The organism is Sphingomonas sp. R647, assembly GCF_020177055.1.
Taxonomy (GTDB): Bacteria; Pseudomonadota; Alphaproteobacteria; order Sphingomonadales; family Sphingomonadaceae; genus Sphingomonas.
In genome coordinates, this window is the sequence record NZ_JAIQXT010000006.1 from 1 (window position 1) to 226,132 (window position 226,132).

Consider the following 226,132-nt stretch of genomic DNA (forward strand, 5'->3'; position numbering starts at 1 on the left):
CCGCTCCCCCACCCGGCCACCCATAGAATACACTCGCGTTGGGTGGCCGGGTGGGGGAGCGGGCCGGTGCCGCGTTCAGCGCAGCTGAAAACGATTCTAATCCAGCGGCTCGACGTCCACCGAGACGTGCATGTCCTGCGCGCCCGAGCCGAGCACGATGCCATCGATCGGGGCGATGTCGGTGTAATCGCGGCCGATCGCGATAATGACATGGTCGCTCGCCATCCAGATGCCGTTGGTCGGATCGACCCCGACCCAGCCGCGCGCATGCCCGCACCATAAAAGCACCCAGGCATGGGTGGCGTCCGCTCCAACGAGGCGCGGCTGGCCGGGCGGGGGCAGCGTGCGCAGATAGCCCGAGGCATAGGCGGCGGGCAGGCCCGCGGCGCGCAGGCCGGAGATCATGATCTGCGCGAAATCCTGACACACGCCGCCGCGCTTGAGGAACGCCTCACGCGGGGGGGTGTCGACCAGCGTCGCGGTGGGGTCGAACGCGAATTCATTCTGGATGCGACAGGCGAGCGCGATGGCGGCTTCGAGCGCGCCGCGCGAAGGGTCCAATTCCTGCGCGCACCACTCGGCAATGTCGCGGTCGAGCGGGATCAGCGGCGAGGGGAACAGATAGGATGCCGGGCTGGCAGGGCCCGCATCGCGGCTGGCGCGCGCTTCGGCGGCGACCTGCGCCAGCGTGGGATCGTCGGGCGCGGGCATCGGCACGGGGCGATCGACGGTGATGGTGCAGCGGCTCTCGATCGTCAGGCTCTGCACCGCCTGGGTCACCACCAGCCGGACGACGTTGGCGAGGCCCGCCTCCGCGCGTGCGGGCGCAGTGTCGCCGCCGGGCAGGATCGTCAGGCTGTAATCGTGCAGCTCCTGCCCCGACCAGTGGATCGGCTTGAGGCGCAGGTTGCAGCGGGCGAACCCGACCGGCTCGGCATAGTCGAACCGTGTGACGTGGCGAATGGCGTAGCGCATCAGCCGACAACAAGCCCGGCGGCGCGCAGCGGTTCCGATCCGTGGAGGAAATAGCGGCGGGCGACCGCTTCGGACAGCGCGGCGAGCTTGTTGCCGATGGCGTAGAGCTGATCGAGGTCGAAGCTGGCGGCGTGCGCCGTCGCGACCAGCGCGGCGAGTTCGCGGGCGATCGCCTGTTGCGGCTCGGCAAGGCCATCGTCGGAGAGGCGCGGCAATGCTTCGAGATGCGCCGAGATCGCCTCCACCTGAAACGCGATGCCGCGCGGATTGCCGGGGTCGAGCGCGATCAGGTCGATCACCGGCACGCGGGCGATGCCGGTCAGATAACGCTGGCGATAGCTGATCTGGCTGTCGGCAAGGTCGAGCAGCGCGGACAGATCGTCGCTCGTCGCCTCGACATGGCCGAGCACGCGCAGCGCGGCGACGGTTGCGACGGCGCGCTCAACCCGGCGACCCAGGTCGTGGAAGCGCCAGGCGTCGGTGCGTCCCATATGCTCCGACGACAGGCCCGCGAGCGCGGAATAGCGGCGCTGCAGCGAGCCGGCGCGGTCGAGCGCGCTGCCGCGCGTCGGATAGGGCGCGTCGAGCAGCCGGATCATGTCGGCGGACAGCCGGTCGCGGCTGACCGCACCGATCGCGCGCGCCTGACGGTTGATCGCGCGCACGCTGTACCAGCCATCGGTGGCGTCCATCGCCGCTTCGGCAAAGCGCGTGAGGTGCGCGCGGCCGAGGCTGTCGGGCTGTGGCCCCGCCCCGGCCTCGACCACCAGGCCTACCAGCCGCCCGACCGTATCCGCAGCGAGCGCGGCGCCGCTGTCGGCGCTGATCGAATGGCCGAGCAGCGCGCGGATCACGCCGAGCCGCGCCTCGCCGCGCTCGAGATAGCGGCCAAGCCAGAAGAGATTGTCGGCGACGCGGCTGGGCAGCGTGCCGGGGTTTCGGCGCAGCTGGGTGGTGTCGCTGCGCTGGAGCAGGGTGACGGGCGCGACCGGTTCGCCGCCATGGATGACGACATCGGCGGACCAATTGCCCTCCCCCATCACCGCCGCGCGCGCATCGGGCTTGTCGCCGATCTGCGCGAAGCCGCCGGGCATGACGTGCCAGCCGCCGTCCGCGCCGCGTGCCGCGAACACGCGCAGGGTGAAGGGGCGTGCTTCCAGCCGGCCGTCGCTGACCACGGGCATGGTCGACAGGCGCACGACTTCCTGCCCGACATAATCCTGCGGGCGACGTTCGAAATCGGCGCGTAGCGCGGCGCGCGTCTCGGGCGACATCGCCGATCCCAGCATCGCCCCGCCTCCGGGCAGCACGTTGGTCGCCACGCCGAACGCCGGGGCGATCACCATATTGTCGAGGTCGCCGGCAACTTCGGCGCATTCGCGCGGCTGGCCGCACCACCAGGTCGCGATATTGGCGAGCTTCAGGCTCTCGCCGGTCAGACGGGCGCAGACGCGCGGCAGGAAGGCGGCAAAGGCGGGCGCCTCCAACATCCCCGCGCCGGGCGAATTGGCGATCACCACCTCCCCCTGCGCCATCGCGTCGATCAGGCCGGGCACACCGATCGCCGAATGCGAATCGAACGCGAGCGGATCGATCATCCGCGGATCGACGCGCCGCCACAGCGCATCGACGCGCTTCAGCCCAGCGATGGTGCGCAGATACACGCGGTCGTCGAGCACCGCGAGGTCGCCGCCCTCGACCAGCAGGAAGCCGAGATAGCGCGCGAGATGCGCCTGTTCGGCATAGCTGGGGGTAAGGCGGCCCGGGGTGAGCAACCCGATGCGCGGATCGCTGCGGCGACAGCGCGCGGCGATGCCTTCGCGGAAGGCGGCGAAGAACGGTGCGTGCCGCTCGATATTGAGCCGCCCCTGCAACCCGCCGAGCATCCGCGCGATCGCCAGCCGGTTCTCCAGCGCATAGCCAGCCCCGGCGGGCGCGCGCAGATGATCGGCGAGCACGCGCCATTCGCCCGACGGCCCGCGGCACAGATCGAACGCGACGAAATGGAGATGGCAGCCGCCGGGCGGCTCCAGCCCCATCATCGGGCGCAGGAAATAGGGGCTGCCGGTCAGCAGGGTCGCGGGCAGGCTGCCGCCGCGCACCAGATTTTGCGGGCCATAGCTGTCGGCCAGGATCGCCTCGAGCAGGTCGGCGCGCTGCGCGACGCCTTCCGCAATCCCCTGCCACTCGGCCTTTTCGATCAGCAGCGGGATTGGTGAAAGCGGCCAGGGCCGTTCCTCGCCCTCGCCGGGGATGCGGAAACCGGTACCGATATCCTCGGCATGGCGCTGCGCCCGCTCCCGCGCCGAGGCCAGATCTTCGCCCGCACGCTCGGCCAGTTCCTCGAGCGCTGCATTCCATGCCGGGTCATCAAGCCCGGCGGCGTAGAGCATGTCGGTCGCGGGGGTCGCGGCGCGATAGTCCGTCAGCCAGCGCCGCGCGATCGCCGCCGTGTCATAGCCGGTGTCCGCAACAGCGCTCGCCATTCATTACCCCCTTGGACCTGATGTTCTGTGACGGGGTTACTGCGCAGGTGCAACAAGGATCAGATATCGGGCAGCACCTGATCCGCCTGACCCCAACCGGCGAGCGCGCGTCCAGTTGCACGCTCAAGCAGCAGGGCGGCGTCGCGCACGCTGAACAATTGCGCGCTATCAGCGTCGCGCAGCTCACTCCAGCTGACCGGCGCGGACACCGGGGCGCCGGGGCGGGCGCGGGCGACATAGGGCATCACCGCCGTGCTGCCGCGCTGGTTGCGCAGATAGTCGATGAAGATTCGGCCCTTGCGATCGGCCTTTTTGAGGTTCGCGGTGAAGCGGTCGGGCTCCGCCTGTGCCAGCGCGCGGGCGAAGCGATCGGCGAAGGATTTGGCGGCGGGCCATTCTGCCTGCGGGGTCAGTGGGACGACGACATGCACGCCCTTGCCCCCGGTCAGCATCGCGAAGCTGGTCAGGCCCATATCGGCGAGATGCTGTTTGAGGTCGGCCGCCGCCGTCTTCACCTTGGCGAAGTCGAGCCCCTCGTCAGGGTCGAGATCGAACACCAGCCGGTCGGGCTTTTCGACATCCTCCACCTGGCTACCCCAGCCGTGAAATTCGATCGTTCCCATCTGGACACAGGCGCGCACGCCCTCGGCATCGTCGACCCACAGATAGGGTTCGGTCGATCCGTCCTTCTCGCGAATATCGACCTGATAGACGTGCGACCCGAAGCTACCCGCGTCATGCTTCTGAAAGAAGCATTGCTTCGCGCGGCCCTGTGGACAGCGGACCAGGCTGATCGGGCGATGGGCGAGCCAAGGCAGCATGATCGGCGCGACGGCGGCGTAATAGTCGGCGAGGTCGCCTTTGGTGATCTTCGAATCGGGAAAGATCACGCGGTCGGGGTTGGTGATCTTCACATCGCTCTGCGGCGCAGATGGCGGCGGAGCGGCGCGTTCGGGGACGATTTCGGCGGCAGGCTTGTCATCGCGCAGGGCGATGAAGCTGGCGTGGCGGACGACATGTTCGGCGGTGAACTCGGCGAACGCGACTTCGGCGACCAGTTTGGGCGTCACCCACTGCGCGCCGCGCGCCGCGACCTTGGGCACCTCGGCGGGCGGCGTCTTGCGTTCGATCCGGGCCAGCTTGTCCATCAGATCGGCCGAATTGGTCGCGTTGAACCCGGTCCCGACCTTGCCAGCGTAACGCAGCGCGCCATCCTCATGCACGCCGAGCAACAGCGATTTCAGCCCGCGTCCGCTCGCGCTGCTGGGCAGCCAGCCGATGATCACGAATTCCTGCCGCCGCGTGCATTTGATCTTGAACCAGCTTTTGGTCCGCTTGCCGCGATAGGGGGCGTCGGCGCGCTTCGAGATGACGCCTTCATGCCCCTCGCGGCACATCGCCTCGAACAATTTCTCGCCCGCGCCGAGGACATGTTCGGAGAAGAGCAGGCGCGGATCGGCGCCGTCGAGCAGGGTGCGCAGCCGCTCCTTGCGCTCAATCTGGGGCAGGTCGGTCAGGTCCTCGCCGTCGAGTTCGAGCAGGTCGAAGGCGAAGAAGGCGAGGTCGCCGCTGCCGTTCGAGAGCGCGTCCTGAAGCGTCGAGAAATCGGGTTTGCCGTTTTTGAACGCGACCACTTCGCCATCGATCAGCGCGGAAGATGCGGGTAGCCCGCCCGCCGCCTCGGCGATTCCGGTGAACTTGTCGGTCCAGTCGAGCCCACTGCGGGTGTAGACGTGCGGCCCGCCCTTTCCGATCGCGACCAGCGCGCGATAGCCGTCATATTTCATCTCGTGCAGCCAGCCGTTTCCGGCGGGGACGGAGTCGACAAGGGTGGCGAGCTGGGGTTGGCGGAAGGCGGGCGGCTTGGCGTCGCCCCGGCGTAGGCCGGGGCCGCTTTGTTTTCCGCGATCACCTGGCGGCCCCCTCCTACGCCGGGGCGACGGTTTTTTGCCCTCCGCAATCTCCTGCATCGTCCGCCCGGTCGCGACGCTGGTGAGGCCGGTTTCGACCAGCGCGTCGGTTGCGCCGGCATAAGCGTCGTCGATCTTGCGCAGCAGCCAGTTCTCGCGCTTTTCCCCGGCCCGCGGCTTGAGGCGGATCAGCAGCCAGTCGCCCTTCATCCGCTCACCGTCGAGCGTGAAGTGGAGATGGCCCTTGTCCAGATCCTTCGCGCTCTTGCCCTTGACCGGCGCCCAGCTGCCGCGATCCCACAACATCACCGTGCCACCGCCATATTCGGCTGCCGGAATCGTCCCCTCGAACGTCGCATAGGACAAGGGATGATCCTCGGTCCGCACAGCGAGGCGCTTCTCGTCGGGGTCGAGGCTGGGGCCGCGCGTCACCGCCCAGCTTTTGAGCACGCCGTCCACTTCCAGCCGCAAATCCCAGTGCAGCCGGGTCGCGTCGTGCTTCTGCACCATGAAGGTCCGCCCTTCACCCTTCGCGATTTCGCCGCGCGGCTCCGCTGTTTTCGCGAAATCGCGCTTGGCATTATAGCGTTCGAGCGGATCGGGCGTGGCCATGGATCAGGCGCGCTTCTTCGCCGGAGTCTTGGCCGGCGCTTTCTTCGCGGCGGGTTTCTTTGCGGGAGCCTTTTCGGCGGGCGCCTTCTTTGCCGCACCGGGCTTTTCGAGGCTCTTCTTGAGCGCCGCCATCAGGTCCACGACATTGCCGCCGCGCGGGTCCGCGCCGCCATCCTTGTCGTCGATGATCTTGCGGTTGCCCTTCTGCTTCTGCTTGCGTTCGATCAGCCCCTTGAGCGCGTCGACATAGCGGTCGTGGAAGGTCGCGGGATCGAACTTCGCCGATTTCTTCTCGATCAGCGTTTCGGCGAGGCTCAGCAGATCCTCGTCCGGTTCGGCATCGGGGATGTCGCGGAAATAGCCCTGCGCCTTGTGCACCTCATCGGCGTAGCGCAGCGTTTCCAGCACCATGCCGCGCCCGCAGGGTTTGAGGCTCACCACATATTCGCGCCCGCGCATCGCGAGCTGGCCAAGCCCGACCTTCTTTGTCCGCTTTAATGCCTCACGCAGCACGACGAACGCTTCTTCGGCCAAATCGTCGGCGGGGACGACGAAATAGGGCTTTTCGTAATAGAGCACGTCGATCTCATGCGCGTCGACGAACTGGGTCAGCTCCAGCGTCTTCTTCGACTCGAGCTTCACCGCGTCGATCTCGTCCTGATCGAGCAGGACATATTCGCCCTTTTCGACCTCGAACCCCTTCATGATCTCATCGGTATCGATCGCGCCGAGGCCGGGCACGACCTTTTCATATTTGATGCGCTTGCCGGAAGGTTCGTGGACCTGGTGGAAGGCGATCGAGGCGCCCGATCGGGTCGCGCTGTAGATTTCCACGGGAATCGAGACCAGCGCGAGACGAATCTGCCCCTGCCAATATGCGCGCGCTGCCATCGGACATCCTTGTTGTTGCGAAGCCGATTCAAAGCGCGAGCGCGGGAGTCGTTCCGTGAGCGCGCCGCAACTTGCCGCGTGACGTTGGAAACGCCTCTGCTACACCTTGGCTATGATGCTGCATTTCGCCGCGCTCGACTGGATGGTGGTCGGGCTTTACCTCGCCGTGCTGGCCGGGCTGTCCTGGCACTTCAACCGGGTCGAGACGCGCAATGCGGGGGATTATTTCCTCGCGGGGAACAGCGTGCCGGCGTGGTTGGCAGCCGTGTCGGTACTGGCCACGCAGCAATCCGCCGCGACCTTCCTCGGCGCACCCGATTATGGATATCGCAGCGATTACAGCTATTTGGGCGCAGTGGTGGGCGCGGTGCTCGCGGCGTTCTTCGTCGCACATGTGCTGATCCCGCGCTTCTACGCGCTGCGCGTCGCCACGGTCTATGAGCTGCTCGAGACGCGCTACAACGCGCGGGCGATGCGGTGGGCGGGGGGCATGTATCTGGCCGGGCGCATCCTGTCGGGCGGCGCGCGCGTGTATCTGGCGGCGATCGCGATTGCGATGGTCGGGTTCAACGCGATCGATGCCGGGTCGATCATCCTGTCGGCGGCGGCGGTGATGCTTGCCAGCCTTGCCTTCACCCTGCGCGGAGGGCTCAAGTCCGTCATCTGGAACGACTTCGTCCAGTTCATCGTCTATGCCGGCGCCGCCATCGCGGTGCTGATCTTCCTGCGCGCCGCGATCCCGCTCGACAACGCGGCGCTGATCGACGCGCTGCGCAACGCGCCCGATGGAACGAACAAGCTGCGGCTGTTCGACCTCTCAACCGATCTGTCCAAGCCGTTTACTCTGCTCGCCGCGGTCACCGGACTGTTCCTGCTCAACACCGCAAGCTCCGGCCTCGATCAGGATACCACCCAGCGGCTGCTCGCCAGTCCGGATGCAAAGACCGGTGCGCGCAGCCTGATCATGTCGGCCCTGGGCAGCGTGCCCGTCATCGCGGTGTTCGTGACGATCGGGCTGATGCTGCACATCTTCTACGACCGGCCCGATCTGATGGGCGCGACCAATGCCGTTTCGGCGAATTTCGCGGGCGAGAAGATCACGATCTTCGTCCATTTCATCCTGACGCAACTGCCCCCCGGCCTGCGCGGGCTGGTGACGATCGGGGTGATAGCTGCGGCGGTGTCGACCGTCACTTCGGCGCTCAATTCGATGTCGTCGGTGGTGGTCAGCGATTTCTACCGTCCCTGGCGCGAGGCGCGCGGCGGGGCGGAGGATCGGCATTATGTCCATGCCGGGCGCTGGGGCATGGCGGCGGTGGCGGTGGCAATGTTCGCGACCGCAGTGCTGAGCTATTATTGGCAGAAGCATAGCGACATGCCGTTGCTCGAATTCGTGCTGTCGGTGATGGTGTTTGCCTATGCCGGACTGCTCGGCGTCTATGCCGTCGCCTTGTTCACGACGCGCGGCACCACCGCATCGGTGATCGCCGCGCTGATCACCGGATTCGTGACCGTGTTCCTGCTCCAGCCCTTTGCCTTCGGGCCACAGGGGCTCGCCTTCCCGTATCTGCTCTGCATCGGCACGCTGGCAGCGGCCCTTGTCGCCGCGATTCCGCGGGGCAAAAAACCCGCTTGACTCATGTCATGCTACCCTGACATATAGTCATCCGTGGATGACATAATGTCATGGAGCAGTGACGGCCTGTGAAGAACCGCCTGAAAGTGCTGCGCGCCGAACGCGACTGGAGCCAGGCGGAGCTTGGCGGCCATCTCGGCGTGTCGCGACAGGCGGTGAACGCGATCGAGACGGGGAAATATGATCCCTCGCTTCCGCTCGCCTTCCGCATCGCCCGACTGTTCGACCTCAGCATCGAGGAGATTTTCGATGACGCGGAGCATGATGATGGCGAATGAAGTGAAGGACGGTCTGGCCGCCGCCCGCGCCCGCACGCGGCGCCAGCGGATCATCCTGTTCACGCTGATGGGCGCCGGCGTGGTCGTCGGCTTCTTCTCGGCGATGTTCGAGGTCGAGGGCGGCGAATTCCTCGAGGGTATCCCCGCCGCCTGGGCGATCGCCGCGTCGCTGATCACCACGGTCGCGCTCGCTTATGGCGGTTGGCGCTACAACCGCGTCACCGACGAGCTGGAGCGGCGCGACAATCTGTGGGCCTCGGCGATCGCGCTCAACTTCTACCTCGCGCTGTACGCCAACTGGTATCTGCTGTGGCGCGGCGGGCTGGTCCGCGAACCCGAGCACGAGCTGCTCGCGGTCGCGACCTTTGCGGTGATGATGCTGGCCTATGGCTACAAGAAATTACGTCCCTGAACACCCTAACCCTTTGTAAGTGGAGATGTTTATGAAGAAGTTCCTGCCCCGCGCAGCGACTGCGCTCGCCCTGTTGTTCGTCACCCCCGCCGCGCTTGCGCAGCAGGCAGCGGCCCCCGCCCCTGCGACACAGATGAAGGACGCTGATCCGGCGCTTTGGGTGGTCAAGGACGAGGACACGACCATCTATCTGTTCGGCACGATCCACGTCCTGCCGGCTGGCCTGAGCTGGTTCGACGAGGCAGTGAAGAAGGCGTTCGACGAGAGCGGCGAGCTGGTCACCGAGATCGGCGATATGCCTGATCTCGCGACCGTGCAGCCGCTGATCATCAAGCACGCAGTGATGCAAACCGGGCCGCAGCTGAGCGAGCGACTTCCGGCCGACAAGCGGGAAGCGTTTGCCAAGGCGGTGGCCGATGCCGGCATCCCGGCGCAGGCAGTGGAGCGCTTCCGGCCGTGGTTTGCGGCATCGCAGCTGAGCCTGATCGCGCTGACCAAGGCGGGCTATAACCCGGCGTCGGGCGCGGAAACCGCGCTGACTGCGGCGGCCAAGGCGGCGAACAAGCCGATTTCCGGCGTCGAGACGCTGGACCAGCAGTTCGGGTTCTTCAACAGCCTGTCGGAAGCCGCGCAGGTGCAATTCCTGACCGAGACCCTCGCGCAGCTCGGCAATGTCGGGCCTGAGTTCGAGAAGATGGTCGCAGAATGGTCGGAGGGCGATGCCGAGGGTCTCGCCGCGATCATGAACGAGGCAATGCGCAGCTCGCCCGAGCTGAGCAAGATGCTGCTCGCCGACCGCAACGCGCGCTGGGCCGAGTGGATCGACACGCGGCTCGACAAGCCGGGCGTCGTGTTCATGGCGGTGGGCGCTGGGCACCTGTCGGGCCCGGACAGCGTTCAGGTCATGCTCGACAAGCGCCAGATCAAGAGCCAGCGGATCGAGTATTGATCCGTCACTCCAATTCCCCTCCCTGAAAGGGAGGGGTCAGGGGTGGGTTTAGCGGCGGCGAGGCTCGATGCCTCGTCGCCGCTCTGCGTTGCGCACCACGGGTATTTTTGAGCGCGCAGACGCGCGCACGCACCCCCAGCCCCTCCCTTTCAGGGAGGGGAGCGCGTTGGAGGTGTCTAAAACAAGTCCGGCTGGCGGACCGGTTTGAATTCCGGGCCCCGGCCGCGGCGCCGTTCCAGCTCGACCTGCGCGGTGTAGCGAATGTCCTCGTCGCGATCCTGCAGGAAGGCGTCGAGCGATTCATCGTCGATCTCGCTCCATTCCTTGCCACGGTCCGGACCATAGCGGACGCGCGGCAACAGGCCCGGCAGCCTCGACCATTCGATCAGCTGCGCGACGCTCGCCTCGTTGAGCATGTCGCGCAGATGGTGCGCGGTGACATAGGCGTCGGGAAAGGCGCGATGCGCGGGCAGGCCGCGGTCATGCTCCAGCCCCTCGGGCATGCGGTAATAGCGCAGGAACTGGTTGGAAAATCCCGGACTGTCGCGCCACAGCCGCAGTGCGCATTTATAGGTGCAAATCCAGTCGGCCCCGCGCGTCAGCGCCGGCGTGCAGAACTGCTCCTCGAAACTCGCGCGATGCGCCGCCAGCGCGACGCGGCGCGGCCAGGGGTCGAGCACGGGGCGCGCGACATCGTGCCACCAGGATGCGTCCGCGACATCCTCGTCGCGGATATGGTGGATCGCCATGGTCAACGGCGGGATCGGGCGGCCGGGATTGACCAGCCGGGCGCCGCCCTCGCCCTCCAGCTCCCAGCGCCCGTCCTTGCCCAGCGCGACATCCTGCCACCCGATCTCGCACACGCCATGCTGCGGCGGCGCTTGTCCGGTGGTTTCAAGGTCGATGACGCGGATGATCTGGGGCGGGGCGGGAGCCATGCCCCCATGTGGCCTGCCGCGCCGCGATTTGCCACCCCTGCGCAACCTTGCCTGTCAGAGATCGTCGCTGGCGCGGGGAGCGTAGGGCGATAGGATGCGGCGCATGCACATCGTTCGCCGCCTGTTGCTGTTGCTGACCCTAGCCTTTGCCAGCCCGGCGCTGGCCGGGGTTTCGGCATTGCCAGCGACGGCACGGGCGCCGCGCTGCATCGAATTGGCCGGGGGCGATGCGGCGCGGGCGCGCTACATCGCAGAGCGACGGGCGGAGCTGGCGGCGTGCGATCCGGCCAAGCCGACGCTGGAGTGCGCGGCGAGCTGGGGCAAGCTAGTGGTCGCGTCACGCGACGGCGGCGATCCCGCGCTGGCCGAGCGGTACGCGCCGCTGTTCCACACCGATCGCCGGCCGATGGCCCGCACGCCGCAGCTGGTTCGCACCTATCTGCATCTGGCAGGCGCGATGGAGCAGCAGGCCTGCTTCACCGAGGGCGAACCGCTCTATCGCCTCGCGCTCGCGCTGGTCGACGCGGGCAAGCCGGACCCCGGCGAAGTCGCCGACATCTATTACGCGCTGGCGTGGAATTTGAGCTATCAGGAGCGCCACAAGGAGGCCGAGGCGACGATGCGCGCCACGCTGGCGTTGTGGTCGCGCATCCTGCCAGCCGGGAACCGCGATATCCTGCAGGCGCAGCAGGACATCGCCTATATGCTCGAGGATCAGGGCCGGTTTACCGAGGCCGAAGCACTCTATGCGCCTTTGCTGGCGGCGCGGGAAAAGCTGACCGACGAACGCGGGCTGCTCGATCTGGCGGTGACCTACACCAATCTTGGCTACAACCTCGCCAGTCAGGGGCGGCTGGCCGAGGGTGAAGCGCTGTTCCGCAAGGGGCTGGATGCCGCCGCCGCGCGGGTCGGCGATTCAGACCCGATGATCGCCAAGGGGCGCAGCTATGTCGCCGGTATCATCGCGAAACAGGGCCGTACCGACGAAGCGGAGAGCTGGTATCGCCGCGCGCTCGCGGTGCTGATCCGCCGCCCGGCGATGGACCCCGATCGCGCGCGGGCGATCCTGGGGCTGGCGACGCATCTGCAGGCGAGCGGACGGGCCCCGCAGGAAGTGCGCGCACTGCTGCGCGTGGCCGCCGATGATGCGCGGCTGCGGCAACAGCTTCACACTGGCTTCTCACGCGATGCGCAGGCGGCGTTGCAGCGCAGTGCCCCGATCTATGCCGCGCAAGTCCGCGCGGCATGGGATCTGGCGCAACTGCGCTAGCGCGGCGCTAGATTCGTTTTCAGCTTCGCTGAAGCGGCACCGGCCCCCTCCCCCACCCGGCCACCCATAGAATACACTGTCGTTGGGTGGCCGGGTGGGGGAGCGGGCCGGTGCCGCCCTACTAAAAAACCGCGCTAGCGCGACCGGCGGGCGCTCAATGCCCCGCCTGTGGCCCGCGCTCGAGCCCGCTGGCGGCGAGCTGGGCGTCGATCATCGCCAGCAGCCGGTCGAGCGCCGCCTGGTCCTTGGCCTCGGCGCGGGCGACCAGCACGTCCTGCGTGTTCGATGCGCGCAGCAGCCACCAGCCATCGGGGGTGTTGACCCGCGCGCCATCGGTGTCGTTGACGTCCGCGCCCGATTCCTTGAGCCGCGCCAGTACCTCGTCGATCACCGCGAACTTGCGGCTTTCATCGACCTGGAAGCGCATCTCGGGCGTGTTGACGATCGCCGGCATCGCGCTGCGGATCTCGCTCATCGACTTGCCGATCAGGTGGACCGCGTTGATCAGCTGGACCGCGGCATAGTGCGCGTCATCAAACCCGTAATAATCCTGCGCGAAGAAGATGTGCCCGCTCATCTCGCCCGCGAGCGGCGCGCCGGTTTCCTTCATCTTGGTCTTGATCAGGCTGTGGCCGGTCTTCCACATCAGCGGCTGGCCGCCCAGCTCGGCGATGCGGTCGTACAGCGCCTGGCTGGCCTTCACGTCGGCGATGATCGTCGCGCCGGGATCCTTGCGCAGCACAGGTTCAGCCAGAATGGACAGAAGCTGATCGCCCCAGATCACGCGGCCCTGCCCGTCAATCGCGCCGATCCGGTCGCCATCGCCATCGAAGGCCAGTCCGAAATCGAGGTTCTTCTCAGCGACCAGCGCCTTGAGGTGCGCCAGATTCTTTTCTTCGGTGGGATCGGGATGATGATTGGGAAAATTGCCGTCCACTTCGGTGAACAGCGTATGATGCTCACCGGGCAGGAGCTTCACCAGCTTTTCGATCACCGGCCCCGACGCGCCATTGCCGCAGTCCCAGCCGATGCGGAAGGTGCCGCCCGAATAGCCCGCGAGCAGGCGCCCCACATAATCATCGAGGATGTCGGCGTCGGAAACCGTGCCTTCGCCGTCCTCCCAATCGCCGTCAGCGGCCATGCGCCCCAGCGTCTGAATGTCAGCGCCAAAGAACGGACGGTGCTGAAACACCATCTTGAAGCCGTTATAGTCGCCGGGATTGTGGCTGCCGGTTATCTGGATGCCGCCATCCACCTCTAGGATCGCCTCGGCATAATAGAGCATCGGGGTTGCACCGAGCCCGATGCGGACGACGTCGCAGCCCGACGCGGTCAGCCCCTCGATCAGCGCGGCCTCCAGTACCGGGGACGAGACGCGCCCATCGCGGCTGACTGCGACACGATGCCCGCCGGCGCGGCGCAACAGCGTGGCAAAGCCGCGCCCGATCGCGCGCGCATCGTCCGGCCCCAGCGACTTGCCCACGATTCCGCGGATGTCATATTCGCGCAGCGAGGTCGGATCGAAACGATGGGTCATTGGGCCTCCAGGGAAAATCGACGCGCTTTCATTTCGCGCGCGTTACGCAAAGTTCAACCGTCAAACGCAGCTGACAGGATTGCGTTTCAGTTTTTCGGCGCAGGCTTTGGTTTGAGCAGCGTGTCGCGCGCCGCATTGACCTGTCGCGTCAGCTCGGGTGAGCCGCCGCGATCGGGGTGGACGCTGGTAATCAGGCGGCGGTGGGCGGCGCGGATCTCATCCGGTTCGGCGCCCGGCGTAACGCCCAGAATCGCATAGGCCGCTGCTTCTTCCGGATCGCGGGGCTGCGGCGCGGGCGGCGGCTTGGGCGTGCCGGGGAGCGGACGGCCCCAGCCATGCCACAAGCGAAAGCCGAGCCAGCACACCAGCACCGCGATCAGGAATTTCGCGATCATGCGAAGAGCGGCATCGCCGACTCCAGTTCGGGCAGGGCAAGGCCAGCCATCATCTCGCGCAGCTCCTGCCGCGCGGCGACATGGGCGAGGCCCATCTCACCGAATTCACGGCTGTCGAGCATGGTCAGCCCCTTGGGGAACAGTTCGCGATAGATCACGCGCTCCGAAAGCCCCGGGATGACCCGGAAACCGACGCGCTTGGCGAGCTGGTCGATCGCCTCCGACACGCGCTTCATATTGCGCGCCTCGATATGCTGCATACGGTTGCGCAGGACGACCCAGTCGATCGTCTGCCCGTCGGCCTTGGCGCGGCGCTTGCGCGAATCCCAGATCAGCTCGGAATAGAAGCTCGGTCGGGTCACGCGGAACGTGTCCGGATCGACCTGTCCGATCAGGTCGAAATCGACGAAGCTGTCGTTCATCGGCGTCACCAGCGTGTCGGCATTGGTAATCGCGATCCGCCCGAACTTGTCGTCGCGCCCCGGCGTGTCGATGATCAGGAAATCGGTATCCTGCCCCAGCCGCTCCAGACTTTCGGAAAAGCGGGCGATATTCTCGCCGTCATGGGTTTCGTAGCGTGGCATCGGCAGCGGCCGCCCGACGCGCTCCATCGTCTGACGCCGGTTGTCGAGATAGCGGCCCATCGTGCGCTGGCGATGGTCGAGGTCGAGGCACGACACGCGCGCACCCTTCATCGCCAGCGCGATTGCGGTGTGGACAGCGGTCGTGGATTTGCCGGTCCCGCCCTTTTCGTTGGCGAAGACGATCACGTGCAGCGAGTTCGTTGCGTCGGTCACTCAACATCCCTGATTGAACAGCGGGCCTGCCCCCCATAGAAGGCCGCCCTTCGTTCCATATCCAAGGCCTTGTGCGCGTGCAAACCATCCGTCAGCTCTCCGAACTTCGCGATACCGTTTCGGGATTCCGCGCCAATGGGGAACGGATCGCATTCGTGCCGACGATGGGCGCGCTGCATGCCGGGCATATGGCGCTGGTGGCGCAGGCGAAGCTGGCCGGACAGCGGGTGGTGGTGTCGATCTTCGTCAACCCCAAGCAGTTCGGGCCGAACGAGGACCTTGCCCGCTACCCGCGCAAGGAGCTGGCGGATTCGCGGATGCTGGCCGAAGCGGGCGTCGACCTGTTGTGGATGCCGCCGGTCGAGGTGATGTACCCTGAGGGGCATGCGACCAACATCTCGGTCGCTGGCGTCAGCGAGCCGCTCGACGGCGCGGCGCGACCGGGCCATTTCGACGGGGTCGCGACCGTGGTCGCCAAGCTGTTCAATCAGGTGAAGCCCGATGTCGCGCTGTTCGGCGAAAAGGATTTCCAGCAGCTCGCGGTGATCCGCCGCATGGTCGCCGACCTCGATTTCGATATCGACGTGCGCGGCGTGCCGACGCAGCGCGACGATGACGGCCTCGCGCTCTCCTCGCGCAACGCCTATCTCGCGCCCGAGGATCGCGCTGCTGCGGTTGCCCTGCCCCGTGCGCTCGGCGTCGCGGTGCGCGCGATCGAGAAGGGCGACGACCCTGCCGCAGCGCTCGCCACGGCGCGCGCGTCGCTGGAAGCGGCTGGATTCGATATCGATTATGTCGAGCTGGTCGATGCCGACAGCCTGGGCGCGCCGGTCGCGGGACAGCCCCGCCGCCTGCTCGCCGCCGCGCGGATTGCCGGCACGCGGCTGATCGACAATGTTTCTGTGGCAGCCCCGGATTGACCGGATAACGCCGTTAACCATTTGGTTACCATGAATGCCCCACCTTCGCTGTCATGAAGAGAGCGATGAAAAGTGGGGCAATGTCATGGGCAACAGTCTTAAGAGTGCACAGTTCCTGATCGACAGCCGGCTGGCGGATGCGGCGCGCGGTAGCGCCGACGCGGCCTATGAGCTCGGGATGGTCTATTCGAGCGGCGCGTCAGGCGTCGACATGGACCTGATCGAAGCGCACAAATGGTTCAACATCGCCGCCCTCAAGGGCAGCGCCGAGGCGCCCTACATGCGCGCCGAAGTCGCGGAAGACATGACCGCGCGCGAGATCATCGAAGCGCAGAAACAGGCGCGCGCCTGGCTGCAGATGACGAGCCTGCGCGCGGCCTGATCCGTCACACCGGCGGCAGCGCGATACACGCGTCGATGATGCGACGCTCCGACGCGCGAAGCGGTCGCCCGTCGCGGGTATAAACCCGGACAAGGCGCTCAAGACCGCGCTCCTCGATCTGGATCCGCAGCTTGCGAGCGTCATTCCGCGCTTCCCATATCGGGTGCTGGCCTTCGACGCTGAGCCACGTCGGCCCGCCTTGCAACACCAAACCATGTGCATTCGGCTTATCAAAGCATCGCCGCAGCGCCGGGGCCGTTGCTTGCACGCGAGCGTCGATCACCAGCACCGATCGTTCGATGTCGGTCTGCGCGCCGCTCAATTTCAGCCAAACGCCGCCGCCGATCAACATCAGAAGCACCGCCGCCCACGACAGGACTGCCCATTTCGGAGGCGGCGGCATGATCGGTTGCATTACCCCTTCTTCGCCGCTGCCTTCTTCTTCGGCGCGGCTTTCTTCGCCGGTGCCTTCTTCGCCGGAGCCTTACGCCCGCCCTTTTTCTTGGCGGGGCCAGCGGCAGCCTTGGCGTCGATGAGCTGGACCGCTTCCTCCAGCGTCAGCGCCGCCTGATCGACCGTCTTGGGCAGCGTCGCATTGGTCGTGCCGTCGGTGAGGTACGCGCCGTAGCGCCCCTCCATGAGCTTGATCTCCGCGCCCGACACCGGATGCGCGCCAACGACCTTCAGCGGCTCACGCGATCCGCGCTGCGGTCGCCCGCCGCCCGCAGCCGCCTCGGCGAGCTTGACCACCGCCGCGTTCATGCCGGTTTCGAACACGTCGGTCGTCGAGGTCAGCCGCGCATATTTGCCGTCATGCGCGAGATAGGGGCCATAGCGGCCGATCGACGCGGTGATCGGGTTGCCCGTTTCCGGGTGGTTGCCGATCGTGCGCGGCAGGTTGAGCAGCTTGACCGCCCAGTCCAGATCCAGCTCGGGAATATCCTTGGGGATCGACGCGCGCGCCGCCTCCTTGCCCTCGCCGCGCTGGATGTACGGCCCGAACCGGCCCGAGCGGCGCGAGATATCCTCGCCGGTCTCCGGGTCCTGACCGATCACTTCCGGTCCGCTGTCGCCGCCATCCTCGCCGCCGGGCTGGCCGAAGCGGCGGGTGAACTTGCAGTCGGGATAGTTGGAGCAGGCGACGAACGCGCCGAACTTGCCGCCACGCAGCGCCAGCTTGCCGACCCCGCACGACGGGCAGAGGCGCGGATCGGTGCCGTCGCCCTTGTCGGGGAAGAGATAGGGTTCGAGGAACTTGTCGAGCTCGGCGGTGACCTCGCTCGGCTTTTGCTCCATCACTTCCTGCGTACGCGGGTGGAAGTCCTTCCAGAACGCGTCGAGCACCGCCTGCCAGCCGGCCCGGCCGCCGGACACGTCGTCCAGCTCTTCCTCAAGCCCTGCGGTGAAGTCGTAATTGACGTATTTCTCGAAGAAGCGTTCGAGAAATGCGGTCAGCAGCCGACCGGTTTCTTCGGCGAAGAAGCGGTTTTTTTCGACCCGCACATAGGCGCGGTCCTTGAGCACCTGAATGATCGAGGCATAGGTCGAGGGGCGGCCGATGCCGAGTTCCTCGAGCCGCTTGACCAGCGAGGCTTCGGAGAAGCGCGGCGGCGGCTGAGTGAAATGCTGTTCGGCGTCGACGCCCTTCTTGGCGGGCGTGTCGCCGTTGCGGATCACCGGCAGGCGGCGCGAATCCTCGTCGCCCTCATCGTCGCGACCTTCTTCGTACAGCGCGAGATAGCCGGGGAAGATCACCACCTGGCCGGTCGCACGCAGCGCGTCCTGACCGGTCGGCTCTTCCAGCTCGACCGTGGTGCGCTCCATCCGCGCGCTCGACATCTGGCTGGCCAGCGCGCGCTTCCAGATCAGGTCGTACAGCCGCGCATGGTCGCCCGACCCGGCCTTGTCCTTGCTGAAATCGGTCGGACGGATCGCCTCATGCGCTTCCTGCGCATTCTTCGCCTTGGTCTGGTACTGGCGCGGCTTGTCCGGAATGTAGCTCGCCTGATAGCGGTTCACGATCGCCTTGCGCGCCTCGTCGATCGCGCTGCCATCCATCTGCACGCCGTCGGTACGCATATAGGTGATCGCGCCATCCTCGTAGAGCGCCTGCGCGATCCGCATCGTATGGCTGGCGGAGAAGCCGAGCTTGCGCGCCGCCTCCTGCTGCAGGGTCGAGGTGGTGAAGGGCGGCGGCGGGTTACGCATCGCCGGCTTGGTCTCGACGCTGGCGACGGTGAAGCGGCCCTGTTCGACCGCGGCCTTGGCGCGCATCGCTACGCCCTCGGTGCCGATCGAAAGCCGGTCAAGCTTCTTGCCCTCGAACCGCACGAGGCGCGCGTCGAACGCGGTGCCGTCATGTTCGAGATGCGCGGTGACCGACCAATATTCCTGCGCGCGGAACAGCTCGATCTCACGCTCGCGCTCGACGATCAGGCGCAGCGCAACCGACTGGACGCGGCCCGCCGACTTGGCGCCGGGCAGCTTGCGCCACAGCACGGGCGAGAGGGTAAAGCCGACCAGATAGTCGAGCGCCCGGCGCGCGCGATAGGCGTCGATCAGGTCGGTATCGAGCTGGCGCGGCGCGGCCATCGCGGTCAGCACCGCGGCCTTGGTGATCGCGTTGAAGGTGACGCGCTCGACCTCCTTGGGGAGCGCCTTCTTCTTCGCCAGCACTTCCTGGACGTGCCAGCTGATCGCCTCCCCCTCGCGGTCAGGGTCGGTCGCGAGGATCAGGCGATCGGCCTTCTTGGCCTCGTCGGTGATCGCCTTGAGCTGCTTGGCCTTGTCGGGATAGGTTTCCCAATCCATCGCAAAGCCGTCATCGGGCTGCACCGAACCGTCCTTGGCGGGCAGGTCGCGGATATGGCCGTAGGAGGCGAGGACGCGATAGTCCTTGCCGAGATATTTCTCGATGGTTTTCGCCTTGGCGGGCGATTCGACGATGACGAGCTGCATGGGGTTTGGCGGTCCTTACGTGTACGCGCGAGGATGGGGAGGCTGAATAGCGGGCGTCAAGCGGAACGCCACCCCCTCTTAACCTGCATCGTCTATAAGAGTCGGCAGAGGAGGGTCCGGCAATGGTTTCGGTCGAACGGTTGATTGACGAACATGCGCAGATCAGCGCCCGCAGCGACGCGCTGATGCGGGCCGTCACGACCGCATCGCCGACGATGCTGCGCACGATGATCGTGGGGCTGGACACCGAACTTGCGGCCCATCTCGCGACCGAGGATCTGGAGGTCTATCCACACCTTCTGGCCAAGGGCGACCTGGCGCAGCGCGAGGCGGCGGAGATTGCGATGGGCGATTTCGACCAGCTCGCCGCGCAATGGCGCGCCTATGTCGACGAATGGACCGCCGACGAGATCGAGAGCGACCACGAGCTGTTCATCGAGGCGAGCAAGCGCGTCCTGTCCGCGCTGTCGGCGCGGGTGCGGATCGAGAACGAGATTCTCTACCCGCTCGCGCTCGCGTCCGGAACGATCACGCTGCGGGAGGCGAGTGCGCGGGTGATGGCGGGGTAAGCACTGCAAATTCAAGCAAATACCGCGCGGACATCGCTGTCGGGATCAAGCGTCTCCTGATAGACCGCCACCGACAAATAGATCGACGCGACAAGCCCGATGTTTCCCAGAAGATTGATCGCCCCGTAGGTCAGCGGCGAGGCCGTCTCACCGGCCACTTCCGTGACGATGAGGACGAAGCTGGCGACGTTCGGGATGAATGTCAGCAGAAAGGCGGGCAGGATCGCCAACGCCTGACCCTTGGTGCGGCGCATGGCTTCCTCAAGGGCTTCGGTGGCATTCAACCGCTCGGTCCCAAGAACCAGCGGCAAGGCCGGGGTCCAGCGCAACGCCAGGATGAGGGCCGGGATCACCAGCGCGATAGCGCCGAGCACCAACCCGATGCCGATCAGAATCGACGCGAGAATGAACGATCCGATGGCGCGATTGGGATGTTCGGCAAGCAAGCCGATCCGGCCGAGCGTATTGCGGAGCAGCAGATACTGGCCAACCGCCGACGCCACGCTGCTCAGGATCATCGCCTCCGCGTCCGAGCTGACGAGATCGGCGGCAGTGATCAGCAGAGTTAGCCCGACGACGGCGATCGTTGCAAGGACCGCATTGTCGAGCAGCAGGGCGGACAGGCGGGCAATGAGCTGCCCGGGCCGGATGGGTGTGACGGTCGCCATTGATCCCTTACCGCAGACTGACCCGCCCGCCGGCATGCCGCTCCAGCCGGCCGGCGAGTTCGAGTTCGAGCAGCACCAGTTGCACCGCCGCGCCGGGCAGGGCGGATTGGCGGATCAGTTCATCAACCGGGACAGGCACCGGGCCGAGCAGCCCCTCCACCCGGTTGCGTTCGCCCGCGTCGGGTTCACGTCCTGGCTCTGCGCCGAAGCCCGAGACCGGCGAGCGCACCGCGCGCGGATCGATCGGGCGGATCATTTCGAGGATGTCGTCCACGCCCTGCACCAGCGTCGCGCCCTCGCGGATCAGCAGGTTGCAGCCCTGCGCGCGCGGGTCGATCGGCGAGCCGGGGACCGCCATCACCTCCCGCCCCGCCTCCGCCGCGATCCGTGCGGTGATCAGCGAGCCGGAGCGCGGAGCTGCCTCGACCACCACCGTCCCTTGGGCGAGGCCGGCGATGATGCGGTTGCGTGAGGGGAAATGGCGGGCGAGCGGCTCGGCGCCCGGCGGCTGTTCGGCGATCAGCAGGCCGTGCTGCGCGACGCGTTCCTGAAGCTCCGCATTTTCCGGCGGAAAGGCGATGTCGATGCCGCTCGCGATGACGCCGACCGTGCCGCTGGCGAGCGAGCCGTGATGCGCGGCGGTGTCGATGCCGCGCGCCAGCCCTGAGACGACCGTGGCCCCCGCCTCGCCTAGCCCCTGCGCCAGCTGGCGCGCGAAGCGGCACGCGGCGGCGGAGGCGTTGCGCGCCCCGACCATTGCGACACAGGGCCGGGTGAGCAGCCCCATGTCACCGCGCACGATCAGCGCGGGCGGCGCATTTTCCAGCTCACCCAGCAACGGCGGATAGTCGGGGTCGTCGAGAAACACATGCCGCGCGCCGAGTCGTTCGACCACCGCCAGCTCGCGCCGGGCAAGCGCGGGATCGGCCAGCGTCGGCGCCTGTCCGCCGCCGCGCAGCGCCAGGCCGGGCAGCGCGTCGAGCGCCGCCTGTGCGTCGCCGAAGCGGGCGATCAACTGGCGATAGGTGACCGGGCCGATCCGCGGTGACCGGATGAGGCGAAGGCGGGCGAGGCGCGCGGCCTCGTCAGCCATGCTTGCGGCCGATGCGCGGTTCGGTCCCGGCGAGCAGCCGTTCGATATTCTCGCGATGCTTCCACAGCACAATCAGCGCAAGCACGACGAGCAGCATGACGAGGTTGAACCGGTTCATCACCGCCGCGCTCACCGGCGCGCTGATCGCCGCCGCCATTCCGGCGACCGAGGAGATGCGCAGCGTTGCGAGCAACCCCAGCCACACCACGGCAAAGATGATCCCAGACGGCCAATGCAGCGCGAGGACGATGCCCATCAGCGTCGCGACGCCTTTGCCGCCATTGAACTTGAGCCAGACGGGGTAGCAATGGCCGATGAACGCCCCCGCCGCCGCGACGACGCCAAGGCCGGGCCAGATCGCCTGCGCGATCCACACCGCCGCCGCGCCCTTGAGCAAATCGAGCAGCAAGGTCGCCGCCGCCAGCCCCTTGCGCCCGGTGCGCAGCACGTTGGTCGCGCCGATATTGCCCGATCCGATCTGGCGCAGGTCGCCCGCCCCGGCGAGCCGGGTCAGCACCACCCCGAACGGGATCGACCCGAGAAGATAGCCAAGCGCGATGGCGAGCACCGGCGCGATCGTGGTGAGTTGCGTCTGCATGATCCCCCTTGCTTGGACAAAGGCTAGGGTCTTCGGTAAGCGCACGCAACAATCTCGATCAGCGGAACCCGTCATGGCCGACACCCGGCCCCTTCTCTTATTCGATTCGGGCGTGGGCGGGCTGTCGGTGCTGGCGCCGGCGCGGGCGCTGCTGCCCGGTGCGCCGTTGGTCTATGCCGCCGATAGCGCGGGATTCCCCTATGGCACCCGCAGTGAGGCGGAGATTGCCGCGCGCGTCCCCGCGCTGCTCGGACGGCTGGCAGAGCGGTATAAGCCGCGGCTGATCGTGATTGCCTGCAACACCGCATCGACCATCGCGCTGCCGCATGTCCGCGCCGCGCTCGACGTGCCGATTGTCGGGACCGTGCCCGCGATCAAGCCCGCTGCGGAGGCGTCCCGCACGCGGGTGATCGGCGTGCTGGGGACGCAGGCGACGGTGCGCCAGCCCTATGTCGACGACCTGACCGCGCGCTTCGCCGCCGATTGCACCGTGCTGCGCCACGGCAGCGCCGAACTGGTGGAGCTCGCCGAAGCGAAGCTGCGCGGTGAGGATGCCGATCCGGCGCGGTATCGCGCGGTGCTCGATGGCCTGTTCGCACAAGCAGCGGGCGAGCGGATTGACGTGATCGTCAACGCCTGCACCCATTTTCCGCTGGTCGAGGCCGAACTGGCGGCCGCGGCCCCGCATCCGGTGCGCTTCGTCGATGGCGGGCCGGGCATTGCGCGGCGAATCGCGCATCTCACTCAGGGGCAGAGCTGGCCCGACTCCCCAGCACCTGGAATCGCGGTGTTCACCGCGCAGCCCGACCCTGCGCTCGCTCCGGCATTGGCGGGATATGGTCTCGATCAAATCGAGACGCTCTAGCCCTCCGCCGGCCGCGCCGACGCGGGTTCAGCGCAGCGGGAACGCCGGGGTTTCGGTCATCACCTTGACGCGTTCGGCGTAGCCATTGGCCATCGCCAGATGGGCGTAGCGCGCGCTTGAATCATGCGCCTTGGCCGCGCAGTCACGCTCGGCCCGCTCGCGACGGGTGAAGTAATCGACATCGTTCTGCGACATCGTGGTTCTCCCAGATTTTTCTGAAGCGGGAGCGCGCTGGTCTCTCAGCCGCAGAAATGCCCGGAGTCCCGTTCCGCGGTGCACGAACCATAGCAGATTTCGCCCAGCGAGTCCTGATCTGGGGCAAGCGGATGCGCAACGACCGTCCGATCACAGTGATCGATAGGATAGGCAATTTGCCCTAGTGGCGTCGCGCCGCAAAAATCGCTAACGGGTCAACATGACCAGCGAGGCTTCCCCGCGCGCGGTAGATTATTCGCGCGTGTTCAACCAGGCGATCGACCGGCTGCATGCCGAAGGGCGATATCGCGTCTTTATCGACATTCTGCGCAACAAGGGCATGTTCCCCAATGCGCGATGCTTTGCCGGGCATAACGGGCCAAAGCCGATCACCGTATGGTGCTCGAACGATTACCTTGCGATGGGCCAGCACCCCAAGGTGATCGCCGCGATGGAAGAGGCGCTGCACGATGTCGGCGCAGGGTCGGGCGGTACGCGCAATATCGGCGGCAACACCCATTATCACGTGCATCTCGAGGCCGAGCTGGCCGACCTGCACGACAAGGAAGCCGCGCTGCTGTTCACCAGCGGCTATGTCTCGAACGAGGCGACGCTGTCGACGCTGGCCAAGGTGCTGCCCGGCTGCATCATCTATTCCGACGAACTCAACCATGCATCGATGATTGCGGGCATCCGCAATTCGGGGTGCGAGAAGCGGGTGTGGCGGCACAATGACCTTGAACATCTCGAGGAATTGCTCGCGGCCGACGATCCCAATGTGCCCAAACTGATCGCGTTCGAAAGCGTGTATTCGATGGATGGCGATATCGCCCCGATCCACGCGATCTGCGATCTCGCCGACAAGTATAACGCGCTGACCTATCTCGACGAAGTTCACGCCGTCGGCATGTACGGCGCGCGCGGCGGCGGCATTTCGGAGCGCGACGAAGCGGCGCAGCGCCTGACGATCGTCGAAGGGACGCTGGGCAAGGCATTCGGCGTGATGGGCGGCTATATCGCGGCCGATCGCATGATCATCGACGTGATCCGCTCCTATGCGCCGGGGTTCATCTTCACCACCTCGCTCTCGCCGGTGCTGGTCGCGGGCGCGCTGGCGTCGGTGCGTCACCTCAAGCAATCGAGCGAAGAACGCGACGGGCAGCAGGCAGCGGCTGCGCGGCTCAAGACGATGTTCGCCGATGCCGGGCTGCCAGTGATGGACAGCACGACGCACATCGTCCCGCTGATGGTCGGTGACCCAGTACGCGCCAAGAAGATCAGCGACATCCTGCTCGCCGAGTACGGCGTCTATGTTCAGCCGATCAATTATCCGACCGTCCCGCGTGGCACCGAGCGTCTTCGCTTTACGCCAGGCCCGTCGCATGACGAGACGATGATGGCCGATCTCACCGCCGCGCTGGTCGAGATCTGGGAACGGCTGGAGTTGCGTGCTGCGGCCTGACTTTATTGTTTTTGTACCGCATCGATGCGTTATTAATTGGTAACTTGTCAGCGGTACCTAGCAGGGTTAGGTAAGCATGTGTGCAGCCTTCCGGCATGCGGGTACGGGAACGACCGGCCGCCGCGTCCGGATTGTGCAAGATCTGAAGAGGGGAAAACATGACGGATCGTATCGGAACCGAACAGCCAGTGCCGGAACTGCGTAGCTGGATTGAACCCGAAATCTCGGTGCTCGCGATCGAGGAAACCGCTGGCTTTCCGGGTCGTGGCTTGGACGGCAGCGTGGTGGGCCCCGATTGCACGCAGTCGTAATTGGCTTTTAGCTCTCCACCGTGATCAGAGCGATCTGGTTGCGTCGAATGCCGGGCGTTCGGCTAACGGATCGGTATGATTACGGTGGGGGCGCCATCGACTTGAAGTTCGCGTACGGGTTTGTGCTGGTGATCGAGACAGACCAACAACCCGCCTAAAGTGGTGCGGTTTTCACGCGAAGCGAACTGCGAGACGCCCACGACCCAGCCGTCGCGATGTGGCGCCAGCCCACGCGTCATTTGGTTGCTGACCGAGATCGCCGGGCCATTGCTCCGCAGCAGCTCGCCATCCTGCGATCCACAGTGCCACAGCACGCCTTCCCCGTCTTCGACAATGTCATGGCAGCCATAGCCAGCCAGTGTCTCAAAATGGGTGACGCGCCAGTCTGAATCGAGCCACGCCAACTCGCTGGGCCGCCGGGTCTGGCCGGCCCCGTTATGCAACATCAGAACGACCGCGCCCGCGACATGGGCGATCGAGTTGATGTGCCGATAGCGCGGAGTCCGCTCCCCCCGTCGCACGATCCCAAGCGGGGTTTTGACATCGACGGCCGTACCATCCAGCGTAAAGCGGCGGATCACCTGGTTGGCGGTGTCGACCACGCAGACCAGATTATCGATCACCGCCAGCTGATGACACTGATTGTCGAGGTCGCGGGCGATGACCCGCGTGGCGGTGATGATGTCGCCTTCCAGATCGAGCGCAAGGATCCGACCCCGCTCGATGCCGCTATGCGGGACACCACAAGATTCGAAGACGAACACTGTGTCACGATGACGATGCAGCCCGAAGAAAAAGCCATGCGCGATCAGAGCCACGCCTTCGGAATTGGCAGCGAACAGACCGTTCCTGCTCGAGACCAGAATGTCGAAGTCTTGCAGATCGCGTACAACCAGCCGAATCCGGTCCTGAACATACGCCTGGTGCGCGAGCGCCGCCCGAATTGCCCGCTCGCTTGCCCGTAGAATGTCCATCGCCGCAGTGATAGGCAGGGCCAGGGGCCAGTCAAGTTGCGTCGGAGCAGGGGGAAATCGTGGACCGCACCGGCCTTTACGGTCTGTTTGATCTGGGGGGCGCGAGCGTTGATGCGCGTGCCGCCGCGGTTCTTGGATTACTGGTCGATGCCGATACCGCGTCAGGGTTGGGCACGCCCGTGGACCTTGCCGATCCGGGCGCAGCTCAAATGGATCGCAGCGGCGCTCACCTTACCTTGTTCCTAGGTCGACTGGATGAAGCCGAACCGGTCGCGGCCCGGCTCGGCTTGCCCGGCGGGACCGGCGACCTCGAAATTGCCCGGGCGGCGCTGCTCCGTTTTGGCCCCGATGCCCGCAACATGCTATTTGGCGAGTGGATGATCGCGCATTGGGACGGGCGCGCGCTGGTGCTGGCCAGTTCAATCGCATTGCGCGATCCGCTATTCTACGCGGTGCGCGGGTCACGCATCGCGATCGGCCCCGACCTGCGCCAACTCAGCCAGATCGACTGGGTCGGCGATCGCTTCGACCCGAGCGGCTTGCTTGCCGCGATGGGCTATGGCTGGGTCCGTGCCGCAATCGGCCTGCCAACGCCGATCGCCGGCGTGTGTGCGCTGCATCCCGGAGCCTATGTGTCGATCGATCGCACGGGGACGCGCATGGCGCCGCCGCCGGTCATCGACGCCGTTACAGGCTGGCGTGGTGACCTTGAGAGCGCAATGGCCGAAGCGGAGGCACTCATGCTCCGCATCGTGCGCCAGCGCATGGTCGGCGGGGCCTACAGCTGCCTGCTCAGCGGCGGGCTCGATTCGTCGACACTCGCCTGGCTGACCGCGAACAATCTGCGGCCGGATGAGCAGCTGCACTTCCTGACCAGTGCCGCGAGCGGGCCGGGCCAGGTCGATGAGGTGCGCGAGGCGGCAATCGTTGCGGGGCATCTTGGCGTTTCGCATGTGCCGGTATGCGCAGCCATGGATGCTGGTCCGTACCGGCCCGGGGCAGATCATTTCCGGACGTCGAATGGTCCCAGCCTCAGTTTCCGTCACTATCTCTACGACCGGCTGATCGCAACGAGCCGCACGGTTGGCGCGCCGTTGCTATTCGATGGACTTTTCGGTGAACTCACCTTCACAAATTCACGGCCGCTGTACGGCGAACGCGTCGGTATCAGACAGGCGCTGCGTCGCATGCGCAACGCCTGGCGTGATCCCGGCATGAGGGGACCGGACGCGCTTTTCCACGTCAATCTTGCCCGCCATTGGCTAGACCGACTTCCACCGGACATTGCGGAGGCTAGCCGGCGTCGGCCCGGACCTGAGCGCCTGCCGTCGCGACGCGATCTATGGGGCGTGAGCGGTGCCTTTGCCAAAGCGCATCGGGCGACGGCGCAGCTTGACCTGGGTCGGGTGCGCCACGTGCTGCCGTTCCGCGATCCGCGGTTGATTGCATTGTTCGCGGCCTTTCCGGCGAAGATGCTGTATCCCGAGCCAGGCGCACGGACTCCGGCACGGCAGTTGCTGAGCGGCAAGCTACCGGATTCGATCCGGTTGCGGGGCAAGGGTCCGGGGATCGCGCCCGATTATGCAGAGCGCCTCAGGTCGGAAGCTGGCGCGGCCCGCGTGCGGATCCCCCTGTTTCGCCAGGCAGGCGCGGACGAGTGGATCGACCTTGCCGCGCTCGACCGCGGACTTGCGCGAAATGGGGCGGGAGTCAGTACCTTCGGCGAAGCGACCCGAACCCAGTTGACCGCCCTTGCCGGCGAGTTCTTCGTCTGGTGGCGCGGCCTGTCATGATGGCGTGAAGCTGCGACCCAGCGTCAGTGCATCCTGTGCACGCTGCTCATGTTCCGCGTGGCCACCCCTCGCCACACCCGGAAACCCGACGACCGGCAGAAAATCTGCCAATTTCAACAGCGCGCGCTGGCGTTCAGGATGGTTGGGCAGCGCTGCGAGCCAGGCCGGCCGAAAGAGATGGCGGGCGAGAAATTGCGCGCGGGCCACAGGCGCGAGGGTGCCGGGCGGAAGCCCGAGCGCGATCACCCCAGCCAGCGGATATGCCCCAGCATCGAACCGCGCGCGGAGCCTTAGCACCTGCTTGCCGCGCGTCTCCCGCAATGGCAGGTCCAGCACCTCGCCTTCGGTCCATGCGGCGACGACGGGATCAAGACGGATCGTCGTCCGTCCCGGCAGGATGACCGGATCCAGCGCATCGACAGGATCGCACCGGATCGCGGACAGGTCGTCGCTCAGCAGGCGCGCGCCCGCCGCGATCAGGCCGGCGGTAAGGCTCGATTTCCCCGCCCCGGCCGCTCCCGCGATCAGCAAGGCGCGCCCGTCGATCGCGACCGCACACGCATGCATCGGGATCAAGCCGCGCCACGCCAGCAGATGCGCAACGACGGTGCCATAAAATGCGTGCGGCAAGGCACCAGTCCAGGTCGGCCCAGGCAGATAATCGACCCGGTTTCCGTCGACCATGTCGAAAATCGCCTGATCCCGCCACGGGAACCGGGTGCCATCGGTAAACAAGGCGCCTGCGCGCACCGGGGCGACATGCTCCCGCTGCGCGAGCGCGGCGCTGCGCCGGATCAGGACATCGGCCGTTTGCGCATCATCGCCATTGGCGAACTGAACCAGCGGAAGATCGCTACGCCACACCAGGCCATAGGCATGGCCGCAAAAGCGCGAGTCAGCCGGCACGTGCGAGCTGCTGCACCTCCATCTCGGCCAGCGTGCGCTGGACCGCCGCTGCGCAGGCGTCAGGCGCGACCGCGAATTGCGCGGTCAGGCTTGCCGTGATCTCGTCCTGCGTGCTCGGAACTTCCAGCGCGTTCCAGATCGCATGAGCCGTCTCGTTCAGCGAGACGTAGGCGCCATTGCCGATGTTCACCATCACGAAGCTGTCTTCGATCGCGGAGCCCACCCAGTCGTCGTTCCGCGTCCATTTTGCGTCGCTCATTCGATCTCTTCCCCCATCCCGATCCGGTCAAGCAGTGTCCATTCCGCCGGGGTCAGCGGCGCCGCCCCCGCACGTCGCCGCCAGCTATAGTGCGGGATTGCGCCCGCGAGTAGGGTGGCATCGCGTAAAACCTCGGCCGTTCGGCCAAGCAATGCCGGGACGCGCGGCCTGTGCCGGTGCGTGAGCAGGGACGCGACCGCCGCAACCGGATCAAGCCTTGCGAAACAGGCTTCGCCCTCGGTGCGCGCGTCGAGTTTCAGGATCGCGGCAATCGGCGCGCTGGCGAGTGACTGACACGCATGCACCGATACAAACTGCCGCCCGCTTCCGGCATTGCGCGCGGCAAACCAGCCGCCGCCAAGCCCGCTCGCTCGCGTGCCGGTGTCGCGCGAAAAGGCGATCGTATCGTCGCCGATCAGCGCCGCACCTGCCCCGGTCAGCTGCGCCAGAATCGTCGATTTGCCGCTGCCCGATGCGCCGGCGATCGCAAGTGCGCCACCACCGCGAAGCCGAACCGCCCCGGCGTGCAGCACGAACCGGTCGCGCAACCACAACCAGGCGGGAAGCGCGGTGGCGACGAGCATGCCTGGCACTATGTCTAGAGGTGCATCCGGATCGGGGGCGACGGTGATCGCATGCGCCGAAATCCGATAGCTGGCGACGCCGGGACATACAAAGCACAGGCCGTCATGCGTCAGCGCATAAACCGGCGCGTTTGCGGTCGATTGCGGCGGCTCCAGCCCGATCACGAGATCGGGCGGACCGTCGCGATCATCCACGACTGCGCCGGGAACCGCGAGCTGCGACTCCAACCGCAGCCCGTAGCCGGTCAACCGCGGCATCGACCGGTCAGCCCGGCCAGATGTCGAACGCGACGCAAATGCGCCGCTCGGCGGCGCCGTGCGGGAAGGTGCGGTGGTAGCAATGCGACGGGAACAGCATCACCGTGCCCGCAGTCGGCCGGACGATGGTGCTGCCGAATGCCTGTGCCGCATCGTCGCCGACCATGTCCTCGGGAATGCCGAAGGCGATACAGCCGGCCGCGTCGGTCCCGGTCGCGATCCCCTCAGGGATCTGGACATAATAGACGCCACTCAACCAGCCAAACTGGTGGACGTGCCAGGTTTCGAACCCGGTGCTTTCGGTGATGACGCACCAGCTGTGCAAGATCCCTGCGCGGGGTTGGGCGCGCAGCCAGGGATGATCGTCCGCCGCCAGCGACACGAGATGCGCATCGATCGTCCCGGCAAGCCCATCGAGCAGTTGGCGGATGCGCGGTGACTCCCCCGTCGCAGGCGCATCGATCCGCCAGGTTTGTTCGGACGCGCTGCCGTAGCGTTCATAGCGCAGCCCCGGATGGGTCAGCAGTTCGGCGGCGAGTGCCGCGTTGAAGGTGTCGAGATCGTCGAACCCTGCGGGCGTGCCAAGCATGCCGCGATAGGCGAACCGATCCCACCCATCCTGTTCGCGCGCGGCGTCGATCCGGCCGAGCTGGGCCAGCGCCAGCGTCTGCGCCGCGAACAGGCGCGAATGGCCCACCCCCTGCGCATCGAGCTGCGCCATCTCGTCGAGCACGCGTTCGGGAGCGCCGCTGTCGAAATAGAGGCTGGCGAGCCGCTTGCATGCATCCTTGTTGCGCGGATCATGCGCCAACGCCTGTCTCAGGCTCTGCTCCGCAGCTTCAATGTGGCCCAGGCGCCGCTGAGCCTTGCCGCGCGCGGCCAGCGCGGCGGCACGCTGAGGGCCCTGATCGGCGCGCTCGAACGCTACCGTCGCGAGCGCAGCGGCGCGCGCTGTATCGTCAGGTCGCTCCACCGACATATGCGCATTGGCAAGGACCAGCACTTCGGCGAAGTCGAGGCTGTCGGGGTCGATGTCGGCGTAGAGCGCGATGACATCGTCGAACCGGTCGTTGCGCATGAGCAGCACTGCCAGCCGGGCGCGCAACAGCGAAGAGGCGGGATTGCGGGCATAGGCGGTCTGCACCAGCGCGCATTCATCGGCCCCGGTGATCCGCTTGCCCACTTCATGGTCGATCGTCATATGATCGGTCATGCGCCCTCCGCCTCGCCCATTGGCACCGCACGATGGGCGGTGCTAGTGCATGCCGTGGAACCCCCGGCGTCACAAGCCGAAATGCAGTGGCCGATTTGCAGTGGATGGAGATGGTTACGTGTCGCGCACCGCGATAATTGCGCGCAAATTGGCCGTGGCGCGACGCCAGCCGGCCTTCGTGCTGCTGTGGCTGCTGCCCGCGTGGCTGCTGATCGGCATGTCATCCGCGTTGATCGCGATCGTGCCGTTCCGCCGCATCGCGCCGTTGTTGGGTGTCAATCTCGGCGCGACCGCGCATCGCCCAGCCGCGACGCCGCAGCAAGTGGCACGCGCACGGTTGATCGGGAGGGCCGTGTCGATCGCGGCATCCTACGCCCCGTTCCGATCGAACTGCCTGCCGCAGGCGATGGCGGCGAAAGCGCTATGCGCCTTGTGGCGCGTGCCATGCGCGGTGATTTTGGGGATTGAGCGGGCGCGTCCCGAGGGCGAACTGCGGGCCCACGCCTGGACCAGTTGCGGCGACGCAGTGCCGACAGGCGGCGGACATTGCTTCACGACGCACGTGCCGCTGTCCTGCTTCGTGCCCGCCGGAGAGGCGGCGTCGCTTCAGCGCTGAACCGGCGCGCGATGCATTTCGGCGAACGCGGCCCAAGGGTCGGGTTCGGTCTCAACGAACCCCAGTCTTTCGTAGATCTGACGCGCCGGATTGCCGACCTGGACCTCCAGCGTCGCGGTTAAGCCATTCGCGTCGGCGGCCGCGAGCCAGGCGGCCAGCAGATGTCCGCCGGCGCCGATACCGCGATGCTCGGGACGTACCGCGATATCGACAAGATGCGTGCCCGCGCCGTGCCATGCGACCAGAATATGCCCGATCGGCGCGCCATCGCGGGTTACGATCCGGTGCATTGCGTCGGGATGCGCCGCATCATGCGCTGCGCGCTGAAACTCGGCCTGCTGCACGAGCATCGCTTCGGAAAGAAGGCCCTGCATCGGCGAGCAGGCAATGGCGCAGGCGATCAAAAATTCCACGTCGCCTGATGTACGCGGTCGGCACTGAAGGTCACCGGCGCGCGCGCCAAAGGCGGCATCGAAGGCAGCGGCAGGGTCGGTTTCGAAATGGCTCAACGATCAACCCTTGTACCGCGCGATCCGGCAGTTGATTGCGCCGAATTTCCATTTAGGGTGCGCGGCATGACCACTGAACTCATCCCCCGCCCGATGGTGATCGAGGAATTCCAGCCGCACGTCGGCAAGCTGTTCCGCCTCGATTGCGAACCGCGCAATGTCGATATCACGTTGTTGAGTGCGACGCCGCTGACCAACCATCGCCCGTCGATGCGACCGCCATTCCGGCTGATGTTCCATTCGGATCCGATGGTTCAGCTTGGTACCGGCATCTACGCGATGCGTAGCGGGTCGTTCGGGCCGGATATGGTCTATATCGAGCAGACGATGCCCCCGGCCGACGCGGTTCCGGGCCATTATTATCAGGCCGTCTTCAACTGAGGCCCGCCGGGATTTCTCCCGGCGGGAAACGCTTCAGTTGCGCGACGGAAAGATACCGAACAGCGCGATGACCGGGCTCATCACCAGATAAGGCTGCATCGTCGAGTGCGGCTGGCTTCCGCCGGCGATCTGAGTGTTGCCTGCGACATTGACGCCAGCCAGCGGCACCTTCGTCGCAGGGTCCCCGGTCGCGGCTGGCACGTAGAATCGGGGGATCATGTCCGGCGATGGTGCCGTGTCCACCCCGCGCGCGAGATAAGCGCCGGCCTGAGGCGACTGTTCGGTCGCCTTTAGATTAACCGCGCTCAGCGTACCGGTCGCTCCAGCCATCGAGTGGGCGTGCATCGGCATCTGGGTGCTGGCCAACGTAACGTTCTCGGTACCGGCCACTTCACCCATGGAGTATGTGCTCAGCCCTGGCCCCGATCCCTGGCCAATCGCTGTCCGACCTTGCAGGTCGGGTAGCGCAAAGGTCGTCTGACCATTGCCACCGTAGGTCGTGCCGATTAGCGAAAACAGAGCAGTATTCTGCGCAATTGCCTGGATTTGGCCCGCACAAAACGCCCAGTTTCGCGGCGGGAAATTGTACGGAACGGTCATGATTGTTGCAATGAACGGCGTTGCCATCGGAGCCCCCAATATTCATCGGACCGTTAAGGCCCATCTCCTGCGTAGATCAGTATCGCGCCGGCACATCGCCGGCCCGATGCAAATCAGTTACGCGACGGGAAAATACCAGTCAGTGCGATACACTGGTTGAGCACCAGATACGGCTGCATCGTCGAGAAGGGCTGGCTGCCGCCCGCAATCTGGGTGTTCCCGGCAACATTCACGCCGGCCAGCGGGACCTTTGCCGCGGGATCACCCACAGAAGCGGGCAGATAAATTTCGGGGATCGAGTCCGGCTGTGGCGCCGTATCGACACCGCGTGCCAGATAGCCACCGGCCGGGGGATTCTGTTCCGTCGCCTTGAGGTTGATTGCGCTGAGCGTACCCGTCACGCCCGAAAGCGAGTGGACGTGCTGCGGCATCTGGGTGCTCAACAGGGTCGTCGTTTCAGTGCCTGCCACTTCGCCGATCGAACGAAATGAGAGGCCCGGACCTTGCCCCTGACCCAACACCACGCGACCGCGAAGGTCAGGAAGCGCGAAGGTCGTCTGACCGTTTCCGCCATAGGTCGTCCCGAGCAGCGAAAACAGCGCAGTGTTCTGCGCGATCGACAAGATCTGACCCTGTGCCAGCGCATAGCCTACGGGCGCAAAGTTAAACCCGAAGGTTGCAACCTGGCCAATGAACGGCTCCGTCATAGTGATCCCCCCAGAAATGAAGGCCGATCCCCGTGATCCGACCTTTGTTCAAATACTTAATCTGCATGACCTGCAAAGGCTTCCGCTAACACAACGCGCGAAGGCCCATCGACGCGGGACCTTAGCGGGGACGCTAATCAAGTCAATAACATCGAAACCATCTAGCCCTGCGCGCCAACACCGGTACGAAGCGCCTCGATCCGCGCATAGGGGGCCTCCAGATGCCGCTTTACCGCCGCAGCAATTGCCGGCGTGACCGCAGCACGCTTCTGCTCGGTATCATCCGCATATGCCTGATCCGGCACCTTGGAATTGTGGCGTGCGGCGGCGGCCATCGCGGCCAGTTCATCCGCGTCAGGATCGAACCCGAAATGCTGCGGGATGACCGACTCCATCGCCGATCGCAGGTCGGCATAGTTGACCAGCAACCCGCCCCCGACCGAGGCATGCTCGATCGCGCAATCGAGATACCTGGCCAGTACTGCGGCACCCTGATCCTCGATCGAAAACACGTTGCCGGTATCGACCACCCCGAGCTCCGGGACGACGCCTGCGGAAAAATGAATTCCAGGCATCCCAATGTGGGACACCATCACCTCCTCCGGCTTGCGATACAGGAATATCCAGGGGGTCGACGGGAACGCCGCACGGAACAGCGGCAGCGCCACGACATTCCACGCGTCGAGCTTAAGAAAAAAGCGCCGCGCGTTCCCCGAACGGTTGCGACCCAATGCTGCGACCAGCGCGCGAAGCGCCGCGACTTGCTGATCGAGCGGCGCGCCCGATGTCACCGCCCACTGGACGAGCACATCGATCGGCGCAGCTTCCGACGCAACGACATGATGCGGCACTGCGGCCAGCATCTGTGCGACCAGCGTCGAGCCGCAGCGTGACATGTGGAAGACGATTCCGTCGGGGGCCAGCGTCGCTTCTCGCTCCGCGCCGGCGATCAACCCGGCAAGATCGGTGCGCGTGCGGAACATCCGGCTGAGCGGGCGCGACGCGACCCGGTTGACGCTGTCTTCGAACAACGGCTCGCTTAGCGCACGATCGCCGAACCAGGCCCAGTCGAATGCGGGAGCCCCATGCCCCGGCACCGCCCGCACCGGTAGCCAACCGATCTGCGGCCAGGTGTCGAGCGTGACCGGCGCACCTTGAAATCGCGAAATGCCCAGCGGATCGGGTGCCGGTACTTCGATCGCCGCCGAAGCGGAATCGAGGCCCAGTTCCTCAGCAATCACACGCAGTTCCGCATCGAACTCGGCCGCATCGTAATAGGCGCCCAACCGGGCCTGAAGCGCCGGGCTGGTAAGGATCGCGCGCCAGAGTTTCTGCGCGTCGCCGTCGTCGCTCGAATACTCCGTCACGCTGTGTGCCCCCATCGCGCCGCCGCTGTTCCCGACGTTTCCAAAATACTGCGATCTATCGTTGTTTCCGATCGCGCAAGTGGTTACGCTGCGTTAGTTACGTCTGATCAGGCGAGGGGGGCATGTCGAACATGAACAACAATGAACAGGGCCAGGTGAGCCGCCGGTCGTTTCTTGGGCGCGCGGGCGCAGTCTCCGCAGCGGGCGTGGTTGCCGCAGGCGCGATCAACCCCGCCATGGCCTTCGCTGGCAACAGCGTGCGCACCTACAAGGGCAAATATGCGGTCGATTCGCACCGCGTGATTGACGGCTTCATGGCGGTCCCCAAAGGCAAGTCCGATCTGGATGTGGTCGTTGTCGTTTCGGAAAGCGGCAAGCTCGATTCGACCGCTGAAGCAACCGCGCGTCGCTACGCAGCGTCCGGCTGGATCGCGTTCGCGCCGGATCTGGGGTCGACGTACAAGAGCACCGACAAGCAGGCGATGGTCGCCGCGCTGACGCGCGACCTGCCCCGGTTTAAGCGCCTGACGCTGAGCAGCGGCAAGGTCGCGGTCGTCGCGGCCTGATTTTCCCGTTACCCGCGCGATGCGTGGGTAACGGCCTAGTGCGTGAGGCGTTGGACTAGTGATCGCAACCTTGTGTCATCGGGCCGCAGCGACGTTCGCGGCCGCAACCGCGTTGGTCTGGTCGAGTGCCGCCGCCGCGCAGGAACTGGCCGATCCACAGGGGTCGGGCGCGATTGTCGGCGCGGTGCGCTGGCTTCAGGGGACGCTACTCGGCACGGTCGCGACGGTGGTTGCGGTAATCGCGGTCGCCGCCGTCGGTCTGTTGATGCTCACCGGCCGGATCAACTGGCGCTATGGCGCCACCGTCATCCTGGGCTGCTTCATCCTGTTTGGCGCCGCCAGCATCGTTGCGGGCATCCAGGCGACGGCCGGCGCGGGTTAGGGCCTGAATGACCGGCCTTGACCGCGACACCGTATTCGTCGCGCTGACGCGGCCGCAGATGTTTGCGGGCGTCACCTATACCTGGTTCATCGCCAATGCGGTGCTGGCGACCGAGCTGTTCCTGATCTTTCGGTCGGTGTGGGTGCTGATCGCCGCTGTGGCGATCCATGGCGCGGGCATGCTGGCGTGCCTGCGCGAGCCGCGTTTCTTCGACCTGTGGATTACCCGGGCAAGCCGCTGCCCACGCGTCCCCAATCATCGGATCTGGCGGTGCAACTCCTACCGGCCCTGACCCGCGACCGGCGGGTGATCGATCGTGAGGCGAGCGCGGGGCGGCATCTGCCCTATGCGCGCCATGTCGACGATGTGACGATCGCGACGCGTGACGGCATGCTGATGCAGGTCATCCAGATCGGCGGGCTTCTGTTCGAAACGGCGGACAGCGAGGAGATCAATTATCGCAAGCGACTGCGCGATGCGACGTTGCAGGCGATCGGATCGTCACGCTTTGCGGTCTATCATCATATCGTGCGCCAGCGCGTCGAACCGGGGCTGGCGGGGGATTTCCCAGACGATTTCTCGGAGCGGCTGGACGCGGCGTGGCGCGGACGGCTGGCGCGCAAGCAGCTCTATACCAACGACCTGTTTCTGACGCTGGTGCGGCGCCCGCTGCAAGGGCGGATCGGCCTGCTCGACCGGCTGCGCGGCGGCCTTAGCGGGATTGAGGCCGAGGCGGCGCGCGCACAGGATCTGCGCGAATTGAACGAAGCGCGCGAGGCGCTGTTCGCGGCGCTCTCGGCTTATGGGCCACGGCTGTTGTCGGTCTATGAAACGCCGCAGGGGCCGGCGTCCGAACCGCTCGAATTCCTCTCGACGCTCTACAATGGCGAACTGCGCCCGGTGCTGCTGCCGATGCAGGATCTGGGCGAGTATCTCCCCTATCGCCGGGTGAGCTTTGGCCAGAATGCGATCGAACTGTCCCCGGCGGCGGGGAGCGGGACCGATTTTGTGGGCATGGTGTCGATCAAGGATTATCCGGGCCAGACCGCGCCGGGGATGCTCGACGATCTGCTCCGCCTGCCGCTGGAGCTGACGGTCACCCACAGCTTCGGCTTTGTTGATCGTCAGGCGGCGCTGTCGAAGATGAACCTTGCGCTGCGGCGGATGCGTTCGGCGGAGGACGAGGCGGTGAGCCTGCGCGCCGAACTGGGCGAGGCGAAGGACGAGGTGGCGGCGGGCCGCGCCGGGTTTGGCGAGCATCACATGACCGTCGCGGTGCGCGGCGCGTCGCCCGAGGCGGTCGATCAGGGTGTCGCCGAGGTGCAGGCTGCGCTGTCCGATCTCGGCATCATCGCGGTGCGCGAGGAGATTGCGCTCGAACCCGCATTCTGGGCGCAATTCCCCGGAAACTTCAAATATATCGCCCGGCGCGGGCTGATTTCGACCGGCAATTTCGCGGGGCTGGCGAGCGGGCATAACTTCCCGGTCGGCAGCGCGAGCGGCAATCACTGGGGCGATGCGGTAACGCTGCTCGAGACGACCGCCGCCGGCCCCTATTATTTCAACTTCCACCATGGCGATCTCGGCAATTTCACCGTCATCGGCCCGTCGGGGTCGGGCAAGACGGTGGTGCTGAACTTCCTGCTCGCACAGGCACGCAAGTTCCGTCCGCGCATCGTGTTCTTCGACAAGGATCGTGGGGCGGAGCTCTTTATCCGCGCGATCGGCGGGCAATATGACGTGCTGCGCCCCGGTGTGCCGTCGGGGCTCAACCCGTTGCAGCTCGACGATACCGCCGAGCATCGCCAGTTCCTCGCCGACTGGCTCGCCCAGCTGGCGGGCGGGGTCGACATCGATGAGGCCGCGCGGCTGAAGGACGCGCTGGACGCCAATTTCGACCAGCCGCGCGCGAACCGCCGCTTGCGCCATCTGGTCGAGCTGTCGCGCGGCGGCGAGCGACCGCATGGCGCCGACCTGTGGTCGCGGCTGCGGCCATGGTGGGGCGACGGCGAACGCGCCTGGCTGTTCGACAATGAAAGCGACACCACCGACCTGACCGCCGAGGCGGTCGGGTTCGACATGACGCAAATCCTGGACGATCCCGCCGTCCGCACCCCGGCGATGATGTACCTGTTCCAGCGAGTCGAGGAGCGACTCGACGGATCGGCGGCGATCATCGTGGTGGATGAGGGGTGGAAGGCACTCGACGACGATGTCTTCGTGCGCCGGATCAAGGATTGGGAAAAGACGATCCGCAAGCGCAACGGGATCGTCGGCTTTGCCACGCAGAGCGCGCAGGACGCGCTGGAAAGCCGCATTGCCAGCGCGATCATCGAACAGGCCGCGACGCAGATCTTCATGGCCAATCCGAAGGCGCGCGCGGCGGATTATGTCGACGGGTTCGGCCTGACGCCGCATGAGTATGAGCTGATCCGCGCATTGCCGGACAATGCCCGCTGTTTCCTGATCAAGCATGGCGCCGAAAGCGTCGTCGCGCGGCTCGATTTGTCGGGCGAGCAGGAGATTCTGACCGTGCTGTCCGGGCGCGAGCGTACCGTGCGCCTGCTCGATACGATCCGCGCCGAACATGGCGACGATCCCGCCGAGTGGCTGCCGCGCCTGATGGAGGTCGCATGACCTGCCCCGGCATCGTCGAGGGCGACGCATTCGTCGTGAGCATGCTGGGCGCGGCGGACTGCCATGCCCGCGCGGTCGCGACGCTGGGCTATCAGGTGCTGGCCACGCCGGGGTCGAGCGCGTCGCTGCTGCTGACCGGCATGCTGACGTTGTTCGTCGCGATCTGGGGCTATCGCATGCTGCTGGGCGAGACGCCCGGCATGCGCGACGGCGTGGTCGCGCTGGCCAAGGTCGGGATCGTGCTCGCGCTGGCGACGAGCTGGGCGACGTACCGCCCGCTGGCGCATGATCTGGTGTTCGGCGCACCGGGCGAGCTGGTCGCCGAAGTCGGTGGTGCGGCGGGGCTGCCCGGCACGCTGGGCGATCGCGCCGTGCGGATCGGCTATGTCGATCGCGGGCTGGCGCGGCTCGGTGAAGCGGGCGTCGGCAAGCGCGAGGGCCAGCAACAGGTGATGCGCCAGCGCAACATCAACGGCCGCAACGAGCTGGTGGTCGAGAACTCCCAGGATCCGGTCGGCGTGATCGAGCCGATCGCGCTTGCCGCGTCGCGCATCCTGTTCCTGATCTCGACGCTGGGCGGCATCGTGATGCTGCGCTTTGCCGCAGCGATCCTGCTGGCGCTCGGGCCGATCTTCGTCGCCTTTCTGTTGTTCGACGCGACGCGCGGCTGGTTTGCCGGGTGGCTGCGCGGGTTGATGGGGACGATGATCGCGAGCTTTGGCGTGGCGATCCTGCTCGGCATCGAACTCGCGCTGCTCGAACCCTGGGTGGCGAGTCTGGTCGCTCGGCGGGCGGGCGAACAGACCATCGCGGGGGCGCCGGTCGAGCTGATGGCGGTGACCGCGATCTTTGCGCTGGCGATGTTCGGCACGATCCTGCTGGCGCTGAAGGTCGCCACAGGATTGCGCCTGCCCGAAACATGGCGCGCCGCACCTGAGCGATTCAACCGCGAGGTCGAGCGGCTGTTTCAGGGGCGGGGCGCAGGCGCGGCACCCGCCGGTGAGCCCGCCGTCGAGCGGTCGCGCGCGGCAGCGGTCGCCGATGCGGTGATCGCGACTCAGCGGCGCGAATCGGGCGGGGCGGCGCCGATCACTGCTGCGGCGGTTCAGGGGATGGCGGCACCGGCGCGGACCAACCCCGGTGCGCGACTGGTTCCGAGGCAGGTACCCAACGCGCCGCCACCTTTGGGCCAGCGGGCCGCGCGCCGGTCGCGCAATCGTGTTACAGCCAGCGCCGGGCGCCGGGATCAGACGAAATGAAGCAAAAGACACGCGCGGCGCTCGACGCCTATTACCGGGAGGGCGGAAGCTGGGCCGCGGACCGCGAGGCGCGGCTCGACCGGTCGCAGCGGCTTGCGTGGATCATCGCCGCCGTCGCCGTCGCGGTCGCGCTGGTCGTGGCGATCGCGCTGGTGGTGATGTTGCCGCTCAAGACGGTCGAGACGCGGACGTTGCTGGTCGATCGCCAGACCGGTTATGTCCAGCAACTCAGCCCGATCAATCCAGACAAGATCGCGCCCGACACCGCGCTGACCCAGGCGTTTCTGGTGCAATATGTGATTGCGCGCGAGAGCTTCGACATCGACGCGCTCCAGCATAACTATCGCCACGTGGTGCTGTGGTCGGAGGGCCGCGCACGCAGCCGCTATATCGCCTCGGTACAGGCATCGAACCCCGAGAGCCCGCTCGCCAGCCTGCCGCGCAGCACGCTGGTTGAGACGCGGGTGAAGAGCGTCTCGCCACTCGGCACCGGATCGGCGCTGGTTCGGTTCGAAACGCAACGCCGCGACGCGGCTGGCCAGACCGCCCCGGCGCAGCAGTGGGTTGCGGTGATCCGCTACCGCTATGCCGGCGAGCCGATGAAGCTCGAAGATCGCTTCATCAACCCGCTCGGCTTCACCGTATCGCACTATGCCCGCAACGCCGAAGCACTGCCCGCACCCGCTCCGGTGACGGCAGCGCCGGTTGGAGCCGCGCAGGCGGCCGCGCCGTCGCCGCTCGCCGCAACGCCCGCCCCCTCCCCAACCGCTCAGGTGGCACGATGAAGTGGGTCGCCGCCCTGCTGCTGCTCGCCGTGCCGCCCGCGGTGGCGCAAGTGCGCCCGCAGCCGGGTCCGGGCGATCCGCGTGTGCAGACGGTGATGTTCGCGCCCGATCAGGTGGTGCAGCTTCAGGCGGCACCCGGATATCAGATCACCGTCGCGCTCAACCCGGACGAGCGGATCGAGAGCATCGCGCTGGGCGATGGCGGCGCGTGGCAGGCGAGCGCGAACAAGCGCGGCGATTATCTGTTCATCAAGCCGCTGAGCGCCGGGGTCACCACCAACATGGTCGTGATCACCGATGTGCGCATGTACGCGTTCGAGCTGGTCCCCGCATACGGCCCGATGGAGACGCTGCCCTTCGCGGTGCGCTTCACCTATCCCGACAGCGCACCGCTGGCCGCGACCGGCACGGCGGCGCCAGCCGAGGCGGTGACCGCCGGGCGCTATCGGCTGAGCGGCGACAAGCTGCTCCGCCCGAGCGCGATGGCCGATAACGGCGTGCAGACCGAGATCGAATGGCCGGCGAGCGCGACGCTGCCGGCGATCTATGCGGTCGGTGACGATGGCGCCGAAGTGCTCGCCACCGGACAGGTCCGCGATGGGCGCATCGTGGTCGATCGCATCGCGCGCAAGTTCATCTTCCGTCAGGACCGACGCGTCGCAACGGCGCTGCGCATGCCCGCTACATCCGGAGACGGCCGGTGAGCGCGGTTGGCGATCCACGCCGCGATCCTGCGATACACGCGGCGGGTGACATCCGCCCGATGGTCGGTGCCGCGCCGCGCGGGCCGTCGATGCTGATTATCGGCGGCGGGCTGGGACTCGCCGCCATCCTGCTGTTCGTCGCGCTCGAGTCACGCCGCACTGCGCTTCAGGCACCCGCCGTTACGCGCAGTGCCGACGCACCGACTGCACTGCGCGAGCCGCCGCCGCTTTATATCCCGCCCGCTCCTGTTGCGGAGGCGTCCGCACCGCCGGTTGCGGTCGTCACAGCGCCGCAGACCGTTCCATTTGTGCTGCCCCAACCGCCGATGCGTCAGCAGCGCCCCGAGTTCATTCCTCAGCCGCCGCCGCCGGTGTACCCACAGCCCTTGCCCCCGCCGCCGATGGCAGAGCCCCGCGCCGCCGCGCCCGGTCCTTTGGTGCTCGACCGGTCGGGGCCGCAGGATGACGGTCCGGGGGTCGCGTCCGCCGACACGCCAGCCGGCGCGCAGGCACCGGGGACACGTGTGACCGCTGGGTCGCTCGCCAACCGATCGACCACCATTGCGCAGGGGACGCTGATCCCCGCCGTGCTCGAAACCGGCTTTGATTCGACCAAGGCCGGATTCGCCCGCGCAATCGTGTCGCGCGACGTGCGCAGTTTCGACGGCACCCGCATCCTGATCCCGCGCGGAAGCCGCCTGACCGGCGACTATGCGGGCGGGGCTGAGGCGGGGCAAAAGCGCGCGATCATCAACTGGAGCCGGCTGGTGCGACCGGACGGCGTGACCATCGCGATCGGATCCCCAGCCACCGACGCGGTCGGGCGCAACGGCGTGCGCGCCAAGGTCAATTCGCATTTGCTCCAGCGGATCTTCCCGGCGCTGCTCCAGTCGGCGCTCGACATCGGCGTCAACCTCGCCACGCGCCCCGCCAACGGGTCGATTTTGTTGGCACTGCCCAACTCCGCCTCGAGCGCGACCAGCGGGCAGAATGGCCCCGCCCCGACGCTGAGCGTGCGGCCGGGCACGACGATCGCGGTGTTCGTGACGCGCGACCTCGACTTTACCGGGGTCGGGAATCCGCGATGACGGCCGAGCCGCCGGCGGCGGGCGTCTATCTGCGCGCCTATCTGGCGCCGCTCGCGCCGTTTCTCGACCGCGCCGATGTCACCGACATCTATGTCAACCAGCCCGGCGAGATCTGGGTCGAGACGCTGGGCGGGGCGAGCGAGCGGCACGATGCGCCGGACCTCACCGAAACCGCGCTCGAACGGCTCGCGCGGCAGGTAGCGGCGCTGACGCATCAGGGGATCAGCCGCGCCCACCCATTGCTGTCGGCCGCCCTGCCGGACGGCGCACGCGTTCAGGTGATCGCGCCGCCCGCGACGCGTGGCGGGATGGCGATTGCGATCCGCAAGCATGTGTCGGCCGATCTGGGGCTCGACGATTATGCGGCGGCGGGGGCGTTCGACGGGACGCGGCGCGGTAGCGCGTTGCATGGCGATGAGGGGATTGCGGAGTTGGCGGCGCTGCTAGAGGCGGGGAACCTCGCCGCGATGCTGCGGCAGGCGGTGCGGTCGCGGCGCAATATCCTGGTTTCCGGCGGCACCTCGACCGGCAAGACTACGTTCCTGAATGCCCTGCTGCGTGAGGTTGCTTCCGACGAGCGGTTGATCGTGATCGAGGATACGCCTGAGCTGCATCTGCGTCACGCCAATGCGATCGGCCTGCTGGCGACGCGTGGCGATTTGGGTGAGGCGCGGGTTACCGCCGATGACCTGCTCGGCGCGTCGCTGCGGATGCGGCCGGACCGGATCATCCTGGGCGAGCTGCGCGGCGAGGAGGCCTATGCCTTTCTGCGTGCAATCAACACCGGCCATCCCGGATCGCTGAGCTCGGTCCATGCCAACAGCGCAGAGGCGGCGGTCGAGCAGATCGCGCTGTTGATCCTCCAGCGCGGCACGCGGCTGAGCCGGGAAGACGTGACGCATTATGTGCGCTCGACCATCGACGTGTTCGTGCAGCTCGAACGCGTCGGCGGGCGGCGGCGGGTTGCCGAAGTGCTGCTACCCGGCGCTGGCCGCTAACATTTCGCCCAGCCAGTCATCGACCAGCGCGTCGATCACCAGATGCACCCGGTCGCTGGTGCCGCGATTGACCACCGAATGCGTGTCCATCAGGCGCAGATACCAGGCCTCCCCCGGCGCCATCGTCACCGGCGTTCCGTTGAGCAGGAATTCGACATCGGGGTTGGTGGTGATCGGGATATGCAGGCGGGCCACGCCATGTTCGGCGGCGAGGTCGTGGTCGTAATGCGGCTTGATCACCGATCCCGGGGTCAGCCGCATCAGTCGCACCACGGTCAGCGGGCATTTGAACGCCGCCAGCACTTCGCGGAAATAGGGCGTCGCGGCCAGCAGCGGCCCGTCGACGAACTCGGTCGCGGTGGGATCGGAGTAGATCATCATCACCGGATGCGTCGCGCCGGCCGTGTGGCGCAGCGGCAGGACCGACCAATTGCCCTCGTAATTCTGCTTCACCAGATGATCGATCCAGTCGCGATCGACCGCGTCGAGATCGGCCCGCAGCCGGTCGACGTCGAACGCCATGGGCAGCCGCAGCCGGTCGGGCAGCTGCCCTTCGGGAGGTGCGGATCGGATGACCTGATCGAGCATCACGCGAGGTTAGCGCCACCCGACGCAGGTGCAAGCCGGATCAAGGCGCGGTGCGCGGCGGGACCCGCAGAAACAGGGGGTCGCGCCTGACACCTTCCGGCGAAGCTGACGAAAACATGCGGGTTGCGGGCCGACACGACGGGATGACACCCGCGAACGGCCCGGGACGCGACAGGTTCGCGGCACCTGCGCAACGGGAGCGCGACGGTCCCACGACTGGCGCGCGACCGCTCCACGACGCGATTGGGCCGCCAAAGGACTGGTGGGCGACGGCTTGTCGACAGAAGGCGACGGCGGGGCATCAGCGGCGCGACGGCGGTGCGACCGGGGCGGACGCTGGCGCGCGAGCCGCGGCGGGGTCGCGCGGGGCGAGCGGATCGGGGCCGAAGGGATCGGCGAGCCGCGCCGCATGCAGTTCGAGCGCACGGCTCCACGCATAGTCAAACGGCGTGCCGGTCAGGCGATTGCGCAGCGCATGCGCGCTGGACCGCGACATGCCCGCGGCACGCGCGGACCGCGCAATGCTGCCGGTTTCGACAAGGGCGGCGAGGAAGACGCGCTGTTTGGCGGGGTCCAGTGCGCGCGGACGGGTGGGGTTTGCTGGGTCATCCGACAGGATGAAGCGGATTGCGCGCGTGTAGGACAGGGTGTGGCGGGGGATGTTGGATGGATTTTTTGGCGGGGTGTGGCGCGGGGGCATCCGTCAGGGGGCGCCGCGCTGCTTGGCAAGATTAGCGCAAAACTCTATACCAGTCGTATGGCCCAGATGAACATCTCGATCCCCGACACGCTCAAGGGCTGGGCGGAATCGCGTGTGGCCGAGGGGCGGTATAGCAGCACCAGCGACTATGTCCGCGACCTGATCCGGCGCGACGAGGAGCGCGAGACGGCCAGGGCACACGAGATTGCCCGGCTCCGCGCCGCCTGGGACGAGGGGCTGGCGAGCGGCCGGGCGGTCGATGCACCGAAAGACTGGGCCGATCGCGTGATCGCACGCGGCGAGGCACGGCGGCGGGGCGAGCCGGACGCCGCCTGATGCGCGTCGCGATCCTACCGAGCGCGGATCGCGACCTCGATGCCATTTACGACTGGATCGCGGAGGACGACGCCGAGGCGGCGGCGCGGCATGTGCGGCGGCTGGTGGCGGCAGCGCTGAGCCTGCGCGACTTTCCGATGCGCGACATGGCGCGGCCGGAGATTGGCGCGGGGGCGCGGAGTTTGATCGTGGGGCGGTATCTGGTGCTGTATCGCGTGAGCGGCGAGCGGGTGGAGATTGTGCGCTTTGTGCACGGGGCGCGGGAGGTTGGCGGGTTGTGGGGGGAGTAGGACATCGGGCCGAAAGACGGTAGCCCGAGACTATCGATTACCCCCTGTGGATCACCGTGAGTGACGAGCAGATCGCTGCGCACCTCGCCGCACAAATGTTACCCGCAACGCGGCACATCGATAGCTCTATAGTCAGCCGGCCTAGCCCCCGATTTATCGACAATCTCGATATTACAGCTGTTCGGCGCATTGGAAATTTGACGGATAGAGTAGGCCTCGCCGGCAATCGGTGTGAACGAAGCGCCTGAAACGCATGTACCGACGGTTGAGCTTACCGCACCGCTTGCCAGCGTTTCGCTTATCTCACCATAAACCGTAATGCGCTCGCCCGCCCGTATTGGCCTAGTTTTGCTTGCACCGTCCGACCACCCAAACAGGGCAAATTTCGTCAGTGATTTGCAGGAATCACCCTCAATCGAAAGATAGGATTGGCTTGCACCGGCAATCTGACCGAATCGATTGTCGTATGACTTCAAAAAGGTCAGTGATGCCACCGGCTCACCTGCACTCGGCAGCGAATGTTGAGAATAGCAACCAGCAAGTGCCACACACAGCACCGAGACGCCAAAGCGCTTCATCATCCACATCCCCCGTTCCATCAAAACACACAAAAGACGCGTATTGAAATTTCGAGCCGAGAGCCACCCGCCACTCGCTGAGTAAGCGCCGGCAACGGGTGCGTGCCCGCCCGTGCCCAGTGACAGATCGCTATCCATCTGTGGGAAAGTAGCGCCTGTGGCCGCCATTCCGATTATCCCCGCTTCGCCGGCGCGTGCCCATAGAAGCGCAACATCTCCCACAGACGCTCAACGCTGATCCCCTGCTCCTGATCGATTGCCAGCCGATGGCCTGGGCTCACAACACGTAACGTGGGGCGCTGGCGGTCTGGCTGGGGGTAGACGTGCACACCCTCGGGGTCGGCGCCGATATAGGTTTCGAGCTGGTTGCAGAGCCAGCCGGTCCACGGACCCCAGTCAGCGAAATCGGCGTTGTCGAAGCCGTCGAGATATTTCTCGAAGTTCGCGCACGATAGCGTGGACCAGCAGCCGAAGCCGAACTTCTCTGCCTGTCCGTGAACCGGAATTTCCAGCACGGCGCGGACGAAGAAATGACGGCCGGACATCACGCAGAAATCTTCGGACAGGAAGTCGCCGTCCAACCGCACGGCGCTGTTCGGTTCCTGTATTCGCTCATGCGGCCACGGATCCGGCGCGAGGGCGGCGAGGTCCATCATTCCCTGATGGACCTCGCCGCACCCTGCGCAGGCCCAGCTTCCTGCGAATGGATTGGCAGGCTTTGCACGGCGGAACCAGCTCATGCGCTAAGCTATGCCGATGCGTCGGTCCGGATCAATCGTGCTCGCGTCCGCCCGCACCCAGATACAACTCCCGGCCCATTTCGTCATAGACTCGGCTCATCTGAGCCATGCCCTCTTCCGCCTCGGCGGCATCAACTGGCTGCGCCGCGATGAAGGCATCCGCATCCTGATTCTGCTTCGCCGCAAAATCCCGCACTTCCTGCGTGATCTTCATCGAGCAGAATTTGGGGCCGCACATCGAGCAGAAATGGGCGGTCTTGGCGCCTTCTGCTGGCAGCGTCTGGTCGTGGTACTGTTCCGCCGTGTCGGGGTCCAACGACAGGTTGAACTGGTCGCGCCAGCGGAATTCGAAGCGGGCGCGGCTGAGCGCGTCGTCGCGGACCTTGGCGGCCGGGTGGCCCTTGGCGAGGTCGGCGGCGTGGGCTGCCAACTTATACGTCACCACGCCCACCTTGACGTCGTCGCGGTCGGGGAGGCCGAGATGCTCCTTGGGCGTGACGTAACAGAGCATCGCGGTGCCGTACCAACCGATCATCGCGGCGCCGATGCCGCTGGTGATATGGTCATAGCCGGGCGCGATGTCGGTGGTGAGCGGCCCGAGCGTATAGAAGGGGGCTTCGCCGCATGCCTGCAGCTGCTTGTCCATATTCTCCTTGATCTTGTGCATCGGCACATGGCCGGGGCCTTCGATCATCACCTGAACATCCTGTTCCCAGGCGCGCTTGGTCAGTTCACCCAGCGTATAGAGTTCGGCGAACTGCGCCTCGTCATTGGCGTCGGCGATCGAGCCGGGGCGCAGGCCGTCGCCGAGGCTGTAGGCGATGTCATAGGCTTTGCAGATCTCGGTGATCTCGTCGAAATGCTCGTAGAGGAAGCTTTCGCGGTGGTGGCTGAGGCACCATTTCGCCATGATCGATCCGCCGCGCGAGACGATGCCGGTGACGCGCTTGGCGGTCAGCGGGATGTAGGGCAGGCGCACGCCGGCGTGGATGGTGAAATAGTCGACGCCCTGCTCCGCCTGTTCGATCAGCGTGTCGCGGAAGATTTCCCAGGTCAGCTCTTCGGCGATGCCGCCGACCTTTTCGAGCGCCTGATAGATCGGGACGGTGCCGACGGGTACGGGGCTGTTGCGCAGGATCCATTCGCGGGTGTCGTGAATGTTACGACCGGTGGACAGGTCCATGATCGTGTCGGCGCCCCAGCGGATCGCCCACACCATCTTGTCGACCTCGGCCGCGACGTCGCTGGCGACGGCGGAGTTGCCGATATTGGCGTTGATCTTGACCAGGAAGTTGCGGCCGATCGCCATCGGTTCGGATTCGGGGTGGTTGATGTTGTTGGGGATGATCGCGCGGCCACGGGCGACCTCGTCGCGGACGAATTCGGGCGTCACATAATCGGGGATTTCCGCGCCCCAGCTTTCGCCGTCGCGGACATATTCGGACAGCATCTGGCGGCCAAGGTTTTCGCGGGTGGCGACATATTCCATTTCGGGCGTGATGATGCCGCGGCGGGCATAGTGCATCTGGCTGACGTTCATGCCGGGCTTGGCGCGCAGGACGTGCTTGCGGACGTTCGGGAAGGGCTGGACGCCGCCGGAGCGGTCGGGGCCGAGCTGGCCGTTATCCTCGGGCTTTACCTCGCGCTGGGCGACCTCTTCGACATCGCCGCGCTGGCGGATCCAGTCGCGGCGGAGCTCCTGCAGCCCGGCCATGATGTCGATGCGGGCGTTGGCGTCGGTGTAGGGGCCGCTGGTGTCGTAGACGCGCACGGGCGGTTCGCCGCTGGACGGTTCGAGATGGATTTCGCGCATCGCGACCTTGCGGGGGCCGACATGGATTTTGGTCGAGCCGCGAATGGCGCCGGTGGTGACCTTGAGTTCGGGATGCGTGGGATTGTCGGCCATGATGTTCCTCTCCAGGTGGAGGAAACGGACCATGGATGCGGGCCGCTCCCTCCCTACGCCGGTGTCAACCGGATCAGGTTCAGCGGGTCGGTGGCTGCGGCCACCCTCTCAAGCGCGCGTCAGCGCTCCCCCGGGGATGGTTTGTCCTAGCGCGTCAGGAAGGGGCTGTCACTGGCGGGTGTTACTTTCCGGACTGGAAACAAATAACTTGCCAATGTGGAAAGTGATGCGCTACTGTTTCCAGGTTGGAAAGTCAGGAGCTTGTGATGGATGTACGGGAGGCGCGCGCGGCGCTCGATGAGATTGATGCGGCGCGGCTTGCGCTGGCGCGGACGGGGCCGGCATATCCGCTGTGGCGGCATGCGGCGTTTGCTGCCGCGATCGCGGTGATGGTGGCGGGTCAGGGCTTTGGGCCGAAATTCGCGATCCCGATGCTGGTCGCGGCGATCGCGGGGATTGCCTGGCTCACCACGGACGACCGCAAGCGCTATGGGCTGTTCGTCAGTGGCTATCGCTGGGGGCGGACGTTGCCACTGACGCTGGGACTGGTCGTGGTGATGCTGGGCGCGATGGCCGCCGAAAACCATGCCCGGTCCGCGGGCCTGTCGATTACCGTGAAGCTGGCGATCGCCGCAGGAGCCTTTGCCATCGCGTTCGGAACGAGCCTGTTGTGGACGCGGCTCTATCAGCGCGAGTTGTCGGGGCGCGCGCGGTGAGCGGGGCGAAGATCGACATGCTGCTCCATGCCCCCGCGCGGTTGCAGATCGCGGCCCTGCTCGATGCCGTCGACGAGATGGAGTTTTCGCGCTTGCGGTCGCTGGTCAGCGTCAGCGACTCCGTCTTGTCAAAGCACCTCGCAGCCTTGTCGGAGGCCGGCTATGTCGGCCTGCGCAAGGCGGCGGAAGCGGGGCGGCAGCGCACCTGGGCGTCGCTGAACCGTGCGGGACGTCGCGCGCTGCGCAGCCATGTTGCCGCGCTGCGCGAGATCGTTGCCCAGGTTCCGGCCGAACGCGATTAGAAGGTCAGCGCGAGCCCTGCGCCTGCGGTCCACTGGTGCCGCGTGCCGGCGATCGAGACGAGCGGCGAGTCCGCGAAGTCGCCGACCAGTTTCTTGTAGGTGCCGCCCGCGACCAGCGCGAGGCCCTTGGTCAGGTTGCCGGTGATCGCATGGGTGAACATGCCGCCAACGGTGATGTCCTTCTGCCCGCCCTCGGGCCGGAATGCGGGGAGGCCGCTGGCGATGCTGCCCGCTGGGGTGACGCCGAAATAGGTGCGAGCGTAGCGGTCCTCGACGATCTCCGCCGAGGCGAACAGCGATACCAACGCTTTGGTGCTGAGCGGGGTGGTATAGTTTACCGACGGGGTGAAGATGCCGCTGCGGTGGATCTTGGTGACGTCGTGGCGGTAGCTGAGGCTGACCGACAGCGTGTCGAAGTCGTGGATGATCCCCGTCTTGCCGAGGCCGACATAGCCGCCGACTTCGACCGCCGTATCGATCTCGCCCAGCGCGGCGACGCGGGGATCCTTGATCGCGTCGCGATTGGTGCGGTTCAGGTTGATGACCGCGACCGGGCCGAGCTGGAAGTTCCAGTCCTTGCCCGCAACATCGGGGATCACGTCGAGGCTGGCACGGTTGCCGAGCACGGTGAAGCTCATGCCCGCGACGGTGCCGTTGGCGGCGGGCGCCGGGATCCAGCGATTGTCGTCCGACCCCTCATAGTCCGGCAGCCACACCCCGCCGACAGCGACGGTGAGGCGCGCCCGCCCCTCTTGCGCGGCTTCCGCCTGTTCGGGCGTCGGGGCACTATCCTGCGCCAGCGCGGGCGTGGCGAGGGTGGCGGCGAGGAAGGCGGAAAGAACGCGGATACGCATGAAGGTGATTCCCTGAACCTGTTTCAGGGGCGCAACGCTGCACTGCGGAATTGGATGCATGGCCCCATAAACGGGCTGGGCGATGGCCCTAAAGCATATACCGCATCTTCACCTGCTGCTTCGCCCCATCCAGCGGAAAGCATGCCGCCTTGAACTTGGGCGGGCCGAAGGTGATGACGGGGTTGCGGCTGAAGCCGAAGCCTTCCTTGGGGATGCCCATCATCGTGTCGAGCTTCTTGTTGCTGTTCGCGTCGTGGATCACCGCGACGGCATAGGTCGCGGTCGCCAGCCCCTCGAACCGGGTGGCCGGATGCGCCGCCGAAATCGTGCGCGAGATCGCGCGGGGGTCGTCCTTACAGTCGGGGAAGCTGTCCGGCCGCGCGGTCAGGCAGATCTGCAGCACGCCCTTGGCATTGCGAAGGCCAGTGACCTCAAGGTCGAAGCTGGCCACCGGCGAGGCCGCCGGGAGGAGCAGAAGGGCTGCGGGCAGCAGCGCGAGCATGTGCTTTCTGGAAATCGCCAATCCCCCGGTCGGTGCCGCACAGCCGGTCCCAGAAGCGGAAATAGAGACCATAGTTGCACCCATATTGCTCATGATGCCGCTGATGATGGCTCGCGGTGATCAGCCACGCTCCCAGTGGCCCCCGCCACATCACCCGCGGAAATACTTCCCACCCCATGTGATTGGTCACACCCATAACGGTCATGATTCCAAGCACCAAGCCCAATGCGCCAACATGAATAGGAATTGCGAAGACCAGTGACGGAATCACCACGGCGCCGGTCAGCGCCTCGATCGGGTGAAAGCTCATCGCCGCCCATGCGGTGGGCGGGCGGCTGTCGTGATGGACGGCGTGCGCGATGCGGAACAGCCGGGGGCGGTGCATCCAGCGATGCGTCCAGTAGAACCAGGTGTCGTGCGCGAAGAGGTAGAGGAACACCGACAGCGGCAGATACCAGAGCGGATAGGCCGAGACATCGGTGTAGATCCGGGTCCAGCCGTGATTCTGCCAGCCCCAGGCGACGATGCCGGCGGGGATGCCATAGATACCGGCGCTGGCGAGGCTCCACAGCAGCTCGCGGCGCATCTGCCGGTCGAGCCCGGCATAAAGGCCGGGATGCCGGACGCGTGTTGCCCAGGCGAAGGCGCCCGAGACGATCAGATAGCGCACCCCGACGATCAGCGTCATCGCGAGTGCCGACAAGAGGATGGCGAGCCACATGCACCCGCTCTACATGAAACTGGTGCGTCGCAACAAACGGAGAAACCCGTAATTTCACCTGTCGTCACCCGTTTCGCGCCAAGTCCCACCGGGCGGCTGCACATCGGCCACGCGTTTTCGGCGATTGCGGCGCATGATTTCGCGCGCGCGCGGGGTGGCGCGTTCCTGGTGCGGATCGAGGATATCGACGGCACGCGCAGTCGGGCCGAGCATGTTGATGCGATTCTGGCGGACCTGAGCTGGCTGGGGCTGGAATGGGATGGCGAGGTGCTGTTCCAGTCTTCGCGGCTGGATACCTATCAGGCCGTGCTGGACGATTTGCGCGCGCGGGGGCTGATCTATCCATGTTTCTGCACCCGCGCCGATATCGCAGCGAGCGCGAGTGCGCCGCATGGGCCGGAGGGATTGGTGTATCCGGGGACGTGCCGGAGCTTGGTCGCGCCGGATTTGAGCGTGCCGCATTGCTGGCGGTTGGATGTGGGGGCGGCAATCCACTCGCTGGAACGTCACCCCCGCGAAAGCGGGGGCCCATCTCGTGCGATTGCGCCTGACCACGCCGGTGCTGCGGATGGACAGTCCGGGAGATGGGCCCCCGCTTTCGCGGGGGTGACGGATGGGTTGTCGTTCACCGACTCGCGCTTCGGCACCATCCTCGCCGACCCCGCAGCGCATGGCGATGTCGTGCTGGCGCGCAAGGATGCGCCGGCATCCTATCACCTCGCCGTCACCATCGACGATGCGGCGCAGGGGGTGACCGATGTCGTGCGGGGCGAGGATTTGTTGGCGGCAACGCATGTCCACCGGCTGTTGCAGGCGCTGCTCGACCTGCCGGTCCCGCACTATCATCATCACGCGCTGCTGACCGGCCCGGATGGCGCGCGGCTGGCGAAGCGCCATGGCGCACCGACGCTGGCCGCCTTGCGTGAAGCGGGAGAGGATGGTCGGGCGCTGGCGGCGGCGTTGCGGCGGGGGGAAGTCCCCATTTGAGGCCAGCGCGGCGGGGATGGACTGCACCCAAGTACAGGGCTTCAATCCGGCCACGATAAGGACTAGGTTACCACCATGCAGCTGTTCCTTGTCCTTTTGCTCGTCGCCGCGATGCTGGCCACCCTCTTCGCTCTGATCAAGGGGATCGTCGCGTTTCTGCGCGTCACCGAGGCGGAGCTGAAATCGGGCGAAGGGCCGAGCCAGTCGGCGCTCAAGTCGAACAAGGCGATGCAGCAGCGCATCCTGTTCCAGGGCATCGCGATTGCGATCGTCGCGCTGCTGCTGCTGATGGCGAGCGGGAAGTAACCAGTGCGTCAGGGGCGGGCCTGTGCGGTTCCGCCGCGCCGAACCCTCACCCTTCTGATCGCTGCATCCTGTCTGTCCGGTTGCGGAAACGCAGCGCCTGAACGCTTTTGCGGTATCAGCTTTTGCATCAAGGACGCCTCCCCTCAAGCGGTCAAGCGAGTCGATAGCCCGCCCGACTTTGCAGTCTACAGGCTCGCGACCACCGCCGGGACAGCTACGATCTACGAGGGCAATCATCCGCAGGATGTGACGCGGTCGCTCGACGATTTCGATACGCTGACCGACGGGCGGCTACGCGCGTTTCAGAGGATCGAAGGAAGCGTTGCCATCACCTTTGTGAACGTCCGACCTGACCAGCCGCGCTATGTTGCTGTCAGCCTGCCATGCCGCCAAGGCATTTGTCAGATCGATCGCATTGCGGACCGGATCGTCAAGCAGTAGCCGGGAAGCAGATGGTTAAACTCAACAAGATCTACACGCGCACCGGCGATGACGGGACCACCGGTCTCGTCGATGGATCGCGGGTCGCCAAGCATGACGCGCGGCTGGCGGCGATGGGCGATGTCGATGAGGCGAACAGCGCGATCGGGGTCGCGGTTGCGGCGATCGGGACGGGCTATCCCGCGCCGCTGCTGACCACCGTGCAGAATGACCTGTTCGATCTGGGCGCGGACCTCGCCACGCCGGGCGAGGACTTCACGCCGGACGAGATGACGTTGCGCATCGTGCCGGCGCAGGTCGCGCGGCTGGAGGCGGCGATCGATTCGGCCAATGGCGCGTTGCCGCCGCTGACGAGCTTCATCCTGCCGGGCGGATCGGCGGCGTCGGCGGCGATCCATCTGGCGCGCGCGATCGTGCGTCGGGCCGAGCGCAGCGCGACCGCCGCAGCGATGGCGATGCCGATCAATCCGCAGGCGGTGATCTATCTCAACCGCCTGTCCGACCTGTTGTTCGTGCTCGCGCGCGAAATGAACCAATCGGCGGGTGGCGACGTTTTGTGGACGCCGGGGGCGCATCGCTGAGCTGAGGATTTGACCCTCGTCGCGTTTCGGGTTAGGAGAACGAAATGCGAACGAAGGCGATGCCCGCCGCGTGCTGCACAACGCTTGAAGCGCGGTTTCGCGCGGTGCGGGCGTTATCTGCCGATCTGGTTGCGCCGCTGTCCGATGCCGATGCGAGCGTTCAGTCGATGGACGACGCCTCGCCCGCGAAATGGCATCTGGCGCATACCAGCTGGTTCTTTGAGACGTTCGTGCTGCGCGATTTCGTGGACGGCTATCAGCTGCACGACGCGCGCTTTCCGTTCCTGTTCAACAGTTACTATGAGGCCGAGGGGCAGCGCCATGCGCGGTCGCGGCGGGGCATGGTGACGCGGCCGTCGCTGGCCGAGGTGCTCGATTATCGCGCGGCGGTGGATGCGGCGCTGGTCGCCGCGCTGCCGGATTTGCCCGAAGCGGCGTTGGCGCTGGTGGCGCTGGGATGTCACCATGAGGAGCAGCATCAGGAATTGCTGCTGACCGATATTCTGCACCTGTTTTCGTGCAACCCGGTCGAACCGGCGATGTGGCCGGGCGAGCGCAAGATACCGGTCGAGATGCCAGGGCCGCTGCGCTGGATCGAAGGTCCCGACGGCATTGCCGAGATCGGCGCGCAGGGCGATGGCTTTGCGTTCGATTGCGAGGGGCCGCGCCATCGCGTGCTGCTGCACCCGCATGCGATTGCCGACCGCACGGTGACCAATGGCGAATGGGCGGCGTTCATTGCCGATGGCGGCTATCGCGATCCGCGCCACTGGCTGTCCGATGGCTGGGCGTGGGTGAAGGCGCAGGGCGTCGATGCGCCGCTCTATTGGGAGCAGCGCGACGGCGGCTGGACGCGGTTCGGGCTCGATGGGCGGCGCGCGATCGATCCTGCCGCGCCGGTGACGCATGTGAGTTTCTTTGAGGCCGACGCCTATGCCAGCTGGGCCGGCGCGCGGTTGCCGACCGAGGCGGAGTGGGAGGTTGCTGCGAGCGGGCATGACGCGGCGGGCGGCAACCAGCTCGATCGCGCCGGGCCGGTCGAACCGCGCCCCTGCCCCACCGGCCCGGCATTCTTTGGCGATGTGTGGGAATGGACCGGTAGCGCGTACCGCCCCTACCCCGGCTTTGCCGCCGCCGAGGGCGCGGTCGGCGAGTATAATGGCAAGTTCATGAGCGGGCAGTTCATCCTGCGTGGCGGGAGCTGCGCGACGCCGCGCGGCCATGCGCGGGCGAGCTACCGCAATTTCTTTTATCCGCACCAGCGCTGGCAGTTCACCGGCGTGCGGCTGGCGAAGGATCTGTAATGCTCAAGCAGGAAATCGAGGATGGTCAGGCGGGCCTGGCCGATCCGGCGTTTCGCGCCGATGTACTGAATGGCCTGGCCGCGCGGCCACGGGCGATCCCCGCGCGCTGGTTCTATGACCGGCGCGGGTCGGAGCTGTTCGAGGATATCACGCGGCTGCCCGAATATTATCCGACGCGGACCGAGACGGCGTTGCTGGAGCGCGTTTGCCCGGAGGTGGCGCGCGAGACCGGCACTGGCGGGGCGGTGATCGAGTTCGGATCGGGATCGTCGGTCAAGACACCGCTGCTGCTGCGCGCGGTGCGGCCCGCTGCCTATGTTCCGATCGATATCTCGGGCGACTTTCTGCGCGATTCGGCGCGGGAGATCGCGGCGCAGTTCCCCGTCATGGCGGTCGAGCCGGTAGAGGGGGATTTCCTCAAGCCGCTCAAGCTGCCCGCCGGGATCGGGGGGCTGGCGCGGTTAGGCTTTTTCCCCGGATCGACGATCGGCAACATGGCGCCGGTGGCGGCGGTGGATTTGCTGCGTACGATGCGGACGTCGCTGGGCGAGGGGTCGTCGCTGCTGATCGGGATCGACCGGATCAAGGACCCCGCGGTGCTGGTCCCGGCCTATGACGATGCGCAGGGGGTGACGGCGGCGTTCAATTTGAACTTGCTCGAACGGATCAATGCCGAGCTTTCGGGCACGATCCCGGTCGAGAGTTTTGCCCATGTCGCGCGGTGGAATGACGATCGCGCGCGGATCGAGATGCATCTCGAGGCGCAGCGCGCGGTGGCGTTCGAGGTCGACGGGCGCGGCTTTGCGATGGCGGCGGGCGAGACGATTCACACCGAGAACAGCCACAAATATGGCGACCGCGATGCGCGGTTGCTGCTGGCGGCGGGCGGATGGACCGTCACGCGGGCATGGACCGACGAGGATGGGCTGTTCGCGCTGTATCTCGCGGAAGCGCGGGGGATGGAGGTCGCGCCTTAGGGCACAGTCGTTAGCGGGCAGCCCCAACCTCCGTTTGTGCTGAGCTTGTCGAAGCACCCTCCCACGACCAGTAATGGTGGGAAGCGGCCCTTCGACAAGCTCTGGGCAAACGGGTTGAATCCGGCTCCACATTGCCGCTCGCCCGCCAGCGGCCGCGGAGCAGCTTTGCAGCGAGGCCCGGCAGGCCCGGACGGACGAACAGCCAATCTCGGATCGCGGGGCCGGCGTCCGCGCCGATCACGCGCTTGTAGCCGCTGTCGCCCGCGCCCCAGTCGACAGTGGTGATGCCGTCTTCGAGCGCGCGGACGAGGTTGCGGTAGTAGAGCAGCTTGCCCGGCGATTGCTTGGCGACGCGCGGGTCGTAGCTGTTGGCGATGGCGTATTTGAGCGACCCGGCGTTGAGGTCGAACGAGAAGGCGGTCGGCTCGCCATCGATGCGCAGGACCGCGGCCCAGAGCATCTGCGCGATCACCGGATCCTGCGCCGCCGCGCGCCAGAAGGCGCCATGGCCGGATTCGGTGAACTTGGCGTCGCGGCCGTCGGTGCGGTCGGCGATCCAGCTTCTGCGCTCGATATCGGCGAGCGCGTCGAACGCCTGGCTCATCCAGTCCGCGCCGGACACGAAGCTCCAATCGGGCTCGCCATGTTCGGCGAGGTGCTTTTCGTGGAAGCGATTCTTGCGCAGCGTCGAGTTACGCGGCCAGGTGCCCTCGGCTTGTAAGGCTGCCATATCGAGCAGGAAGCTTTCGGCGACGAAGCGGTCGAGCGCGACCCAGCCGCGCGTGGCAGCGGCGGCGCGCAGCCCTTCCAGCGCGGGGTCGCCGTCATAGACCGGGCCGATGCGCAACGCATTGGCGTGGCGCGCGAGCAGGTCGAGCGCGACCTCGAATGCCTCGGTCCCGACGTCCTGCGCGACCGGAAAACTGCGGAACGGCCAGTAGCAGCCGGGCACTTGCGCAAGGCGCAGCGGCGCCGGCCCCATCGCAACCATCGGCAGCGCGAGCACCGGATCGCCCTCGCGTGCGACAGTCAGTGTGCGCGCCTCTCCGCCATAAGCATGGAGCGCCGCGGCGAACCAGCCATAGCGCAGGAAGCGATGCGTGGGCGCGGCGGATGCGGCGACGGCGTCGATCGCGCTCGCGAGGCCATCGCCGATGCTGGCGGTCAGCAACGGCGGCAGGCGCGTGAAATCGGCGAGCGGCATCGGCTTCGTCATGGGCGCGGGTCTATCGCGAAGTCGTTACCATAGCGTGGAAGTCGCTTGGCGGACGCGGGTGAGCGCCATAAGCTCTCACTGATGCAGGCCCCCATGATCTCCACCGTCGCCGCGACGATCCAGATATCGATCGCCCCCGTGTTCCTGCTGGCGGGTATTGCGGGGATATTGAATGTGCTGGTCGGGCGAATGGCGCGGGTGGTGGATCGCGCGCGCAAGCTGGAGCAACTGCACCCGGTTTCGACCGGCGCGGAGCATGAGCGGCAGGTGTGGGAGTTGCGGCTGATCGACCGGCGGCTGTCGATCATCAACACGTCGATCTGGCTGTGCGTCGCGAGCGCAATTGCGATCTGTCTGGTCGTCGCGTTGCTGTTTGGGGCGGAGATTGTGCATCTCGACATCGGCGTCGTCGTCGCGGCGGCGTTCATCGCATCGATGCTGTTGCTGACCGCCGGGCTGGTCGCGTTTCTGTTCGAAGTGCGGCTGTCGGTGCAGGCAGTGCATGTCCGCGAGGAATTGCTGGAGCGCGACCGGCTGGGTTAGCGCCGCTCCCGCGCCTGCGCGACGGCGCGCTTGAGCGTGGGGAGGTCGACGAGGCCCGGGACGAGATAGGGGCCGACCATCATGCCCGGCGTACCCGACAGGCCCAGCATGCGGGCATGGTCGTTGGTGCGCGCGAGTAGGGCGTCGATCGCCGCCCTGTGCTTCACCTGATCGCGCTGCAGCCGCGTCCAGTCGACTCCGGCCGCATCGGCGGCGGCGCGGATTTTGGTCGTGTCGATCCGGCCCGACTGGGCGATCAGCGCGCGGTGGAAGGCGAGATGCTTTTTCTGAAAGCTGGCGGCGATGGCGGCGCGGGCGGCGGGGCCGGAGCCGCCGCCGAGGATCGGCCAGTCGCGATAGACGACTCGGACCTTGGCATCGCTCGCCATCAATGCGTCGAGCGTCGGGCTGAAGCGGCGGCAATAGCCGCATTGGTAATCCGAAAAGACGACGATGGTGACGTCATAGCCGCGCGGGGCAACAGTCGGCGCGAGCACGTCGTTGCGAATCTTTTCGCGAATCGCTTCCGCGGCATCGCGGCGGCGGGTGTCGCCTGATTCGGACACGCCCTCGTCCTGCGCGGCAGTCGAAAGCGGGAGAGTCAGCGCGAGCGCGGCGAGCAGAAACTGGCGAAGCATCCGCGCGCCTTAGCGCAAGCGCGCGGTCATCAGGAAGCGTTCGCGGCTTTCGGCCGACTTGCGGCGCAATTCGCTGATCTCGCGCTCTTCGGTCGCGTCCAGCATCGCTTCGAGCAGCCGGTTGAAATGCTGGCGCATCGCAATGCGCGCGGCGCCCGAATCGCCGGCACGCAGCGCATCGACGATCGCGGCATGTTCGCGCTGGCGGGTGCGGCCGTCATGCTGGCAGACGCTGGCATAGGTGGTGCGCACCTCCGGCATTTCGGTGCGCATGCGCCACAGCTGCTTGATGACATGGATCACCGCCTGATTGCCCGAGGCAGAGGCGATCAGCAGGTGAAATTCCTGATCCGCTGCGGTCGAGGCGGCGTCATCGCTGTCGTCGCGGCCCATGATTTCGAGCAGTTCGTCGAGGCGAGCGAGCATTTCCCGCGTGACGGTCGATGCCGCGAGCGCGGCGGCTTCACTTTCGAACAGCGAGCGCGCCTCGGTCAGTTCGAATGCGCTGACTTGTGGCGGCGCGTCGGTCGGGGCGGGCTTGCCGTCGGTGACATAGACGCCGGAGCCGGTTTTGATGGCCAGCAGTCCTTGCGCCTGCAACGCGATCTCCGCCTCCCGGATCGTCACGCGGCTGACGCCGAGTTGCTCGGCAAGCTCGCGCTCACCCGGAAGCCGCGATCCCGGGGGGTAGGTTCCCCCCGCGATCATCGCGGCAATCCGCTCGGCAACTTCCTGAAACAGGCGGCGCTCTGCCATGCAATCCCTCGGTTCGATCCGGTCCAGCGCTCCGAATGCCCCACCCGCCCAAATTTTGGAATAGGCTATTGGTCCGAAGCGCTGGTTACGGAGCGGTCAGCGCAGCCGCACGCGTACGCTCATGAAATATTGCGGCCCGTAAAATTCGACGTTCCGGGTGCTCCCGACCACCGGCATATATTCGATGCGCGGTTCGTTGAAGAGGTTGAGCGCTTGGAGCCGGAAATCGACCTGACGGTTCAGGCGGAATGACGCGGTCATGTCGAACGTGTCGGTGCCCTCGACATAGCGCAGCTGCGTGTTGTTCGAGGTGAACGCCTGATAATAGCGCGAGCGGTAGCGGTAGATGCCTTGCAGTGAGAAGCTGCCGACTTCATAGAAGCCCTGGAACGACAATGTGTGCTTCGAATAGCCGCTGAGCCCGGCCGTGGGAATTAGCCCAGGGGTAACGCTGCCGTCGGATTCGATCACATCGCCATAGCGGATGTCCTGCGTTTTGAAGTCTGACCAGGCGTAGTTATAGCTGAGCTTCGCGCCGAAGTTCTTGAGCGGACCGGGCAGCCAGGTGAAGCGGTTGGTCGCCGTCACCTCGATCCCGTAAAGGTCGCTTTGCTCGTCGCTGTTGGTCGTCTGCGTCACCGGAACCTGATAATCGACGCCACCGATGTTGAAGGTTTCGTCGGTGATGAACGGCATCAGGCCGCCGCTGAAGCGCTTGTAGTAAAGCGTCGCGGCGAGGAGCGTTTCCTTGTTCGCATAATATTCGAACGCGAGGTCACCGTTCCACGACATGGTCGGCTTGAGCCGCGGGCTGCCGGTCGCGGAAATATTGTCGATCGCCTCGGTTACCGAGGTGAAGCCGGTACCGGGGTCGACCTCAAGCGCGATGCGGCGGCCCGCGCCGAGCGCACTGGGGGCGGGGCGCGACATGGCGCGATAGATGCCGGTGCGCACCCGCATCTTGTCACTGAGGTCGAAGATCGCGTTGAAGCTGGGCAGCCAGCGTGTCGAGCTCGACTTGATCTGAACCGGGGTAAGGTCGTCGCCCGCCTCCAGCAGGATCGTGCCATCGGGGCGGGTGATCACGTCGAGATCCGCCCGAAACCCGTCGGAGGTCACTTCGGTGCGCACGCCGCGCACGCCGAAATTACCGCGCACCGGGATATTGCCAAGCTCGCCCGAATAGGTCGCCATGGCATAGCCGGCCCAGGTCTGTTCGGTGACCTGAGAATTGTCGACCGAGTCCAGATTGCCGCTGTTGCCCGGGTCCTCAGTGCCCAGATACTCCCTGAACTGGCATAGCACGTCGAACGTCGCATAGCTGCCGATCGATGGGCTCGAGGCGTCGGCGAGGAAGCCGGTCTGCGGGAAGGGCGTGCGACAAGCGAGGTTGACGCGACGATCCACCGCCAGGTCGGTCTGGTCGATGTTGACATCGTTGCTGTAGCCGAAGAACTTGCGGCTGGCCCAGCGCCCGCCGATGTCGATCCGCTCGATGAACCCATCCATCTTGTAGCTGGCGTCGCCGCGCAGCGACCAGATTTCGTCAGTACGCCCGTCCTGCGAGCGCGTCAGGCGCGCATCGTCGCTGAACAGGTCGTGATTGGTCGGATCGAACCGCGCATCATACGTAAAGACCGGCAGATAGCCCTGGGTCATGTCGACCGAATATGGAATGCGCTGGTTGTTGATCTCGGTGCGCACGCCATAGATGTTGAACGGATCGGTGCGCAGCCGCACCTGCCGAGTGATGTCGAGCCGTTTGGTCCGCGAATAGCCGCCGTCGATGCTGACCGTCAGACGATCAGTCGGGGTCCATTCGATGTTACCGCCGACGCCGAGATAGCGCTCGTCGCGCTCGAACATGCCAGAGATCGTCTGGAGCGTGGCCGAGCCGGTGGCCGAAAGCATCTGGTTATTGTCGCCGATCACGACGTTGCGCAGATTGTAGCGCCCCTCTGCCGTGCCGAAATCGTTGCGGCGCTCGCTATAGTCGCGGCGCGAATATTGCGCGTCGAGATTGATGTCGATCGTCGGGCTTGGCTGCCACTGGAGCGCGCCGAAGATCGCATCACGACGATCGGTCGTCGTCATCTGGCGATTGAGATACGAGTTGGACGCATGGAAGAACGGCGTGCCGGAATTGCCCTGCTCTCGCGTCACTTCGGTGCAATTGGTGCTCGACACCACCGCCGCGTTGCAGGTGAACCAGGTCGAACTGGTGTAGAAACGCTCGACGGGATCGTTGACGTCGTTGCGCTGGACGCCGATCGAGATGCCGACTTCGCCCAGCCCGCCCAGCTTGAACTGGTCGATATAGCTGGCGGTGCCGCGCCAGCCCCACGCGCCCTCCCCGGTGATCTTGTCCTGATAGGGATTGAAGTTCGCCTTGCCTTCAAGCTGGATCTGGCGGCGGCCATAATCGAGCGGGCGACGCGTCTCCATTTCGATCAGGCCGGCGACGCCGCCCTCGATCAGATTGGCCTGTTGCGTCTTGTAGATTTTGATCGCGTTGAACAGCTCCGACGGGAACTGGCCGAAATTGACCGCGCGGTCGCCCGAGCCGTTGGTCGCCTCACGCCCGTTGAACGTGGTCAGGCTGAGGCCCGAGCCGAGGCCGCGGATCGACACTTCGGTCGGGCCGTAATTGGCGCGGTCGATCGTCGCGCCGGTGATCGTCGCGATCACCTCGCCCACCGATTGGCCGGGAAGCTCGCCGATCTCCTTGGACGACACGGTATCGATGATCGTGTCCGACTGACGCTTTGCCTGGATCGAGGTCTGGATGGTCTCGCGAATGCCGGTGACGATGACCTCGTCTTCCGCGGTCGCGTCCTCCTGAGCCAGTGCGGGCGCCGCGACCAGCAGTGGCACGGCAGCTCCGGCGAGCAAGATGGTGCGGAATGCGCGCGACGTGCGCGCAGCGTTATCGAGCATGGCCATCGGCCGTCCTCCCCAAAGGTTGTTTTATGGCCGCATTGGTCGCCCGCTTAGGCGATTATGTCAACCGATTATTTAGTCCTGTTTTAGTAATTGGTCCTACCAATTGGTCAGGGCACCAATTGCGAACCTAGCGCCGGAACCGCGCGGGCAAGGTCGTCGGCGATCAGGCGCGCGAAGACCCCGGCCCCGGTCTCGCCGAGATGGGTATAGTCGAACTTGCGCGTGTGCTGGCCGCGTGCGCCGCCGGGGCGGGTGGGCAGATCCGGCTCGCGCGCTTCTTCGGTCGAACGCTGTTTGAGGGTAGTGCCGGCCTTGGCGGCGGCGCGCTCCTCGGCGGTCGGTTCGGCCTGGGCGAGTGCCATCGAGTCTTCCGCCCCCAGCTTCTGCACCACGGCGGCGCTGCGGCGGTTGAGGTCGACCAGAGGCGTCTTGGTCGCAGCGGCGACCTTGCGCACCTCTTCCGACCATTCGTCGAGCGTGTTGTCGAGCTTGCCGTTCTTGAACACGCGGCGCGTCAGCGGGGTGACGAGCACGGGGATTGCGCCGGCCGCGCGAACTTCCTCCACCATTTTGGTCAGGTTCGCGGGGAATTCGGTGGTGCGATCGGTCCAGCGCTCAGACGCGCTCGACTGGTCGTTATGGCCGAACTGGATCAGGACATAGGTGGCGCGGTAGCCCGGCACCTTGGCCTCGGCCAGCGCGATGTCCCAGCCGCCTTCCTGGCGGTAGCTGCGGGTCGAGCGCCCGCCGCGCCCGGCATTGAGGCACGCGACCGAGGATTTGACGTGGCGCGCGCAGAAGATCGACGCCCAGCCGCTCGCCACCGCCATCGTCGAATCGCCGACCAGCACGATCTTGTACGGCTGAAGCGGCGGCGCGTCGGTGCGTTCCTTCGTTTGCGCCTGAGCGGCGGCGGGAAGCAGCGCGAGTGCGGCGGCGACAAGGGCGGCGGTGGCGATCGTGCGGGTCATGAGAAGGCGAGCCCCCCGTTGATGTCCATGTTGAGTCCGGTGAGGAACGCGGCGTCCTCCGAGGCAAGGAACGCGACGGCAGCGGCGACCTCGTCCGGATGGCCTTCGCGGCGCAGCGGGGTGTTGCCGGCGGTGGCGGCGCGACCCTCGGGCTTGGAGAAGGTGTCGTGGAAGCTGGTGCCGATCAAGCCCGGGCACAGCGCGTTAACGCGGATGCCCTGCGGACCCAGTTCCTTCGCCCAGCTGCGCGTCAGCGTGGTCATGGCGCCCTTCGACGCGGCATAGATGCTCGCACCCGGCCCGCCGCCGTCGCGTGCGGCCTGCGACGACAGGTTGACGATCGCCGACCCCTTGGCGAGGTGCGGGAGCGCGGCCTTGGTGACGAGGAAGGCGGACTTGAAATTGAGGTCCATGACCGTGTCGAAGAACGCTTCGTCCATGTCGGCCAGCGTCTTGCGCGCAACCATGCCGCCGGCGCAGTTGACCAGCACGTCGATCGTGCCGCCGCCGAAGTCCGCCGCTGCGGCGATCAGGCCAGCGACCTCGCCGGACTTGGTCACGTCGGCGCGGTGGAGCAAAGCGGTGCCGCCTGCGGCCTCGACCGCCGCCAGCGTATCCTGCGCCGCTGCTTCGTCGCTGCGATAGTTGATGACGACCTTTGCGCCCTCTGCTGCGAAGCGCAGCGAGATCGAGCGGCCGATGTCGCGTCCACCGCCGGTGACGATGACGAGGTTATCCTTGAAACGCATTTATGCCCCTTGGTCTTGAGTGTCAGATTGAACGGGCTCGATGCGCCCGCCGATGAAGATGCAGATCAGCGACAGCGGTACGAGCGCGGCGCCGAGGATGAAGATCGGTGCGAAGCTGACCTTGGTCATCGCCGGCACCAGCCAGGTGGTGATCAGCGTGCCGGCGACTGCCGCCGTGCCGCTGATGCCCGCAAGCGAGCCGACCGCGCCGCCGCCGAACCAGTCGCTGGGAAGCGTCTGGATATTGTTGATCGCGACCTGGAAGCCGAACAGGATCGCGGCGATCAGCAGCACTGCATAGAGCGGCGTCGCGGCGGTGGCGGTGAGCAGCAATGCTGGCAGCATGATGATGCAGCCCAATGCGATCACGCTCTTGCGCGCCTTGTCCGTGCTCCAGCCGCGCCGGATCAGCTTGCCCGACAGCCAGCCGCCCGAGAGCGAGCCCGCCATCGCGCCGACGAACGGCACCCAGGCGAACATGCCGATCTGCTTGACGTCGAAGCCGAAACTTTCGTTGAGGTAGATCGGCAGCCACGAGACGAACAGCCACCAGATCGGGTCGAGGAAGAAGCGGCCCGACATCACCGCCCATGCCTGACGATGGCGCAACAGCTGGCCCATCGTGGGTGCGTAGCCGGCAGCCTTTGGTCCGCCCGCCGCCTCGTTCGCGCCGAGGATATGCTCGCGCTCGGCCTTGCTGAGCCAAGGGTGGGCGTCGGGGTCGGATTTGTACACCCAGATCCACGGCAGCAGCCACAGGAAGCCGAAGATGCCGATGATGACGAAGGTCGTGCGCCAGCCGACGAACCCGAACAGGATCGCGATCAGCGGCGCCGAGACGATCGCACCGAGCGAGGCGCCAGCGTTGAAAATCCCCTGCGCAAAGGCGCGTTCGGAGCGCGGGAACCAGGTGGCATTGGCCTTGGCTGCACCGGGCCAGTTGCCTGCCTCGCTCACCCCGAGCGCGGCGCGCAGCAGGCCGAGGACGAGCATCGAGCGGACGAGGCTGTGCGCGGCGATCGAGATCGACCAGACCACGATCGAGATGGCGAAGCCCATGCGCGTGCCGACCACGTCGAAAATCTTGCCGAAGATCGATTGGCCAAGCGCGTAGAAGACCATGAAGATGGTCACCAGCAGCGCGTAATCTTCCTTGTCGGCCCCGATGTCCTTCGCGACTTCGGGCCACATCACCGCAAGCGCGTTGCGGTCGATGTAATTGATGACCGTCGCGATCGCGATCAGGCCGATGATCCACCAGCGGAACCCGGATTTCATTTGCTCTCTCCGTCGAAGCGCCCGACCGGGCCGCTCCAGTCGAGCTTGCGCCCGTTCACGGTGACGCTGTGCGCCTTGCCCGCGGTCGTATCGGTGGCGATGGCGATCAGGATCGTCTTGCCGCCGGTCAGGGTGATCGTGGCGACACGCGCGCCGGCAGTTTCGGTGAGGGACAGGCCGGCCACGCCGCTGCGGCTGCCGGTCGTCGTCTCCGTCGCGGCGTCGTAGCGGCCGTGCGGTTCGACCAGGCTTAGGAAGGCTGCGTCCCCTGCCCCGCTCAGCCGCTGGATCAGCACCGGTTCGCGGCGCAGGTTGAAGCGCGGGTCGTTCGCGCCGCTTTCGGCGACGATCAGCTGCGCGCCGGGCGTCGCAATGCGGTAGCTGTAGAAACGGCCCTGATTGATCCAGGTGACGCGGCCCTGCCCGTTCGCGAGCGGCCCGGTCGCATCGACCCACAGATGCTGATAGCCATTGGCCGTGCCCAGCACCGGGCGGGTCGCAACGTTCGAGGCGAGCTTGACGTCGGTATCGATGATGTGGCCGGCGAAGTGCAGCGGCAGGTCGTAGGTCGCCTTGCCCGCATTCTTCACCGTCATCAGATCGAGGACGAGCGGGGCGTTCTTGCCCATGTCGACCTGCACCAGCGCGCGGCGGAAGGTGATGCCGGGATAAGCGCCCGCCATCTCGCCGATGCTGAAGCGCAGCGGGCCTTCGCCGACGAAGGCCAGTTGGGTCGGCGCGATCTCCTCGGCGGGCTTGAGCTGGGCACCGAAATGGCTGGTTTCGTTGACGACCAGCGTATTGTGCGCGACGGTCTGTTTCGCCCAGCTTTCGTTTTCGAGAAGGTAGCGGCCGCCCTCCTTCGCCTCGATATTGAGGAAGCGGGCGGCGCCATAATCGGTCACCACCGCCTGGCCATTGTCGTAGAGCAGCCAGTTGAGCTTGTCGAAATGGCCATGGCCCATGCCCTGAGCCGTGTTCTTGGCGACGATCACCTGCGCGTTGTCCTGTGGACCGGAGCGCAGGATGGCGAGCGCGCCGTCGCGGCCCTGTGGCCCATCGCGCAGCAGGGTCGAGGCGAAGGCGAAGGGCTTTGCCTTACCGCCGGCGATGTCGCGCGCGACGGCGAAGCCCTCGGGCGAGAGCGCGACCTTGCCCTGCCATTGCGCGATGCCGAGCAGGCCGGGATCCTGGGTCGCGGCATAGCCGATGGCGACGCCCTGATAGAGCTCCTCGGTCCTGAGGCTCTTGTCCGGCATCGCGTCGTTGATCGGGAAGAAATAGCCGCCGTAGCTGGTCTGGATCGCGGTGCGGATCGCCTTGAGGACGATGCCGTCGCGATAGGCGAAGATCTTACGGCCCGGCTCGTTCGCTTCGATCGCCTGTGCGAACACGACGAAGGGCTGGAGGGCGTAGCGCTGATAATAGGGCCCTTCGGCATAATAGCCGTCGGGGGAGAAGAGCAGGTCGAGCTGGCGCAGAAAGCCGACCTTGCCCGAGCGGTCGCTGCCCTTCAGCGCCTGTTCGACCAGCACGGAATCACGCAGGACATAGCCGGCCATGCCGACCCCGGCATTGGCCCAGGTCGAATGGTTGTGGATGCGATCGAACGTCCGCTTCTCGCTGGTCAGGAACGCGGCCATGCGGCGGAAGACGGAGTCGTCGATCGTCTTGCGCTCGGCAGCGGTGAGGTCGGCGCGAACGGCGTCATAGCCCTGGATCGCGTGGACCAGCCACACGCTGTCATTGAGGCTCTGCCAGAACAGCCGGCCGGGCACCTGATCCGATGCGGCGGGATGGTTGGCGAGGGTGGGATAGAGCTTGGCATAAGCGAGCAGCAGGTCGCGGACATAGTCGGCATATTTGCGCTCACCGGTCAGGCGGTAGAGTGCGCCCGCCTGCTGGATCAGCTTGTAGTTCGCCTTGTGCCGCTCATGCGTCGGCCCGCCGCCGCGATCCTTGGGCACCGGCACATCGATCCCGACGCGGATGCCGGCATCGACCGATTTGCGCGCGGCGGCGAGTTCGCGGGCGAACAGCGGGGCGCTTTGCGCTCCCTCGGCCATGGTGCGATAGGCGTCGAGGCTGGTGAGGACCGGCGCGGTCGCGGTGTCCTGCGCGAAAGCGGGCGCGGCGCTGGCGAGGAGCAGTGCGGCGAGGGTCGTGCGGATCATCGCAGCGCCTCCATCTGATTGTCGGCAAGCACGATGTCGGGCGTCCCCTGCGGATACAGGCGGGTGATCGCCGGTTCGGGCGTCGCGGCGAAGACATTCGCGGTGATGCGGATTACCGGCGCGCCGACGCTGTTGGCGATGGCGATGCCGCCTGCCCGATCGAAGCGGTTGCCGGTGATCGCGACAGTCTGAACGCCCGAGAGGCGCACCGCGCCGCCACCGACGACGCGATTGCCGGTCATCGCGAACCACGGGCCGAAGGTGCTTTCATCGGTGCCGAGCCGCGCGACATCGGCGATGGTCGCGACATCGGTGAAGTCGCTGTCGGCGATGGTGATGCGCTCGGCGCTGTACAGCCCCTTGCTTCCGGTTTCGGCGGCGGCGGCGACGACTGCGCCGGAGACCTTCGCGAAGGTCGAGCGGCGGATTGCGATGTCCTCGGCAAAGGTGCCGGGGGTGGTGGCGATCACATCGGCGGCGTCACGCACCGCCACGTCGGACAGGCTGACGCGATAGTTCAAAATGCTCACCGACTGCGGCGCACGAATGAGGGCGGCGCGCGCCGCAGTCGGTGAGGCAGCGGCGCCGGAGAGGGTGACGCCGCTGAGGTGAAGGCTGCCGCCGGGGGTGAGCTGGAACAGGGTCGGCGCCGCGCTTTCGATGATCGCAGCGCGCGGGCCGGTGAGCGTCAGGCTGTGCCCGACCGCGATCGGCGCGGTGACGCGGTGGGTGCCGGGGGCGACGCGGATCGTGTCGCCGGGGGCCGACTGCGCCACCGCCTGTGCCAGTGCGCCGGGGGCGGCGTCGAGCGTGCGGCCGGTGCTGGCGGGGGCGTCCTTGGGATACCAGGACGGGCCGGCATCCTCGCGCTTGAGCATCACCAGGTCGCGCGGTGCGCCGGTGGCGGCGAGCGCGGGGTCGGCGGGATAGAGCAGGCCGTTGGCGGCGCGGACCAGCTTGAGGTCGGCCTGTACGAAGCCGGTCAGGCCCTTGGGCGGCGGCCCGGACTGGACGTTGCCGGCCATGGCGATGCCCGCTGCGTCGCCCTCGACCCGGACGATGTCCTTGCCCGATGCGGTGTAGATCAGGTTGCTGGTGAAGCGGCTGGAGACCGGCGGCGCGCTGCGTTCGGCGTCCGCGCCCGCGCCGAAGGTGATGCGCGCGGCATCGATGATCGTGTTGCGCTCGATCACCGCATTGGCGACCTGATGATAGCGGTTGACCGTCGAATTGGGTACGCCGTTCATCACCGCGATCGCGCTGAGGAATGAGGTGCCGGTGACATTCTCGAGATAATTGTGCCGCACGATCTGGTCGCGGTTGATCACCCGGATGCCCCCGGTCGAAGCCTTGCCGCGCCCGAGGAAGATGTTGCGCTCGACCAGATTGCCGTTGCCGTGGCGCAGGACGATCGCGCCCTGCGATTCGACCACCATGTTGCCACGGATGACGTTGCCGCCCGATTTGACCGAGACGATCTCGACCTCGCCATCGCAGCCTTCGAACCAGTTATTCTCGACGATCGATTTGGAGTCGCTCAGCGATTCGTCGCTGGTACCGATGCGGATCGTCTCGCCGCCGTTCGAGCCGAGCGGCGGGCGCGGGCCGAAGAAGTTATGGTCGATGCGCGCGCGGTTTTCGCCCGGCTGGCCCTTGGGACGGATCACCGCGAGGGTGACGCCGCCATTGCCCTTGCCCGCGAACCAGCTGTGGTCGACGCGGTTATCGGTGCCATAGATCGCGACCCAGTGATCCTCGGCGCGGCGATCGGGGTTGGTGAAGCGGTCGACGACGATGCCGGTGAGGCGGGTGTGCGATGCAGGCGTCTTTGAATCGCGGCGGAACGCGATCAGCTCCTTGGTCGGCGAGAAGCCGTCGCGGAAGACGAGGTTGGAGACGACCAGATGCTCGCCGCCGATGCGCAGGTTGGACTGACCCGAAAGGATCACCCCGCCCGGCGTCTGCGCGGTCAGTGTGATCGGCTTCTCCGCGGTGCCGCGCCCGGTGAAGATGATCTGGAAATCGCGCCACACGCCGTCGCGCAGGATGATGCGGTCGCCGGGCTTCGCTTTCTTGACGGCAGCGGCATAGGCGGCAGGATCGGCGACCAGATGGTCGGCGGCGAAAGCGGGCACAGGCGCGGCCAGCACCGCACAGGCAATGAGCGCCGCAATCCGCATCCCGATCCCCTCAATCTGTTCTCTATACCCATTGGACTAACCAATTGGTCGGAACACTTCAAGGGGCCTTCATACCATTTTGCCGCAAAGCTGGTCCGGCGGGGTTCAGCCGCGCTCGACGATGCCCAGCGTCAGCCGTTCCCCCGCCGCCACCCGTTCGTAGCGTTCGGCCATCGCCCGATGTGCGGCGCGCACCGCCGGGTCGCTGGCTGCGGCCGCGCGGGCGCGCTCCTCGCTGGCGCGGGTGCGATAATAGTCGAGATCGGGGTCCATCTGTATCCTCCTGCGTCGCAGGAGGCGTTAGCGCGTCGCGCGCGATCACCGGCTAACCCGTGTTAGAGCGGGTCGGGGTTGAGATAGAGATAGTCCGGGTCGAACTCGGCGATGGCGCGCAGTGCCGCCGGATCGGTGATCTCGACCCGGCCGGAGCGGAAGGTCAGCACCCCCATCTCGCGCAGGCGACGGAGCGAGCGGTTGACATGCACCGGGGTCAGGCCGTGGCATTCGGCAAGGTCGGTCTGACTGAGATCGAGCGCATAACCGCGCGCATCGCCGAGCCCGACGATGTCGAGCCGCACCTGCAGCTCGCAGAACAGATGCGCGATCCGCGCCAGCGCATTGCGTGCGCCCATCGACAATACCCATTCGCGATGCATCGACGCGTCGAGATTGGTCGAGAACCAGTAGATCCGCCCGAGTCGCGGGAAGCGTTCGATCAGGTCCGCAATGCGCCCGTGCGGGACCGGCGCGATGCGGCAGCGGGTCAGCGCCATCAGCGAATGGTCGAGGCGCTTCAGGGTGAAGCTGTGCAGGTCGGCGAAATCGCCGGGGACGTGCAGCGCGGTGATCTGACGCTGGCCATCGCGCAGATCCTTGTAGCGCGCCGCGATGCCGTCGAGGATCAGGATGCTGTGGTCGAGCCGCGCCCCCGCCTCGATAAAGGTCTGATGCGCGCCGACGCCCTGCGACGCACCGAACAGAGCGCGGACCGCCGCCGCCTCCTCATTGCTGAGCGGGTGGCGCGCGTTGATCCGGGCGAGATGGCGGTCGATCATTTCGGTCACGACGCGACAACGCACAAAACCGAAAATGGCACCAACACGCAAAACGGCCCGGACATCGCGCGATGCCCGGGCCGCCCCGCGTCGCTTGGGGATACGCGTGATCAGAACTTCATGCGCGCGCCGATCGAGAAATAGGTGCCGACCGCGTCATAGAAGACCGGGCCGACCGGGCTGAGCGGCGGCTTCTGATCCAGCACGTTGTTGACGTTGAGCGACAGGGTCAGGCGATCCATCACCTTCGCCCGCGCACCCAGATCAAGATAGGCATAGGCGCCGATGTCGTTGTTCACGAGATAGCCGGTCGGGTTGACCGACTGGTCGAGCTGGCTGTTGAACTTGCCCGCGCCGACATAGCGGACCCGCGCATCGAGCCCGAGCGTGTCGTTCTGATAGACAAAGCTGAGCGTCCCGCGCCAGCTGGGGATCGCGTTGCCGGTGCCCGCGCCGACATCGCCCGCCGTGTCGATCCGCGACACGCCGGTATCGACAACGAAATCGCGGACATGGGTCGCCAGCGCGCGGATGCGCAGCGTCCCGGGGAGGTCGGCGATCGCCGACATCTGGAAGACATAGGATGCCTCGATATCGAAGCCGCTGGTTTCGAACACCGCGATATTCTGGGAGTTCGAGCGCACTTCGGTGACGGTGCCGGTGGCATCGCGGGTGATGCGGGCGCAGGCCGCAGCATTGCCGTTGCGACATGCGATCGTCAGGTTCGACCCTGACAGCGTGCTGATCGCGCCGTCGATCTTGATGTCGTAGAAATCGACCGACAGGTTGAAGCCCGGCAGGAATTTCGGCGAGAAGGTCGCGCCCAGCGTCGTCGTGTGGCTGATCTCTGGCAACAGGTCCGGATTGCCGCCGCTATAGGTGGTGACGGTGGCGGGGTTCGAGACATATTGCGGGTTGGCCGCGGCCCGGCCCGCGCTGTCGCCATCGACCAGCGGACCCACGTTGATTGCGCGGCTCGAGAACAGTTCGGTGATGGTGGGCGCGCGGATGTCGCGCGAGCGCGTGCCCCGCAGCGTCAGCGTGTCGAACAAGCCGACCGTCGCGCCGCCCTTCCACGACCAGATGCCGCCGCTGCGGCTATAGTCGGAATAGCGCGCCGCGCCGTTGAGATCGACCTTGGCCGTGCCTTCGGCGTTGAACAGCGGGAAGGCGATTTCGCCGAACCCTTCCTGCACATCATAGCCGCCGCTGACCGGCGAACCGTACAGGTTGAGCGGACCGAATGCGCCGGCGAGGTCGAGCGCGCCGCTGACCGAGCGCTGCTCCTCCCAACGCCCTTCCGCGCCGAGCACCACCGTGACCGGGCCGGCCCACAGCGAGAACAGGTCGCCCTGCACCTCGACCGCGGCGGCATCGAGCTTGGTGGTGGTGTCATTCTGCTGCGTGCCGCGGATATAGGCGAGCGCCTCGGGCGAGGCGGCGTTGAGGCCGAACAGGTTGAGCGGACGGCATGCCGCATCGTCATTGGTGGCGTTGGCGTCGGCGTTGATGCCGCAGACGATCTGGCCACCGCTCGACACCGCGTTGATCGCATTGTTGAAGCGCGACACGATCCGCGCATTGCGGATGCGCTGCGCCTGATCGACCTCGCCATGGCTGAAATGCGCGCTGGCCTTCCACGTGCCACCGAGATCGATGTTGACCCCGACCGCGCCCTCCTTCTGCTCGCGCGTGCCATCATAGATCAGGCTGTACGGGCCGGTATAAAGCCGGCCGAGCGTGAAGCTGGTTTCGCCAGCATTGGCCAGCGTCGTGCGGATCGATTGCGACAGGAACGGATTGCTCGCCGAGATCGTCTGCGCGCCAAGCCCGATGTCGGGCAGGAAGGCATAGGTCGATCTGGACCGGCCATAGGTGACATCGGCCCACAGCTTTACTGCACCGAAATCATAGGTCGCGCGGCCATAGGTGCTGATCCGCTCGACCGGGGTGGTCACGGCGATGACGTCGTACAGGCCGACGGCGCTGGTCCCGCCCAGCACCTGCGCGGGGAAGCGGATCGCGGGGTTGGCGTTGAGCGAAGTGCCCGCGCCATAGGTGCTCAAACTGCCGTCGCTGTTGAACATCTGTCCCGCGAGTACGCCGGTGGTAATCAGGCCGCCCGGCGTCTGGTTGCCGTAATTGACGTCCGGAACGAGGATCTGGCGCAGGTCGGTGGTCGATGTCGGGTTGAGGCGAACGATCCCCGCGCTGCCCAGCCGATCGCGCGAATTGCGATCGGGGATCGATTCGTCCTTCACATATTCGGCGCTGAACATGATTTGCCCGCGGCCATCGGCGAAGGAGGTGCCGGCGGTGATGTCGCCGCCATAGCGCGCGCCATCCCCGCGCGACGAAATGCCGCTGACCCCGCCGACGGTGATGCCCGAGACGCGGTCCTTGAGGATGATGTTGGCGACGCCCGCGACGGCATCGGAACCCCAGGCGGCGGATGCGCCGCCGGTCACGACCTCGACCCGTTCGACAATCCCCATCGGGACATAGTTGAGGTTGTTGTTGCCGACGAAGCGGCGCTTGTTGACCAAAGTAAGCGTGCGGTTGATGCCGAGGCCGCGCAGATCGACCGGCGCGGTTCCGCTGCCGGTATTGCCGACCAGCACCTGCGGCGTCGCGGTGGGGCGGAAGGATGGCGAGTCGTTCAGCACCTGCGCCAGGTTCTGACGCTGTCCCAGACGCAGTTCGTCTTCGCCGATCACGGTGGTCGGCGTCGGTTGTTCGAACCCGTCGCGGACGATGCGCGATCCGGTGATCACGATGGAGTCGTCTTGTGACGCGGCGTCGTCTGCCGCTTCCGGAGCGGTTTGGGCGATTGCCGGTGCGGCGGCCAGCAATGCGGCCGTCAATGCTGCGGCACTGCTCCCCCGAGCGAGTCCGCGTCCCAGATTCGATACGATCTTGCGCATGTCTTCCCCCTGTTTGTTGGCCTGCCTCTCGGGCGACCATCCACTCCCAGCGCAAGAAAAGTGACATATTGTCCGGATCAGGACAATATATTTCTCAATAGCGATATTTATCGCAATTATTCCGCTGATTATCCCGGCGTCCGCTGCGGAAATTGCCGCGGAGCACAGGCCCGGTCGCCTGAAACTGCCGTACGCAGCGCGCACGCCGGTTGACCTTCTCCATTTGGGACTATAGCGTCCTCATTGGAAAATTCGGGGAGTGGGGCAATGCGGGTTTCTCGTCGTCAAGCCATCGGTGCACTGGGCACCGCAGCGATCGCCGCACCCTATGTCGCGCGCGCCGCCTTCCAGGTCGATCCGGTCAGCGGGCGCAGCTATTCGAAGCGCGCGATCGAGCTGGTGCGCCAGTCGGTGGTCGTGGACATGCTCGCCCCGATCAAGATCGACTTCAGCCCCGAATTCTACGCCAAGCCGATGAGCGACCAGATGGTCGCCGATTTCCGCGCGAGCGGGATTACCGCGATCCATCACGCAGTCGGCCTCGGCGGTCCGGATGCGAAGGAAGCGGCGTTCAACTTCTTTGCGATCTGGGGCAATTATGTCGCGCGCAACAGCCATGTCCTGACCGGCATCGGCACCTTCGCCGACATCCTGCGCGCCAAGCGTGACGGCAAGGTCGCGGTGATCATGGGGCTGCAGAACGCCGATCACTTCCTGCGCCCCGCCGACGTCAAGACCTTCTACGACCTCGGCCAGCGCTGCGCACAGCTGACCTACAATTCGCAGAACCGCATCGGATCGGGCGCGACCGACCGCGTCGATGGCGGGGTGAGCGATTTCGGCGCCGAGATCATCAAGGCGATGAACGCGGTCGGGATGCTGGTTGATGTGTCGCATTGCGGCGACCGCACCACGCTGGACGCGATCGACATTTCGGCCAAGCCGCTGTCGATCACCCACAGCAATTGCCGCGCGCTGATCGAGCATCCGCGCGTCAAGACCGATGCGGCGATCAAGGCGATGGCGGCGAAGGGCGGGGTGATGGGCATCACCGGCGTGCGCAACTTCGTCAGCAAGACCGACCCCACCACCATCCGCCACTATGCCGACCATATCGACCATGTCGTGAAGCTGGTCGGCATCGAGCATGTCGGGATCGGCACCGATTCCGACCTGTACGGCTATGACGACACGTCTCCGGAGATGAACAAGATGCTGCGCGGCGCCTACAAGGACAGTTACGCCTTTCGTGAGAAGATCGACGTGGACGGGTTCGACCACCCGCTCAAAATGTATGCGCTGGCCGATGAGCTGATCCGCCGCAGCTATTCCGACGCGAACATCAAGGCGGTGCTGGGCGGCAATTTCCAGCGGCTGCTGACCGCGACTTGGGGCGGCTGATCATGGGCACTATCACCACCCTCGCCGTCCCCGCCGACGCATCCGACTACGACGCGCTGGCGCTGCCGCAACCCTATCTGCTGTTCCTGGGCGATACGACCGAGCCGGGCTTTGCCAAGACCGCGTTCGGCCTGCGCGACTGGGCGCCCGAGCGGTGCATCGGCGAATATGCGCTGCCTGAAGCCGACGTCACCACTGGCCTGGCTGCGATGACCCCGGCGGAGGCGCAGGCGCGCGGCGCGCGGGCGATGGTGATCGGCGTTGCCAATCCCGGCGGCGTGATCCCCGAAAGCTGGCGTGCGGCACTGCTCGACGCGCTCGAGGAGGGACTCGACATCGTCAGCGGCATGCACGCGCGGCTGTCCGACATTCCGGGTCTTGCCCATGTCGCCGAGCGGCTGAACCGTCGCCTGATCGACGTGCGCGTGCCCCCGGCGAGCATCCCGGTCGGCACCGGGCGCAAGCGCAGCGGCAAGCGCCTGCTGACCGTCGGCACCGATTGCGCGCTCGGCAAGAAATACACTGCGCTCGCGCTGTGGCGGGCGTTCGAGGCGCGCGGCATCGCCACCGATTTCCGCGCGACTGGCCAGACCGGGATCATGATCGCAGGCGGCGGCGTGCCGATGGACGCGGTCGTCTCCGACTTTGAGGCGGGCGCAGCCGAGATGCTGTCGCCCGACGCCGCGCCCGACCATTGGGACGTGATCGAGGGTCAGGGCGCGCTCACCCACCCGGCCTATGCCGCGGTCTCGCTTGGCCTGCTCCATGGCAGCCAGCCGGACGTGTTCGTGGTGTGCCATGAGCCGGGGCGGCGCGAGATGCTGGGGACCGCAGGCTTCGCGCTGACCTCGATCGAGGAGATCATCGATCTGACCATGCGTCTGGGCAGCCGCACCAACCCCGCGATCCGCTGCGGCGGGTTCGCCTTCAACACCTCGGCATTTAGCGCCGAAGAGGCCGCCGCGCTGATGGCGCGCGAGAGCGAGCGGCTGGGCCTGCCGGTCGCCGATCCGATCCGCGGCGGACACGCGTTCGACGCACTCGTTTCGAGCTGCCTCGCATGATCGGGGCGCGGCGCACCGGGAATCATCCGGGCGCCGCGCCGCCCGTACCGCACAATTCAAGGGGAGAGAGAGTGATGCCGCGACCTTCGTCCTGGCTGCGCGCCACCGCCGCGCTCGCGCTGATCGCCACGGCGCTGCCCGCCGCCGCCAACAGCCGCGAACCCGCGCCAGCAGCCTATAGCATCCCCCCTGCCCGCATCGCCGGGCTCGCCGATTTCGTCGATGGCGTGATGGCGCAGCAGATTGCGACGCGCGAAGTGGCGGGTGCGGTGGTCACCGTCGTCTATCAGGGCAAGATCCTGTTCTCGCGCGGCTATGGCTTTGCCGATGTCGACAAGGGCGTGCCGGTCGACGGGATGCGGACGCTGTTCCGCCCGGGATCGACGGGGAAGATGTTCACCTGGTCGGCGTTGCTGCAGCAGGTCGAGGCGGGGAAGGTCGATCTCGACGCCGACGTGAACACCTATCTCGACTTCAAGATTCCCGAGTTCGAGGGCAAGCCGATCCGCGTGCGCGACCTGTTGTCGCATGCGCTGGGGATGGGCGATGTCGGTAACCTGACCGCGCCGTCGGTCGACAAGCTGATCCCCTATCAGACCTGGCTCAAGCAGCGCGTGCCCGAGCGGCTATGGCCCGCGGATGGCGAGATTTCCTATTCCAACTATGGCTCGGCGATCGCCGGGTACATCGTCGAACGGGTGTCGGGCATGCCCTTCCCCGACTATGTCGAACAGCGCATCTTCGCGCCTTTAGGCATGACGTCGACCACCTTCCGCGAGCCTTTGCCCGCCGCGCTCGAACCGCGCATGGCGAGCGGCTATGTCGTCAAGGACGGGAAGCTGGTCGCAGAACCGTTCGAGCTGTTCAGCCCGGTAATGCCGGCGGGATCGGCAAGCAGCAGCGGCGCGGACATGAGCCGCTTCATGCTGGCGATGCTGAGCGGCGGCGCGCTGAACGGCAAGCGCATCCTGAAACCTGAATCGGTCGCGTTACTGATGCGCGATTCCCGCGCCAATGCACCCGGCCTTCAGGGAATGGCGCATGGCTTTTTCGTGGTGCGCAAGGCCGGACCGCGGATGGTGGGGCATGGCGGCAATACCGGCGATTTTCATTCGAACATGATCCTCGCGCCCGAAGCGGGGCTTGGCTTCTTCGTGTCCGAGACCGGCGGTCAGGGCAGCTATGGCGGCCGCACCGAGCTGGTCGAGGCGCTGATCGGGCGGCTGTTCCCGGTTGATCCGGCACCGCGCGTGGCGGCTCCGGCGGGGGAGAGCGTGCCGGTCGGTGCCTATCGCATGAACCGCCGCGACTATGCCCGCCCGGCCGATCCCGCCCGCGACTGGCAGATCGTGGTCGCCGGGCCGGACGCGATCACGCTGGTGGTCGAGGGCGCGAAGACGCATTGGGAGCGGATCGGGCCGCAGCTGTATGAGCGGCGCACCGGCGCCCGCGCGGGCGGGCCGTTCGAGCGGCTGCAATTCTATGGCGGCGCGGGAAAATGGCGGCTGGGGTTCAGCTCGCTTCCGCATGTCGCATTCCACCAGGTCAAACCCTGAAACCCCAAAGGAGAGGTCGCATGAAGTTCCTCACCGCACTCGCCCTGATGACCCTGCCCGCCGCCGCACTGGCGCAGACGGTCGCCGCCGACACGCCGGGCAAGACCGGCAGCGGCGTGCAGTTCGTCCAGCCCAAGGATTGGACCGCCGCGCGGACCGGGCAGGCGGTGACCTTCACTGCGCCGGAGGGCGACCTGCGCATCTCCGTCATCGACATCGGCACGGCGAGCGACGGCAAGGATGCGGCGGCGAGAGCCTGGGCGGTCGTGCGCGGTGCCGCAGGGCCGGAGGCACGGCTCGCGACACCGGTCCCGGCGGGCGATGGCTGGGACGAGCGGCTGGCGCTGTCGTACGAGGTCGCGCCGACCGAGCGCGCGGTCCGCTCGGCGCTGGCGCTGCGCAAGGGGACGGCGTGGACGGTGCTGATCGCCGATGGCGCGGCGGGCACGGCCGCCAAGCGTTCGGCGGCGCTGTCGGTGGTGCAGGCGGGGCTCAAGCCCGCCGGCTATCAGGCGGAGAGTTTTGCGGGCAAGACCGCGCACGAACTGACGCCCGAGCGGATCAGGCTGCTCACCGAGTTCGTCGAACAGGCGCGCCAGACGCTGGAGGTGCCGGGGATCGGCTTTGCGCTGATCGATGACGGCAAGGTCCTGTGGCAGGGCGGCTTTGGCGTGCGCGCGCTGGGATCGCCGGAGAAGGTCGATCAGAATACCAAGTTCATGATCGCATCAAACACCAAGGGGATGACGACGCTGCTCCTGTCGGTGCTGGCGGATGAGGGAAAGCTCGACTGGAACCAGAAGGTCGTCGATCTCTATCCGCAATTCCGGCTGGGCAATGACGACGTGACGCAGTCGGTGCTGGTCAAGCATCTGGTATGTGCCTGCACCGGGCTGCCGCGCAAGGATTATGGCTTCATCCTCGCCGACAAGGGTCAGCCGGCATCGGCGACCTTCACCCAGCTGGCGGCGACCATGCCGACCAGCAAGTTCGGCGACCTGTTCCAGTATAACAATCAGCTGGCGTCGGCGGCGGGCTATGTCGCCGGCTATGTCCTCCATCCGAAGATGGAGTTCGGCGCGGCCTATGACCTTGCGATGGAAGAGAAGATCTTCAAGCCGCTGGGCATGAAGGACGCGACCTTCGATTATGCCGAGGGGATGGCGGGGAACTGGGCGCCGCCGCATGGGCTCGATATCGATGGCAAGGTGACGTTGATGTCGAACGACTTCAACTATTCGCCCTATCCCTATCGCCCGGCAGGAGCAGCGTTCGCCACCACCGCCGACATGATCCGCTATGTCCAGCTTGAGCTCGGCAAGGGCGTGCTCGACGGCAAGCGCGTGGTGAGCGAGGCCAACCTGACCGAGCGGCGCAAGAAGGGCGTGCAGGTCGGTCCCGACAGCTGGTACGGAATGGGGCTGTTCCAGACCAATGCGAAGGGCGTCAACGTCGTCACCCATGGCGGCACGCTGCTCGGCTATCACAGCAACTGGTATGCGCTGCCCGAGAGCGGCGTCGGCATGGTGATCCTGACCAACAGCGATCCGGGCGCGTCGCTGCTCGCACCCACGCTGCGCCGCCTGCTCGAGATCCTCTATGACGGCCAGCCAGAGGCGGAGCGCGATGTCGCGGCGGCAGCGGCGCGGATCAAGGCGGGCGCAACCGCGCGGCGCGGACGGCTGACCTATCCGGGTGATCCTGCGGTGCTGGGTAATCTGGCAGGCCACTATGCCGATCCGGCGGTGGGGCAGATCACGATCAGCGAGAAGAATGGCGCGAAGTGGATCAAGGCCGGCTTCGTCGAAGGGCCGATCGCGACGCGCACGAATGCCGATGGTACCGTGTCGATCGTGTCGGTCGGGCCGGGCAGCATCGGCGTCGATGCGCTGGTCGGCACCAAGGACGGCAAGCGCACGCTGACCATCAATGACGGGCAGCAGAACCAATATGTGTACGTGGAGGATTGAAGGGTGAAGCTGACCGTCGCGCGCGAGAGCCTGCCGCTCAACGCCCCGTTCCGCATTTCGGGGCATGTGTTCGAGACTTCCGACATCATCGTCGTGACGCTGGAGGATGGCGATGCGCGGGGGCGCGGCGAGGCGGCGGGCGTCTATTATCTGGGCGATGATGTCGATCACATGCTCGCCGCGATCGAGGCCGCACGCGGCGCGATCGAGGTGGGGATCGACCGCATGGGCCTGCGCGACCTGATGCCTGCAGGCGGCGCGCGCAATGCGGTCGATGCGGCCTTGTGGGAGCTGGAGGCCGATCGCGCGGGCTTGCCGGTGTGGCAGATCGCGGGGATTGAGGCGCCGCATCCGGTGATCACCACCTTCACCCTCGGCGCCGACGAACCGGCCACGATGGCGGAGGCCGCGCGCGGCTGGGCCGATGCGCGCGCGATCAAGGTCAAGCTGACCGGTGACGATTCGATCGATGCCGAGCGCGTCCGCGCGATCCGCGCCGCGCGGCCCGATGTCTGGCTGGGCGTCGATGCCAATCAGGGCTATACGATCGACCGGCTCGACGCGCTGGTCGCGGTGCTGGTCGCGGCGAAGGTCGACCTGCTCGAACAGCCATTGCAGCGCGGGCGTGAGGCGGATCTGGACGGCTATACCTCGCCAATCCCGCTCGCCGGCGACGAGAGCATCCTGACGCTGGCCGATGTCGAAAGCGCCAAGGGACGGTTCGACGTGATCAATATCAAGCTCGACAAATGCGGCGGGCTGACCGAGGCGCTGATGATGGCCGACAAGGCCGCCGAGCTGGGCCTGGGCGTGATGGTCGGCAACATGGTGGGCACCAGCCTGTCGATGGCCCCCGCGTTCGTGCTGGCGCAGCGCTGCTCGATCGTCGATCTCGACGGGCCGACGTTCCTCAAGGCCGATCGCACCCCGTCGATCGTCTATCACGACGGCAAAGTCTCGTGCGACGACAGCGTATGGGGACCGCAGGCATGATCCGGCCGCTCGCCCTGCTCGCCGCGCCGTTGCTGCTGGGGGCCACCGCTCCCGCCGATCCGGCGTACGACATCGTCATCCGCGGCGGGCGCGTGCTCGACGGGGCGGGCAACCCGTGGGTCAGCGGCGATGTCGCGATCAAGGACGGGCGGATCGTCGCGATCGGCACCGTCACGGGTGCGGGGCGCGAGGAAATCGATGCGCGCGGCCGCTATGTTGCGCCGGGCTTCATCGACATGCTCGACCACTCCCAGAACGCGCTGCTCAAGGACGGGTCGGCGGCGAACAAGCTGCGCATGGGCGTCACCACATTGATCGCGGGCGAGGGCGGCACCGCCGTCCCGGCCGACGAGATTGCCGGCTATTTCACCAGACTGGAAAGCCAGGGCATCGCGGTCAATTTCGGCACTTACTATGGCGCGGTTCAGGCGCGGGTGAAGGTGATGGGCGATGCCGCCGGCACGCCGAGCGAGGATCAGCTCAAGGCGATGGAGGCCGAGGTCCGCACCGCGATGCGCGCGGGCGTGTTCGGCATCTCCACCGCATTGATCTACCACCCCGCATCCTTCCAGTCGGCGAGCGATCTGGTGCGGTTGGCGGCGATCCCCGGCAAGTGCGGCGGGTTCTATGCCAGCCACATGCGCGACGAGAGCGACAAGCTGCTGACCGCGATCGATGAGGCGGTGAGCATCGGCGAGCGCAGCGGAGCCAAGGTCGAGATCTTCCACATCAAGGCCGCCTATGCGCCGCTGTGGGGCAAGCTGATGCCGCAGGCGATCGCGCGGATCGAGGCGGCGCGCAGCCGTGGCGTCGATGTGGGCGCGAACATCTATCCCTATCGCGCGGGCGGCACCGGGCTCGACGTGACCATCCCGACCCATGTCTTCGCCAAGGGGCGCGAAGCGGCGCACGCCGCGCTGCGCGACCCAGCGGTGCGCGCGACGCTCAAGAAGGAGCTGGCGGCGGGGCCGCAACCCGACTGGTCGAACCTGGTCCATGCATCGGGCGGGTGGACGAATGTCGTGCTCGCCAATGCGCAGAACCCCAAATATGCGCAGTTCCACGGCAGGAATTTCGCGGAGATCGGCAAGGCGCTGGGCAAGGACCCCGCCGATGCGGCGTGGGACATCTGGCTCGACGCGCTGCCCGCGCGCGCCGGTGCGCTCTATTTCATGATGGACGAGGCCGATATCGCGCTGGCGATGAAACAGCCCTGGGTCAGCGTCGGCACCGACGCGTCGGCGACGGATTCGACGATCGATCCGGAACAGCAGGGCCGCCCGCATCCGCGCGCCAACGGCACTTTCCCCCGCATGATCGCCGAATATGTGAAGGCGCGGAAGGTGCTGACCCTGCCCGACGCGATCCGCAAGATGAGCGGATGGCCGGCGCATCGGCTGGGCCTGTCCGACCGCGGTCTGCTGCGCCCCGGGATGCGTGCCGATGTGGTCGTGTTCGACCTGGACACGATCAAGGACGGCGCGACGTTCGAGGCGCCGACGACACCGCCGACGGGCATCGACACGGTGATCGTCAACGGCACGCTGGCGCTGGCCAAGGGGCAGCCGACCGCCGCGCGGGCCGGGCGGGTGCTGCGCCATCCCTGCCCCGGGGTTTAGGTCCGTAACGGGATTGTCTGGCGGCGCGGGACTGCTATCACCAAAGGGTGCCGATCGGGACGGGCTGTCCTGATCGGAAACTTGAGGTGATCGCCGTCTATGTCTGATGCCCCCACTCTTGGCAGTTTCCTGCGCCGCCTGCGCGGTCAGGAGGGCTGGACGCTCAAGCAGATGAGCGAGCGCACCGGCATCCCGGTGTCGACGCTGTCGAAGATCGAGCATAACCGGCTGACGCTGAGCTATGACAAGCTGCTTCAGCTCGCGCAGAAGCTGGGGCTGCGCATGTCGGAGCTGTTCGCCGAAAGCAGCGAGCCCGCCGATCCGCAGCAGCAGCCGGTGACCGCGCGGCGCAGCGTCGGCAAGCTCGACCGCGCGGTGCGGGTCGAGACCGCGAATTACGACTATTTCTACATGAATACCGAGCTGCGCCGGAAGCGGATGATCCCGATCGTCACCAAGATCCGCGCGCGCACCGTCGAGGAATTCGGCGAGCTGGTCCGCCATTCGGGCGAGGAATTCATCTACGTCCTGCAGGGCGCGGTCGAGGTGCATACCGAATTCTACGACCCCGTGGTGCTACACGAAGGGGAGTCGATCTACATCGATTCAAACATGGGCCACGCCTATATCGCCGCCGAAGGCTGTACCGAAGCGACGGTGCTGGGCGTGTGTTCGAGCGCCGAGGAAAAGCTGATGGAATCGCTGATGACCCTGCAAGGGCAGGAAGTGGTCGAAGCGGGGGGTCAGCGGCGGTCGAAGTCGGCGCTTTAGGGTTCAGCCCGCCAGACGACCTACTCGCTCGCGGTCAGCGTTCCGTCGGCTGTCCAATAGCGCCAGATACCCGTTTCAATGCCATCGAGATATTCACCCTCAGCAGCGATCTGCCCGTTGGCATGATAGTCGCGCCAAGGGCCGTGTTCCTGTCCATCGACGTAACTGCCCTCTGAAGCGAGGCTGCCGTTAGGGTGGAAGGCCCGAAAGAGTCCTTCCCTTATCCAGTGGGTACCATCCGCCGACATCTTGCGCGCATATCTATACTGAATACCGCCATCCTCGAACGGTATCTCGGCGATGTGAAGTTGGCTCATAGCCATCAATTTTAGCGTTGCGCCGAACGTCTGCAATAGAATCGGACGCGGACCGGCAGCTATTCTCTACGTCGTCACCCCGGCCTTGTGCCGGGGTCCACCGGGAGACGGGCGCGGCGCGAGAGGCTTGAGCGCTGGGCGCGAGGCGGAGTGGACCCCGGCACAGGGCCGGGGTGACGATCGGTTGGAGTCGGGCGGCTGCGCGCCCCTTAGCCCCCCGCCTTCGTCTGTGCCGCCTCGACGATCCGCAGGATATTCCCGCCCCACATTTTCGCCAGATCCTCGTCCGAATAGCCCGCCGCCTTCAGCCGCGCGGTGACCAGGGGCAGTGCCGAGATATCCTCGAACCCCTTCACCCCGCCGCCGCCGTCCCAGTCGCCGCTGAAGCAGACATGGTCGGGTCCAGCGACCTTCACGACGTGCAGCACCATCGCGATGTACTTCTCGAAATCGGCGTCCCACAGCGGCTGGGTCTTGTCGAGTTCGCGCCAGCGCTTGGCCAGCGCGACCTGTTCGGCCGGAGGCAACGTCGCGATCTGCTCGTACTTCGCGAACAACGCCCCGCGCTCGCCCGCGAGGTTGAGTTCGGACAGGAAGATCGTGCTGATGCACATCGCCCCACCCTTTGCCGCGAGCGCGCGGATGCGAGCGTCGTCGAGGTTGCGGGGGTGGTCATAGGCGTGGCGGCCGGTGGTGTGCGACAGGATGATCGGCGCGCGCGATAGGTCCAGCAGCTGGTCGAACACCGCGTCCGAGGAGTGGCTGGCGTCGATCACCATGCCGAGCCGGTTCATCTCCGCCACCCATTGCCGACCGAGCGGGCTGAGGCCGTTCCAGCGCGGTGTGTCGGTCGATGAATCGGCGAACTGGTTGTTCTTGCCGTGCACCGGCCCGGCCATGCGCACGCCGCGCTTGTGGAACTCGGCCAGCAGCGACAGGTCTTCGCCCAGCGGATAGCTGTTCTCGATCGACTTGAACGCGATCAGCCTGTTTTCGCCAGTCAGGCGGCGGGCGTCCTGCGCGGTCCGTGCCGGGGCGATGCGCTTGGGGAATTGCGCGACGGTAGTGTCGATCGCGTCGGAACGCCCGCGCGCAAAGGCGAGCGCGTCGGCATAGCCCTTGGCGGTCAGCGGTCCCTGATCGGTATAGATGACGAAGAAGCCGCCATCGAGCGCACCCTCCTCCATCCGGCCCATATCGACCTGTGCGATGTCGGTCGCGGGATCGTGCTTGTCGCCGAAGCTCCACCCCGGACGCCCGAAATGGAGCGGCGTGTCGAGATGGGTGTCGAGCACGAGCAGCCGCTTGTGCAGCGCGGCTGTATCCTCGACGGGTGCGGGCGGCGTGGCCGTGGCGCAGGCGCCGAGCAGCAGCAGGGCGAGGGTCGAGAACCGCTTCACTTGGTCGCTCCCACCGGACGCAGGTCCAGATCCTGATAATTGTAGCTGAAGTCCGCTATCGGGCTTTCCGGCTTCATCGATACGCGCGCGACCCTGCCGTCTGCATCGAGCGCGAAGGTGACGTAAGCGGGCTCGAGCGACTTGTCGTCGAAGCGGGTGACGAACGAGTCATATTGCCAGTGAACCAGCTTACCCTTCATCGCCGGGGTGGTGGTGAAGTCGATGGTCAGGCCGCCATCCTTGCCCTTGGCCACCACGACATCGCCATACCAGGCGTCGCGATAGGTGCCGACGTAGCGGTCGAGGCTGAGCGACGGGCCGATCCTGGCGGGCGCGGCGCGGGTGGTCGACAGCGCCGCCTTGGCCCCGGTGATGCGCGCTTCGATGAAGCTGTTGAAGCGCGTCGGCCAGTCCTGATCGGGCGCTCCGAGATAGTGATCGACCAACGTGTGGATCACGCCGCGCAGCAGCGCCGTCTCTTCGGCATTGACCACGCCGGCGATGCCGACATCCTGATCGGGGAGCAGGATGACATAGGCGATCGCGCCGAACACCGCACCGCCATGCGCGATCACGCGGACGCCGCGATAGTCGGTGACGCTCCAGCCGAGCGCGTAGGAGTTGAAGTTCGGGGTCAGCGGCGCAAGCTGGCCGGGCATCGGCGAGATCGGCTGAAGCGTCACGCCCTTCCACATCTCCGCCGACTGCGCCGCGCTGAACAGCCGCCCGCCGCCGGGCAAGGCACCCTTGCCAAGCTGAATCTGCAGCCAGCGGGCGAGGTCGTTGGCGCTGAGCGCAAGCCCGCCCGCCGGGAGCGCCGCGCGCCCGAGCTCCGCCGCGCGCTCGTCGAGCATCGACACCGGCCCGTCTCCGCGCACCGCGCCGCCGATCCGGGCATGCGGATGTGCGCGATTGGGGTTGGCGAGGCGGCTTTCGTAATTCGCCGTCGCGCTGGTCATGCCGCCCGCGGCGAACACGTCCTGCGCCATGAAGTCTTCCCAGGACTTGCCGCTGACTTCCTCGATCAGCTGCCCGGCGACCGAGTACAGGATGTTGTCATAGGCATAGCCCGAGCGGAAGCTGCGCGCCGGCTGGATGTGGGCGAGGCGCTTGACCGTCTCCTTGCGCGACAGGCTGCCGCGCGGGACATAGAGCAGGTCGCCCGCGCCAAGGCCAAGGCCACTGCGATGCACCAGCAGGTCGCGGATCGTGATCTCACGCGTGACCCACGGGTCGTACATGCGGAACCACGGCATGTGGTCGATGACGCGGTCGTCCCACTTGATCTTGCCACGATCGACCAGGATCGCGAGCGCGGCGGCGGTGAACGCCTTGCCGGTCGATCCGGTCTGGAAGATCGTGTCGGCATCGACCTTTTGCGCGCCGCCCTGCTTGGTCGTGCCCCAGCCCTGTGCGAGTTCGACCTTGCCCTTGTGCACCACCGCAATGGCGATGCCGGGTGCGCCGCTTTGCTGGCGCAAAGTCTCGACGCGTTCGGCGAAGCCCTTGGGCAAGTCGGCGGCGGCGGGGAGCGCGGTGGCGAGCAGCAGCGCGGGGAGCGCGATCAGCGTGCGGATCATGCGGGGGTCTCCACTTCGGGCCGCGCACGCAGGATGCGCGCGACGCCCAGGGTCATCACGGGAAGCACGAACACCGCCAGGATCGCATAGGCGAGCAGCCGGTAGCCGCTGCCGATCAACGCGACGAGGCCGATGCTGGTGGCGACGAAGACGCAGCCGAGCAGCAGCGCCAGTGCGATAACCGCGCGGGCGCGGGCACCGAGCGCGACGCCGCGCTTTGCCTGCCACACCCCCGACACGCGCTCGTTCACGGCGTGGACGATGCCGGTCCCGGTTTCGAGCAGCGCGGCGAAGATCATCGCCTGGAATGCGATGGTGAAGACGGGGATGTTCATTTGCCCGAGCAGAAAGGCCGACGGCAGGGTCTCATCTGCAACCGCCGGGTAGAAAGCGAGCATGCACAGGAAGAAGCCGAGTGCGGGCAGCATCGCCAGCGGCCCGGCGATCGTCCCGGCGATCAGCGCGTCGCGGCGGCTGGTGAGATGCTTGGTGAGCGGCAGCACGACTGCCGCGGCGACGAGATTGTATCCGGCATAGGCGACCCCGCCCATCACCCACCCCGTCGTCGGCGCGGGGGTCGCGATATTGGTCGCGATCGCATCGCCGAACAGCGCGAGGCCGATCACCACGAACAGCGCATAGACGAAGTAGAGCAGCATCGAGGCGTATTTGAACAAGCGCTCGACCGATGCGGTGCCAAGGCTGGTGACGACCGCGATCGTGCCGGCGAGGATCAGCGTGCCGAGGATCGCTGGCGCACCAAAGCTCGCCCCGATCTCCCCCGCCGCCGCGCCGACCACGGCAAGGATCAGCACGAGCAGCAGGACATAGACGATCTCGAACACGATCCAGCCCGGCCCGAGCAGCTTCTGGAAGAAGCTGCGATAGTCATAGCTGCGGGTCAGATGGGCAAACGCAAAGGTCGCGGCGCACACCGCGCTCCAGATCAGCATCGCCAGCACCATGCCCCACAGCCCGCCCTGTGGCCCGCTGGGCAGGAAGAACTCCGCCAGCTCGCGCCCGGTGGCATAGCCGCCGCCGATCACCACGCCCTTGAAGGCAAGGCCGGGGAGCAGGAAGCGCTGGAACCAGCTCGGTTGGGTCATCGTCATGCGCCCTTCAGGCAAGTGTCGACGAGCGCATCGAACGCCGCGCCGCCGCGGATCGGATCGGCGACGGGCAGGCCCAGCCGCGCGCTTTCGGCAGCCATCAGCGCCTCGGCCTCATCGGCGTCGAGCGCGGCGGTGTTGTACGAAAAACCGCCGCATCGGATCGCGGGATTGGTGCGCCGCCCAAGCCGGATCGCGAGGTCGGCAATCTCCTCGACGCTGACCACGCCATAGCCGGCGGTGCCGAGCATCTCGCGCCGTCCCGGCTCATGGCACACCACGAATACATCGGGCTGGCTGCCATGGAGCAGCCCGAGCGACACTGCCGCATAAGCCGGATGCGCCAGCGACCCCTGCCCTTCGATCACGTCCCAGTGATCGGGCGCAGCGTCGGGCGAGAGGATTTCCGCCGCCCCCGCCTCAAAGTCGGAGACGACCGCGTCCATCGGGATGCCGCTGCCCGCGATCATGATGCCGGTTTGGCCGGTCGCGCGAAAATCGCTCGGCACGCCGCGTGTCGCAAAGGCGCGGGCGAGCGCGAGCGCGGTGTATTTCTTGCCCAGCGCACAATCGGTGCCGACGGTCAGCAGCCTCTTGCCGCTGCGCTTGCGCCCGGTCGCGACCGGGATGTCGGCGGGCGGCACGCGCACGTCGAACAACCGCCGCCCCAGCCGCTGCGCGGTCGCTGCAACCTCCGGCAGATCGGCAAGGCGCATGTGCATCCCCGCGATCAGGTCCAGCCCCGCCTCCAGCGCCTCGACCAGCGCGGGACGCCACGACAGCGGGATGATCCCGCCCTGATTGGCGACGCCGATCACCATCGCCCGCGCGCCCTGTGCCCGCGCCTGTGCCGGGGTCAGCGCGAGCAGGCCGGTGGAGACGGTCGCGTCGGTCAGCCGCAGCTCACCCACACATTTGTCCGCCGCCCAGTCGCGCAGCCCCAGCGCCGTCTTGGCAAAGCCGCGCTCAACCGTATCGCCCAGAAACAGGAGATAGGGCTGGGGCAGCATCGCATCCGATCCCGGCGCGTTGAACGGAGCGTTCATCCCGGGCGCGATCAGAAGGACAAGTCGATGGCGAGACCCAGCGTGCGGGGTTGCAGCGGCACCGTCGCGAGGAAGCCGGGATTGGTGGTTGCGACGTTGCTGCTGATCCGCCCCTCGGCATCGGTGACGTTGCGGGCATAGGCGCGCAGCGTCCACTTGTCGTTGAAGGTGACCGCCGCATTGAGATCAAGCGCGGCATAGCCGTCAATCGGCACCGACAGCCCAGAGCTTTCCAGAGCGGAAATGCGGTCGCCGACGATGCGCACCGTGCCGCCCAGCCGGCCCTGCGCCGAGCCACCGACGGCAAAGCTGTAGTCCGCGGTCATCGCCGCCGAGATCTTCGGCACGCTCGGCAACTGGTCGCCATCGGTGCACGACGCGGTGGTTTCGGTGCATTTCGCGTCGGTATAGGCAAAGTTCGCCCCGACATTGAACCCGGCGGTCGGCGTGATCGTCAACGATGCCTCGACGCCCTTGCTGCGCGCCGTGCCCGCATTGACGAGGCCGCTGATGCCTGCGGCAAAGGAAGCGGCGGTCTGGAGGTTGTTCCAGTCGAGCATGAACACTGCGGCATCCACGCTGACCGCGCGGTCGAGGAAGCTGGCCTTCACGCCCGCCTCATAGCTCGTCACCCGCTCGGCGCCGACGGTGGCGGGGAAGCCCGGCAGCGCGACGTTCGGCCCGCCCGGCTTGTAGCCGCTGGCGACGCGCGCATAGATCATCGCGTCGCGGCTGAGATTGATCTGCGGGCTGACGCTGTACGTGACGATCTCTTCCGATGACGCACCATCGCCATTGGCGTTGAGGCCGAGCAGCGGGATCGCGGTCGACTGGGTAAAGGTCTGGTCGTTACGCGCCCAGCGCAGCCCGCCGGTCAGGTGGAACATCTCGCTGATCTTCCACGTCGCGTTTCCGAAGACGGCATATTCCTTGTAGGTGTTGGGCAGGCCGACGACCGCGAACGGATCGAACCCGGCGAGCGGCGCACCACTCGCATCGAGCGCGCGCACCACCTGGCTGTGGGTGTTATTCTCGTCGGTGTAGAAAAAGCCGACCATCCATTCGAAGCTGGTGCTCGGCGCCGAAGTCAGGCGCAGTTCCTGCGTCCATTTCTTCTGCTCCAGCGTCGCCGGATAGGGCGCAAAGCCGCCGAAGATGCCGCCGAACACGCGGGTCGCATCGGTCACTTCAAGGATTTCGAGCTTGCTGTACGAGGTGGTCGAGCTGAGCTCGGCAAAGCCGAAATCATAGCCGATCGTGGCCGAGTAGAATTGAAAGTCGCTGGTGAAGGGTTCGGCCAGCGCGGTGTTGGTGTTAAGGAACCCGGCGCCGGGCGCGATCGGGGTGTTGCCCATGCCTTCATAGACGATGCTGACATTGTCCGAATCCACCGACTGCCACACGCCGCTCAGCTTGATCGTGAGCGCAGGATCGGGCTGCCACAACAGCGCCACCCGGCCCCCCTGCTGGACCGCGTCGTTGACGTCTTCCTCGCCGGTCTGGATATTGTCGACATAGCCCGGCGTCTCGCGACGCGCATAGCTGGCGCTGACCGCGAGCTGATCGGTGATCAGCGGGACATTGACCATCGCGTTTGCGGCCCAGCCCACGCCATCGCCATGCGCCACGGTGAACACTTCGGCGCCGCCGCGGACCTTTAGGTCGTTCAGATCGGGCTGAACCGTGACATATTTGAGCAGGCCGCCGATCGAGCTGGCGCCATAGAGCGTCCCCTGCGGCCCGCGCAGCACTTCCAGCCGCTCGATGTCATAGGGCATCAGGTCGAGCGTGAAGGTCTGCGAGCGGTTGTAGATGCCGCTCGACCCGATCGGGGCATCGTCCAGATACATGCCGACCGTGGCGCTCGGCCCGATCGGCGCGACACCGCGCAGCGTCAGCGTCGAGCGGCCGGGCGACCCGGCATTGTCGACCTGAAGCCCCGGGATCGCAGCGGCATAGTCGGACAGCTGCGACGCGCCGCTCTGCTGCATTGCCTCGCCACTGACGACGGTAATCGAGATCGGCACGTCCTGGATCCGCTCAGTCCGCTTCTGCGCGGTGACGACGATCTCGTCGCGGTCCATGGTGACGCCGGTGGCACTATCCTGCGCGAAGGCCGATGCCGGCAGCATCAGCGCGGTGGCCGCGGTCGAGAGGGACAGGACGATACGGGTCGGAATGGCATGCCGTGTCATGTGAAGTCTCCCTGAGCCTGCCTGTCACGCGATCCGGCGCGCGGCTTTTCTGATTGGGATAGTGTTGTCCCATTTGGACAATTGTCAATCTTGATTCGGTACGGGCCGGATGCGGGTCATGCGACCCGCACCCGACCCGCGGGGAACCTCAGTAACCGGCGCCGAAGCTCACCAGCTTGAACACCAGCGCCACCCACAGCAGGAAGAAGGCGCCGAGCACGAGCAGGACTGACCATAGTTTCGAGAACCAGCCGCGCCGGCCCTTGAACGCCAGCAGCAGGTTCCACACCGATGCGACGAGCAGGCCGAAATAGGCGAGCGTACCGACCACCTGAAGCGTGAGGATCAGCCAGTCATTCTTGCCGTGGCCGTCGAAATTCTCGATCCCAATGACCACGATCAACCAGCCGACCAGCACCGCGATCACCAGCCAGCACAGGCCGCGCACCACGCGATAGGCGGTGCGCGCCGACCCGGTCAGCGCGAACTGCGCGCCATAGCGTTTGCGCGCGATCCACCCGATCGGCCAGCCGAGCGCGGTGATCAGGATCACGGCGAGTGCGAACAGCAACGCCGGAATCAGCCACGCGCCGGTCGCGTACCACGGGGTACGGTCCCACACCATGAAGGGCGAGACCATGCCAAAGGTCCAGCGGACCACCTGTCCGTCACGCACCTCGGCAACTAGCCGTTCCTTGCCATAGGCGTCCTGCCACACGAACGGTTCGACCTCGATCCACTTGCGCGGCGCGCCGCCGAGCGAGGGGATGCCGCTGACCAGCGGGCGACCATCCTCGTCGAGGCCGATCTTCTCCTCACCGAGCAGATAGACGAACGACGCGAAGCTCGATGCGACGCGGCGGCTGTTGGTCCAGCTGCCGACGAGCATTTTCGCATGCTCCTTCGCCGTGGCCAGTTCGACCGGCGGCTTGGGGTTGGCAACAGGGAGGTAGCGGTCGGCGAACCCGGCGACCAATGCGCTGCGCACCGCGCCCGGCGCGCCGCCCGCACCCTGGCTGTTGACCGAGATATAGATGCCGACCTTCTCCGCCGGGAAGATCTTGAGATCGGTGTGGAAATAGACAGTGTCGCCGCCATGGCCGACGGCACGGCGACCGTTGATCCACTCCTCGTAAAAGCCGAGCGCCATCTGGTTGCTGCCCTTGACGCTCAGATTCTGCGCGGTGAGCATCTGGGCCGTCGTCGCGGGCTTGAGCAGCGGGCCGCCCTCGTTGAGGAACGCCAGCATGAACTTGCCCATGTCCGCGCCACTCGCCGACAGCGCGCCGGCCGGCGCCATGCCGATGATCTCGAACCGCTGCGCCTTGCCCGATCCGGCTTCATAGCCCTGCGACATGAACGGCTTGAGCTTGGCGGGCAGCGGCTGGCGGAAGCTGGCATATTGCATGCCAAGGCGGCCGAAGATGTTGCGCTCGACATAGCTGTCGAACGACTGGCCCGACACGCGCTCGACGACATAGCCGGCCAAAGCGGTCGCATAGTTGGAATAAGCGGGCGTCGTGCCGGGCTGGTAGATCCGCTCGGGAATACGCTCTTTCAGGATATCGCCCAGCGGCTTGAGCGCGATGTCGAACGCCAGCAGGCCCTTGATGATCTCCTCAAACCCCGCCGTGTGCGTCATCAGGTGGCGCATCGTCATCGGCTTGCCGTCGTAGGGCGGAATCTTGAAATCGAGATAGGTGTTGATGTCCGCGTCGAGGTCGATCTTCCCCGCCTCGACCTGCTGCATCACTGCGGTCCAGGTGAACAGTTTCGAGGTCGAACCGGGGCGGAACAACGTCGTCGCCGGATCGACCGGCTTGCGGTTGGCGACGTCCGAATAGCCAAAGCCGCGCTGGGTCAGCACCGCGCCGTCCTTGACCACCACGACCACCGCGCCCGCGATGTCGCCGCGACCGAGCGCATAGGGCATGTAGCCATCGAGCCAGGTGTCGACATCGCCCTTGGTCAGGCGGTCGAGCCCGGCGGGCGTTGCGGGCTGCGTCGCCGGAGCCGCAGCGGGTTGTGGCGTCAGTGGCGCCTGTTGGGTTGAAGCCGGTATCGCGACGGTGAGCGCGAGCATCGCCGCCACCGCCAGTTTGACCTTATGCGTCCACAAGAACATCATGTCCCCCTTCCCCCTGGGCCTCGCGATCCTTCCCGCGTACGATTGACGCCAAGCGGATGAATCGTCCTGATCCGACGACAATGATCCTATTTGGAGAATTGTCAAATGGAGAGGGTATCCTCAAATTCTCCCCCGCCAGGGGGAGGTGGCGCCGAAGGCGACGGAGGGGGCGGAAAGGTTAGCGCAAGAGGCTTGAGGGCATAGCCGCCCTCCCCCTCCGTCACGCTGCGCGTGCCACCTCCCCCTGGCGGGGGAGGATTGCGCGAGTCAGCCGAAGCGCAGCCGCACGGTGCGCACGCTGACGATCGCGCGCATCTTGTGTTCGATGATTTCGGCGCGTTGCGCGTCGATCCCGGCAATCGTGATCGCGGCGCGATAGCCGCGCGGGCGCGCCTCGACCGACAGCGCCTCGACCACCCGATCCTGCTGCGCGAACAGGCCGAGCAGGCGGCACAACAATTGCGGGCAGCGCGCGGCGGTCACGACGAAGGTCGCGGTGCCGGTCACCGAACTCGCCTCCATGTCAGGCGGCGAGAACAGGCTGGCGGTGCGCACGGGCGATCGCCGCGCGCGCCAGCCGGTCGGCGGCGCGATGCGGCGCGATCCGCTCCGCCGCCGCATGGTCGAGCACCGCCGCCAGCCGCGTCCCGGTCGCCTCGACCCGCGCGCACGCCTCGTCCACGCTCCAGCCGAGATGCTCGGCGGCGACGTTGATGATGCCGCCCGCATTCACGACATAATCGGGCGCATAGAGGATGCCGCGTGCGAGCAGCGCATCGCCCTCCGCCGGGGTCGCCAGCTGGTTGTTCGCCGCGCCACACACCACCGACGCGCCGAGCCGCCGCACCGATGCCGCATCGATCACGCCGCCGAGCGCGCAGGGGGCAAACACTTCTGCGCGGGCTTCGAGCAGTTCGTCCGACTCCATCACGCGCGCACCGAAGCGCTGCGCCGCCTCCGCCGCAACCTCGATCCGCGGCTCCGCGACGAACAGCCGCGCTCCGGCTTCATGCAGCAATTCACACAGCGCAAAGCCGACATGGCCAAGGCCCTGCACTGCAACCGTCACATCGGCGAGCGACGCGCCGAGATGCCGCTCCACCGCCACCTCCATCGACCGCAGCACGCCGAGCGCGGTCCAGGGCGAGGGATCGCCGCCCGGCGCACCGGGCGCTGCGGGCAGGCCGGCGACGTGGCGCGTGCTGTCGGCAACGCATTGCATATCGGCGACGCTGGTCCCGACATCCTCGGCGGTGACATAGCGCCCGCCCAGCGATGCGACCCCGCGCCCGAACGCGCGGAACAGCGCGGCGCGGTCGAACGGCGCATCGGGCATCCGGATCACCGCCTTGCCGCCGCCCAGCGGAAGCCCGGCCAATGCGTTCTTGTAACTCATCCCCTCCGCCAGCCGCAGCGCATCCGCCACGGCGTCGGCGTCGCTGGCGTAGCGGTGGAAGCGACACCCGCCCGCTGCCGGGCCGAGCGCGGTCGAATGGATGGCGATCACCCCCGACAGCCCCGATTGCGGGTCGTCGAGGCACAGCACCTCTTCGGGCGGGACGGGAGCGGGGGAATCGAACATGCAGGGTCACCTTGATCGCAAGGCTGCGATAGTAACGGCTGACACTGGCAATTTCTGACCTATTAGTTCGCCATATCGCGATATTCGGCTAAACTCTGACCGCATATCGCTGCAATTGAGGTCAATTCATGCCGGAACCGCTCGACTCGCACGATCGCCGCATCCTCCGCGTGCTGCAGGACGATGCCTCGCTCTCGACCGCCGCGGTGGCCGAGGCGGTCGGCCTGTCAGCCTCACCCTGCTGGCGGCGGATCGACCGGCTGGAGCGCGAAGGCTATATCAAGCGCCGCGTCGCGTTGCTCGACCGGCGCAAGATCGGGCTGCGCGCGCAGGTGTTCGCGCTGGTCAAACTCAACGCCCACGGCCGCGCCAATCTCGACGAATTTGCCGCCGCGATCCACGAAATGCCCGAAGTGCTCGAATGCTATGTCCTGATGGGCACGGTCGATTTCATGCTGCGCGTGGTCGCGGCGGATATCGAGGCGTATGAGCAATTCTTCTTCGAAAAGCTCTCACGCCTGCCGGGCGTTCAGGAAATCAACTCGACCGTCGCGCTGTCGGAGATCAAGTCGACCACCGCGCTGCCGGTTTGAGTGTAATTCAGCTGCGCTGAATCGCGGCACCAGCCCGCTCCCCCACCCGGCCACCCAACGGCAGTATCATATGGGTGGCCGGGTGGGGGAGCGGGCTGGTGCCGCAACCGTTTCAGCCTTGCTGAAACGAACTCAAAAACCTCACCGCTGCTTTTTGGTAATGGTCGCGGTGAAGTCCGGATCCTTGTTCGCCACCCAATCCACGAACTTGCGCACATTGGGGTTATCGAGCAAGCCGGCGACTTCCATTCCATGGCGTTGCAACTCGGAATTGGTGAAGTTGGCGATCACGGTCTGCTGGCAGATCGAATGCATCGGCACGACATCGCGGCCGCCACGGCTCTTGGGCACGGGATGGTGCCACACGATCGTCTTGCCGGTCGGTCGCCCGCACAGCCAGCACAGCACCGGTGGCGGCGGTGCCTCGTCCTCCTGAGGAAGATGATCATAGGGATCGTTTTTTGCGCGCCTGCGGGCCATAGGGCGATGCCGCTACCATGAAGTCGCCGCGAAACGAACAGGACAATGCAATGACGACCCCAGCAAAGCCATGGGACGCGGCCCTGGTCCGCATCTGGCTCGACCGGCGGATCGCGGCAGCGCGGCTGGATCAGGCGGCGGCGGATCGGCGCGGCTATGACTATCGCGATGACTATGATCAGGCCGCTGCCGAGGAATGGGCGTGCCGCGCGCTGAATGACGCGGCATGGACCGACGATCAGGCGGCGTTCGCCGGGCGCATCAAGGAGCTGATCGGTCGGGACGCCTATCAGGCGACGGGCCTGTATGATGACGTCCGGTTCGAACGGCATGTCCGGACCTATTTGAGGAAGCTTGCCAAGATGACCAAGGCGAATGAGGGATTCGACAAGACCCTGCGCCACCAGTGAGGCGGTGAAGTTGCGCCATGGCTATGCTAGGGGCGGGGCATGCTTCGCACACGCGGCCCGAGCGGCACTGTCGAGATCGACGGATTCAACTATGACTGGGAACTTCTAAGCGAGCCCCAGCTGTCATCGGGCGATGGCTGGAAGGGGATGACCGTGTCATTGCGCCAGCACGACCTGCCGCGTGAGGCCGTGCTCGAATTTCCCACACCCAAGCGCCTGTTGCGGGGCCTGCCAAAGGGGCGCTCGCACATCAACGACGCGGTCGCAGCGCGCGGGGTGCGGGCGGCATTGGCGGCGGGCTGGGATCCCGGATCGCGCGGCAAGACGTTGACCTTCATGGTCGACGCCAACGGCGACTGAGCGGATGGAAGCCCCAGAGTCCTTCCTGTTCCAGCTTGGCTGGAGGCCGTTTTTCAGCGCGCAGCTATCGCCGGACGACGCATTCTACTGTCAGCCGGTTCGCGTCATGTCCGTTCATCGCGGGACCGTGACCATTCTGGGCGAGGGCGTTGACGAGACGATCGCGTCGAACTTGCCCGTACCCGGCGGCCCGGAGGACCGGCCAACGGTCGGCGACTGGCTGCTGATCGATCGGGTGGGTCGCACGATCATGCGCATCCTCGACCGCGCAAGCCTGTTCAAGCGCCCCTCCCCCGGTGACGAGCGCAGGGTCCAGCTGATCGCGGCCAATGTCGACACGCTGTTCATCGTCAGTTCGTGCGACCAGGATTTCAACCTCGCGCGCATCGAACGCTACCTCGTCCTCGCGCGCGATGTCGGGGTGCGCCCGGTCATCGTGCTTACCAAAGCCGATCTGGCACCCTCGGCATCCGACTTCGTCGAAGCCGCCCGCTCGCTCCAGCCGACACTCCAGGTCGAGCTGATCAATGGCCGCGACCGCGACAGTGCCGCCCACCTTTCCGCGTATTGCGGTCCCGGGGAAACGGTAGCGCTGGTCGGTTCCTCGGGCGTCGGCAAGTCGACGCTGGTCAACACGATGACGGGGTCCGACAGCATCGCCACGCAGCCCGTCCGCGAAAGCGACGGCAAAGGCATGCACACCACCACGGTCCGCCAGATGCACCGCCTGCGCCGTGGCACGGAGCCGGGCGGATGGCTCGTCGATACTCCGGGAATGCGCGAGCTTCAGATGTCGGAAGTCGCCGCCGGCGTGGCCGAGGTCTTCGATGACGTCGTCGCGATCACGCGCACGTGCAAGTTCAGCGACTGCGCCCATGCCGACGAACCCGGTTGCGCGATCCGCGCCGCCATCGCGGACGGCACGCTGGCACCCGAACGCGTCGAACGGTGGCGCAAGCTCGACACTGAGGATGCGGCAAACACCGGCGCCGCGCAGATCCGGCGCGCCCGCGCAGCAAAGGGCCGCAAACGGAAATGACCGCACGCCGCTCGCGCGCGGTTGCGGACGGTCTCAATCTTCAAGGGAAGGAAAGTGGTGCCCGGAGACGGATTCGAACCGCCGACACTGCGATTTTCAGTCGCATGCTCTACCAACTGAGCTATCCGGGCACGGGATGAAGGCGCGCTCTTAATCGCGGGGTTGGCCGCTGTCCAGCCCGCTTTGCAATTCTTCCGGATCAACTGCGCGACCGGGGATGCGATAGCCCTCGCCCAGCCATTGCAGCAGGTCGCGATCCTTGCAGCCACGGCTGCAAAAAGGCTTGAACTCAGGGACAGGGCGGTTGCCGCAGATCGGGCAGTCGGTCTTCATGATGCTTCCACAAAACGGGTTCGGCCGCCGGTGCGGCGGTGGAGCTGCGCGATCCAGTCGGGCTCACGTTCGATGCGGCGCAGCAGCGGCGCGGGCAGTATATAGGTGTCGGGCGCGGGCGGCGGTAGGCGCTCGAGCCGGCGCAGCTCGGCCCGCAGCGCCGCGCCCACCGGGTCGGCGGCGATCAGCTCGGGCAGCGACATGCGCGTCTTGCGCCGCACGATCTGGATAAAGCCGAAACCGTTCATCGCGGTGCGTTCGAACGGCTGGGGCAGTGCCGCGTCGATCGCCTCCCCCACCGCATTGCGTTCGTTCTTGTTGGCCAGCGTCGGGAAATCGACCCCGACCGACCCGGCAATGTCGAGCCGCTCCATCGCCGCAGCGACGGCATGCGCGGCATCGATCGACAGCGGCCCCAGCGGCGGCCCGCCATCGACATCGAACAGGTTCATCGCCGGGGTCAGCGACAGCAACAGCGCGCCGCTGGCAAAGCGAATCTCGCCGGTACGCGCTTCCTCCAGTACTTCGGACCAGCCCGCTTCCTCAAACGAATCGGGTTCGTGGGACAGGCAGTGGCGGACGGGCAAGCCGCTCGCCGTGATCTGCGCGAGCAGATCAGCGCCAGCGACAAGCGCGGCATCGGGTGCGGGCACCGCCTTGGGCAGCTTGATCCGCCCGCGCTCGGCGACCGATTCGCGGACGATCCGGACGGGGAAGGATGCGCCCTGCGTGACCCCCTTGGGCACGGGGTCGCACAGCGCCTCACCGCCATCGGGCAGCATCACCTTGCCGGTGCTGCGGTCGATCAGCTTGGCGATGGCGATGGTGTCGGCGCGAAGCCCCGGCAGTTCGATCCGCGCCTTGCGGATCGTCCCGCGCGCGACCAAAGCGGCGCGGTTCTCACCGATCCCGGCTTCGTACAGCCACTCAGCCAAGCGGGTAGCCTGCCGACTCCAGCAGCGCGCGCGTATCGTAGAGCGGCAATCCAACCACGCCCGAATAGGTGCCGGAGATGAAGCGGACAAACGCCTCGGCACGGCCCTGGATGGCATAGCCGCCTGCCTTGCCCAGCCCCTCGCCGCACGCGATGTAGCGATCGATCTCGGCATCGCTCAGCCGCTTGAACGCGACCACCGTGTCGGACAGGCGCACGCGGGCGCGGCCGTCGAGGCCGATCAGGCATACCGCCGACAGGCAATGGTGCCGCCGCCCCGACAATGCGGTCAGCAATTCGCGCTGCACCGCTTCGGTTTCGGCAGGCGGCAGGATGCGGCGGCCGAGCGCAATGGTGGTGTCGCCCGCCAGCACGATCTCATCCTCGGCCCGCGCCACGGCGCGCGCCTTCGCCTCGGCCAGCCGCAGCGCATAAACGCGCGGCAGCTCGGCCTTGAGCGGGGTCTCATCGATATCGGGAGCCGCCACGCGGTCCGGCACAATGCCGATCCGTGCCAGCAAATCGCGGCGGCGCGGCGAGGTGGAGGCGAGCACGAGCCGCACAGGCCCGGCCTTATTTGAAGCGATAGGTGATGCGGCCCTTGGTCAGGTCATAGGGCGTCAGTTCGACGAGCACCTCGTCGCCCACCAGCACGCGGATGCGGTTCTTGCGCATCTTGCCGGCGGTATGGCCGAGAATCTCGTGATCATTCTCAAGCTTCACACGGAACATCGCGTTGGGGAGGAGCTCCACAACGCGGCCGCGCATTTCAAGCAGTTCTTCCTTGGCCAAACAAACCTCTTGGTACGGATCGGAAAAGTCGCGGTGCCTTACTCTCCCCGCGCAGAAAAGGAAAGCATCTCGCTAGAGTCGCTTGCAGTAGACGGCACCAGCCCGCTCCCCCACCCGGCCACCCATCAAAGATACCCTGAAGTGGGCGGCCGGGTGGGGGAGCAGGCTGGTGCCGATTCAGCGACGCTGAACCCGACCGCAAAAGCCCGCGCAACCGACGGTTTCGCTTTCCTTGCTTGATGCGATGAGGCCTTGCCCCCAAATGGGCATCATGCTGATCGAAACCGAACTGACGCCCAACCCGGCGACACTCAAATTCCTGCCCGGCCGCACCGTGATGGACAGCGGCACGCGCGATTTCGCCACCCCCGAAGAAGCAGAGGCGTCGCCACTGGCCGATGCCCTGTTCCGGCTGGGCGATGTTACCGGCGTGTTCTTTGGGCGCGACTTCATTTCGGTCACCGCCGCACCCGGCGTCGACTGGCCCAATCTGAAGCCCGATGTGCTCGGCATCCTGCTCGACCATTTCAGCGCCGACATGCCGCTGTTCCGTCAGGGCAGCGCCGGGTTCAGCGTGCCGCCGCCCGAGTCCGACTTCGCCGATGATCCCGAAGACGCCGACATCGTCGCGCAGATCAAGGAGCTGATCGAAACGCGCGTGCGCCCGGCCGTCGCCAATGACGGCGGCGACATCGTTTATCGCGGTTTCGACAAGGGGAAGGTGTACCTTCAGATGCAGGGCGCGTGCGCCGGCTGCCCCTCTTCATCCGCGACGCTCAAGAACGGGATCGAACAGTTGCTCAAACATTATGTCCCCGAAGTCACCGAAGTGCGGGCCGTCTGATGGGCAATCCGATCAACGACGCAGCGCTCGACACGCTGTTCCGCACCGCGCGCACCTTTAACGGCTATCTGCCCAGCGAAGTCACGCAGGCCGATATCGAGGCGATCTATGATCTGCTGAAGATGGGGCCGACGTCGGCCAACCAGCAGCCGGCGCGCTTCGTGTGGTGCCTAAGCCAGGAGGCGAAGGACAAGCTCGCCCAGTGCGCGACCGGCACCAACCCCGACAAGATCCGCGCGGCACCCGCTGCGGTGGTGATCGGCATGGACCTCGATTTCCATGAGGAACTGCCCTGGCTGTTCCCGCACACCGATGCCAAGAGCTGGTTCGAAGGGGCGCAGGAAAAGCGCCGCGACAGCGCATTCCGCAACGGCACGCTGCAGGGTGGCTATTTGATCATGGCCGCGCGCGCATTGGGTTGGGACACCGGGCCGATGTCGGGCTTCGACGCGGGCAAGGTCGAGGCGGCGTTCTTCGCCGATCAGCCTTCGGTGCGCGTCAACTTCATTTCGACGCTGGGCAAGGGCGATCCCGCAACCATCTTCGGCCGCTCGCCGCGTCCGGACTTCGGGAAGTTCAACAAGATTGGCTAGACTTCTCGTCATCGAGACTGCCACCGCCGCCTGCTCGATCGCATTGATCGAGGGCGGCGCGCTGATCGCCGAAAGCCATGTCGAAGTCGGGCGCGGTCATGCCGAACGGCTCGTGCCCATGATCGCGGAGTTGCCCGATGGCGGGCGCGCCGACGCGATTCTGGTCGATTGCGGCCCGGGCAGCTTTACCGGCATCCGGGTCGGGATCGCCGCCGCGCGCGGGCTGGGATTTGGCTGGGGCGTGCCGGTACACGGCTTTTCCTCACTCCCGGTCGTCGCCGCCGGGGCCTTCGCGGTCAATCCGGGTATCGACGCGCTGGCAGTGGTACTTGAAGGCGGGCATGGTGAGGTGTTCATGGCCGCCTATGACCGCCAGTTCGCGCAGCTTGCGCCCTTTGCGTCGCTCACGCCCGATGCGGCATTGGCGCAGCTTGGCGGGCGGGTCGCGATCGGCAACGGCGTTCGCCACCTGGCAGCATTGGACGACAGCCTCGATCTGCGTGAGGCGCTGCCACGGGCCGCCGACACGCGACTGCTTCCTGCCGCCCTTACCGCGCTGCCGCCGCGGCCGATCTATGGCCGCGCGCCGGACGCCAAACCGATCGCGGCATGAGCACCGCGCCCTGGCCGATCGAGATCGTTCACGGACAGCCGGCCGATCTGCGCGCGGTGAACGCGATCATGGCCGAGGCGTTCGATCCCCGCTTTGGCGAGGCATGGACGCCCAGCCAGTGCATGGGGATGCTGGCGCTGCCCGGCGTGTGGTTCACGCTGGCGTGCATTGACGGGCGCCCGGTCGGCTTTGCACTCGCGCGCACGGTTCTGAATGAAGGCGAGTTGTTGCTGCTCGCGATCCTCCCGACCATGCGACGGCGTGGAATTGGTGGCGCGTTGCTGCGGTCGGTGATCGCCGATGCGCGCGATCGCGGCGCCGAAATGCTGCATCTGGAAGTGCGCGCGAACAACGATGCCGTTCAACTTTATCGTTCCGCCGGCTTCAGCAAGATTGGTGAACGTCGCGATTACTATCGAGGACATGACGGCAAGGTGTTCGACGCACACACATTTTCCAAAACTATCGACTAATCTTACTAAAAATCGGACAGAACGACTTGCCAATCCCTGTGCGTGGCGTGATAGCGCCATGGACGGCCCGTAAATCTTATCGCCGCCGCGTTACGTGAAAGGACGAAAATGGACACTCAGAACGACATGCATGAGACGCTGATTACATTGACCGCGGATATTGTCGCGGCGCATGTCAGCAACAATAGCGTGGCAGTGTCTGATCTTCCTGTGCTCATCGCCAACGTTCATGGCGCGCTCACCAATCTGGGTAGTGCGAAGCCGGAACCGGAAGTGAAGAAGCAGGAACCGGCAGTTTCGATCCGCTCGTCGATCAAGCCGGACTTCATTGTCTGTCTGGAAGACGGCAAGAAGCTCAAGATGCTCAAGCGTCATCTGATGACCCATTACCAGATGACCCCGGACGATTATCGCGCGAAGTGGAATCTGCCCGCCGATTATCCGATGGTCGCACCGAATTACGCCGAACAGCGCCGCACTCTGGCGAAGAAGATCGGCCTCGGCACCAAGCGCCGCAAGCGCTGAACCGAGTTTCGCGATTGCATCACGCCGGATCGGGCCATCGCCCGGTCCGGCGTTTTGCGTTCTCGTTTAGCGGTGCCGGCCCGCTCCCCCACCCGGCCACCCCCCCCACCCGGCCACCCATAGAATACACTGTCGTTGGGTGGCCGGCTGGGGAAGCGAGCCGGCATCGCACGCGCCGTCAGGCGCATCAAACACCCTTCCTCCCCTTTTCCCGCGCGGCGGTTGACGCTACATCATCCCGATGACCCGCAAGATCGATCTCGAAGCGCTGTGCCACGAAAAGGGCCTGCGCATTACCGAACAGCGCAAGGTGATCGCGCGCGTCCTGTCCGAAGCGGACGACCATCCCGATGTCGAGAAGGTCTATGCCCGTGCATCGGCGATCGATCCGGGCATCTCGATCGCAACCGTCTATCGCACGGTGCGGCTGTTCGAAGAGGCGGGGATCCTCGATCGCCACGATTTCGGCGACGGCCGCGCGCGCTACGAACCCTCGCCCGAGGCGCATCACGACCATCTGATCGATGTCGAGACTGGCAAGGTGATCGAATTCGTCGATCCTGAACTCGAACTTCTGCAAAAGCAGATTGCCGAACGGCTGGGCTTCCGTCTGGTCGATCACCGCATGGAGCTGTACGGCGTCGCGCTCGACCGCAAGAGCTGAGGCGATGGACGACGGCGTCGATCCGCGGCGCCGCGACGCCGCCCTTGGGCTGCCCACGAAGCTGACCCCGGCGGAGAGCTTTCGCTTCTGGCGCAGGGTCGGGCTGCTGCTGCTCGCGGTGCTGACTCATGTGCCGATGCATTATCTGTGGCGGCTGCTGCGCCTTTCGTCTCCCTGGCCGCGCTGGTTCCTGCGCCGCGCGGGACGCATTGCCGGGGCCCGGGTCGAGGTGATCGGCACGCCGCTGCGCCGCGATGTTTTTTACGTTTCCAATCATCTGTCGTGGATCGACATTCTCGCATCAGGCGGGGCGAGCGGCACCGCCTTCGTCGCCAAGGCAGAGATTGGCGCGGCGCCGGTGGTGGGCTGGCTCGCCGGGCTCAACCGCACCGTCTATGTGAAGCGCGAAAACCGCATGGGCGTTGCCGAACAGATCAACGCGCTGCGCGACGCGCTCACCGAAAACTGGGCGATCACCGTGTTTCCCGAGGGCACGACCACCGACGGCAAGTCGCTGTTGCCGTTCAAGACGCCGATGTTGCGCGTGCTCGAACCGCCGCCGCCGGGCGTGATGGTTCAGCCGGTGCTGCTCGACTACGGCACAGTGGGCGAAGAAATTGGCTGGGTCGGCGAAGAGGGCGGGATCAACAATGCCCGCCGCGTCCTGTCGCGCAAGGGCAGCTTCCCGCTGCGCATCCAGTATCTCGACCCGTTCGACCCGCATGACTTCCCCGGCCGCAAGGCGATCGCGGCGGAGAGCCGGCGGCGGATCGAAGATGCACTGGTCGAAGCACTCGGCGGACCGCTGCGGCCATTTGCGTGGACCGTGGCGCCGGTGAATTATACCGGACCCGCTGAGTCCGCATAATCCGTCACCGCCGTCGCCGGCCCGTCTTCTGCACCACCGGCTCCATCGGCGCGAACACCACGCCTTCGGGCGAAACCGACTGCGCGCCGGTCGATACCGGGATGATCACGTCGTTGCTCGACGTCACCACATCATAGTCACCCGTGCGGAACGCGGCGAGATCGGCGCGCAGGAACGGCGGATCGGCGCGCTTCGCCATCTGCTGCGGCGGCAGGCGCGGCGCGCCGCGGCGGACGCGCGGGTCGACGATTTCGTAATTCACCACCGACACCGCCGTGCCGAGCGCGGTAATCCCGAACAACCGCCGTGCGAACTCACGCGGAAAGCGGATGCAGCCATGCGAGGCGGGGTAGCCCGGCAACGCGCCGGCATGGAGCGCGATGCCGTCCCAGGTCAGCCGCTGCATGAACGGCATCGGCGCATTGCTGTAGAGGTTGGAGCGGTGATGCACCCGCTTTTGCAGGATCGTGAAGTCACCCGCAGGCGTGGTCTTGCCCGGCTTGCCGGTCGATACGGTCGATGCCGCGATCAGCACGCCGTCGCGATAGACATAGGCGACCTGCCCCGGAATGCTGATGAGGATAGTGACCCCCGACGCGCCGCCCGCAGCCTGATAGGCCACGTCCTCGATCCAGGTCCACTGGCCATTGCGCAGCAGGATCTCGTCGGCGCCGTTTACCGGTACTTGCTGAGCCACGGCGGGGACCGCCAGCGCCATGGCCAGCCCGATCGCCACCGCCCGCATCGTCCGCGCTGCCGCAGACCTCATTCCTACACTCCATCGTTACGCGGGCGACCGCCCCCATTATCTATGGTTAACGCAGGCCAGAGCAAGGTGGTGCCATGCGATTTCCGTGACCGCAAAGCGAAAACGCCAAATTGCTCGATTCGGGACAGCTCTCGACAGGGCGGTTCAACGCTGCGGCGAACCGACGCGGAACTGTGGACTCCCTTAGGACGAATCAGCCGCGACCTTTGCTATAGTCGCGCTTCGATGGGCGAAGTTTGTGGGGGCACAGAGGACGCATGACCAAGATGATCGACGCTGCGGCTTCGCGCCGTGCTTTCCTGAAGACCGCCGGCATGATCGCCGGCACGGGGCTGCTCGCCGGTTGCGCCGCGCGCAGCGTGACCACGGCGGCACTCCCCGCCGCACCGGTGCCGGTCCCGCCGCCGCCGGTCGCCACGCCGCTGCCCGCCGCACCGCGCACCGTCGCGAGCGCCCCGCGCGGCATTCGCCCGGAGCTGTTCGAGCGCGCGGTCGCCGCGCTCCAGCGCCATTCGAGCCGCATCCGCCAGCAGGACCGGATCGCGATCGCCGATTTCTCGCTCCCCTCCTCGCGGCTGCGCTTCCACTTCGTCGATCTGCAGGGTGGCGCGACGCGGCAGATGCTGGTGTCGCACGGCATCGGCTCAGACCCCGACCATACCGGCATGCTCCAGCGCTTCTCGAACGAAGTGAATTCCGAAGCGACCAGCGAAGGCGCGTTCCTCGCCGCCAACTATTATGTCGGCAAGCACCAGCTGTCACAGCGGCTGATCGGGCTCGACCCGACCAACTATAACGCACTCGACCGCGCGATCGTGATCCATGGCGCCTGGTATTCGAACCCCGACATGATCGCCAAGCACGGCAAGCTCGGCCGCAGCCAGGGCTGTTTCGCGGTGGGTGAGCGCGACCTCGACACGCTGTTCGCGATGCTCGGCGAAGGCCGGATGATCTACGCCACCAAGGTGTAAGTGGCGCGGAGCGCTGGGCTGCGCTACCAGCGATCCATGAAGGACAAACAGCGGTTCCTCTCGATCCACGCGCATGGGTTCGTGCGCGTCGGTGCCTGCACCCCCAGCGCAAGCGCAGGCGATATCGTCGCCAACACCGCGTCGCATATCGCGCTGGCGAAACAGGGCGATGCGGCGGGCGCGGACCTGCTGGTCTTCCCCGAACTCGGCATCACCGGCTATGCGATCGACGATCTGCACCTGCAGGATGCGGTGCTGCGCGCGACAGCGCAGGGGCTGACCGATCTGATCGCGGCGAGCGCGAAGCTCAAGCCGGTGCTGCTGGTCGGCGCGGCGCTGGAGCGCAACGGGCGGCTGTATAATTGCGCGGTGGTGATCGCACGCGGCCGGGTGCTGGGCGTCGTCCCCAAAAGCTATTTCCCCAACTACCGCGAATATTATGAAAAGCGCTGGTTCGCCTCTGGCATCGGCCTGTCGGGCACGATCACCGTCGCTGGGCAGGACGCGCCGTTCGGCACCGACCTGATCTTCGCCGCCAGCGACCTGCCCGATTTCGTGTTCCATGCCGAGATCTGCGAGGATTTCTGGGGGCCGCTGCCGCCCTCAACCTTTGGGGCGCTCGCCGGGGCGACGATCCTGTGCAACCTGTCGGCCAGCAACATCGTCATCGGCAAGGCGCGTGAGCGGGCGATGCTGTGCGCGGCGCAATCCAGCCGCACGGCATCGGCCTATATCTTCTCGGCCTCCGGTCCCGGCGAGAGCACCACCGACCTCGCCTGGGACGGGCAGAGCCTGATCCATGAGCTGGGCGAACTACTCGCGCAATCCGGCCGCTTCGACCTTGAGGACGAGCTGATCACCGCCGACATCGACGTCGCGCGGCTGCGTCAGGAGCGGATGCGCTTTGGCACGTTCAACGACACTGCCACCGCCGCCGGCCACCCCGAACAGCGCTTCCGCCGCATCGCGTTCGACCATCAGCCCGCCATGGCCGATATCGGGCTGCACCGCGCGATCGACCGGTTTCCGTTCGTTCCCGACAGGGCGGAACGGCTCGACGAAGATTGCTACGAAGCCTTCAACATTCAGGTCGAGGGGCTGCGCAAGCGGATCACCTCCACCGGCCTGACCAGGCTGGTCATCGGCATCTCCGGCGGGCTCGATTCGACCCATGCGCTGATCGTCGCGGCCAAGGCGATGGACCGGCTCGGGCGGCCGCGCAGCGACATTCTCGGCTTCACCATGCCGGGCTTTGCCACCGGCGAAGGGAGCAAGGCCAATGCCTGGGCGCTGATGAAGGCGCTGGGCATCACCGCCGAAGAACTCGATATCCGTCCCGCCGCGCGCCAGATGCTGACCGACATGGGCCACCCCTATGCCGATGGTGAGCCGGTCTATGACGTGACGTTCGAGAATGTTCAGGCCGGACTCCGCACCGACTATCTCTTCCGCCTTGCCAATCAGCGCGGCGGGTTCGTCGTCGGGACCGGCGACCTGTCCGAACTCGCGCTGGGCTGGTGCACCTATGGCGTCGGCGATCACATGTCGCATTATGCGGTCAACGCTGGCGTGCCCAAGACGCTGATCCAGTTCCTGATCCGCTGGTGCGTCGCCACGAACCAGTTCGACGCCGACACCGATGCGGTGCTGGAATCGATTTTAGCGCAGGAAATCTCGCCCGAGCTGGTCCCCGCCGACGCCAGCGGCGCGATGCAGAGCACCGAGGCGAAGATCGGGCCGTATGCGCTCAACGATTTCTTCGTGCACTATGTCGTGCGCCACGGTCTCGCGCCGTCGAAGATTGCGTTTCTGGCGTGGCATGCGTGGCGCGACGCGGAAGCGGGCGAATGGCCGCTGGGCGTACCGCCGCATCAGCGCGTCGCCTATGACCTGCCGACGATCCGCCACTGGCTGGAGAAATTCCTGATCCGCTTCTTCGCGCAGAGCCAGTTCAAGCGCAGCGCGATCCCCAACGGGCCGAAAGTCTCGGCGGGCGGCGCGCTGTCCCCGCGCGGCGACTGGCGCGCGCCGTCGGACGGAGTGGCGGGGCCGTGGCTCGACGAGCTTGAGGCGAACGTCCCTAAGTAGCGAGCCGCTCCAGCCCGGCGATCGTATCCGCCTCGTGCGCAGGCTTATCCGTCCGTATCCGCGAGATCCGCGGGAAGCGCATCGCGAGGCCCGATTTGTGGCGCTTCGATGCGTGGATCGAATCGAACGCGACCTCCAGCACCAGCGTCTTTTCCACCTCACGCACCGGCCCAAACCGCGCGGTGGTATGGTTGCGCACAAAGCGGTCGAGCCATTTCAGCTCTTCGTCCGTAAATCCGAAATAGGCCTTGCCCACCGGCAGCAACTCGCCCGCCTCGGTCCATGCGCCAAAGGTGAAATCGGAGTAGAAGGATGACCGCTTCCCGCTCCCACGCTGCGCATACATCAGCACGCAATCGGCATTCAGCGGGTCGCGCTTCCATTTATACCACAGCCCGACGCGCCGCCCCGCGACATAGGGTGCGTCGCGCCGCTTGAGCATCACGCCCTCGATCGCCGCGTCGCGGGCACCCGCGCGCAGTTCCTCGAGCGCCGCGAAATCCTCCGCCGCAATCAATGCCGACACGTCAAACCGCTCCGGGTCGAGCGGCGCGGCGAACGCCTCCAGCCGCACGCGCCGGGCATGCCAGGGCAGCTCGCGTAGATCCTCGAGCCCATCGAACAACAGATCGTAGAGCCGCACGAACGCCGGAAACTCTGCCAGCGTCTTGGCCGACACCACCTTGCGCCCAAGCCGCTGCTGCAGCGCATTGAAGCTCCCCGCCTCGCCGCCCTGCGCTTCGCCCCGCACCAGCAATTCGCCATCGAGCACGCCCGGCGTCGCGAACGCCGAAGCGACATCGGGAAAGCTCGCGGTAATGTCGTCCCCGGCCCGGCTGTAGAGCCGCGTCTCGCCCGCGACATGGACGATCTGGACGCGGATGCCGTCCCATTTCCACTCGGCGGCATAGTCCTTCAGGTCGACCTGCGTCTCCTCCAGCGGGTGCGCGAGCATGAACGGGCGGAACACCGGCACATCGGTCGTGGTCGGCTGCGGCCCGCGCCCCTCGCCCCAGTCGAACAGCGGCGCATAGGGCGGCGTCAGGCCGTGCCACACCTCCTCCACCGCATCGACCTCGACCCCGAACGCTTCGGCAAACGCGGTCTTGGCCAGCCGCGCCGACACCCCGACGCGCAGACCCCCGGTGGCGAGCTTGAGCAATGCATAGCGCTCGTCGGCCGCAAGCCGGTCGAGCATCGCCCCCAACGCAGCCGGCGCATCGGAGCGCGTCAGGCTGGCCAGCCGATCGACCACTGCGCCGAGCGTCAGCGGCTCGGATTCGGGCGGCGGTACGGAGGGCTCGGGCCAGATCAGCGCCACAGTCTCGGCGGTATCGCCCACGAAATCGCGGCTCAGCTGGAACAGCACCGGATCGACCCGCTCGCCCACCAGCGCGCGGATCGTCGCGGGCTTGACCGCCGGCAGGTCGAGCGTGCCGGTCAGTGCCGCCAACCCCCAGCCGCGATCCGGGTCGGGCGTCTCACGCAGCCACGCGCCGATCAGCCGCAGCTTCGCATTGCGCGACCGCGTGTAGATCAGCCGGTCGAGAAGGTCGGCAAAGGCGCGCATGGCACGCTCAACATGGCGTCGCGCCAACGGTTCCGCCAGCCCGTTCCCCCTCGCGGCGTTCTTGGCTGGCGCGCGGCACCGGCCCGCTCCCCCACCCGGCCACCCACAAGGTATCGTAAATGGGTGGCCGGGTGGGGGAGCGGGCCGGTGTCGCTTCAGCGAAGCTGAAAACACGTATAACAAGACGTCGGCCCGCGATTCGCGCGCGCCGTGGGAGGGAATGTTTCGATGAAGACCCTGTTGCTTGCCGTCGCCGTGTCGGCCCTGCCGCTCGCCCCCGCTTCGTTCGCCCAGACGGCTCCGGCGACCGCGCCAGCTGCCGCTGCTGCCAAGTTCAACCTCGACACGCCGATTCAGGACATCGTCGCCGATCCGGCGGCAAAGGCGGCGTTCGACACCGCGCTGCCCGGCGTTTCGACGCATGAGAGCTATGAGATGTTCAAGACCATGAGCCTCAACCAGCTCAAGACCTATGCCGCCGACAAGCTGACCCCCGAAGTGCTCGCCAAGGTCGAGAAGGACCTCGCCGCGGTGAAGTGATCGATTGATCCTCCCCCGCAAGGGGGAGGATTTTCCCGACCCTCAATCCTCCCGCGTGATATTGAGCGACCGCGTCACGCGATAATCGAGCACGCCGACGACGAAATAGACCGCGGCCTGCATCATCCGCGTCCAGAACCCGGTGCGCTCCCGATGCAGCGCCCGCGTCACTTCCAGCGACCGCGCGACCTCCGCATCGACATAGGTGCGGACATGCGCAGCGAACGCAGCGTCATCGATCCGCAGCATCACTTCCAGATTCAGGAACAGGCTGCGCATGTCGAAATTGGCCGATCCGATCTGCACCTTGTCGTCGATCACGAACAATTTGGTGTGCAGCTTGGTCGGCAGATATTCGAACACCCGCACGCCCCGCCTGAGCAGCCCGCGATAGGTAAAGCGCGCGGCGTGCAGCGTCAGGTGGTTGTCAGTGATCGACGGCACCACCACGCGCACCTTCCCCCCGCGCCGCGCCGCGCGGCCGAGGCGCAGCAGCATCGCCGGGCTGGGGAAGAAATAGGCGGCAAGAATGTCGATCGTGCGCGCGCCCTTCAGGTCCCGGCGCACCGCGCGCGCCCAAGGGCTCAGCCGCCGCGTCGGCCCGCCGAGCAGCCAGCGCAGCTCCCCCTCCGGCTCGCTCCATTGCTTGAGCGCGCGGCGCAGTGCCCGCAACGGCGCGCGCGGCCGCTTCGCCCAGCGCCATAGCGCGTCGAAATAGCCGGTCATCCGCGCCGCCGCCGGCCCCTCGACCACCAGCCCCAGGTCGCGCCACCCGTCGCTGCCCGGCGCGCCGAAATAATCGTCTTGGATGTTGAAGCCGCCGATGATGATCCGCGCGTGATCGCCCTCGCCATCGGCCAGCGCAATCTTCTGATGGTTGCGCAACAAATAGCGCCGCCCCAGCCGCGGCTCGAAGAAACACACCCGCCCGCCGGCTTCGCGCAGCGGCGCAAAGAAGTCGCCGTCATAGGCCGGGTCGCTGCCGAGGCCATCGACGATCAACGTCACCTCGACCCCGCGCTCCACCGCCGCGATCATCGCGTCGCGCACCCGCGCGCCCACCGCATCGTCGGTGTAGATATAATAGAGTAGCCGCAGCGAGGTCTGCGCGCCCGCGATCAGTCCCAGCAGCGCGTCGAGCCGGCGCGGGCCGGTATCGAGCAATTGCAGGCGATTGCCCGCGATGGCGAAGACCGGCTGGGGCGGCCGTTCGGGGGGCAGACCCGCGGCGAACCCGGGCGGTGGATCGGTGGCCAGCTCCATCGCGCCGGGATTGCACGCTTTGCCCCCGCCGCGCCAGTCCCGCGCGCGATCGGCGATTTCCTTGACTCGCCGCCACGCTTGGCCTAGTTGGCCCCCTTTCCTGTATCCCTGCCCAAAGGAAGCGTTCCATGGCGCGCGTCACTGTCGAGGATTGCGTCGACAAGGTCTCCAACCGTTTCGATCTCGTGTTGCTCGCGGCTCAGCGCGCGCGCCAGATTTCCGGCGGTGCGGAGCTGACCATCGATCGCGACCGCGACAAGAATCCGGTCGTCGCCCTGCGCGAGATCGCAGAAGAAACCGTCCGTCCGGACAATCTCGAAGAATCGCTGGTCGGCAGCCTGCAGCGCGTGCAGATTGACGACGAGGAAGCACCCGATGACGTCGGCAGCCTCGCCGCATCGGCCGAGGCGCTTCGCCTCACCGCCGCTGCGCCGCCGCGCAACCAGAATCTGGGCGCCGATTACGACGGCTAAGGCCATCGTGATCACTGTCTGACGAAAGGCCGCGGCCCCACCGGGCGGCGGCCTTTTCGCGTTTCAGTACGAATCATTGCTCCACTATGGCTCAAGCACTTGAGTTTGCGCTTGATTGACGATGATCCGAATCGGACAGTGTCGCGTCCGAATCGGGGGGAGTCGGGTTGGAAGCGAGCGCGACGATCCTGTTCGTCATCGACGGTATCGCGCGTGAAGCGATGCTGTTTGCGGCGATCGGCTTCCTGATCGGCGGCATCGACGACCTGCTGGTCGATCTGGCCTATGGCATCGCGCGCCTCCGCAGCTGGTTGCGCCGCGACCTGCCGCGCAGCCTCACCGCCTCGCCCATCCCGATGGCTTTGTTCATTCCGGCATGGGACGAGGCCGCGGTGATCGCGCCGATGCTGCGCGCGACCCTCGCCCGCTAAGCCTCCGTCGATTACCGCATTTATGTCGGCACCTACCCCAATGATCCGGCGACGATCGCGGCGGTGGCAGAGGTGGCGGCCACCGACCCGCGCGTGCGGCTGGTGATCGGGCCGGTGCCGGGGCCGACGACCAAGGCCGATTGCCTCAATGCCCTGTGGCGTGCGCTGCTGCGCGATGAAGCTGCGGGCGAGCCGTGTGCGGCGGTAGTGCTGCACGATGCCGAAGATCTGGTCCACCCACTCGAACTCGCGGTGTTCGCGGCTTGGCTCAGCGACCATGACGCGGTGCAACTGCCGGTCCAGCCACTGGCCGACGCGCGCTCGCCTCTGGTCGCCGGGCACTATTTGGACGAATTCGCAGAGAGCCACGGCAAAAACCTGATCGTCCGCGAAGCGCTCGGCGCCGCGATCCCGTTCGCCGGAGTGGGCTGTGCGATCCGGCGGGAGATGCTCGGCCGCATCGCCGACAGCCGTGGGGGTCAACCGTTCGACGCCGCCAGCCTGACCGAGTATTATGAGCTGGGCCTCACCGTCGCCGCGCTGGGCGGGCGCACCCGCTTCGTCCGCGCGCGCGACGCTTCCGGAGCGTTGGTCGCGGTGCGCGCCTATTTCCCGGCCAGCCTGCCCGCAGCGGTACGGCAAAAGGCGCGCTGGCTGACCGGCATCGCGCTCGCCGGATGGGACCGGGTCGGGTGGCAGCGCGGCGGATCGATCGGTGAGCATTGGATGCGGATGCGCGACCGGCGCGCGACGCTGGCGATTCCGGTGCTCGCCATCGCCTATCTCGGCTTGCTCGCCTGGGGCGCGTCGTTGGTCGGCCACCGGCTGACCGGTGCGCCGATGCCCGCGATCGAGGGACCGATAGCGCAGCTGCTCGGCTTCAACGCCGTGTTGCTCGGCTGGCGGGTGGCGATGCGGGTGGCGTTCACCGGTGCGGCACACGGCCCGGTTCAGGCCGCGCTGGCCGTGCCGCGCGTTCTGGTCGCAAACTATGTCGCGCTGTTCGCCGCGCGGCGCGCGATCGTGATCTACTGGCCGACGCTCCGGGGCGCTGCGGCGCGCTGGGACAAGACCGCCCATCATTTCCCCGAATCGCGTGAGGACGCCGCGTGACCGACGCGACCCACCCGCGCGGGCGCCCGCTCCGCTTCGTCGCGACGGTCGCGGTCGGGTGGGCGGCGATGCGGGTCGTACTGCTCTGGCCCGAAGGCGCAACGCTGCCCGAAGCGATCGAGGCCGCGATGCCGCTGCGCCCTGCCGAGGCTGCGCCCGCGCCCCGGCGGGCGACCCTGCCCATCGCGCGGCTCGAACCGCGCGGCGCCGCGCGGCCTGCAATCAGTGTTCCCACAGCGTCCCTCCCTGCCCCTGACATCGCTCAGCCGCAGGCGAGCCTCGCGCTGCTCAACCTCGTCACCTTCGGCCCCGAACAGGTCGGCGCGGGCAGCGTCGAGCAGCTGCCGCGCATCCCCGCCCCGCCCGCGATGCTCGCGCCCCGCGCTACGCCCGACCGCTGGCAGGCAAGCGCATGGTTCGCCACCCGCCGGGGCGCGGGGACGGGCGGGACGATGCTGGGCGGCGATCAGGCCGGGCTGCGCGTCGCGCGCACGCTCGACCGGCGCGGCCGGCTGGCACTCTATGCGCGGGCGAGCGCGCCACTGACGGGCACCGGACGCGAGTTGGCGCTGGGGGTCGAATGGCGCCCGTGGCGCGCGCCGATGCGCTTCCTCGCCGAACAACGCTTCGCGCTCGACGGCGGCAAGTCCGGCCCGGCAGTCGCTGTCGTCGGTGGAGTTGCCGGCATCGACCTGCCCTTCGCCTTCGAACTTGAAGGCTATGGCCGAGCAGGCGCGGTCAAACGCGCACGGGTCGAGCTGTTCGCTGACGGCGCGTTGCGAATCACGCGCCCCGTCGCCGCGATGGGCGAGGCCCGGCTGGCGCTCGGCGCAGGCGCGTGGGGCGCAGCGCAGCGCGAGGCGGCACGTGTCGATCTCGGCCCGACTGCCGTGACGACCCTGCCCGTGTCGGGGCAGTCGCTGCGCATCGCCATCGACTGGCGCGAGCGGGTCGCTGGCGATGCGCGACCCGGATCGGGGCCAGCGCTGACGCTGGGCGCGGATTTCTGACCCGCACCGCCTTCCGAACCGGCGCCTGAGGGGCTAGGGTCGCTTCAACACGCCATCGGTTCAGCGCAGCTGGACTTCCCAACCAAGGCGCTCATGGACCTTTACCTCCCCATCGCCAGTCTTTCGGTCAACGCGCTTGTCATCGTGTTGCTGGGGCTGGGCGTCGGGCTGTTGTCGGGGATGTTCGGGGTGGGCGGCGGCTTCCTGACCACGCCGTTGCTGATCGTCTATGGCATCCCGCCCACCGTCGCAGCGGCCTCGGCGGCGAGCCAGGTGACGGGTGCAAGCGTATCGGGCGTATTCGCGCATTTCCGCCGCAACGGCGTCGATGTGCACATGGCCTATGTGCTGATCGCCGGCGGCGTGCTCGGATCGGGCGCGGGGGCGTTGCTGTTCCGCCTGCTCCAGGCGAGCGGGCAGATCGATACGGTGATCGCCCTGCTCTACGTCGTGATGCTCGGGTCGATCGGCTGGCTGATGCTGTCCGAATCGCTGGGCGCGATCCGGTCGGCGCGGACTGGTGCCACGACGCGGGCGCGGCGGCGGCGGCATCACCCGATGGTCGCCGCACTCCCGCTGCGCTGGCGCTTCTACCGCTCGGGGCTCTACATCTCGCCGCTCGCGCCGCTCCTGCTCGGCTTTGCCACCGGCATTTTGACGATGCTCCTCGGCGTTGGCGGCGGCTTCATCCTGATCCCCGCCATGCTCTACCTGCTCGGCATGCCGGCGCAGGTCGTGGTCGGCACCTCGCTGTTCCAGATCCTGTTCGTCAGCGCGGCGGCAACGATGGTGCATTCGGTGACGACAAAGGCGGTCGACATCGTGCTCGCCGCGTTGCTGTTGCTGGGATCGGTGGTCGGGGCACAGCTCGGCGCGCGCTTCGCCGCCCGCGCGCGCCCGGAATATCTGCGCCTCGCGCTTGGCGTGATGGTGCTGCTCGTCGCGCTGCGCATGGTACTCGGCCTCGCGTGGCAGCCCGACGAAATCTACTCGGTCGAGTTGGGATGAGGGTCGGCACGCTCCTCCTCGCGCTCGCTGCGCCGCTGTTGCTGGGTCAGGCCAAGCCGATCCTGGTCCCCGACGTGTCGCAGCGCGAGATCGAGATCATCTACTCCTTCACCGGCGCGGAGCTGCTGCTGTTCGGCGCGATCGTTCAGCCGGGCAACACCGCGCCGCGCCCCGGCGATCCGCCCACCGACATCGTGGTGGTGGTCAAGGGGCCGACCGAATCGGTGCTGGTGCGCGAAAAGCAGCGGGTGGCCGGCATCTGGGTCAATGCCGACCGCACCCGTTACCGCTCCGCCCCGTCCTTCTACGCCATTGCCTCGTCGCGCCCGATCAAGCGCATCGTCGATGCGCGCACCCGCGCGATCTACGAACTCGGGCTCGACAGCCTCCAGCTCTCTCCCGCATCGGGCGACACGCCAGCGGTCCAGTCGCGCTTCGACGCGGGCCTTGTCGACCTCAAGCGCCGCGCCGGCCTGTATTACGAGGCACCCGGCACGGTCGAGATCACCGACAATGTCCTCTATCGCGGCCGCATCCAGATCCCTGCGCGCGTGCCCGTCGGGCGCTTCACCGCCGAAACCTTCCTGATCCGCGACGGCCGCGTGCTGGCGGCGGCGGTGCGGGAGATCGACATCCGCAAATCGGGGTTCGAACGCTGGGTCGCGCGCGCCGCCGAGCATCACGCGATCCTCTACGGTATCGCGGCGGTACTGCTCTCGATCGGCTTTGGCTGGGCCGCTGGCGCGATCTGGCGAAGATTCTGAGCTTTTGATTGGTGCGGCACCGGCCCGCTCCCCCACCCGGCCACCCATAGAATACACTGTCGTTGGGTGGCCGGGTGGGGGAGCGGGCCGGTGCCGCAACCAAGCAAAAGGGCCTGACTATGAAGTTCCGCAATATCCTCATCGCCACCGCCGTCGCTGCGGTCGCCATTCCCGCCAGCGTTCAGGCGCACCGCCAGTGGATGCTCCCGTCGATGACCGTCGTCTCGGGCGAGGGCGCAGACGTGTGGGTGACGGTCGATGCCGCCGTGTCCAACGACCTGTTCTATTTCGAGCATCAGCCGCTGCGCGCCGACATCGCGGTGATGCTGCCCGATGGCACGCCGGGTGAGGTCAAGAACAAGGCGACCGGGCGCTATCGCACCACGCTCGACGTGCAGATCCAGCAGCGCGGCACCTACAAGATCTTCTACGCCAGCGAGGGCGTGATGGGATCGTACAAGCTGAACGGCGAAGAAGTGCGCATCCCGCGCGGCACCACCGCCGACAAGCTGGCAAGCGTGATCCCGGCGGGCGCGACCGATGTCCGCACGTCGATCAACAGCAACCGCAACGAGATTTTCGTGACCGCGGGCGAGCCGACAACCACCGTGTTCAAGACGGTCGGCAAGGGCATCGAACTGGTGCCGGTGACGCATCCCAACGACCTGATCATGGGCGAAGATGCGACCTTCCAGTTCCTGCTCGACGGCAAACCGACGCCGGGTCTGGCGGTCACGGTGATCCCCGGCGGCATCCGCTATCGCGACCAGTTGCATCAGCAGGATCTGAAGACCGGCGCGGATGGCAAGGTCACGATCAAATGGACCGATCCGGGCATGACCTGGATCAACGTCACCACCCCGCGCGCCGAGCGTGAGGAAGGCGCCCCGCCCGCCCCCGGCGCGCGCCGGGCGAGCTATGTCACGACGGTCGAGGTGATGGCGCCCTGACGCCCGAGCCCCGCATCGCCGTTCCCGCGACGCTGTCGCCCGCTGCCTTTCACCGGCGGCGGGCGCATGCGCGTGTCGAGCGGTTCGGCGGGGACACGATGGGGACGCGCTGGTCGGCGCAGATCGTTGCGCCGCCCCCCGGCGTTCAGGCGGCGATTGCGGGCGCGCTGGCGCACCTCATCGCGCAGATGAGCCATTGGGAGCGCTGCTCGCAGCTCAGCCAGATCAACGCCGCTGCGCCCGGCGGATGGCACGGGATTGCACCGGAGTTCGTGCACGTCATAGGCGTCGCGCTCGACATCGCGACGCGATCGGGCGGGGCGTTCGATCCGGCGATGGGCGCGCTGGTCGATCTTTGGGGCTTTGGTCCGCCGGGACCGCGTGGCGATGTGCCGAGCGATGCCGAGATCGACGCTGCCCGGGTTGCGGTCGGATTGGGCGCGATCGAACTCGACGCGCCGCTGCTCCGCCTGCGCCGCACGCGCGCGGCGCGGCTGGACCTTTCAGGGATCGCCAAGGGCTATGCCGTCGATGCGGTGGCGGCGAAGCTGCGGGCGATGGGTTGCGCCGATTTCCTCGTCGAGATTGGCGGCGAGTTGGTTGGCGCGGGGATCCAGCCCGATGGCCAGCCGTGGTGGGTCGATGTCGAGCCGCCGCCGGGCGTCGCGCTCGCCCCGCTGCGGATCGCGCTGCATGATATGGCGGTGGCGACCTCGGGCGACTATCGGCGCACCTCGGCAGCGGGCAGCCACAGCATCGACCCGCGCACCGGCCGCCCGATCGCGCATGGCACCGCGAGCGTTACCGTGGTCCACGCCGATTGCTGCCACGCCGATGGCTGGGCCAGTGCGTTGACGGTGCTGGAGCCCGAGGCGGCGATGGCGCTGGCCGAGCGTGAGGGGCTGGCGGCGCAGCTGGTGGTGCGGGGTGAAGGTGAGTGGCTGTCGAGTGGGTTGAAGGCGATGCTGGACTAAAGCCCCTTCGTCTGCCCGGGCTTGACCCGGGCCGGGGCTGCCTTGATCCGACGCTGGGGAGAAGAAGCCTTGGCCCGGGTCAAGCCCGGGCCGACGATGAAGTTAAGCGTCCGCCCAGCGGCGCAGGAGGTTGTGGTACACCCCGGTCAGCTCGATCACGCTGCGGTCCGTGCCGCCCAATTGCCCGGTCAGCCGCTGGACGCTCTGGTCGAGGTCGAACAGGACGCGCCGGGCGCCATCGTCGCGGACCATCGACTGGAGCCAGAAGAAGGAGGCGACGCGGCGGCCGCGCGTTACCGGCTCGACCTTGTGCAGGCTGGATGAGGGGTAGAGGATCGCGTGGCCGGCGGGGAGCTTGACCCGCTGCACGCCGAACTGATCCTCGATCACCAGTTCGCCGCCGTCATAGGCCGCGGGATCTTCGAGGAAGACGGTCATCGACAGGTCGCTGCGGATGCGGAAGTCGGTGCCGCGCTGGATGCGGATCGCGCTGTCGACATGCACGCCAAAGGTCTGGCCGACGCCGTAGCGGTTGAACAGCGGCGGGAAGACCTTGAGCGGCAGCGCGGCGGCGAAGAACAGCGGGGAGCGGCCCAGCGCGTCGAGGATCACCTTCCCCCCCGCCTTTGCCGCCGCGCTGTCCTCGGGGAGTTGCTCATTCTGCTTGGCGAGCGCCGACTGGTGGCCGGAGGTCGCGTTACCGTCGATCCACTCCGCCGCATCGATCGTCGCGCGCAGGTCGGCGAGCGTGGCGGGGTCGAGCAGGTCGGGAATCGCGATCAGCATAAAGGTGCCTTCTAAAGGGGGGTCGGAGCGGATGATAGCGGGGGGACAGGGATTGCCGTCACCCGCTCCTCCCCCTTTAACCCTTAGAAGCGGTAGCCGACGGTCAGCACCGCCGAGCGCGCATCGCCGGGCGTGGCCCAGCCATTGTTGCGGATGCGGGTGTAGTAGAGTTCGTTGGTGATGTTCTTGACGTTCACCAGCACGCTGAGGTCGCGGGTGATGTCGTAGGAGATCGACGCGTTGTGGACGAGATAATCGTCCGCGCGATAGACCGGCGTGATCGCCGTGCTCCCCGCCACCAACGGGCTCGCCAGCGCAGGGAGGTTCAGCGCGAAGCTGCCCTGATAGGTCACGCCGTACCCGATCTTCAGGCCGAACGGGAAGGTATAGGTGGTGTACAGGCTGCCCGAATGGTTGGGCACGTTCTGCAATTCGGCACCCGCAGCCGGATCGAGCACCGCGCTGTTGTTGCCGCACGGATTGGTCGGGGTGGTCGCAGGCGGAACCGCAGCCACCGGACCGGGATTGGCCAAGCAGCGGTCCGACACCGACTGGATCAGCTTCGGCTCCAGATAGGTGTAGTTCGCGGTGATCGACCAGGCCGGGGTGATGTTGCCGGTCGCACTGACCGCGATGCCATCGACGCGCGAATGGCCGTCGAGCTGCTGGTCGGGCAGGGTCGGGTCGTTTGACGGCACCTTGTACTGGTCGCGCTCGTTGCGGAACGCGGCGATGCTGAACAGCGCACGGCCGATTTCCGCCTTCGCGCCGATCTCGTAATTCTTGGCGGTTTCGGGATCGACGTTGCAGGTCAGCGCGGTGCAGCCGCCATTGACCGCGCTCTGCGACGGGGTCTGGGCGTTGCCATAGGCGGCGTAGAGCGTCACCGCCTCGACCGGCTTGTAAACGAGGCCGATGCGGTAGCTGAACAGGTCGGCATCGTTGTGGAAGCGCGTGCCGGTGACGATCGCGCCCTGCGGCGTCGTCACGGTTGCGGCGGTGCCCACGTCGGTCTGGTAATTGCCCTCGTTGCGCTCGTAGCGGACGCCGCCGTTCAGCTCGAACTTGCCGAGCTTCATCGTGTCGAACAGGTACACCGCATAGTTGGTCACCTCGCCGCGCTGGCGTTGGCTTTCGAAGAAGTTGACCGGGCCGGTATAGACGTTGCTGCCGTAATTGAAGCCCGCCGGACCCGCGACGACGTCGTTCGGGTTGGCCCAGTTGATCAGCGGATAGGTCGCGTTGGCGACGGTGCCGTCGGCGTTGCGATAGACGTTGCCGGTGGAGAGGAAGAACTTCTCCCACCCCGCCGACGCGCCGACGACCAGGCTGTGCTCGACCGCGCCAGTGGCGAACTGCGCCGACAGGTCGACCTGATTGTACATCAGCTCGCTGGTCGTATCGCGGACGTTCCCGCGCGGGCCGCCGATCAGATAATATCCGGTGGGAACGGTCGCGGGGCAGGCGACGCCGGCGGGCGTGACCCCGCCGGTCAGGCAAAACGTCCCCTGCGGCGGGCCGACGATCGTCAGCTGCTGCACCTTTTGCCAGCGGGTCAGATTGCGGATCGACAGCTTGTCGCTGAATTCATGCGCGACCGTGGCCGTCGCCTGATCGACGGTGATCTCCTGGGTATCGATGTTGCGGTAGCCGAAATAGTCGCTGCGATCGATGCCGGGCAGCGCGCCGTTGGACACGCCGTTCTTGTAATAGGGCACGCCGTACTGGGGGACGTTGGTCTCTTCCTGATGCAGATATTGCAGCGTCAGGCTGGTCGGACCATCGACCCCGATCGTCACCGCGGGCGCAACGCCCCAGCGCTCAAAGCTTTCGACATCGCGGCCCGGCACGTCGTTCTGATGGACCATCGCGTTGAGGCGCACCGCGATCAGGTCATTGGCGCGGACATTGGCGTCGATCGTGCCGCGATAATAATCGTCGGTGCCGATTCCGCCCTGCACCGCGATCGACGTTTCCGCCTGCGGACGCTTGGTCACGATGTTGATCGACCCACCGACCGATCCCGACCCGTTATAGACCGACTTGGCGCCGTTGGTGACCTCGACCTGTTCCAGGTTGAACGGGTCGCTGCGCGAATAGGGCGCGCTGTCGCGCACGCCGTCGGTGGTGATATCGGACGATGCCGAATAGCCGCGCAGGGTGATCTGGTCGCTCGGCGCGATACCGCCCTCGGCCGCGCCAAAGGTGATGCCGGGGACGGTCGACAGCACGTCGCGCAGGGTGAGCAAATTCTGCTCCTCGATCACCTTGTTGGTCAGGATTGTGACCGTCTGCGGGGTGTCGCGCACAGGACGCGTCGCCTTGGGGCTTTCCTGCTCCGACCGCACCTGCTGGCCAGTGACGACCACGTCGGCGCGGTCCTGCTCGGCCACCGGATCGGTGGGGTCGGCGGCATAAGCGGCGGGCGCCGATGCGACGAAACCAACCGCGGCGAGCGCGAGGAAAGCAGGCGCGGCGCGGTGGCCGTCCGGCGAGGTGCGAGTCATGGGAACCCCTTTGCAGTGTCGTTGGGGCGCTCGCTATTGAGAGTCGTTCGCACAGTCAAGACTAATGCGAATCGTTTTCATTATTGTCGCAACTTTGTCGCGTCAGTCAGCAGCCAGCTGCGCAACGCACTGGCGAGGTTGGGGGGATCATCGCCCTGAATGCGCAGATAATCGACCTGCGCGACGAGTGCGCTGAGCGGCAGGCCGCGTGCCTGCGCCGCCGCTTCCAGCGCCTCCCAGAACACGGGCTCAAGGCTGATCGAGGTCGGATGCGCGGCGATCGTCATCGATCGCTTGACCGGCGGGTAGAACCCGCCCGGCGGCGGCGCGATGCCGCCGGGTCCGTCAGGCATCGAGGTCGAACAGCGACGCCAGCTGCTCGATCATCGTGCCGGCAAGCTGCTCGACATCCATGATCGTCACCGCGCGGCTGTAGTAGCGGGTCACGTCATGGCCGATGCCGATCGCGACGAGGCCAACCGGCGACTTGCTTTCGATCCACCCGATCACCTGACGCAGATGCCGCTCGAGATAGGAGCCGCTGTTGACGCTCAGCGTCGAATCATCGACCGGCGCGCCGTCGCTGATCACCATCAGGATCTTGCGATCCTCGTTGCGCGCGATCAGCCGGCTGTGCGCCCACAACAGCGCCTCGCCGTCGATATTCTCCTTGAGCAGCCCTTCGCGCATCATAAGCCCGAGCGATTTCTTGGCGCGGCGCCACGGTTCGTCGGCCTGTTTGTAGACGATGTGCCGGACGTCGTTGAGGCGGCCGGGCTGCGCCGGACGCCCTTCGCCGAGCCACTTCTCGCGCGACTGGCCACCCTTCCATGCGCGGGTGGTGAAGCCGAGGATTTCGGTCTTCACGCCGACGCGCTCGAGCGTGCGGGCGAGGATGTCGGCGCTGATCGCCGCGATGCTGATCGGGCGGCCGCGCATCGATCCCGAATTGTCGATCAGCAGCGTGACCACCGTGTCCTTGAACTCGGTGTCCTTCTCGACCTTGTACGACAGCGACTGCATCGGGTTGACGATCACCCGCGCCAGCCGCGCGGCGTCGAGCAGCCCTTCGTCCTGATCGAAGTCCCAGCTGCGATTCTGCTGCGCCATCAATCGGCGCTGCAGCCGGTTGGCGAGCTTGGTCACCACGCCCTGCAGGTTCGACAATTGCGTGTCGAGATAGGCGCGCAGCCGGGTCAGTTCCTCATCGTCGCACAGGTCGGTGGCGGCGATCACCTCGTCATATTGATTGGTGTAGGCGCCATATTCGAACTGCGGCGGGAAATCGGACCACGGGCGGTTGGGGCGCACGGGCATCATCCCCTCATCCCCCGGATCGCCGGGCTCGCCCTCGCCGTCCTCGAACTCGCCCTGTTCCTGCTCGGTTTCCGGGCCGTCCTCACCCTCGCCCTCGCGCTGTTCGCCGCGCGCGTCGATCTCGCCCTCGCCGGTGTCGCCGGGCTCGTCGCCGGCGTCGGCCTCGTCCTGTTCGGCTTCGTCGGTGCCTTCGTCCTCGCCGCCGCCATCCTGCGATTCGTCGGGGACCAGATCGCCCTCGGTCAGCTCCAGATCGGCGAGCAGATTACCAACCAGCCGCGCGAACGCCGCCTGATCGTCGATCGCCAGCGCCAGCGCGTCGAGGTCCGCGCCGCCCTTGTCCTCGATCCAATGACGCACGAGCCCCAGGCCGAGCGCGGCGGCGGCGGGCGATTCGCGCCCGGTCAGCCGTTCGCGCACCAGCAGCTGGACTGCGGTCGACAGCGGCACTTCGTCGCGCGTCCGCGCCCGGCTGATCGGGTCGGACCGCATCTTCATTTCAAGCGCATGGTCGAGATTGTCGGCGATGCCGGCAAAGCCGCGCGATCCCAGCGCCTCGATACGCGCGGTTTCAACCGCATCGAACACCGCGCGCGCAACCGGCTCCTTGGGCGCGCCTTTCAGGTGCGTGGCGGCATCGTGCAGCCGCAGCCGCAGCGCATAGCCATCGGCAAAACCGCGCGCCTCCGCCACCTGCTCGGGCGGCAGGTTCCGGCCCGGCATCGGCACCTTGATATGCCGTCCCGATTGCGCCGGCGCGTCGGCGGTAAAGGCGAGTTCCAGCTCCGCCTGATGCGACAGCGCCCGCGCGGTCCCGGTAAGCACGGACTTGAACTGATCGAGGGGAGAGTCGCTGGCCATGGGATTTCCATGCGCGGAGGCGCGCCGCGACACAAGCGTCCTGCGGGTCAGGTCAGGGTACAGATTCGCGCAGCGCCCGACCTTCGACGGTCGCACCGGCCTATAATGCGGGCGAATACTGCCCAGGAGATACTCCTTGTCCTACCTCGCCACGACTTTTGCCAGTTCGAACACGGTGCGCGGCCGCTTCGACCGTCTGTCGGTCGCCGGAAAGCTGGTCGCGCTGTGCGCCGCCGCGATCTCGCTGCTGCTCGCGATCGGGTTTACCATCGTCACGCTTCAGGCATCGTCCGTCGTCGGTCGCGGTTCGAGCGAGACCGCCGAGGTGACGGCAGAGCGCTATGCGAGCGACATCGCGACCGATGTGAACGGCATCGTCGGGGCATCGCATGCGATGGCGCGGTCGATCTCGACCGACCTGACGGCGGACGGTTTCGCGCCCGATCGGACGGTATCCCAGCTGCGCGGTTTCCTCGCCTCCGCGCCGACCGTGCTTGGCGCATGGTCGATCCTGGAGCCCGAATATAACCGCCCCGAACTGGCCGGCACCCCCGCCTATAACGTTGCGGGCGGCTTCGCGCCGTATCTGACCCGCGACAAGTCCGGCAAGATCAACCCGCAGGATGCCAGCCCGCCCGAGGATTGGCAGAAGGATTATTATGCGCAGGGGCTCAAGCGCGGCGCCGGCCGGCTCAGCCTCCCCTACAGCTATCCGGTCGATGGCAAGCAGGTGCTGATGTTCAGCATCACCTTCCCGCTGCGCCGCGGTGATCAGGTGGTCGGCGTGTCGGGGTTCGACATCAGCCTGGATGACCTGTCCGCTGGCCTGATGAAGCAGAAGCCGCTGGGATCGGGCCGCGTGCGCCTGATCGCGCAGGACGGCAACTGGATCGCGCATGAGAATGCAGAGATGCGGATGAAGCCCTATGACGAAGGTCAGAAGGAACTGATCGACGCGGTGATCAAGACGGGCACGCCCCAGCGCTTTGCCCATGTCGCCGCCGATGGCACGCAGTGGGCGCGGTTCGCGGTGCCGGTGACCGTCAGCGGGATCGCCGATCGCTGGGCCGTGATCGTCGATATTCCGCAGGCGGCGATTACCGCACCTGCCAATGCCCTGACCTGGATGCTGGTCGTCATCGCAATTCTGGTGGTGGCGGGCGCGCTCGGCGCGCTGTGGATGGCGTCGAAGCGCGTTGTCGGGCTGCCGCTTGGTCGCCTGTCCGACACGGTCGACCGGCTGGCCAAGGGCGAAGATCTGGCCGTTGGCGAAACCGACCGCGCCGATGAGATCGGGACGCTGGCCCGCGCGGCCGATGTCTTCCGCCTCGCCGCCGCCGAGCGCGAACGCGAGCAGGCGCGCAACGCGCAGGAGCAGCGCCAGGTCACCGCCGCGATCGGCACCGGCCTTGCCGCGCTGCGCGAAGGCAAGCTGGTCGCGCGGATCGATGCCGACTTCCCGCCGGCCTATGCGCAGCTCAAGACCGATTTCAACGCCACCGCGACCACGCTGCGCGACTTGATTGCCGCAGTGGTCGAACGGTCGGAGAGCATCCAGACCGGGTCGACCGAGATCGCACGCGCCGCGCAGGATCTGGCCAGCCGCAGCGAGAGCAGCGCGGCGAGCCTCGAGCAGACCTCTGCTGCATTGTCGCAGATCGACGAGCGGCTGCGCGCCAGCGCCGCCTCTGCCGACGAAACGCTGAGCTGTGCCAAGCGCGCCAACACCAGCGTTGCGGGTGGGCGCGAGGTTGCTTCGGGCGCGGTTACGGCGATGCGCCGCGTGTCGGAATGCGCCAAGGGCATCGACGATGTGATCGAAGGGCTCGACAAGATCGCGTTCCAGACGCGCGTCCTCGCGATGAATGCGGCGGTTGAGGCCGGCCGTGCGGGCGAGGCGGGACGTGGCTTCGCGGTGGTCGCCGACCTCGTCTCCGCGCTCGCGATGCGCGCCGAGGAAGAAGCCAAGCGCGCCCGCGACCAGCTGACCGTGACTCAGGAAGAGGTCGGCAATGCGGTCGGCGCGGTGGGCGATGTCGATGGGGCTTTGGTCCAGATCGCGGACATCTTTACCCAGGTCGATACGCTGGTTGGATCGCTGGTCGACGACAACCGCGTTCAGGCGATGTCGATCTCGGAAATCGTGATCGCCGTCAGCGGCATGGACAGCACGACCCAGCAGAATGCCGCGATGGTCGAGGAGACCTCCGCCGCCGCGCAGCAGCTGCGCAACGAAGCGACCGACCTCGCCGGGCGCGCTGCGCAGTTCGACATCGACGGGACGCCACAACGCCGGAGCTATGCCGCGGCGGCGTAAGGCTGCGCGGTGGCCGAGGCCCGCCGTCGTCGACCGGTGGCGGGCACCGGCGCAATTACGCTTTTCGCCTTGTTAAGCGTCGGTTGAAGCTGCTCCTTAAGCAGCCTGACCATAATGGGTATCCGACTTGGCCGGGGGACCCAACGCGATGAAGAGCTTGATCTTTGCTTCCACCGGCGCGCTCGCGCTTGCTGGCGGTTATTCGGCGATGGATCACACCCCGGTCTATGCAGTCGGGATCGACCAAGCCTATTCCCGGCTGCACGCCACGCGCTTTTCGGACGAACTCGGCTCGGTCAGCATGCGCAAGTCGGCGGTCTCCGAATCGGTGACCGGCCAGTCCGGCCAGTCGCTGCGCTGGTCGTTGCGGATGGACGGGGTGTTGCTCGGGCAGATCGAGGCGCAGTTGAAGCCCAATGGCGCAAGCAGCACCAAGGTGGCGGTCGCGTTCAAGGCGTCGGAAACCGGACCGCTGCGCAAGCTTGCGCAATTCGTCCAGGACGACGGCCTGTTGAGCGCCGGCCTGCAGGCGATGCTCGATGAACGCGTCGCCGCCTCACTCGAAAAGCGGGAGTTCGACGGGCGCAAGGTCGAGCAGGCCTTTGCGCATTACGCCATGTTGCACCCGTGGGAGGTGACCAGCCTGCAAGTGAAGCTGCAGAACCTCCGCGCCGACCCAACGGCGGCAAAAGACCTGTTCGGTGAGGCCTCCGACGAAGCGCGCGCTCGAAACGAACTGGCGCGGGCCCGACCAGGGACGCCGACCGTCTCACCAGAAGACCATCTCCGCCAGCAGCAGCGCGAGGCCGAGCGGCGGATGCGTGAAGCCTCGGCGCCGGCGATCGATCTGGAAACCGACCGCTAACGCCTCATGCCTTGCTGACGACGCTCTCGGGCAGGTCCTTGCCGAACACGCGCTGGTAATATTCCGCGACCAGCGACCGCTCCGCCTCGTCGCACTTGTTGAGGAAGCTCAGGCGGAAGGCGAAGCCGACGTCCTTGAAGATCTCGGCATTCTGCGCCCAGGTGATGACGGTGCGGGGCGACATCACGGTCGAGATATCGCCGTTGATGAACCCGCGACGGGTCAGCTCGGCGACGCGGACCATGTTCTCGACCAGCTCCTTGCCGCCCGGCTTGTCATAGTCGCCGCTCTTGGCCAGCACGATCTGTGCCTCGACCGCGGCGGGGAGGTAGTTCAGCGTGACGACGATGTTCCAGCGGTCCATCTGGCCCTGGTTGATCTGCTGCGTCCCATGATACAGCCCGCTGGTGTCGCCAAGGCCGACCGTGTTGGCGGTGGCGAACAGGCGGAACCACGGGCTCGGCCGGATCACGCGATTCTGGTCGAGCAGGGTCAGCTTGCCCTCGGTCTCCAGCACGCGCTGAATCACGAACATCACGTCGGGGCGACCGGCATCATATTCGTCGAACACGAGCGCGGTCGGCGTCTGCAGCGCCCAGGGCAGCAGGCCTTCGCGGAATTCGGTGACCTGCACGCCATCCTTCAGCACGATCGCATCGCGGCCGATCAGGTCGATGCGGCTGATATGCGCGTCGAGGTTGATGCGGATGCACGGCCAGTTGAGGCGCGCGGCGACCTGTTCGATGTGCGACGACTTGCCGGTGCCGTGAAAGCCCTGAATCATCACGCGGCGATTGTGCGCAAAGCCCGCGAGGATCGCGAGCGTCGTGTCGGCATCGAACACATAGGCCGGGTCGAGATCGGGAACGCGCTCGTCCGCCACGCTGAACGCCGGCACTTCCATGTCGATGTCGATGCCGAACAGGTCGCGGACGCTGACGGTCTTGTCGGGCGCCTGCAGGATCGTCGTCTCGCGGCTGTCGGGCTGGGTGTTCGGGATGCTGGTCATGGGGGCTTTCGGACTCGGTACGGGTCTTTTGCGGTGCGGTATCGGCTAGCGTGCCACTCCGCAAGCGCGGGAGCGGCTCGGTGCCACAATCCTCCGCTGTCGGCCACACGCCCCAAAGGTCAGTCGCTGGACCAAACGGCTACGTCTCGGTCCACTTGGTCGGCAGGGGAAAGCGCGTCACGAACGCTTCGGCGAGCGCGTGGTCGCCCTCGATCCGCAGCACGCCCGCCGCCTCAAGCTCCGCCAGCGCGCCGCCATAGACGGCGCCCGCGATCGCGGTCGGCGGGCCGTTGAAGATGACGTCGGCGCCCGCCGGATCGCCGCGCTTCAGCGCGATGCCGTCGCGATTGTAGCGCCCGACAAAGGCATCATCCCCCATGCGAAACCCGATGACGAAATCGAGATCGCCGGTAAGCCCCGGATTGTGCATCGTCCGCAGCGACATCATTGCCGACGCCGCCGACAGGTGCAGCGTCGGATCATGTTCGGGCGACCGCACCGCCCAGGCGCCGAGCAGCTGGATCGGCTTTTCCGCCTCATAGCCCCACGGGGTCAGCGCATAGACCTGAGCGTTCGCCGGCGGGGGCAGTTTTTCGCGTGTCAGGATGCCGGACTCCTCCAGCCCCTCGAGCCGCTGGGTCAGCACATTGGCTGACAGGCCGGGCAGTGCCGCCTTGATCTCACTGAACCGGCGCGGGCCGAACATCAGCTCGCGCACGATCATCAGCGACCAGCGCTCGCCCACCAGCTCCAGCGCCATCGCCGTCCCGCAGGCATCGTCATACCAGCGCCGCCGTTCCTTTTTCACGCCGATCGCACCGCGTCGCTGGTATTAGTCACTTTTTCTAACTTCATAGTTGCTTTTAATAACTCTCGAGGGCATCAAACTCAAGCAGGTGATTCGGAACCGCAGCGTTTCCGGAATGCACGTCAGGAGAAGCGTGATGCCAAGGATGATCTTCGTAAATCTGCCGGTGAAGGATGTGGCGGCATCGACCGCATTCTACGAAGCGATCGGCTTCACCAAGGATGCGCGCTTCAGCAACGAAGTGGCGAGCGCGATGATGTGGTCGGACACGATCACGCTGATGATCCTGGGCCATGAGTTCTACGCGACCTTCATCCCGCACAAGACAATCGCCGATTCCACGAAGGTGAGCGAGGTGCTGCTGTGCCTGTCGTTCGACAGCCGCGCGGATGTCGATGCGATTACGGAAAGGGCGGGCGCGGCGGGCGGCAAGGCCGATGTCCGGCCGCTGCAGGATATGGGCTTCATGTACGGCCGCAGCTTCGAGGATCCCGACGGCCATCTCTTCGAACCGATGTTCATGGACATGGAGGCGGCGATGGCCGCCTTCCCCGAAGGTCCGGCGCACGAACCGGCCTGAACCGCGGCCACAGGAGAGATGCCATGACCCGCATGACCACCTGCATCTGGAGCAACCACACCGCCGAGGAACAGGCGGCGTTCTACACGTCGCTGATCCCCGACAGCCGCATCGTCCGGATCGAACGCACGCCGATCGACACGCCGAGCCAGAAGGCGGGCGAGGTGATCATCGCCGAGATCGAGCTGGCCGGGCACCGCTATCTGCTGCTCAACGGCGGCCCGATGTTTCAGCATAGCGAGGCGATGAGCTTCATCATCCACACGCCCGATCAGGCCGAGACCGACCGGCTATGGGCCGCGCTCATCGCCGATGGCGGGGCAGAGAGCCAGTGCGGCTGGTGCAAGGACAAATGGGGCGTCAGCTGGCAAGTCACGCCCGACCGGCTGATGCAGCTCGTCTGGGACAATCCCGACAAGGCCGCGGCGCAGCGCGCGATGCAGGCGATGATGCCGATGCGCAAGATCGACATCGCCACGATCGAAGCCGCCGCCGCTGGCGTTACCTGACCGGAGACCGCTTATGTCATTCCTGGCCTATCTCAACACCATCCAGCAAAAGACCGGCAAGACCCCGGACGACTTGCGCGCGCTGGGCCGCGAACGCGGCTGGACGCAGGGCGACACGCTCGCGCCCGGCGTCAAGCCGATGGCGATCGTCGCGACGTTGAAGGACGAACTGGGCCTTGGCCACGGCCACGCGATGGCGGTGGTCGCGCTGCTCAAGGGACACAAGAAGGAAGGCGACGCCTGACCCGCGCGCGACAGGAGACATACCATGACCGTCGAGATTACCGGGTTCGACTGGGTGCCCGATTTCGCCAAGGGCTTTGTCCGCGACCTGCGCCCGCGCTGGGCGTGCGAGGAGATCGGCCTCGCCTACGACATGCGGCTGATGGACCCGCGCAACCGGCCGGCCGCCTATTTCGCGGAGCAGCCCTGGGGGCAGGTTCCCGCACTGATCGATGGCGACATCCATCTGTTCGAAAGCGGCGCGATCCTGCTGCATCTGGGCGAGCGCGACGCGCGGCTGCTGCCGACCGACCGTCAGGCGCGCGCCGATGCGATCAGCTGGCTGTTCGCCGCCTATAACAGCGTCGAGCCGATGCTGTTCGAACTCGGCAATGTCGAGATTTTCGCGGCGGGCGAACCATGGGCGGAGCTGCGCAAGCCCTCGCTGGTCGCGGCGATCGGGCAAAAGCTCGACCGGCTCGCCGCCGCGATGGGGGATCGTGAGTGGCTGGCGGGACAATTCAGCATCGCCGACATCGCAATGGCGACGGTGCTGCGTCAGGCGGAGGGCAGCGGGCTGATTGCCGACCGCCCCGTGCTGCGCGCCTATCTCGAGCGCGCCATCACCCGCCCCGCCTTCAAGGCCGCGCTCGCGGCACAACTCGCCGATTTCAAACCCGAACACGCCCCCGCGTGAGGAGAGATGCCATGACCTATGTCGAAGGGTTCCTGACCCCCGTCCCGACCGCCAACAAGGCGGAGTATATCAAGCACGCCCATAGCGCGATCGACCTGTTCAAGGGGCTCGGCGCGACGCGTTTCGTCGAGGCGTGGGGCGATGATGTGCCCGATGGCAAGGTCAACGACCTGAAGCAATCGGTGGCGCTGAAGGACGACGAGACGGTGTTGTTCAGCTGGCTCGAATATCCCGACAAGGCGACGCGCGACGCCGCCAATGAGAAGATGATGAGCGACCCGAACGCGCTTGAGGGCATGAAGGACATGCCGTTCGACGGCAGCCGCATGATCTTTGCCGGGTTTGATGCGCTGGTCGAGGCAGGGGACCCCAGCCGGACCGGCTATATCGACGGCTATGTCCTCCCCGTCCCTGCGGCGAACAAGGAGGCGTATCGCGAACTCGCCCAACGCATGCTGCCGCTGTTCCAGGAATTCGGCGCGCTGCGCGTGGTCGAGGCGTGGAGCGCGGAGACGCCCGACGGTGAGGTTACCGACTATAACCGCGCGACCCACAAGAAGGATGACGAAGCGGTCGTCTACAGCTGGATCGAATGGCCCGACAAGGCGACCCGCGACGCCGGCTGGGCGAAGATGATGGAAGACGAGCGGATGAAGCCCCCGACCGAACCGCCGTTCGACGGCCAGCGGATGATGTGGGGCGGCTTCGCGCCGATCCTGGATACGGCGCGAAGCTAAAACGCCAACCCTGCCTTCCTTCGTCACCCCGGCCCCCGTGCCGGGGTCCACCGGGAGGCAAGCGCGAAGCTCGAGCCTTTAACGCTGCGCGTCGGGCACAGTGGACCCCGGCACAAGGCCGGGGTGACGGTTTCCTTTTCGAACGCGATCGAAGGAGCATGCATATGACCAACCCGCATGGCAGCTGGATCTGGTACGAACTGATGACCCCCGACGCGCAGGCATCCCGCGCATTCTACGAAGGTGTGGTCGGCTGGCGGATCGACGCCGACTCCTATGCCCCGGGCGGCGCGGAATACCGCATTCTCCATGCGGCGGACGGCGATGTCGGGGGCATGCTGACGCTCGGCCCGGACATGATCGCGGGCGGCGCGAAGGCCGGCTGGCTTGGCTATGTCGGGGTCGATGATGTCGACGCCAGCGTGGAACGGCTCAAGGCGGCGGGCGGGTCGGTGCATGTGCCGCCGACCGACATTCCCGGCGTCGGCCGCTTCGCAATGGTCGCCGATCCGCAGGGCGTCATCTTTTACGTGATGCGCGGCGCCAGCCCGGAGAGCAGCACCGCCTATGCCCGCTTTGGCGAGGGCCATGTCAGCTGGAACGAGCTGCAGACCAGCGACGCCGAGGCGGGCTTTTCGTTCTACTCCGCCGTGTTTGGCTGGGAAAAGGCCGGGGCCATGCCGATGCCATGGGGCGAGTACAGCTTCCTGCGCTGCAAGGATGCCGGCGACGATATGGACGTCGTATGGGGCGCGATGATGCCGCGGGAACTGGCCGAGCATCCGGTCGGCTGGACCTATTATTTCCGCGTGCCCGACATCGAAGCGGCGCATGCCAAAGTGGAGGAACTGGGCGGCACCCCGCACAGCGATCCGATGGAGGTGCCCGGCGGCGACCGCGTGTTCCACGCGACCGATCCGCAGGGTGCAATGTTCGGACTAGTCGCACCGAAATGAGCACTCCCGACCTCTACGCCCACCCCTTTTCCTCCTATTGCTGGAAGGCGCTGATCGCCTTCTACGAGCACGATCTGCCCTTCACGCTGCGCATGGTGTCGCCCGACGAACCGGAGAACAGCGCGCACTGGGCCGAGCTTTGGCCGTTCAAGCGCTTCCCGCTGCTGGTCGATGGCGATCTGGTGCTGGGCGAATCGAGTATCATTGCCGAGCATGTCGATCGCCTGTCGGGCACCCCGCGCCTGATCCCCGCCGATCCGGATGCGGCGTTGCAGGTGCGGATGCTCGACCGCCTGTTCGACCAGCAGGTGATGGACCCCGCCGCGCGGTTGGTGTTCAACGCGATCCGGCCAGCGGACAAGCGCGACCCGCTGGCAGACGAGCAGGTCGCGGCGCAACTCGCCACCAGCTATGCCTGGTTCGACGCGCATCTGGCGGGCCGCACATGGGCGGCGACGGCGGAGTTCACCCTCGCCGATCTCTCCGCCGCGCCCGCGCTGTTCTACGCCGACTGGATCATCCCGATCCCCGAAGCGCACGCCAATCTGCGCGCCTATCGCGCCCGGCTGCTCGCCCGCCCCTCGGTTGCGCGCGCGGTCGATGGCGCACGACCCTATCGACACTTCTTCCCGCTCGACGCACCCGACCGCGACTAAAGGACCGCAGACATGCCAAGACGTATCATCGGCGCCGCCTTCCTCAGCCTCGACGGGGTGATGCAGGCCCCCGGCGGCCCGGAAGAAGACTGGACCGGAGGCTTCGATCAGGGCGGCTGGCTGGCGGCCCTGTTCGACGAGGGAATCGGCAATCAGGTCGATTCGGTGTTCAAGCCGCCGTTCGATCTACTGCTCGGTCGTCGTACCTATGAGATTTTCGCCGCCCATTGGCCGTTCGCACCCGAGGGCGACGAGATCGGCGCGCTGTTCCGCACGATCCGCAAATATGTGCTGACCAGCCGCGATGCGCCGCTGGCGTGGGAGGGCAGCGAACGGCTCGCCGACCTCGATGCGCTCGCCGCGCTCCGCGACAGCGACGGCCCGAATCTGGTGATTCAGGGCAGTTCGACCCTCTATCCGCAACTGCTGGAACGTGGCCTGCTCGATCGGCTGGTGACGATGACCGCGCCGGTCGTGCTGGGCAAGGGCAAGCGGATGTTCGGCGACGGCACCCCGCCCCGGTCGCTCGAACTGGTCGAGCACCGCCTCACCCGCAACGGCATCGCGATGGCGACCTATGAAGTGAAGGGCGCGGTCGAACAGGCCGACTTCCAGTTCCCCGAACCCACCGCCGAGGAACTGGCGCGCCGCGCGCGGATCACTGCGGGCGAGGGCTGGTAAATTAGGCGAAGGCCGGCGAGCTTTTCAGCTGCTGATACGCCTCGATCACCTTTTGCAGGGCACCTTCATGGCTGCGGTCGCCGCCGTTGCGGTCGGGGTGATATTGGCGGACCAGATCCGAGTAGCGGCGGCGCAGCGCCATGCGGTCGGCATCGAGGTCGAGCGCGAGCACCTTCATCGCCTCCCGGTCCTTGCCCGATAGCGGCTTGCCGTCCTTGCGCTCGACCGGGCGGGCCGCACGGAAACGTGCGCCGATCGCGTCGAGCGGATCGGAAAAGTCGGCCCAGCGTGGCGGGCGGTCGGCGCCGCCGGTGGCGGTGAAGGCGCGCGATTCGGCTTCCCATCCGGCATAGGGGCGCTGTGCCGCGTGGATTTCCTCGGGGCTCATGCCGGAGAAATAATTGTAACCCGAATTGAACGCGCGGACATGCTCGAGGCACAGAAAGCGATAGGCGCCCGGCCCGTCGCCGCCGCGCGGCCCCGGCGCCACGGGTGCGCGAAACTCGCCCGGTTCGGCGCAGCCCGGTTCGGCGCACAGGCGACCGGGCGCCTCCACGCGACCGTGGAAGCGGGCTTGGGGACGATCCTTGCGCGGCTCGCGAGACACTTAAACTCCGGGGCAAAAGCGGCCTATATAGGAGCGATGACCGACACTGCTACCGGCCCCGTTGCCACCGAAATCGCCGCCCGCCTGACCGGCGCGCTCGCCCCCTCAAAGCTGGAGGTGATCAACGACAGCGCGAAACATCGCGGCCATAGCGGCGATGATGGCAGTGGCGAATCGCACTTCACCGTGGTGATCGAAAGCGCGGCCTTCACGGGCAAGTCGCGGCTCGACCGCCAGCGGCTGGTCAATCGCGCGCTCGGCGACCTGATGATCGAACGCGTCCACGCGATGGCGATCCGCGCGAGCGCGCCGGGGGAGGCGTGATCCCGCGGCGGCCCCGCCCGGCCGCGCGCATCCTGTTGACCGATCGCGCGGACCGCGTGCTGCTGTTCCGCTTCACGCCCGACGATCGCCCACCCTTCTGGTGCACGCCCGGCGGCGCGCTCGACCCCGGCGAAAGCTATGCTGAGGCAGCCCGGCGCGAGCTGCGCGAGGAAACCGGCCTCGACCTCGATTGCGGGCCGGAGGTCGCGCGGCGCGAGGTTGAGTTCATCACGATCGAGGGTGATCCGGTCAGCGCCGACGAACGCTATTTTGCCGTCGTCACCGACGTCACGCAAATCGATTGCGCCGCCCACACCGCGCTCGAACAACGCGTGATGTGCGAATGGCGCTGGTTCACGCGCGACGAACTCGCCGACCATGACGAACCCTATTTTCCCGAAGATCTGGGCGCGATGCTGGCGCTGCTGGAGACACGCTGATGACCGACGACCTGTTCATCCACACCATCCACCCGACCACGCACGACCTGGGCGGGTTCAAGGTGCATCGCACCCTGCCCTCGCGCCCGCGCACGATGGTCGGGCCGTTCATCTTCTTCGACCAGATGGGGCCGGCGCATCTGGAGGTTGGGACGGGCATCGACGTGCGCCCGCATCCGCACATCAACCTCGCCACCGTCACCTATCTCTTCGCCGGCGCGATCGACCATCGCGACAGCCTCGGCACGTTCGCGACGATCGAGCCGGGGGCGGTCAATCTGATGACCGCGGGCAATGGCATCGTCCATTCCGAACGCTCCCCCGCCGGCGAGCGCGCGGCGGGTCCGGAGCTGTCGGGCATCCAGACCTGGCTCGCGCTGCCTGAGCGGTTCGAGGAGATGGACCCGGCGTTCGAGCATGTCGCCAAGGCCGATCTGCCCATGATCGAGGACGGCGGGGTGAAGGCGCGGATCATCATGGGGTCGCTATGGGGGCAGCGCGCGCCGACCACGACCTATGCCGGGACGATCTACGCCGACATCCTGCTCGACCAAGGGGCGTGCGTGCCGATCGACGCGGCGGCGGAGGAGCGCGCGGTCTATCTGGCGATGGGACAGGCGCGGCTGGATGGCGTCGAGCTGGAACCGCAGACGCTGTACGTGCTGCGCCCCGGCATCGCGGCACGACTGAGTTCGATCGAGGGTGCCCGGGTGATGCTGTGCGGGGGCGATGCCTTTACCACCCCGCGCCATGTGTGGTGGAACTTCGTCTCGTCCGACCGCGACCGGATCAATCAGGCCAAGGAAGACTGGAAGGCCGGGCTGTTTCCCACGGTGCCGGGCGACGACAAGGAATTCATCCCGATCCCGGAGGTGCCAAAGACGGTCAGCTACCCCTGATCGCACATCTTTCTGCCGTCATGCTGACCCCGGATCAAGTCCGGGGTCAGCATCCACCCCGCCACCAGAAGCTCAGTCGCCTGTGGAGCGGTGGATCCTGAACCAAGTTCAGGATGACGAGTGGGGAAAAGGACTTGAACGTCCCAGTCGACGATGAAACAAACCGCACATTCGAAAAACAGCGGGAGAGGCGTCGATGTCGGCATTTGAACTTCAGCGAATCGCCCTGTCCACCGGGGTCGAACTCGACGTCGCGACCGCCGGCGACCCCGCCGCGCCCGCAATCATCCTCCTCCACGGCTTTCCCGAATCGCACCGCACCTGGCGGCACCAGATCCCGGAACTCGCCAAGACCCACTTCGTCATCGCTCCCGACCAGCGCGGCTTTGCGCGGTCGTCCAAGCCCGAGGGGGTCGAGAATTACACCCCGGACAAGCCGGTCGGCGACCTGCTCGCGCTCGCCACGCATTTCGGGAAGGACCGTTTTGTGCTCGTCGGCCATGACTGGGGCGGGGCGATTGCGTGGATGGCGGCGCTGCAGCATCCCGACCGGGTCGAGCGGCTGGTGATCGTCAACGCCCCCCACCCCTTCATCTTCCAAAAGTCGCTCTATGATGACATCGAGCAGCGCGCGGCGAGCCAGTATATCCGCGCGTTCCGCAACCCCGCGCTGGACGAACAGGTCGCGGCGATGGGCCTGGGGCGATTCTTCGACACCAGCTTTGCCAAGCATGTCGATCCGGCGCTGGTCGCGTCCGAACGCGCCGCCTACCTCGACGAATGGGGCCAGCCGGGCGCGATCACCGCGATGCTCAACTGGTACCGCGCCAGCGCAATCGTGGTGCCGGCGATGGACGAGACGCCCGCGCGGCCCGCGTTCCTCGACGCCCCCTTCCCGCCGCTGCGCATGCCGGTGCTGGTGATCTGGGGGATGCGCGACACCGCGCTGCTGCCGGTCCAGCTTGAAGGGCTCGACGCGCTGATCCCCGATTTGTCGATCGTGCAGGTCGATGCCGGGCATTTCGTGCCGTGGGAGAAGCCGAAGCCGGTCACCGACGCGATTCGGGAGTGGCTGGCCGCCTAGTCGCTCGGGACGAGCGGTCGCCAATCACCGGTCAGCGGCGAATCGCGCTCCGCCACGAATGGTGCCCCCGGCCCTTGCGCGGCGATTCGCGCTTCCTCGGCCAGCGCTACCTTCAGCCGGTCCTTCCAATGCGGGTGCGAGCGGAGCTGGAACGCGCCCGACCGCGCTTTGGCCACCGGATGCTGACGGAACCGGCTGGCGAGATCGGCCGGATAGCCGGCGCGGGCGAGCAAATGGACGGCGAGAATGTCTGCCTGCAACTCGGCCTGACGGAAAAAATCGGCGTTGCGGCCAAAGCCCGACAGGACGCCGAACTCCGCCCCCACCGCCTTCAACCGCTCGCGGTGACGCAGGATATTGTGCGCCAGCTCATGCGCGATCACCACCGCCACCAGATCGGCGTCGAATCGATCATAATAGCCCGAGCTGATCCGCACCATCTCGCCATTGGCACTGGCCTCGAGCGCGGCCGTGATCGCCAGTTCGTACCGCGTCCGGCACGCCGGAACGGGCCGAATCGTCAGCGTCAGCCGCGCGCCGTTGCGCAGCAGCTCGACCCGAATCGGTGCAGCGGGCGGCAGCGCCGCGACGGCAGTCCAGAAGGCGACGAGCCGGTCGGTCGAGGGCGCGCCCTCACCCTGAGGCGCGACTGCGACCGTCCCAAACTTCACGAGTGTGTCATCGGGCAGCACCCCCGCCTGCTCCGCCGGGCTCCCGGCCACCACCCCCTCGACCGCGACCGCCCCGGCAAAGCCGAAATGCGCCGCCACCGCCGGGCGCAGGCGCGGGGCATATTGGTCGAGCGTATGGATCTGGATGCCATGCCCGGCTTCCTGCTGGTCGCACAGCGCCGCATTGGCGGTGCTGAGGCGAAATCCGGCGCTGGCGAGGCGCATGTCGGCGGCGCGAAACCCCTCGAACAACGCGGCATCGCCAGCGCTTTGCGCGGACGCCAGCGGTGCCAGTGCGGTCATCAGGAAGAATAGGAACAGGCGGAATACACAACGCATGGCGCGGCTTATGCCCGATCGCGGATTGCGGCAAAAGCAGCGCGCTGGCCCCATGCGCCTCGCCTGGAACCCCGCGCGATTCGCCGCTGTCCCGATTCGGAATGCCGCACTGCACGAAAAACCGTTGCCCCGTCGCCACTATCGCGCCTGAATCTGCGCCGTGCGCGACCGAACGAGTTGACTGCGATGCCACAAAAACTTAACTGTTGTGGTGCAAAGGCCGTCGTGGCTGTTGCTTGGTTGCCGACTTGGCGCGCGTGAAATCGCTCGACGGATAGGGAACTGGACAATGACTATGGCGTTCTAGCCTCGACCGGGGGTTACTCAAATTAGGTGCTTTAACCTGTTGAGCTAATTCCGCGGCTGTGGCATAGGCACGCGCTACAACACTGCGTGAAAGATAAGAGGGAGCAATTTATGCGGTTGGCGAAGTTGATGATGGCCGTTGCGGCCTGTTCGCTTGCAACGACCCCGGCGCTGGCCGCGCCCCAGGCGTCGGTTTCGAGTGCTGAGGCTGCACGCGTTGCGACCCCGGCTGGTGAGTCGAACCTTCAGGACGGTGGTTTCCCCTTCCTGATCGTGTTCGTGGTGGTTGCAGTTGGCCTCGGCATCTATGCCGCGACCAGCGCTGACGACGAGCCCACCAGCCCGTAAGTCAGGTTGCAAAACGAGTTTTGAAATGGCGGCTTTCGGGCCGCCATTTTTTTGCGTGCTGCCCGGGCGAATCGGGCCGCGCCAGCATGCCACTTCTTCCGATCAAGCGAATCGAATCGCGGTGGTGCCGCACGGGGCTTTCCTACAAGTGCCGCGTGAGCGCATAGACTGGTCGATGCACCAGCGAATCGCCTCATCGCCCGGCGCAGCCGACGCCGAAACGGGGCGCGAATCAGGCTCGGCTCACCTTACGCCTCCAGATATGGCCATAGGTGTAAGCTCCGTCAGGCGGCAAAGCTGACAGGATCGCGCGCGTTGCCCATCACTTCGTCAGGTTCGAGCGCCGCGGCAGCCTCGCCAACGCTTCAGCGAATCAGGCCGCGCGCAAATTCCAGAACCGCCGGGCCAATGTCATCACGCGCCAGCGCAAGTGCCAGATTGGCCTGCGCATAGCCCGCCTTGTCGCCGCAGTCGTAGCGCGTCCCCTGGAACGTCACGCCATGGAACGGCTGGTCGCCGATCATCCGCGCCATCGCGTCGGTCAGCTGGATCTCGCCACCCGCACCCGCTTCCTGCGTCTCCAGCACGCGCATCACTTCGGGTTGAAGGATGTAGCGGCCGATCACCGCCAGATTCGACGGCGCGGTCCCGGGCTTGGGCTTTTCGACCAGCCCGTGCACCTGCGTCAGCGTGCCGTCGCGCGTCCCCGGCGTGATCACGCCATATTTGTCGGTCTGCGATCCGGGCACTTCCTGCGCACAGATCAGATTGCCGCCGACCTTGTTGTACGCATCAACCATCTGCTTGAGGCAGCCCGGCTGCCCGACCATAAAGTCATCGGCGAGCAGCACCGCGAACGGCTCGTCCCCGACGATATCGCGCGCGCACCACACGGCGTGGCCAAGGCCCATCGGCTCCTGCTGGCGGACATAGGCGATCGATCCGGGCTTCAGCCGCGTATCCTCGAGAATCTCGAGCGACTTGCCGCGCGCCGACATCGTCGCTTCCAGCTCATAGGCGATGTCGAAATGGTCCTCGATCGCGGTCTTGCCGCGGCCGGTGACGAAGATCATCTGCTCGATCCCCGCCTCGATCGCCTCGTCCACGGCATACTGGATCAGCGGACGATCCACCACCGGCAGCATCTCCTTGGGCATCGCCTTGGTCGCGGGCAGGAACCGCGTACCGAGCCCGCCAACGGGAAATACGGCCTTGCGCAGCTTCTTGATCGTCATTCTCAAATCTCCTGACGCAGCGAATAGCCTATCAGGGCCGTAGAACAAGGCCGGGCTTTGGGTTAGGCGCGCGGCAAACCGCAAGGGAATGGATACCGATGAACGACCTCACCAACCGCCGCGTCCTCGTCACCGGGTCTGCGGGCTTCATCGGATTCCACACCTCCAGCCTGCTGCTCCAGTCGGGCGCGAAGGTGCTGGGGGTCGATAATTTCACCCCCTATTACGACCCGTCGCTCAAGGAGCGCCGCAACGAAATCCTGTCCAACCACGCCAATTTCGAACTGGCGCGCATCTCGATCGAGGATGGCGCGGCGCTGACGCAGGCGTGGCAGGACTTCGCGCCCGACGCGGTCATCCACCTCGCCGCACAGGCCGGCGTGCGCTACAGCATCGACCATCCGGCCGATTATGTCGGCACCAACATCGTCGGCACGTTCAACCTGATGGAGCTGGCGCGGCACAACCCCGTCCGCCACTTCCTCGCCGCCTCGACCAGCTCGGTCTATGGCGCGAACACGGCGATGCCGTTCGACGAGCTGCAGCGTACCCAGACGCCGATGAGCCTCTATGCCGCGACCAAGGGTGCGACCGAGCTGATGGGGCACAGCTATGCCCATCTGTTCGGTATCCCGATGACGTTCTTCCGCTTCTTCACCGTCTATGGGCCGTGGGGCCGGCCTGACATGGCGCTGTTCAAATTCGCCGATGCGATGCTGCGCGACGAGGCGATCGACGTGTACAATAACGGCGAGATGGCGCGCGACTTCACCTATGTCGACGATCTCGTCCGCTCGATCGTCGATCTGGTCTCGGCGGTACCCGGCAAGGAGCCGGTGGCGCATGACAGCCTGTCGCCCGCCGCTCCGTTCCGCGTCGTCAATATCGGCGGCGGCACGCCGACCCCGCTGATGGACTACATCGCCGCACTTGAGTCGGCGCTGGGCATGACCGCGAAGAAGAACTTCCTGCCGATGCAGGCCGGCGACGTCCCCGCCACCGAAGCATCGCCGGAATTGCTCCGCGCGCTGACCGGCCGCGTGCCGGCGACCACGGTGGAAAAGGGCGTGGCCGAGTTCGTCCGCTGGTACCGCGAGCATGTCGCGGCGGAGAAGGGCTGATCGCAAATCTATCCTCCCCCGCCAGGGGGAGGTGGCACGCGTAGCGTGACGGAGGGGGCGGAAGCACGCCGGCTAGAAGTTAGGGGGCAAGAGGCTCAAGGACACAGCCGTCCTCCCCCTCCATCGCCTTCGGCGACACCTCCCCCTTGCGGGGGAGGATTATTGCTTCACCCGCACACTCCGCTCTTCGCGACCAGTTCCAGCACCGGTGCCGCCCACTCACGGCGGCAGATGAGCAGGTCGGGAAGCGACAGCTCGGCTTCGTTGTAGCGGATCGGCGACCCGTCGATCCGCGAGACATGCAACCCGGCTGCAGCGGCGACTGCGGCGGGAGCGCAATTGTCCCACTGATATTGTCCGCCGGAGTGGAGGTAGATTTCCGCCTCCCCCAGCACGACCGCCATCGCCTTGGCCCCGGCCGATCCCATGCCGACCAGCTCGGCCCCGATCGCCGCCGCAACCTCGGTACAAAGCCGCGTCGCCCGGGTCCGGCTGACCAGCATCCGGGGCGTTGCTGCGGCCGGCGGCAGTTCCGGCGGCTGTGCGGTGCAGAGCGTGATACCGCGCCGGGGCAGCGCCACCGCGCCGACCGCGGCAACGCCGTCGATCGACAGACCGATATGCACCGCCCAGTCCTCGCGCCCCTCACCGAACTCGCGCGTCCCGTCGAGCGGATCGACGATCCACACCCGCCGCGAATCGCGCCGTGCCGAATCGTCCGCGGATTCCTCCGACAGGATCGGATCATCGGGCCGCGCGGCGCGGAGCAGGTCGAGGATCAGCGTATTCGCCTCGCGATCCCCGCGCGCCCCATCCGCGCCATCATCCTGGATCGCGCGCAGCAGCGCTCCGGCGGCATCCGCTACCTGGCGCGCAAGCACTGCATCATCGACCGCCATCGTCACAGCACCGGCGACCAGATGCCCAGGATATGCTCGACCACCAGATCGGCGGCGGCCTCGGGCGTCATGGCTTGCGTATCGATGCGAATCTCCGGGGTAATCGGCGCTTCATAGGGGCTGGAGATGCCGGTGAAATTTGCGATCTCGCCCGCCCGCGCCTTTTTGTAGAGGCCCTTCACGTCGCGGCGCTCGGCCTCTTCCAGCGGGGTGTCGACGAAGATCTCGAAGAACTCGCCTTCGGGCAGCATCCGCCGCACCAGTTCGCGCTCGGCCCGGAAGGGCGAGATGAAGGCGGTGAGGACGATCAGCCCGGCGTCGCACATCAGCTTGGCAACCTCGCCCACCCGGCGGATATTCTCGACCCGGTCGGCGTCGCTGAAGCCCAGATCCTTGTTCAGCCCATGGCGCACATTGTCGCCGTCGAGCAGGAAGCTGTGCTTGCCCAACGCGTGCAGCTTTTTCTCGACCAGATTGGCGATCGTCGACTTGCCCGATCCCGACAGGCCGGTGAACCACAACAGGCGCGGATGCTGGCCCTTTTGCGCGGCATGCGCCTCGCGCGTGATTTCCAGCGCCTGCCAATGGACATTCTGCGCGCGGCGCAGCGAGAAGTTGAGCATCCCCGCCGCGACCGTCGCGTTGGTCAGCTTGTCGATCAGGATGAAGCCGCCGAGGTCGTGGCTGTCGGCATAGGATTCGAACACGACCGGGCGGTCGGTATAGACCTCCGCCACGCCGATATCGTTGAGGGCCAGCGTCTTGGCGCTCAGCTCCGCCATGGTGTTGACGCAGATGACGTGGCGCGGCGGCTGCACCGTCGCACTGACCGTCTGCGTGCCGAGCTTGAGCCAATAGGCGCGACCGGGGAGCAGCTCCTCCTGATCCATCCACACGATCGTCGCCTGAAACTGGTCGGCGACCTCTGGGGGTGCGTCGGCCGCGACGACCACGTCGCCGCGCGAGCAATCGACCTCGTCGGTCAGCGTCAACGTCACCGACTGGTCGCGCCCGGCCTCCGCCAGATCGCCGTCATAAGTGACGATTCGCGCGACATGGCTGGTGCGGCCCGAGGGGAGGATGCGTACTGCATCGCCCGGCTTGACCGATCCGCTGGCGATGGTGCCGGCGAATCCCCGGAAATCGAGATTGGGGCGGTTGACCCATTGCACCGGCATGCGGAACGGGCGCGCCGCCGCGTCATCGCCGACCGGCACGGTTTCGAGATGATCGATCAGCGAAGGGCCGGAATACCAGGGCGTGTTCGCGCTGGTGCCGGTGATATTGTCGCCCTTGAACCCCGAGATCGGGATTGCGGTGAACGCCGTGATCCCGATGCTGTCGGCGAACGCGCGATAGTCGGCGACGATGCCATCAAACGTCGCCTGATCGTACCCGACCAGATCCATCTTGTTCACCGCCAGCACGATGTGACGGATGCCGATCAGGTGCGCGAGGAAGCTGTGCCGCCGCGTCTGGGTCAGCACGCCCTTGCGCGCGTCGATCAGGATGACGGCGAGGTCGGCGGTCGACGCACCGGTGACCATGTTGCGGGTGTACTGTTCATGCCCCGGCGTGTCGGCGACGATGAACTTGCGCTTTTCGGTCGCGAAGAAGCGATAGGCGACGTCGATCGTGATCCCCTGCTCACGCTCGGCGGCAAGGCCGTCGACGAGCAGCGCGAAGTCGATCTCCTGCCCTTGCGTCCCCACCCGCTTGCTGTCGGCTTCGAGCACGGCAAGCTGATCCTCGAAGATCATCTTCGAATCATACAACAGCCGCCCGATCAGCGTCGATTTACCGTCGTCCACCGACCCGCAGGTGATGAAGCGCAGCAGCGATTTCGACTGATGCTGTTCGAGATAGGCGGAAATGTCGGACGCGATGAGCGCGTCGGGGCGGTAGGAGGAGGTCATCAGAAGTAACCTTCCTGCTTCTTCTTTTCCATCGACGCGGCCTGATCGTGATCGATCGCGCGGCCCTGACGCTCTGATGTCGTCGTCAGCAGCATCTCCTGAATCACGTCGTCCAGGCTCGCCGCCTCGCTCTCCACCGCACCGGTCAGCGGGTAGCAGCCAAGCGTGCGGAAGCGGATCGAGCGCATCACCGGCTCCTCGCCATCCAGCGGGAAGCGGTCGTCATCGACCATCAGCGTGAGGCCCCCGCGCACCACGGTCGGGCGCGGCGCGGCGAAATAGAGGGGGACGATCTCGATCCCCTCGGCCCGAATGTACTGCCAAATGTCGAGCTCGGTCCAGTTGGACAGCGGGAAGACGCGGATGCTCTCCCCTTTTGCCTTGCGCGCATTGTACAGCCGCCACAGCTCTGGCCGCTGCGCCTTGGGGTCCCAGCGGTGGCTGGCGGAGCGGAAGCTGAACACGCGCTCCTTCGCGCGGCTCTTTTCCTCGTCGCGCCGCGCGCCGCCGAACGCCGCGTCGAAGCCGAACTTGTCGAGCGCCTGCTTTAGCCCCTCGGTCTTCCACATGTCGGTGTGCAGCCCGCCATGGTCGAACGGGTTGATCCCGCGCGCCATCGCCTCAGGATTGTGGTGGACCAGCAACTCCATCCCGGCATCGCGTGCCGCCTTGTCGCGCAGATCGTACATCGCGCGGAATTTCCACGTGGTATCGACATGCAGCAGCGGGAATGGCGGCGGCGCGGGGAAGAACGCCTTCTTCGCCAGGTGCAGCATCACCGCGCTGTCCTTGCCGACCGAATAGAGCATCACCGGCCGCTCGGCCTCGGCAACCACTTCGCGCAGGATGTGGATGCTCTCGGCCTCCAGCCGGGCAAGATGTGTCAGGGAATTCATAGGCGGTCATCTATGGACCACGCCCGCCGCCTGCGATCTAGTATTTGTTTAGACCGCATCAGGCACGATGCGGGCCCTTGCGCCCTGCCCCTCAAACGCCATTTTTGGGTCGCATGGCGCGCTGCGGCTGTGCATAGGGCGGCGGAGAGCCGCGACGAAAGGGACACCAAGCGTGCGTATTGCGATGATCGGCACTGGCTATGTCGGCCTGGTTTCCGGGGCGTGCTTCTCCGATTTTGGGCACGACGTGGTTTGCGTGGACAAGGACGCGCGCAAGATCGAGCTGCTGCACCAGAATGTCATGCCGATCTATGAGCCCGGCCTCGCCGAGCTGGTCGCGTCGAACGTCAAAGCGGGGCGCCTGTCCTTCACCACTGACCTCGCCGAAGGGGTCAAGGGCGCGGACGCGGTGTTCATCGCGGTCGGCACGCCCAGCCGGCGCGGTGACGGTCACGCCGACCTCACCTATGTCTTCGCGGCGGCCGAGGAGATCGTCGCCGCCCTCGACGGCCCGGCGGTGATCGTCACCAAATCGACTGTACCCGTCGGCACCGGCGACGAGGTCGAGCGGATCGTCGCGCGGATCGCCCCCGACAAGGGCATCACCGTCGTCTCCAACCCCGAATTCCTGCGCGAAGGCGCGGCGATCGCCGACTTCAAGCGCCCCGACCGCGTCGTCATCGGCAGCGAGGATGAGGGCGCGAGCCAGGTGATGCGCGACATCTATCGCCCGCTCTCGCTCAACCAATCGGCACCGTTGCTGTTCACCGGGCGCCGCACCGCCGAGCTGATCAAATACGCCGCCAACGCGTTCCTCGCGGTCAAGATCACCTTCATCAACGAGATTGCGGACCTGTGCGAACAGGTCGGCGCGGACGTGCAGGAAGTGTCGCGCGGCATCGGCATGGACAACCGCATCGGGCGCAAGTTCCTCAACGCCGGCCCCGGCTATGGCGGATCGTGCTTCCCCAAGGATACGCTGGCGCTGCTCAAGACCGCCGACGACAATGAGACCCCGCTGCGGATCGTCGAGGCGACGGTGCAGGTCAATGACAGCCGCAAGCGCGCGATGGGGCGCAAGGTGATCAAGGCGATGGGCGGCGAAGTGCGCGACAAGACCGTCGCGATCCTCGGCCTCACCTTCAAGCCCAATACCGACGACATGCGCGACGCCCCCAGCCTGGCGGTGATCCAGACGCTGCAGGACGCCGGCGCGATCGTCCGCGCCTATGACCCCGAAGGCGTCGAACAGGCCCGCCCGTTGCTCAAGGACGTCGAATTCTCGGCGAGCCCCTATGCCGCGGCGGAGGGTGCCGACGCGCTGGTGATTGTCACCGAATGGGACGAATTCCGGGCGCTGGACCTTGGGCGAATGAAGAAGCTGCTCAGCACGCCGCTGCTGGTCGACCTGCGCAACATCTATCCCGCCGAAGAAGTGGCACGCGCCGGGCTGACGCTGGTGGGCGTGGGCAAGAAGGCGGACTAGCCCCGCGCACCTTCGGTCGCGAGATACCAACGCTCACCACCCTCGAGCGCCAGCGCGGTCAGCCGGCCAGTGGAGTAAGCGCCGGTGTCGATGCCGATGCGGTTGGGCAGCTCCTCGACCTCCGCCGCGATCGAGTGGCCATGGACCACGGTCGCGCCGAAATTGCCCCCGAAGTTGAGGAATTGCTCGCGGATCCAGCGCAGATCCTCGGGCTTTTGGCGGTCGAGCGCGACATGCGGCTTCACGCCGGCATGGACGAAGCAATAGTCGCCGATCCGCACCATGTCGGTCATCGCATGGAGGAAGGCGATGTGGTGCGACGGCACGCGCGGCAGGAAATCCTCGACCAGTTCATCGGCGAGGCCGCGGTCGATCAGTTCGAGCGGCGTGCCATAGCTCAGCAGCGTTTCCTCACCGCCGATACGCAGCCAGAAGCGCATGGTTTCGAGATTGCCGCCCAGCGCCTTGAGGAACACTTCCTCATGGTTGCCGAGCAGGAAGTCGACCTGGCGCTCGCCGAAATCGCGCGTCGCCAGCAATTCGACCACCGACGCCGAATCGGGCCCGCGATCGACCAGATCGCCGAGGAAGATGATTCGCGTCCGCGCATCCCCGCGCGCGGCATCATCGGCGTCGATCCGATCGAGCAGATCGGTGAGCAGGTCGTAGCGGCCATGAATGTCGCCGATCGCATACACGCGCTCGCCATCGGGCAACACCGCCGACGCCGACCGCGCCGCAGATGACGCTCCGAACATTCCCTTGAGCTTCGACAAGACCACGCAAAATTCCCGTTATTGCCCCGCAGATAGGCGCTTTGCCGCAGTGCCGCAATCAAGGCGACAGCTTGATTCTATTCCACTAAAGGAAGAGATTGTTACGAGGGTGAAATTATGGTCGAAAATGCGTCAGTTGTGAGCAATTCATCGACCAAGTTACTGCCGTCGCTCCAATATTTTCGCGCGCTCGCCGCGATCCTCGTCGTCGCCTATCACGCCGCTTGCGTGTTTGGCCCCGGCGGATATCAGCCGGTCCGCAGCTGGGAAGTCGGGTTGATGTTCGGCCATGCCGGCGTCGAATTGTTCTTCGTCCTCAGCGGTTTCATCATCTGCTGGATCCATTATGACCGGATTGGCGCGGCGGGCGAGGTGCCCGCCTATATCCGCAAGCGGCTGGTGCGCATCTATCCGCCCGTCGCGCTGGTCGTGATCGCCTGGGCGGTGCTCAGCTTTGTCGGCGGTATGCCGATGCGGCCGATCGAGTATCTGGTGTCGCTGACCCTGATCCCGTTCGACTTCACTTATGCGCCCCCCGCGCTGTGGACACTGACCCATGAGATGGCGTTTTACGCGCTGTTCCTGCTCGCCTTTATCCGCCGCTGGCTGTTCATCGCCGCGCTGCTCGCCTGGGGCGTGGCCGGCTATGTCCTGACGATGGTACCGGGTCTGAGCGAGGCGACCGCTGGGATTCCCCTCGTCGGATCGGCCTATGCCTTCCTCTTCTCGCTCGGCGTGCTGGCGTTTTTCATCGTTCGCGCGCGCCCGCAGATCCCGGCATGGGGCAAGATTGCGCTGGGCCTGCTCGGCCTCGCCATCTTTGCCTGGGCGGCGTCCCGCGATGTCGCGCTCCTGCTTGGCCCGGTCCCACCGGAGGGGGCAGAGCGCGCCGCCCGCGCGCTGACCCCGTGGTTCGGCATCGCGGCGACGATCTGGGTCGTCCTGCTTGCCGATCCCGCGATTCGATTTCGCGGGCGGCTGCATGCGGTGATGATGCTGCTCGGTAACGCATCCTACGCCATTTATCTGTGGCACGAGATTCCGCAGCGGGTGCTGGGGCGGCTGGTCGGTAGTGTCGGGCTGGCCGGGCCCGAGACGCGCGTGATTGCGATGGCGCTGATCATTGGCAGCGGCGTGGTGCTGGGCGTGCTGGTCTATCAGTTCGTCGAACGACCGCTGTTGCGCTGGATCAACGCGCGGCTGGATGCACGGGCGCAACGGACCGCGCCGATGGCCACCACCGCGTGATCCGCGCCAAGCGCGTGCAAAAAGCCGAAAATCCGCGTGCATCGCAGCAAGCTTCTGACTATTGCCGGTCGCGGCCCCGTCCCGCCGCATTCCGCGGCCACCCGCGTCGAGAAACCGAATGATTGGCAAGCTGCTTCGCGACTTTTTCGGGATTATCCGCGTGGCCGGGCCTGCGCGCGCGCTGCAATGGGCGGGCGCGGTGGCGGTGACGATGCCCGCCGCGCTCAAGACGCGTAACCTGCTCGCCGCCGACAAGGCGATGGGCACCGGCCCGTTCGTCGCGCGCCACGGCACCGCCAAGGCCCGGCTGGTGGGCGAACAGGCGTTCAGTGGCCTGCGCGAAATCTGGGTCCGCGAAGTCTATTCGCGCGACGGCTTTCTCAAGATTCCCGACAATGGCCTGGTCGTCGACCTCGGCGCCAATATGGGCAATTTCAGCGCGATGGCGCTGGCGAGCAACCCGACCGCGCGGGTGATCGCGGTCGAGCCCGGCGCGCGCAACGTCGCCAAGTTCAACGCGACAATGGCGGCCAACGGGTTCGCCGATCGCGCACAGCTGTGCCGCGCCTTTGTCGGCATCTTCAGCCCGCAGCAGATCAGCGACGTCGCCACTGACCCCAGCTATACCGATGCCGAGCGACTGTCCGAGCCCGATTTCATTGCCCGTTACGGCATCGACCGCATCGCGTTCCTGAAATGCGATATCGAGGGCAGCGAGTATTTCCTGCTCGATCCGCAGAGCCGGTTGCTCGACATGGCCGACCGGATCGGGATCGAGGTCCATGCATTCGGCGGTGACGTAAAGGCGTTTCTGGCCGAGGTCGAACGCCGCGGCTTCACGCTCGATACCGTGATCTGGGACGGCGACGACTGCATCGCGCTGGCGTCGCGCAACTGATGGCGGCGCGCTCGTTGCCCTGGATGGTCCCGCAGGCGCGGAACCAGGTCGTTTCCGCGGCTTCGGTAGATGCCGCGCGGGAAGACCCCATGGCCGGGCTGATGCCGACCATTCAGGAGATTGGTGGCACCTTCGCGCTGCTGATCTTCTATGGCTTCCTGATCGCCTATGGCGCCGGGGCAACCACCTTTGCCAATTATGTCGGCCCTGTGCTGCTCTCGATCGTCGTCAGTTGGGCGATCTACCGGATGGTGCTGGCCAACCGATACACGCTGTGGTCACCGCTGCTATGGTATCGCATCGGCGTCGTCGGCTATCTCGGCATCGGGTCGCTCATAACCCTGTTCCTCAACGACGAGACGCGGGCGATGCTCGCGAGCTTTTTCGATTACTACCCGCGCGACGTGCTCAAATTCAACATCGTCGTCGCGGTGTTCCACGCGACATTGCTGGTGTTCGTAGCCGGAATCGTCGGCCCGCTCCGGGCACGCAGCCTAAGCCGCCAGACGCTGAAGTTCATTTCGCCCTGTAACCTGACGACAGAGACGATCGGCTTCACGTTCCTCGGCATCGGGACCGTGATCAACTATTTCCTGATCTATCCCGCCTCGCTTGAGATCATCCAGTTCACCCTGCCGAACATCATCGTTCAGCTCGGCCAGTTCGCCTATGTCGGCTATTTTCTCGTCGGCTATTGGGCGCTGCGGAATAATCGTCGGCGCTGGTTCTGGCTGATTTTCGCGCTGACCGTAATCGATTCGATCGTCGGCATCATCCAGCTCAGTAAATATGCCGCAATTTTCCCGGCGCTGATGCTGCCGATCGCCTATCTCTACCACAAGGTGACGTTCCGGCGGCTGCTGTTGATCGTCGGCATATTGGTGCCCTATTATTTCCTCGTCGCCGACATCGTCACCGAGGCACGCGGGCTGGTGACGCGCAGCGAAACGGGCCGCGCAGTGCTGTCCGAAACGCTTCAGGCGCTCAACGCGCGCGCCGCGGGCGTTGAGCAGACCCGGCCCAATGATCCGGACTATCAGATCGGCTGGGCGCGGCTGAGCTACGTCAACGCCGGTTCCTTTGCGATCAGCCTGTATGATCAGGGCATTCCGGGCGACACGCTGCGCGACATCTTCATCGTCTGGATCCCGCGCATCGTCTATCCGGACAAGCCGATCATCACCGATATCGGGCGCGACTTCACCTTCCGCGCCAACGGCAACTATAACTCGTCGACCAGCCCCAGCATCCCGGCCGAGGGTTATTGGACGTTCGGCTGGCTGGGGGTTGCGTTGTTCTCCGCGCTGATGGCGCCGGTGCTCGCATTGTGGTCGATCTACAACGTCGTCGCGTTGCAGCGGGAGTCGTGGCACTTGCTGCTGGTCGTCGCGCTCGGCCTGCGGACCGGATCGCGCATCGACGGGATGCTCGTGCCCGACATCATCGGCCCGATCAGCGCGGCAGTGGTGCTGCATCTGATGCTCTACTTCGCCAACCGGCTGCTACCGCCGCGAACGGACGCCTGATCCGATGTGCGGTATCGCCGGAATGTTCGCGCATCGCGACAGTGCGCTTGCAGTCGATCCCGAACGGTTGATCGCGATCCGCGACGCGATGGCGGCACGCGGGCCGGATGGCGTCGGGCTGTGGATCGACGCCGATGCCCGCGTGGGCCTCGCGCATCGCCGCTTGTCGATCATCGATCTGAGCGACGGCGGTGCGCAGCCGATGCGCGATGACAGCGGCCGCTATGCGCTCGTCTTCAACGGCGAGATCTACAACTACCAGACGCTGCGTGCCGAGATGGAGGCACAGGGCCACCGGTTCGCGAGCGGATCGGATACCGAAGTGCTGCTGGCGCTGTTCGCCGCGCACGGCCCGGCGATGCTGCCCCGCCTGCGCGGCATGTTCGCCTTCGCCATCTGGGACGCGGTCGAGCGGCGCATGACGCTGGCGCGCGACCCCTATGGCATCAAGCCGCTTTATTATGCCGATGCGCAGGGCCGGATCGCCTTTGCGTCGCAGGTGAAGGCGCTGGTCGCCGATCCGTCCATCTCGCGCGAGCCGTCGCCAGCGGGTCTTACCGGCTTTCACCTGATGGGGTCGGTGCCCGAGCCCTTCACCATCTACCGTGCGATCCGCGCCGTTCCGGCGGGCAGCTGGATCACGGTCGATGCCAATGGAGTCGGCGAACCCGTCCGCTATGCCTCGGTTGCGCAGGCGATTGCCGAGGGCCGAAATGGCGGCGCGGTCGATGTCGCCGAAGCGCTGCGCGACAGCGTGCGGCACCATATGGTCGCCGATGTCGAGGTCGGCGCCTTCCTGTCCGCCGGGGTCGATTCGGGCGCGCTGGTCGGCCTGATGCGCGATTGCGGGGCACAGCGCATCCGCGCCTGCACCCTCGCCTTCCCCGAATTTTCCGGGACCCCCGCCGACGAAGTGCCGGGCGCAGCATCGGTCGCCGCGCTGTACGGCGTCGAGCATCATGTCCGCCAGATCAGCGCCGAGGAGTTTCGCGGCGACCTGCCCGCGATCTTCGCGGCGATGGACCAGCCGACGATCGACGGGATCAACAGCTGGTTCGTGAGCAAGGCGACCCGGGAACTGGGGCTGAAGGTCGCGCTGTCGGGCCTTGGCGGCGACGAGCTGCTCGCGGGCTATTCGACCTTCCGTACCATCCCGCAGACGCGCCGCGTGTTCGGCCACGTCGCGCATGTCCCCGGTGCGGGGAGCGCCAGCCGGGCGTTGCTCAAGCTGCTCGCCCCCGGGCTGCTCGCGCGCAATCCCAAGCTTGCCGGGCTGCTCGATCTGCCGCGCAGCTGGGCGGGCACTTATCTGTTGCGCCGCGCGGTGCTGCTGCCGTTCGAACTCGACGGGGCGATCGACCCCGGCATGGCCGCACAGGGCCTCGCCGAGCTCGACCCCGAGGGGCTGATCGCAGCGACGATGACCCCCGATCCGGGCAGCGCCAATGGCCGCGTCGCCGCGCTCGAATCTTGCAATTACATGCGCAACCAGTTGCTGCGCGATTCGGACTGGGCGGGCATGGCGCATTCGCTGGAGATCCGCGTGCCGTTGGTCGATTTCACGCTGTTGCAGGCGCTCGCCCCGATCCTGCCGGGCCTGACCCCGGGCGCGGGCAAGGCGATGCTCGGCAACGCCCCCTCGACCCCGCTGCCCGACGCGATTCTCAACAAGCCCAAGACCGGGTTCGGCATTCCAGTTACCGGATGGCTGAAGGGCGCGACCCGCGACATCCGCACCCGCCGATCGGGCCGCGAATGGTCGGGCGAGGCGCTGGCGCGCTATTTCGGCGATCCCGCGCGCCTGGCAGCGTGACCATGACCGCCATCGCGGAGCCGCGCGCGTGAAGATACTCGTCCTCACCCATTATTACCCGCCCGAGGTGAACGCGCCCGCGTCGCGCCTGTCCGAACATGCCCGCGTCTGGGCGCAGGCGGGGCATGAAGTGACGGTCGTCACCTGTGTCCCCAACCATCCGACGGGCCGCGCCTATCCCGGCTATCGCAACCGGCTATGGCAGGAGGAGGAACGCGACGGGGTCCGCGTGATCCGGCTGTGGACCTGGCTCGCGGCGAATGAAGGCTTTCTGCCGCGCATTTCCAATTACTTATCCTATTTGCTCTCGGTGCTGGTGTGGATGTGGCGGCTGCCCAAGGCCGATGTGGTGCTGTCGACGTCCCCGCAATTCTTCTGTGGGCTTGCCGGCTGGCTGCTCAAGCGCAAGCGGCGGCCGTGGGTGCTGGAGATCCGTGACCTGTGGCCCGAGAGCATCGTCACCGTCGGCGCGATGAAGCGCGGTGCGGCGATCAAGCTGCTCGAGGCAATCGAGCGCTTCGCCTATCGCAAGGCCGATCTGGTCGTGTCCGTCACCGACGGATTCGTGCCGCATATCCGCGAACGCCGGGGCGACGGGCCGATCGCGGTCGTAAAGAACGGCGTCGATCTCACCACCTTCACCACCCCCGATGCTGCGGCGGAGACCCTATTCCGCGCCGCCCACGGCCTGACGGGCAAGTTCGTCGCGGCCTATGTCGGCACGCACGGCATGGCGCACCGGCTCGACACCGTGCTCGAGGCGGCAGAACTGCTGCGCGACCGCAGCGACATCGCCTTCCTGCTGGTCGGCGACGGGGCTGAGCGGGAACGGCTGCTCGCCGAAGTCTCCGCGCGTGGGCTGTCCAACGTCGTGATGCTCGGCCAGCAGCCAAAGTCGGCGATGCCCGGCATCTGGGCGGCGAGCGACGCGGCGCTGGTGCTGCTGCGCCGCGTCGATACGTTCAAGACGGTGATCCCGTCGAAGATGTTCGAGGCAATGGCGATGGCCTGCCCGATGATCATGGGCGTCGAGGGCGAGGCCAACGCACTGATGGAAGCAGGTGGCGCGGGCATCGCGATCACGCCGGAGTCGGCGGAAGAGCTGGCAGCGGCAGTGACGCGACTGGCCGACGATCCCGCTTTTGCCGCGCAACTCGGCGAATCCGGCCGCAGCTTCGTCGCGCGTGAGTTCGACCGCCGCGTGCTCGCCGAACGGCTGCTTGGCGAGATGCAGGCGCTGGTCGCGGCACGATGAGTCGCCTCACCCGTCTGCGCCGCAGCGTCGCCTTTGCCCGCCATGTGCCCATTGGCCAGTTGCTCGCGCGCGGGCGGCTGACGCTCCAGCGCCGCCGGTCACTAAAGAACCCGCCCGGGCTCGACGGCCTCGCACCCGGCCAACTCGAACCCGCTCCCCTCCCGCCCGCGCCCCGCTTCCTCCCGCGCACCGGACAGGTCGAGCGCACCGCCAATGGCTGGCGCTTCACCTTCCTTGGCCGCGCGGTCGAGATGGGCGAGACGATCGACTGGGACGCCCCCGGCCCCGGCGTCGCCAACCAGCTGTGGCGGATGAACCTCCATTACATGGAGTATCTGGAGGGCCTCGACGCGGACGCCGGCATCGCGCTGATCCACCAGTGGATCGCCGCCAATCCGCCGTGGCAGCCGGGTTATTGGCACGACAGCTGGAACAGCTACACCCTCTCGCTCCGCGTCGTGGTGTGGATGCAACGGATTGCGGCCTGGGACCTCGACCCCAGCGATCCAGCGCTGGCCCCGATCCACGCCAGCCTTGCCGAGCAATTGGCGTTCCTCGAACGCAACCTCGAACTGGACATCGGCGGCAACCATCTCGTCAAGAATATCAAGGCGCTGAGCTGGGGCGCGGCGTTCTTCTCCGGCACGATTGCGGAGCGCTGGCGCACGCGGGCGATCGACCTGCTCGACAAGGAACTGGCGCGACAAGTGCTGGCCGATGGCGTGCATTACGAACGCTCACCCTCCTACCACGCGCAGGTCTTTGCCGACCTGATCGAGACAAGCGACGCGCTCGGCACCGCCGCACCGCAAGCGCTCGAGCGCGCACTCGACGGCATGGCGCGCGCGACTGCCCTGCTCGCCCATGCCGATGGCGGCCCCGCGCTGTTCAACGATGCCGGCCTGACCATGGCCTATCCTCCCGGCGAGTGCCTGACCGCCTACATGGCCTCCACCGGCCGCGCAGTCCCGCAGCCGCAGGGCGGCTTCGCCCTCCCCACCGCTGGCTATTTCGGGCTGCACACGCCGCTCCTGACCCTGATCGCCGACCATGGCCGGATCGGTCCGGACGACCTGCCCGCCCATGCCCATGGCGATATCGGCAGCATCGAGCTGTCGGTCGCGGGCCAGCGGATGATCGTCGATCAGGGCGTATTCGAATATGTCCCAGGCACCCGCCGTGACCAGAGCCGCAGCGCGCACCATCATAATGTCCTTGGCCTCGACGGCGCGGAACCGGCCGATTTTTTCGGCGCATTCCGCTGCGGCCGCCGCCCACGCGTGTGGGTGAGCGAGGCCGAGGTCCAGCCGGATGCGCTGACGCTGGCCGGCAGCCATGACGGCTATACACACCTCCCCGGCCGCCCGATCGTCACCCGTCGGATCGAGGCGCGTGGCGACACCTTCCGCCTGCACGACCGGATCGAAGGCGGGACATGGCACCCCGCCACCTGGCGGATGCTGCTCCACCCGGAGTGCGAAGTAACGCTCGACGGCACCACCGCGACGCTGCGCCGGGGCGGCGCTCAGCTTATCATCCAGGCATCGCAGCCGCTGCGTCTCGAAGCTGCAACATGGTGGCCCGACATGGGCCGCGAATCATCCACGCAACGTCTGTGCTTGACACTCCCCAGCGGTTGTTTTGAGAGCGACGTCACATTCATGGCCGCGTCGGTCGGGGAAACGGGGCTTAAGTGAAACAGGTCGAACAAAATTATCGCAGCGGCGTGCTGCGCCTGATCGAAGCGCCAGTGCCGCGCTCGGGCCGGGGTCGGAATCTCGTCGCGACGCGCGTCTCGCTGATCAGCGCCGGCACCGAAAAGCAGATCATCGACCTCGCGCGCAGCTCGCTCGCAGGCAAGGCGATGGCGCGGCCCGATCTGGTCCGCAAGACGCTGCAGAAAATCCGCAACGAAGGGCTGCTGCCCACGGTGCAGAAGGTGTTCGCCAAGCTCGATACCCCGATCCCGCTCGGCTACAGCCTCGCCGGGACGGTGGTCGAGGCGGGCGCGGAAGCGGGCGGCTATGCCGTTGGCGACCGTATCGCCTGTGCCGGCGCGGCGGTGGCCAACCACGCCGAATACAATACCGTGCCCAAGAACCTGTCGGTCCGCATCCCGGCGGGCGTGTGCGACGAGGCAGCGAGCTTCGTCACGCTCGGCGCTATCGCGCTTCAAGGCGTGCGTGTCGCCAACCCGACATTGGGCGAGCGCGTCGTGGTCATGGGGCTCGGCCTGATCGGCCAGCTCACCGTTCAGCTGCTCAAGGCCAATGGCTGCCGCGTGCTCGGCTTCGATCCCAATCCGGGCCGCGCCAAGCTGGCGCTGGAAATGGGCGCCGATGTCGCGGTCAGCGAAGCGCTGGACGAAGCGGTGCGCGGCTTTACCGATGGCTATGGCGCGGACGCCGTGATCGTCACGGCGTCGAGCAAATCATCGACCCCGCCCAACCAGGCCGCCGAGATCAGCCGGATGAAGGGCCGCGTCGTCATGGTCGGTCTGACCGGCATGGAGATCGACCGCGAGCCCTTCTACAAGCGCGAACTCGATCTGCGCCTATCGATGTCCTACGGCCCCGGCCGCCACGACCCGGCCTATGAGCTGGAAGGGCATGACTATCCGCTCGCCTATGTCCGCTGGACCGAACAGCGCAACATGCAGGCGTTTCTGGAGCTGGTCGCCGAAGGCCGCGTGACCCCGCTCAAGCTGGTCACCCACCGTTTCCCGATCGCGGAGGCAGAAGCGGCCTACAAGCTGATGGACACGGACGAGCCGTTCCTCGCGATCCTGCTGACCTATCCCGAGACCCCCGCGCCGATCGCGCGGTCGATCCCGGTCAACACTTCGTCGGCGGCGACCGGGCGCGGCACCGCCTTCATCGGTTTCGGCAATTACGCCAAATCGGTGCTCGTCCCCGCGCTCAAGAAAGCGAGCAAGGAGCGGCTGACCACCGTCGTCACCTCGACCGGCCTGTCGGCGCATGACGCCGCGCAGCGCGAGGGCTTTGCCAACGCCGCGACCGATCCGCAGGCGGTGATGGACGATGCCGACACCGATTGCGTGTTCATCGCCACCCGGCACGACAGCCATGCCAGCCTCGCCGCCGCCGCGCTGCGCGCGGGCAAGCATGTGTTCGTCGAAAAGCCGCTGGCGCTCGACCATGAACAGCTCGCCGATGTCGTCGCGGCGGCGGAGGGCGCTCCGGGCGTGCTGACGGTCGGCTTCAACCGCCGCTTCGCCCCGATGATGATCGCGGCCAAGGCGGCGATTGCGTCGCGCGCCGGCCCGATCGCGATGCACTATCGCGTCAATGCAGGACATGTGCCGGGCGATAGCTGGCTGCACGGCGCACAGGGTGGCGGGCGCATCGTGGGCGAAGCGTGCCACTTCGTCGACGCGCTCACCTTCCTCGCCGGCGGCCCGCCGGTGTCAGTCAGCGCGTTCCGGCCGGAAGGGATCGACGATACCGTCTCCGCGGTGCTGCGCTTTGCCGACGGATCGACCGGCACGATCCTCTATTCCTCGCTCGGCGATTCATCGCTGCCCAAGGAATATCTCGAGATTTTCGCGCCCGGCACGGTCGTCCGGCTCGACGATTTCCGCAAGCTGCACATCACCACCGGCGGCAAGACCAAGACCCAGTCCGCCTCGGCGCAGGACAAGGGGCAGGCGGGACTGGTCAAGGCGTTCTACGCCGCGGCCCGCGACGGCGCCGCCGCGCCGATCCCGCTTGATGAGCTGATCGCGGTGAGTGAAGCGACGCTCGACATCGCCGGGGTGTGATGGACGCTTCCGCGCCTTCGATCACCGCGCTGATCATCTCGTTCAACGAGGAGGTGCACATCGCGCGGTGCATCGAGCGGATTCGTCCGCTGGTGCGACGCGTCGTCGTGGTCGACAGCTTCTCGACCGACCGTACGGTCGAGATCGCGCGGGGCTTGGGCGCGGATGTCTATCAGAACCCGTTCACGACGCATGGCGCGCAGGTGCAATGGGGTGCCGACAACACCGGGATCGACACCGACTGGATCCTGCGCATGGATTGCGACGAGTATCTGGAAGCCGGCCTGCTCGACGCGCTGCGCACCCGCACGCCGACGCTGCCCGATGACGTGTCGGCGCTCGACCTCAAGCTCAAGGTGCTGTTTCGCGGCAAGTTCATCCGCTGGGGCGGCTATTACCGCACCTGGCTGACGCGCATGTGGCGGCCGGGCCGCGCGCGGATGGAAAGCCGCTGGATGGACGAGAAATTGCTGATCGAGCGCGGCCAGGTCGAACGCATCACCGGCGGCGATCTGGTCGATGAGAATCTCCGCGATATCGGCTGGTGGACCGACAAGCATAACCGCTATGCGACGCTGCAGATGATAGACTTCGTGCTGCGCGAACAGGGCGTGGTGCGCGACCATGACGAACCCGGCGCAGTCACCCCGGCGGCGAAGTTCAAGCGCTTCCTGCGCCACACAATCTATGGCGGTGCGCCGCTGTACCTGCGCGCGGTGCTCTATTTCGTGCAGCGCTATTTCCTGCGGCTCGGTTTTCTCGACGGGCGGCGCGGGTTCGTGTGGCATTCGCTCCACGGCTTCTGGTTCTTCATGCTGATGGACGCGAAGATCGACGAGGCGCGGACGCATATTGCGGCGCACGGGATCGACAGCTTCCCCGCCTATCTGAAGTCGCGCTACGGCATCACTTTCGCGCTCCCCGCGGCATGAGCACCCGTCCGACGATCCTGATCCTGATCGGCGCCTTCTGGCCGGGACATGAGGCGACCGGCCCGAACCTCAGCATCAAGGCGCTGTGCGAGACGCTCGGCGACCGGTTCGATTTCCGCATCGTCGCGCGCGATCGTGCGTTCGGCGCGGCGGAGCCGTTGGTCGAGGCCGGGCGGTGGCACGACCTTGGCTATGCGCAGGCGCACTATCTTCCGGTCGGCCGTACCGGCGCGCAGGGTTTGGCCAAGCTGCTGCGCGAGACGCCTCACGACATCCTGCTGCTCAACGGCTTTTTCGACCGCGAGTTCACGATTCCCGCGCTGATCGCCCGCCGCTTCGGGCGCGGATCGCGCGCGCAGGTCATTCTCTCCCCGCGCGGGGAGTTTTCGGGCGGCGCGCTGGGCCTGAAGGGCGGACGCAAGGCGGCGTATCGCCAGCTCGTCACCCTCGCCGGACTGATGCGCGGCGTTACCTTCCACGTCACCAGTGAAGCCGAGCGCAGCGATGTCCGCGCCGCCTTTCCCCGCCACCGCATCGACCTGATCGGCAATGCCCGCCCGGCCTTCCCGCTTCCCACGCACCGCCCGCGCGGGGACGGCGAACCGTTCCGCGTCGCGTTCCTTGGGCGCATCTCGCCGGTCAAGGGGCTGGACGTGGCCCTGGAAGCGCTTGCGCAGGTGCGCGCGCCGGTCGCCTATTCGATCTACGGGCCGATCAGCGACCCCGCGCATTGGGCGCGCTGCCGCGAGCTGATCGCCGCGCTGCCGGGCCATGTGACCGCTGAACATCGCGGCGAACTCGCCAATGCCGAGGTTGCTGAGGCGATGGCCGGGCAGGATCTGATGTTCCTGCCCTCACGCAGTGAGAATTTCGGCCACGCGATCTTCGAATCGCTCTGTTCGGGAACGCCCGTGCTGATCGGAACCGAGACGCCGTGGCGCAACCTCGCCGCCGATCACGCCGGGTTCGACCTGCCGCTAGACGATCGCGCGGCGCTGGCCGACGCGATCGACACGCTTGCCGCGCTGCCCGCCGAAGCGCTCACCGAATGGCGGCACGGCGCGCGCGCGCGGGCCGAAGCCTTCCTCGCCGGCAACGAGGCTGCGGCCGAGATGACCGCGCTGTTCCAGGAGCTAGCCGCCTGTGACGCTTGACCTTTCCGGACCCTTCTGCAATCCGCCGCGCGACCGTCCGCACGCCCGCGCCGAAGGTCAGGGGGACCAGCATTGACCGGAACGACACCCCAGGGCGAGTTGCACCCGGGCGTCGCCGCACGCGCCGTTCGCGCGTTGCGCGGCCTGCGCCATCTGCGCGGCTGGGGATCGCTGGCCAATCGCCTTGCCGGCCCGACGGGGAACTTCCGTGTCGCCAATGACGGGGTGTGGGTCGAGGGTGAGCTCAATTCCTTTGTCGAGCGCCAGGCCTATCTGTTCGGCGGCTATGAGCGCGACGAGATCGCCGCCTTCCTGTCGCGCATCCCCGCCAATCGCCGCCGCACGATCCTCGACATCGGCGCGAATGTCGGCACGCATGCGCTGCAGTTTTCGCGCGCCTTTACCCAAGTCCACAGCTTCGAGCCGAACCCGCTGGTGTTCGGCCGCCTCCAGCGCAACCTTGCACTCAATCGCGCCACCAACGTCGCCCCGCACCAGCTCGGCCTGGGCGCGGAGCCGGGCAGCTTTCAGCTCTATTCACCCGCAGGCGACAATGGCGGCCTCGGCACGCTCGTCACCACCGACCAGTATGACGCGCCGCTCGAAGCCGTCGCGACGGTGCAGGTCGAACAGGGTGACGCACTGCTCACCCGGCTGAACGTCGGCCCGATCGATGCAATCAAGTGCGACGTGCAGGGCTTCGAGATTTCGGTGCTGCAGGGTTTGCAGGAGACCATCCGCCGCGACCGCCCGGTGCTGTGGATCGAACTCGGCGGCGGCGCGCGGATCGCGCCAGACGAGGCCGCACAGATCGTTGCCCTGGCCCCTGAGCGCTCGCGCTTCTACCGCATCGCCGGGGTCCGCCACGGCGCAACCCATGGCATCGCACTGCACGAATCCGCGCCCGACGCGCTGATGGGCGGCGACTATGTGATCGTGCCCGACCCCGCCTGACCAGCGTTCGAATCTGCATCAACCGCAGGCTAACCACCGGCACAGCGTGACCGACCTCGCTCTATGCGCGACGTCAGGCTGCTGTGGGCAAGACTTTGGTAAATATCGGGACTGCGTGCCTTACCAGAGTTCTCGACAGCCCGGGCGTCTTGTGTAAAGGGCGCTGGCGGGGATGGCATAGATACTGGGTGGAACATGAGCAGTGTACGGTTAAATGTAGGCTGCGGAATGACACCCACGCCCGGCTGGCAGAATTTCGATAATAGCTGGACCGTGCGCGCCGCGAACAGCGCGGCGCTTGCCGCGATCTTCAGGGCAGCCGGCCTGTTGCGGGGCAAGGAACCCTATCTGGCGGTCGTGCGCGAGCATGGCATTCGCTGGGCAGATGCCGTGCGCCACATTCCTGTCGCCGACAACAGTGCCGACGTCGTCTATACCAGCCATATGGTCGAGCATCTGACCCGCGAGGAAGCGGCGAGCTTCTATGCCGAGGCAAAGCGCGTTCTCAAGCCGGGTGGCGTCCTGCGCGTTGCGGTCCCCAACCTCGACTATCACATCAATTTGTATCGCGATAACGCCGACCCCGACGCGTTCATGGACGGGCTATGCGTCGTGTCCGAACCGACGCGCGGCATCGTCGGCACGCTCAAGCATAGTCTGGTCGGTGAGCGGCATCATCAGTGGATGTACAACGGCCCGTCGATGCGCCGCGCGCTCGAAGAGGCGAGCTTCGTCGATGCCACGGAATATGCACCGGGCGAAACCGGCATTGCCGACCCGGGTGCGCTCGACCTAGCCGAACGCGCGCCCGAAAGCGTGTTCGTCGAAGCGCGCAAAGCTTAACGACTCAAGATGGCGGATCCGAACTCATGGCTTCCTCCAAGCGGCTGGCGATCGTCGTCACCCATCCGATCCAGCATTTCGTCCCCTTCTACCGTGCGCTCGCCGCGCGCGACGATCTCGACGTCCATCTGATCTTCGGCGCGCCGGTCGGGGTCCAGGCGTATTTCGACGAGGAAATGAACGCCGAGATTTCCTGGAACATGGAAATGCTCGGCGGCTATTCGCACGAATTCCTCGAAGATGCCCGGCCCGGCCAGCAGCCCAGCCCAAGCTGGCCGAGCAGCTCCAAGGTCGCCGAGCGGCTGGCAGCGTTCCGGCCCGACGCGGTGCTCCTCTACGGCTATAACCAGGCCAATGTCCGCCGCGCGCTGTGGTGGTGCGGACGCAATCGCGTGCCGGCGATGATCATCTCCGACAGCGAATTGCTCCAGCAACGCGGTGGGCTAAAGCAGGCGGTCAAGTCGCTGCTCGTCCGCCTCGTCTATTCGCGCATCTCCGCCTTCCTCTCGGTCGGCGACCGCAACGAAGAGTATTACCGCCATTTCGGCGCGCCCGCCGACCGCATCTTCCGTTCGCCCTTCACCATCGACGAAGACACGTATCGCGCCGCCCGTGCGGACCGCGCTGCGCTGCGGGCGCAGGTGCGCGCCGAGTTCGGGATTCCCGAGGACGAAATGCTGGCGCTGTTCGTCGGCAAGCTGTCGGCGCGCAAGCGGCCACAGGACCTGATCGACGCACTCGCCCGCTTCCATGCGGGGCACGGCATCGGCGCGCTGTTCGCCGGCAATGGCGAACTGTTCGAGGAGCTGAAGGCGCGCGCCGCGGCCGAAAACCTGCCCGCGCGCTTTGCCGGTTTCGTCAATGTCGATCGCCTGCCCGCGCTCTACGCCGCCGCCGATGTGCTGGTGCACCCCTCGCAAGCCGACCCGCACCCGCTGATCACGTCCGAAGGCGCGTGCATGGGCCTGCCGATGATCTACAGCGACCGGATCGGCGCAGTCGGCCCGACCGACATCGCGCGGGATGGCGAGAATGTGATCGTCTATCCGTGCGGAGACACCGCCGCGCTGGCCGAGGCGCTGGCGATCCTCGCCGCCGATCCGGCGCAGCGCGCAGCGATGGCGCAGCGCTCGCTCGAGATTTTCGACGAACTCGACATGCGCCGCAGTGTTGCGGGCGTCATGGAAGCGCTCGATGCCGTCTGCGCTTGACGTCCGGCGGCCGGTCCGCGCCCTCATGGCAACCGAGTTCTGGCATGGCTGCACCGGCCGTGCGCTGGCGCAGGGCCTGCGCAACCAGGGGTGGGACGTCGCTGAGGTCGATCTCGTTGCCTATCTCGGTCGGGCGAACGGCCTGATCCACCGGATCGCCAACCGCCTCCTCACGCCCTATGGAATCGCGGCCTATAATCGCGAGATTCTCGAGCAGGCGGATCAGATCGATGCCGAGGTGATGCTGACGGTCAAAGGAAGTTACATCACCGCCGACACCCTTGCCGCACTGCGGGCGGGTGGCGTGCGATTGGTCAATTTCTACCCCGACGTCGCCTATAATCACGCCGGCTCATCGCCCGAAGCATACCAGCTTTACGACCAGATCGTCTCGACCAAGAGCTACCATCTCGATCACCTGCGCGACACCTATGGCGCGGAACGGACGGGGTTCGTCCATCACGGCTATGCGCCGCTGGTCCACGCGCGGCAGTATCGCGACGCTGTTCCCTATCGCTGGGACATTTCGCACATCGGCAATTTCTCGCCCTACAAGTTCGACTATATGCTCGCCGTCGCGCGCGCGTTTCCCGACCGGAAAATCGCAGTCATCGGCAATGGCTGGAGCAAGCCGGCACGTGGCACCGCGCTTGAGCCTCACCTCCTCGGCCATCCCTTGATGGGCGATTATTTCGCCCGCGCGATCGAAGAAAGCCGCATCAACGTCGCGATGCACCACGGCCCGGTCCCGCCCGACGGATGGCAGGACGTGACCTCGACCCGTACTTTCGAGATTCCTGCGTCGGGCGGCTTCATGCTGCATATCGACAATGACGAGGTGCGATCGCTGTTCGTGCCGGGCGAAGAGATCGATGTGTTCGCCGACGCCGCGTCGCTGTGCGATCGGATCGGCCATTATCTGGAGCATGAGGACGCGCGCCGCCGCATCGCCGCCGCCGGCCATGCCCGCTGCGTCCCGGCCTACAGCCTCGACGCGCGCGCGCGCGAACTCGCCAACCTTCTGTCCGAACGCGGTATCGTGCGGGGTCGCGCATGAGCCGCGTCGCGTGGCTGCGCGCGCGGCTCGCGCCATCCTATCTGCTCGGAGCCAGCCCCGTCGCGACGTGGCTGCGCGGCGCGGGCTGGATCCTGGGATCGTCGATGGTCGAGCGGGGGGCGGCACTCGTCCAGACCATCCTGATTGCCCGCGCGATCGGTGCCGACGATTATGGCCGTTACGCGCTGTTGCTCAGCACGATCGCGCTCGCCTCGCCGATCGCGTCGCTGCAACTGCCCTATTCGGTCATCTCGATCGTCTCGCGCTTTTCCGAACGCGATCCGGAGCGCGCGGGCGCAGTGATGCTGCTCGCCGACCGGCTGACCTGGGGCCTCACCCTCGCCTTCCTCGCGCTGTGCCTCTTCTGGCCGTCTGGCCTGTCGGGCTGGCTGCTTGGCGAAAGCCAATATGGCTGGGCGATCATCTTCAGCGGAGTGATCCTGCTCACCTCGGTCCAGGCGGGGCTTAGCGACGCACTGCTTCAGGCGAAGCAGGAGTTTCGCGTGCTCGCGCTCGCCCGCTCATGGACGGCGGCCGCGGCGTTTGTCCTGCTCGTGCCCGTCGCCCTGCTGGCCCCAAGCCTGAATTACGTCATGGCGGCGGTCGCGGCGGCGAATGTCCTGCGCCTGCTCGCCGTCGCAATCCCCGCGCGCAGCCACCGCCGGACCTTGCGCACGGGCATCGATCTGCGCGCGGCATTCGCCCACGCAAGCGTCATCTTCGCCTTCTCCATCCCCAGCGGCCTGCTGTCGGTGGTTCAGGGCGGGGCGGCGTGGCTCGGCAACTATGTCCTGTCGCGCTCGCCCGCCGGGTTCACCGACCTCGCAATCATCAATACCGGGGTGCAGTGGCGGCTGCCGGTGCTGATGGTGATGGGATCGCTCGCCTCAGCGATCCTGCCGATGCTCGGTGCGTCGATCGGCAAGGCGAAGCATGGCGAAGTCCACCGGCTGCAGCGCTACAATATGGTCGTCAATCTCGGCCTCGCCACGCTGTTCAGCGGGGTGGTGATCGCCGCCTCGCCGCTGATCCTCGCGCTCTATGGCGATAGCTTCCGGGGGAACGGCTACCTCTTCGCGCTGATCGTCATCGCGCTGGTCCCCACCGTCTATTGCAACGTGCATCAGCAATTGCTGGTCGCGCGCGGAACGATGTGGACCCAGTTGTGGCTGCTCGCACCCTATGGCCTGGTTGTCGTCGGCGGGACCTTGTGGTTCGCCAGCATCCTCACGGGCGAAATTCTGGCCTATATCCAACTCGCTGGTTGGGTGATAACGGCCATCGCGATCGGGGTCTGGGTCCGAATCGACCGGCGCGTGCTGATCGAATCGCCGGACGCAGCATCAGTCTGAGGCAGCTCTAGCGCCTTGCCGCCTTTGGGGAACGGGAAGCATGTGCGGAATTCTGGGTTGGGTCGGCAAGCGGCAGCTGGAAGTCGAGCGCTTGTCCGCTGCGCTGGACCTTATCGCGCATCGCGGTCCTGACGGTTCGGGCGAGTGGAGCGATGCCGAGGCGGGCGTGTGGTTCGGCCATCGCCGCCTGTCGATCATCGATTTGAGCCATGCTGGCGATCAGCCGATGCATTCGGCGGACGGTCGCTACGTCCTGATCTTCAACGGCGAAATCTATAACTATGTCGAGCTGCGGCAGGAGCTGATCGCGCTCGGCGCCAGCTTCACCTCGCACAGCGACAGCGAAGTGATCATCGAGGGGTATCGCGTCTGGGGCCGCAAGGTCGTCGACCGGCTGAACGGCATGTTCGGCTTCATGATCCTCGACCGCCACGCACGGACGATGTTCGGCGCGCGCGACCGCTATGGCGAAAAGCCGTTGCTGTTCGCGCGCGGTGACGGGTTCATCGCGTTCGGGTCCGAGTATAAGGCACTGCTGACGCTGCCGGGGATCGGGCGCGGCTATGACGATTTCCGCATGCTGGCCGCGGCAGTCAACCCGAGCAAGGGCCTCGATGCCGACCGCCAGACCGTGTTCAATTCGATCGAGCAGTTGCTGCCGGGCGAGGCGATCGCCTTCGACCTCCAGCGGCTCGAGCCCGAGATCTGGCGCTATTACGCCCCCCGCTACGACGCCAGCCGCGCCACGATGCGCGACGCCGATGTCTTTGCCGAGTTCCGCGAACTGCTGACCGATTCGGTTCGCATCCGGCTGCGCAGCGACGTGCCGGTGGGGTCGTGCCTGTCGGGCGGGCTCGATTCGAGCGCGATCGTGTGCATCGCGCGCCAGCTGGTTGGCGACGATGCCGAATATAACACCTTCACCGGTCATTTCCCCGGCACGCCGGCCGACGAATATCACTTCGCCAAGGTCGTGATCGACGCAACCAAGGTGAAAAGCCATCTGGTCGAACCGACGGTCGACCGGCTGATCGACGATTTGCCCGACTTCATCTGGCACAATGAATTGCCGACCGGCGGGTCGAGCCAGTTCGCGCAATGGTGCGTCTTCCACCTCGCGAAACAGCATAATGTCACCGTGCTGCTCGACGGTCAGGGAGCGGACGAGTTGCTCGGCGGCTATGAAACCTATTTCGCGCTCTATCTCGACAGCCTGCGCGAAACCGGCGACCGCGCGCGGCTCGACGCCGAAATGCCGGAGATCGAGGCGCGCTATCCCGGCGTCCTCACCCCGCCGTCACGCGCGCTGCGCGATCGTCTGCCCTTCCGCCTGCGTCACCTGATCGCCAACCGGTTCGGCAAGGGGTCGAGCGTGCTCTACGCCGTCGAACGGGGCGTCGCGGAGCGGATCATGGCCCAGAACGACCGGACGCGGCAGGGCGAGTTCCACCCCCTCGCCAGCGCGCTGGCCGAAGATAGTTTCGGCGGCTTCCTGACCACGTTGCTGCGCTATGGCGACCGCAATTCGATGGCGCATTCGCGCGAAGTACGCCTGCCCTTCTGCGACCACCGCCTAGCCGATTTCACGCTGTCACTTCCGCCGCATCTGCTGATGGGTGAGGTGCAGACCAAGCGCGTGCTGCGCGAAAGCATGCGCGGCGTGCTGCCTGAGGAAATCCGCGCGCGCTGGCGCAAGCAGGGGTTCAACCCGCCGCAGGACCTGTGGTTCAAGTCGCCGCGCCTGCAGACGATGGTCCGCGACCTGTTCGCCTCGCAAAGCTTCCGCCAGTCGCCCTATTGGCAGGCGGGCTATTGGGACACGATCCTGGACCGCGCCGTCGCCGGCGAGCCAGGACTTGGCTGGACCCTGTGGCAGCCATTTATCATCGAAACTTGGCGCCGGGAGTTCCTTGGTCGGCTCGACGCCGCCACGCCCGCCTCTACCGTTCGCACGGCCGCGTAACTCAGGCCGTTTTTCGCCGTCCCCAACCCTCGCAGACCGCTAGGTTCTCTTCATGCTGAATGTCAAAACGCGTCATCATCTCCTCCAGCGCATCTTCTGGAACCCCGTCGGTGCACGATTCGCCCGCGCCTTCATCCGGTTCAGCCGCAAGTTCGACGTGGTCGTCCGCAACTATTCGCTCAACGGCGAGACCAATGGCGAGCGTTGGCTGCTGACGTTGATGGACCCGGCCCCGACCGTGATCGATGTCGGCTTTCATGACGGTGCCTCGACTGCCGAAATGCTGAAGGCGCGGCCGCAGGGCAAGGTGATCGGGTTCGACCCGTCGCGCTTCGCTGCAGGGCGTTATGCTGCCGATTTCGCGCAGGAAAGCCGCGTGACCTTTGTCAATCAGGGTCTTGCCGCTGAGCCGGGCGAGCTTGAATTCCACGACTACGAAAACATGTGCAACAGCCTCGCCCCGCGCAAGGAACTGCCGGGCGAAGTGCCGACCACGTACAAAGTGCCGATCACCACACTCGATACCTGGTGCGCGGAAAACGGGGTCGACCACGTCAATCTGATGAAGATCGATGCCGAAGGCTATGACCTCTACGTTCTCGAAGGCGCGAAGGCTCTGCTCGAAGCGCAGAAGATCGACATGTTCATGTTCGAATTCGCCAGCGGCTGGACCGCATCGAAACGCTTTTTGTGGGAGGTTGACGAGTATTTCGCGCCGCTGCCCTACAAGCTCTACCATCTGTTCAACGGCTTCCTGACGCCGCTGACCTATAACGTCGAACGCGATTCCTGCACGACGCGCTACGCCATGTATGTCGGTGTCAGCGACCAGCGGATGGCGCGCGGCGACATTCCCGTGCGCGACTACGGGCTCTGATCGTCATGGGTCTCGAACGCGCAGTCATCGCCCTTGCCAGCGCGCTCCCGCGCGGCGGGCACAGCCTTGCCAAGCTGCTTCGCCCGGTAGTGCCGGGGCTGCGCCATTGCCCCGCGAAGCTCAAGTCGAGCAGCATGACGCTACACGGCGACGTCGGGCTCAACGTCTTCTACCCGCTCGCCATCCATGGCTATTATACGCACCAGACGGTCGAGGACGATGTCATCGCCTGGGTCGCCCGCGACGCCCGCGTGATCGCCGATGTCGGCGGCAATATCGGTTACATCACCGCATTGATGGCCACCGCCGCGCCCAACGCGAAGATCGTCGCGTTCGAACCGCTGCCGCTGTGCCAGCCCTATCTGGCGCAGGTCGCGGCGCATTATCCGGGCGTGTCGATCGTGGCCAAGGCGGTCGGTGCTGAACCCGGCACCGCCGAATTCAGCCTGCGCCCACAGGTCGACCGCTCGTCCTTTTCGGGCAGCGGCGACACCAACGCCGAACTGCTACAGGTGACCGTGACCACGCTCGACATTGAGATGGCGGGGCAGGATGTCGACCTGATCAAGATCGACGTGGAGGGGTTCGAGGATGTCGTCCTCGCCGGCGCGCACGACACCGTCGCGCGCTGCCGCCCGTTCGTAGTGTTCGAGGCGTATGAACTCGACGTACTGCGCCGCGTGCTCGCCTTCTTCGAGGGCGTAGGTGGCGACTATGCCATCTACCGCATCGCCGAAAATGGTGCGCTGCGCCTGCTCGCCGACCACGAGCGGCAGGACGACGAGACCTGCAACTTCGTCGCGTGGCCGCCGCACCGCCCGCTGCCTGAGGGCCTGCGCGTCCCCGCCAGCTATCCGCGCCCCTGAGACCGACCATGCGTTGCGTGTTCGTGTCCGACATGTCCCCGGCGCTGGGGCACGTCTATGGCTTGCGAGTGATCTCGCTCGCCCGCGCGATGGCGGCGCGGGGACATCAGATATTGGTGATCGCGCCGGTCGCCGACCCGGCCTCACCCGGCGAAAACGCACAGAGCATTGCGAGTAAGATCGCCGCGCATGACTGGTCTGCCCCGCTGCTGCTCGAACTTGCACCGCGCGACTATCCCCTGCTGCGGCTCCAGCGTTCGCAAACCGCCCCCGCCCTGCTCCGCCGCCTCGCCACAGCATGGTTGATCGCTGCCGAGGGGGGTGTGCATGGCGATTGGGTCGCAGCGGCGCGCGCCGCGCAACCGGCGATTCTGAAGGCGTTCACGCCGGACATCGTCTGGGCAAATTTCGGGAACTTGAGCAACCTGGTGGTCGGCCAGCAACTGGCGCGCGCGGCGGGCGTCCCCTGGACGATCGATTTCAAGGATAACTTCGCCAACTATGTCCCGGGCGGGCTGCACGGTGTGTTGCAACGCCGCTTCGCAGACGCGGCGGCGTTCACCAGCAATGCCGAATTGCACGCCGGGATCGCTGCGCGCTGGTTCGCCCAGCCGCATGAGGTGATCTACTCCAGCATCGCCCCGGCGATGGTCGCCGCGCCCGACAGCCGCCCGCGCAGCGACCGTTTCCTCGTGACCCTGGTCGGCAGCACCTATGCCGACGACTTCCTCGAGCGCTTCATGGGCGGGTTTGCGCGCTGGGTGAAGGCAGGCGGCGCTGAACGACGCGACGCCACGCTGTTCCACTATGCCGGGGCCGCCGACAGCAATGTCCGCGCCGCGATCGGCCGTGCAGGACTCGAGTGCGTCGCCAGCGTCGAGCGTAACGTGCCCCACGACCGGCTGGCCAAGCTGTGCCACGACGCAGCGGTCAATTGCTATATCTGGGCGACCTTCGGCTTCCACCACAAGGCGCTGGAGCTGATGGCGTGTCGCCGCCCGCTGATCACCTTCCCCGGCGAACATCCCGAGACGTTCGTCCTCGCCGAGCGCGTGCGCGGTGACCTGCGCACCTGCACCGATGAGGCGCAACTGACCGCGACGCTCGACGCCGTCTGGGATGCGTGGCGCACAGGCGCGATTCCCGCGACCGACCCGGACCTGTCATCGGTTACATGGGACGCGGGCGCCGGGCAGCTTGAACGGGTTTTCGCTAAGGCGATTGGCTAGAACCGTTTGTGCTGAGCTTGTCGAAGCACCGCTCCTGCGCTCAGTGACGAAGGGGCGCCGCCCTTCGACAAGCTCAGGGCAAACGGCTGTAAAGCGATCCAGATTCGGTCAGTTCACCAGCCGCGTGAGCAGGTCGGAAATCCGTGCGCGATAGGCAGGTAGCGCAAAATAATCGAGGCCATCCGGCACGCCCTTGGGCTGGTCGAGCGCTCGGAGAATCGCTGCCTTGAGCCCCGCTCGATCGCGCGGATCGACCACCTGCCCCAATTTCCCCTCGCGCACCGCCTCGCGCCCGCCGTCAAGATCGCTCGCCACCGTGGGGATGCCGCACGCCATCGCCTCAAGGAACACAAAGCCGAACCCCTCACCGGTGCTGGGCATCGCATAGACGTCGGCCAGCCGATACGTCGCGACCTTCTCCTCCTCCGGCACCATCCCGGCGAAGACGACGCGATCGGCAACACCGAGCGCCGCCGCCTTGGCCTCCAGCCGCGCGCGATCCTCGCCCTTGCCCGCGATCAGGTAGGTGATGTCGGGCGCGAGTTCGGGCAGCAGTTCGATGATCTCGTCGAACCCCTTGTAGCGCTCCGACGGGTCCAGCCGACCGAGCGTCAGGATCACGCGTTTGCCAGACAGGCCATAGCGCGCCTCCAGCGCCGGGTCGCGCGGCCCCGGCGCATAGCCGGTAAAGTCCATCGCATTGGGGATCACCACGCACCGCGCCGGATCGACTGCGCACCAGCTGCGGAACCGCCCCAAGGTCAGCGCGCTCACGCTGACAATCGCATCCGCGCGCAACCCGAAAAAGCGCCGCCGCGACGTCGCCGCCGCCGGCCATGCGTCGATCCCGTGCAGGCACAGCGCCCAGCGCGCGCGGGTCAGCTTCGCCGCTGCCCAGGCCACCGGGGCCAGGTTGATATGCGGGACGATGATCGCGTCGAACCCGCCGGTCAGGACATGGCGCAGCACGGTGCGCAGATACGCGCCGCGCCCGCTCAGCCCGCTCAGGTCATAGGTCAGCTTGGCAGGCAACGGCCCGATCTCGCCATAGGCAATCCGTGGCGGGCAGACGATTTCGTCGACGCGATCATCGGCGTCGAGCGCTTCGATCAGGTTGCGGCTGAACAAGGCGATCCCGCCATGCCCGCCATAGGCGTCGGTCGCGAGATACAGGACGCGCAATCCGCGACGCGGGCGATCGACCAAGTTCAACTCCTCTGCGATCACGGCCCGCGCGTGGCCCATCCCCACGCGACCTAACCCGGTTGCGGTGAATTGCAAGCGCTGGCCCGGACCTGCGCTTGGCAAGCCCGGTGGCGACGGTTAAGGACCGCCCTGCACCGTCGATCAAGGGGATGCGGGGTTTTGTTCAATTCCAGTCGACCAGGCATGCTCTATGCTGCCTTGGCCGTCCTTGTCGCGGCGATCCTGTTCGGCGGAGCGTCGCGGATCGAGACCGGGGGAGCATTTCTCTCCCGGCTGGTCACGCTTGGCGCATTCGTGTGGCTGGTGTGGCAGCGCGGGTCGCCGCTTGTGCGGATCGAACGCCCGGCGGCACTGATCTGGTTCGCGCTGATCGCGCTGGTCGTGATCCAGCTGATTCCTCTGCCCTTTGCTGTGTGGACCGCGCTGCCGGGCCGTGAACTGGCAACTGCGGCGCTCAATCTGGTTGGCGAACAGCCATGGGGTGCGATCAGCCTGACGCCGATGCGCACGGTCGACGCGCTGCTCATGCTGCTCTGCGCCTTTGCCGCCTATGTGATGGGATCGCAGCTGGATGCCGCCGGGCGGACGACCTTGCTGACGGCCGTGCTTGGCTTGATCGTGGTCAGCGCGGTGCTCGCCATCGCCCAGTTCCTGTCAGGGAACCAAAGTCCGCTTTATTTCTACGCGATCACCAACAGCGAAGCCGGGGTCGGTTTCTTTTCCAATGCCAACCACCTCGCCAATTTCATGAGCGGGGGCATCGTTCTGGTTGGCTGGTGGATCGCCGAACGCGCGTCGCACGGGCGCAGGCCATCGACGGGCGAGTTCTTCACCGCCGGAATCGTCATTCTGCTGTTTCTTGCCGCAATCTTCACCAGCGGCTCGCGGGCAGGGACCGTGTTCGCGTTGATCGCGCTGACGTTCGCGGCGACCTTCCTTCCGCTTCGTCAGCTGGGGATCAACCCAAAGCTGGCGCTTGGCGGCGGACTGTCGGTCATCGCGGCGGGCGTCGCGATCGTTGCGCTGCTGTTCACCGGAACGATCGGCAACGAAGCCTTCACCTTTAGCGGCGGCGAAGCGCAACGGATCACGCTGGTCCCCGAGCTGCTGGCAATTGCGCGCGATTTCCTTCCCTTTGGCACCGGGGTCGGCAGCTTCGATCCGATCTATCGCAGCTATGAGACGCGCGACGGACTGCAATTCGGATACCTCAACCAGGCGCATAATGAATATCTTCAGATCCTGATCGAATTCGGCATCTTGGGCGTCGCCGCGCTGATCGCAGGGCTTGCCTGGTATGCGCGGCGCGTGTGGCAGGCATTCCGGGTCGCGCCCGAGAGCCGCACCATCAACCGTCAACAGCGCGCCGCCGCGATGGTGATCGTCTTTGTGATCGTGCATTCGGCGGGCGACTATCCGCTGCGTACTGATGGCTTTGCGATCTACTTCGCCTTGCTCTGCGCGCTGTTGACGCCGCCGATCGCCGCCCCCAGGCGCAGTGACGGGCGGGTTGGTCGTGCATCCGGCCCCCGCATCGACAGTGCGATGCCGGGGGTTTCCTATTCGCAATCCCACCCCTAAAGATGGGCACCGCAGGGGTATGCGGCGCGCAGCTCGACACCATTTGATGGAGGCCGTTATCAACGCCCGGTTCATTACCCTTATTACGCTGGCCTGTGCCGTTTCGGCATGCGCGGCAAAGCCCAATTTCCGGCCGGAACTGGCCACGGTCGCTGAGGTTGCCGATCGGCTTCCGGTTCCGAGCATCAGTGACACCTCCCCGCGCCAGCGCGCGCCGCGCATCGGCGCGTTCGACAAGCTGACCGTGACCGTGTTCGGCGTTCCCGAGCTCACGACCTCCGGGTCGGTCGATGCCAGCGGCACGTTCAACCTGCCGCTGGTCGGCGCCGTGCCGGCCGAGGGCCTCACCTCGGGCGAGCTTGCGAGTGAGCTGCGCCAGCGCTTTGCCCGCTATGTCCGCGATCCGCAGGTCAATGTCGTCATCGATCAGGCGGTGAGCCAGCAGGTCACGATCGACGGCAGCGTTGCACGCCCCGGCGTTTATCAGGTGTCGGGCGACACCACGCTGCTGCGCGCCATCGCGATTTCCGGCGGCCTGTCCGAGGACGCGCTGAAGCGCGAAGTGCTGATCTTCCGCACGGTCGAGGGCAAGCGGATGATCGCGCGCTTCGACATGAACGAGATCCGTGGCGCGCGCGCAGAGGATCCTGCGGTGTTCGGCAATGACGTGATCGTGGTGGGCAGCAATTCCAACCGGTCGCTGTTCAAGGACGCGATCCAGGCCGCCCCGCTACTCAGCCTCTTCTATCTCATCCGATAAGGGTTCGACCTTTCATGAACGACGTCACAGCACAGCCCCGCCCCCCGGAAGGGCGCCAGCCTGGTGCGAACGGAAATTCAGCCGAACCGATGCTGAACGCGCTGGTCCAGGACGAGCGGCGCGAAAGCCCGCTGACCTACTACCTTCAGGTGCTGCTGCGGCGGCGCTGGTTCGTCGTCGCGACCGTGCTGCTCTCGATCGGCCTCGCGGTGTACATCAACGCGACAACCGTACGCCTCTATCGGTCGACCGGCTCGATCGAAATCGCGCGTGAAGCGGCGCGGGTGATCAACGCCGATGACGGATCGGCGAAGCCAGGCTTCTACTCGCAGGAATTCTACCAGACGCAGTACGGCCTGCTGAAGAGCCGCGCGCTGGCCGAAATGGTGGTGCGCAAGCTCAACCTCGCGAACAACCAGACCTTTATGTACGGTTATTCGGGTCGCGACCCGGGCGAGCGCCCGCGCGTGCTGGGCGCCGAGCAGCGCAAGAATCTCGAACGCGCCGCCGCCGGCATGCTGATGGCGAATCTGACCGTCGAACCGACCCGGTCGTCGAGCCTCGTGTCGATCAGCTTCGACAGCCCCGACCCCCAGTTGTCGGCGCGCGTCGTCAACACGCTGTCGGAAGCGTTCATCGAACAGAATCTGGCCCGCCGCTTTGCTGCGTCGAGCTATGCGCGCAAATATCTTGAGGACCGCATCGCGCAGACGCGCACGCGGCTTGAGGAATCCGAACGCAAGATCGTCGATTATGCGAGCGATCAGCGGATCATCAACCTCGACGCCCCGACCCAGAAGGAGGGCGGCGGCACAACCGCGGCACCGAGCCTGGTCGGGACCGAACTGGGCGCACTCAGCTCGGCGCTGACCACCGCCAAGGCCGAACGCATCGCGGCCGAAGCCCGCTACAGCGAAGCGCGCAAAAGCGGACCGCTCGCCGCAGCCGAGGGGCTGACCGACAACACCATCACCGCGCTGCGCGGATCGCGCGCCACGCTGATGGGCGAATATTCCAAGCTGCTCGCCCGGTTCGAGCCGGAATATCCCGCAGCGGTCGCGCTCAAGCGCCAGATCGACGAAATCGACCGCCAGCTGCGCGCCCAGGGCGGCAATGTCCTCGCGTCACTGCGCTCGAATTACGAGGCCGCAGTCGCCCGCGAAGGGCAGCTGCAGGCTCAGGTTGACGGCCTCAAGGAGGGCGTGATCGACCTGCGTCGCCGCTCGATCCAGTACAATATCTACCAGCGCGACGCGGACACCAACCGCTCGCTCTACGATGCCCTGCTCCAGCGCTATAAGGAGATCGGCGTCGCGGGCGGGGTCGGGACCAACAATGTCTCGATCGTCGACGCTGCCTTGCCGTCCTATGGTCCGGTCAAGCCTCGCACCACGATGAACCTGCTGCTGGCGACGATGCTGGGCCTGTTCCTCGGTGCCGCACTCGCCTTCCTCGTCGAACAGCTTGATCAGTCGATCATGGCGCCCGACGATCTCGAGTGGAAGCTGGGGATCCCGCTGCTCGGCAGCATCCCCCGTCTGCCGGAGTCCGAGAACCTGCTCGAGGCGCTGGACGATCGCCGAACGCCGTTGGCGGAATCCTACCTCTCGCTGTTCACGGCGTTGCGCTTCACCACCAGCCATGGCGCGCCGCGCGTGATCTTCATGACCAGCTCGCGCGCAGCAGAGGGCAAGTCGACCAGCTCGGTCGCGCTCGCTCGCAACTTCGCGCAGCTGGGCAAGAGGGTGCTGCTGATCGACGCCGATATGCGTGATCCGTCGATCCACCACATGCTCAAGCTGACCAACAGTGGCGGCCTGACCAACGTGCTCGCCGGTGCCGACGATCTTGCGCGGTTCATCCAGCCCGGGCCGCATGAGAAGATGGCGGTGATGACTGCCGGCCCGATTCCGCCCAACCCGGCGGAACTGCTCGCCGGCCCGAACCTGCCGCTGGCATTCGAGACGCTGCTCAAGTCGTTCGACCATATCGTCATCGACGGCCCGCCGGTGCTTGGCCTCGCCGACGCGCCGCTGATCGCCAACTATGCCGAAGCAACGGTGTTCGTGATCGCATCGAAACAGACCCGCACCAAGGTCGTCCGCGTCTCGCTGCGCCGCCTTGCCGACGTCAATGCGCGCATCCTCGGCGCAGTGCTCACCAAGTTCGACGCCAAGACCTCCGGCTACAGCTACGCCTACAGCTATGAATATGGCGATCGCCGCAACCGGCAGGGCAAGTCCTTCGCGCGCCGGATCCTGCGCGGCTGAACGGACGCGCCATGACCCTGTTCGGAACGAAGCCGGTGCCGCTGCCCACCGGCAGCTGGCCGGCGCGCATCGGGGCGATCGTGATCGCCGTGATGTTCGTCTTCCTGCTGTTTCAATCGCGGGTCGGCTTCGTCCTCGCCCGGGTTCAGCCCGATGCTGCGCTTGCCGTGGCATCGGGCAACCCGGAGGCGCTGAAGGGCAAGATCGAATATCAGCTGATGCGCGCCAAGCGCGAGGATGCGGCGATGCTGAGCGAACTCAGCCACCGCGCGCTGCGCGCCGAACCCTATAATCCGGTCGCCTTGCGCACGCTCGGCCTGTTCGCCGCCTTCGAAAAGAAGGACGCGGAAGCCGACAAGCTGTTCAGCATGGCTGCGAAATTCTCGCTGCGCGACCTGTTCACCCACGCCTGGCTGTTCGAAAACCGTCTTAGCACCGGCCGCTATGCCGAAGCCTTTTCGGAAGCCGATATCCTGCTGCGCCAGCGTTCGACCAATTGGGACGTGGTGGTGCCGATGCTGGCCCAGCGGCTCAAGGACCCGCGCGTGATCGATCCGATGGCGCGGATGCTCGCGACTAAACCCAGCTGGCGCGGCACGTTGCTGCTCAACCTTGCCGATGAAAAGGTCGATCTGGAGGCGGGCCACGCCCTGCTCGCGCGGCTCGCCACGCTGGGCAGTCCACCGACCACCGAGGAGGCGACCCCTTATTTCCAACGCGCCGCGGCCGAGACGCGGCTGCCACTGCTCCACCGCCGCTGGATGGCGATGCTTCCGCGCGCCACCCGGATCAAGGCCGGGGGGCTGTTGCGCGATGGCGATTTCACCGGGCTTGACGTCCCCCCACCCTTTGGATGGCGGTTCTTCCCCGATGACGGCGTGATCGCGGAAATGGGTGAAAGCCTGATCCCCGGCCAGGGCAGCGCGCTGTATATCTCTTATCCCGGCGACAAGCAGGTGACCTTTGCTGAGCAGCAACTGGTGCTCCCTGCCGGCCGCTATCGCTTCGCCGGGCGCGCCACGACCGATGCCGAACTGACCGCCGGACAGATCCACTGGTCGCTGCGCTGCGGGCGCGGCAGCGAAGAGCGGGAAATTGCGAAACAGCCCTTGTCGCCAGGTGTCGACCGGCCACACCGCTTTACCCTCGCCTTCGACGTCCCGGCCGGATGCGTCGGGCCGAAGCTCAGCCTGATCGGCTTCAGGAGCGACACGCTGGAAAGCGCCAATCTCTGGGTCGATGCGCTCACCGTGACGCGCGCGCCATGACCCAGTCAGATCCGAACCTTGTTACGCGTTCCGAATAATCGCTTGCCTCCAAATTACCGATCTGAAAGGGGACCGCCATGGCCACTGCACCGCGACTGCGCGTTCTCATCGTGTTCGGGACACGGCCAGAGGCGATCAAGCTGTATCCCCTGATTCAGCGTCTGCGCGACGAGCCGGATGTCGATCTGCGCGTCTGCGTCACCGCACAGCATCGCCAGATGCTCGATCAGGTGCTTGAGATTGCCGGGATCATTCCCGACCATGATCTCGACATCATGCTCCCCAACCAGTCGCTCGACGAGCTGACCGCGCGGCTGCTGCGCGAGATTGGTCGGGTGCTGGACGAGGAGAAGCCCGACCGCGTCGTCGTGCAGGGCGACACCGCCACCGCGATGGTCGGCGCGCTCGCCGCCTATTACCGCAAGATCCCGGTCTCGCATGTCGAGGCGGGCCTGCGCAGCGGCAACATCCACCATCCCTGGCCCGAAGAGGTCAATCGCAAGATCATCGGCACCATCGCCGACCAGCATTTTGCGCCGACCGACACCGCCCGCGACGCGCTGCTGATCGAAAATGTGCCGGGCGATCGCGTCCATGTGACCGGCAACACCGTGATCGACGCGCTCCACACGACGCTCGCCTCGATCGAGCAGAACCCGGCGCTGGCCGCGCAGATCGACCCGATCCTCGCGCCCTTCGCAGGCAAGCGGATCATCGCGGTCACGACGCACCGGCGCGAGAATTTCGGATCGGGGCTTGAGGGCATGGCGCGCGCGGTGCGCCGCATCGCCGAGCGCCCCGACGTCGCGGTCATCTTCCCGGTCCATCCCAACCCCAATGTCCGCGCGCCGATGCAGGCGGTGCTGGGCGGGATGGCGAATGTCGCGATGATCGATCCGCTCGATTATCCGAATTTCGTCGCCCTGCTCGCGCGCTGCCACCTCGTCCTCACCGACAGCGGCGGCGTGCAGGAAGAGGCGCCGGCGCTCGCCAAGCCCGTGCTGGTGATGCGCGAGACGACCGAGCGCCCCGAGGGCGTCGTCGCCGGCACCGCCCGACTGGTCGGAAGCGACGAAGAAGCGATCGTTGCAGCAACGCTTGAGCTGCTCGACGATCCGGAAGCCTATGCCGCCATGGCGCGCGCGCACAACCCGTTCGGAGATGGGAAGAGCAGTGACCGAATCGCACGGACCATCGTCAATGCCCGCTGATGCACAGCTTCGCGTCGGAGTCGTCGGCCTCGGCTATATCGGCCTGCCCACTGCGGCGGTGATCGCCCGTACCGGCGCGCGCGTCGTCGGCATCGATGTGAACGCGCAGGTCGTGGAGACGATCAACCGCGGCGAGATCCATATCGAGGAAGCCAATCTCGACGCGCTGGTACATCAGGTCGTGACATCGGGGCATCTCGCCGCGTCGCTCTCGGCCGAGCCGTGCGACGTGTTCGTGATCGCCGTTCCAACGCCGTTCGATGATGAACATCGCCCCGATATCAGCTATGTTCTGAAAGCCGGTGAGACGATCGCTCCCGTGCTCAAGCGCGGCGACCTCGTCATCCTCGAATCGACCTCGCCCGTCGGCACCACCGAACAGCTGCGCGACCTGTTCGCCGCTGCCCGCCCGGACCTCAGCTTCCCGCAGGGCTGGGACGATACGCCCGGCGTCAGCGTCGCCTATTGCCCCGAACGCGTGCTGCCGGGGAAAATCCTGTTCGAGCTGGTCGACAATGACCGGTCGATCGGCGGGATCAGCGCGACCTGCGCCGACCGCGCCACGGCCTTCTACAAGCGCTTCGTCGAGGGCGCGTGCATTGTCACCACCGCCCGCACCGCCGAAATGTGCAAGCTGGTCGAAAATTCGTTCCGCGACGTCAACATTGCCTTCGCCAACGAGCTGTCGATCGTCTCTGACACACTGGGGCTCGATGTGTGGGAGGTGATTCGCCTCGCCAACCGTCACCCGCGCGTCAACATCCTCCAGCCAGGGCCCGGCGTCGGCGGTCACTGCATCGCGGTCGATCCGTGGTTCATCGTGCATAGCGATCCCGCCAATGCCCGCCTGATCCGCACCGCGCGTGAGGTGAATGACGGTAAGATCGACTATAGCTTCGAACGCGCCGCCGCGTTGGCCGACGCCGCGCCCGACGCAAAGATCGCGTGCCTTGGTCTCGCCTTCAAACCCAATATCGATGATCTGCGCGAAAGCCCGGCACTGCGCGTCGCCCAGCTTCTCGCGCAACGATTCGGTGATCGCGTTCGCCTGGTTGAGCCGCATATCGACACCCTGCCCCGCGCGTTCGGAGGCACCGGGGCGCAGCTGACCTCGCTGGAAGCAGCGCTGACCGAGTGCGACGTGCTGGTCCTGCTGGTCGATCACGACGCATTCAAGGCGGTCAGCCCCGAGCAGCGCGCCGGCAAGCGGATCTACGACAGCCGCGGCATCTGGACGACGGCGCGGAGCTAGTTTGGTTCAGCTTTGCTGAACACGGCACCGGCCCGCTCCCCCACCCGGCCACCCATAGAATACACTGTCGTTGGGTAGCCGGGTGGGGGAGCGGGCCGGTGCCGTCTAACAGAAGAACGACGCGCTATTTCGCGCCGAAGCCGCTGACCACGGTGGCGACGGTGCGGAACAGGATCAGCAGGCCGAGCCAGGCCGAGAAGTTCTTGATGTAGAAAAAGTCGTAATGGAGCTTGAGGTTGACCGAAGTCAGGTCGGCTACATGCCCCTGATTGACCTGCGCCCAGCCGCTGATGCCGGGCCGCACGATGTGGCGATAGCGGTAATGCGGGATTTCCGCCTCATACCACTCAGATAGCGGGATCGCCTCAGGCCGCGGGCCGATCCAGCTCATCTCGCCGCGCAGCACGTTGAATGCCTGTGGCAGCTCGTCCAGACGGCTGCGGCGCAGGAATCGCCCGAGCCGGGTGATGCGGTCATCCTCATGCATGGTCACGCAATCGTCGCGGCCCTGCATCTCTTCGCGCGGGCGCATGGTGCGGAACTTGATCACCGTGAACGGCTCACCGCGAAAGCCCATGCGCTGCTGGGTAAAGAACACCGGCCCACGCGAATCGAGCCGGATCGCGAGCGCGATGACACCCAGCACCGGCAGCAAGACCGGCAGGATGAACAGCGTGCCGACGACATCAATGACGCGCTTGATCTTCACATAGGCAAGGTTCGGCATCAGCGAGCCGAAGCTGTTTTCCGACAGATGCTCGATCGCGACGCGTCCGGTGAGCGATTCGGCAACCTGCTTGACGTGATAAACGAGGTGGCCGCGGATCGCCGCTTCGGCCAGCATCCGCTCCCACGCGTCGGGATGATCGTGGCGCAGGTCGGCGACAATCACGGCGCGCCGCAGCGTCGGCACTTCAGGGCTGAGCAGTGGGATCCACTCGACCTCGGGCGTCTGGTCGACCACCGACATGTCGCCGGTCGTCACATAATAGAATCGCAGCGCCGTCGTCTTGTCGAGGTGGAAGCGCAGCGCGAACGCGACGCCAAGCGCGATCAGAAACGAGGCGGCGAGATAGAGCCGGCTATAGTCGGCACGTGCCAGGAACAATGCGGCAAGCGCGATCCCGTATGAGCTGACGAAGGACGGGATAATGTACCCGAACACCGTCGTTCCCGGAAACGCCGAGACGCGGCGCAGCAGCACGACGCCCAGCGACACGCCAAACGCAGCCGCCACAACGGCATAGTCCACCGGGCGCGCAGCGACGCCGGGCAGCAGATAGCGGCCAAGCAACGGCGCCGGCGCAACAACCGCGAGCACGAGCAGTAACAGCAGTTCGACCCGCATGGATTCGAACAGGCTGTTGCGTGGCCGATGCGTCAGCTCGGCATACATCTTCAACATCGTTGCCCCCCACAAGCCGGGAGACCGAGCAGCGTTACGCGCCTGTTCAAGTCGAGCCTCCCAAAGCCCCTGGTTCCCCAATTCCAACCTGCAGTCGCCGGCTGCGCCATCCGGTCGCAGCGGAAACAGACTCGGCGGATCCAGCGGTCGCGGATACTAGCCGGAATTCGCCAAGATCGCCAATCGACAGAGTCAGTTGTCGGTTCCACCGAAATCGACAATCCCCCCGATTGCCGAACTTTCTTACGCCGCTGTGACGAAGCCGCCACAGCTTTGCTACTCAATGCGGCGTCCGACCATCACCAGCAGCGTCTTGCTGCGATGGTCGCCCAGCGTTGCAAGCACGCCGTCGCCTGGCGGTGCGGCATAAAAATGATGCTCGACCGGCGCCACATCCAACGCGCGGTACAAGGCCGCCAGTTCGGTCGCGCTCGCCATCGATTTCACATGCGCGAAGTAGCGCGGTCGCCCGGTCAGCCCGAACGCGATCCGCTCTGCCTTGCGATACAGCGATTCGCTGTTCGGCATCGACAGGATCAACCGACCGCCTGGCTTGAGCAACCGCACCAGCCGCGCGACCTCACCCTTCAGATCGGGCAGGTATTCGAGCACGCTGGAACTCAGCACCACGTCGAACTCGCCTTCCGCCCGCGCGGACAGGCTGTCGAGCAGCGCCACCTCGAAGTCGATATTGGTCAGCCCCAGTTCCTGCTGACGCGCGCGCGCCAGCGTGACCATTGCCGCGCTGCCATCGATCGCGGTCACCGATGCGCCGACCCGCGCCGCTTCGAAGCTGAACGTCCCCGCACCGCATCCCGCGTCGAGCACGCGGTTGCCTGCGCCGACATGGCGACCGATCAGGTCGCGCCACAGCGCCAGCCGCTCGCGAAAGCGCGGCGAATGATCATATCCGGCCTGAAATGACTCGGCGATCGACTCGTGCCAATCCACCGCATCGGCTGTCTTGGCTGTCACGGGACGTCGCCTCCAATCGGCGTGGCGTTTAGGGTCGGGTGCGACGGATATCAAGGCTTTCCGCGCCCTGACTGCGCTTGCCATCCCCCCGGCACTTTGCGAAAGGGCGCGCCAGACCTGCCCCGTTGGGCATGGGCGGGGGACCGTGAATGTCGGCAGATACGAAGGTTGTTGTCGTCGGCCTTGGCTATGTCGGCCTGCCGCTGGCCGTTGCGCTAGCGAAGAGCTTCGACACCGTCGGCCTTGATATCGACACCGGGCGGATCACCGAGCTTCGGGCTGGCTATGACCGCACCGGCGAGATCGATGCCGATCGCCTTGCCGCCTCCAGCCTCAAGCTGACCAGCGATCCCGCCGATTGCCCCGCCGCGGACTTCATCATCGTGACCGTGCCCACCCCGGTGGATGCGAACAACAAGCCGGACCTTGGCATCGTCATGGCCGCGACCCGCACCGTCGCGGGGATGATCGATGCGACCCGCGCGCCAGTGATCGTCTATGAAAGCACCGTCTATCCCGGCGTGACCGAGGAACTCTGCGGGCCGGAGATCGAGCGGATAACGGGACTCAAATCCGGCAAGGACTTCTTCCTTGGCTATTCGCCCGAGCGGATCAATCCGGGCGACCGCGAGCATACGATCGACAAGATTACCAAGGTCGTGTCGGGCCAGACCCCCGAAGTGCTCGACCGCGTCGCCGCGCTGTATGAGCAGGTGACGAGCGGCGGCGTGTTCCGCGCCGCGTCGATTCGCGCCGCCGAAGCCGCGAAGGTGATCGAGAACGCGCAGCGCGACATCAACATCGCCTTCATGAATGAGATCACGCGCATCTTCTCGGCGATGGACCTGTCGATCTGGGACGTACTGGAAGCGGCGCGGACCAAGTGGAACTTCCTGCCCTTCCATCCCGGCCTCGTCGGTGGGCACTGCATCGGCGTCGATCCCTTCTACCTCAGCCACAAGGCCGAGATGCTGGGCTATGACCCGCAGGTGATCCTCGCCGGACGCAGCACCAACGATTCGATGGCGACGTGGATCGCCGATCGGCTGCACGGTCTGCGCGGTGGTACCGCCGGGCGTGCGCTGGTGCTGGGGCTGACCTTCAAGGAAAACGTCCCCGACCTGCGCAATTCCAAGGTCGCCGACCTGATCGCGCGCCTCGCCGAGTTGGGCCATGCGGTCACCGTCCACGACCCGCTCGCCGATTCGGCGGAGGCAAGCCACGAATATGGGCTGGAGCTGGCCGGTGAAGCCGCGCTGGCCGAGCAGTACGAGCTCGTCCTGCTCGCGGTCACGCATGACGACTATGTCGCGATGGGGGCCGACAAGCTCTCCACACTGGTCGCGCCGGGCGGGCTGTTCGCCGACCTCAAGAACGCGGTTCCGGGTGCTGGCGCAGCAACGGGGCGCTGGACGCTCTGATCCTGCCCGCAGAACGACGGCAGCTCATTTCTAACCCCCGTTTGCCCTGAGCCTGTCGAAGGGCGGCAGCCCATCGCCACCGCGCGCAGGGATCGCGCTTCGACAAGCTCAGCACAAACGGGGTTGAGCCATCAATCGCAGCGCCAGACATGAAAAAGGCGAGGCTTGCGGCCTCGCCCTTTTCATTTCGACAGTCGGATGCGCCCGATCAGTTACCCGGCGGCGGCGGAGCCGCTCCGCCCGGTGCGCCGGGAGCGCCGCCGGGTGCGCCACCCATCTGCTGCTGCATCATCTGCTGATAGACGCTCATCGGCAGGAATTCGAGCAGCTCGACCTCAAAGATCAGGAGCGAATCGGAGGGGATGATGTCGCGCCCGCTGCGCGGATCCTTCTTCGCCTCGCTGCCATAGCCCAGCTCCGGCTTGATCCAGATGCGGTACTTGCCGCCCTTCTTCATCAGCTTGAGCGCTTCAGTGAAGCCCGGGATCATGCCCGCGACGGGCAGCGGGGTCGGCTGCTGGCTGGCGTCGAATTCCTCGCCGTTGCGCAGCGTGCCCTTGTAGTTGACCAGCGCAACGTCGCTGTCGGTCGGGCTGGCGCCCGCACCTTCGGTGATCGTCTGGATCTGCAGGCCCGAGGCGGTTTCGGTCACGCCGCTCTGCGCCTTGTTCCGCGCAAGGAAGGTGGCGTTGTCGGCGCGTTCGGTCACAACCTTGTCGGTCCCGACCCACGCAAGCGCCACCGCGCCCGCAATCGCTACGACGATGCCGAGCCAGAGCCAGACAAGATAGCTGCGCTTGGTCGGCGCGATCGGCACGGCGGTGACGGATGACATGAGTCAGCGATCCTGCAGAGGCCGGCCCGCGGCGCGGCGGAAGGTCACAAAAGTCGCACTGCCAATGTGCGCGCGGCGCACATTGGCAGCGAATCGGGCCTTAACGGGCGCCGTCGCGCTCCATGCGCTTGCGCTCGAGCTTGCGTGCGCGGCGAACCGCAGCGGCACGCTCGCGCGCGCGCTTTTCGCTCGGCTTCTCATAGTGACGGCGCAGCTTCATCTCGCGATAGACGCCCTCACGCTGCAGCTTCTTCTTGAGCGCCCGCAGCGCCTGGTCGACATTATTGTCGCGAACGATGATTTGCATAAGTCCGTCTCAACTCCAGAATCTTATTCAACAGAACAGGGATCGCCGAAGCTCCTGCCCCGGGCGTTGGGACGCGCCCCTAGCAAAGGGATGATGCAAAGACAAGGCAAAGCGGCGGTTTCGACGTTTGACCGATGATTCTGTCACCGCCTGGTGCACCGGGCGGACCTCCACGTAGCCGACGATCAGCATTTTACGCATGACGGACGTTCGCTGTTGCGATAATCTGCCCCCATGAAGAGCCATTTTACCCATCGTTCGCAAAGCCTTACGGCAACGGTCGCGGCCCTGTCCCTGTTGTCCGCATGCGGCGGTGGCAGCGGAACGGTCAGTACAGGCGGCGGCGGAACCGGTTCGGCTCCCACGCCGACCCCGTCGGGCACCTGCTCGCTCGCGTCGCGTCAGACCTGGGTCGCACAGCAGCTCAACGAATGGTATCTCTTCCCCGAGACATTGCCGGCCAGCCTCAACGCCGCGCCCTATGCCACGGTCCAGGACTATATCGACGCGCTCACCGCCACCGCGCGCGGGCAGAGCAAGGACCGCTATTTCACCTACATCACCTCGATCGCCGAGGAGAATGCCTATTATAATTCCGGCTCCAATGCCGGGTTCGGCTTTCGCCTGACGCTCGATTCGACCGCGCGACGCCTGTTCATCGCCGAATCATTCGAAAACACCCCGGCGCTGAACGCCGGAATCGATCGCGGGACCGAGATTCTGGCCATCGGCGCCAGCACCGGCGCGCTGCGCAATGTCAGCGACATCCTTGCGACCGAAGGGACGGCGGGGCTGAACAGCGCGCTGGACGGTAACACGCGCGCGTTCCGTTTCCGTCCGGCCGGAGGCGCTGAACAGACCGCGACAGTGACTAAGGCGGACTACACGCTTGCTCCGGTCTCGGCGCGCTATGGTGCCAAGGTGATCGACGATGGCGGCAAGAAGGTCGGCTATGTCAACCTGCGCACCTTCATCAACACCGCCGAATCGCCGCTGCGCGCCGCCTTCGCCGATTTCCGGGCGCAGGGTGTGACCGAGGTGATCATCGACCTGCGCTACAATGGTGGCGGGCTCGTTTCGATCGCGACGCTGATCAACAATCTGCTCGCCCGCGACAAGACGACGAGCCAGGTGGCAAACTACACGACGTTCCGCGCGTCCAAGGCGTCGAACAACGAAACTGCGTTCTTCAATCCGCAACCCGAATCGATCGCGCCGACGCGCATCGCGTTCATCGGCACGGGCGGCAGCGCATCGGCGAGCGAGTTGGTGATGAACACCTTCATCCCCTATCTCGGCAATCGCGCCGCGCTCGTGGGAACCAACACCTATGGCAAGCCGGTTGGCCAGATCGCGATCGACCGCAGCGCGTGCGACGATCGTCTGCGGGTCGTGGCCTTCGCCACCGAGAACAGCGCGCGACAAGGCGCCTATTACACCGGCCTTGCCGGATTCATGGGCGCAACATGTCAGGCGAGCGATGACATTACCCGACCGCTGGGTGATCCGCAGGAGGCATCGATCAGGGCGGCACTCAATTTCCTGGGTGGCCGCGCCTGCACCCCGATCGGCGCTGCCGCGACCCTCTCGGCGGACCGTACCCCGATACCGACAGCTGGTTTCGAACTGCTGAGCCCAACCCGCCCGACTACGGCGCAACGCGAAGTGCCGGGATCGTTCTGACGACGGGCCGTTCTGACGGCAGACAGCGCGCGAACGGGGGTTCGGGCGCGGAGGAATTCGGGGGGTGACGGGTGCCAATGCCGCGGGCTGCGACTGATGCGACAGGTGCCTTTGGGTTCCTGAGCGCCGCGTGCCGCTGGCCCGACGATGCCGCACGCCGCACCGCGATCCACGCCGCCGCACAGCAGGTCAGCGACTGGGATGCGGTGTTCACCGACGCGACGCGGCACCGCATCATGCCGCTGGTCGCCGGAGCGTTGCGCGGCATTCCCGCCGTCCCCGCTGAGATTGCCGACCGCAGCGCCGCGATCGCGCGCCGCGACGGCATGGTGTCGATGGTGCAAACCGCTGAACTCTGCCGAATCGGCGCGGCGTTCACGGAACGGGGAATCGACTGGATCACGGTCAAGGGCCCTGCGCTGGCCCTGCTGGCCTATGGCAATGTCGGGGCCAAGGCGTCGCACGACATCGACCTGTTGATCGACCCCGCCGCGCGCGCCGACGCCTTCGCGGCGATGCAGGCGCTCGGCTATGTCTCGCTCGATGGACAGGACCGCGCCGCGCCCGGCTCGCTCGACCATGTGCTCAAGGACAGCGGCTGGCGTCACCCGGGCAACCGGGTGATGGTCGAACTCCACACCCGCCTGTTCATCAACCGCGCACTGGTGCCTGAACTCGGCATCCGCTCGCCGCGCGAATCGATTGCGTGCGGTGCGGACCGATCGCTCCCCACGCTCGCTCGCCCCGAACTGCTCGTCTATCTCGCGGTCCATGGCGCGAGCACCAACTGGCACCGGCTCAAATGGATCGCGGATTTCGCCGCGGTGACCGCGTGCAGCAGCGATGAACAGCGCGCCGCGGCACGCACCTGTGCCGCGCGACTTGGCGCCGGCGATATCCATGACAGCGCGCTGGCACTCGCAGCGACGCTGTTCGGCAACTCCGCCTGCCCCCCACCCCGCACGCTGTCGTCCCAGGCGCAGCGACTGACGCAAGCGGGCCTGCGCGACCTGACCGCGCCGCATGAATCGACGCTGCGTGAGGTCGACTGGGACCGCAGCGTTGTTGTCTATCTCGATAAATTGCGGTTCATGCCGGACTGGGCCTATCGCCGCGAGGAACTGCGCCTGATGCTGATCGAATCCTCGTCCTACACCCCCGACGCCCCCTGGTGGCGGCGCTGGACCGCGCCCATCGCGCTGGCCGGACGCTTCGCCCGGCGCAAGCTGACGCAGGCGGTCAGCCGATGAGCGAAACGCTGGACACGCGCCGCCGGCTCAAGTCGATCTTCGGCGGATCGGCCGGCAATCTGGTCGAATGGTATGACTGGTACGCCTATGCCGCGTTCAGTAGCTATCTCGCCCCGCATTTCTTTCCCAAGGGCGACCCGCTGGCGCAATCGCTCAACGTCTGGGCGATCTTTGCGGTCGGCTTCTTCATGCGCCCGATCGGCGCGTGGCTGATGGGAATCTATGGCGACCGGCGCGGGCGCAAGGCGGGGCTGACGCTGTCCGTCACGCTGATGTGCGGCGGGTCGATGCTGATCGCGGTGACGCCCAGCTACGACAGTATCGGCACCTGGGCGACCGTCTCGCTGGTCGTGGCGCGGTTGATGCAGGGGCTGTCGGTCGGCGGCGAATATGGCGCGAGCGCGACCTATCTGTCCGAAATGGCGGGCAAGGAACGGCGCGGTTTCTACTCCAGCTTCCAATATGTGACGCTGATCTCCGGCCACCTCGTGGCGCTCGCCGTGCTGTTGCTGCTGCAGGCGGCGATGGCCGATACCGCGCTGGCCGAATGGGGCTGGCGTATTCCCTTCTTTATCGGCGGCGTGCTCGCGGTCGGGGTGTTCTGGCTCCGCCGCAACCTGCCCGAGACGCAGAGCTTCGCCAACCGCAGCACGGCGGCGAAGGACAAGTCCAGCTTCGGCGCCCTGTTCCTGCGCCACCCGCGTGAGGCGGCATTGGTGATGCTGCTCACCGCCGGCGGCACGCTCGCCTTCTACGCCTACTCCGTCTACCTGCTCACCTTCCTCAGCGGCACCGGTGCGTTCACCAAACAGGTCTCGACCCAGATCAGCGCTGCCGCCTTGTTCGTGTTCATGTGCCTCCAGCCGCTAGCCGGGGCGCTGTCCGACCGCATCGGGCGCAAGCCGCTGATGATCGCGTTCGGCGTGCTCGGCGTCGCCTTCACCTGGCCGATCTTCACGACGCTTGAGAGCGTGCAGACCCCACTCGCCGCTTTCCTGATCATGTCGGGCGCGCTGGTGATCGTTACCGGCTACACCTCGATCAACGCGGTGGTGAAGGCGGAGATGTTCCCGGCGCATATCCGCACGCTCGGGGTCGCCCTGCCCTATGCGCTGGCCAACGCGATCTTCGGCGGCACCGCGCCCTATGTGGCGTTGTGGTTCAAGGATCAGGGGATGGAGCGCGGCTTTTACTGGTACGTCACCGCGATGATCGGCGTGTCGCTGGTCACCTATCTGCTGATGCGCGACACGCGAGTGCATTCGCAGATTTTGGAGGATTGATTCCCTCTACCGCCGAACCACGCTAAAGCCCCCCGATGACTCCCGTGCTCAACGTCCATAGTTCGATCCTCGGCCAGGCATGGCGCTGGCGGGGGCTGGCGGCGGATACGCGCGACCCCGGCTTTGCCCCCGACGATCTGGTGACCCAGTTGCTGCTCACCCGCGGCTGCCCGCGCGAGGAGCTGGAGGCGCATCGCAACCCCAGCATCCGCGCCTTCATGCCCGACCCGTCGATCTTCCGCGACATGGACCGCGCCGCCGAGCGGCTCGCCGATGCGGTCCAGCGTGGCGAGAAGGTCACGGTGTTCGGCGACTATGATGTCGATGGCGCGACCTCTGCCGCGCTGCTGATCCGCCTGCTCCGCGAGCTCGGCCTCGACCCCAAAGCCTATATCCCTGATCGCCTCATGGAGGGCTACGGCCCCTCGGGCGAGGCGCTGGTGCGGCTGAAGCGCGCGGGCGCCGACCTCATCATCACCGTCGATTGCGGCGCGATGGCTTATGACGCACTGGCCGAGGCCAAGGCGGTCGGCGCGGAGGTAATCGTCGTCGACCACCATAAATGCGCGTCGGAGCTTCCGGTGGCGCTCGCGCTGGTCAACCCCAATCGCCTCGACGAGGACGAGGGGCGCGCCCATGGCCACCTCGCTGCGGTCGGGGTCGCCTGGCTGCTCGGCGCGGCGCTGGTCCGCCTGCTGCGCGCGCGCGGCTTCTTCGCCGCCCGCCCCGAGCCGCGTCTGCTCGACCTGCTCGATCTGGTCGCGCTCGGCACGGTCGCCGATGTGGCGTCGCTCAAGGGCCTCAACCGCGCCTTCGTCGCACAGGGCCTCAAGGTGATGGCTCAGCGCCGCAACATCGGTATGAACGCGCTGATCGAGGCCAGCCGCCTGACCCGCGCCCCGACCTGCACCGATCTCGGCTTCGCGCTCGGCCCGCGCATCAATGCCGGCGGCCGCGTCGGCAAGTCGGACCTCGGCGTCCGCCTGCTCACCACCGAGGATATGGATGAGGCGCGCACTATCGCGCAGGAACTCGACCGCCTCAACGACGAACGCCGCGCGATCGAGGCGGAGGTTCAGCAATCCGCCGAAGCGATGGAGCCCGAAGGCGCGGTCGCGGTCGTCGCCGCGCGCGGCTGGCACCCCGGCGTGATCGGCATCGTCGCCGGCCGACTGAAGGAAAAGCATGGCCGCCCGGCCATCGTCATTGCGATCGGCGAGGACGGCATCGGCAAGGGCTCGGGCCGCTCGATCTCCGGCGTCGATCTCGGCGCGGCGATCATCGCGGCGAAGGAAGCCGGCCTGCTGATCGCGGGCGGCGGCCATGCGATGGCGGCGGGCGTGACCGTGGCCGAGGATCAGATCCCGGCATTCGTCGCGTTCCTCAACGCCAAGCTCGCCGATGCGGTCGAGCGCGCCTCGGGCGATCGCGCGCTGTTGCTCGATGCGGTGCTGGCGCCCGGCGGGGTCAATCCCGACCTCGTCACCGCGATGGAGGCCGGCGGCCCCTATGGCATGGGCTGGCCCGCCCCGCGCGTGGTTGCCGGACCGGTGCGGCTGATCAAGTGCGATATCGTCGGCAACGGCCATGTTCGCGCGATCGTCGCGGGCGATGACGGGCGCAGCATCAAGGCGATGGCCTTCCGCGCCGCCGACACCCCGCTCGGCCTCGCCCTGCTCGGCGCACCGCGCGACCGCAAGCTGTGGATCGCGGGCCGCGCCAAGATCGACGACTGGGGCGCACGGCCCGCAGCAGAAATTCATCTCGATGACGCCGCCTGGGCCGACTGAACCGCACGATTCGCCCTTGACCGCGGCGAAAGCTTTGCCTAACCGGCGCCCTCGCCTTCACGGCCCCTTCGTCTAGCGGTTAGGACGCGGCCCTTTCACGGCTGAAGCACGGGTTCGATTCCCGTAGGGGTCACCATCGTCAAGCGGAAAATGGCGGGATTGCGCCATTTCAGACGATCTGGTGAAAGCGGCTCCCACTTTTTGTTCCACACTTTTTTGTAGCTCTAGTGGCATCCATTGGGATGCCCTCGGAGCTCTTTGCGATTCCTCGCGGGAATGTGTCTCACAATCGCAGGTGGTTCGACCGCCGATGGGCCGTTAGGCGACCAACGGCTTAGAGGTTTGATGCAGACACTAAGTGCGGTTGCCGCGCCGAAGTGAAGGCGGGCAAGGTCGGCTAAACGCCGTATGCCAGATCGTGTCATTCATTACGTTATCGGTCGATCCAGCCGCGCGATTGACTCCTCCGGAGCAAGGATTGCGGTCGGCAGCTTTGCTCAATCCGGTGCCCAAAGCAGCCAGTCCGCAACCGGCCCAGCCTCCGCTTGAAGGGGAAGCCCGCAGCAAGGCTCCGTGGGCGCGGCCAACTCTGGAAGTAACTGAGATCAACAGCTCGACCCAAGCGGGCGAGGGCACGGTCGGCGACCTTGATTCGAACGACGTGTGATAAGTCGCGCCTGGTTGGCGACCGATCGACGTGCGGCATACTGCGGTAATGCAGGCTCGATCGAGCGTTCGTCACCGAAACGAGACGCCCTCTTTCGGTTGAGAAATACCCGAGGGCCGCTAAAGGTGGGGCGAGACAATGGGAGCCCCGACATGACTACGCCGTCATCGAATGTTGAGATCATCCGCGCCGACCAGGACAACGCCAAGGCGGTATGGACTCGGCCGACGCTCGAAATCGCCGACATCAACAGCGCGACCGAGGCCGGTGGAGCGGTTTCGGCTGACCAGGATCCCAATCAGCCGTCGTAAGGCGCGCTGCATCAGCGTGCCGGTCGCCAGTCGATTCGACCCGCAACGGCCACGTCGATGATTCCTTCGCTCGAAGCGCTTCTGGCGCCGCACGCTTCCCCGGTCCTCGATTCCGCGGTTCGCGAGCGGTGCCGGTTGCATGTGCGCACCAGCAATCGCGATGCGTTCCGCGCGCTTGTGCCCTGGTCGCATTTCAACGCCCTGCTGGAAAGCGATCGGCTGTTCGATGACCGCACGCGCGTGGTGCGGCGGGGACGCGATTTGCCGCGTGAAATGTGGAGCCAGATCGGCCCCGACTTCAAGCGGGTGGCTTTCACCGACCAGCTCCAGCGCTTCTGCCAGGAGGGGCTGAGCCTCTCGCTCGGTCAGATTCACCACGATGTTCCCGCCATCGCCGGTCTCGTTACGATGCTGGAGCATGCGCTTCCCGCGCGGGTTCAGACCAACCTCTATGCCAGCTTCGGGCGCGAAAGTGCGTTTCGTGCGCATTACGATCCGCATGACGTGCTGGTGCTGCACCTGCATGGCCGCAAACGCTGGTCCTGTTTCGGCCCGCGCCCAGATAGCTGCGCCGACACGACGCTCGTGGGTGACGAGCATCTTGGCCCGGTCGTCTGGGAAGCGGTGCTTGAGCCGGGCGACATTCTCTACCTTCCGCGTGGAGAGGTGCATCGCGCAACGGTCGAGGGCGACGCAGCGATGCACCTGACCAACGCACTATCCTGGCCGCGCGAATCGGACCTGTTCAAGTGGCTCGCCGCGGAAGGCAGCACCGCGATCAACGCCGATGCCGATGTTCCAGTCTATGGTTCGGAAGAGGATCTGACACGCTACGAGGCGGATCTGCGCGCGCGCCTGCACCGGCTTGCAGACACGCTCGACCTGCGCGCGTTCATCGAGAGTTCCACACAGCGCCGCCGCGTGCGCTTGCCGTTCAATCTGGGTCTGTCGACCGAACTGGCGCCGGATTGCTGGGTTCAGCCCTTGCTGCCTGCGGGTGTGCAGCTTCCCGCTGAAGGCACCGCGCGTGTCGGCTTCAACGGCGGGACAGTCTCGCTGGATGCAGAGGAGCGCGCAGTCATGGCGGCGTTGCTGGGCGCCGGTGCGCGCCAGATTGTCGAGCTGTCCGACCTGTGCGGCCTCGACATGCCGACTGTTCGCGATTGCATCGCGCGCCTTGCTCGCCGGTCGCTGGTCCGGCTGAGCGAAGGTGGGGCGCCCTAGTTCCCGCCGGCGGCACGCCGGGTGAACATGCCGGTCGAGAGGCCGCGCACCAGCTTCAAATAATGGCGCTGCACCGAATTCCAGTCGTCCGGCGCGGCATCCTGTAGCGTATCGGCGAGCGAACTCAGCCCATCTACGTCGATCAGCTCGCCGCAAGCGCTGACCCGCGCCTGATGCGCCAGCTCGGCCTGGATTGCGGGCTGCGCCTTCAACAGAATGTGCTTCCAGTCCGCAGTCTGGGTGCCGCGAAGGGGCGAGTGCAGGATTTCTGTCGGGATCCGGTCGGCAAAGGCGCGGCGAAACACGTCCTTGGTTCGGCCATTGCGCAGATACCGATCCTCCGGCAGCGCGAGGCAATAGGCCAGCAGGCGGCGATCCGATGTCGGATCGCGCCGGTCCACACGATACCCCGCATTGGCAGCGGCGTTCAGCGGCCCCGGATCGCGCGATTGCATGAGGATATCGTGCCAATGCTGCCAGCGCCGCACCCGCGCGAACGGGCCGAGTGCGCCTGAATTGCGCGCAAACATGGCCTGCGCATCGGGATTGTCCCACTGCGCCGAGATCGCCGCCAGCGGCGTGATCCGGTTGCCCCCACGCCGGTGCCATCGCGCCATGAGGTCTGTCGGGAGCAGCGCACGGATCGTGCGGCGCAACGCGACGCTTCGGTCGGGATAAACACCCCGTGCGACGAGCACCCCGGCATCGCGCCACAATGACCACAGTCGCATCCGTTCCGCGTGCCGGATCAGGCCATGCTCCCCGGTATAGCTCAGGGCCATGTTGCCGCTCACGCCCGTCAGGACCACGGGCGCCCCGGCCGCGGCCGCTCGGCTGTAGATCTCGTGCACCCAGGCGGTGCTGAGCGGGTTCATCACCGGCTGGTCGGCCAGGAAGACCATGCGTTCGATCAACGCCAGCAGGTCGGCGTCGGCGGCACGAACCAGATGATGGTCGATGTTCGGATGCAGCGCCGCCATCTGCGCAGCGAGCGGGCCTTCGTCGGTGAGGAGATGGGCCGCATAGGTCGCATCGGCGCCGGCGATTGGCACGTTGGTGTAAGCGGACAGCCGCTTGCCTTGCTCCGCCAGCAACGGCGCGGCGCTGCTCGCCAACGCGCAGCTATCGAGACCACCGCTCAACATCAGTGCGGTGCCGCCGGTGCTGCGCAGCTGCGCCTTCACCGCGACATCGAGGGCGTCGCGCATCCCTTCCGCATCAGCGTTGCCGCGAATGTCGCGACGCTGCGGCACCGCCATCGGATTCCAATAGCGGCGCAGTTGAATCCGCCCATCCGCATGGACCGTCGCCACTTGCCCCAAGTCGAGCCGCTGAACCCCTTTGTAGAAGCTGTGCGAGCCATCGAGCGGCAACAGCATCTGCCAGGTCAACAGGCGATCCGCGTCCGGGCCGGTGGGAACGTCGGGTAGCGCCAGCAGCCCCTTTGGCATGCTCGCAAAGGCGAACCAGCCGCGCCCGACATGGTAATGCAGCGGCCGATTGCCGACGGGGTCGCGCGCCAGCATCAGCGTCCGCGCATCCATGTCCCATGCCGCGAAGGCGAAATCGCCGCACAGCCGGTCTACCGCACCCTCACCCCAGCGTTCGAGCGCCGCGAGGATGAACGCAGCGTCGCACATCACCGCCTGATGCGCCGGTTCGATGCCCAGCGCACGGCCCAGCTCTTCGCGATTGTCGATCCGGCAATCGGCGACCAGATGCAGCCGCCCCCCGCGCCCGGTCAGCGGCTGGCGATCGAACCGGTCTTCCGGGAGGAAGGCCATCAGGCGATGCGCCAGCGCGATCTGGCCGCCGTCCCACTGTCCTTCACGGTCTGGGCCATACAGAGCGAGCGCGCGGCTGATCCGCTGACAATCGGCCTTGGCGCCAGGCCGGCCATCGGGATACCACACCCCGCCAATCGCACTCATCGCTGTTGCTCCACGACCTGCTCGATGTGGGCGGCGAGTTCATCCAGCCGCGACAGGTCGTGCGGACGACGCACCGCATAGACAGGCACGCGAGCGGCGACCGCGGTGGCCCAGCCAAACATTTCCGCGCCCCGGCCCATGAACGTCGCGAGGCGTTGGCGATAGATATGCCTGTGCAGTGCATGTGCTGCGGGACCTGCCCGCAGTCGCGTGCTCACCGGCATGTCGGCAGGCTCCGACGAAAGAACGAACAGCGCAGCCAGCGGGCGCGGTGTACGGTCGAACCGCTCGCGCGACGATGAGATGGTGAACTTGTCCTCATGCATCCCGACCCGCGCGCGCTCTTCGGTCCGTTCACCAAACCGCTCGGCGGCAACCGCCCACAGGCGCAGGTCGGGGACGCCGGGAAACAGCGTCGCTCTGGCTGGGTCAATAATCGCCTGATCTTCCGCGATCAGGTCATGGCCGCGCTGCATCAGCGCGCGGGCGGTCGTGCTCTTCCCCGCGCCGCTATCGCCAGCAACCGCCACGGCCAAGCCGTCTCGACTAACCCCACAGGCGTGCAGCGGCGGCACACCGCGCTGATGCATGATCAGGCCAAGCCCAGGCCCGATCAGCCAGCTTTGCACCAGCCGCGCATCGACCCCTTCAGGCACCTCGATCCGCAGCGAGCGGCCATTATCGATCAGCAGTCGGATGCCGTGCGGCGAGCGAAGGATCGCGGTGCCATCGGCATACATCTGAAAATGCGGCTTGGCGCGCAGGCACACGGCCGCTGGGGTTGGAAGAGGGCCGAATGTGACGTCGACGTCCACCGATGCCGGATCGCAGCCGTGCGGCATCAGTGGCAGCGCCACGCTCGAGCGAAAGACGAGGCCGCCATATGTGTAGTTATGGGCAGCGTTCACTGAACTTCCCCTGCAACACGCAACCGGTCCAGGTAATCATGGGCGGCGTTGACGAACCGCGCCGCCAATTCGGCCAGCTCCGGCGTCACTGCTGCCCGCTTTCGAGCGCTATCCGGCTCGAACGGGCGCTTGCCGTTCGCATCCTTGGTGTGGATCGCGGCCGCGTCGGCGATGCGCTCTAGGTCCACGACCGACGGGTGTAGCCCCAGCCACGCGGGAATTTTGCCGTTCAACGCACCGGGCAGTTCGGAATAGGGGATCAGCAGCCATCTCCCCGCCGCTCCGGGCCTGCTCGCAGCGTCGGCGACCATCGCAAAGATGCGGCCGAGCACCTGCGCCGCAAAGGCGAGCGCATGACGCCCCGTCGGCGCCGCTCCCCCAAGAAAGAGCTTGGTCTGGACCGGATCGGCCGCTCGCCGCATCCATCCCGCCGGTGCGTCGCGCAGCGAGACCAGAATCTCTTCCGGCTGACGATAAACGAACAGTTTGGGCACGTCGGGAAGCACTTCCTCGATCAAAGGGAGGTGCAGTGCATTCCAGCTCGACAGCTTCAGGATGACGCGGTCCTGGTCCGGCCGGGCTGATCGAGTCAGTGCCGCGATCACCTGCCGCAGCGCTTCGCATCGCGCCTTGTGGGACTTGAACGGCCAGATCCCGTCTACGCCGAGCACCGCGTTCACCGCTTGCGGCTCGGATACGACATGACAGCGCGACATGCGGGACAAGGAACGAGACACCAGGGTCGATCCGCAACGCCCCGCATGCAGCACCACCGCCGACGGCAGATTCGTTCCTGATGCTGTCGGCAGAGGCGCGCGCCAGCTGGGGCCCGCCTGCGCAATGCGATCATGCAGGAACGGGAGGGTCGGATCGGTATCGGCGATGTCTACCCAGTCAGCGGAGAGCCGGTCGCCGTCGTAAAACAGCCGTGCCGGAACGGGTTGCACGGCGGCAGGAAACACCGACACCCGCGCTCAATCGTGCAATCGGATCAGATCGTTGCGCCGCATCTGCTCCAGCAGATCAAGCACATCGCGCTCAATCTCCTCAATCGGCGCAGCATAGCGATCCGCCAGTGAACGGCACAGATCAGCCACCGTCTGCGGCTGCCCCAGTTCAGACCAGATGACGCTGCCGATCCGATCAAGGTAGAGGTAACGCCCAGCCTCCATGTCCATCATGACGACCTCGCCATCGATCTCGGTCGAGAGCAGGTCGGCAGAGGTCGATACGGTGGTAGAGAGCGAGATCATGATCAGTCCGGCTCTATTGAAATCCCTCCTCCTGACAAGGCCGATATGTCGAATCCGCGCCGATCGCGGAACGGAAACCTAGCGAAACGTCGAGGAGTTAGGTCCTCGCGCATAGTGGAAAGGGCCGGCTTGCGGGAAGTCTGTAGCTTGCGGTTTCTGGCCGCTTTTGGGGCGCAAAGCGGACCTTGGCACTTTCACCGACCGATGCCCCGTTCCCATTCACGCAGTGGCGCAAGGAATACGCTTTCACGCGGGATTTGCGTACGCGCCATCGCCGCGCACGAGTACGGGCATGCGCTGGGATTCAGCCACGAGCAAAACCGTGCGGATGCGCCATAGCGGTCGGCGGCATTACCGCGTGGACCGATGCCGATGGCCATACCCGCCCGCCCTTCGGTATCAACGCCATCATACCGATGAGCAGTCTCGCCGCGTCGCCGCTTGCCGCCGAGATTGCTGCAGGCGGCAGCGATTGTTGGCGCGTGATGACTGCTACCGGGCCGTCGCTGCTCGATCCGCGGGACCTCCCGCGCAACACGGTGCGGATAGCGGTTAGCAATTCTCCCTGCGGAACCATTCGACGTAGCGGGCGACGCAATAGGCGTTCATCGCGGCATGGGTTTCCTGCTCCCAGCCCGAGCGATGTTCCCCGCGCCCGCTCGCCGTCAGCATCGCGCGCAACCGATCGAAATCGATCATCGCGGAAAGCGAGGCAGAGCCCTGTAGCCGTTCAAGATCGTTGATCAGCGTCGGCTTGATCCGGTCGATCGCTGCCTGGAAATCGGGAAAGGGGTCATCATTGGCACGCCCGCGGATCTGAAACTCAGCGGGATAGAGGTCGCGGAGCGCGGTGCGCGCGAGATGTCGGGTATGGCCATCGCGGACTTGCAGGTCCGGGGGAATCGCCAGGGCGAGTTCCACCACCCGACGGTCGTGAAACGGACGGCTGAGCGTGAGGCCATGGCGCGCGAAGCCTGACGCGCTGCCGCTGCCCCGCCGCACCAGGTCGATCGCCCACAACAATCCCCCTCGGCTGTCCCGGGTCGGCGCAACGCTGCCTGACCGCGCGATGAAGCCCGACTGCACCGGCAGGCGCGCGCGGCGTCGCGCGGCGTGCCAGTTGCGCAGCGCGGGAGGCAGGAAATGCGGCGCCACATCGTATCGCAGCAACGATGTCAGCGACCGCCCGGTGGTGCGTCGCGCGGCGAGCAACTCGCGCCCAAATCGGCGATACGCGCCATCCGCCAGCCAGCGGGCAAGCGCGTGCCGCCCGCGCGGGTTGAGCGTATAGTCGCCGCCATGCCCGTCCATCGCCAACCCCGCGCCACGCGACGCCAATGCGGCACAAAGGGACGCGTCCACCGGGTCATAGACCGACGGCAGGGCCTGGCGCTCGGCCAGCCCGCGCTGAATATCGGCGATCGGATCCAGTGCGTCGCGCGTCACCCGGCAGATGTCGAGCCAGGGCATGTCGCGCGCGCACAGGTCGACCCAACGTCCGGCATGGCGGATCGTCCCGGCGTACCCGGCCGGCATGACCGACGCGGCGGCGACGAGCCGCTGCCCGGATTGCTTAAGCGGGTCGCGCGCCAGCCCCGCGATCGCGCTGCTGTCGAAACCGCCGCTGAGCAACAGGCCGGGTGGCTTCTCCAGCCCGTCCAGCCGGGCTGCCACTGCGTCACCCAAAATCGCCCGATACGCCTCGACATAATAGGACGCGTCGCGCCCGACATGCGCCGAACCGGCATGCGGTTCCCAAAAGCTGCGCAGTTCGGGTTCGCGTCCCGGCTCGACGATCAGCAGATGACCGCCGGGAAGGCTGGCGATGCCGGTGAACATCGTCGCGCCGGGGGTGGCGGTGAACTCCCCGGTCAGCGCGTTGCACAGCATTGAATCCTCAAGCGCGCGCGGCACCTCGCTCAGCGCCCAGAGCCCCGGCACGTCGGGCGCGAACGCGAACAGGTCGCGCCCGACATGATAGAACAGGTCGCGCTGCCCCATCGGGTCGCGGGCTACCACCAGCCGGCGGCGCCGCTGGTCCCAGATTGCCACCACGAAGTCGCCGAGCAGGTGCAAGATGAACGCTTCGCGCCAGCGCAGCCAGGCGCGCAGGATCAGCGCGCTGTCGGTCATCCGCGCGATGTCGGCGGGCGCAATCCCCAACGCCGCCCCCAGTCCGCCACGCGCGTCGAGCCGGGCGGAGGCGACCAGGGTGATGCCGGATTGCGCATCGCAGATCGGCACGCCGTCGATCCGGTCGATTGCGCGCAACGGGGCGTGGCAGATTCCGATGCCGAGCTCGCCCAGTGGTTCGCTGCGGCATCCGCCCGGAGCCAGCGCTCCAAGCCGCTGTGCCATGCGCGCCAGATCGCGCGGCGATGCCACCGATCCGTCGCGCCGCAACAGGCCGAAAATGCCCGCCATGACTGTTCAGGCCGCCGTGACCAACACCAGCCCACGCGCCGCCATCTTGTCGATAAAGGCATCGACCTCGGCGCGGCAGGTCGCCGGATCGACCTCGAACCTGTCGATCAGTTCGGCGCAGATGTCGTCCGTCGCGTGCGGCGTTTCGATCAAGCGCCAGATCTGCGCACCCATCGGGTTCAATCCGATATAGATGCCGCGATCGATGTTCATCATCATCAACTGGTCTCCCAGATCGCTGCTGATCCAATCCCGGCTTTGCCCGATCACGCGCATTCCCGTCTCCGTTCGGTGAGTTGATAGCCAAGCCGCGCCATCATCGCGGCGTGCGCGGCCTCGACCCGCGCCGCTTGTTCCGGCGACAATTCGTCGTGCCAGCCACCGGCCGCGCCGCGCCGGAAAAAGCTGGTGGCAAGCTGTGGCCGGGGCGCCTCGCCAAAGCCCAGCCGCTTCTCCTGATCCCGCACTCGTCCGAAGTGCGCGAACTCCGCCGCGCGGGTGCATTCTGCCGCACTCGCAGCCACCCCGACAGAGGCGAGCGCGCGCGCCAGCTCGCCCGCGGCATCGGCGTGCAAATCCTCGTAGCGGATCAGGTGAACCGGGATATCGCGCTGATCGAGCCAGCTCGCCTGAAACCCGCTCCAGTCGGTCACGATCTGGCGCAGCTGGCTCGGCTGGCTGTCCAGTCGATCGGCAAAGCGCGCTGCGGGGTCCGCCATGAAGCCGATCGCGGCGTCATATGGCGCTGCGTTGTGATGCGCCAGCGACGCGACGATGTCGCGCGGATCGCGCACGATCAGGATCGCGCCCGCCGCCGCATCCGCGCCGCCCAGCATCGCCTCCCCGGCCGCATTGTGCGTCCAGCCATCATGCGTCTTGACGAAGATCGTGTCGTCGATCCCGGCCGCACCCGCATCTTCCTCGGGATCGTCGATCCGCGCCATCGCGCGATAGGCGGCGGGGCGGAGCAGATCGCATTCGTCCAGGGTCAACAGGCCCGAAGCGACCAAGGTGACCCGGTCGAACGGCGCCCGCGCGCTGGCCAGCGCAGGTTCGGTCGGCAGCCGGTTGATGTCGGCGGGCCTGTCGGCGCGCAGATTGGCGAGCAGCAGCCGGAACCACGTGTTGCCCGACTTGGGATAGGAAGCGAGCCAGACGCGTCGGCTCATGCCGCCCGCTCCACGCTCAGGCCGAGCGCGCGCCAATGCGCTTGCAGCGTCGCGACGGCATCGGGCATGGCCCCGAAGTCGAGCGGCCGCGCGAGGATCCGGATCTCGACATCGCGCACCAGCCGCGCCGCCGCATCGAAATACAACTGCTTCTGATCCATCTCGCGCACCAGCAACGGGCGATAGGCATTGCGGCGAACGATCAACGCGGCGTCGACGAGATTTGGGACGTGGAGGCCGGGCGCGAACGGCGCGCGCGCTTCCCGCAGCGCATAGATCGCGCCGATCGCCAGCGGGCGGTCGCTCACCGCGCGCGGCGCAACATAGAATTTGCGGATCGCGGCACGGACCTGTGCACCACGGCGTCCGGCGATGCCCAGCCCCTCCGTCGCATCCTCCCACAACCGCATCTGGCGGCCATCGGGATGAACCAGCGGCGCCGCCCCTTCGCGCAACTCGATCCTGCAAAAATCGTCGGCGACCAGATCATGCCCCGCTTCGCCCAGCGCTGCTGCCAGCGTCGACTTGCCCTCGCCCGAGGGGCCGCAGAACAGAACGGCATGATCGCCGACCCGCACCGCGCTGGCATGCAGCACGATCGCACGGCGCTGATGCAGCAGAATGCCGATGCCGGTCCCGGTGAGGAAGATTGCGACCTCTTCGGACGCGGCACCGGGCTCGACCGCATAGGTCAGCGTGTCGCCGCCATGCATCAACATCCGCACCACGCCGGGAATGCCGAGGATGATGGCGTCCCCTGCGAGAACCCAGTTCGGCCCGATCAGCCGCGCGTCCGCGACCGAATCGGGAACGTCGCCCGCGCGGACGACGATATCTGCACTGTCGCCACGCTCGATCCCGGCAAAGCTGGGCAGCGCGATATCGCTGTCCACCGTCAGGCCAGAGACGCGGTACGCCTTCATCGCCGAACGCCATGAAGGCGCACCGCCTCCTTCAGAATATTCATTATATCTGAATGGGTTAGTTGATTTTTTTCGGATTTCACGGGTTGACGCGATAGTCGCGACTGCGCAGTATCGCCCCCGAAACAAATTGGAGGGTACGGGCCATGTCGAATCAGGAACATGTAGCGGAAACCAAGACTGCACCGCAGCGCGCGCGCTGGACGACGCCGGACCTGATCGAGGCGGAGATCGGATCGGGGACACAGAAGTCCTTCTCCTCCACCGTCGATATTTATGTGCCGACGTTCAACCGAACGCTCGGCCCGTCCTGAGGCGCGCCGCGGCGTCGACCGGTCCATACAGACCTGTTCCAGTTGCATCGTGACCCCCGCCCCGCCCGCCGCCCGCGTCCCGTTTCGGGCGCGCGGCGCAGCTGGACGGACCTCATAAACTCGGGTTAACCCTGTCGAGAAATGCCGATTTCGGCACCTCCCATACAGGGCTGATATGCATCCGATCGACGCGCGCACGCTGGAGATTTTCCGCACCATCGCCGAAACGGGCTCCGCCACACGCGCGGCGGAGCGGCTCAATTCAACCCAGCCCAGCATCACGCGTGCGATCGGCGCGTTCGAAACGCACTGCGGGTTCAAGCTGTTCGAACGCGGCCGCTACGGCATGACGCTGACCGAGGCGGGCAGCGCCTTGCTCGAATCGGTCGATCGCAGTTTCGCCGGTCTCAACATGGTGCAGGAGGCGATCGGGCAACTACGCCTGGGCCTTCCCGGCACGCTGCGCACCGTCGCGGTTCCGGTGGTTGCTGAAGGCGCGCTCTGCGATCTGCTGGCCGAATTCGCCAGCGCGCACCCGCGCGTTGCGATCAACATCAAATCCGCACATCCGCAGACCGTCATCAACGACATTCTGACCGGTGAAGTCGATCTTGGCGCGATCATCGGTGCCCCGCCCCAGGGGTTCGATCTGGCGACGCGGGTCATCGGGGAACGGCGGATGAAGATCGCCGTCCCGGCCGACCATCGCCTCGCCAACCGCGACCGCATCCATTTCCGCGAGCTGCATGGCGAGGCGTTCGTGATGATGGCCCAGCCGCACAATATCCGGCTCGCAGTCGAAACCATGATGAACGATTTCGGCGTCCGTCCGTCGATCACGCATGAAGTGTCGACCCAGCGCACGGTGGTCGAACTTGCGCGCCGAAGCGGGGCAATCGGCTTTGCCGATGACGAGGTGATCGATTCGGTTTCGCGCCGCGATGTCATGGCGATCGAACTCGACCCGCCGACGCGATGGAACATCAACCTCATCTATCGCCGCGACCGCAAGCAGTCGCCGGTGTTCGAAACATTCCTGGGGTGGTTGGACGCGCATTGAGGCGGAGCCCGTTCACGTTGAAAGTGCGGACGATCGGGAGGGCGCCCGGCGAAGGGGCTCGATCCCTGTTCACCCTCGGCTGCAAGGCACCATGATCAGATTGCCGCCGGCTGTGAATTTCGCTACTTTCTGCACATGGCCAACAGTCACAGTGCGGAAATCCTGATAACCGTACTGTATACAGAACTGCGGCGGCTCGCTGCGCGCAGTCATTGGCGCTATGGTGCGGGTGAGACCATGCGGTCGACTGTACTGGTCAGCGAAACGTTTCTTAAGCTCCGCGCCTCCCCTGACTTTCAGGACGAGCGGCATTTCCTGCGTACTGCTGCACTGGCGATGCGCCAGATTCTGGTCAATCATGCCCGCGCCCGACTGACAGCCAAGCGCGGTGGCGGAGCCGATGTCCTGCTCGATGACGATCTCCCGGTTTTCTGGGAAAGCGACGAGCGGCTCGTCGCGCTCGACGACGCGCTGCGGCAACTCGCCCTGGTCAATCAGCGACTGGTCGATATTGTCGAGTATCGGTTCTTCGGCGGCTTCTCAGAGGCCGAGACCGGCGAATTGCTGGGCATCAACGAACGCACCGTGCGGCGCGAATGGGTAAAGGCGAAGGCGCTGCTGCTCGATCATATGCAGGACGCGTGACCGCGCTTCACAGGCCGTAGCGCTTCGCGATCTCGTCGATCGCCTGCTGGAGCCGCGCCGCCGCCGGCCCCATCGGTGTGACGATCGCTTGCGCCTCGGCGAGTGCTGCGCGCGCACCCGGCTTGTCGCCAGTAGCGGCCAGCGCGCGCCCGAGCGCGATCCGGGCAATGGCGTAGGGCGGGATTGGCGCCGCTCCGGCAACCGCGATCGCCTTGCGCGCCAGCGTCAGGCCCTGCGCCGGACTGTCGCGCGCGATATGCGCTTCCGACAGGCCGGCGAGCGCGGAGACGTGCAGCATCGAGCTTGCCCCGGCAAAGCGTTCCGCCATCGCCTCGGCACGGGTCAGCAGCGGCAGCGCGCGTTCGGCATCGCCCAGTTGCAGCAACACCTTGCCATAGTTGCTCAGCAATGCCGCCGTCCCCGCCGACGCGCCGAACAGCTTTTCGCGCAGGCGCACGGCCGATGCGAACAGCGGCGCAGCCTTGGCCGGATTGCCCAGCAACACCTCGATCGCCGCCAGATTGTTCGCAGTGTTCAGCGCATCAGGCGTATCGGTCAGGCCGGTTGCAGACCAGATCCGCTGCGCCTGCTCCAGCGCAGTCCGCGCGCCGGTCAGGTCACCGCCAACCTGTAGCGCGACGCCGAGATTATTGTGAAATACGCCGGCCAGCCGATTGTCGCTGCCGACCAGCGCAACATGATCGGCGGCGGCCTGTTTGAGCAGCGCGGCGGCCGCAGCGGGGTTGTCCTCACGGACGAGCTGCGCCTCGAGCAGCCGGCTGTCGATCATGCGGAACCGCCATTTTTCAGGGTCACTGCTCCAGAATGCCTGCGCCTGGGACAGCAGGGTGCGCGCCTCGTCCATCGCGCCGGTGCGTACCAGCGTCTGCGCCAGATCGTAGCGCGCAGCGGCCAGCGTTTCCGGATCAACGCCGACCGCACCGCTTGCCGCGGCTACCGGGCGCAAGGCGGCGATCGCGCCCTGATAGTCGCCCAGATAGAAGAACAACTCGCCCAGCGCATGCAGCACCGGTGCCTGATCGGCGGGCGAGCGGGCAAAGCGCGCGACAATGCGACGGGTGGCGCGCTCGAGCACGTCGCGCCGGCTGGCGTCGCTGCCCGCAAGGTCCGCGCTTTCGGCTAGCATCACATAGAGCGATTCGCGAACCGCCTCGGACCGCTCCTCCTCCGCCAGCGCGGCATCCCGCGCGGCATAGGCCTCGCGCGCCTGCCACATCGTGGCGGCAAGACCACCGGCCAGGCTGAGCGTGATCGCCGACCCTGCCGCAATCGGCCAGCGCCACTGCCACAGTCGCCGACGGACGACATAGCCGCGCTCGCCCTGCCGTGCGGCCACCGGCTTGCGATCGAGGACGCGGCGTAAATCCGCGGCCAGCGCGTCCAGCGTGGGATAGCGTGCTGCCGGCTCCTTGCGCAGTGCCTTGGCGAGCACGGCGTTGAGATCGGCGACCATCGCATCGGATGCGTTGGCCAGGATATCCACGCCCCGATGCGCGTGAAGCGGGCGCGGCGCCGTATCGAGGACGCGGCCGATGCCAAGGACAAAGGGTAACCCGTCCAGTTCGATCGGCGGCTTCCGCGTCACCAGCTCGTACAGCAGCGCGGCTGCGCCATAGACGTCGCATGGTGGACCGACCGGCGCGCCGGTGAGTAGTTCGGGCGCGGCATAGGGGGCAGAGACGGGGAGCGGGTTCTGCGTTTGGACCGGTAATGCGATCTGCTTTGCAACGCCGAAATCGATCACGCGGGCGCACCCATTGCCGTCGACCAGAACGTTCGACGGTTTCAGGTCGCGATGGAGGATCAGCGCCTGATGCGCGCGCGCGACGGCTTCAATCGCTTCGATCGCAAGCGTGATCCGGCGGGTCAGGTCGGCACCATGGCGGTCGCACCAGATATCGCAGGGCGGACCGTCGATCCGCTCCATGACCATCCAGGGGTTTCCCGCGTCATCGACGCCGCCATCAAGAATGCGCGCGATCCCGGGATGCTCGAGCGTCGCGAGCAACTGGCGTTCGGTCGTCAGCCTGTGGCGATCGACGCCGGGATCGTTGCGGATCAGCTTGAGCGCACCCGCCTGCTCGAACCCGCCCTCGGCGCGGCTGACAGCATAAACGCTGCCCATCCCGCCGCTGCCGATCAGCGCGTCGATCCGCCAGGCGCCATAGCGGTCGCCGACCTGCGGCCCATAGTCGATCTGCGCGTCCGGCTTCACGTCCGGCTCAAGAAACGCGGCCGCTTCCTCCATCCGTGCCAGAAGTTTCCGCGCCTCGATTGCGAGTTCCGGGTCCTCTTGAGCGATGCCGTCGAGATGTCCGGGGCGTGCGGATTCCGGAAGGTCCAGGGTCGCGTCAACCACTGCGGACAATCTGTTCCAGTCGACTGACATGTTAGCCCCCTGACAAGTTGCACCAAGCTTCCCCGACCGTTGCGCGAGCGCAACTGAATTCTTTTCAATCGCCAATGTCCGGTTTCGGTTCGCGATCCTGTTCTCATCATCGACGCCTCCACGCAGTTGAGCGGCGCGGCGCATCGTTGGGGAGTAGGGCGAATGCAATTTGTGACCATGATGATCGCGGCGGGTGCTGCCGGAGCGCTCGGTTCGGCCTTTGGCGCGACGCCGGCCTTGGCACAGACTGGCGGAAGCGGTCCGGCTGCGGCGACGACATGCCGTGACGGCGCAGGGCCGACATCGGCACTGTTCTGCGCACCGATGGCGTCGGGACGGCGCCTGACCGCGTGCAATCGCCCGGGGACGGAGCGCGCAACCTGCGTCAAGCAGACCGCCGATCGCTATTGCCGCGGCATGAACTTCTCCGCCTCGGTTGCCTATCGCGAGACCAGCGACAATCACTTTGCCGAACTGCTCTGCTTCGGTCGCAGCGCCGCATCGCTGGCCGCAGCCGCGCCCCCGGCACAGAGCGTTGCGACGCCAGCGGCGCAGCCCGCCGGTCCCTCGGCATTGGGCAATGTCTATTCGACCAACGACTGGGGTGACCTCACCGTCACCGAATGGGGCGCCGCGACGTTCCGCGCCGACTACACCTTTGAAAACGGCAAGATCGAGGGCACCCGGTCCGGGATGGAGATCACCGGTTACTGGTCGCAGGGGACCAGCGATCGAGCCTGCAGCGAGGCGCGCGGTGGCACCAATCACTGGGGGCGCATGTCGTTCACCTTCAATGCGGCGCTCGACGCGTTCGAGGGGCAATGGGGCTATTGCGACGAAACCCCCTATGCGACCTGGACCGGAACGCTGACCCGTCGCGGCCTCGGCGCCGCGGTCACCGCTGGGCAAGGCAGCGCGGTAGCATCCGCGACTGCGCCAGCGCCGCGTGCAGCCTCCACCGCAGCCCCGCGCGCGCCGGGGATTGTCGAGCGGGTCGGCGAGACCGCGGCCGATGAGGCGGAGCGTCAGGCCCATGACAAGGTGCGCCGCGGCGTCGGTCGCCTGGTGGGCGGCATTCTCGATCCGAAATGATCCCGGTCCTGACATCTAGGAGACTGCACATGCCAAGACCGTTGATGATTTCCGCCGCCGCGCTGCTTGCCCTGACGGCATGCGGCGGCGGTGACGGCGGCAACGTGTCCGCCGGATCCAAGGCTGAAGCCGACAGCGCAAAGACACCGGGCACGGGTCAGCCCGGGGGCATCGGCGTGACGATCGGCGACCTGCCCGATTTCGTCGAGTTGCCGCCCGGCGCGAAGCCGATCCACAATTTGCGGATGAAGAGCGATGGCAAGGCGGGCGGTACCCTGACGCTGGAGACCAACCGCACCGCCGACGACCTCGTCGCCTTTTATCGCGCCTCGATGGACAAGCATGGCCTGAAAATCGGGATGGAGAACATGTCCGATCACATGACCCAGCTGCTCGCGGAGAGCGAGGACAAGTCGAAGACGCTGATGGTGATGGTGACGAAGGACGATGAGGGCAAGCTGTCCCTCAACCTCACCCATTCGCGAACCATTTCCTGACGCAGCGGAGCGGACCATGAAACCAGTTGTGCCAGTGGCGGTGATCGCCCTGACGCTCGCCGGCTGCGGCGATCCCGCACCCCGGCAGGGCAATCCGACCGCAGCGCAGGCGGCCGCGTCCGGCGTAGCCGAGGTCGTGCAGTCGGCAGCCAAGGGCAATCCCTTCCCGCGCGACAAATTACCCGATTTCGTCGAGACCTATGACGGCGGGCGCTACCTGACTTCCTTCTTCGGCAGCAACGTCAAGCGCGATGCCGGAACACTGTTGTACGATGCGCCGGCGGCCCCGGCCAAGGTCATCGCATTCCATGTCGCGTCGATGGAAAAGTTTGGATTTTCGGCGTCCGCGCCCGAAACCCGCGTCGTCCGCAAGCGCAACGAGACCTCGATCGAGGGCAAGCATCCTGACGGTCGCGTGCTGAACATGGTGGTGATCGAACAATCGCCCGACAATGCGACGGTCCACATGAACTTTGCGGTGCCCAAATCATGATCGCGCCCCGGCTCGTGGGCGCCGTGGTCGCCGGGATGCTCCTTTCCGGACCGCCGGTCCTGGCATCGCAAGAAGCCGAATCCGGCGCGCCTCCGGGTATCTGGCAGGGCAATTACCAGCTTGACCGCGAAGACCCCCGCATCCGCACGCGCGGCGGGGCGGACCTGCTGCGGCTTCAGGTGATCCATTCGCGTGGCGAAGCGGCGATCACGGTATCCTGGACTGCCGGTCGTGCAATCTGCGACGATCCGCTGGCCGAACCATGCGAATGGATCGGCGCGAGCGGCACGACACAGGGACGCGTGATCGGTGACCAGATCATGGTCGCGCTGCCGGTTTCAGCCGATGAGAGCGATCCGCTGATCGTGCTGATCCGTCGCGCCGGGGGGCAGCGACTGTCCGGCCACCTGTTCAACGCGCGGGGCGATTTCGCCTGGCGCTTTGCTGTTCGCACGATCGAGGAATAGCGCGAATGATGAGCCTGCGCCGTGGTGCCATTGCCGTGATCCTGTGCAGCCTCGCGCTGCCCTTGTCTGCGCAGCAGGGACAGAAGGAGGCGCCAAAAACGCTTCCGCTGTTCGGCTATGACGAGGACACGGCGTCCGAAATTGAGGTGCCGCCCAAGGTGCAGGCCGATGTCGATCGTATCTATCGCCTGTACGATAAGAAATGGACCGTCCCGACGATCGACACGCTATATAACGGCAAGATCGTCGGGTTCTATCGGAAGCGCAACGAAAGCGACTTCGACAATGTTGCTGCATCGTTCGGCAACTATCTACCGTTCACAACGCCAGGCGTGACTGAACCGTTACGTATTCGGCTCTGCGGACGCCTCGGGATCAGCAAGAACAAATGGTGCACGATATACGGCCATAGCGTGCGCTTCAACGCCGATCGCGCGAGCGAGTGGAACTTTCCGCTGCTCACCTCGCATGAGTTCATCCATGGCAAGCAGCGTGATCTTTTGGGGGACGCCAATTGGACGTTCCTGCCACCATGGGTGCTGGACGGACAGGCCAATGGCTTTGGCTATGGCCTGCTGGAAAACCTGCCCAATCTGACCCGCAAGGACATCGCCCGCAAAACCGCAACGATGAAGAACGCCAATTTTTCATTTTTCCTCGGCCTGCGCTTTTACGATCATCCGCTTGACGTCGACAGCATCGCCCAGAGCTATCCGCGCAATCATCCCGAATATTATGCCGAAGCCAGCGATCCCGGCGGGCATATCACCATGGCCGGATATCTGACCGGGAGCTTCTTTCGCCACATGCTGCGCGGTCGGTCCGGCGGGCTGAAGGCGGTGCAGCATCTGATGAGCCGTCCCAGCCCGCGCACCAAGGATTCGAACGCCTGGCTCGCCTGGATGGACAATGGGCTGAAGAGCGATCCGAACAAGATCTGGCCGCGCGGGGTGCGAGAAGTCTATGCCGAGATGATCGCCGAGCTTGCCGACATGCCGGACCTGATCGCGCGGGCGCGCTTTGGCAAGCTGGCCGCCGACCAATATGACAAGCTGCTCTGGTCTGACGGATGCAGATCGGTCGATCTGACCACCAGCCGCAGCTGGAGCGGCGCGGTGCCGATCCGGGCGCTTTCCGCCCGCTGCTTCCGTGTGAAGTTGCCGCCGGATGGTCTGGACATGACCGGCGAGGCCGCGAGCATGGCCGGAACCGACATGCCGCCCGCTTTCAGCGTTACCGCGCGCAGCACGACCGGCGGCTGCGGGGATTTTGAGCTGACGTCGCGCGCCGAGGTCGTGGAGGATCCGCTCGTCGCCAAGGCGACGGGCAATCCCAATGACTGCACGACCAAATGGCACAGCTATTACTTGCCGCTGAATCCCAACGCGCCGGGCGGCCTGAAGGGGTGGCAGACGGTGTTGCTGACCAACGTGCCCTCACGCCCGGCCAATGCGCGCGGCCATATGCTGCAGGTCACCTTCATTCGACCCGGCGCCGAGGCGACGGTCGATGCCGAAGCGACCGTCGAAGACCCGGTGCGCAAGACCAAGGTCAAGTCGCGCGCGCCCAAGCCTGGCCCAAAGCCGGTTGTGGCGCCCAACCGCACCCATATCGTGGATCGCGACCCGGCCCCTGACTGCGATGCCGAGGGGCGCGCCACGTTGAAGTGCGGGAACGAGATGACCGTCGTGCTCGCCTATGGCCAGGTTGCGGACCTGTCGGCGTCGAGCAACGCGACTGGCGCGATCTTGGGCCATATGTACCCGCAGGCCCAGTTCACCCGCGAAGATTATGTCAGCACCGGCAATGCAATCCAGAAGGCTTTGTTCGACGAGGGCGGGCTTTCCAAGGCAGCGGCGAAACTCGCAGCTTCGGGTGGCTTGCCGGACGGCGCATCGGTCAAGCTGACACTGCCGCAACTCGCCGACGGCCAGACGGGGACCTTCCCGGCGCGCGTGGATGTGGGTTGGTTGGACGTGGTGCGAAAGGCAGAGGCGGGCGTCGATTCGATCACCGCGGCCCAGACTCGCTCTGACGGCCAATGCCTGTTCGTCGAAACGCGGCGCAGCGACGCGACGGTGACGATCACGATGAACGATCATGGCGGACTGATCGGCACGCTTACCGCGCGACTTTACGAGGAGAATTCCGACCCCGAAAGCGCGTGTCGCACCCCGATCCTCCCGGCGGGGCAGCTCAGCCTGTCGTTCGCGACGCCGGGCGTCATCTATTCCGGCGAGGGCGGCTATAGCTTTGACACCGAGAATTATGCCGAGCGCATGCAAAGCGCGCAAAGCATCGCGATGCAGGTCGCGATGCCGATGGCCGAGCGGTCGGACCATCTGGCGACCTGGCCCGATGGGGTGTTCCCGGGGACTCAGCCCGCCAGTACCGGACCGGCACCCGCCGGACGGGCCTCGACCGGTCAATGCAGCGCCACAACGGTCACCGACGCCGATTTCATCGGGTTCGTCCGCGCGGTATCCGCGGCTGAAGGCGAAGAACCCGAGCCGATGGATGCGGAGGCGATGGCGGCGATGCGAAGCATGGACCGGTCGATGTACACGCCGATGATCTGCCGCTGGATCGCGGCCGGTCGCCCGGCACGCTATACGGTGGACGGCCCCTAGGGCCTATTCGGGCTGGCTGGAGGCTGGGTGTCGTATCGTGGTGCCTTTTCGAAGTCCGGCTTTCCGAACGGGCGGTCGTTGAACAGGTAGCCGTAATAGAACCGCCGAAGCTGGCTGTGAAAGGCGCGGACGCGATCCTGATACGCCAGCTGCGCGCGCAGGTCCGTCTCGGCGAGCCGAGTCAGCAGCGCCTGCACGCCAACCGATGGCAGCACCCAGCCGAACGAACGGGCCGTGGAGTCACGGCGCACGAGCCCGTCATGGTAAGCGCGGACTTGATCCGCAACGCGCTACGAAGGCGACACCGTGATGATCCGGCTGCTGCGCTTGCCGTCGTCAGAGCGGCTGCGGAGCTCGACCGGTCCATTCACCACTACCGGACCCTGATAGCGCGTCCACTGGCCACCGCGCTCGCGATACTCAATGACGAAACCAGGGAAGTCCATATTCGCGTCCAGCGTTCCGCCGATGATCCGCGCGCCCGGCGGGGCGACGCGATAGGCGACGCCGATCCGCTCCAGCGGTGCGAACTGCGCCGAAGCCCGTCCGGCAAAGTCGCGCCACTCGGCGGACAGCGCCGCGCGATCCACGCGCGGGTCATGCCATGCATAGGACTGGCCGGGCCGATAGGCGGGCGTCCACCGCGCCGGGGTCCAGCCACGCTCGGCCAGCGCGAGCAGGCGGGGGAACAGCATGTAATCGACCTGCGCATCGGTGCGCACGGTTTCGCTCCACAACTGCGCCTGAATCCCGGCGATGCGGCGGCCCGGTTCGCGGATCGGCTTGTCCTCGATCGGCTGGGGCTGGGCGCTGATATTGGGGATCAGCGCGGCATTGGCAGGGAGGTTGTCGGGCATGAAGCCGAACACCTGATGGCTGTCGACCCCGCGCGACGCCCAGTAATAGCCGCCCTCCTCCGGATGCGGCGCATAGGGCATGTCGAAATAGCCAAGGTCGGGGATCGACAACACCACGTCCCAGTCACGGTTGAGTTGGTCATGCGCCTCGCGAATCGCGCCGGTGTGGAGCACGCCCCAGATGTTGGTCAGCACGTTCGCCGGCATCCGCGCCGGATCGGTATGCCCCATGCCGTCGCTCCACCCGCCCGCGCGAATGCCCTTGGTCGCGAGCGAGGTTGCGACGCGCTCGATGAAGCGCGGGGTCAGGTTGCGTGCGTCGCCGCCATTCTCCGCAATCATCGCCTTGCACGCGGGCGAATTGACCCATGCGCCGGCCGTTTCGTCCGCGCCGAGGTGGAAGGTCTTGAGCGGTACGCCCGCCGCGCCATGCATCGCCGCCAGCGCATCCACCACCGTATCGACGAAGCGATAGGTGGCGGGGATGCACACGTTGAGCGTGTTGTCGGTATAATGCTGGATGCTGCGATATTTGGTCGTGTCGGCGGGATCGATCAGGCGATAGGCATCGGCCTCCGCGCGCTTGCCCGCCGCCGCCAGCCGGTCATGGCGCCGCTCCATCGCGACGATCGCGGCACGCGAATGGCCCGGCATGTCGATCGACGGGATCACCTCGATCCCGCGCGCCGCCGCCGCGCTGACGATTCCGATATAGTCGGCGGTGGTGAGATAGCCATTGACGCCCGACTTGACATCCGGTCCTGCGCCGAGCTGCGGGAGCAGGCAGGTTTTCTCGGCCGGATCGTGGCAGCGCACAGACCCGATCTGCGCCAGTTCGGGCAGCGCGGGGATTTCGATCCGCCAGCCTTCATCCTCGGCCAGATGCAGATGCAGCTTGTTGAGCTTGTAGGCGGCCATCGCCTCGACCAGCTTGAGGATCTGGTCGCGCCCATGGAAATTGCGGCCAAGGTCGAGGTGCAGGCCGCGATGCGGGTAGAGCGGCGCGTCCTCGACGGTCAGTGGACGCATTTTGCGCTGTTCGAACGCCGCCTGTTGCGCGAGTGAGCGCAGTGCGTGGCTGGCCCCGGCAGCGTCGGCGGCGGTGATCGCGATGCCGTCCGCGCGCGCGTCGAGCCGATAGCCTTCAGGCGCGATCCCGCTGGTCGGATCCACGCGGATGCGTAGCGGCAATCCGCCATCCTCAGCCATACTCAGCGCTGCCAGCGCGGGTGCGACCGCCGCGCGATCGATGCCCGTCAGCGACAGGCGGACACCGCGCGTCAGATCGACCGAATCGCCTTCATGCTGCGCAGCATGCGCCGGACGCGGGAGAATCACGATACCCTTGGCTGGCGGGGCGGCGCGCTCGGCATTCTGCGCGAAAATACGCTCGGGGGTCAGCCACACCGTCTTGTCGCTATCGCTTTTGGTCGTCAGCCGGGCCGCGTCGGTCATGGGCGCGACGAAGCGCAATGCGGGCAGTCCGGTATCGGGGTCGATCGCGTCGCGCGTCGCCGCGATCACGCGTGCCTGCCGACCCTCTGCCACCAGATAGGCATTGGGCATCACCACCGCGCGCGAGAAATGCGATCCCACCCCCCACAGCTTGATCACATGCCGCGCGCCGGGCCGCAGCACCGCGCCAGGCTTCAGCGTCAGCTGCTGCACATCGCCATTGATGTTGCGGTAGTCGAACAGGTCGCTCTCGATCCGATCGAGCGGATTGACGAAGCTGAAATAGAGCGAGAGGCCGGCGCCTTTGCGTAGCGACGCTGGCAGCTTGTCGGGCAGGGTCAGGGTGATCGTCGCGAGGAAGCAGTTCGCGACGCCCTCGGGACAGACCGGGCGGTTATCGACCACCTCGAACCGGTAATCGAGTCCGGCGGCGAGCTGGTCGAGCGCAGCCTGGGGCGGTGCGTTGCCCTGTGCAACGGCTGGCCCCGCCACGCTCAGCGCCAAAGCCCCCATCCAGCCGATTCCGCGCATTGGCCTTGCTCCCTCTCGACGATTTGTATTTAAGTTGTCATATCGCTTGCAGAAGGTCAATCGCGGCAATTCGACCGCTTTGGGAGGGGAGATCGGACATATGACGATGACAGCGATGATGCGCGCGGCGCTGATGAGCCTGATTGGTTTTGCATTAGTCCTATCGCCTTCACACGCCGCACCGCGCAAGCCGGTGATGGTCGGCTATGTCGCCGCGTTCAAGGGCATCGACATGACGATCGCCCGCGTCCGCCTTGAGGACTACACCCATTTCAACATCGCCTTTGCCAATCCCGACGCGACCGGCGCGTTCGCCCGCGACGGGCAATTGACATGCATGCCCGCCCCGTTCGGCGCGGCAACCACCGTCGTGGGGCTGCGCGCGCAGGTGCAGCAGCTGAGTGCAAAGGGCGCGAAGATACTGGTGTCGATCGGAGGTGGGGTGATCCCCGGCTGTTCGGGCGACTGGCGGGCCTTGCTCGCGCCCGAGCGGCGCGATGCGACGGTCGCGGCGCTGGTCGCACTGTCCGATACGCTCGGGCTCGACGGGGTCGATATCGATCTGGAGGGCGAATTGCTGACGGCGATCGATCGGGCGGGGGACTATACCCCGTTCATCGCCGCCCTATCGCGGGCGTTGAAGGCGCGCGGCAAGCTGCTGACCTGCGCCACCGCATCCTATGAGGGCGGGATGATCCCGGTGTCGTCGGTCCCGTATTTCGATCTGGTCAACGTCATGTCCTATGACGCGATCGGACCGAGCTGGGGGCCGGCGGGAGCCGAACATGCGCCGCTGGCGATGGCCGAGCGCGACCTGAAGCTGTGGCTGGGCCGTGGCGTTGCGCGCGAGCGGCTGGTGCTGGGCGTCCCCTTCTACGGCTATGGCTTCAACGGCCATGCGGCCAATTGGTCCTATCGCGAGCTGGTCGAGACCTTTCCGGAAGCGGCGAAGGCAGACGTAATCGGAAAGGCTTGTGCCGGGTGCCGCTACGTCACCTATAACGGCCCGGCGACGATCGAGGCCAAGGCGCGCCTCGCCATGCGGCACGCCGCCGGGCTGATGGTGTGGGAATTGTCGCACGACAGCGCCGACCACGCGCTCGCCCGCGCCGCGCTCAAGGGACTTTCTGCGAACGAGTCGCGCGGCAGCGATTGACGCGACGATACCAATGCAACACATGTGGGTCGGGCGCCGATGCGCCCGGCCGAAGGTGGAGCAACGTCCTTGTCGCTGATCGAAATTGTGGGACCGCTCCACAAGGATGACCCCACCCCGCTCTATCTGCAGCTGCAAAAGATCCTGCGCGACGCGATTGACGGGCATGTGGTCAAGGCCGACGACGCGATCCCGACCGAGCGCGACCTGGCCGAAGAGTTCGACGTGTCGCGCATCACGGTGCGCAAGGCGATCGACGGGCTGGTCAGCGACGGGCTGGTCGCGCGGCGGCGCGGCGCGGGTACGTTCGTCACGCGGCCGCGGGTCGAGAAGAGCTTTTCGAAACTGACCTCCTTCTCGCAGGACATGATCTCACGCGGGCGCCGGCCGTATAGCGAATGGGTGAGCAAGACCGCGGGCACGGTGACGCCGGAAGAGGCGCTGTCGCTCGGCCTGTCGCCGGGGTCGCTGGTCTATCGCTTTCACCGCATCCGCTATGCCGACGATACGTCGATGGCGCTCGAATATGCGACGATCCCGGCCTACTGCCTGCCCTCGGTCGAAGTGGTCGGGGACTCGCTCTATGCGGCGCTTGAGGCGAACGACCATCTGCCTGTGCGCGCGCTGCAGCGGCTGCGGGCGATCGCCTTCACCCCCGAACAGGCCGAAGTGCTGGGGATCGAGCCGGGCGCACCGGGGCTGTTCATCGAACGCCGCGGATTCCTGTCGGACGGGCGCACCGCCGAGTTCACCCAAAGCTATTATCGCGGCGATGCCTATGACGTGGTCGCCGAGCTCAACAGCAACTAACGCGCGAGACTAGCAAGATACGCGGTGTGCGGGGGCAGTTCGGACAGCTGCTCCGCCACCCGCCCGCGTAAGGTCGTGAGCCTGCGCGCCAGCTCATCGGGTGCAAGGCCATCGGCGATCGGATGCCAGCTTTGCGGCCGCACCCCCTGCCCTGCCAGCACGCAATACCAGTTGGTCGGGCCGAACAGGTCGCCCGGCTCGAACAGGATATTGCCGGTCGCGCGGAACACTGCGATCCGCTCGGCCAGGCTGTCCGGGACCGGTGCAGCGGCGATGTCACGCCAGAAGTCCGTGTCGTCGCGCCCGGCCAGCGCATAATGCGCGATGACGAAGTCGCGGATGCGCTCGACCTCATTGATCGTCTCGCGGTTAAAGCGCGCGGCGATGCCGGGGTCGAACCCGTCGCGCGGCAGTAGTGCGAGCAGCCGGATGATCGCGGTCTGGATCAGATGGATCGAGGTCGATTCAAGCGGCTCGAGAAACCCGCCGGCGAGGCCGATCGCGACACAATTGCGGTTCCAGATCACCCGCCGATGCCCCGCCGCAAAGCGCAGCCGATTGGGGTCGGCGAGCGCCTTCCCCGGCAGCCGCTCGGTCAGCTTCGCCACCGCGTTGTCGTGATCCAGATGCGCGCTCGAATAGACATAGCCATTGCCGTCGCGATGCTGGAGCGGGATGCGCCATTGCCAGCCCGCCTCACGCGCGGTCGAGCGGGTGAAGGGCGGCGGGTCGCCCTGCCGCTCCGATGGCATCGCCACTGCACTGTCGCATGGCAGCCAGTGGCGCCAGTCGACATAGCCGCTGTTCAGCGCGCCCTCGATCAGCACCCCGCGAAAGCCCGAGCAATCGACGAACAGATCGCCGTCGATCGTCCGGCCATCGTCGAGCAGCAGCGTATCGATAAACCCGTCCTCGGGATCGAGCCGCACCTCTGCCACCTTGCCCTCGACCCGCACCACGCCGGCCGCTTCGGCGTGGCTGCGCAAGAAGCGGGCATAGCCGGCGGCGTCGAAATGCACCGCATGATGCACCGGCCCGTGCCGCGTCGCGGGGGCGAACCGTCCGGCGCGTGCGGCCAGCGTTTCGAGATTATAGGGCGCATGGTCGCCCGCGCCGCCCTCTGCCAGATGACGCAGCCAGTAATGGTGGAAATGGATCCCGCCCATTTCGATGCCGAGATAGCCGAATGGGTGGAAATAGGAGGCGTCGCGCCCACCCCAGCCATCGAACTGGATGCCGAGCTTGATCGTGCCGTTGGTCGCGCGGAGGAATTCGGCGGGGTCGATCCGCAAATAGCGGTTGAATTCGTGGATCGGCGGGACCGTCGCCTCGCCGACGCCGACCGTGCCGATCGCCTCGGATTCGATCAGGGTGATGACATGGCCCTGCCCCGCCAGCGCACGGGCGAGCGCGGCGGCGGTCATCCACCCGGCGCTGCCCCCGCCGAGGATGACGATGCGGCGCATGGGTCGGGTGCGCGCGCTCATACCGATGCGTCCTTAAGTTGAGCGAGTGCCTGTGCATGGGTCGGCATCGCGCGCACCTCGGCGGCGATGGCGCGCAACTGGCGTTGGAACTCAACCATCAATTGCTGTTCGTCGACCAGCATCGCCTGTGGGTCGGGGCTGCGCGGGACGATGCCATGGCCGGCCATGCACAAGGCCCAGCCATCCTCGACATGCGCCTCATGGTCGCAGTGCGCGAACATGCCGCGCGCCGCGAACAGGTCGCGCTTGGCGGCGAGCGCTGGCGAGACGCGGGCGGCGCGTGCCGCGTCCCAATAGGCCCCGCCGCGGCGGGCGAGGTGGAAATGCTGCGCGGAAAAATCGTCGATCCGCGCGCGCGTGCCCGCCAGTTCCGCGGTGTAGAGCGCCGCCTCCGGCATCGCCTTGCGGTCGACCGGCCAGAGCAGGATCAGCTGAGCGATAGCGAGTTGGAGTTCGAGCAGTCCGGCGGCGGCGAAGGTCGCGGACTCGCCATCGGGTTCGGCAATCGTGACGAGGTTGCCGCGCCAGCCGGGCTGACGGCGAGCTTCGACCGGCTGCGGTCGGTCCGCATCGACCGGCCCTCCCGCCGCTTCCGCCATCGCAGCACGGGCGCCAGCGTCATCCATCTGCGTGCTCGCATAGTGGCACGCGACCGCCAGCCGGTCGTCGAGCGGGGTCAGCGTCGTCCACCCCGCATCCTGCGCAACGACGCGGCCATAGAGCGGAACCGGGTCGCGCCGCTCGGCCGAACCCAGGATCATCCGGTCACAGCGCGGCGGCGCCCCCGTTGCCGCAGCCGACCAGCCGCCATCGGCACCGACCAGCAGATCGGCGTCGGGCGGCGTATTCTGAGCGGGCTCGATCCGCACGTCTGCGCCGCCGCATGCCTCCCGCAGCAGCGCGGCGTACCCAGCGGCATCGAGATGCCAGCCATGCTTCACCGCCTGCCGCGTCGCCGGATCGCGCGGCTGGCCGATCCGCCCCTGTTTCGCGGCCACTGCGGCGAGGCAGAATTCCTCCAGCGGCACCCCCAGCCCGGCATGCCGCGCGCGCGTCCAATGCTGGACGAAGGGCCGCCCGGCAAAGGGCGTGCCGGCGTCGCCATAGGCGTGCAGGAACCCGCTCCCGTCCCCCGCCCATCCGGCATAAAGCTGCCCGAGACTAAGCGTCCCCGCCGCCCGGTCGATCAGCGCCGCGTCGGAAAGACCGAGCAGGCGGTGAAAGGTGACGAGATCGGGCGGCGCGGCGAGCGCGGCATGCGGCGCGGGCAGTGTTCCGGTGTCGTACCAGGTGACCGCGACGCCCAGCCGGCCATAGGCACGCGCAATCGCCAGCGCCGCCATTGGGGCAGCAATGCCGCCGCCCAGCACCGCTACGCTCCGTATCGGACTCACAGCGCGGGAGCCGGGCAATAGCGCGCGACGAACTCGGCATGCGACGGCGCGTCCGCGATCCCCTGCGCCACCGACGCGGCGAACCCGTCGAGCCGCTGCGCCAGCACGTCCTCCGGCATCGCATCGGCGAGCCGGTCGCCGGATCCCGGCACGATCCCCTGTCCCACGAACACCGCCTGCCAGCTGGTCGGACCGAACAGGCCGTCGCGATAGGCGGGGACATGCCCGCGATGCCGGAACGCCTCGATCCGCCCGTGGAGCGAGTCCGGCAGGTCCATCGTCGTCACTGCCTGCCACAGCGGCGCGTCGGCTTCGTTGGCGGCATAATGGAGGATCAGGAAGTCGCGGATGCGGTCATATTCGACGTCCATCACGCGGTTGAATTCGGCGGGCAGCGCCGGGTCGACCGCGGGGCCGTCGGGCAACAGCGTCAGCAGGTGCATGATCGCCATCTGCACGAGGTAGATGCTGGTCGATTCGAGCGGCTCGAGAAACCCGCCGGCCAGCCCCATGCCGATGACATTATGCGCCCACGCCCGCCGCCGCTTCCCCGCCTTGAACCGCAGCACGCGCGGATCGGCGAGCGCAGCGCCGTCGAGATTGGCGAGCAGGGTCGCCGCGGCCTCATCGTCCGAGACGTGCGCGCTGGCATAGACATAGCCGTTGCCGGTGCGGTGCTGGAGCGGGATGCGCCATTGCCATCCCGCCGGGCGGCGGGTCGAGCGGGTGTAGGGGGTGAAATCGTCCGACCGCGCCGACGGCACTGCCACCGCGCTGTCGCAGGGCAACCAGTGCGCCCAATCCTCCAGATCGACGCCGAGCGTCTGGCCGAGCAGCAGCGAACGGAAGCCCGAGCAATCGACGAACAGGTCACCGGTCACCTGCGCACCCGATGCCAGCGTCACGCCGGCGATGCCCCCGCCTTCGCCATCACGTTCGACCGAGACGATCCGCCCCTCGACGCGATCGACCCCACGCTCTTCGGCCCAGCGCCGCAGGAACCGGGCGTAGAGAAATGCGTCGAGATGATAGGCGTAGGAAAAGGCGTTGCGGACATCGCCCGCCGCGCCATTGGGCAGCATGAAGCGATTGGCCCAGGCCATGACGATGGCGATGCAATAGTCCGGCAGCGGCGCGGCGCGGCCCGCGGCATTGGCGCGCGCCCAATAGCTGAAGAAATCCGCCTCGCCGATCGGGCGGCCAAAGGTGCCGAAGGGATGGATGTAGCGATCCCCCTGCCGCCCCCAGTTCACGAACTCGATCCCCAGTTTGAAGCTCGCCTGGGTCGCCGCCATGAACGCGGCCTCGTCAAGGCCGAGATAGTCGTTGAAATCCTTCATCTGCGGCAGCGTGGCTTCGCCGACGCCGACCGTCCCGATCTCTTCAGATTCGACCAGCCGGACGCGATAGCGCGCTGGATCGAGCTTCGCCGCGCACGCTGCGGCACACATCCAGCCGGCGGTCCCGCCCCCGACAATCACTAGATCGAACCGCTTGTCCATTGCTGAAGCTTACCGCCCCAAGGCGACGGCGCCAGCCCCGTCAGGAACTGGCGCCGCATCCTGCATCAGAAGTTCAACCGCAGCCCAAGCTGGAAGCGCCGGTCGTTCTTGAACCACGCGTTCGGCTTGAGCAGCCCGGTCGAGTCGACCTGCTGGTAGAGGACCGTGTCGGTGCCGAGCAGGTTCGAGCCCTCGAGGATGAACTCCATTTCCTTGGTCGCGCGGACGCGGATCGACGCATCGAGATAGCCGGTCGGACCCTGCCAGATCGGGAAGCCGACGCAGCAGTCGATCGCGGTGACCAGGTATTTGGAGCGCCAGTTATACGCGACGCGCGCCGATACCTTCCCCTTTTCGTACATGCCGACCAGGTTGAAGCTGTGCTCCGACACGCCTTCGAGCGCGTTGGCCTTCACCGTCGAGCTTTCGTAGGAAATGCCGCCACCGGCAGTTCCTGCGCCGGTCTCGTTGGTCAGGTTGACCGTCTCGATCCCGTCATTCTTGACATAGGTGTAGTTGGCCTGGACGCCGAGGCCGTCGAACGGTCCGGGCAGGAAGTCGAAAAAGGTCTGGAACGCGACCTCCGCGCCATAGATGCCGGCGCCCTCGCCATTGACCGGACGGTTCAGGCGCACCTGCTCCGTCACGCCGTTGTTGGCGATGGTCAGGTTGAACTGCCCGGCCTGGATATAGTCGTAGAACTGCTTGTAGAAGCCGGTGACCGTCAGCGATCCGGCACGCGCGAAGTAATATTCGAGCGTCAGATCGACCTGATCCGCAGTGATCGGCTTCAGCCCCGGATTGCCCGACGTGCCGGTGTACTGCCAGTTATAGGCGATCGGGTTGCCCGCCGCGTCACGCGTGACATTGGGGTCGCTGCGATCCGACAGATTGGGCGAGAGCCGGTTGATGTTGAGGAAGTTGCGCAACAGGCCGATGTCCGGCCGCGACATCGCCCGCGAATAGGCAAAGCGCGACACCAGCTTGTCGGTCAGGTCGAACTTCATGTTGAAGCTGGGTAGTGCGTGGAAATGGTTGACGCGGGTGGTATCGCCCACCGTCGCACCATTGTTAAACGCAACCTCGTTCGGCGTGATCACGCAGCCCGCCGTTGCGGTCGGATTGCCCGCACCATCGATGCCGCGCACACAGGTCAGGTCGGTCGCATTGAACGGGTTGGCAAAGGTCGTCGCGCCGACGGTCGCATCCTCCGTCCAGACCAGCCGAACGCCAAGGTTGCCCGAGATCTTCACGCCACCGATCGCCAGACCGTCGCCGCCGAACTTGGCCATCGCATAGGCGGCGGCGGTGCGCTCGCTCACGCGATGGATTTCGCTGGGCAGATAACAGCCATAGTCGCCGCTGACGGTCTCACCCGCGCGATACCCCGCACCCGAGCAGACCGGGAAATACTCGCCAACGCCGAGCGCGGGACGCCCGAGCGTGCTCGCCAGCGTTTCGCGGTCGACCAGCCGGTCCATGTTGAAGAACACGAACGAATGCTGGTTGGTCTGATTGCCCGCGAAGAAATCCTGCCCGAAGGTGTGGATCACGTTGCTGCCACCGGGATAGACCGGCCGGTTGACGTTGAAATAGGGCGCCTGGGTATAGGTCCAGGTGTTGGAGATATTGGCCCAGTTATATGCACCCCAACGCACGGTCTGGTCACGATCGGCATAGCGTGCGCCGACCTTGATCGCATCGAGCCAGCTCGATTCCACCGCATATTCCGCGTCGAAGCGAAGCGCGATCTCCTCGCCCTCGCTGTCCTCCGTGTGGTCGGTGATCGCGTAATAATGATAATTGCTGGCGTTGGTGAGGCCGCCGGGCGAGAGGTTGATATTGTCCGCGACCGGCGAAAATTCCAGGCGCGGATAGTCGCCGGTCAGGTCGACAAACGTGTTGGCATAGGTGCGCGACATGACCGATGCGTTGTAGTTGTTGACGCTCGCGTCGACATATTGCGCATCGAAGGTCAGGCGCAGCCGCTCGGAAATGTCCCAACGGAAGTTGAGGCCATAGTCCTGCGTGATCTGCTTATTACGCAGTGCGTTGACGGACGTATCGACCTGCGGCGCGCGGCGGGCATTGGTGCAGCCTTCCCACGCATAGCAGCGATTGTAGAACGCCTGACCGGCCTCGTTCACGCCCAGGCCCAGATTGTCGTTGCCTTCGCCAACATAAGGACGCGGCGCCGACCACCAGCCGGACAGGAAGTTCCCGTCGGAATCGAACGCGAAGGGTGCCGTACCCTCCAACGGCGCGACCTGGCTGTTATCGCTGTACCGGAAGTCGCTCGGGCGACCATAAAGGTCCGGGTTGAAGGCGCTGGAGAACACCGAATGTTCGCGCCAGCTATTGTCATATTGTGAGCGGTTGTACTGACCGGTCAGCTGCATCTTTTCGTCGAGCGATTTCCACTGGACCGCCGCCGCGACGCCGTACCGCTTGCGGTCATAGAGGTTCTCACGCAGCGAAATGCCGCTCGGGATATATTGCGTGCCGGGGCCAAAGGCGCCGTCGAAGATGCCCATGCGCTCGAACTGCACGCCCTGGCTCGACGTGATCGCGTGCGAATAGGCACCGTTCACCATCACGCCGACCTCACCGATGCCGGTCATCCAGCGATCGGAGAAGATGCCTGAGATGTCCGCCGTCGGCTCTTCGGCGATGTCGCCATAGCTGCCCTTGATCGACAGCGAGATCAGGCGCCCGTCGCTGTCGAACGGCACGCGCGTGCGCAGGTTGACGGTGCCAGCGATGCCGCCTTCGATCAGGTCGGCGGTCTGGTTCTTGTACACATCGACGCCGCCCAGCAGTTCGGGCGAGATGTCCTGCCAGCTCAGGCCACGCGAGCTGTTCGCGCTGAACACGTCGCGGCCGTTGAATTCCGAACGGACCTGGCTGAGGCCGCGAACAATGACGCCCGACGGTTCGGCCGAGAAGTGCGAGGTGTCGTCAGTGCCAGCAAAGCGCACAACGGTGATGCCGGGCACGCGCTGAAGCGCCTCGGCCACCGACTTGTCGGGAAAGGACCCGATATCCTCGGCGGTGATCGAATCGACCACCGTGTCGGCGTTCCGTTTGCGGTTCTGCGCCGATTCGAGATTTTCGCGAATTCCGGTGATGACGATCGTGTCACCCTCATCCGGTGCGGCTGCTTCCTGTGCCAGCGCCGGCGCGCTGATTGCGCTGGCCAGTGCGGCGATGCAGATCCCTTGCAGCAGACGGCGCCCATGCGCAGCCGCGACTGTCCGTTCGATCATTCCCCATCTCCCCATTTTTCCCCGGCCTCCGCTCGCTCCCTACGAACTTCGATGAGACCAATTACGCCATTGGGCTATTACCAATAGACTACAAATCCAAGATGCTGTCTATTGCAAATTTGCGACGACGCATGAATTGTTCGTCGGCGGCGGGACTGGGGATAGGGGGAGTGCGCGATGCGCCTGATTTCACTGGATGTGTTGCGCGGACTGACCGTCGCGGGGATGATTCTGGTCAATTCCGCCGCGGCGATGAAATGGGGCGCCGAGGCTGATGTAGCCGGGATTCTGCTGCACAAAAGCTGGGATGGCCTGACCCTCGCCGATCTTGTCTTCCCCGGATTCCTGACGATGGTGGGGATCGCCATCCCCTTCTCGCTACGCGACTCCACGCCGGGGCAACAGGGCCGCGCCTTGGCCCGCGCGGGTCGGCTGATCCTGCTCGGACTGGTGCTGTCCAACCTCTATTGGGCCGCAGACTTTGCTGCGTCCGAGTTTCGCGTGTTCGGCGTGCTGCAGCGAATCGGGCTGGTCTATGGTGCCTGCGCGCTGCTGTATCTCGCGTGCGGGCCGCGCGTGCGGATGGCGCTGATCGCGGTGCTGCTGATCGGGTACTGGCCGTTCACGTTGCTCCCCGCACTCGACGGATTGCCCAATGATTTGTGGCAGCGCGGGCATAATTTCGCCGCCTCGCTCGACCGCGTTGTGCTTGGTACGCATCTCTATGTGCAGGGGCCGGAAGGCTATGATCCGGAAGGAATTCTCGGCACCCTTCCCGCCATCGCGCAGGGACTGATCGGCGTCGCGCTGGGCGAGATGTTGCGGGATCGCAGCGGCGGACGCACCCGCGCTCTGGCGATCGCGGGCGGCGCGATGGTCGCGCTGGGTTTGGCGTGGAGCTTCGCCTTTCCGATCGTCAAGGACATCTGGTCGAGCAGCTTCGTGCTGGTCACCGCCGGCATCACGACGCTGGCGCTCGCCGCGCTCCATCCGCTGCTTGACCGCGAAGGCCGCACTCCCGGCCTCGTCGCGACCGCGATGATCGCGTTCGGCACCAACGCCATCGCCGCCTATACGCTGCACCAGGTGACCGCAGGCGTCGTAGCGTGGGATCTGCTGCTCATCCCCTTCCACGCGACGCGCGCGACACTGGGCGATCCGCTGGCGTCGCTGATCCCGGTGGCGCTCTATATGGTGCTGATCTGGGCTGCGATGGAGTGGCTGCGGCGCAGGAACTGGATCATCAAAATCTGATGGAGGAATACCTCTTGATGAGACCAATATAACAACTATAGTACCAGAAGCGGACGCGGAATGCGTCACAACCGGGTAAGGAAGGGCGGCAATGGCGGGGGCAACGGCAATGGCCGAGCGCACCACCCTGATGGAGAGCGAAGCCGGCGAGGCAGCGGACGCGGTTGCGCGCCTGCTCGACGCCAATCGCGCCGCCTTTGATCGGATCGCGGCGCGGCTGATCGCCCATCCGCCGGAGACAGTCATCACCTGCGCGCGCGGGTCGTCCGATCATGCCGCGACCTACGCCAAATATCTGATCGAGACGCATATCGGCGTGCCGGTCGCGTCGGCGGCGCTGTCGGTCGCGACGCTGTTCGACGCGCCCTTGGTCTCGGGCAACCGACTGGTCATTGCCATCTCGCAATCGGGCCGCAGCCCCGACCTGCTCGCCACGGTCGCGATGCATCGGCGCGCGGGCGGCTATGTCGTGGCGCTGGTCAATGCCGAGGATGCGCCGCTGTGTGCGCTGGCGGATGAGGTGATCGCCCTATCCGCCGGGCCGGAGCGGTCGGTCGCTGCGACCAAATCCTATATTGCCTCGCTCGCCGGTATCGCGGCGCTGACCGGTGCCTGGGCGCGCGACGCCGCGCTCGCGGCGGGGGTGGCGCAGCTGCCCGACATGCTGCGCGCCGCCTGGGCGCTCGACTGGTCGGCTGGCGTTTCGGCGCTGGTGGAGGCGGACAATCTGTTCGTGCTCGGGCGCGGTCACGGCTATGGCATCGCGCAGGAAGCGGCACTCAAGTTCAAGGAGACCTGTGCCCTGCATGCCGAGAGTTTCAGCGCGGCAGAGGTGCGGCACGGGCCGATGGCGATCGTCGGGCGCGATTTTTATGTCCTCGCATTCGGTGGCAGTGATCGCGCGGGTGCGAGCGTCCGCGAAACCGCCAGCGAATTCCGCGCACGCGGCGCGCGGCTGTTGCTGGCCGACCCCGTCGCCGCCGATGCCGACCTGCCCGCGCTGGTGGCGCATCCGGCGATCGAGCCGCTGCTGATGGTGCAGAGCTTCTATGGCCTGGCCAACCGGCTGGCGCTGGCACGCGGGCTCAACCCCGATGCCCCGCCGCACCTGCGCAAGGTGACCGAGACTTTATGATCGTTCGCATCGTCAACGGGCGCATCGCGACGCCGAAACAGGTGCTTGAGTCGGCAGATGTCACCGTCGCCGGCGAGCGCATTGCCGCGATCGCCCCGGTCGCATCGGGCCGCGCCGACGGCATCATCGACCTTGACGGCGGCTGGCTGCTGCCCGGCTTTATCGATTGCCAGGTTAATGGCGGCGGCGGGGTGTTGTTCAACGACCATGCCGATCCGCAGGCGATTGCCGCGATCGGCGCAGCGCATGCCGGGTTCGGCACCACGGGCTTCCTGCCCACGCTGATCAGCGACACCGCGCCGCAGATAGCCGCCGCGCTCGACGCGGTCGATGCCGCGATCGGGCAAGGCGTTCCCGGCGTGCTCGGCATCCATATCGAGGGGCCGTTCATCAACGCGGTGAAGCGCGGCATCCATGAGGCGCACCGCATT

General features: G+C 66.3%; 218 protein-coding genes, 2 tRNA genes, 2 pseudogenes and 1 riboswitch (1 of these 223 cut by a window edge). Of the genes and pseudogenes, 128 read left to right on the forward strand and 94 right to left on the reverse strand.

From position 1 onward, the window contains the following. Positions 1-96: 96 nt before the first annotated feature. The 4 genes from K9B35_RS15510 to K9B35_RS15525 are packed head-to-tail and all read right to left on the reverse strand — an operon-like array spanning position 97 to position 6,874. Entirely contained in the window at positions 97-975 is an 879-nt protein-coding gene (locus K9B35_RS15510; RefSeq protein ID WP_224922901.1) for a transglutaminase family protein, read from the reverse strand. Next, positions 975-3,461: a circularly permuted type 2 ATP-grasp protein gene (locus K9B35_RS15515; protein ID WP_224922902.1), complete on the reverse strand. Its 2,487-nt coding sequence runs from the start codon at positions 3,459-3,461 to the stop codon at positions 975-977. Before K9B35_RS15515 ends, K9B35_RS15510 begins: the two co-directional genes overlap by 1 nt. Positions 3,462-3,520: 59 nt before the next feature. Further along, complete coding sequence (gene ligD / locus K9B35_RS15520; protein ID WP_224922903.1) at positions 3,521-5,983, reverse strand: DNA ligase D; 2,463 nt, start codon at positions 5,981-5,983, stop codon at positions 3,521-3,523. Positions 5,984-5,986: 3 nt separating this feature from the next. Next, positions 5,987-6,874, reverse strand: a complete 888-nt coding sequence (locus K9B35_RS15525; RefSeq protein WP_224922904.1) for a Ku protein — start codon at positions 6,872-6,874, stop codon at positions 5,987-5,989. 112 nt (positions 6,875-6,986) lie between these two features. On the opposite strand from K9B35_RS15525, the gene K9B35_RS15530 reads away from it, so the two are divergent. The 4 genes from K9B35_RS15530 (at position 6,987) to K9B35_RS15545 (ending at position 10,149) form a co-directional block, all read left to right on the forward strand. After that, complete coding sequence (locus K9B35_RS15530; RefSeq protein WP_224923211.1) at positions 6,987-8,510, forward strand: sodium:solute symporter family transporter; 1,524 nt, start codon at positions 6,987-6,989, stop codon at positions 8,508-8,510. A 68-nt stretch (positions 8,511-8,578) separates the two neighbouring features. Beyond that, positions 8,579-8,788, forward strand: a complete 210-nt coding sequence (locus K9B35_RS15535) for a helix-turn-helix transcriptional regulator (protein WP_224922905.1) — start codon at positions 8,579-8,581, stop codon at positions 8,786-8,788. Continuing rightward, a complete protein-coding gene (locus tag K9B35_RS15540) occupies positions 8,760-9,200 on the forward strand; it encodes a hypothetical protein (protein ID WP_224922906.1) in 441 nt (146 codons plus the stop codon). The genes K9B35_RS15535 and K9B35_RS15540 overlap by 29 nt, the downstream gene beginning before the upstream one ends. A gap of 31 nt (positions 9,201-9,231) precedes the next feature. Next, positions 9,232-10,149, forward strand: coding sequence for a TraB/GumN family protein (locus tag K9B35_RS15545; RefSeq protein ID WP_224922907.1), 918 nt, complete (start codon positions 9,232-9,234; stop codon positions 10,147-10,149). 176 nt (positions 10,150-10,325) lie between these two features. Here the strand turns inward: K9B35_RS15545 and K9B35_RS15550 are convergent, their stop codons facing one another. Continuing rightward, positions 10,326-11,087, reverse strand: a complete 762-nt coding sequence (locus tag K9B35_RS15550; protein WP_224922908.1) for an exonuclease domain-containing protein — start codon at positions 11,085-11,087, stop codon at positions 10,326-10,328. A 103-nt stretch (positions 11,088-11,190) separates the two neighbouring features. Between K9B35_RS15550 and K9B35_RS15555 the strand changes: the two genes are divergently transcribed. Beyond that, positions 11,191-12,357 carry a tetratricopeptide repeat protein gene (locus K9B35_RS15555; protein ID WP_224922909.1) on the forward strand — a complete coding sequence of 389 codons (1,167 nt, stop codon included), beginning with the start codon at positions 11,191-11,193 and terminating at the stop codon, positions 12,355-12,357. A 154-nt stretch (positions 12,358-12,511) separates the two neighbouring features. Here the strand turns inward: K9B35_RS15555 and pgmG are convergent, their stop codons facing one another. From pgmG to K9B35_RS15570, 3 genes are all read right to left on the reverse strand, one after another. Beyond that, positions 12,512-13,894: a phosphoglucomutase/phosphomannomutase PgmG gene (gene pgmG, locus K9B35_RS15560; protein WP_224922910.1), complete on the reverse strand. Its 1,383-nt coding sequence runs from the start codon at positions 13,892-13,894 to the stop codon at positions 12,512-12,514. Between the two features lie 86 nt (positions 13,895-13,980). Beyond that, a complete protein-coding gene (locus tag K9B35_RS15565) occupies positions 13,981-14,289 on the reverse strand; it encodes a DnaJ domain-containing protein (protein WP_263622652.1) in 309 nt (102 codons plus the stop codon). Continuing rightward, a complete protein-coding gene (locus tag K9B35_RS15570) occupies positions 14,286-15,086 on the reverse strand; it encodes a division plane positioning ATPase MipZ (protein ID WP_224922911.1) in 801 nt (266 codons plus the stop codon). Before K9B35_RS15570 ends, K9B35_RS15565 begins: the two co-directional genes overlap by 4 nt. 77 nt (positions 15,087-15,163) lie before the next feature. Between K9B35_RS15570 and panC the strand changes: the two genes are divergently transcribed. Together panC and K9B35_RS15580 are read left to right on the forward strand one after the other, a co-directional pair. After that, positions 15,164-16,006 (forward strand): pantoate--beta-alanine ligase, encoded by an 843-nt coding sequence (gene panC / locus K9B35_RS15575; protein ID WP_224922912.1) that lies wholly within the window; start codon positions 15,164-15,166, stop codon positions 16,004-16,006. Positions 16,007-16,091: 85 nt separating this feature from the next. After that, complete coding sequence (locus K9B35_RS15580; protein ID WP_224923213.1) at positions 16,092-16,388, forward strand: hypothetical protein; 297 nt, start codon at positions 16,092-16,094, stop codon at positions 16,386-16,388. Positions 16,389-16,392: 4 nt separating this feature from the next. On the opposite strand, the gene K9B35_RS15585 is transcribed toward K9B35_RS15580, so the two are convergent. Next, positions 16,393-16,803 (reverse strand): hypothetical protein, encoded by a 411-nt coding sequence (locus K9B35_RS15585; protein ID WP_224922913.1) that lies wholly within the window; start codon positions 16,801-16,803, stop codon positions 16,393-16,395. Further along, a complete protein-coding gene (topA, locus tag K9B35_RS15590) occupies positions 16,803-19,346 on the reverse strand; it encodes a type I DNA topoisomerase (RefSeq protein WP_224922914.1) in 2,544 nt (847 codons plus the stop codon). The genes K9B35_RS15585 and topA overlap by 1 nt, the downstream gene beginning before the upstream one ends. 122 nt (positions 19,347-19,468) lie before the next feature. Between topA and K9B35_RS15595 the strand changes: the two genes are divergently transcribed. Continuing rightward, positions 19,469-19,915: a hemerythrin domain-containing protein gene (locus tag K9B35_RS15595; RefSeq protein WP_224922915.1), complete on the forward strand. Its 447-nt coding sequence runs from the start codon at positions 19,469-19,471 to the stop codon at positions 19,913-19,915. A gap of 11 nt (positions 19,916-19,926) precedes the next feature. On the opposite strand, the gene K9B35_RS15600 is transcribed toward K9B35_RS15595, so the two are convergent. Genes K9B35_RS15600 through plsY form a run of 3 tightly spaced genes read right to left on the reverse strand, consistent with a single transcriptional unit; the run spans position 19,927 to position 22,274 of the window. Then, positions 19,927-20,619 carry a hypothetical protein gene (locus K9B35_RS15600; RefSeq protein WP_224922916.1) on the reverse strand — a complete coding sequence of 231 codons (693 nt, stop codon included), beginning with the start codon at positions 20,617-20,619 and terminating at the stop codon, positions 19,927-19,929. After that, positions 20,591-21,676: a DNA-processing protein DprA gene (dprA, locus tag K9B35_RS15605; protein WP_224922917.1), complete on the reverse strand. Its 1,086-nt coding sequence runs from the start codon at positions 21,674-21,676 to the stop codon at positions 20,591-20,593. The genes K9B35_RS15600 and dprA overlap by 29 nt, the downstream gene beginning before the upstream one ends. After that, positions 21,669-22,274 (reverse strand): glycerol-3-phosphate 1-O-acyltransferase PlsY, encoded by a 606-nt coding sequence (plsY, locus tag K9B35_RS15610; RefSeq protein WP_224922918.1) that lies wholly within the window; start codon positions 22,272-22,274, stop codon positions 21,669-21,671. The genes dprA and plsY overlap by 8 nt, the downstream gene beginning before the upstream one ends. Before the next feature lie 73 nt (positions 22,275-22,347). Between plsY and murI the strand changes: the two genes are divergently transcribed. Then, complete coding sequence (gene murI / locus K9B35_RS15615) at positions 22,348-23,139, forward strand: glutamate racemase (protein ID WP_224922919.1); 792 nt, start codon at positions 22,348-22,350, stop codon at positions 23,137-23,139. A gap of 27 nt (positions 23,140-23,166) precedes the next feature. Here murI and K9B35_RS15620 read toward each other — a convergent pair whose 3' ends face one another. Continuing rightward, complete coding sequence (locus K9B35_RS15620; protein ID WP_224922920.1) at positions 23,167-23,334, reverse strand: hypothetical protein; 168 nt, start codon at positions 23,332-23,334, stop codon at positions 23,167-23,169. Positions 23,335-23,554: 220 nt separating this feature from the next. Between K9B35_RS15620 and hemA the strand changes: the two genes are divergently transcribed. Both hemA and K9B35_RS15630 read left to right on the forward strand, forming a co-directional pair. Continuing rightward, positions 23,555-24,796: a 5-aminolevulinate synthase gene (gene hemA / locus K9B35_RS15625; protein ID WP_224922921.1), complete on the forward strand. Its 1,242-nt coding sequence runs from the start codon at positions 23,555-23,557 to the stop codon at positions 24,794-24,796. A gap of 158 nt (positions 24,797-24,954) precedes the next feature. Next, complete coding sequence (locus K9B35_RS15630) at positions 24,955-25,107, forward strand: hypothetical protein (RefSeq protein ID WP_224922922.1); 153 nt, start codon at positions 24,955-24,957, stop codon at positions 25,105-25,107. A gap of 62 nt (positions 25,108-25,169) precedes the next feature. On the opposite strand, the gene K9B35_RS15635 is transcribed toward K9B35_RS15630, so the two are convergent. Then, positions 25,170-26,081, reverse strand: a complete 912-nt coding sequence (locus K9B35_RS15635) for a hypothetical protein (protein WP_224922923.1) — start codon at positions 26,079-26,081, stop codon at positions 25,170-25,172. 59 nt (positions 26,082-26,140) lie between these two features. Here K9B35_RS15635 and K9B35_RS20295 point away from each other — a divergent pair, with 59 nt between their 5' ends. After that, entirely contained in the window at positions 26,141-27,874 is a 1,734-nt protein-coding gene (locus K9B35_RS20295; RefSeq protein WP_224922924.1) for an asparagine synthase-related protein, read from the forward strand. On the opposite strand, the gene K9B35_RS15645 is transcribed toward K9B35_RS20295, so the two are convergent. The 4 genes from K9B35_RS15645 to K9B35_RS15660 are packed head-to-tail and all read right to left on the reverse strand — an operon-like array spanning position 27,869 to position 31,094. Continuing rightward, on the reverse strand, positions 27,869-28,780 hold the full coding sequence (locus tag K9B35_RS15645) for a hypothetical protein (protein ID WP_224922925.1): 912 nt from the start codon (positions 28,778-28,780) through the stop codon (positions 27,869-27,871). The genes K9B35_RS20295 and K9B35_RS15645 overlap by 6 nt on opposite strands. Then, the gene (locus K9B35_RS15650) at positions 28,770-29,039 is read right to left on the reverse strand and encodes a PqqD family protein (protein WP_224922926.1); all 270 of its coding nucleotides are present in this window, start codon (positions 29,037-29,039) and stop codon (positions 28,770-28,772) included. Before K9B35_RS15650 ends, K9B35_RS15645 begins: the two co-directional genes overlap by 11 nt. Then, positions 29,036-29,881 (reverse strand): hypothetical protein, encoded by an 846-nt coding sequence (locus K9B35_RS15655; RefSeq protein WP_224922927.1) that lies wholly within the window; start codon positions 29,879-29,881, stop codon positions 29,036-29,038. The genes K9B35_RS15650 and K9B35_RS15655 overlap by 4 nt, the downstream gene beginning before the upstream one ends. A 7-nt stretch (positions 29,882-29,888) precedes the next feature. After that, a complete protein-coding gene (locus K9B35_RS15660) occupies positions 29,889-31,094 on the reverse strand; it encodes a putative 2OG-Fe(II) oxygenase (RefSeq protein WP_224922928.1) in 1,206 nt (401 codons plus the stop codon). A 118-nt stretch (positions 31,095-31,212) separates the two neighbouring features. Between K9B35_RS15660 and K9B35_RS15665 the strand changes: the two genes are divergently transcribed. Next, a complete protein-coding gene (locus K9B35_RS15665) occupies positions 31,213-31,710 on the forward strand; it encodes a lasso peptide biosynthesis B2 protein (protein ID WP_224922929.1) in 498 nt (165 codons plus the stop codon). Here K9B35_RS15665 and K9B35_RS15670 read toward each other — a convergent pair. Then, positions 31,701-32,219, reverse strand: coding sequence for a GNAT family N-acetyltransferase (locus tag K9B35_RS15670; protein ID WP_224922930.1), 519 nt, complete (start codon positions 32,217-32,219; stop codon positions 31,701-31,703). The two genes, K9B35_RS15665 and K9B35_RS15670, sit on opposite strands and share 10 nt — an antisense overlap. A 66-nt stretch (positions 32,220-32,285) precedes the next feature. Between K9B35_RS15670 and K9B35_RS15675 the strand changes: the two genes are divergently transcribed. Then, positions 32,286-32,600 (forward strand): DUF6916 family protein, encoded by a 315-nt coding sequence (locus tag K9B35_RS15675; protein ID WP_224922931.1) that lies wholly within the window; start codon positions 32,286-32,288, stop codon positions 32,598-32,600. Between the two features lie 33 nt (positions 32,601-32,633). On the opposite strand, the gene K9B35_RS15680 is transcribed toward K9B35_RS15675, so the two are convergent. From K9B35_RS15680 to K9B35_RS15690, 3 genes are all read right to left on the reverse strand, one after another. After that, on the reverse strand, positions 32,634-33,227 hold the full coding sequence (locus tag K9B35_RS15680) for a phage tail protein (RefSeq protein ID WP_224922932.1): 594 nt from the start codon (positions 33,225-33,227) through the stop codon (positions 32,634-32,636). Between the two features lie 86 nt (positions 33,228-33,313). Continuing rightward, a complete protein-coding gene (locus tag K9B35_RS15685; RefSeq protein ID WP_224922933.1) occupies positions 33,314-33,907 on the reverse strand; it encodes a phage tail protein in 594 nt (197 codons plus the stop codon). Between the two features lie 161 nt (positions 33,908-34,068). Then, positions 34,069-35,274 (reverse strand): hypothetical protein, encoded by a 1,206-nt coding sequence (locus K9B35_RS15690; protein ID WP_224922934.1) that lies wholly within the window; start codon positions 35,272-35,274, stop codon positions 34,069-34,071. Positions 35,275-35,396: 122 nt separating this feature from the next. On the opposite strand from K9B35_RS15690, the gene K9B35_RS15695 reads away from it, so the two are divergent. From K9B35_RS15695 to virB11, 9 genes are read left to right on the forward strand one after another with little or no spacing between them, the layout of a single operon-like run. Continuing rightward, positions 35,397-35,840 carry a dienelactone hydrolase family protein gene (locus K9B35_RS15695; protein WP_224922935.1) on the forward strand — a complete coding sequence of 148 codons (444 nt, stop codon included), beginning with the start codon at positions 35,397-35,399 and terminating at the stop codon, positions 35,838-35,840. Between the two features lie 58 nt (positions 35,841-35,898). Further along, positions 35,899-36,222: a TrbC/VirB2 family protein gene (locus K9B35_RS15700; protein ID WP_412103475.1), complete on the forward strand. Its 324-nt coding sequence runs from the start codon at positions 35,899-35,901 to the stop codon at positions 36,220-36,222. A gap of 7 nt (positions 36,223-36,229) precedes the next feature. Then, entirely contained in the window at positions 36,230-36,514 is a 285-nt protein-coding gene (locus K9B35_RS15705) for a type IV secretion system protein VirB3 (protein ID WP_224922936.1), read from the forward strand. After that, on the forward strand, positions 36,493-38,859 hold the full coding sequence (locus K9B35_RS15710) for a VirB4 family type IV secretion/conjugal transfer ATPase (RefSeq protein ID WP_412103476.1): 2,367 nt from the start codon (positions 36,493-36,495) through the stop codon (positions 38,857-38,859). Before K9B35_RS15705 ends, K9B35_RS15710 begins: the two co-directional genes overlap by 22 nt. After that, complete coding sequence (locus tag K9B35_RS15715; protein ID WP_224922937.1) at positions 38,856-40,118, forward strand: type IV secretion system protein; 1,263 nt, start codon at positions 38,856-38,858, stop codon at positions 40,116-40,118. Before K9B35_RS15710 ends, K9B35_RS15715 begins: the two co-directional genes overlap by 4 nt. Further along, the gene (locus K9B35_RS15720; RefSeq protein WP_224922938.1) at positions 40,115-40,903 is read left to right on the forward strand and encodes a virB8 family protein; all 789 of its coding nucleotides are present in this window, start codon (positions 40,115-40,117) and stop codon (positions 40,901-40,903) included. The genes K9B35_RS15715 and K9B35_RS15720 overlap by 4 nt, the downstream gene beginning before the upstream one ends. After that, on the forward strand, positions 40,900-41,607 hold the full coding sequence (locus K9B35_RS15725; protein WP_224922939.1) for a TrbG/VirB9 family P-type conjugative transfer protein: 708 nt from the start codon (positions 40,900-40,902) through the stop codon (positions 41,605-41,607). The genes K9B35_RS15720 and K9B35_RS15725 overlap by 4 nt, the downstream gene beginning before the upstream one ends. Further along, positions 41,604-42,695, forward strand: coding sequence for a TrbI/VirB10 family protein (locus K9B35_RS20300; RefSeq protein ID WP_224922940.1), 1,092 nt, complete (start codon positions 41,604-41,606; stop codon positions 42,693-42,695). Before K9B35_RS15725 ends, K9B35_RS20300 begins: the two co-directional genes overlap by 4 nt. Continuing rightward, a complete protein-coding gene (virB11, locus tag K9B35_RS15735; protein WP_224922941.1) occupies positions 42,692-43,693 on the forward strand; it encodes a P-type DNA transfer ATPase VirB11 in 1,002 nt (333 codons plus the stop codon). Before K9B35_RS20300 ends, virB11 begins: the two co-directional genes overlap by 4 nt. Here the strand turns inward: virB11 and K9B35_RS15740 are convergent. Both K9B35_RS15740 and K9B35_RS15745 read right to left on the reverse strand, forming a co-directional pair. Beyond that, a complete protein-coding gene (locus tag K9B35_RS15740) occupies positions 43,673-44,281 on the reverse strand; it encodes an aspartyl/asparaginyl beta-hydroxylase domain-containing protein (protein ID WP_224922942.1) in 609 nt (202 codons plus the stop codon). The genes virB11 and K9B35_RS15740 overlap by 21 nt on opposite strands. 301 nt (positions 44,282-44,582) lie before the next feature. Further along, a complete protein-coding gene (locus K9B35_RS15745) occupies positions 44,583-44,981 on the reverse strand; it encodes a hypothetical protein (RefSeq protein WP_318245979.1) in 399 nt (132 codons plus the stop codon). A gap of 57 nt (positions 44,982-45,038) precedes the next feature. On the opposite strand from K9B35_RS15745, the gene K9B35_RS15750 reads away from it, so the two are divergent. Beyond that, positions 45,039-45,317, forward strand: a complete 279-nt coding sequence (locus K9B35_RS15750) for a type II toxin-antitoxin system ParD family antitoxin (RefSeq protein WP_224922943.1) — start codon at positions 45,039-45,041, stop codon at positions 45,315-45,317. After that, complete coding sequence (locus tag K9B35_RS15755) at positions 45,317-45,607, forward strand: type II toxin-antitoxin system RelE/ParE family toxin (RefSeq protein WP_224922944.1); 291 nt, start codon at positions 45,317-45,319, stop codon at positions 45,605-45,607. Before K9B35_RS15750 ends, K9B35_RS15755 begins: the two co-directional genes overlap by 1 nt. 98 nt (positions 45,608-45,705) lie before the next feature. On the opposite strand, the gene K9B35_RS15760 is transcribed toward K9B35_RS15755, so the two are convergent. Genes K9B35_RS15760 through thiC form a run of 3 tightly spaced genes read right to left on the reverse strand, consistent with a single transcriptional unit; the run spans position 45,706 to position 48,831 of the window. Beyond that, entirely contained in the window at positions 45,706-46,323 is a 618-nt protein-coding gene (locus K9B35_RS15760) for a hypothetical protein (protein WP_224922945.1), read from the reverse strand. Positions 46,324-46,358: 35 nt separating this feature from the next. Continuing rightward, the gene (locus tag K9B35_RS15765; RefSeq protein WP_224922946.1) at positions 46,359-46,925 is read right to left on the reverse strand and encodes a DUF2199 domain-containing protein; all 567 of its coding nucleotides are present in this window, start codon (positions 46,923-46,925) and stop codon (positions 46,359-46,361) included. Positions 46,926-46,956: 31 nt separating this feature from the next. Beyond that, the gene (gene thiC, locus K9B35_RS15770) at positions 46,957-48,831 is read right to left on the reverse strand and encodes a phosphomethylpyrimidine synthase ThiC (protein ID WP_318245983.1); all 1,875 of its coding nucleotides are present in this window, start codon (positions 48,829-48,831) and stop codon (positions 46,957-46,959) included. A gap of 46 nt (positions 48,832-48,877) precedes the next feature. Next, a riboswitch (TPP riboswitch) is annotated at positions 48,878-48,968 on the reverse strand. Between the two features lie 129 nt (positions 48,969-49,097). Here thiC and K9B35_RS15775 point away from each other — a divergent pair. Together K9B35_RS15775 and K9B35_RS15780 are read left to right on the forward strand one after the other, a co-directional pair. After that, the gene (locus K9B35_RS15775) at positions 49,098-49,547 is read left to right on the forward strand and encodes a hypothetical protein (protein ID WP_224922947.1); all 450 of its coding nucleotides are present in this window, start codon (positions 49,098-49,100) and stop codon (positions 49,545-49,547) included. Then, complete coding sequence (locus K9B35_RS15780) at positions 49,544-49,849, forward strand: transcriptional regulator (protein ID WP_224922948.1); 306 nt, start codon at positions 49,544-49,546, stop codon at positions 49,847-49,849. Before K9B35_RS15775 ends, K9B35_RS15780 begins: the two co-directional genes overlap by 4 nt. Here K9B35_RS15780 and K9B35_RS15785 read toward each other — a convergent pair. From K9B35_RS15785 to K9B35_RS15795, 3 genes are all read right to left on the reverse strand, one after another. After that, the gene (locus K9B35_RS15785) at positions 49,846-50,703 is read right to left on the reverse strand and encodes a MipA/OmpV family protein (RefSeq protein ID WP_224922949.1); all 858 of its coding nucleotides are present in this window, start codon (positions 50,701-50,703) and stop codon (positions 49,846-49,848) included. The genes K9B35_RS15780 and K9B35_RS15785 overlap by 4 nt on opposite strands. Before the next feature lie 88 nt (positions 50,704-50,791). Beyond that, positions 50,792-51,154, reverse strand: a complete 363-nt coding sequence (locus K9B35_RS15790; RefSeq protein WP_224922950.1) for a DUF2141 domain-containing protein — start codon at positions 51,152-51,154, stop codon at positions 50,792-50,794. Beyond that, positions 51,135-51,926: a sterol desaturase family protein gene (locus K9B35_RS15795; protein ID WP_224922951.1), complete on the reverse strand. Its 792-nt coding sequence runs from the start codon at positions 51,924-51,926 to the stop codon at positions 51,135-51,137. The genes K9B35_RS15790 and K9B35_RS15795 overlap by 20 nt, the downstream gene beginning before the upstream one ends. A gap of 51 nt (positions 51,927-51,977) precedes the next feature. On the opposite strand from K9B35_RS15795, the gene gluQRS reads away from it, so the two are divergent. From gluQRS to egtD, 6 genes are all read left to right on the forward strand, one after another. Next, on the forward strand, positions 51,978-52,913 hold the full coding sequence (gene gluQRS, locus K9B35_RS15800) for a tRNA glutamyl-Q(34) synthetase GluQRS (protein WP_224923218.1): 936 nt from the start codon (positions 51,978-51,980) through the stop codon (positions 52,911-52,913). Positions 52,914-52,988: 75 nt separating this feature from the next. After that, on the forward strand, positions 52,989-53,219 hold the full coding sequence (locus tag K9B35_RS15805) for a twin transmembrane helix small protein (RefSeq protein ID WP_224922952.1): 231 nt from the start codon (positions 52,989-52,991) through the stop codon (positions 53,217-53,219). 3 nt (positions 53,220-53,222) lie between these two features. After that, positions 53,223-53,660: a hypothetical protein gene (locus K9B35_RS15810; protein WP_224922953.1), complete on the forward strand. Its 438-nt coding sequence runs from the start codon at positions 53,223-53,225 to the stop codon at positions 53,658-53,660. Between the two features lie 11 nt (positions 53,661-53,671). After that, positions 53,672-54,241: a cob(I)yrinic acid a,c-diamide adenosyltransferase gene (locus K9B35_RS15815; RefSeq protein ID WP_224922954.1), complete on the forward strand. Its 570-nt coding sequence runs from the start codon at positions 53,672-53,674 to the stop codon at positions 54,239-54,241. Between the two features lie 44 nt (positions 54,242-54,285). Further along, positions 54,286-55,545, forward strand: a complete 1,260-nt coding sequence (egtB, locus tag K9B35_RS15820) for an ergothioneine biosynthesis protein EgtB (RefSeq protein ID WP_224922955.1) — start codon at positions 54,286-54,288, stop codon at positions 55,543-55,545. Further along, positions 55,545-56,522 (forward strand): L-histidine N(alpha)-methyltransferase, encoded by a 978-nt coding sequence (egtD, locus tag K9B35_RS15825; protein ID WP_224922956.1) that lies wholly within the window; start codon positions 55,545-55,547, stop codon positions 56,520-56,522. Before egtB ends, egtD begins: the two co-directional genes overlap by 1 nt. Before the next feature lie 10 nt (positions 56,523-56,532). Here egtD and K9B35_RS15830 read toward each other — a convergent pair whose 3' ends face one another. Continuing rightward, positions 56,533-57,738 carry a GNAT family N-acetyltransferase gene (locus K9B35_RS15830; protein WP_224922957.1) on the reverse strand — a complete coding sequence of 402 codons (1,206 nt, stop codon included), beginning with the start codon at positions 57,736-57,738 and terminating at the stop codon, positions 56,533-56,535. Positions 57,739-57,819: 81 nt separating this feature from the next. On the opposite strand from K9B35_RS15830, the gene K9B35_RS15835 reads away from it, so the two are divergent. Next, positions 57,820-58,281, forward strand: coding sequence for a DUF2721 domain-containing protein (locus tag K9B35_RS15835; RefSeq protein WP_224922958.1), 462 nt, complete (start codon positions 57,820-57,822; stop codon positions 58,279-58,281). Here the strand turns inward: K9B35_RS15835 and K9B35_RS15840 are convergent. The 11 genes from K9B35_RS15840 to K9B35_RS15890 all read right to left on the reverse strand — a co-directional run bounded on the left by K9B35_RS15840 (position 58,278) and on the right by K9B35_RS15890 (position 73,949). Further along, positions 58,278-58,919 carry a DsbA family protein gene (locus tag K9B35_RS15840; protein ID WP_224922959.1) on the reverse strand — a complete coding sequence of 214 codons (642 nt, stop codon included), beginning with the start codon at positions 58,917-58,919 and terminating at the stop codon, positions 58,278-58,280. The genes K9B35_RS15835 and K9B35_RS15840 overlap by 4 nt on opposite strands. Before the next feature lie 9 nt (positions 58,920-58,928). Beyond that, positions 58,929-59,675, reverse strand: coding sequence for a FadR/GntR family transcriptional regulator (locus K9B35_RS15845; protein WP_224922960.1), 747 nt, complete (start codon positions 59,673-59,675; stop codon positions 58,929-58,931). A 96-nt stretch (positions 59,676-59,771) separates the two neighbouring features. Continuing rightward, positions 59,772-62,618, reverse strand: coding sequence for a TonB-dependent receptor (locus K9B35_RS15850; protein ID WP_224922961.1), 2,847 nt, complete (start codon positions 62,616-62,618; stop codon positions 59,772-59,774). 107 nt (positions 62,619-62,725) lie between these two features. Continuing rightward, positions 62,726-63,589, reverse strand: coding sequence for a rhamnogalacturonan acetylesterase (locus tag K9B35_RS15855; RefSeq protein ID WP_224922962.1), 864 nt, complete (start codon positions 63,587-63,589; stop codon positions 62,726-62,728). Continuing rightward, positions 63,586-64,338, reverse strand: a complete 753-nt coding sequence (locus tag K9B35_RS15860; RefSeq protein ID WP_224922963.1) for an SDR family NAD(P)-dependent oxidoreductase — start codon at positions 64,336-64,338, stop codon at positions 63,586-63,588. Before K9B35_RS15860 ends, K9B35_RS15855 begins: the two co-directional genes overlap by 4 nt. After that, positions 64,339-65,616, reverse strand: a complete 1,278-nt coding sequence (locus K9B35_RS15865; RefSeq protein ID WP_224922964.1) for an MFS transporter — start codon at positions 65,614-65,616, stop codon at positions 64,339-64,341. Then, the gene (locus K9B35_RS15870) at positions 65,613-67,790 is read right to left on the reverse strand and encodes an alginate lyase family protein (protein ID WP_224922965.1); all 2,178 of its coding nucleotides are present in this window, start codon (positions 67,788-67,790) and stop codon (positions 65,613-65,615) included. Before K9B35_RS15870 ends, K9B35_RS15865 begins: the two co-directional genes overlap by 4 nt. Further along, on the reverse strand, positions 67,787-69,970 hold the full coding sequence (locus K9B35_RS15875; protein WP_224922966.1) for a polysaccharide lyase 6 family protein: 2,184 nt from the start codon (positions 69,968-69,970) through the stop codon (positions 67,787-67,789). Before K9B35_RS15875 ends, K9B35_RS15870 begins: the two co-directional genes overlap by 4 nt. 105 nt (positions 69,971-70,075) lie before the next feature. After that, positions 70,076-70,243, reverse strand: a complete 168-nt coding sequence (locus K9B35_RS15880; RefSeq protein ID WP_224922967.1) for a hypothetical protein — start codon at positions 70,241-70,243, stop codon at positions 70,076-70,078. Positions 70,244-70,305: 62 nt separating this feature from the next. Beyond that, a complete protein-coding gene (locus K9B35_RS15885) occupies positions 70,306-71,025 on the reverse strand; it encodes a Crp/Fnr family transcriptional regulator (RefSeq protein ID WP_224923219.1) in 720 nt (239 codons plus the stop codon). Positions 71,026-71,135: 110 nt separating this feature from the next. Beyond that, positions 71,136-73,949 (reverse strand): TonB-dependent receptor domain-containing protein, encoded by a 2,814-nt coding sequence (locus tag K9B35_RS15890; RefSeq protein ID WP_224922968.1) that lies wholly within the window; start codon positions 73,947-73,949, stop codon positions 71,136-71,138. Positions 73,950-74,216: 267 nt separating this feature from the next. Here K9B35_RS15890 and K9B35_RS15895 point away from each other — a divergent pair, with 267 nt between their 5' ends. The 7 genes from K9B35_RS15895 to K9B35_RS15925 all read left to right on the forward strand — a co-directional run bounded on the left by K9B35_RS15895 (position 74,217) and on the right by K9B35_RS15925 (position 83,323). Further along, positions 74,217-75,350 carry a dipeptidase gene (locus K9B35_RS15895; protein ID WP_224922969.1) on the forward strand — a complete coding sequence of 378 codons (1,134 nt, stop codon included), beginning with the start codon at positions 74,217-74,219 and terminating at the stop codon, positions 75,348-75,350. Between the two features lie 2 nt (positions 75,351-75,352). Next, the gene (locus tag K9B35_RS15900; protein WP_224922970.1) at positions 75,353-76,414 is read left to right on the forward strand and encodes a DUF1611 domain-containing protein; all 1,062 of its coding nucleotides are present in this window, start codon (positions 75,353-75,355) and stop codon (positions 76,412-76,414) included. Between the two features lie 74 nt (positions 76,415-76,488). Next, positions 76,489-77,970: a serine hydrolase domain-containing protein gene (locus K9B35_RS15905; protein ID WP_224922971.1), complete on the forward strand. Its 1,482-nt coding sequence runs from the start codon at positions 76,489-76,491 to the stop codon at positions 77,968-77,970. A 20-nt stretch (positions 77,971-77,990) separates the two neighbouring features. Further along, a complete protein-coding gene (locus tag K9B35_RS15910; protein WP_224922972.1) occupies positions 77,991-79,940 on the forward strand; it encodes a serine hydrolase domain-containing protein in 1,950 nt (649 codons plus the stop codon). Positions 79,941-79,943: 3 nt separating this feature from the next. Further along, the gene (locus K9B35_RS15915; RefSeq protein WP_224922973.1) at positions 79,944-80,933 is read left to right on the forward strand and encodes a dipeptide epimerase; all 990 of its coding nucleotides are present in this window, start codon (positions 79,944-79,946) and stop codon (positions 80,931-80,933) included. Then, a complete protein-coding gene (locus tag K9B35_RS15920) occupies positions 80,930-82,552 on the forward strand; it encodes an N-acyl-D-amino-acid deacylase family protein (RefSeq protein ID WP_224922974.1) in 1,623 nt (540 codons plus the stop codon). The genes K9B35_RS15915 and K9B35_RS15920 overlap by 4 nt, the downstream gene beginning before the upstream one ends. A 99-nt stretch (positions 82,553-82,651) precedes the next feature. Next, entirely contained in the window at positions 82,652-83,323 is a 672-nt protein-coding gene (locus tag K9B35_RS15925; RefSeq protein ID WP_224922975.1) for a helix-turn-helix domain-containing protein, read from the forward strand. A gap of 20 nt (positions 83,324-83,343) precedes the next feature. On the opposite strand, the gene K9B35_RS15930 is transcribed toward K9B35_RS15925, so the two are convergent. The 9 genes from K9B35_RS15930 to K9B35_RS15970 all read right to left on the reverse strand — a co-directional run bounded on the left by K9B35_RS15930 (position 83,344) and on the right by K9B35_RS15970 (position 94,680). After that, positions 83,344-83,640: a toxin-antitoxin system YwqK family antitoxin gene (locus K9B35_RS15930; RefSeq protein ID WP_224922976.1), complete on the reverse strand. Its 297-nt coding sequence runs from the start codon at positions 83,638-83,640 to the stop codon at positions 83,344-83,346. Positions 83,641-83,849: 209 nt separating this feature from the next. After that, positions 83,850-85,040, reverse strand: a complete 1,191-nt coding sequence (locus tag K9B35_RS15935) for a dipeptidase (protein ID WP_224922977.1) — start codon at positions 85,038-85,040, stop codon at positions 83,850-83,852. After that, positions 85,037-86,620, reverse strand: a complete 1,584-nt coding sequence (locus tag K9B35_RS15940; RefSeq protein WP_224922978.1) for a serine hydrolase — start codon at positions 86,618-86,620, stop codon at positions 85,037-85,039. Before K9B35_RS15940 ends, K9B35_RS15935 begins: the two co-directional genes overlap by 4 nt. After that, positions 86,617-87,726: a hypothetical protein gene (locus tag K9B35_RS15945; RefSeq protein ID WP_224922979.1), complete on the reverse strand. Its 1,110-nt coding sequence runs from the start codon at positions 87,724-87,726 to the stop codon at positions 86,617-86,619. Before K9B35_RS15945 ends, K9B35_RS15940 begins: the two co-directional genes overlap by 4 nt. A 2-nt stretch (positions 87,727-87,728) precedes the next feature. Continuing rightward, positions 87,729-88,775 carry a DUF1611 domain-containing protein gene (locus tag K9B35_RS15950; RefSeq protein ID WP_224922980.1) on the reverse strand — a complete coding sequence of 349 codons (1,047 nt, stop codon included), beginning with the start codon at positions 88,773-88,775 and terminating at the stop codon, positions 87,729-87,731. An 11-nt stretch (positions 88,776-88,786) separates the two neighbouring features. Next, positions 88,787-90,970, reverse strand: a complete 2,184-nt coding sequence (locus K9B35_RS15955; protein ID WP_224922981.1) for a TonB-dependent receptor — start codon at positions 90,968-90,970, stop codon at positions 88,787-88,789. A 148-nt stretch (positions 90,971-91,118) separates the two neighbouring features. Beyond that, positions 91,119-93,095 (reverse strand): serine hydrolase domain-containing protein, encoded by a 1,977-nt coding sequence (locus tag K9B35_RS15960; protein ID WP_224922982.1) that lies wholly within the window; start codon positions 93,093-93,095, stop codon positions 91,119-91,121. Positions 93,096-93,365: 270 nt separating this feature from the next. Then, positions 93,366-93,653 (reverse strand): hypothetical protein, encoded by a 288-nt coding sequence (locus K9B35_RS15965; protein WP_224922983.1) that lies wholly within the window; start codon positions 93,651-93,653, stop codon positions 93,366-93,368. Then, positions 93,622-94,680, reverse strand: a complete 1,059-nt coding sequence (locus K9B35_RS15970; RefSeq protein ID WP_224922984.1) for a Glu/Leu/Phe/Val family dehydrogenase — start codon at positions 94,678-94,680, stop codon at positions 93,622-93,624. The genes K9B35_RS15965 and K9B35_RS15970 overlap by 32 nt, the downstream gene beginning before the upstream one ends. Before the next feature lie 128 nt (positions 94,681-94,808). Here K9B35_RS15970 and K9B35_RS15975 point away from each other — a divergent pair, with 128 nt between their 5' ends. Further along, entirely contained in the window at positions 94,809-95,273 is a 465-nt protein-coding gene (locus K9B35_RS15975) for an Lrp/AsnC family transcriptional regulator (protein WP_224922985.1), read from the forward strand. Between the two features lie 141 nt (positions 95,274-95,414). On the opposite strand, the gene K9B35_RS15980 is transcribed toward K9B35_RS15975, so the two are convergent. Then, on the reverse strand, positions 95,415-95,753 hold the full coding sequence (locus K9B35_RS15980) for a hypothetical protein (RefSeq protein ID WP_224922986.1): 339 nt from the start codon (positions 95,751-95,753) through the stop codon (positions 95,415-95,417). Positions 95,754-95,803: 50 nt separating this feature from the next. Between K9B35_RS15980 and K9B35_RS15985 the strand changes: the two genes are divergently transcribed. From K9B35_RS15985 to rsgA, 3 genes are read left to right on the forward strand one after another with little or no spacing between them, the layout of a single operon-like run. Beyond that, positions 95,804-96,163 carry a hypothetical protein gene (locus K9B35_RS15985; protein WP_224922987.1) on the forward strand — a complete coding sequence of 120 codons (360 nt, stop codon included), beginning with the start codon at positions 95,804-95,806 and terminating at the stop codon, positions 96,161-96,163. Between the two features lie 39 nt (positions 96,164-96,202). Next, positions 96,203-96,523, forward strand: coding sequence for a hypothetical protein (locus K9B35_RS15990; protein ID WP_224922988.1), 321 nt, complete (start codon positions 96,203-96,205; stop codon positions 96,521-96,523). 4 nt (positions 96,524-96,527) lie between these two features. Further along, on the forward strand, positions 96,528-97,562 hold the full coding sequence (gene rsgA, locus K9B35_RS15995; protein WP_224922989.1) for a ribosome small subunit-dependent GTPase A: 1,035 nt from the start codon (positions 96,528-96,530) through the stop codon (positions 97,560-97,562). 55 nt (positions 97,563-97,617) lie between these two features. Here rsgA and K9B35_RS16000 read toward each other — a convergent pair. The 5 genes from K9B35_RS16000 to infA form a co-directional block, all read right to left on the reverse strand. Then, a tRNA-Phe gene (locus K9B35_RS16000) sits at positions 97,618-97,693 on the reverse strand. A 19-nt stretch (positions 97,694-97,712) separates the two neighbouring features. Beyond that, positions 97,713-97,895 carry a DNA gyrase inhibitor YacG gene (locus K9B35_RS16005; protein WP_224922990.1) on the reverse strand — a complete coding sequence of 61 codons (183 nt, stop codon included), beginning with the start codon at positions 97,893-97,895 and terminating at the stop codon, positions 97,713-97,715. Further along, positions 97,892-98,830, reverse strand: coding sequence for a ribonuclease (locus K9B35_RS16010; protein WP_224922991.1), 939 nt, complete (start codon positions 98,828-98,830; stop codon positions 97,892-97,894). The genes K9B35_RS16005 and K9B35_RS16010 overlap by 4 nt, the downstream gene beginning before the upstream one ends. After that, positions 98,823-99,392 (reverse strand): Maf family protein, encoded by a 570-nt coding sequence (locus K9B35_RS16015; RefSeq protein ID WP_224922992.1) that lies wholly within the window; start codon positions 99,390-99,392, stop codon positions 98,823-98,825. The genes K9B35_RS16010 and K9B35_RS16015 overlap by 8 nt, the downstream gene beginning before the upstream one ends. Before the next feature lie 10 nt (positions 99,393-99,402). Then, positions 99,403-99,621 (reverse strand): translation initiation factor IF-1, encoded by a 219-nt coding sequence (gene infA / locus K9B35_RS16020; protein ID WP_033923152.1) that lies wholly within the window; start codon positions 99,619-99,621, stop codon positions 99,403-99,405. On the opposite strand from infA, the gene K9B35_RS16025 reads away from it, so the two are divergent. From K9B35_RS16025 to K9B35_RS16060, 8 genes are all read left to right on the forward strand, one after another. Further along, positions 99,517-99,861, forward strand: a complete 345-nt coding sequence (locus K9B35_RS16025; RefSeq protein ID WP_224923228.1) for a hypothetical protein — start codon at positions 99,517-99,519, stop codon at positions 99,859-99,861. The two genes, infA and K9B35_RS16025, sit on opposite strands and share 105 nt — an antisense overlap. A gap of 31 nt (positions 99,862-99,892) precedes the next feature. Beyond that, on the forward strand, positions 99,893-100,465 hold the full coding sequence (locus K9B35_RS16030; RefSeq protein ID WP_224922993.1) for a NifU family protein: 573 nt from the start codon (positions 99,893-99,895) through the stop codon (positions 100,463-100,465). Then, a complete protein-coding gene (locus K9B35_RS16035) occupies positions 100,465-101,058 on the forward strand; it encodes a malonic semialdehyde reductase (protein WP_224922994.1) in 594 nt (197 codons plus the stop codon). The genes K9B35_RS16030 and K9B35_RS16035 overlap by 1 nt, the downstream gene beginning before the upstream one ends. Then, positions 101,051-101,671: a tRNA (adenosine(37)-N6)-threonylcarbamoyltransferase complex dimerization subunit type 1 TsaB gene (gene tsaB / locus K9B35_RS16040; protein ID WP_224922995.1), complete on the forward strand. Its 621-nt coding sequence runs from the start codon at positions 101,051-101,053 to the stop codon at positions 101,669-101,671. The genes K9B35_RS16035 and tsaB overlap by 8 nt, the downstream gene beginning before the upstream one ends. Continuing rightward, the gene (rimI, locus tag K9B35_RS16045; RefSeq protein ID WP_224922996.1) at positions 101,668-102,144 is read left to right on the forward strand and encodes a ribosomal protein S18-alanine N-acetyltransferase; all 477 of its coding nucleotides are present in this window, start codon (positions 101,668-101,670) and stop codon (positions 102,142-102,144) included. Before tsaB ends, rimI begins: the two co-directional genes overlap by 4 nt. A gap of 108 nt (positions 102,145-102,252) precedes the next feature. Then, positions 102,253-102,669, forward strand: coding sequence for a MucR family transcriptional regulator (locus tag K9B35_RS16050; protein ID WP_224922997.1), 417 nt, complete (start codon positions 102,253-102,255; stop codon positions 102,667-102,669). A 241-nt stretch (positions 102,670-102,910) separates the two neighbouring features. Continuing rightward, entirely contained in the window at positions 102,911-103,333 is a 423-nt protein-coding gene (locus K9B35_RS16055; RefSeq protein WP_224922998.1) for a Fur family transcriptional regulator, read from the forward strand. Positions 103,334-103,337: 4 nt separating this feature from the next. Next, positions 103,338-104,201, forward strand: coding sequence for a lysophospholipid acyltransferase family protein (locus K9B35_RS16060; RefSeq protein ID WP_224922999.1), 864 nt, complete (start codon positions 103,338-103,340; stop codon positions 104,199-104,201). Between the two features lie 4 nt (positions 104,202-104,205). On the opposite strand, the gene K9B35_RS16065 is transcribed toward K9B35_RS16060, so the two are convergent. Continuing rightward, positions 104,206-104,970, reverse strand: a complete 765-nt coding sequence (locus K9B35_RS16065) for a L,D-transpeptidase family protein (protein ID WP_412103477.1) — start codon at positions 104,968-104,970, stop codon at positions 104,206-104,208. Positions 104,971-105,227: 257 nt separating this feature from the next. Between K9B35_RS16065 and K9B35_RS16070 the strand changes: the two genes are divergently transcribed. Together K9B35_RS16070 and K9B35_RS16075 are read left to right on the forward strand one after the other, a co-directional pair. After that, on the forward strand, positions 105,228-105,941 hold the full coding sequence (locus K9B35_RS16070; RefSeq protein WP_224923000.1) for a murein L,D-transpeptidase catalytic domain family protein: 714 nt from the start codon (positions 105,228-105,230) through the stop codon (positions 105,939-105,941). A gap of 36 nt (positions 105,942-105,977) precedes the next feature. After that, entirely contained in the window at positions 105,978-108,029 is a 2,052-nt protein-coding gene (locus K9B35_RS16075) for an NAD(+) synthase (protein WP_224923001.1), read from the forward strand. On the opposite strand, the gene K9B35_RS16080 is transcribed toward K9B35_RS16075, so the two are convergent. Then, a complete protein-coding gene (locus K9B35_RS16080) occupies positions 108,022-109,599 on the reverse strand; it encodes a cisplatin damage response ATP-dependent DNA ligase (RefSeq protein WP_224923002.1) in 1,578 nt (525 codons plus the stop codon). The two genes, K9B35_RS16075 and K9B35_RS16080, sit on opposite strands and share 8 nt — an antisense overlap. A 228-nt stretch (positions 109,600-109,827) precedes the next feature. Between K9B35_RS16080 and K9B35_RS16085 the strand changes: the two genes are divergently transcribed. Continuing rightward, positions 109,828-110,139 (forward strand): hypothetical protein, encoded by a 312-nt coding sequence (locus tag K9B35_RS16085; protein WP_224923003.1) that lies wholly within the window; start codon positions 109,828-109,830, stop codon positions 110,137-110,139. A gap of 42 nt (positions 110,140-110,181) precedes the next feature. Here the strand turns inward: K9B35_RS16085 and K9B35_RS16090 are convergent, their stop codons facing one another. After that, positions 110,182-111,402 carry a phospholipase D-like domain-containing protein gene (locus K9B35_RS16090; RefSeq protein WP_224923004.1) on the reverse strand — a complete coding sequence of 407 codons (1,221 nt, stop codon included), beginning with the start codon at positions 111,400-111,402 and terminating at the stop codon, positions 110,182-110,184. Between the two features lie 128 nt (positions 111,403-111,530). Between K9B35_RS16090 and rpoZ the strand changes: the two genes are divergently transcribed. The 8 genes from rpoZ (at position 111,531) to K9B35_RS16125 (ending at position 118,125) form a co-directional block, all read left to right on the forward strand. Next, positions 111,531-111,875 carry a DNA-directed RNA polymerase subunit omega gene (gene rpoZ / locus K9B35_RS16095; RefSeq protein WP_224923005.1) on the forward strand — a complete coding sequence of 115 codons (345 nt, stop codon included), beginning with the start codon at positions 111,531-111,533 and terminating at the stop codon, positions 111,873-111,875. A gap of 167 nt (positions 111,876-112,042) precedes the next feature. Next, entirely contained in the window at positions 112,043-112,306 is a 264-nt protein-coding gene (locus tag K9B35_RS20305) for a hypothetical protein (protein ID WP_318245980.1), read from the forward strand. A gap of 18 nt (positions 112,307-112,324) precedes the next feature. Further along, entirely contained in the window at positions 112,325-113,419 is a 1,095-nt protein-coding gene (locus K9B35_RS16100; protein WP_318245984.1) for a glycosyl transferase family protein, read from the forward strand. After that, entirely contained in the window at positions 113,416-114,429 is a 1,014-nt protein-coding gene (locus K9B35_RS16105) for a hypothetical protein (RefSeq protein WP_224923006.1), read from the forward strand. The genes K9B35_RS16100 and K9B35_RS16105 overlap by 4 nt, the downstream gene beginning before the upstream one ends. Before the next feature lie 93 nt (positions 114,430-114,522). After that, positions 114,523-115,437 (forward strand): sulfite exporter TauE/SafE family protein, encoded by a 915-nt coding sequence (locus tag K9B35_RS16110; protein WP_224923007.1) that lies wholly within the window; start codon positions 114,523-114,525, stop codon positions 115,435-115,437. Continuing rightward, positions 115,434-116,201, forward strand: coding sequence for a TIGR02186 family protein (locus K9B35_RS16115; protein ID WP_224923008.1), 768 nt, complete (start codon positions 115,434-115,436; stop codon positions 116,199-116,201). Before K9B35_RS16110 ends, K9B35_RS16115 begins: the two co-directional genes overlap by 4 nt. Positions 116,202-116,320: 119 nt before the next feature. Next, complete coding sequence (locus K9B35_RS16120) at positions 116,321-117,151, forward strand: DUF4198 domain-containing protein (protein ID WP_224923009.1); 831 nt, start codon at positions 116,321-116,323, stop codon at positions 117,149-117,151. Positions 117,152-117,249: 98 nt separating this feature from the next. Next, positions 117,250-118,125, forward strand: coding sequence for an FAD:protein FMN transferase (locus K9B35_RS16125; protein WP_224923010.1), 876 nt, complete (start codon positions 117,250-117,252; stop codon positions 118,123-118,125). A 102-nt stretch (positions 118,126-118,227) separates the two neighbouring features. On the opposite strand, the gene K9B35_RS16130 is transcribed toward K9B35_RS16125, so the two are convergent. The 4 genes from K9B35_RS16130 to cobT all read right to left on the reverse strand — a co-directional run bounded on the left by K9B35_RS16130 (position 118,228) and on the right by cobT (position 123,596). Next, on the reverse strand, positions 118,228-118,911 hold the full coding sequence (locus tag K9B35_RS16130) for a Fe2+-dependent dioxygenase (RefSeq protein WP_224923011.1): 684 nt from the start codon (positions 118,909-118,911) through the stop codon (positions 118,228-118,230). 83 nt (positions 118,912-118,994) lie between these two features. Next, complete coding sequence (locus tag K9B35_RS16135; protein WP_224923012.1) at positions 118,995-121,418, reverse strand: TonB-dependent receptor; 2,424 nt, start codon at positions 121,416-121,418, stop codon at positions 118,995-118,997. Between the two features lie 80 nt (positions 121,419-121,498). Continuing rightward, entirely contained in the window at positions 121,499-121,771 is a 273-nt protein-coding gene (locus tag K9B35_RS16140; RefSeq protein WP_224923013.1) for a ribbon-helix-helix domain-containing protein, read from the reverse strand. Further along, complete coding sequence (cobT, locus tag K9B35_RS16145; protein WP_224923014.1) at positions 121,764-123,596, reverse strand: cobaltochelatase subunit CobT; 1,833 nt, start codon at positions 123,594-123,596, stop codon at positions 121,764-121,766. Before cobT ends, K9B35_RS16140 begins: the two co-directional genes overlap by 8 nt. Positions 123,597-123,732: 136 nt before the next feature. Between cobT and K9B35_RS16150 the strand changes: the two genes are divergently transcribed. Further along, positions 123,733-125,913: a methyl-accepting chemotaxis protein gene (locus K9B35_RS16150; protein ID WP_224923015.1), complete on the forward strand. Its 2,181-nt coding sequence runs from the start codon at positions 123,733-123,735 to the stop codon at positions 125,911-125,913. Positions 125,914-126,061: 148 nt separating this feature from the next. Then, positions 126,062-126,778, forward strand: coding sequence for a hypothetical protein (locus K9B35_RS16155; protein WP_224923016.1), 717 nt, complete (start codon positions 126,062-126,064; stop codon positions 126,776-126,778). 4 nt (positions 126,779-126,782) lie between these two features. Here the strand turns inward: K9B35_RS16155 and cobS are convergent, their stop codons facing one another. Then, on the reverse strand, positions 126,783-127,787 hold the full coding sequence (gene cobS / locus K9B35_RS16160) for a cobaltochelatase subunit CobS (RefSeq protein WP_224923017.1): 1,005 nt from the start codon (positions 127,785-127,787) through the stop codon (positions 126,783-126,785). A gap of 139 nt (positions 127,788-127,926) precedes the next feature. Then, a complete protein-coding gene (locus tag K9B35_RS16165; RefSeq protein WP_224923018.1) occupies positions 127,927-128,595 on the reverse strand; it encodes a winged helix-turn-helix transcriptional regulator in 669 nt (222 codons plus the stop codon). A gap of 136 nt (positions 128,596-128,731) precedes the next feature. Between K9B35_RS16165 and K9B35_RS16170 the strand changes: the two genes are divergently transcribed. The 9 genes and pseudogenes from K9B35_RS16170 to K9B35_RS16210 all read left to right on the forward strand — a co-directional run bounded on the left by K9B35_RS16170 (position 128,732) and on the right by K9B35_RS16210 (position 133,633). Next, positions 128,732-129,175: a VOC family protein gene (locus tag K9B35_RS16170; protein ID WP_224923019.1), complete on the forward strand. Its 444-nt coding sequence runs from the start codon at positions 128,732-128,734 to the stop codon at positions 129,173-129,175. Positions 129,176-129,198: 23 nt separating this feature from the next. Then, positions 129,199-129,684, forward strand: coding sequence for a VOC family protein (locus K9B35_RS16175; RefSeq protein WP_224923020.1), 486 nt, complete (start codon positions 129,199-129,201; stop codon positions 129,682-129,684). 13 nt (positions 129,685-129,697) lie between these two features. Beyond that, complete coding sequence (locus tag K9B35_RS16180; protein WP_224923021.1) at positions 129,698-129,928, forward strand: DUF4287 domain-containing protein; 231 nt, start codon at positions 129,698-129,700, stop codon at positions 129,926-129,928. Positions 129,929-129,952: 24 nt separating this feature from the next. Beyond that, a complete protein-coding gene (locus tag K9B35_RS16185; protein ID WP_224923022.1) occupies positions 129,953-130,603 on the forward strand; it encodes a glutathione S-transferase family protein in 651 nt (216 codons plus the stop codon). A gap of 11 nt (positions 130,604-130,614) precedes the next feature. Beyond that, positions 130,615-130,911: pseudogene (locus tag K9B35_RS16190) on the forward strand (DUF1428 domain-containing protein); the annotation flags it as partial. An 18-nt stretch (positions 130,912-130,929) separates the two neighbouring features. After that, positions 130,930-131,340 (forward strand): DUF1428 domain-containing protein, encoded by a 411-nt coding sequence (locus tag K9B35_RS16195; protein ID WP_224923221.1) that lies wholly within the window; start codon positions 130,930-130,932, stop codon positions 131,338-131,340. A 164-nt stretch (positions 131,341-131,504) separates the two neighbouring features. Further along, positions 131,505-132,296 (forward strand): VOC family protein, encoded by a 792-nt coding sequence (locus K9B35_RS16200; RefSeq protein ID WP_224923023.1) that lies wholly within the window; start codon positions 131,505-131,507, stop codon positions 132,294-132,296. Beyond that, positions 132,293-132,952: a glutathione S-transferase family protein gene (locus K9B35_RS16205; protein ID WP_224923024.1), complete on the forward strand. Its 660-nt coding sequence runs from the start codon at positions 132,293-132,295 to the stop codon at positions 132,950-132,952. Before K9B35_RS16200 ends, K9B35_RS16205 begins: the two co-directional genes overlap by 4 nt. Before the next feature lie 12 nt (positions 132,953-132,964). Then, positions 132,965-133,633 (forward strand): dihydrofolate reductase family protein, encoded by a 669-nt coding sequence (locus K9B35_RS16210; protein WP_224923025.1) that lies wholly within the window; start codon positions 132,965-132,967, stop codon positions 133,631-133,633. Position 133,634: 1 nt separating this feature from the next. Here the strand turns inward: K9B35_RS16210 and K9B35_RS16215 are convergent, their stop codons facing one another. Beyond that, entirely contained in the window at positions 133,635-134,240 is a 606-nt protein-coding gene (locus K9B35_RS16215; protein WP_224923026.1) for a J domain-containing protein, read from the reverse strand. 36 nt (positions 134,241-134,276) lie between these two features. On the opposite strand from K9B35_RS16215, the gene K9B35_RS16220 reads away from it, so the two are divergent. From K9B35_RS16220 to K9B35_RS16235, 4 genes are all read left to right on the forward strand, one after another. After that, the gene (locus tag K9B35_RS16220) at positions 134,277-134,564 is read left to right on the forward strand and encodes a BolA family protein (RefSeq protein WP_224923027.1); all 288 of its coding nucleotides are present in this window, start codon (positions 134,277-134,279) and stop codon (positions 134,562-134,564) included. Next, the gene (locus K9B35_RS16225) at positions 134,564-135,004 is read left to right on the forward strand and encodes an NUDIX hydrolase (RefSeq protein WP_224923222.1); all 441 of its coding nucleotides are present in this window, start codon (positions 134,564-134,566) and stop codon (positions 135,002-135,004) included. Before K9B35_RS16220 ends, K9B35_RS16225 begins: the two co-directional genes overlap by 1 nt. Next, entirely contained in the window at positions 135,004-135,903 is a 900-nt protein-coding gene (locus tag K9B35_RS16230; protein WP_224923028.1) for a pirin family protein, read from the forward strand. The genes K9B35_RS16225 and K9B35_RS16230 overlap by 1 nt, the downstream gene beginning before the upstream one ends. Positions 135,904-136,099: 196 nt before the next feature. Continuing rightward, positions 136,100-136,987, forward strand: a complete 888-nt coding sequence (locus K9B35_RS16235) for an alpha/beta fold hydrolase (RefSeq protein WP_224923029.1) — start codon at positions 136,100-136,102, stop codon at positions 136,985-136,987. Here K9B35_RS16235 and K9B35_RS16240 read toward each other — a convergent pair. After that, positions 136,984-137,997, reverse strand: a complete 1,014-nt coding sequence (locus K9B35_RS16240; protein ID WP_224923030.1) for a peptidase M48 family protein — start codon at positions 137,995-137,997, stop codon at positions 136,984-136,986. The two genes, K9B35_RS16235 and K9B35_RS16240, sit on opposite strands and share 4 nt — an antisense overlap. Positions 137,998-138,414: 417 nt before the next feature. On the opposite strand from K9B35_RS16240, the gene K9B35_RS16245 reads away from it, so the two are divergent. After that, complete coding sequence (locus K9B35_RS16245; RefSeq protein ID WP_224923031.1) at positions 138,415-138,651, forward strand: hypothetical protein; 237 nt, start codon at positions 138,415-138,417, stop codon at positions 138,649-138,651. A gap of 365 nt (positions 138,652-139,016) precedes the next feature. Here K9B35_RS16245 and galU read toward each other — a convergent pair whose 3' ends face one another. Beyond that, complete coding sequence (gene galU / locus K9B35_RS16250; protein ID WP_224923032.1) at positions 139,017-139,886, reverse strand: UTP--glucose-1-phosphate uridylyltransferase GalU; 870 nt, start codon at positions 139,884-139,886, stop codon at positions 139,017-139,019. 98 nt (positions 139,887-139,984) lie between these two features. Here galU and K9B35_RS16255 point away from each other — a divergent pair, with 98 nt between their 5' ends. After that, positions 139,985-141,007 (forward strand): NAD-dependent epimerase/dehydratase family protein, encoded by a 1,023-nt coding sequence (locus K9B35_RS16255; RefSeq protein ID WP_224923033.1) that lies wholly within the window; start codon positions 139,985-139,987, stop codon positions 141,005-141,007. Positions 141,008-141,174: 167 nt separating this feature from the next. Here K9B35_RS16255 and K9B35_RS16260 read toward each other — a convergent pair whose 3' ends face one another. Genes K9B35_RS16260 through cysD form a run of 3 tightly spaced genes read right to left on the reverse strand, consistent with a single transcriptional unit; the run spans position 141,175 to position 144,718 of the window. Further along, positions 141,175-141,906, reverse strand: coding sequence for a 3'(2'),5'-bisphosphate nucleotidase CysQ (locus tag K9B35_RS16260; protein WP_318245981.1), 732 nt, complete (start codon positions 141,904-141,906; stop codon positions 141,175-141,177). 2 nt (positions 141,907-141,908) lie between these two features. Then, complete coding sequence (cysN, locus tag K9B35_RS16265; RefSeq protein WP_224923034.1) at positions 141,909-143,822, reverse strand: sulfate adenylyltransferase subunit CysN; 1,914 nt, start codon at positions 143,820-143,822, stop codon at positions 141,909-141,911. Further along, on the reverse strand, positions 143,822-144,718 hold the full coding sequence (cysD, locus tag K9B35_RS16270; RefSeq protein ID WP_224923035.1) for a sulfate adenylyltransferase subunit CysD: 897 nt from the start codon (positions 144,716-144,718) through the stop codon (positions 143,822-143,824). Before cysD ends, cysN begins: the two co-directional genes overlap by 1 nt. 172 nt (positions 144,719-144,890) lie before the next feature. Between cysD and K9B35_RS16275 the strand changes: the two genes are divergently transcribed. Continuing rightward, positions 144,891-146,204: a UDP-glucose dehydrogenase family protein gene (locus K9B35_RS16275; RefSeq protein WP_224923036.1), complete on the forward strand. Its 1,314-nt coding sequence runs from the start codon at positions 144,891-144,893 to the stop codon at positions 146,202-146,204. Here K9B35_RS16275 and K9B35_RS16280 read toward each other — a convergent pair. Then, the gene (locus tag K9B35_RS16280) at positions 146,201-146,986 is read right to left on the reverse strand and encodes a metallophosphoesterase (protein WP_224923037.1); all 786 of its coding nucleotides are present in this window, start codon (positions 146,984-146,986) and stop codon (positions 146,201-146,203) included. The two genes, K9B35_RS16275 and K9B35_RS16280, sit on opposite strands and share 4 nt — an antisense overlap. Before the next feature lie 132 nt (positions 146,987-147,118). Between K9B35_RS16280 and K9B35_RS16285 the strand changes: the two genes are divergently transcribed. The 18 genes from K9B35_RS16285 to K9B35_RS16370 all read left to right on the forward strand — a co-directional run bounded on the left by K9B35_RS16285 (position 147,119) and on the right by K9B35_RS16370 (position 169,939). Then, positions 147,119-148,228 (forward strand): acyltransferase family protein, encoded by a 1,110-nt coding sequence (locus tag K9B35_RS16285; RefSeq protein WP_224923038.1) that lies wholly within the window; start codon positions 147,119-147,121, stop codon positions 148,226-148,228. Between the two features lie 118 nt (positions 148,229-148,346). After that, entirely contained in the window at positions 148,347-149,126 is a 780-nt protein-coding gene (locus K9B35_RS16290; RefSeq protein WP_224923039.1) for an FkbM family methyltransferase, read from the forward strand. A gap of 89 nt (positions 149,127-149,215) precedes the next feature. Next, on the forward strand, positions 149,216-150,652 hold the full coding sequence (locus K9B35_RS16295; protein WP_224923040.1) for a hypothetical protein: 1,437 nt from the start codon (positions 149,216-149,218) through the stop codon (positions 150,650-150,652). A 4-nt stretch (positions 150,653-150,656) separates the two neighbouring features. Continuing rightward, a complete protein-coding gene (asnB, locus tag K9B35_RS16300) occupies positions 150,657-152,465 on the forward strand; it encodes an asparagine synthase (glutamine-hydrolyzing) (RefSeq protein ID WP_263622660.1) in 1,809 nt (602 codons plus the stop codon). 28 nt (positions 152,466-152,493) lie between these two features. After that, positions 152,494-153,720 (forward strand): glycosyltransferase family 4 protein, encoded by a 1,227-nt coding sequence (locus tag K9B35_RS16305; protein ID WP_224923042.1) that lies wholly within the window; start codon positions 152,494-152,496, stop codon positions 153,718-153,720. Further along, positions 153,717-155,417 carry a heparinase II/III family protein gene (locus tag K9B35_RS16310; protein ID WP_224923043.1) on the forward strand — a complete coding sequence of 567 codons (1,701 nt, stop codon included), beginning with the start codon at positions 153,717-153,719 and terminating at the stop codon, positions 155,415-155,417. The genes K9B35_RS16305 and K9B35_RS16310 overlap by 4 nt, the downstream gene beginning before the upstream one ends. Continuing rightward, positions 155,414-157,501 (forward strand): bi-domain-containing oxidoreductase, encoded by a 2,088-nt coding sequence (locus K9B35_RS16315; protein ID WP_224923044.1) that lies wholly within the window; start codon positions 155,414-155,416, stop codon positions 157,499-157,501. Before K9B35_RS16310 ends, K9B35_RS16315 begins: the two co-directional genes overlap by 4 nt. Next, positions 157,501-158,433, forward strand: coding sequence for a glycosyltransferase family 2 protein (locus tag K9B35_RS16320; protein WP_224923045.1), 933 nt, complete (start codon positions 157,501-157,503; stop codon positions 158,431-158,433). The genes K9B35_RS16315 and K9B35_RS16320 overlap by 1 nt, the downstream gene beginning before the upstream one ends. Next, positions 158,430-159,587, forward strand: coding sequence for a glycosyltransferase family 4 protein (locus tag K9B35_RS16325; protein ID WP_224923046.1), 1,158 nt, complete (start codon positions 158,430-158,432; stop codon positions 159,585-159,587). Before K9B35_RS16320 ends, K9B35_RS16325 begins: the two co-directional genes overlap by 4 nt. 72 nt (positions 159,588-159,659) lie before the next feature. Next, entirely contained in the window at positions 159,660-160,541 is an 882-nt protein-coding gene (locus K9B35_RS16330) for an FkbM family methyltransferase (RefSeq protein ID WP_224923047.1), read from the forward strand. A gap of 228 nt (positions 160,542-160,769) precedes the next feature. After that, a complete protein-coding gene (locus K9B35_RS16335; RefSeq protein ID WP_224923048.1) occupies positions 160,770-161,384 on the forward strand; it encodes a class I SAM-dependent methyltransferase in 615 nt (204 codons plus the stop codon). A gap of 26 nt (positions 161,385-161,410) precedes the next feature. Then, entirely contained in the window at positions 161,411-162,595 is a 1,185-nt protein-coding gene (locus K9B35_RS16340; protein ID WP_224923049.1) for a glycosyltransferase family 4 protein, read from the forward strand. 25 nt (positions 162,596-162,620) lie between these two features. Beyond that, positions 162,621-163,652 carry a glycosyltransferase gene (locus K9B35_RS16345; protein ID WP_224923050.1) on the forward strand — a complete coding sequence of 344 codons (1,032 nt, stop codon included), beginning with the start codon at positions 162,621-162,623 and terminating at the stop codon, positions 163,650-163,652. Next, the gene (locus K9B35_RS16350) at positions 163,649-165,004 is read left to right on the forward strand and encodes an oligosaccharide flippase family protein (protein ID WP_224923051.1); all 1,356 of its coding nucleotides are present in this window, start codon (positions 163,649-163,651) and stop codon (positions 165,002-165,004) included. Before K9B35_RS16345 ends, K9B35_RS16350 begins: the two co-directional genes overlap by 4 nt. A 40-nt stretch (positions 165,005-165,044) precedes the next feature. Continuing rightward, on the forward strand, positions 165,045-166,967 hold the full coding sequence (gene asnB, locus K9B35_RS16355) for an asparagine synthase (glutamine-hydrolyzing) (protein ID WP_224923052.1): 1,923 nt from the start codon (positions 165,045-165,047) through the stop codon (positions 166,965-166,967). A gap of 52 nt (positions 166,968-167,019) precedes the next feature. Continuing rightward, positions 167,020-167,844, forward strand: coding sequence for an FkbM family methyltransferase (locus tag K9B35_RS16360; RefSeq protein ID WP_224923053.1), 825 nt, complete (start codon positions 167,020-167,022; stop codon positions 167,842-167,844). A gap of 5 nt (positions 167,845-167,849) precedes the next feature. After that, on the forward strand, positions 167,850-168,710 hold the full coding sequence (locus tag K9B35_RS16365; protein WP_224923054.1) for an FkbM family methyltransferase: 861 nt from the start codon (positions 167,850-167,852) through the stop codon (positions 168,708-168,710). Positions 168,711-168,718: 8 nt separating this feature from the next. Then, a complete protein-coding gene (locus tag K9B35_RS16370; RefSeq protein WP_224923055.1) occupies positions 168,719-169,939 on the forward strand; it encodes a hypothetical protein in 1,221 nt (406 codons plus the stop codon). Positions 169,940-170,047: 108 nt separating this feature from the next. Here K9B35_RS16370 and K9B35_RS16375 read toward each other — a convergent pair whose 3' ends face one another. Next, a complete protein-coding gene (locus tag K9B35_RS16375) occupies positions 170,048-171,184 on the reverse strand; it encodes a glycosyltransferase family 4 protein (RefSeq protein ID WP_224923056.1) in 1,137 nt (378 codons plus the stop codon). 144 nt (positions 171,185-171,328) lie between these two features. Between K9B35_RS16375 and K9B35_RS16380 the strand changes: the two genes are divergently transcribed. The 6 genes from K9B35_RS16380 (at position 171,329) to wecC (ending at position 179,487) form a co-directional block, all read left to right on the forward strand. Next, positions 171,329-172,726 (forward strand): O-antigen ligase family protein, encoded by a 1,398-nt coding sequence (locus tag K9B35_RS16380; RefSeq protein WP_224923057.1) that lies wholly within the window; start codon positions 171,329-171,331, stop codon positions 172,724-172,726. 46 nt (positions 172,727-172,772) lie between these two features. After that, positions 172,773-173,486 (forward strand): polysaccharide biosynthesis/export family protein, encoded by a 714-nt coding sequence (locus tag K9B35_RS16385; RefSeq protein ID WP_224923058.1) that lies wholly within the window; start codon positions 172,773-172,775, stop codon positions 173,484-173,486. A gap of 89 nt (positions 173,487-173,575) precedes the next feature. Further along, complete coding sequence (locus tag K9B35_RS16390; protein WP_224923059.1) at positions 173,576-175,756, forward strand: GumC family protein; 2,181 nt, start codon at positions 173,576-173,578, stop codon at positions 175,754-175,756. 11 nt (positions 175,757-175,767) lie between these two features. After that, positions 175,768-177,024: a tetratricopeptide repeat protein gene (locus K9B35_RS16395; protein ID WP_224923060.1), complete on the forward strand. Its 1,257-nt coding sequence runs from the start codon at positions 175,768-175,770 to the stop codon at positions 177,022-177,024. Positions 177,025-177,101: 77 nt separating this feature from the next. Further along, positions 177,102-178,235 carry a non-hydrolyzing UDP-N-acetylglucosamine 2-epimerase gene (wecB, locus tag K9B35_RS16400; RefSeq protein ID WP_224923061.1) on the forward strand — a complete coding sequence of 378 codons (1,134 nt, stop codon included), beginning with the start codon at positions 177,102-177,104 and terminating at the stop codon, positions 178,233-178,235. Further along, positions 178,225-179,487 carry a UDP-N-acetyl-D-mannosamine dehydrogenase gene (gene wecC / locus K9B35_RS16405; RefSeq protein WP_224923062.1) on the forward strand — a complete coding sequence of 421 codons (1,263 nt, stop codon included), beginning with the start codon at positions 178,225-178,227 and terminating at the stop codon, positions 179,485-179,487. The genes wecB and wecC overlap by 11 nt, the downstream gene beginning before the upstream one ends. 124 nt (positions 179,488-179,611) lie before the next feature. On the opposite strand, the gene K9B35_RS16410 is transcribed toward wecC, so the two are convergent. Further along, the gene (locus K9B35_RS16410) at positions 179,612-180,892 is read right to left on the reverse strand and encodes a sugar transferase (protein WP_224923063.1); all 1,281 of its coding nucleotides are present in this window, start codon (positions 180,890-180,892) and stop codon (positions 179,612-179,614) included. Positions 180,893-181,168: 276 nt separating this feature from the next. Next, positions 181,169-181,867 (reverse strand): class I SAM-dependent methyltransferase, encoded by a 699-nt coding sequence (locus K9B35_RS16415; protein ID WP_224923064.1) that lies wholly within the window; start codon positions 181,865-181,867, stop codon positions 181,169-181,171. Positions 181,868-182,016: 149 nt separating this feature from the next. Between K9B35_RS16415 and K9B35_RS16420 the strand changes: the two genes are divergently transcribed. Continuing rightward, complete coding sequence (locus tag K9B35_RS16420) at positions 182,017-183,288, forward strand: nucleotide sugar dehydrogenase (protein WP_224923065.1); 1,272 nt, start codon at positions 182,017-182,019, stop codon at positions 183,286-183,288. A 208-nt stretch (positions 183,289-183,496) separates the two neighbouring features. Here K9B35_RS16420 and K9B35_RS16425 read toward each other — a convergent pair whose 3' ends face one another. Further along, positions 183,497-184,123 (reverse strand): FKBP-type peptidyl-prolyl cis-trans isomerase, encoded by a 627-nt coding sequence (locus K9B35_RS16425; protein ID WP_224923066.1) that lies wholly within the window; start codon positions 184,121-184,123, stop codon positions 183,497-183,499. A gap of 100 nt (positions 184,124-184,223) precedes the next feature. Then, entirely contained in the window at positions 184,224-184,430 is a 207-nt protein-coding gene (rpsU, locus tag K9B35_RS16430) for a 30S ribosomal protein S21 (protein ID WP_010162663.1), read from the reverse strand. 234 nt (positions 184,431-184,664) lie between these two features. Here rpsU and K9B35_RS16435 point away from each other — a divergent pair, with 234 nt between their 5' ends. The 7 genes from K9B35_RS16435 (at position 184,665) to K9B35_RS16465 (ending at position 192,638) form a co-directional block, all read left to right on the forward strand. Continuing rightward, positions 184,665-186,113: a S41 family peptidase gene (locus tag K9B35_RS16435; RefSeq protein WP_224923067.1), complete on the forward strand. Its 1,449-nt coding sequence runs from the start codon at positions 184,665-184,667 to the stop codon at positions 186,111-186,113. Between the two features lie 77 nt (positions 186,114-186,190). Next, positions 186,191-187,363 (forward strand): nucleotidyltransferase family protein, encoded by a 1,173-nt coding sequence (locus tag K9B35_RS16440; RefSeq protein ID WP_224923068.1) that lies wholly within the window; start codon positions 186,191-186,193, stop codon positions 187,361-187,363. Further along, complete coding sequence (locus K9B35_RS16445; RefSeq protein ID WP_224923069.1) at positions 187,360-188,646, forward strand: MFS transporter; 1,287 nt, start codon at positions 187,360-187,362, stop codon at positions 188,644-188,646. Before K9B35_RS16440 ends, K9B35_RS16445 begins: the two co-directional genes overlap by 4 nt. 35 nt (positions 188,647-188,681) lie before the next feature. After that, on the forward strand, positions 188,682-190,436 hold the full coding sequence (gene recJ / locus K9B35_RS16450; protein ID WP_224923070.1) for a single-stranded-DNA-specific exonuclease RecJ: 1,755 nt from the start codon (positions 188,682-188,684) through the stop codon (positions 190,434-190,436). A gap of 61 nt (positions 190,437-190,497) precedes the next feature. Then, a tRNA-Glu gene (locus K9B35_RS16455) sits at positions 190,498-190,572 on the forward strand. A gap of 683 nt (positions 190,573-191,255) precedes the next feature. Beyond that, a complete protein-coding gene (locus K9B35_RS16460; protein WP_224923071.1) occupies positions 191,256-191,414 on the forward strand; it encodes a hypothetical protein in 159 nt (52 codons plus the stop codon). A 141-nt stretch (positions 191,415-191,555) separates the two neighbouring features. Continuing rightward, positions 191,556-192,638: a JmjC domain-containing protein gene (locus tag K9B35_RS16465; protein WP_318245982.1), complete on the forward strand. Its 1,083-nt coding sequence runs from the start codon at positions 191,556-191,558 to the stop codon at positions 192,636-192,638. Here K9B35_RS16465 and K9B35_RS16470 read toward each other — a convergent pair. From K9B35_RS16470 to K9B35_RS16485, 4 genes are read right to left on the reverse strand one after another with little or no spacing between them, the layout of a single operon-like run. Next, positions 192,635-194,569, reverse strand: coding sequence for an asparagine synthetase B family protein (locus K9B35_RS16470; RefSeq protein ID WP_224923073.1), 1,935 nt, complete (start codon positions 194,567-194,569; stop codon positions 192,635-192,637). The genes K9B35_RS16465 and K9B35_RS16470 overlap by 4 nt on opposite strands. After that, positions 194,566-195,477, reverse strand: coding sequence for a hypothetical protein (locus tag K9B35_RS16475; protein WP_224923074.1), 912 nt, complete (start codon positions 195,475-195,477; stop codon positions 194,566-194,568). The genes K9B35_RS16470 and K9B35_RS16475 overlap by 4 nt, the downstream gene beginning before the upstream one ends. Continuing rightward, positions 195,474-196,445 carry a hypothetical protein gene (locus K9B35_RS16480; RefSeq protein ID WP_224923075.1) on the reverse strand — a complete coding sequence of 324 codons (972 nt, stop codon included), beginning with the start codon at positions 196,443-196,445 and terminating at the stop codon, positions 195,474-195,476. Before K9B35_RS16480 ends, K9B35_RS16475 begins: the two co-directional genes overlap by 4 nt. A 6-nt stretch (positions 196,446-196,451) precedes the next feature. After that, a complete protein-coding gene (locus K9B35_RS16485) occupies positions 196,452-196,730 on the reverse strand; it encodes a PqqD family protein (RefSeq protein WP_224923076.1) in 279 nt (92 codons plus the stop codon). A gap of 204 nt (positions 196,731-196,934) precedes the next feature. Between K9B35_RS16485 and K9B35_RS20375 the strand changes: the two genes are divergently transcribed. Beyond that, on the forward strand, positions 196,935-197,069 hold the full coding sequence (locus tag K9B35_RS20375; protein WP_224923077.1) for a M12 family metallopeptidase: 135 nt from the start codon (positions 196,935-196,937) through the stop codon (positions 197,067-197,069). 213 nt (positions 197,070-197,282) lie between these two features. Here the strand turns inward: K9B35_RS20375 and K9B35_RS16495 are convergent, their stop codons facing one another. From K9B35_RS16495 to K9B35_RS16510, 4 genes are read right to left on the reverse strand one after another with little or no spacing between them, the layout of a single operon-like run. Then, complete coding sequence (locus K9B35_RS16495; RefSeq protein WP_224923078.1) at positions 197,283-199,154, reverse strand: asparagine synthetase B family protein; 1,872 nt, start codon at positions 199,152-199,154, stop codon at positions 197,283-197,285. A 6-nt stretch (positions 199,155-199,160) separates the two neighbouring features. Beyond that, positions 199,161-199,430, reverse strand: a complete 270-nt coding sequence (locus K9B35_RS16500; protein ID WP_224923079.1) for a PqqD family protein — start codon at positions 199,428-199,430, stop codon at positions 199,161-199,163. After that, the gene (locus K9B35_RS16505; protein WP_224923080.1) at positions 199,421-200,323 is read right to left on the reverse strand and encodes a sulfotransferase domain-containing protein; all 903 of its coding nucleotides are present in this window, start codon (positions 200,321-200,323) and stop codon (positions 199,421-199,423) included. Before K9B35_RS16505 ends, K9B35_RS16500 begins: the two co-directional genes overlap by 10 nt. Then, positions 200,320-201,246 carry an HPr kinase/phosphorylase gene (locus K9B35_RS16510; RefSeq protein WP_224923081.1) on the reverse strand — a complete coding sequence of 309 codons (927 nt, stop codon included), beginning with the start codon at positions 201,244-201,246 and terminating at the stop codon, positions 200,320-200,322. The genes K9B35_RS16505 and K9B35_RS16510 overlap by 4 nt, the downstream gene beginning before the upstream one ends. A gap of 146 nt (positions 201,247-201,392) precedes the next feature. Here K9B35_RS16510 and K9B35_RS16515 point away from each other — a divergent pair, with 146 nt between their 5' ends. The 3 genes from K9B35_RS16515 (at position 201,393) to K9B35_RS16525 (ending at position 203,265) form a co-directional block, all read left to right on the forward strand. Beyond that, the gene (locus K9B35_RS16515; protein ID WP_224923082.1) at positions 201,393-201,560 is read left to right on the forward strand and encodes a hypothetical protein; all 168 of its coding nucleotides are present in this window, start codon (positions 201,393-201,395) and stop codon (positions 201,558-201,560) included. Between the two features lie 175 nt (positions 201,561-201,735). After that, positions 201,736-202,620: a LysR family transcriptional regulator gene (locus K9B35_RS16520; RefSeq protein WP_224923083.1), complete on the forward strand. Its 885-nt coding sequence runs from the start codon at positions 201,736-201,738 to the stop codon at positions 202,618-202,620. Between the two features lie 135 nt (positions 202,621-202,755). Next, positions 202,756-203,265, forward strand: a complete 510-nt coding sequence (locus tag K9B35_RS16525; RefSeq protein ID WP_224923084.1) for an ECF-type sigma factor — start codon at positions 202,756-202,758, stop codon at positions 203,263-203,265. A 7-nt stretch (positions 203,266-203,272) separates the two neighbouring features. On the opposite strand, the gene K9B35_RS16530 is transcribed toward K9B35_RS16525, so the two are convergent. Beyond that, on the reverse strand, positions 203,273-205,645 hold the full coding sequence (locus K9B35_RS16530; protein WP_224923085.1) for a protein kinase domain-containing protein: 2,373 nt from the start codon (positions 205,643-205,645) through the stop codon (positions 203,273-203,275). A gap of 192 nt (positions 205,646-205,837) precedes the next feature. On the opposite strand from K9B35_RS16530, the gene K9B35_RS16535 reads away from it, so the two are divergent. The 5 genes from K9B35_RS16535 to K9B35_RS16555 are packed head-to-tail and all read left to right on the forward strand — an operon-like array spanning position 205,838 to position 210,854. Further along, positions 205,838-206,767, forward strand: coding sequence for a hypothetical protein (locus tag K9B35_RS16535; RefSeq protein WP_224923086.1), 930 nt, complete (start codon positions 205,838-205,840; stop codon positions 206,765-206,767). Between the two features lie 29 nt (positions 206,768-206,796). Then, the gene (locus K9B35_RS16540; protein WP_224923087.1) at positions 206,797-207,264 is read left to right on the forward strand and encodes a hypothetical protein; all 468 of its coding nucleotides are present in this window, start codon (positions 206,797-206,799) and stop codon (positions 207,262-207,264) included. A 16-nt stretch (positions 207,265-207,280) separates the two neighbouring features. Continuing rightward, positions 207,281-207,757 carry a hypothetical protein gene (locus K9B35_RS16545; protein WP_224923088.1) on the forward strand — a complete coding sequence of 159 codons (477 nt, stop codon included), beginning with the start codon at positions 207,281-207,283 and terminating at the stop codon, positions 207,755-207,757. 35 nt (positions 207,758-207,792) lie between these two features. Further along, the gene (locus tag K9B35_RS16550; RefSeq protein ID WP_224923089.1) at positions 207,793-208,224 is read left to right on the forward strand and encodes a hypothetical protein; all 432 of its coding nucleotides are present in this window, start codon (positions 207,793-207,795) and stop codon (positions 208,222-208,224) included. An 8-nt stretch (positions 208,225-208,232) separates the two neighbouring features. Continuing rightward, the gene (locus K9B35_RS16555; protein ID WP_224923090.1) at positions 208,233-210,854 is read left to right on the forward strand and encodes a hypothetical protein; all 2,622 of its coding nucleotides are present in this window, start codon (positions 208,233-208,235) and stop codon (positions 210,852-210,854) included. On the opposite strand, the pseudogene K9B35_RS16560 reads toward K9B35_RS16555, so the two are convergent. Together K9B35_RS16560 and K9B35_RS16565 are read right to left on the reverse strand one after the other, a co-directional pair. Beyond that, positions 210,851-211,141: pseudogene (locus K9B35_RS16560) on the reverse strand (DUF3526 domain-containing protein); the annotation flags it as partial. The gene K9B35_RS16555 and the pseudogene K9B35_RS16560 sit on opposite strands and share 4 nt — an antisense overlap. A gap of 3 nt (positions 211,142-211,144) precedes the next feature. Then, positions 211,145-213,697 carry a family 20 glycosylhydrolase gene (locus K9B35_RS16565; RefSeq protein WP_224923091.1) on the reverse strand — a complete coding sequence of 851 codons (2,553 nt, stop codon included), beginning with the start codon at positions 213,695-213,697 and terminating at the stop codon, positions 211,145-211,147. Positions 213,698-213,797: 100 nt separating this feature from the next. Between K9B35_RS16565 and K9B35_RS16570 the strand changes: the two genes are divergently transcribed. Together K9B35_RS16570 and K9B35_RS16575 are read left to right on the forward strand one after the other, a co-directional pair. Further along, positions 213,798-214,853 carry a glycosyl hydrolase family 18 protein gene (locus tag K9B35_RS16570; protein WP_224923092.1) on the forward strand — a complete coding sequence of 352 codons (1,056 nt, stop codon included), beginning with the start codon at positions 213,798-213,800 and terminating at the stop codon, positions 214,851-214,853. Between the two features lie 39 nt (positions 214,854-214,892). Beyond that, a complete protein-coding gene (locus tag K9B35_RS16575; protein ID WP_412103478.1) occupies positions 214,893-215,663 on the forward strand; it encodes a GntR family transcriptional regulator in 771 nt (256 codons plus the stop codon). Here K9B35_RS16575 and K9B35_RS16580 read toward each other — a convergent pair. The 4 genes from K9B35_RS16580 to K9B35_RS16595 all read right to left on the reverse strand — a co-directional run bounded on the left by K9B35_RS16580 (position 215,660) and on the right by K9B35_RS16595 (position 223,312). Then, a complete protein-coding gene (locus tag K9B35_RS16580; protein WP_224923094.1) occupies positions 215,660-217,150 on the reverse strand; it encodes a tryptophan halogenase family protein in 1,491 nt (496 codons plus the stop codon). The two genes, K9B35_RS16575 and K9B35_RS16580, sit on opposite strands and share 4 nt — an antisense overlap. Beyond that, positions 217,147-218,544, reverse strand: coding sequence for a tryptophan 7-halogenase (locus tag K9B35_RS16585; RefSeq protein ID WP_224923095.1), 1,398 nt, complete (start codon positions 218,542-218,544; stop codon positions 217,147-217,149). The genes K9B35_RS16580 and K9B35_RS16585 overlap by 4 nt, the downstream gene beginning before the upstream one ends. Further along, positions 218,541-220,046, reverse strand: a complete 1,506-nt coding sequence (locus tag K9B35_RS16590) for a tryptophan halogenase family protein (RefSeq protein ID WP_224923096.1) — start codon at positions 220,044-220,046, stop codon at positions 218,541-218,543. The genes K9B35_RS16585 and K9B35_RS16590 overlap by 4 nt, the downstream gene beginning before the upstream one ends. 65 nt (positions 220,047-220,111) lie before the next feature. Further along, the gene (locus K9B35_RS16595) at positions 220,112-223,312 is read right to left on the reverse strand and encodes a TonB-dependent receptor (RefSeq protein ID WP_224923097.1); all 3,201 of its coding nucleotides are present in this window, start codon (positions 223,310-223,312) and stop codon (positions 220,112-220,114) included. A gap of 177 nt (positions 223,313-223,489) precedes the next feature. Between K9B35_RS16595 and K9B35_RS16600 the strand changes: the two genes are divergently transcribed. From K9B35_RS16600 to nagA, 3 genes are all read left to right on the forward strand, one after another. Next, positions 223,490-224,566 carry an acyltransferase family protein gene (locus tag K9B35_RS16600; RefSeq protein WP_224923098.1) on the forward strand — a complete coding sequence of 359 codons (1,077 nt, stop codon included), beginning with the start codon at positions 223,490-223,492 and terminating at the stop codon, positions 224,564-224,566. Between the two features lie 91 nt (positions 224,567-224,657). After that, positions 224,658-225,701, forward strand: coding sequence for an SIS domain-containing protein (locus K9B35_RS16605; protein WP_224923099.1), 1,044 nt, complete (start codon positions 224,658-224,660; stop codon positions 225,699-225,701). Next, on the forward strand, positions 225,698-226,132 hold the 5' end (the start) of the coding sequence (gene nagA, locus K9B35_RS16610) for an N-acetylglucosamine-6-phosphate deacetylase (protein ID WP_224923100.1). 732 nt of this gene lie beyond the right edge of the window; 435 of the gene's 1,167 nt are visible here — the first part of the coding sequence; its start codon is at positions 225,698-225,700; its stop codon lies off the right edge, out of view. The genes K9B35_RS16605 and nagA overlap by 4 nt, the downstream gene beginning before the upstream one ends.

What these genes read in the sequence shown, in the direction of transcription:
- K9B35_RS15510 (WP_224922901.1), bottom strand. Translation starts at nt 975, where the DNA reads ATGCGCTACGCCATTCGCCACGTCACACGGTTCGACTATGCCGAGCCG.
- K9B35_RS15515 (WP_224922902.1), bottom strand. Translation starts at nt 3,461, where the DNA reads ATGGCGAGCGCTGTTGCGGACACCGGCTATGACACGGCGGCGATCGCG.
- ligD (WP_224922903.1), bottom strand. Translation starts at nt 5,983, where the DNA reads ATGGCCACGCCCGATCCGCTCGAACGCTATAATGCCAAGCGCGATTTC.
- K9B35_RS15525 (WP_224922904.1), bottom strand. Translation starts at nt 6,874, where the DNA reads ATGGCAGCGCGCGCATATTGGCAGGGGCAGATTCGTCTCGCGCTGGTC.
- K9B35_RS15530 (WP_224923211.1), top strand. Translation starts at nt 6,987, where the DNA reads ATGATGCTGCATTTCGCCGCGCTCGACTGGATGGTGGTCGGGCTTTAC.
- K9B35_RS15540 (WP_224922906.1), top strand. Translation starts at nt 8,760, where the DNA reads ATGACGCGGAGCATGATGATGGCGAATGAAGTGAAGGACGGTCTGGCC.
- K9B35_RS15545 (WP_224922907.1), top strand. Translation starts at nt 9,232, where the DNA reads ATGAAGAAGTTCCTGCCCCGCGCAGCGACTGCGCTCGCCCTGTTGTTC.
- K9B35_RS15550 (WP_224922908.1), bottom strand. Translation starts at nt 11,087, where the DNA reads ATGGCTCCCGCCCCGCCCCAGATCATCCGCGTCATCGACCTTGAAACC.
- K9B35_RS15555 (WP_224922909.1), top strand. Translation starts at nt 11,191, where the DNA reads ATGCACATCGTTCGCCGCCTGTTGCTGTTGCTGACCCTAGCCTTTGCC.
- pgmG (WP_224922910.1), bottom strand. Translation starts at nt 13,894, where the DNA reads ATGACCCATCGTTTCGATCCGACCTCGCTGCGCGAATATGACATCCGC.
- K9B35_RS15565 (WP_263622652.1), bottom strand. Translation starts at nt 14,289, where the DNA reads ATGATCGCGAAATTCCTGATCGCGGTGCTGGTGTGCTGGCTCGGCTTT.
- K9B35_RS15580 (WP_224923213.1), top strand. Translation starts at nt 16,092, where the DNA reads ATGGGCAACAGTCTTAAGAGTGCACAGTTCCTGATCGACAGCCGGCTG.
- K9B35_RS15585 (WP_224922913.1), bottom strand. Translation starts at nt 16,803, where the DNA reads ATGCAACCGATCATGCCGCCGCCTCCGAAATGGGCAGTCCTGTCGTGG.
- topA (WP_224922914.1), bottom strand. Translation starts at nt 19,346, where the DNA reads ATGCAGCTCGTCATCGTCGAATCGCCCGCCAAGGCGAAAACCATCGAG.
- K9B35_RS15595 (WP_224922915.1), top strand. Translation starts at nt 19,469, where the DNA reads ATGGTTTCGGTCGAACGGTTGATTGACGAACATGCGCAGATCAGCGCC.
- K9B35_RS15600 (WP_224922916.1), bottom strand. Translation starts at nt 20,619, where the DNA reads ATGCCGGCGGGCGGGTCAGTCTGCGGTAAGGGATCAATGGCGACCGTC.
- dprA (WP_224922917.1), bottom strand. Translation starts at nt 21,676, where the DNA reads ATGGCTGACGAGGCCGCGCGCCTCGCCCGCCTTCGCCTCATCCGGTCA.
- plsY (WP_224922918.1), bottom strand. Translation starts at nt 22,274, where the DNA reads ATGCAGACGCAACTCACCACGATCGCGCCGGTGCTCGCCATCGCGCTT.
- murI (WP_224922919.1), top strand. Translation starts at nt 22,348, where the DNA reads ATGGCCGACACCCGGCCCCTTCTCTTATTCGATTCGGGCGTGGGCGGG.
- K9B35_RS15620 (WP_224922920.1), bottom strand. Translation starts at nt 23,334, where the DNA reads ATGTCGCAGAACGATGTCGATTACTTCACCCGTCGCGAGCGGGCCGAG.
- hemA (WP_224922921.1), top strand. Translation starts at nt 23,555, where the DNA reads ATGACCAGCGAGGCTTCCCCGCGCGCGGTAGATTATTCGCGCGTGTTC.
- K9B35_RS15630 (WP_224922922.1), top strand. Translation starts at nt 24,955, where the DNA reads ATGACGGATCGTATCGGAACCGAACAGCCAGTGCCGGAACTGCGTAGC.
- K9B35_RS15635 (WP_224922923.1), bottom strand. Translation starts at nt 26,081, where the DNA reads ATGGACATTCTACGGGCAAGCGAGCGGGCAATTCGGGCGGCGCTCGCG.
- K9B35_RS15650 (WP_224922926.1), bottom strand. Translation starts at nt 29,039, where the DNA reads ATGAGCGACGCAAAATGGACGCGGAACGACGACTGGGTGGGCTCCGCG.
- K9B35_RS15655 (WP_224922927.1), bottom strand. Translation starts at nt 29,881, where the DNA reads ATGCCGCGGTTGACCGGCTACGGGCTGCGGTTGGAGTCGCAGCTCGCG.
- K9B35_RS15660 (WP_224922928.1), bottom strand. Translation starts at nt 31,094, where the DNA reads ATGACCGATCATATGACGATCGACCATGAAGTGGGCAAGCGGATCACC.
- K9B35_RS15675 (WP_224922931.1), top strand. Translation starts at nt 32,286, where the DNA reads ATGACCACTGAACTCATCCCCCGCCCGATGGTGATCGAGGAATTCCAG.
- K9B35_RS15680 (WP_224922932.1), bottom strand. Translation starts at nt 33,227, where the DNA reads ATGGCAACGCCGTTCATTGCAACAATCATGACCGTTCCGTACAATTTC.
- K9B35_RS15685 (WP_224922933.1), bottom strand. Translation starts at nt 33,907, where the DNA reads ATGACGGAGCCGTTCATTGGCCAGGTTGCAACCTTCGGGTTTAACTTT.
- K9B35_RS15695 (WP_224922935.1), top strand. Translation starts at nt 35,397, where the DNA reads ATGTCGAACATGAACAACAATGAACAGGGCCAGGTGAGCCGCCGGTCG.
- K9B35_RS15705 (WP_224922936.1), top strand. Translation starts at nt 36,230, where the DNA reads ATGACCGGCCTTGACCGCGACACCGTATTCGTCGCGCTGACGCGGCCG.
- K9B35_RS15715 (WP_224922937.1), top strand. Translation starts at nt 38,856, where the DNA reads ATGACCTGCCCCGGCATCGTCGAGGGCGACGCATTCGTCGTGAGCATG.
- K9B35_RS15720 (WP_224922938.1), top strand. Translation starts at nt 40,115, where the DNA reads ATGAAGCAAAAGACACGCGCGGCGCTCGACGCCTATTACCGGGAGGGC.
- K9B35_RS15725 (WP_224922939.1), top strand. Translation starts at nt 40,900, where the DNA reads ATGAAGTGGGTCGCCGCCCTGCTGCTGCTCGCCGTGCCGCCCGCGGTG.
- virB11 (WP_224922941.1), top strand. Translation starts at nt 42,692, where the DNA reads ATGACGGCCGAGCCGCCGGCGGCGGGCGTCTATCTGCGCGCCTATCTG.
- K9B35_RS15740 (WP_224922942.1), bottom strand. Translation starts at nt 44,281, where the DNA reads ATGCTCGATCAGGTCATCCGATCCGCACCTCCCGAAGGGCAGCTGCCC.
- K9B35_RS15745 (WP_318245979.1), bottom strand. Translation starts at nt 44,981, where the DNA reads ATGCCCCCGCGCCACACCCCGCCAAAAAATCCATCCAACATCCCCCGC.
- K9B35_RS15750 (WP_224922943.1), top strand. Translation starts at nt 45,039, where the DNA reads ATGGCCCAGATGAACATCTCGATCCCCGACACGCTCAAGGGCTGGGCG.
- K9B35_RS15755 (WP_224922944.1), top strand. Translation starts at nt 45,317, where the DNA reads ATGCGCGTCGCGATCCTACCGAGCGCGGATCGCGACCTCGATGCCATT.
- K9B35_RS15760 (WP_224922945.1), bottom strand. Translation starts at nt 46,323, where the DNA reads ATGGATAGCGATCTGTCACTGGGCACGGGCGGGCACGCACCCGTTGCC.
- K9B35_RS15765 (WP_224922946.1), bottom strand. Translation starts at nt 46,925, where the DNA reads ATGAGCTGGTTCCGCCGTGCAAAGCCTGCCAATCCATTCGCAGGAAGC.
- thiC (WP_318245983.1), bottom strand. Translation starts at nt 48,831, where the DNA reads ATGGCCGACAATCCCACGCATCCCGAACTCAAGGTCACCACCGGCGCC.
- K9B35_RS15775 (WP_224922947.1), top strand. Translation starts at nt 49,098, where the DNA reads ATGGATGTACGGGAGGCGCGCGCGGCGCTCGATGAGATTGATGCGGCG.
- K9B35_RS15785 (WP_224922949.1), bottom strand. Translation starts at nt 50,703, where the DNA reads ATGCGTATCCGCGTTCTTTCCGCCTTCCTCGCCGCCACCCTCGCCACG.
- K9B35_RS15795 (WP_224922951.1), bottom strand. Translation starts at nt 51,926, where the DNA reads ATGTGGCTCGCCATCCTCTTGTCGGCACTCGCGATGACGCTGATCGTC.
- K9B35_RS15805 (WP_224922952.1), top strand. Translation starts at nt 52,989, where the DNA reads ATGCAGCTGTTCCTTGTCCTTTTGCTCGTCGCCGCGATGCTGGCCACC.
- K9B35_RS15815 (WP_224922954.1), top strand. Translation starts at nt 53,672, where the DNA reads ATGGTTAAACTCAACAAGATCTACACGCGCACCGGCGATGACGGGACC.
- egtB (WP_224922955.1), top strand. Translation starts at nt 54,286, where the DNA reads ATGCGAACGAAGGCGATGCCCGCCGCGTGCTGCACAACGCTTGAAGCG.
- egtD (WP_224922956.1), top strand. Translation starts at nt 55,545, where the DNA reads ATGCTCAAGCAGGAAATCGAGGATGGTCAGGCGGGCCTGGCCGATCCG.
- K9B35_RS15830 (WP_224922957.1), bottom strand. Translation starts at nt 57,738, where the DNA reads ATGACGAAGCCGATGCCGCTCGCCGATTTCACGCGCCTGCCGCCGTTG.
- K9B35_RS15835 (WP_224922958.1), top strand. Translation starts at nt 57,820, where the DNA reads ATGCAGGCCCCCATGATCTCCACCGTCGCCGCGACGATCCAGATATCG.
- K9B35_RS15840 (WP_224922959.1), bottom strand. Translation starts at nt 58,919, where the DNA reads ATGCTTCGCCAGTTTCTGCTCGCCGCGCTCGCGCTGACTCTCCCGCTT.
- K9B35_RS15845 (WP_224922960.1), bottom strand. Translation starts at nt 59,675, where the DNA reads ATGGCAGAGCGCCGCCTGTTTCAGGAAGTTGCCGAGCGGATTGCCGCG.
- K9B35_RS15850 (WP_224922961.1), bottom strand. Translation starts at nt 62,618, where the DNA reads ATGGCCATGCTCGATAACGCTGCGCGCACGTCGCGCGCATTCCGCACC.
- K9B35_RS15855 (WP_224922962.1), bottom strand. Translation starts at nt 63,589, where the DNA reads ATGACCCGCACGATCGCCACCGCCGCCCTTGTCGCCGCCGCACTCGCG.
- K9B35_RS15860 (WP_224922963.1), bottom strand. Translation starts at nt 64,338, where the DNA reads ATGCGTTTCAAGGATAACCTCGTCATCGTCACCGGCGGTGGACGCGAC.
- K9B35_RS15865 (WP_224922964.1), bottom strand. Translation starts at nt 65,616, where the DNA reads ATGAAATCCGGGTTCCGCTGGTGGATCATCGGCCTGATCGCGATCGCG.
- K9B35_RS15870 (WP_224922965.1), bottom strand. Translation starts at nt 67,790, where the DNA reads ATGATCCGCACGACCCTCGCCGCACTGCTCCTCGCCAGCGCCGCGCCC.
- K9B35_RS15875 (WP_224922966.1), bottom strand. Translation starts at nt 69,970, where the DNA reads ATGCGGATTGCGGCGCTCATTGCCTGTGCGGTGCTGGCCGCGCCTGTG.
- K9B35_RS15880 (WP_224922967.1), bottom strand. Translation starts at nt 70,243, where the DNA reads ATGGACCCCGATCTCGACTATTATCGCACCCGCGCCAGCGAGGAGCGC.
- K9B35_RS15885 (WP_224923219.1), bottom strand. Translation starts at nt 71,025, where the DNA reads ATGATCGACCGCCATCTCGCCCGGATCAACGCGCGCCACCCGCTCAGC.
- K9B35_RS15890 (WP_224922968.1), bottom strand. Translation starts at nt 73,949, where the DNA reads ATGCGCAAGATCGTATCGAATCTGGGACGCGGACTCGCTCGGGGGAGC.
- K9B35_RS15895 (WP_224922969.1), top strand. Translation starts at nt 74,217, where the DNA reads ATGCGGGTTTCTCGTCGTCAAGCCATCGGTGCACTGGGCACCGCAGCG.
- K9B35_RS15900 (WP_224922970.1), top strand. Translation starts at nt 75,353, where the DNA reads ATGGGCACTATCACCACCCTCGCCGTCCCCGCCGACGCATCCGACTAC.
- K9B35_RS15905 (WP_224922971.1), top strand. Translation starts at nt 76,489, where the DNA reads ATGCCGCGACCTTCGTCCTGGCTGCGCGCCACCGCCGCGCTCGCGCTG.
- K9B35_RS15910 (WP_224922972.1), top strand. Translation starts at nt 77,991, where the DNA reads ATGAAGTTCCTCACCGCACTCGCCCTGATGACCCTGCCCGCCGCCGCA.
- K9B35_RS15920 (WP_224922974.1), top strand. Translation starts at nt 80,930, where the DNA reads ATGATCCGGCCGCTCGCCCTGCTCGCCGCGCCGTTGCTGCTGGGGGCC.
- K9B35_RS15925 (WP_224922975.1), top strand. Translation starts at nt 82,652, where the DNA reads ATGTCTGATGCCCCCACTCTTGGCAGTTTCCTGCGCCGCCTGCGCGGT.
- K9B35_RS15930 (WP_224922976.1), bottom strand. Translation starts at nt 83,640, where the DNA reads ATGAGCCAACTTCACATCGCCGAGATACCGTTCGAGGATGGCGGTATT.
- K9B35_RS15940 (WP_224922978.1), bottom strand. Translation starts at nt 86,620, where the DNA reads ATGATCCGCACGCTGATCGCGCTCCCCGCGCTGCTGCTCGCCACCGCG.
- K9B35_RS15945 (WP_224922979.1), bottom strand. Translation starts at nt 87,726, where the DNA reads ATGACCCAACCGAGCTGGTTCCAGCGCTTCCTGCTCCCCGGCCTTGCC.
- K9B35_RS15950 (WP_224922980.1), bottom strand. Translation starts at nt 88,775, where the DNA reads ATGAACGCTCCGTTCAACGCGCCGGGATCGGATGCGATGCTGCCCCAG.
- K9B35_RS15955 (WP_224922981.1), bottom strand. Translation starts at nt 90,970, where the DNA reads ATGACACGGCATGCCATTCCGACCCGTATCGTCCTGTCCCTCTCGACC.
- K9B35_RS15960 (WP_224922982.1), bottom strand. Translation starts at nt 93,095, where the DNA reads ATGTTCTTGTGGACGCATAAGGTCAAACTGGCGGTGGCGGCGATGCTC.
- K9B35_RS15970 (WP_224922984.1), bottom strand. Translation starts at nt 94,680, where the DNA reads ATGTTCGATTCCCCCGCTCCCGTCCCGCCCGAAGAGGTGCTGTGCCTC.
- K9B35_RS15975 (WP_224922985.1), top strand. Translation starts at nt 94,809, where the DNA reads ATGCCGGAACCGCTCGACTCGCACGATCGCCGCATCCTCCGCGTGCTG.
- K9B35_RS15980 (WP_224922986.1), bottom strand. Translation starts at nt 95,753, where the DNA reads ATGGCCCGCAGGCGCGCAAAAAACGATCCCTATGATCATCTTCCTCAG.
- K9B35_RS15985 (WP_224922987.1), top strand. Translation starts at nt 95,804, where the DNA reads ATGACGACCCCAGCAAAGCCATGGGACGCGGCCCTGGTCCGCATCTGG.
- K9B35_RS15990 (WP_224922988.1), top strand. Translation starts at nt 96,203, where the DNA reads ATGCTTCGCACACGCGGCCCGAGCGGCACTGTCGAGATCGACGGATTC.
- rsgA (WP_224922989.1), top strand. Translation starts at nt 96,528, where the DNA reads ATGGAAGCCCCAGAGTCCTTCCTGTTCCAGCTTGGCTGGAGGCCGTTT.
- K9B35_RS16005 (WP_224922990.1), bottom strand. Translation starts at nt 97,895, where the DNA reads ATGAAGACCGACTGCCCGATCTGCGGCAACCGCCCTGTCCCTGAGTTC.
- K9B35_RS16025 (WP_224923228.1), top strand. Translation starts at nt 99,517, where the DNA reads ATGGCCGAGAATCTCGTGATCATTCTCAAGCTTCACACGGAACATCGC.
- K9B35_RS16030 (WP_224922993.1), top strand. Translation starts at nt 99,893, where the DNA reads ATGCTGATCGAAACCGAACTGACGCCCAACCCGGCGACACTCAAATTC.
- K9B35_RS16035 (WP_224922994.1), top strand. Translation starts at nt 100,465, where the DNA reads ATGGGCAATCCGATCAACGACGCAGCGCTCGACACGCTGTTCCGCACC.
- rimI (WP_224922996.1), top strand. Translation starts at nt 101,668, where the DNA reads ATGAGCACCGCGCCCTGGCCGATCGAGATCGTTCACGGACAGCCGGCC.
- K9B35_RS16050 (WP_224922997.1), top strand. Translation starts at nt 102,253, where the DNA reads ATGGACACTCAGAACGACATGCATGAGACGCTGATTACATTGACCGCG.
- K9B35_RS16055 (WP_224922998.1), top strand. Translation starts at nt 102,911, where the DNA reads ATGACCCGCAAGATCGATCTCGAAGCGCTGTGCCACGAAAAGGGCCTG.
- K9B35_RS16060 (WP_224922999.1), top strand. Translation starts at nt 103,338, where the DNA reads ATGGACGACGGCGTCGATCCGCGGCGCCGCGACGCCGCCCTTGGGCTG.
- K9B35_RS16065 (WP_412103477.1), bottom strand. Translation starts at nt 104,970, where the DNA reads ATGAGGTCTGCGGCAGCGCGGACGATGCGGGCGGTGGCGATCGGGCTG.
- K9B35_RS16070 (WP_224923000.1), top strand. Translation starts at nt 105,228, where the DNA reads ATGACCAAGATGATCGACGCTGCGGCTTCGCGCCGTGCTTTCCTGAAG.
- K9B35_RS16075 (WP_224923001.1), top strand. Translation starts at nt 105,978, where the DNA reads ATGAAGGACAAACAGCGGTTCCTCTCGATCCACGCGCATGGGTTCGTG.
- K9B35_RS16080 (WP_224923002.1), bottom strand. Translation starts at nt 109,599, where the DNA reads ATGCGCGCCTTTGCCGACCTTCTCGACCGGCTGATCTACACGCGGTCG.
- K9B35_RS16085 (WP_224923003.1), top strand. Translation starts at nt 109,828, where the DNA reads ATGAAGACCCTGTTGCTTGCCGTCGCCGTGTCGGCCCTGCCGCTCGCC.
- K9B35_RS16090 (WP_224923004.1), bottom strand. Translation starts at nt 111,402, where the DNA reads ATGGAGCTGGCCACCGATCCACCGCCCGGGTTCGCCGCGGGTCTGCCC.
- rpoZ (WP_224923005.1), top strand. Translation starts at nt 111,531, where the DNA reads ATGGCGCGCGTCACTGTCGAGGATTGCGTCGACAAGGTCTCCAACCGT.
- K9B35_RS16110 (WP_224923007.1), top strand. Translation starts at nt 114,523, where the DNA reads ATGGACCTTTACCTCCCCATCGCCAGTCTTTCGGTCAACGCGCTTGTC.
- K9B35_RS16115 (WP_224923008.1), top strand. Translation starts at nt 115,434, where the DNA reads ATGAGGGTCGGCACGCTCCTCCTCGCGCTCGCTGCGCCGCTGTTGCTG.
- K9B35_RS16120 (WP_224923009.1), top strand. Translation starts at nt 116,321, where the DNA reads ATGAAGTTCCGCAATATCCTCATCGCCACCGCCGTCGCTGCGGTCGCC.
- K9B35_RS16125 (WP_224923010.1), top strand. Translation starts at nt 117,250, where the DNA reads ATGGGGACGCGCTGGTCGGCGCAGATCGTTGCGCCGCCCCCCGGCGTT.
- K9B35_RS16130 (WP_224923011.1), bottom strand. Translation starts at nt 118,911, where the DNA reads ATGCTGATCGCGATTCCCGACCTGCTCGACCCCGCCACGCTCGCCGAC.
- K9B35_RS16135 (WP_224923012.1), bottom strand. Translation starts at nt 121,418, where the DNA reads ATGACTCGCACCTCGCCGGACGGCCACCGCGCCGCGCCTGCTTTCCTC.
- K9B35_RS16140 (WP_224923013.1), bottom strand. Translation starts at nt 121,771, where the DNA reads ATGCCTGACGGACCCGGCGGCATCGCGCCGCCGCCGGGCGGGTTCTAC.
- cobT (WP_224923014.1), bottom strand. Translation starts at nt 123,596, where the DNA reads ATGGCCAGCGACTCTCCCCTCGATCAGTTCAAGTCCGTGCTTACCGGG.
- K9B35_RS16155 (WP_224923016.1), top strand. Translation starts at nt 126,062, where the DNA reads ATGAAGAGCTTGATCTTTGCTTCCACCGGCGCGCTCGCGCTTGCTGGC.
- cobS (WP_224923017.1), bottom strand. Translation starts at nt 127,787, where the DNA reads ATGACCAGCATCCCGAACACCCAGCCCGACAGCCGCGAGACGACGATC.
- K9B35_RS16170 (WP_224923019.1), top strand. Translation starts at nt 128,732, where the DNA reads ATGCCAAGGATGATCTTCGTAAATCTGCCGGTGAAGGATGTGGCGGCA.
- K9B35_RS16175 (WP_224923020.1), top strand. Translation starts at nt 129,199, where the DNA reads ATGACCCGCATGACCACCTGCATCTGGAGCAACCACACCGCCGAGGAA.
- K9B35_RS16180 (WP_224923021.1), top strand. Translation starts at nt 129,698, where the DNA reads ATGTCATTCCTGGCCTATCTCAACACCATCCAGCAAAAGACCGGCAAG.
- K9B35_RS16185 (WP_224923022.1), top strand. Translation starts at nt 129,953, where the DNA reads ATGACCGTCGAGATTACCGGGTTCGACTGGGTGCCCGATTTCGCCAAG.
- K9B35_RS16195 (WP_224923221.1), top strand. Translation starts at nt 130,930, where the DNA reads ATGATCTTTGCCGGGTTTGATGCGCTGGTCGAGGCAGGGGACCCCAGC.
- K9B35_RS16200 (WP_224923023.1), top strand. Translation starts at nt 131,505, where the DNA reads ATGACCAACCCGCATGGCAGCTGGATCTGGTACGAACTGATGACCCCC.
- K9B35_RS16205 (WP_224923024.1), top strand. Translation starts at nt 132,293, where the DNA reads ATGAGCACTCCCGACCTCTACGCCCACCCCTTTTCCTCCTATTGCTGG.
- K9B35_RS16210 (WP_224923025.1), top strand. Translation starts at nt 132,965, where the DNA reads ATGCCAAGACGTATCATCGGCGCCGCCTTCCTCAGCCTCGACGGGGTG.
- K9B35_RS16220 (WP_224923027.1), top strand. Translation starts at nt 134,277, where the DNA reads ATGACCGACACTGCTACCGGCCCCGTTGCCACCGAAATCGCCGCCCGC.
- K9B35_RS16230 (WP_224923028.1), top strand. Translation starts at nt 135,004, where the DNA reads ATGACCGACGACCTGTTCATCCACACCATCCACCCGACCACGCACGAC.
- K9B35_RS16235 (WP_224923029.1), top strand. Translation starts at nt 136,100, where the DNA reads ATGTCGGCATTTGAACTTCAGCGAATCGCCCTGTCCACCGGGGTCGAA.
- K9B35_RS16240 (WP_224923030.1), bottom strand. Translation starts at nt 137,997, where the DNA reads ATGCGTTGTGTATTCCGCCTGTTCCTATTCTTCCTGATGACCGCACTG.
- K9B35_RS16245 (WP_224923031.1), top strand. Translation starts at nt 138,415, where the DNA reads ATGCGGTTGGCGAAGTTGATGATGGCCGTTGCGGCCTGTTCGCTTGCA.
- galU (WP_224923032.1), bottom strand. Translation starts at nt 139,886, where the DNA reads ATGACGATCAAGAAGCTGCGCAAGGCCGTATTTCCCGTTGGCGGGCTC.
- K9B35_RS16255 (WP_224923033.1), top strand. Translation starts at nt 139,985, where the DNA reads ATGAACGACCTCACCAACCGCCGCGTCCTCGTCACCGGGTCTGCGGGC.
- K9B35_RS16260 (WP_318245981.1), bottom strand. Translation starts at nt 141,906, where the DNA reads ATGGCGGTCGATGATGCAGTGCTTGCGCGCCAGGTAGCGGATGCCGCC.
- cysN (WP_224923034.1), bottom strand. Translation starts at nt 143,822, where the DNA reads ATGACCTCCTCCTACCGCCCCGACGCGCTCATCGCGTCCGACATTTCC.
- cysD (WP_224923035.1), bottom strand. Translation starts at nt 144,718, where the DNA reads ATGAATTCCCTGACACATCTTGCCCGGCTGGAGGCCGAGAGCATCCAC.
- K9B35_RS16290 (WP_224923039.1), top strand. Translation starts at nt 148,347, where the DNA reads ATGATTGGCAAGCTGCTTCGCGACTTTTTCGGGATTATCCGCGTGGCC.
- K9B35_RS16295 (WP_224923040.1), top strand. Translation starts at nt 149,216, where the DNA reads ATGGCCGGGCTGATGCCGACCATTCAGGAGATTGGTGGCACCTTCGCG.
- asnB (WP_263622660.1), top strand. Translation starts at nt 150,657, where the DNA reads ATGTGCGGTATCGCCGGAATGTTCGCGCATCGCGACAGTGCGCTTGCA.
- K9B35_RS16310 (WP_224923043.1), top strand. Translation starts at nt 153,717, where the DNA reads ATGAGTCGCCTCACCCGTCTGCGCCGCAGCGTCGCCTTTGCCCGCCAT.
- K9B35_RS16320 (WP_224923045.1), top strand. Translation starts at nt 157,501, where the DNA reads ATGGACGCTTCCGCGCCTTCGATCACCGCGCTGATCATCTCGTTCAAC.
- K9B35_RS16325 (WP_224923046.1), top strand. Translation starts at nt 158,430, where the DNA reads ATGAGCACCCGTCCGACGATCCTGATCCTGATCGGCGCCTTCTGGCCG.
- K9B35_RS16335 (WP_224923048.1), top strand. Translation starts at nt 160,770, where the DNA reads ATGACACCCACGCCCGGCTGGCAGAATTTCGATAATAGCTGGACCGTG.
- K9B35_RS16340 (WP_224923049.1), top strand. Translation starts at nt 161,411, where the DNA reads ATGGCTTCCTCCAAGCGGCTGGCGATCGTCGTCACCCATCCGATCCAG.
- K9B35_RS16345 (WP_224923050.1), top strand. Translation starts at nt 162,621, where the DNA reads ATGGCAACCGAGTTCTGGCATGGCTGCACCGGCCGTGCGCTGGCGCAG.
- K9B35_RS16350 (WP_224923051.1), top strand. Translation starts at nt 163,649, where the DNA reads ATGAGCCGCGTCGCGTGGCTGCGCGCGCGGCTCGCGCCATCCTATCTG.
- asnB (WP_224923052.1), top strand. Translation starts at nt 165,045, where the DNA reads ATGTGCGGAATTCTGGGTTGGGTCGGCAAGCGGCAGCTGGAAGTCGAG.
- K9B35_RS16360 (WP_224923053.1), top strand. Translation starts at nt 167,020, where the DNA reads ATGCTGAATGTCAAAACGCGTCATCATCTCCTCCAGCGCATCTTCTGG.
- K9B35_RS16365 (WP_224923054.1), top strand. Translation starts at nt 167,850, where the DNA reads ATGGGTCTCGAACGCGCAGTCATCGCCCTTGCCAGCGCGCTCCCGCGC.
- K9B35_RS16370 (WP_224923055.1), top strand. Translation starts at nt 168,719, where the DNA reads ATGCGTTGCGTGTTCGTGTCCGACATGTCCCCGGCGCTGGGGCACGTC.
- K9B35_RS16375 (WP_224923056.1), bottom strand. Translation starts at nt 171,184, where the DNA reads ATGGGCCACGCGCGGGCCGTGATCGCAGAGGAGTTGAACTTGGTCGAT.
- K9B35_RS16380 (WP_224923057.1), top strand. Translation starts at nt 171,329, where the DNA reads ATGCTCTATGCTGCCTTGGCCGTCCTTGTCGCGGCGATCCTGTTCGGC.
- K9B35_RS16385 (WP_224923058.1), top strand. Translation starts at nt 172,773, where the DNA reads ATGGAGGCCGTTATCAACGCCCGGTTCATTACCCTTATTACGCTGGCC.
- K9B35_RS16390 (WP_224923059.1), top strand. Translation starts at nt 173,576, where the DNA reads ATGCTGAACGCGCTGGTCCAGGACGAGCGGCGCGAAAGCCCGCTGACC.
- K9B35_RS16395 (WP_224923060.1), top strand. Translation starts at nt 175,768, where the DNA reads ATGACCCTGTTCGGAACGAAGCCGGTGCCGCTGCCCACCGGCAGCTGG.
- wecB (WP_224923061.1), top strand. Translation starts at nt 177,102, where the DNA reads ATGGCCACTGCACCGCGACTGCGCGTTCTCATCGTGTTCGGGACACGG.
- wecC (WP_224923062.1), top strand. Translation starts at nt 178,225, where the DNA reads ATGCCCGCTGATGCACAGCTTCGCGTCGGAGTCGTCGGCCTCGGCTAT.
- K9B35_RS16410 (WP_224923063.1), bottom strand. Translation starts at nt 180,892, where the DNA reads ATGTTGAAGATGTATGCCGAGCTGACGCATCGGCCACGCAACAGCCTG.
- K9B35_RS16420 (WP_224923065.1), top strand. Translation starts at nt 182,017, where the DNA reads ATGTCGGCAGATACGAAGGTTGTTGTCGTCGGCCTTGGCTATGTCGGC.
- K9B35_RS16425 (WP_224923066.1), bottom strand. Translation starts at nt 184,123, where the DNA reads ATGTCATCCGTCACCGCCGTGCCGATCGCGCCGACCAAGCGCAGCTAT.
- rpsU (WP_010162663.1), bottom strand. Translation starts at nt 184,430, where the DNA reads ATGCAAATCATCGTTCGCGACAATAATGTCGACCAGGCGCTGCGGGCG.
- K9B35_RS16435 (WP_224923067.1), top strand. Translation starts at nt 184,665, where the DNA reads ATGAAGAGCCATTTTACCCATCGTTCGCAAAGCCTTACGGCAACGGTC.
- K9B35_RS16440 (WP_224923068.1), top strand. Translation starts at nt 186,191, where the DNA reads ATGCCGCGGGCTGCGACTGATGCGACAGGTGCCTTTGGGTTCCTGAGC.
- K9B35_RS16445 (WP_224923069.1), top strand. Translation starts at nt 187,360, where the DNA reads ATGAGCGAAACGCTGGACACGCGCCGCCGGCTCAAGTCGATCTTCGGC.
- recJ (WP_224923070.1), top strand. Translation starts at nt 188,682, where the DNA reads ATGACTCCCGTGCTCAACGTCCATAGTTCGATCCTCGGCCAGGCATGG.
- K9B35_RS16460 (WP_224923071.1), top strand. Translation starts at nt 191,256, where the DNA reads ATGACTACGCCGTCATCGAATGTTGAGATCATCCGCGCCGACCAGGAC.
- K9B35_RS16470 (WP_224923073.1), bottom strand. Translation starts at nt 194,569, where the DNA reads ATGAGTGCGATTGGCGGGGTGTGGTATCCCGATGGCCGGCCTGGCGCC.
- K9B35_RS16485 (WP_224923076.1), bottom strand. Translation starts at nt 196,730, where the DNA reads ATGATCTCGCTCTCTACCACCGTATCGACCTCTGCCGACCTGCTCTCG.
- K9B35_RS20375 (WP_224923077.1), top strand. Translation starts at nt 196,935, where the DNA reads ATGCCCCGTTCCCATTCACGCAGTGGCGCAAGGAATACGCTTTCACGC.
- K9B35_RS16495 (WP_224923078.1), bottom strand. Translation starts at nt 199,154, where the DNA reads ATGGCGGGCATTTTCGGCCTGTTGCGGCGCGACGGATCGGTGGCATCG.
- K9B35_RS16500 (WP_224923079.1), bottom strand. Translation starts at nt 199,430, where the DNA reads ATGCGCGTGATCGGGCAAAGCCGGGATTGGATCAGCAGCGATCTGGGA.
- K9B35_RS16505 (WP_224923080.1), bottom strand. Translation starts at nt 200,323, where the DNA reads ATGAGCCGACGCGTCTGGCTCGCTTCCTATCCCAAGTCGGGCAACACG.
- K9B35_RS16510 (WP_224923081.1), bottom strand. Translation starts at nt 201,246, where the DNA reads ATGAAGGCGTACCGCGTCTCTGGCCTGACGGTGGACAGCGATATCGCG.
- K9B35_RS16515 (WP_224923082.1), top strand. Translation starts at nt 201,393, where the DNA reads ATGTCGAATCAGGAACATGTAGCGGAAACCAAGACTGCACCGCAGCGC.
- K9B35_RS16520 (WP_224923083.1), top strand. Translation starts at nt 201,736, where the DNA reads ATGCATCCGATCGACGCGCGCACGCTGGAGATTTTCCGCACCATCGCC.
- K9B35_RS16525 (WP_224923084.1), top strand. Translation starts at nt 202,756, where the DNA reads ATGGCCAACAGTCACAGTGCGGAAATCCTGATAACCGTACTGTATACA.
- K9B35_RS16535 (WP_224923086.1), top strand. Translation starts at nt 205,838, where the DNA reads ATGCAATTTGTGACCATGATGATCGCGGCGGGTGCTGCCGGAGCGCTC.
- K9B35_RS16540 (WP_224923087.1), top strand. Translation starts at nt 206,797, where the DNA reads ATGCCAAGACCGTTGATGATTTCCGCCGCCGCGCTGCTTGCCCTGACG.
- K9B35_RS16545 (WP_224923088.1), top strand. Translation starts at nt 207,281, where the DNA reads ATGAAACCAGTTGTGCCAGTGGCGGTGATCGCCCTGACGCTCGCCGGC.
- K9B35_RS16550 (WP_224923089.1), top strand. Translation starts at nt 207,793, where the DNA reads ATGCTCCTTTCCGGACCGCCGGTCCTGGCATCGCAAGAAGCCGAATCC.
- K9B35_RS16555 (WP_224923090.1), top strand. Translation starts at nt 208,233, where the DNA reads ATGAGCCTGCGCCGTGGTGCCATTGCCGTGATCCTGTGCAGCCTCGCG.
- K9B35_RS16565 (WP_224923091.1), bottom strand. Translation starts at nt 213,697, where the DNA reads ATGCGCGGAATCGGCTGGATGGGGGCTTTGGCGCTGAGCGTGGCGGGG.
- K9B35_RS16570 (WP_224923092.1), top strand. Translation starts at nt 213,798, where the DNA reads ATGACGATGACAGCGATGATGCGCGCGGCGCTGATGAGCCTGATTGGT.
- K9B35_RS16575 (WP_412103478.1), top strand. Translation starts at nt 214,893, where the DNA reads ATGCGCCCGGCCGAAGGTGGAGCAACGTCCTTGTCGCTGATCGAAATT.
- K9B35_RS16580 (WP_224923094.1), bottom strand. Translation starts at nt 217,150, where the DNA reads ATGAGCGCGCGCACCCGACCCATGCGCCGCATCGTCATCCTCGGCGGG.
- K9B35_RS16590 (WP_224923096.1), bottom strand. Translation starts at nt 220,046, where the DNA reads ATGGACAAGCGGTTCGATCTAGTGATTGTCGGGGGCGGGACCGCCGGC.
- K9B35_RS16595 (WP_224923097.1), bottom strand. Translation starts at nt 223,312, where the DNA reads ATGATCGAACGGACAGTCGCGGCTGCGCATGGGCGCCGTCTGCTGCAA.
- K9B35_RS16600 (WP_224923098.1), top strand. Translation starts at nt 223,490, where the DNA reads ATGCGCCTGATTTCACTGGATGTGTTGCGCGGACTGACCGTCGCGGGG.
- K9B35_RS16605 (WP_224923099.1), top strand. Translation starts at nt 224,658, where the DNA reads ATGGCGGGGGCAACGGCAATGGCCGAGCGCACCACCCTGATGGAGAGC.